Here is a 225,458-nt window from a genome sequence, read left to right on the forward strand (position 1 = left end):
TTGACTTTCGGCGCACGGCCCTTGGTCAGCGGGCTAGCATCGATCTTCGCCTGAATCGATTCGCGGCTGAATTCGCTCAGCGGAATCGGCCCGATGATCCCCAGCTCATTACGCTCCGGGCACAGGTACAACGGGATCGCGCCGGTCATGATGATCGCGTGCAACACCGACTTGTGGCAGTTGCGATCGACCAGCACCAGATCGTCGCGCGCGACCATCGAGTGCCAGACAATCTTGTTGGCGGTCGAGGTGCCATTGATCACGAAAAAGGTGTGATCGGCGCCGAAATTGCGTGCCGCGCGCTCTTCGGCTTCGGCCAAGGGCCCGGTGTGATCGAGCAGCGAGCCAAGCTCCGGCACCGACACCGACAAATCTGAACGCAGGGTGTTTTCACCAAAGAACTGATGGAACGCCTGCCCCACCGGACTCTTGTGATAAGCCACACCGCCGCCATGACCGGGGGTGTGCCAGGAATAATTGGAATCGGCGGTGTGCTGCACCAGCGCCTTGAAAAACGGCGGCAGCAAGCCATCCAGATACTTGCGCGCCGCCCGCGCCACTTGCCGGGCGAGGAACGGCACGGTGTCTTCGAACAGATAGAGAATGCCGCGCAGTTGATTGAGCTCGGCCATGGCATCGGCCGGGGCATTTTCCAGGGTGACTTGCTCGCCGAGGGCGAAGATCGGCAGATCCGGCGCACGCACCCGCGCCAGCCCGATCAGTTCGGCCATGTTCTGCAACAGATGCGAGTTCGTACTGGCGTCCTCGGCGGCAATCAGCATGCACGCGAGGCCATGGTGGGTCGACGCGACCAACCGCCCTTCGGTGTAGTCGATGGCCGAAACGATATTGAACCCTTCCTGCTCCAACTCCCGGGCGATGCCACGGATACGATCACCGGCGACCGTGTCGGCCTTGATGTCGCGATGGACGATCAACACCGGAAACTTCAAATCTTTGTACATGAGGCTCAGTGTCCTGAGGCGGCAGGTTTGAATCTGCCAATGCACTCAGGGTAGAGGGTTGCAGCGAAAGTGGCGAGGGTGGCCAGTTGGCTTCATGCCGCCAAAAGCAAAGATCGCAGCCTGGGCTGCGATCTTTTGGTCTCTCAAGCCTGTGCGTCGGCTTCGGCGATCTGTGTCCACAGCGCCGGGCCACCGGCAGACTTGGCAATAATTTCCAGCCGCACCAGATGCGCCGCCAGCTCCTCCTCCGTCGCACGAATGATCCGCGCAGGCTGACGATCCGCCGGCAAACGACGAATCTCGGTGGCCGAGTTGTCCGCGCCATCGCCCGTGCCATTACCGTCTGACGCATTGCCGGCCAGCGACAGGCTGGTCTGGCCGCCGGTCATGGTCAGGTAGACGTCGGCGAGAATCTCCGAGTCGAGCAAGGCGCCGTGCAGTTCACGGCCGGAGTTGTCGACGCCATAACGTTTGCACAACGCATCGAGGCTGTTGCGCTGTCCCGGGTGACGTTCCCGGGCCATCATCAGGGTGTCGAGGATCGAGCAGTGCTGGGTGATGTCAGCGCGATCCTGCTGGCCCATCAAAGCGAATTCGTTGTTGATGAAGCCAACGTCGAACGCCGCGTTGTGGATGATCAGCTGCGCGCCCTTGATGAATTCGAAGAACTCATCGGCCACTTCGGCAAACCGTGGCTTGCCGACCAGGAATTCGTTGGTGATGCCGTGAACGCCGATGGCGCCTTCATCACTCTCGCGATCCGGTTGCAGGTAAACGTGAAAGTGCCGGCCCGTCAGGCGCCGACCGATCAGTTCGACACAGCCGATTTCAATGATCCGGTGACCATCGGTCACCGGCATGCCGGTGGTTTCGGTATCGAGTACAACGGATCTGGTGGCCATCAGTGTTCAGCTCTCAACGGGGCGATCTTGCAAAAAACGCGGATGTTAACACGCTCGGCGGGGTGTTTCAGGTGGACCGTGGCGTCCCATTCGCGAGCAGGCTCGCTCCCACATTGGAATGCATTCCAATTCAGGAAGGTACATCAGGTCTGGAATGCATTTCCCTGTGGGAGCGAGCCTGCTCGCGAATGGCCGCACCTCGGTGCATCAGAGAGAATCAGGTCTGCTTGTAGCCACGAACCTCATCCACCCCACGGTTCGCCAACTGGTCCGCCCGCTCGTTACCGTGATGGCCAATGTGCCCACGCACCCATTTCCAGGTGACCTTGTGGCGGTTGACCTGTTCATCCAGCTCTTTCCACAGATCAGCGTTTTTCACGGGTTCTTTCGCTGCGGTTTTCCAGCCACGCTTCTTCCAATTGGCCATCCACTCATTGATGCCCTTCATCACGTATTGCGAGTCGGTCACCAGCAGCACTTCGCACGGGCGCTTCAAAGCTTCGAGGCCACGGATCGCGCCGAGCAGTTCCATGCGGTTATTGGTGGTGTTGGCTTCGCCGCCCCACAGTTCCTTTTCGACGCCCTTGCACACCAGCAAGGCGCCCCAGCCGCCCGGGCCGGGGTTGCCCTTGCAGGCGCCGTCAGTGAACAGTTCTACGGTGTCGACGTTTTCAACGCTTTCGCTCATGCCACTCTATCCAGAAAAAATGCCTGTCTTGCCGATCACGGATCGACAATGACCGAGGCCGGGACAAACCCGGCCACAAATAAAAGAAGGTTTACGGTTCAATGCGACGGCGGTTGACCTTGGCCATCGGCAGCGGAATCAGCTTGCCCATCGGCTCGCGCCGTTCCTGACGCAAGGGTCGCAGCCCGACCACAATCTTGCGCGCAACCAGTAAATAGAAGCCGCCGCCCGACAGTTGCCAGTCACCGGCCTTGCGTTCCCAGCCGGCCAGACGGGCCTGCCACTTGGGCGACGCGAGCGGCGGACGATAGCACCCGAAGCGACGTTTCTCCAGCGCGAAGCCCAGCAGATTGAGCCAGTCAGCGACCCGTGACGGTGAGATGCAGCGCGCCTGACGCAAGGCGTCGTGGGCGAAAACATGGCGCAAGCCCCAGGTGCTCCAAGGGTTGATGCCGATGATCAGCAAATGCCCGCCGGGGCGCACACTGCTCGCCGCTTCACGCAGCAAACCATGGGGCGACAGGCAGAAATCCAGACCGTGCTGCATCACTACCACGTCGGCGGCGTGCTCGCTCAGCGGCCAGGCCTGCTCTTCGCAGACAATCTCGACGCCCGGCAACGGCGCGCCAAGACGCACATTGCGCTGCACTTGCGGCGCCGCCGGCGGGGTCTCGGCCGATGGCCCGTAATGCACCAGATAACCGCCGAAGAACCGGCCCAACTCGTCTTCGAGCATGCGCCGCTCTTCATCGAGCAGAAATTGCCCGAGCGGGCCGGACAGCCATTCACGGGCTGCACCGATCAGGGCCAGCCAGTCAGGATCAGCCTGTGCGAACGCTTTATCACTCATCGCATTCTCCAAAGCGCCAGGAACTACTAAGATGCGCCAATGTTTTCCGCTTGGCGAATTCCGACGATGATACAGATCAGTGCCCTGCCCGCGTTCACCGATAACTACATCTGGTTGTTACAGGATCACCGCACCCAGCGCTGCGCGGTGGTCGACCCGGGCGATGCCGCGCCAGTGCAGGCCTGGCTCGAAGCGCATCCAGGCTGGGTGCTGAGCGATATCCTGATCACCCACCACCATCATGATCACGTCGGCGGCGTCGAACGCCTGAAAGCGCTGAGCGGTGCGACAGTCTACGGTCCGGCCAGCGAAAGCATTCCGGGGCGCGATGTGGCGCTCAAGGACAACGACACAGTCAGCGTGCTCGGCTGGGACTTCGACGTCTATGCGGTGCCCGGTCACACCTTGGGACACATTGCCTATTATCACCACGGCCTGCTGTTCTGCGGCGACACGCTGTTCGCTGCCGGTTGCGGCCGTTTGTTCGAAGGCACACCGGAGCAAATGCACCACTCGCTCAGCCGCCTCGCCGCGTTACCGGAAGATACGCTGGTCTACTGCACCCATGAATACACCCTGAGCAATCTGAAGTTTGCCGCCGCTGTCGAGCCGAGCAACCCGGACATTGCCGCCCGTCTGGAAAAAGTCACCCAGCAACGGCAAAACGGCGTGATGACCCTGCCCTCGACCCTCGCCCTGGAAAAGCTCACCAACCCGTTTTTGCGTACCTCTGAAACATTAGTTACACAAAAAGTGGACGAACGGGCAGGCGCTCAAAACCGGGCGCCGAGTGAGGTATTTGCGGCTCTGCGGGCCTGGAAAGATACGTTCTAAGTGACCCAGCACTTGATACAAAAATTCTGAATGGTTGACCTAGGGGGGTGCGCTTTCTAGAATCGCCCGACATTTTTGCCCGGAACTTACTTCCAGCCAATGTCGTCATCCATACGTAAGTCCGTCAATTCAGACGCATTGACCCGCCTGGCGCAAGCCATCGCGGTGGCTGTGTCCGCCACGCTGGCGGGCTGTTCCAGCCATGCTCCGCAGACTGAAGCGACCCATACGCCGAACATTGCTGCGCGAGCCAAGCAGAAGCCGATCTGGCTGACCGAAAAGCCCAGCCCACAGGTTCCCCAGGACATCTGGGAACGCATGCGCCAGGGCTTTCAGCTGCAGGAAGGCCTCGGCGTCAACCCGCGCATCGAGCAACAGCGCCTGTGGTTCGCCAGCAATCCCTCTTTCCTCGAGAACGCCGGCGAACGCGGCAGTCTCTATATTCACTACATCGTCGAACGCCTCGAAGAGCGCAACATGCCACTGGAACTGGCCCTGCTGCCAGTGATTGAAAGCGCCTACAACCCGATGGCCTATTCCCGGGCCGATGCTGTAGGGCTGTGGCAGTTCATTCCGTCCACCGGGCGTTACTTCAACCTGCGTCAGACCCGCTTCTATGATGGCCGCCGCGATATCACCGCCTCGACCACGGCAGCGATGGACTACCTGACCCGCCTGCACGACATGTTCAACGGCGACTGGTTGCTGGCCCTGGCGGCGTATAACGCCGGTGAAGGTACGGTCAGCCGCGCGATCGAACGCAACGAAAAGCTTGGCCTGCCAACCGACTACTGGAACCTGCCGCTGCCGGCGGAAACCCAAGCGTACGTGCCGAAACTGCTGGCGCTGTCGCAAGTGGTACTGGCGCCGGAAGCCTACGGCGTCAACCTCAACCCGATCGCCAACGAACCGTACTTCCAGGTCGTCGAAATCAACCAGCGCATGGACCTGTCGAAGGTTGCTGCGGTGGCCAACATCGACGAAGACGAACTGTTCCAGCTCAATCCGGCCTTCAAGCAACGCACCACCATCGACGGCCCTCAGCATCTGCTGGTGCCAACCTCGAAGGCGCAATTGCTCACCGCCAGTTTGCAGACCATGCGGCCTGACGAGCTGATCAGCCCACGTTCGCTCAAGCCAGTATTCGAAGGCGCCGATCCGTCGGAAGTGGCGCAGCTCAAGCGTGCTTACCGCGTGAAGCGTGGCGACAACCTCGGCTCCATTGCCAAGGCCAACAAGGTTGAAGTGAAGGATCTGCAGCGCTGGAACAAGCTGACCGGCAAAAACCTCAAGGTCGGCCAGACCCTGGTGATGCAGGACACCAGCAAACGTGCTCCGGCTCGCAAGTCCGGCCGGGTCAACACGGTGATTGCGTCCAACAGCAAGAGCAAAGGCAAGGACGACAGCGCGCAGCAGACCCAGTACAAGGTCAAGCGGGGCGACACGCTGTACGTGGTGGCCAAGCGCTTCAACGTTGAGATGCAGCATCTCAAGCGCTGGAATCCGGGTGCGGGTAAAGCCTTGAAGCCGGGGCAGATGCTCACGGTTTATCAGCCGCACTGATGGAAGAGCCCCTGAGTTTGCAGGGGCTTTTTTTTGGATCACGTTTTTGTGGTGTGCTTTAGATCCATCCCCCTCACCCCAGCCCTCTCCCCCTGATCTGGTCAAACGATACTGGACACGGTTATAGGGTTTTACCCTTTTTCATGCCGCCAGGGCCTCCATGTCCACCGGAGTTCGGTAGCCATTGTGACTGTGCAGCCTGATCCGATTGTAATAATGGGTCAGGTAGCGCAATACATCGGTACTGGCCTCATCTTCGTTTCGGTAGCCAGCCTTGGGTATCCATTCAGATTTCAAACTGCCAAAGAAACGCTCCATCGGGGCGTTGTCCCAGCAGTTTCCTCGTCGACTCATGCTTTGTTTTATGCGCATGTCCGCCAGCGTTTCACGAAACACTTTACTGCTGTAATGACAGCCCTGATCCGAATGGAACATTAGGTTTTCAGGGCGTCCTCGCGACTCGAAAGCCATCTTTAACGCTCGACAGGTCAGAGCTGAATCCGGACTTCTGGACATCGCCCAGCCGACGATGCGGCGGGCATGCAGATCAAGTACAGCAGCCAGATAAACCCAGTAAGTACCGGCCCAAATGTAAGTCACGTCGCCACACCACACTCGATTGGGGGCCTCGACTTTGAATTTACGCTCCAAATGATTGGGGGCGTATTGCGCCTCCGCACCGCTGGGTTTGTACCGATGCCTGCGCCGTTGCTGGCTCTTCAAACCGAGCTCGCGCATCAGGCTACGAGCCATGTAACGACCTACCGACTCTTTTTCGTTACACAGCGCTTTTGACAGGCTGCGCGCGCCCATTGAGCCGCGACTTTGCTCATGTAATTCGGCAGCCTTGATCTTTAGGCGATCGCGCCCGACATGCACTTTCGCCCGCTGTTTCAGACGCTCGTAATAACTGCTGCGGTTGATACCAAACACGCCACACAACTCGGATCTTGGATATTGCTCGCTTAACTCCTCGACCAGCCTTACCGATCGAGGGAATCCGACATCAAGAGAGCTGTAGCCTTTTTTAAAATTTCCTTCTCGCGCTCAATCCGTCGAATTGTTGCTTCCAGCTCCTGGATGCGTTGTTGGTCAACGGTCATGGCCTTGGACTTCTCAGGCGTCTTGCCACTGCGCTCCGCACGCAGTTGCTCAACCCAGCGACGCAGAGCTGTAGGGCCCACGCCCATTGCTTCGCAGGCTTCACTCACCGAATAGTCTTTATCCAAAACCAGGCAAGCCGCATCCCGTTTGAAATCTGTCGAAAAATATCGTCTGGTCAAATCACACCTCGTCGTTGGGCGTAGATTAACGCCCTTTAGGGGTGTCCAGAATCATTAAGCCAGATCACCCAAGGGGGCGAGGGGGGAAAGGGAGCCGATCTCCGTGCTGTTCAAAATCCGAGTTCGACTCGGTATCGCACGTCGGCACAACCCTCCAAAACACCGCGATCAGTCCCCTCTCCCCCCGGGAGAGGGTTAGGGTGAGGGGCTTTTCAAACGTGAGTTCAACTCGGTATCGCACGTCGGCGCAACCTGCAGTGGTCAACTAATTCCGGACACCTCGATAGGTGGTTCTGACGCCATCGCCCGCTCATAGACGGTCGGTGGCAGATATCCCAGTTTCGAGTGCAGCCGTTCGTTGTTATAAAACCCAACGATGTACTCGGTGATGTCGCGGATCGCTTCAGCATGGTTGGCGTAGTCACGTCGCCATACCCGCTCCATTTTCAAACTCAGGAAGAAGCGTTCCATCACCGCATTGTCCCAGCAATTACCTTTACGGCTCATGCTCTGCTGCATGTCGTTTCTTGCCAGTAACTCTCTGTAAGTTGCACTTGCGTATTGACTGCCCCGATCTGAGTGGGCAATCAAGCCTGGTGGCGGTTGACGCTGCGCGATAGCCAGTTGCATCGCGGTGCACACCAGCTCTGCCGGCATGTTCGGAGCCATCGACCAGCCCACTATCTTGCGCGAGAACAAGTCCAATACTACGGCCAGATACAACCAGCCACTGCGGGTGCGGATATAGGTGATGTCGGCTACCCAGGCCTTGTTTGGCGCTACTGGATCAAATTTTCTGTTCAGTACATTCTCTGCAATCGGCAGGTCATGATTACTATCGGTTGTGTGTACAAACTTGCGCTTCCAGGCTGAACGCAGTCCGTTAGCCCGCATCAATCGACGGATTTTATACAGCCCGACAAGCATGCCTTTACCGCGCAAAGCGTCGCGCAAAGGGCGGCTGCCGTAGCAGCCTCCACTCTCGGCGAAAGACGCCTTGAGTTGCACAAGAACAGGACAACTCTGCCGAACAGGCGCATCGGCACGCTTCTGAAACTCATAGAAGCCTGAACGACTAATGCTCAGCAACCGACAGACATGTGCCACTGAGTAAGCCTTCTGTTGCAGCTGCCGAACCAGTCGATACCTTACTTCAGCTCGCGGGCAAAGAAGGCGGTAGCCTTTTTTAAGATGTCGTTATCCATCTTGAGCTGCCGATTTTCTTGTTCCAATTGCCGGATGCGCTGCTGTTCCGCCGTCAATGGCTTGCCGATTCCGGCCTGCCCCAGTTGCTCTGCCTCGTATTGCTGCACCCAGCGTCGAACGGCTGTCTCACCAATGTTCAGATCTTGGCAAACCTGCACAACGGTCAGTCCCTGATCCTTGATCATCTTCACGACTTGCAGCTTGAAGCTGTCGTCGAATGCCCTGCGTTTTTTAGTCATGAATAACTCCTCGATAGATGTATTTTCCACCTATCGGGGTGTCTGGGGAAATTAGACCACTGCAACCCTCCAAAACACCGCGATCAGTCCCCTCTCCCTCCGGGAGAGGGTTAGGGTGAGGGGCTTTTCAAAACGTGAGTTCGACTCGGTATCGCACGTCGGCGCAGCTCTCGCAAACACCACGGTCAGTCCCCTCTCCCTCCGGGAGAGGGTTAGGGTGAGGGGCTCTTCGCGCAAACGATTAACCCTGCATTAACCCGCATCTTTTTCCTGTCCAGACAAGCTGTTACTGTACGGCCCACAAAGCCCAAGCCGCCTGGATCGGATCTGACTTGAAGCGTCCCCTCCTCCTGCTCCTGATCAGCCTGGCCTTGAGCTCAACCGCAAGCGCGACGATTACCGAAAGTCACGGTTATGCGCAGTTCGGCACGCTCAAGTACCCGGCCAGATTTACCCACTTCGACTGGGTCAACCCGCAAGCGCCCAAGGGCGGTACGTTGCGGGTGATGGCGTTCGGCACCTTCGATACGGTCAATCCGTACACGTTCAAGGGCACCAGCCCGGTGACCACGGCGAATTTCCTCCAGTACGGCATCAATGAGCTGAACGAGCCGTTGATGGTCGGTACCGGCCAGTATTCGCCGTCCGGAGACGAGCCGGCGTCGAGTTACGGCTTGATCGCGCAATCGGTGGAGTACAGCGAAGATCGCAGCTGGGTGGTGTTCAATCTGCGCCCGGAAGCGCGTTTTCACGATGGCACACCGATCACCGCTTATGACGTAGCGTTCTCCTATCGAACGCTGCTCAAGGACGGTCATCCGCTGTACCGCACTGCGTTGCAGGAAGTGCTGCGCGTCGACATTCTCAACAAACAGCGCATTCGCTTCGTGCTCAAGCGCTCGGGCAATCCGCTGTTGATCCTGCGCCTCGGCGAATTGCCGGTGCTGCCGCAGCATTACTGGAAAGACCGCGACTTCAAAGCCACCACTTTCGAACCGCCACTGGGCAGCGGCCCCTATCGCATCACTTCGGTGACGCCGGGCCGCCAGCTGATCTTCGAGAGGGTCAAGGATTACTGGGGCAAGGACCTGGCGGTCAATCGCGGCAAGTACAATTTTGATCGCATGGAAGTCGAGTTCTACCGCGACAGCGATGTCGCCTTCGAAGCGTTCAAGGCTGGCGAGTTCGACATCTACATCGAGCATCAGGCGAAGAACTGGGCCAATGGCTACAACTTCCCCGCGATACGCCGTGGCGATGTGATCAAGGCGCAGATTCCGCATCAGATCCCGACCCAGAGTCAGGGTCTGTTCATGAACACCCGCCGCGCCACCTTCGCCGATGTGAAGACCCGCGAAGCGCTGGGCCTGATGTTCGACTTCGAGTGGACCAACCGCGCACTGTTCAGCGATGCCTACAAGCGCACCAGCAGTTACTACCCCAACAGTGAATTCACAACCTCCGGCCTGCCGGTCGGGGGGGAATGGCTGATGCTCAAGCCGTACAAGGAACAACTGCCGGCCAAGCTGTTCACCGAGCCGTTCACCCTGCCAAAAACCGACGGTCGCGGCATTCCCCGGGAAACCATGCGCAAGGCGTTGGCATTGCTCGCCGAGGCCGGCTGGAAACTCAACGGTCAGCGCCTGCAAAACGCTGATGGCCAACCGCTGCGCTTCGAGCTGCTGCTGGTCAATCCGAACCTCGAGCGCCTGTACCAGCCCTACATCGAGAACCTCAACAGCATCGGCATCGACGCGCGCCTGCGCACCGTGGATCGAGCGCAGTACAAACAGCGCCTCGATCAATTTGATTTCGACATGATCTCGATGACGCTCAACCAGACCTTAAGCCCGGGCCTTGAGCAGTGGCAGTACTTCCACTCCAGTCAGGTGAACGTCAAGGGCAGCAAGAATTACGCCGGCATCGCCAATCCGGTGGTTGATCACCTGCTCGAACAATTGCTCGCCGCGCGCACCCGCGACGAGCAGGTCGCCGCCGGCAAAGCGCTCGACCGCGTGCTGCTCTGGCAGCACTACAGCATTCCCAACTGGTACCTCAATTATCACCGTCTGGCCTACCGCAACCGGTTGGCCTTCGTCACCACGCCGCCCTACACCCTGGGCCTGAGCGCATGGTGGCTGAAGTCTTCGGAGAAAGATCAATGAAACCGATCCGCGCCCTGCTCGTCCAGGCCAGCGGCTTGCTGTTCGCCGGGCTGGCCTTTGCCGCCCCGCAACACGCCGTGACCCTGTACAACGAGCCGCCGAAATACCCGGCCGATTTCAAGCAGTTCGATTACGTGAATCCCGATGCGCCCAAGGGCGGCGTGTTCCGTCAGGCCGGTTTCGGCGGCTTCGACAGCCTCAACCCGTTTATCAGCAAAGGCGTGCCGGCCGATGACATCGGGCAGATCTACGACACCCTGACCAAGCACAGCCTCGACGAGCCGTTCACCGAATACGGCCTGATCGCCGGCAAAATCGAAAAAGCCCCGGACAACAGCTGGGTGCGTTTCTACCTGCGCCCCGAAGCACGTTTCCATGACGGCCACCCGGTGCGCGCCGACGACGTGGTGTTCAGCTTCAATACGCTGACCAAGGAAGGCTCGCCGCTGTTTCGCGGTTACTACAGCGACGTGTCCGAAGTGATCGCCGAAGATCCGCTGAAAGTGCTGTTCAAGTTCAAGCACAGCAACAACCGCGAGTTGCCGCTGATCCTCGGCCAGTTGCCGGTGCTGCCAAAACACTGGTGGGCTGATCGCGACTTCAGCAAAGGCAATCTGGAGATCCCGCTCGGTAGCGGCCCGTACAAGGTCGCCGAAGTAAAGGCCGGGCGCTCGGTGCGCTACGAGCGAGTCAAGGATTACTGGGGCAAGGACTTGCCGGTCAATCGTGGCTTCTACAATTTCGACACCATGACCACCGATTACTACCGCGACAACACCGTCGCCCTCGAAGCACTGAAGGCCGGGCAGTTCGATTACTGGCTGGAAATGACCGCGAAGAACTGGGCTAACGCCTACAACATTCCGGCGGTCACCGAAGGTCGCTTGATCAAGGAACAGATCGCCAACAGCAACCCGACCGGCATGCAGGGTTTCGTTTTCAACCTGCGCCGCCCACTGTTCCAGGACGCGCGCGTGCGTCAGGCGCTGGGTCTGCTGTTCGATTTCGAGTGGACCAATAAGCAGCTGTTCAACGGCGCCTATTTCCGCACTCGCAGCTATTTCGAAAACTCGGAAATGGCCGCCACTGGCCTCCCCGATGCCGATCAACGAGCGATCCTCGAGCCGTTCCGCAGCAAACTGCCGGCGCAAGTGTTCAGTGAAGCGTTCGACAATCCCAAGACCGACGCCAGCGGCATGACCCGCGCCCAGCAGCGCGAGGCCTATCAACTGCTGCAGGAGGCCGGCTGGAAGATCGTCGACGACAAAATGGTCGACGCCACCGGCAAACCCGTAGTGATCGAGTTCCTGCTCGCGCAGACCGAATTCGAACGCGTACTGCTGCCGTTCAAACGTAACCTCAGCGACCTCGGTATTGATCTGGTAATCCGCCGCGTCGACGTTTCGCAGTACATCAACCGCGTGCGTTCGCGTGATTTCGACTTGATGGTCGGCAGCTTCCCGCAGTCCAACTCGCCGGGCAACGAACAGCGCGAATACTGGATGAGTGCCGCCGCCGATAAACCGAGCAGCCGCAACACCATGGGCTTGAAGGATCCGATCGTCGATCAACTGGTCGAGAACCTGATCAACGCCGACTCGCGCAAAAGCCTGGTGGCCCATGCCCGTGCGCTGGATCGTGTGCTGCAATGGGGTTACTACGTGATCCCCAACTGGCACATCAAGACCTGGCGCGTGGCGTACTGGAATCACATCGGTCACCCGAAAGTCTCGCCCAAGTACGACATCGGGATTAACACCTGGTGGGTCAAGCCGAACGCAAAACCGGCGATAGAAGTCGAAACCAAACTGCAAGCCGACCCTGTGGGCACGGAGTAATCAGATGCTGGCGTATATTTTTCGGCGACTGCTGCTGATCATCCCGACGCTGTTCGGCATCCTGCTGATCAACTTCGTGATCATCCAGGCCGCTCCCGGTGGCCCGGTGGAACAGATGATCGCCAAGCTCGAAGGCTTCGAAGGCGCCACCAGCCGCATTGCCGGCGGTGGCGCCGAAGTGTCGGTGGCCGGCTCGTCGTATCGCGGCGCGCAAGGGCTGGACCCGGCGCTGATCAAGGAAATCGAGCACATGTACGGGTTCGACAAGTCGGCCCCGGAACGCCTGTGGATCATGGTCAAGAACTACGCGCAGCTGGATTTCGGCGACAGTTTTTTCCGCGACGCCAAGGTCATCGACCTGATCAAGGAAAAGATGCCGGTATCGATCTCGCTGGGGCTGTGGAGCACGCTGATCATGTACCTGGTGTCGATCCCGCTGGGGATCGCCAAGGCCACGCGACACGGCAGCCACTTCGACGTGTGGACCAGTTCGGCGATCATCGTCGGCTATGCGATCCCGGCGTTCCTCTTTGCGATCCTGCTGATCGTGGTGTTTGCCGGCGGCAGTTATCTCGACTGGTTCCCGTTGCGCGGCCTGACCTCGAACAACTTCGATGAACTGAGTTTCGGCGGCAAGATTCTCGATTACTTCTGGCACTTGGCATTGCCGGTGACCGCGCTGGTGATCGGTAACTTCGCGACCATGACCCTACTGACCAAAAACAGCTTCCTCGACGAAATCAACAAGCAGTACGTGGTCACCGCCAAGGCCAAAGGCCTGACCCGCCATCGCGTGCTCTACGGTCACGTGTTCCGCAACGCCATGCTGCTGGTGATTGCCGGATTCCCGTCGGCGTTCATTGGGATCTTCTTCACCGGCTCGTTGCTGGTGGAAGTGATTTTCTCCCTCGACGGCCTCGGGCTGATGAGTTTCGAAGCAGCGATCAACCGCGATTACCCGGTGGTGTTCGGCACCCTGTTCATCTTCACCCTGCTCGGGCTGGTGGTGAAACTGATCGGCGACCTCACTTACACCCTGGTCGATCCGCGCATCGACTTCGAAAGCCGGGAGCATTGAGATGAACCTGTCCCCTCTCAACCGCCGCCGCTTCGAACTGTTCAAAGCCAACAAGCGTGGCTGGTGGTCGCTGTGGCTGTTTCTGGTGCTGTTCGGCCTGAGCCTCGGCGCCGAACTGATCGCCAACGACAAGCCGCTGGTGGTGCATTACGACAACAACTGGTACTTCCCAGCGATCAAGCGCTACCCGGAAACCACCTTCGGCGGCGAATTCCCGCTGGAAGCCAACTACAAGAGCCCGTACATCCGCGAACTGCTCAAGGCCAAGGATGCGTGGGTGTTGTGGGCGCCGATTCCCTACAGCTATCAGAGCATCAACTACGACCTGAAAGTCCCGGCGCCAGCGCCACCGTCGGCGGACAACCTGCTCGGCACTGACGATCAGGGTCGCGATGTGCTGGCGCGGGTGATTTACGGTTTCCGCATTTCCGTGCTGTTCGCGCTGACACTGACCGTGTTGAGTTCGATCATCGGCGTGATTGCCGGCGCGTTGCAGGGCTTTTATGGCGGCTGGGTCGATCTGGCCGGGCAGCGTTTTCTGGAGATCTGGTCGGGGCTGCCGGTGCTGTATCTGCTGATCATTCTCGCCAGTTTCGTCCAGCCGAATTTCTGGTGGCTGCTGGGGATCATGCTGCTGTTCTCGTGGATGAGTCTGGTAGACGTGGTGCGCGCCGAGTTCCTCCGGGGTCGCAACCTTGAATACGTGCGCGCCGCGCGGGCGCTGGGCATGCAGAACGGCGCGATCATGTTCCGCCATATTCTGCCCAACGCGATGGTCTCGACCATGACCTTCATGCCGTTCATCCTCACCGGCGCCATCGGCACCCTCACCGCGCTGGACTTCCTCGGTTTCGGCTTGCCGGCCGGCAGTCCGTCGCTGGGTGAACTGGTCGCTCAGGGCAAATCCAACCTGCAAGCGCCGTGGCTGGGCATGAGTGCCTTTGCTGTGCTCGCCTTGATGTTGAGTTTGCTGGTGTTTATCGGCGAGTCCGCTCGCGATGCCTTCGACCCGAGGAAGTGAAATGAATCAGGACAATCTGATCGAAGTGCGCGACCTCGCCGTCGAATTCGGTTTCGGCGAGCGCGTGCACCGCGTCGTCGAGGGCGTGAGTTTCGACATCAAGCGTGGCGAAACCCTCGCACTGGTGGGCGAATCCGGCTCGGGCAAATCGGTGACCGCGCATTCGATCCTGCGCCTGCTGCCCTATCCGATGGCCCGCCATCCGGCCGGCAGCATCAATTACGCCGGGCAAAATCTGCTGGAGCTGAGCGAGAAGACCATCCGTCACATTCGCGGCAACCGCATCGCGATGATCTTTCAGGAGCCGATGACCTCGCTGAACCCGCTGCACTCGATCGAGAAGCAGATCAACGAAGTGCTCGGCATCCACAAGGGCCTGACCGGCAAAGTCGCGACCAAGCGCACGCTGGAGCTGCTGGAGATGGTCGGCATCCCCGAGCCGCACAAGCGCCTCAAGGCCCTGCCCCATGAATTGTCCGGCGGCCAGCGCCAACGGGTGATGATCGCCATGGCCCTGGCCAACGAGCCTGAACTGCTGATTGCCGACGAGCCGACCACCGCGCTGGACGTGACCGTTCAGCTGAAAATTCTCGATTTGCTCAAGCAATTGCAGGCCCGATTGGGCATGTCGCTGTTACTGATCAGTCACGATTTGAACCTGGTGCGAAGAATTGCGCATCGCGTATGTGTCATGCAGCGCGGTTGCATCGTCGAACAGGCATCGTGCGCAGAGCTGTTCCGTTCGCCGCAGCATCCGTACACTCGGGAATTGCTCGGCGCGGAGCCCAGCGGAGGCCCGGCGAGCAATAAAATCGGCGCGCCGCTGCTTGAGGTCGAGGACCTGAAAGTCTGGTTCCCGATCAAGAAAGGCCTGCTCAAACGCACGGTGGATTACGTGAAGGCAGTGGACGGCATCAATTTCAGCCTGCCGCAGGGTCAGACCCTGGGGATCGTGGGAGAAAGCGGTTCCGGCAAATCCACGCTGGGTCTGGCGATTTTGCGCCTGATTGGCAGCAAAGGCGCGATCCGCTTTCAAGGCAAGCAGCTAGACTGCCTGACGCAGAACGAGGTTCGCCCGTTGCGTCGGCAGATGCAGGTGGTGTTTCAGGACCCGTTTGGCAGCCTGAGCCCGCGCATGTGTGTCAGCGACATCGTTGGCGAAGGCCTGCGGATTCACAAGATGGGCACCGCCGAGGAGCAAGAAGCGGCGATTATTGCGGCATTGAAGGAGGTAGGTCTGGATCCGGAAACCCGGCACCGCTACCCCCACGAATTTTCCGGTGGGCAACGGCAACGAATCGCCATTGCCCGGGCTTTGGTGCTGAAACCGGCGCTGATCCTGCTGGACGAGCCGACATCCGCGCTCGACCGAACGGTGCAGCGGCAAGTGGTGGAGCTGTTGCGTTCACTGCAAGCCAAGTACAACCTGACGTATTTGTTTATCAGCCATGACCTGGCTGTCGTCAAAGCGCTGAGCCACCAGTTGATGGTGGTCAAGCATGGCCAAGTGGTCGAACAGGGAGACGCGCAAAGTATTTTTGCCGCCCCCCAACATCCGTATACACAGCAGTTGCTGGAAGCCGCTTTTTTGGCACCAGCCACTGCGCAATAACCTGAAAGAGGAGCAACACATGGGTTTTCTCGCCGGTAAGCGCGTACTGATCGTCGGTGTCGCCAGCAAGCTGTCCATCGCATCCGGCATCGCTGCCGCCATGCATCGCGAGGGCGCTGAGCTTGCCTTCACTTATCAGAACGACAAACTGAAAGGTCGTGTTGAAGAATTCGCCCAAGGCTGGGGTTCGAGCCCTGAGCTGTGCTTCCCGTGCGACGTGGCCAGCGATGAAGAAATCGCCAAGGTCTTCGAAGCACTGAGCAAGAAGTGGGACGGCCTGGACTGCATCGTTCACTCCGTTGGCTTCGCTCCGGGCGACCAACTGGACGGCGACTTCACCGAAGCCACCACCCGTGACGGTTTCCGCATCGCTCACGACATCAGCGCCTACAGCTTCGTGGCCCTGGCCAAAGCCGGCCGCGAAATGATGAAAGGCCGCAACGGCAGCCTGCTGACCCTGTCGTACCTGGGCGCCGAGCGCACCATGCCTAACTACAACGTAATGGGCATGGCCAAGGCTTCGCTGGAAGCTGGCGTGCGTTACCTGGCCGGCTCCCTGGGCCCGGACGGCACCCGCGTCAACTGCGTATCGGCTGGCCCGATCCGTACCCTGGCAGCCTCGGGCATCAAGAACTTCCGCAAAATGCTGGCCGCCAACGAAGCGCAAACCCCGCTGCGTCGCAACGTCACCATCGACGAAGTCGGCAACGCCGGCGCCTTCCTGTGCTCCGACCTGGCGTCGGGCATCAGCGGCGAAATCATGTATGTAGACGGCGGCTTCAACACCACCGCCATGGGCAACATCGAAGAGTGATCTTCGCTTAGCCCATAAAAAACCCGCCTCTTCAGGCGGGTTTTTTTATGCCTGCAACACTGTCCCCTGTGGGAGCGAGCCTGCTCGCGAAGAGGCCGGCATATCAACAGAGATGTTGCCTGACCGGACGCCATCGCGAGCAGGCTCGCTCCCACATGGATTTGTGGTGAACCGGGATTTTGAGATCACCCGACACCTCTGTAGGAGTGAGCCTGCTCGCGAAAGCGCTGGGTCAGGCAATGAAGATGTTGAATGGCCGGACGCCATCGCGAGCAAGCTCGCTCCCACATGGATTTGTGGTGAACCGGGATTTTGAGAACACCCGACACCCCTGTAGGAGCGAGCCTGCTCGCGAAGAGGCCGGCGTATCAACAGAGATGTTGCCTGACCGGACGCCATCGCGAGCAGGCTCGCTCCGACATGGATTTGTGGTGAACCGGGATTTTGTGAATACCCGACACCCCTGTAGGAGCGAGCCTGCTCGCGATAGCGGTGTGTCAGGCAATGAAGATGTTGAATGGCCGGACGCCATCGCGAGCAGGCTCGCTCCCACATGGATTTGTGGTGAACCGGGATTTTTAGAACACCCGACACCTCTGTAGGAGTGAGCCTGCTCGCGATAGCGGTGTGTCAGGCAATGAAGATGTTGAATGGCCGGACGCCATCGCGAGCAGGCTCGCTCCCACATGGGTTTGTGGTGAACCGGGATTTTGTGAATACCCGACACCCCTGTAGGAGTGAGCCTGCTCGCGATAGCGGTAGGTCAGGCAATGAAGATGTTGAATGTGCGGACGCTATCGCGAGCAGGCTCGCTCCTACTGGGGATCTGGGGTGCATTCACTAACAACCCTTCAACGCCTGCTTATGCGCATACATCGCGCCATCGGCATCCGCCAGCAAGCGATCCACGGTTTCATGGCGTTTCGAATCATATTCAATCTGGCCCACGCTGAAGCGAATCGCATACCCGCGATGCAGTGTGGCGTTGCGCTCTTCAAGGATTTCCTTGAGCCGCACCATGATCGCCGTGGTTTCGACATGGCTGGAGCCGGTCAGCAGCGCGACAAACTCATCCCCACCCAAACGCCCGACCACATCGCTCTCGCGAAAGGCAATGCGCAGCACATCAGCAAAAGTCTTCAGCGCACTGTCACCCTCGGCATGCCCATACAGATCGTTGATCTGCTTGAAGTCATTGAGGTCGAAAAACAGCAAGGTCGCCGGGCGCTCCAACCGTGCACAGGCGTCCAGCGCATGCTGGGCCAGTTGCTTGAAGCCGCGTCGGTTGGACAGCAGCGTCAGCTCGTCCATGCTCGCCATCTGCACGGCGGTCAGCTCTTGCTCGGCCATCTCGGCCAGATCACGCAACAACGCGCGCTCTTCCTCGTCGAGGTCACGGGGTTTGGTGTCGATCAGGCACAGCGTGCCCATTTTATTGCCGTTGGGCACGGTCAAGGGGTAACCGGCGTAGAAGCGGATATTTGGTGCGCCGGTGACCAGCGGGTTGTCATGGAAACGCACATCTTCGCGGGCGTCCGGCACCAACAGCAGATCGTTCTGCAAAATCGCGTGTCCGCAGAATGAAACATCCCTGGGCGTTTCAGTGGCATCCAGGCCCACACAGGACTTGAACCACTGCCGATTGGTGTCGACCAGCGTCACCAGTGCAATCGGCACATTGAACAGGCGTTTCGCCAATCGTGTCAGTCGGTCGAAACGCTCTTCAGGGGCGGAATCGAGCAGTTCGAGACCGTGCAGCGCTTGAACTCGCGCCGTTTCATTCGCAGGTTTTCCTGGAACCAGCATCAGCACACTCCATTGGCAACAATGCTTTCAAGCGTAGCGCTAATTTGGCAATGGCTCACATTTGCGCCACCGGACAAGGCCCGCCCGCATCGGCCCAGAGTTTGAATTGCGCGACAAAAATATCGTGCGGCACCGGCACCGGCGCGCGCCCTGCTCCGGGATTCCAGCCCCACAGCACCAATTTGTCTTCGCTGACGTGTTTGATCAGCGCAGCGAAGTCGCGATCACCATTGCTCGAGCGATCCTTGATCATCGCGCAGAGCTTGTCCGGCGGCAGGCCGATCCAGGCCATTTTGTGTGCCGCCGGTGGCAGGCTCCAATGCGGCGCACCTGGTGGTGCATGCGGGCCGTAACTGGCCGGCGGATTGTTTTCCGCGTGACAGGTTGCACAGGGCAAACCGGCCGCACCCTTGCCGTCCATACCGCGCACCACGTTCATCGCGTGGGGGATGCCAGCGTCGAACTGCAACGGCGAATCCCCGGGAATATGACAGTTCTGGCAACGCGGACTCTGGAAGACTTTCTGCACCGTGCCGAAGGCCTTCAACGCCTCTTGATCATCGGCAAACAAGTCCGAGGCATAACCACCCAGCCCCAGCAAAATCACAGTGCCCAACACTAGATGTCGTTTCATCTCACACCCCCGACAGTTGCAGCGGCAACTCGCGCAGGCGCTGCCCGGTCAGGGCAAACACCGCGTTGGCCACGGCTGGCGCGGTCGGCGGCACACCGGCCTCGCCGATGCCGCCGGGTTTGTCGCTGCTCGGCACAATATGCACCTCGACCACCGGCATCTCGTTAAGCCGCAGCACCTGATAATCGTGATAGTTGGACTGCACGACCGCGCCGTCCTTGAGCGTCAGTTTGCTGTGCAGCGCCATGCCCAGACCGAAAGTGATACACGACTCCATCTGCGCGGCGATGCTCTGCGGATTCACCGCGATCCCGCAGTCCACCGCACAAACCACGCGGTGCACGCGAATCGTCAGATTGTCTTGCGACACCTCGGCAACCTGCGCCACATAACTGCCGAACGACTCGTGCACCGCCACGCCCAGCGCATGACCTTCCGGCAACGGTGCTTTCCAGTTAGCCTTTTCCACCGCCAGATTGAGCACGCCCAAATGCCGAGGATGATCCTTGAGCAAGGTTCGTCGGTACTCCACCGGATCCTTTCCTGCCGCCGTAGCCATTTCATCGATCAGCGATTCCATGACGAAACCGGTGTGGCTATGGCCCACCGAGCGCAGCCACAGCACATTGATGCCGGTTTGCGGCGAATGCAGATCGACCTGATGATTGGCCAGGCCTTTGACGTAAGGGCTGTCGGAAACGCCTTCGACCGAGGTCGGGTCGATGCCGTTTTTGACCATCGTCGCCTCCATCAGCGTGCCGGTCATGATCGACTGACCGACCAACACATGTTGCCAACTCGACGGCAAACCATCGGCGCCCAAACCGATCTTCGCCTGATGGAGGAACATCGAGCGGTAATAACCGCCGCGAATATCGTCTTCACGCGACCACACGGTTTTCACCGGCATGGCGGCGGCTTTCGCCACTTGCACGGCTTCGGCGACAAAGTCTGACGTTGGGTTGGCCCGGCGCCCGAAACCGCCACCGAGGAACTCGGTGTGAATCTCGACCTGCTCCGGTTTCAGCCCGGTGATCTTGCCGGCGACCATTTGATCAAGCGTCTGAAATTGCGTGCCGGTCCAGATTTCGCATTTCTCGGCGCTGATCTTCACCGTGCAGTTGAGCGGCTCCATCGGCGCGTGAGCCAGATAAGGCACGCTGTATTCGACGTCGATCTTCTTCGCCGCTTTACCAAAACTGTCCTTGGCATCCCCGGCCTGACTCGCCGACGTGCCTTGCGTGGCGGCCAGTTTGCGGAAACTCGCCAGCAATTTTTCGCTGCTCAGATCGGCATGCGGGCCCAGATCCCAATCGATCTTCAGCGCATCGCGACCCAGTTTCGCCGCCCAGTAATGATCAGCGATCACCGCCACACCGGTCGGCACTTGCAGCACTTTGTGCACGCCCGGCACCGCCAGCGCCCCAGCACCCTCGAAGGATTTAACGCTGGCACCGAATACCGGTGGGCGCGCGACCATCGCGGTCATCAGGCCTTCAAACTGCACATCCATGCCGAACTTGGCGCGGCCGGTGATTTTCTCCGGCGTGTCGAGGCGTTTGGTCGGTTTGCCAATGACCTTCCAGTCCTTGGCCTCCTTGAAAGTGATCGACTTCGGATCCGGCACCGGCAGTTGCCCGGCGGCGTCCGCTAACTCACCATAAGTCGCACGTTTGTCGCCGGCGATCACCACGCCCGATTCGGTGCGAATCGTCGATGGCGCCACCTCAAAGCGTTTCGCCGCCGCCTCGACCAGCATCTGCCGTGCGGTCGCGCCTGCCAGCCGATAACGGTCGAACTCCATCCACGTCGACGTCGAGCCGCCGGTAATCTGCATGCCGCCAAACCCCGGCATGCCGTAATCCGCCGCTGACGCTGGCGAGTGTTCAACGCGGATTTTCGACCAATCGGCGTCCAGCTCCTCGGCAATCAGCATGGTCAGGCCGGTCCAGATGCCCTGCCCCATCTCCGAATGCCCGAGCAGCACGGTGACGCTGTTGTCTGCCGCTATGCGCAAAAATGCATTCGGCGCAAAGACCTTGCCTTCATTCTCGGCCGCATAGGCAAACTTGTGGCCGCCGGGGACGACAAACGCCACCACCAGCCCGCCGCCCAACACGGCGCTGCCTTTGAGAAAACCCCGACGCGATACAGGACTGTTCATCGTCTATCTCCCACAAAAGCCATCAGCCGATTTCCGACGCACGTTTTACAGCCGCGCGGATTCTGGGATAGGTACCGCAGCGGCAGATATTGCCGGAGAGCGCCTGATCGATATCGCTGTCGGTGGGTTTGGGGATTTTCGCCAGCAGTGCCGCCGCAGACATGATCTGCCCCGACTGGCAGTAACCGCACTGCACCACGTCGAGCTCGGCCCAGGCTTGTTGCACCGGGTGTGAACCGTCGGTGGACAGGCCTTCGATGGTGAGGATTTTCTGGCCGTGGGCCACCGCTGTTGCGGGGGTGATGCAGGCGCGCAATGGCGCGCCGTCAACGTGCACGGTGCAGGCCCCGCACTGGGCCATGCCGCAGCCGAATTTGGTACCGGTCAGGTGCGCGACATCGCGCAGGACCCAGAGCAACGGCATGTCCGCGGGGACATCGAGCTCCTGATCCTTGCCATTGATATTCAAGGTCAGCATCGGGGAAATTCCTCAGACTCACGGTGTTCTGAAGGGGCGTCGCTGTGGCCATCAATGCCTACGCGCGCCTCGGCTTATCCCTTTCAGCAAAGCCTAATTTGCGCATGAAGCCAGACGTTGCGACCACCGGTCATACAGATGTCGACTTTAATCCTACAGTTGATAACGGCTCGCACTGAGCCTGCGCAGCAGAAATCCATCATGAGCAAAACCGGTCCGCGCTTGCCGCGCGGGTTACCCATCACATTGGTCTGGAGTCGCGAACATGGGATTTGTCACCAGCAAAGACGGCGTCGAAATCTTCTACAAGGACTGGGGCCCGAAAGACGCGCCGGTGATCCACTTTCACCACGGCTGGCCGCTCAGCTCGGACGATTGGGATGCGCAGATGCTGTTTTTTCTCGGCAAGGGCTTTCGGGTGATTGCCCATGATCGACGTGGGCATGGGCGTTCGAGCCAGGTCTGGGACGGCCACGATATGGACCATTACGCCGACGATACGCTGGCGGTGGTCAATCATCTGGGTCTGAAGAACGTTGTGCATGTCGGCCACTCGACCGGTGGCGGTGAGGTGATTCATTACATCGCCCGGCATGGTCAGGCCAACGTCGCCAAAGGTGTGCTGATCAGTGCGGTACCACCGTTGATGGTGCAGACCGAGAGTAATCCGGGTGGTCTGCCGAAGTCGGTGTTCGATGATTTTCAGGCGCAACTGGCGGCGAATCGCGCGCAGTTCTATCGGGATATTCCGACGGGGCCTTTTTATGGCTACAACCGGCCGGGCGCCACGCCATCGGAAGGGATTATTGCCAACTGGTGGCGGCAAGGGATGATTGGCGGGGCGAAGGCGCATTACGACGGGATCGTCGCGTTTTCGCAGACCGATTTCACCGAGGACTTGAAGAAGGTCACGGTGCCGGTGCTGGTGATGCATGGCGAGGATGATCAGATTGTGCCGTATGCGGATTCGGGGCCGTTGTCGGCGAAGTTGCTGCCCAATGGCACGCTGAAGTCGTATCCGGGGTTCCCGCACGGGATGCCGACGACGGAGGCCGAGACGATCAACGCGGATCTGCTGGCGTTTATTCGCGGCTGAGATCATTGGCAGCCATACACTTCCCCCCTGTGGGAGCGAGCCTGCTCGCGAATGCGATCTGTCAGTTGAACTTGAGCTGAGTGACCCACCGCTTTCGCGAGCAGGCTCGCTCCCACAAGGGGGATGTGATGGGGCTCACGTCCATTATTCCTCTGTGCGACTTGTGCTTTCGCGATCACGCTCGTAGTGGTGAGCCAATGGCAGCGCCGGTAACCACGACTCGCGGCGGATGGTCCAGAGTTCGTAGGTGGGCTTGAACTGATTAGGCTCATCGAGCGATCCGACGTTGACCTCTACTTCATCTTCCGAACGCGTGTACACCGGAGAGCCGCAGCGCGGGCAGAAAAAGCGCCCGTTGTAGTCGCGGGTTTCGCCGGTGACCTTCAACGCATCCTCGGGAAATATTGCCGAGGTGTGAAAGAGCGTGCCGTGACGTTTGCGGCAGTCGAGGCAGTGGCAGATGCCGACGCGGTAGGGTTGACCAGTCACTTCGAAACGGACATCGCCGCACAGGCAACCGCCAGTCAATCGATTCATGTCACACCTCCTCTTCAGAATTTGAAATTACCGACAGCCCTCACCCTAACCCTCTCCCAGAGGTAGAGGGGACTGACCGCGCTGAATGTGCAAGTTGCACCGACTTGAAATACCGAGTCGAACTCAGGTTTGAAGAGCACAAAGATCGGCTCCCTTTCCCCCTCGCCCCTTGGGGGAGAGGGAACTGACCACGCTGAATGTGCAAGTTGCACCGACTTGAAATACCGAGTCGAACTCAGGTTTGAAGAGCACAAAGATCGGCTCCCTTTCCCCCTCGCCCCTTGGGGGACGCTGAATGTGCAAGTTGCACCGACTTGAGATACCGAGTCGAACTCTGGCCTGGAAGTACATGGAGATCTGCTCCCTTCCCCCTCGCCCCCTTGGGGGAGAGGGCTGGGGTGAGGGGGAAAAATCTCACAGACTCACGCAAAACCGAAAGCCGCCACCAACCGACATTGCCCATGTGTAAACGTCATCCGGTTATCACGTTTAAAGCACACAAACCGTTACGCCCTCCTCCCTACAACACCTTGCGTCGTTACCTACGCGTACGCCAGAATCCGCCGGCTTACACGGCTATGGGCCGGGCTATATCGTTGGCCTGTCACTGCAAAACAGTGATCGGGTTTGGTAGCCCGCTTTAAATTGTCGTTGTTGCGACACCGTCGATGCTGTCTCCTTTTTTTGAGGTATGGCTTTGTATGGTGGGCATGCGTGGGGCTCATCCGTGAGCGCCGGGTTACCCAATTTGACCGGTCTACCAACCCGCGCATGGCCGCCACCCGCCGTTTGGTAGCGAGGGTGATGGCTCCCATTTTTTCAAATTGGAGCTTTATCTATGTTCAAGATCACGCCAAATCCACCGCCCACCGATCCAATCCCTCACGACCCCGCGCTTGACCCGCAAAAGGTCAAAGAGGCAACCGACCGCGCCCTCGACTACTACCTGCGACCCGAAGCACTGGGCGCTCCACCAAGTTCGCCACCGTTTCGCCCGGTCTATCTGGTCGACCCCACACTGGATGAAGAAACCCTGTTGGTCGAAGCTTGCGAATCACTTTCATACGCCCACTCCATGGCCGGCAACATCGCCAACTCGATAGGCGGCCCGGAGCGCAAACCGCTGCTGGCGCTGCAACAGGTGATCATGCTGAACGAGCTGTTGGTCAATCGACTGCTGGACAAGCTGCGCGTACCGCAATAATCACCAGACCGAATAAGTGAGGGGTTACCTGCCCCTCACTTTCGCTTCGCCCCTCCGTCGCTTGATGAGCAAAACCCATCAAGCCATCGTGCTGATCCGCACAGTCACCTTCTTTACTATCCAAATCGCCGTGAGCATTCGTCACTGTTTAGGGTTGCGATTGGTGCGCGTAAGGCTCGCCTGGCGATCAACGTCCATACTGTGGTTTTCGATACAGTGGACACCGTCATGCCCTTCCCCGAATCCAGCCTTTTGCAGAGCTGGCACGACAACGCTGAGGCCTGGATCGAAGTGATCCGCAGCGGCGCCATCGAAAGCCGTCAGCAGGTTACCGATCAGGCGATTCTGCTGGCGATCATGGGCCGTCAGCCGCAGCGCGTACTTGATTTGGGTTGCGGCGAAGGCTGGTTGTTGCGGGCACTGGCGGATCGCGGGATTGATGCGATCGGTGTGGATGGCGATGCGCAGCTGATCGAGGCGGCACGTTTGGCGGGGGCGGCGCGAGTGCATGTCGCGAACTATGAAGCGCTGGTCGATGGCAAGGTCGATATTGGCCGTGACTATGACCTGATCTGCGCCAATTTCTCATTGCTGCATCAGGACATTATTCCGCTGCTGGCCGCGATGAATGGGTTGCTGATTCCTGGCGGTGCTTTGGTTATCCAGACATTGCATCCATGGGCCGTCGCGGCAGGTGATTATCAGGATGGCTGGCGCGAAGAAACCTTCGCCGGATTCAAGGGCCAGTGGCAGCCGATGCCCTGGTATTTCCGCACACTGTCGAGCTGGCTTAATGCGCTGGACATGGCCGGGTTCCAACTGGCCAGCCTGCAAGAGCCACAACACCCGCAAAGTCCCGTGCCGCAGTCGTTGCTGATGATGGCTGAGCGCCGCTGAGCTCCCAGAATTTCCACCATCCATTGTAGGAGTGAGCCTGCTCGCGATAGCGGTATGTCAGGCAATACAGATTCAGACTGTGCCAACGCCTTCGCGAGCAGGCTCGCTCCCACAGGGTTTTGCGTTGACCACATATCCAGGGAACGCTGCTGCCCATTGTGGGAGCGAGCCTGCTCGCGAAAGCGGTGTGTCAGGCAATTCAAATACAGACTGTGCCAACGCCTTCGCGAGCAGGCTCGCTCCCACAGGAATCAAGCGAGGTTGCGGATCACTGGTCATTACGACTGCGCCAAGCCAGAAACCAAAAACCCTCCACCTAAAAGCAAACCAATATCATTTGCGCACTCCCCATCCTTTTGCTTTAATCGCGACCCATTCCTATTTAGACCGGTAACGGTCGCCCTGGACGCTTGCGCTGATGACCGTCGCCGATGCCTCGCTCGTGCAAAAACTCTACCTCAGCCACCATCGCTGGCTGCACGAGCTATTGCGTCGACGCCTGAGCAATGCGATGGATGCCGCCGACCTCGCCCACGACACCTTCGTGCGCGTGCTCAAGCGCCCGCAGGCCTTCAATGGCGAAGTCCATGAGCGCTCCCATCTGGCGACCATCGCCCGGGGGTTGTGCGTCGATCACTGGCGCCGTCGGCAACTCGAGCAGACCTGGCTCGACACCCTCGCCAGCCGCCCGCCAGCCTTGCAGCCCTCCCCCGAGCAACAGGCGATCATCGTCGAAACCCTGCACGAAGTGGACGCCATGCTCCAGCGCCTGCCGCAACGGGTCAGCGCAGCATTCATCCTCGCCCAACTGCACGGCATGCCGTACAAACTGATCGCCGAACAGATCGGCGTCAGCGAGCGGATGATCAAGAAGTACCTGGCGCAGGCGATGATGCATTGCGCCATCCTCGAAGCAGAACTCGACGGTTTGTTGATTGAATAGCCCGGTGAACAAACTCAGCCACGCCAGCCTTGAGCAGGCGGCCAACTGGTACGTGCAATTGCATGACGAGCAGGTTGCCGAGCCTGAGCGTCTGCGCTGGCAGGCGTGGTTGGCGCAAAGTCCCGAGCATCAGGCGGCGTGGCGCTATGTCGAACGGGTTGGCCAGCGGTTTGCGCCATTGCAGAGCGAAAGCGAAGCCGTCAGCCACGCCCTGCGCAACAGTGCGCGCAACTCGATCAGCCGCCGTCAGTCGCTCAAAGGCTTGCTGATTCTCGCGGCCACCGGGCTGACGGGTTGGGCGGTCGGGCGCAACACGCCGCTGCTGGACTCGGTCGAACGCTTGAGCGCCGATCTCTCCACCGGCACAGGGGAAACCCGCGAAACCACGTTAAGCGATGGCAGTCGCATCTGGCTCAACGCCTTGAGCGCGTTGAATGTGCGTTTCGATGCCCGCCAGCGTTTGCTGCAACTGCGCGCCGGCGAAGCGCTGATCGACACCGCGAAAGACCTTGGTCGCGCCTTTTGGGTCGAGACCGAACAGGGCCGGATGCGTGCGCTGGGGACGCGTTTCAGCGTGCGCCAGACGGATCGCAACACGCTGCTGAATGTCTACGAGGGCGCGGTTGAAGCCACTAACCACCAAGGCGCAAGCCAAGTGGTGCAGGCTGGTCAGCAACTGGTGTTCAGCGCAGGCCGCTTGAACACCCGGACCGTGGCGGATCCATCCCGCGAAGCCTGGCGTCGCGGCGTGTTACTGGCCGATAACCTACCGCTCGGCGAGCTGATCGAAGAACTCAGTCGCTATCGCCCGGGGCATCTGCATTGTGATCCGACGGTGGCGAACTTGCCGGTGATGGGTTCGTTCCCGCTCAAGGACACCGATCAGGCCTTGCGTCTGCTGGAAGCTGCACTGCCGATCCGCATCAGTAAAACCTTCAACTGGTGGGTCAGCGTCGGACCCGCAGCCTGAGGATTTCTCCCATCACGGTTCCCTTTTTGCGGGTTCATTCGGTTAACCCTCAGCAGCCCTCATTTCGTTGATTGCCCCCGGAAATTCCATGTTGCGCGCCACCCTCGCCCGCTGTCGTTTTGCTCTGGCCATGGCATCTGCCGTGCCGGGGTTGTGCGTGTCGATGGCGCTGGCAGATGTGCAGAAGCAGCATTACGCAGTGGCGCCCGGCTCTTTGGTCACAGTGCTCAACCATTTCGCCGAGCAGAGCGGCGTGTTTATCGCCGGGCACAATGATCTGGCGGCAGACAAACGCAGCGCCGGTCTGAGCGGTGATTACACCCCGCAACAGGCCTTGCAAATCCTCCTCAAGGGCAGCGGCCTGCAAGCGCAGCGCCTGAGCGGCGGCGGTTATGTCCTGCGCAGCACAGCCACTGCGGATCCGCTGCAACTGGACGCCACCACCATCAGCGGCAAAACCCTCGGCGCCATCACCGAGGACACTCACGCCTACACCACCGGCCTCAGCGCCTCCGCCACCGGCCTGCCGCTGTCCCTGCGCGAGACCCCGCAATCGGTCACGGTGATCACCCGCCAGCAACTCGACGATCAGGGCGCCAACGGCATCGCTGACGTCCTGCGACGCGCGCCGGGCATCAGCGTGCAGAACTACGACAGCGAGCGTTGGGAGTTTTCCAGCCGTGGTGCACCGATCACCAATTTCCAGTACGACGGGGTCAACACCGACTACGACGGCGTCTACGACTACGGCACCACCAGCACCGACATGGCGACCTTCGACCGCGTCGAAATCATCAAGGGTGCCACGGGATTGATGACCGGCTCGGGCGACCCGTCGGCCACGGTCAACCTGATCCGCAAACGGCCGACGCCCGCGTTCAAAGCCGCACTCAGCGGCAGCGTCGGTTCGTGGGACAACTATCGCAGCGAATTCGACATCGCAGGGCCGCTGAACGACAACCTGCGCGCACGCTTCGTCGGCGTCCATCAGGAACGCAGCGCTTACGCCGATCACTACCAGAACAGCAAGGACATCGCCTACGCCATCGTCGAAGCCGACCTGACCCCGGACACCCTCCTGACGGTCGGTTTCGACCAACAGAACACCCGCTCACGCGGTGCCACCTGGACCGGTTTTCCGATGTTCTACAGCGACGGTTCACGGACGAATTTCTCGCGCTCGTTCAACCCCGCCACAGACTGGAGCCGCCGCGACTTTATCAACCAGACTTTGTTTGCCTCCGTCACCCGGCAACTGCAAAACGACTGGGCGCTGAAAGTCAGCTACGACCGCAAACACCGCGAGCACGACACCCTGCTCGGCTCCGCCAGCGGCGGCAATCCGGACCCGCTGAGCGGCGATGGCATGTTTCTGTACATGGGTAAATTCAAGGGCGACGAGGTGCAAGACAATGTCGATCTCAACCTCGGCGGGCCGTTCAGCCTGTTCGGTCGCGAGCATCAATTACTTGTCGGTTTCATGGCTATGAACACCCGTCAAAACAACCCGGTCTACGGCTCGGTGTACCCGCCGCTGAACGCCAGCATTTTCGACTGGCATGGCGAGTTCGCCAAACCGGATATCCCGCAGATCGGCACGGACGCCATCAGCCAGCGCCAGACCGGCGCATACGTCTCGACGCGCGTCAGGGCCAGCGACGATCTGGCGCTGATCCTCGGCTTACGGGTCAGCGATTTCAGCGCCAGCGACCATCTCGATTACAGCGACCCGAATACGGCCAATGTCCGCGACGGCTACCGCCAGACCGGGGTGGTCACGCCGTACGCCGGCGCGGTCTACGACCTCGATGACACGTACTCGCTCTACACCAGCTACACGCGCATTTATCAACCGCAACTGAGCAAGGACGCCACGGGCCAGATACTCGACCCGGTGCAAGGCGACAGCTACGAAGCGGGGATCAAAGCCGAGTACTTCGACGGACGGCTCAACGCCAGTTTCGCCGTGTTCCGCATCGAGCAGGACAACGTCGCCGAACAGGTCAGCGGCTTCGACAATCAAGCGGTGTACCGCGCCGTGCAAGGCGCGACGACCAAGGGCTTCGAGTTCGAACTGGCCGGTGAAATCGCCGACGGCTGGAATCTCTCCGCCGGCTACGCCTACAACCACACCCGCGATGCCAAAGGTGATCCGGTGTACGCCTCGATTCTACAAACCACCGCGCCCGAGCAATTGGTGCGGGTGTTCAGCAGCTATCGCCTCCCCGGCGTCTGGCAAAACCTGACGCTGGGCGGCGGTGTCAGTTGGCAGAGCGAATTCTTCGGCGACGTATTCCAGCCCGGCGCCAACCAGAACGTGCGCATCACGCAGGACAGTTACTACCTGGTCGATGCGATGGCCCGCTATCGCTTCAACGAGCACCTGAGCACTTCGCTCAACATCAAGAACCTCTTCGACAAGAGCTACTACACGGGCCTTGGCAACTTCGGCACCGGTTTCTACGGCGAACCGCGCAACCTGCAACTGACGGCGCGCTGGGATTTCTGACACACGGCAACTTGTCGATCTACGGCACCGGCAATCGACCAAGGACTGACTACGCTGTTAATCCAGCGTGTCTAACCTGCCGAGGATGACTGCCATGCAACGCTTTCAGAAACTCACGCCCTGCCTGTGGTTCGACGATCAGGCCGAAGCCGCCGCGAAGTTTTACTGCTCGATCTTCGATCACGCGAAAATCACCGGCCTGACCCACTACAGCAAGGTCGGCCAGGAATTTCACGGCAAGCCGGAAGGTGCGGTGATGACCGTCAGTTTCGAGCTCGACGGCCAGACCTTCACCGGGCTCAACGGTGGGCCGATGTTCAAATTCAGCGAGGCGATCTCGTTTCAGGTCAACTGCCAGAATCAGGAAGAAGTCGACCATTTCTGGGGCAATCTGTCCGAGGGTGGCCCCGTCGAGGCCCAGCAATGCGGCTGGCTGAAAGACAAGTTCGGCGTGTCGTGGCAGATCGTCCCGGTGGCGTTCATGCAGATGATGCTGGATGCCGACACGAGCAAATCGCAGCGCGCCATGCAGGCCATGTTCACGATGAAAAAACTCGACATTGCCGAACTCGAACGGGCCTTTGCCGGCCAGAGCTAATACACTGGCGCCCTGGCCTGCCGGGAATAACAACGATGAAACACGCTGCCGCCAAAAACCCTGAAAAGGCCCCGCGCTTCTGGCGCGACGCGGCGCTGCCATTCATTGAAGCGCGGGCCATCGCCGATGGCCGCGAGGTCTGCTATGCGCGGCATTCCCACGCGCATTTCTCCATCGGTGCGATCACCGCCGGGCGCAGCAGCTATGTGCATGAGCAGACGCAGTTCGAGGTCGCGGCGGGCACGGTGGTGCTGATGAATCCCGGCGATGTGCATGCGTGCAATCCGATCGATGATCAGCCGTGGTCGTATGTGATGCTGTATGTCGAGACGCCTTGGCTGACGGATCTGCAGCATCAGTTGGGCTTTGCCAGTGATCTTGAGTTTCGGCGCTTTTCCACCACACACCTTGATGACGCTGCGCTGTTCAAAGAACTGAACGGGCTGTATCAAACGTTAGTCGACCCGCAACAGGATGTGCTGCGCAAGCAAAGCGCTGCGGTGGAGTTTTTCAGCGATCTGCAACTGCGCCTCAACCCTGCCGGACCGTCGTTGCGCGAGCCGAATTTCAAACTGGAACGCGCGGCTGACTTCATCCGCGAGCACTGCACCGAAGTGCTGAACCTCGACGACATCTGCGCCGCGGCACAGCTGTCACCGTCGTACCTGATCCGCGCTTTCAAACAGCATTACGGCATGACGCCCCACGCGTTTCTGGTCAACCAGCGCATCCAGTTCGCCCGCGAGCGTTTGCGCAGCGGCCAGTTGATTGCGGATGTGGCGCTTGAGGCGGGGTTTGCCGATCAGGCGCATTTTCAGCGAGCGTTCAAACAACATCTGGCGGCGACACCCGGCCAATATCGCGGCTGACACGTCATCTGAAACTCAACACCTCCCCTGTGGGAGCGAGCCTGCTCGCGAAAGCGGTGTATCAGTCACGGGGATATTGACTGTGCCATCGCTTTCGCGAGCAGGCTCGCTCCCACAAGGTGAAGTGCCAGCATCATCGGCTGATGACCTTCGAATTCAGATATTGACATATCGGTAAATTCCGATATCGTCGCGGCATGGAACTACTCGAAATCTTCAAAGCCCTCTCGAACCGCACACGCCTGGAAATCCTCAAAGGCTTGAAGGATCCCGAGAAACACTTTCCTCCCCAGGATGAGGGTGACGTGCACACCGTGGGCGTTTGCGTCAGCAGTATTCAGGAAGGCGTCGGGCTGTCGCAGTCGACGGTATCTGATTATCTGGCGACGCTGCAACGCGCCGGGCTGGTGGAAGTCAGGCGCATCGGCCAATGGACCTATTACAAACGCAACGAAGCAGCGATCAGTGCGCTGGCCGAGATCATCGGCAGCGAGCTGTAATTTTTTACCGCATGATATCGATAATTCCCGATATCCCTTTTTACCGAAACGAGGCAATGCAATGAAAGCGATGATCCTTACATCATTCGGCGGCGCGCAATCGTTCGAACTGTGCGACGTGCCCAAACCAAGGCCACAAGCCGGCGAAGTGCTGGTGCGGGTGCACGCCACTTCCATCAATCCGCTGGATTACCAGGTGCGCCGTGGCGACTATGCCGATCTGGTGCCCCTCCCCGCCATTACCGGGCACGACGTCTCCGGCGTTGTCGAAGCCGTCGGCCCGGGGGTGACGGCGTTCGTGCCGGGTGACGAAGTCTGGTACACCCCGCAAATATTTGATGGCCCGGGCAGTTATGCCGAGTACCACGTGGCGGCGGCAAGCATTGTCGGCAAAAAGCCGCCCGCGTTGAGTCACCTCGAAGCGGCCAGCCTGAGCCTGGTCGGCGGAACTGCGTGGGAAGCATTGGTCGTGCGAGCCGCGCTCAGAGTCGGCGAAAGCATTCTGATCCACGGCGGTGCAGGCGGCGTCGGCCATGTTGCGATCCAGTTGGCCAAAGCCATTGGCGCGAAGGTCTTCACCACGGTGCGTGAAGGCAATTTCGAGTTCGCCCAGCGCATGGGCGCCGATGTGCTGATCGACTATGAGAAGGAGGATTACGTCGAAGCGATCCTGCGCGAAACCGACGGGAGCGGCGTCGATGTGGTGTTCGACACCATCGGCGGCGACACCCTGTCGCGCAGTCCTGACGCGCTCGCACAGCTCGGCCGGGTGGTGTCGATTGTCGACCTTGCCCGGCCACAAAACCTGGTTCAGGCCTGGGGCAAGAACGCCAGTTATCACTTCGTGTTCACCCGGCAGAACCGCGGCAAGCTCGATGAACTGAGCGCCTTGATCGCTCGCGGCCAGTTACGGCCACACGTTGGCGCCGTCTATTCGCTGGCCGACATCGGGCTCGCCCATGCCTTGCTGGAAACGCCCAACAACGGCGTCCAAGGCAAAATCGCGATTGCTGTCGTACCGTCGCCAGAACTCGCCCATCGCTGAACTCAGCGCAAGGAGATCACCATGATTTATGAGATCGCTTTACTGCCCGTGCACACAGGGAAAACCGGATCCTTCCGGCAGGCATTTGCCGAGGTCGAGCCGTTGCTCAAACGGGCAAAGGGTTACGGCGGACATCTGCTCGCACAAGGGATCGAAACGCCCGAGGTGTTCAATCTGATTGTGCGCTGGCAGTCCCTTGAGGATCACACGCCGGGGTTTGACGCGAGTGAGGACCATCGGCTGTTCATGCTGGGCCTGGAGGAGTATTTTTCGGACGAGCCGAAGGTTTATCACATTGAGGGAGGCGCTTTTCAGCAGCCGTTCAACTAGCTCCGGAAAGTGACGAACAATCTCTCGGCTACCCGCGATCCATTGTAGGAGTGAGCCTGCTCGCGATAGCGGCGTATCAGTCGACATCTATATTGACTGATACGCCGCTATCGCGAGCAGGCTCACTCCTACAGGGTTTACGGTAACAGCAGGTATATCGCACTGACGGCCAACAATGCTGCCATCACCCGATTGAACCAACGCATCCCCGCCGCATTACTCAAATACCCACGCAAAAACGTCCCGGCATACGCCCAGCAGCCCACCGACAGATAACAGATCACCAGATACACCGCCGCAAACTGCCAGACCAGCCGCGCCTCGCCATCAGCGACAAACGCGCCCATGCCCGCGACGCAGGCCAGCCAGGCTTTCGGGTTGAGCCATTGCATCACCGCGCCATACAGCATCGACGGCGCCCGCCCGGAATCCCCGGCACTCAGCTGCCCGTCATCCATGGCCAGCTTCCACGCCATGAACAACAGAAATGCCACGCCCGCCAGTTGCACCACCCGGGTCATGAATGGCCAGAGTTTCAGCACCTCGTGCAAACCCAGGCCCATCAACACCAACAGCAACACAAACCCTAACGTGGCCCCGGCGACATGCCGCTGACTGGCGCGAAAACCGAACTGCGCCCCGGAGCTCAACGCCACAATGTTCACCGGCCCCGGCGTGATCGACGCCGCCAACGCAAACGCCGCCATGGAAACAATCAGACTCATCGCACACCTGCTTCAAATCGAGGAACAAGGTGCACACCCTAGCCAGCGCCCGTTCCCCGGTATTGAAGAAAATGCCCCTGACAACACAAATCCCCTGTGGGAGCGAGCCTGCTCGCGAAAGCGGTGGATCATTCAATGCTGCATTGACAGAACAATCCCATTCGCGAGCAGGCTCGCTCCCACATGAAAATCGACGCTCAGTCCAAACGTGGCACGGTGAAGCGGAATTCGCTGCCCTGCCCCGGTTCGCTCTCGGCGAAGATCCGCCCGCCGTGTGCTTCGACGATGCCTTGGGTGATGTACAAACCGAGGCCCGTACCGGTCGGATTGCCTTCTTTCACTGTCCAGTAACGGTCGAACACGTGCGGCAGATGTTCCTTGGGAATGCCTTCGCCGCTATCGCGAACAGTGAAGACGATTTCATTGCCGACGGAGGTGGCATGCACACCCACCCTGCCCAGTCGCGGGGTGAATTTGATCGCGTTGCCGACCAGATTCGACAGCACCTGAAACAGCCGCTCCGGGTCGGCGTGAATGCGCAGGTCAGGATCGGCGTCGAAGGAAATGCTGATGTCCTTGTCCAGCGCCAGCGGCGCAAGCAGTGCCTGCGCTTCCTCGAACATCTGCCCGACGTCAAGTTTCTGCGGGGTGATGGAGTAGCGCCCGGCATCGATTTTCGAGGTGTCGAGCAAGTCCTCCAGCAGCGTATTCATGCGACCGGCAGCCTGTTGCATGGTGTCGATCGCCGTGGAGATTCGCCGCGATGTGTGCGGGCCGTCCGAGCTGAAGGCCTTCTGCATCATGCCGCAAAGCATCGAAATCACCGTCATCGGGTTGCGCAGATCGTGCGACACCACAGCCACCAGCTCATCGCGGGCGCGCACCGCTTCCTGCTCGCGGCGCACTTGCCGCGCCAGATCATTTTCCAGTGCCGAACGCCGTAGATCGTTGGCGGCGAACAGATCACCGTGGCTCCACTTGGTGGAGATCCCGGCCATCTCGACCTTCCAGATTTCAAACGAGGTGCGCGGGCGCAAACGCAGGCCGGCGTCGGAGTTTTCCAGGTCCAGCGGCTTGCGCGGATCACCGCTCCAATTGATGTTTTCCTTGACCTCTGGACGAAACCAGAACACGCCGTTGTCCACCGGTTTCGGCAGGCTCATGGCGAGCACGCCGCTGGCCACCTGCTGATACTGCGCGGCCGGCGGGTAGACGCTGGCCAGGTGATGACTGGCAAACACCGCCTCGCCACTGTCCTGCAACCACTTGTGCAAGGCGCGAATCTCGTCCGGCTCCGGGCAGTTGCCGTAGCGGTGCAGTTGTTTGTCTTCGATGATTGCAATGCCACCGGCATTGGTCAGCGCCATCAGGGTTTGCGGTTGGTTGGCCAGACCGTCGAAGACGTTCTGCGGCGAGTCGATCATCGCTTGATTGAGCAACGCCAAGGCTTCGACTTTCTCTTCACGCTGACGGCTGATCTCCAGCGCTTCCATGGCGCTGATCTGCAGCGACAGTACCTGGCCGATGGTCTGGCACGCGGCGCGCAATTCGTGCGGCACGTGCAGTGGCTGACGATTGCCGCAGCTGATCAGGCCCCAAAGCTTGTCACCCTTGAGTAGGGAAATGCTCATCGACGACAACACGCCCATGTTCTTCATGTACTGACAATGGATCGGCGACACGCTGCGCAGCGTGGCAAAACTCAGGTCCAGCGGCGTGTCGGTGTCCGGGCGCAACTTCGGCAGCAGCGGCACCGGTTGGTAGTCGGCATTGGGGATGATCCGCAGCCAATTGGTGCGATACAGCTCGCGCGCCTGTTCGGGAATGTCCGAGGCCGGGAAAAACAGGCCATTGAACACTTCCATCGACGGGTCGGAGGCTTCGGCGATGACCTGACCGTGGCCCTCCTCCTCGAAACGATAGATCAGCACCCGGTCGTAACCGGTCATGGCCTGGATTTCCTTGACGCTGATGTCGTACAGCGCCTGCAACGTGGTGGCTGCTTGCAGACGCTGAAGCATGCGCCCCAGGTGGGTCTGGTTGCCGGCGACGTTGCGTGGCTGGAAGTTCTCGACGTGGATTTCCAGCTCCAGAATCAGCACGCCCTGATGCCGATGCAGCAGGCCCTCGAACGCGATGCCGTTGAGCTTGAAGCGCAGCGGCTGCAAGTCGGACAGCGACGGTTGCAGCAAGGCTTCGCGCACTTGCGCCGCTTCGGCATCGCCGATCAGGCTTTCCAGCGGCTCGCCGATCAGGCTCTGCGGCGCGCGGGCCAGCAGGGTTTCAACGTTGGCGCTGACCTGAATGATCGCCAGTTCAGGCTCGCTCAGGGTCAGCAGCAAACCATGGGGCTGGATCGCACCGGGGAAACGAATCGGCTCATCGGCACAGTTGGCCAGCAGTTCTTCAAAGTCTTGTTTGTCTTGCGGGTTCATGCCAGTACCTCCCGGCTTTCGAGCCAGTGCTCGAAACAGCTGAATGTGGTTTGTGCTGCCATGACGACAGCGGCGCGCTCGGCGGCGCTCATTGGCCGACTGCCGAGGTATTCGATGAAGTCGCGCCAGCGCCGGCCCGTGGCGGCGCCGTAGATATCGAGAAAGGCCGCGCCGTTATTGGCTTCCAGGCCTAATCGTGAAGAGATTTCCCGGCGCAGGATTTGCCCGCCGAGCGTCGCACCTTCGAGCACGTAGAGCACGCCAAGGCAGGCAGCGCTTGAGTCGATGATCGGCAACTGCTCGCACTGCGGCAGGCCTTGCAACGCTTCGGCAGATACGCCCAGCGCGCGCAGATCAGTGCGCAAGGTTGGCGCTTTGAGTCGAGGCGTCAGATCAAAATCGGCAGGAATGGCATCGCTGCGGAGCAAGGCGTTTTCCAGCGGCAGATAGAAGCCGTAATAAGCCCGCATCAGCCGCACAAAAGCCTGGGTATCGAGGGTATCGGAGAAAAAAGGAAGGCGTTTTTCCAGTGCGATGTGCAGCTCGGCAGTGCCGGCCCGCAGATCTTGCAGCACCGGTGGCACATAAACTTCACGGGCCTTTGCTTGCATGTAGATCGCTCTTGGTGGGGCCGCCTGGGGCCAAACGGGGGTGGGTACAACGTCGGCGAAATTTTACACGGCTATCGCCGTTTCTGACCGGATGGATAGTTTTTTCTGACGAAACCATCACCCTATGACTGATACAGAGTGAAGGCATCTGCAAAAAGTTCGACCGCGCTGCCCAACAGCGCCGGGCGCTGTACCGCGACAGCGCTGTGTGACTGTATGGGTCTGGGCGCCTGGGGGCTGTGATAAAAATATCGTTCTCGTTACTGGAGTGCCGTCATGGATCTCGCCACCCTCACCCTGTTTCTTCCAGCCTGTTTCGCCCTGAACATGGCCCCCGGGCCGAACAATCTGCTGTCGGTCAGCAACGCCACGCGTTATGGCTTTCGCCGCGCCTGCACGGCGGGCATCGGGCGGATTCTGGCGTTCGCCGGGATGATTGCGCTGGCCGGTGCGGGCCTGTCGGTGGTGCTGCAAACCTCGGAATGGCTGTTCCATGCGATCAAGATCATCGGCGCGGCGTATCTGCTGTATCTGGCCTGGCAGTTGTGGCGGGCCAATCCGGAGGCCGAGCAGCAGGTAACGGGCGCGACCGTTGGTTTCTTTGCGTTAGCGCGGCAGGAGTTTCTGGTGGCGGCGGGCAATCCGAAGGCGATCCTGTTGTTTACCGCGTTTCTGCCGCAGTTCGTCGACCCGACGCGCCCGGTGCCGGCGCAGTTTGCGGTGCTGGGCGTGCTGTTTCTGCTGCTGGAATGGATCGCCATCAGCGCCTACGCGTGGATGGGCCTGCACATGCGCCGCTGGTTCGCCGAGCCGCGCGGCAAACGGATATTCAATCGTTGCTGCGCGGGTTTGCTGTCGGCGGCGGCTTCGGTATTGTTGATGGCCAAACGCGCTTAAGCATCCGACGGGCCTTTGAGTTCGACCTGATTGCCGTCCGGGTCGAAGCAATACAGCGACAGCCCTTTGCCCTCGGCGCCGAAGCGTGACTCGGCTTTTGCCACACTCAGGCCGAAAGTTTGCAGATGTGCAATCAGCGCCGCTTCGTCGAACGGTTCGATGCGCAGGCAAAAGTGATCGACGTTACGCCGCTCGGCCCCGGCCGCCCCACCGCCCTTGCGACCGAGTTCACCTTGCAGGTCGACGAGGTCGATCATCGAAGTGCCGGCGCGCAGGTGGATCAGGCCCAGCGGTTCGTTGCGTTTGACCACCTCGGCGCCGAAGACCTGGTTGTAGAAGTCGATGCTGCGTTGCAGATCGGCGACGCGCAGGACGATGTGATCAATGTGTTGGATGGAAAAAGGATGCATCGGGCACACCTCAACGAACGGTAGGAGCTGCCGATAGCGGCGATCTGGGATTTTCGGACGCGGAGCGTCCCGGGCTGCATTCCCACGCAGAGCGTGGGAACGATCAAGATCGCAGCCTGCGGCAGCTCCTACACGGTAGTTCAGGGGATTTGAAAATTCACTGTCGATTTTTCGGTGGAGCCATCGACAAACTGGTTTTACTCTCAGCCCATGAACATACATACCGCTGTCCTGCCGCCCCACGCCGAGATGGTTCGCGCCATGCTCGAACGCGACACTGCCTATGAAGGCGTGTTCTTCACGGCTGTGAAAACCACCGGGATCTTCTGCCGCCCCAGCTGCACGGCGCGCAAGCCGAAACCGGAGAACGTCGAGTTCTTCGCCCATGCTGACGAATGCATGTCTGCCGGCTATCGCGCCTGCCTGCGTTGCAAGCCGCTGGACGCCGCGGCCATCGCGCCGGACTGGGTGCAGCGTTTGCTTAAAGCCGTGGAGGCCGATTCCGAGGTGCGCTGGAGCGATGCGCAGTTGCTCGCCGAAGGCATCGAGCCGCTGAAGCTGCGGCGCTGGTTCAAGCAGCATTTCGGCATGACCTTCCACGCATGGTTGCGCACGCGCCGGCTGGGCATGGCGTTGGGCGGGATCAAGCAAGGCACCTCGATTGATCACGCCGCGTTTGATTCGGGTTATGAGTCGCTCAGCGGCTTTCGTGATGCCTTCCAGAAGTCCTTCCACATCACCCCGGGCCGCGCCGAACAGAGTGAACCGCTGCTGTTCTCCCGGCTGACCACCCCGCTGGGGCCGATGATCGCCATGGCCGAACGCCGTGGACTGGTGTTACTGGAGTTTCTCGATCGCCCGGCGCTGACCCGCGAAGTCGAAGAGTTACAGAATCGCTATGGCTACGCAGTCGCGCCGGGGCACAACGCGCATTTGCAGCAGATCGAGCAGCAACTGGTGCAGTATTTCGCCGGCAAGCTGAACACCTTTACTGTGCCGTTGCACTTGCCCGGCAGCGAGTTTGCCCGGCAGGTCTGGTCAGCGTTACTGCAAATCCCCTACGGCCACACCAGCACTTACGGGGCCATCGCCGCCGGTTTGGGCAAACCCGGCGCCAGTCGCGCGGTCGGACTGGCCAACGGCCACAATCGGCTGTCGATCGTGGTGCCCTGCCATCGGGTGATCGGCGCGGATGGCTCGCTGACCGGCTATGGTGGTGGGCAGCCGCGCAAGGCGTTTCTGCTGCGGCTGGAAAACGCCGCCGTGCAGCTCACCCAACAACTGGCATTCTGACCAACCCCATCAACTGACAAGAAGGATTTTTGATGAACGCGCTCGCTACGCAGTTTCACCAGTTGCACCAGCAAGGCCTGTTGATTCTGACCAACGTCGCCGACGCCACCGGTGCGAGACTGGTCGAGCACCTGGGCGGTAAAGCCGTGGCCACCAGCAGCGCCGCAGTGGCCTGGGCCCACGGTTATCCGGACGGCAACACCCTGCCCCTCGAACGTCTGGTGTCGACGGTGGAATCGATCGCCCGGGTGATCAGCATTCCGTTGACCGTGGATGTCGAGGCCGGGTATTCCGATGACCTCGGGCGCGTGGCCGAAGTGCTCGATGCGGTGATCGCGGCGGGTGCCGTGGGGATCAATATCGAGGACGGTTCTGCCGATCCGGAGCTGCTCGCGCGCAAGATCGAAGTGGCGCGACAGGTTGCCAATAAGCGCGAGGTGCAGCTGTTCATCAATGCGCGCACCGACGTGTATCTGAAAAGCCTTGTGCCGGCCGAGGATCGCGTCGCCGAAACCCTGCACCGCGCGGCGCTCTATCAAGCGGCCGGAGCGGATGGATTGTTCGCGGCGGGCGTGACGTCGGCCTATGAAATCGAGGCCATCTGCAAGGGCTCTGCGCTGCCAGTCAATGTCCTTGGTTTTGCTTGCCTGCCTTCACCGGAAGAACTGCAAACGCTGGGCGTGCGCCGCTTGAGCGCGGGTTCCGGCATCGCCGAATTCCTCTATGGCGCGATGGGCGGGCTGGTGAAAAGCTTTCTGGCCAGCGGCAAACTCGACACCCATGACCTCAAGGCGTTCAGCTACGGCGAAGTCAACGGTTTGCTGAAATAACATGCCTGATGCCTATCAAGCGGCCAGCGCCTTTCTGGCCGCGCTCGATCCGGAGTGGCAGCGACATATTGCGGCGGTCGGCCCGTGCCTGCATCAACCGCATCCGGCGCGTGATCCGTATGAGTCGCTGGTGCGGGCGATTGCTTATCAGCAACTGCATGCCAAGGCTGGCGATGCGATTGTCGGGCGGTTGGTGGGGCTGTTTCCTGGGCAGTCGTTTCCGCGGCCCGAGGAGATCCTTGCGACGGATTTCGAGCGAATGCGCAGTTGCGGGTTTTCAGCGGGCAAGATTGCGACGATCCAGGGGATTGCTCAGGCGACGCTGGAGGGCGTGGTACCGGATTACGCCACGGCGCTGGCGATGGATGACGAGGCGTTGATCGAACGTTTGGTCGGTTTGCGCGGGGTCGGTCGCTGGACGGTGGAGATGTTGTTGATCTACAGCCTGGAGCGCATGGATGTTTTGCCGGCGGATGACTTTGGTGTGCGTGAGGGTTATCGGCGGTTGAAGGGGTTGGAGGTGCAGCCGACGCGCAGGCAGATGGTTGAGATCGGGTTGGCTTGGAGTCCTTATCGGACGGTGGCGGCCTGGTATTTGTGGCGGGTGCCTAAACTGCTGCCCTCACCCTAGCCCTCTCCCAGAGGTAGAGGGGACTGATTGATCTGGCTTAATGATTCTGGACACCCCTAAAGGGCGTTAATCTACGCCCAACGAAGAGGTGTGATTTGACCAGACGATATTTTTCGACAGATTTCAAACGGGATGCGGCTTGCCTGGTTTTGGATAAAGACTATTCGGTGAGTGAAGCCTGCGAAGCAATGGGCGTGGGCCCTACAGCTCTGCGCCGCTGGGTTGAGCAACTGCGTGCGGAGCGCAGTGGCAAGACGCCTGAGAAGTCCAAGGCCATGACCGTTGACCAACAACGCATCCAGGAACTGGAAGCAACAATTCGACGGATTGAGCGCGAGAAGGAAATTTTAAAAAAGGCTACAGCTCTCTTGATGTCGGATTCCCTCGATCGGTAAGGCTGGTCGAGGAGTTAAGCGAGCAATATCCAAGATCCGAGTTGTGTGGCGTGTTTGGTATCAACCGCAGCAGTTATTACGAGCGTCTGAAACAGCGGGCGAAAGTGCATGTCGGGCGCGATCGCCTAAAGATCAAGGCTGCCGAATTACATGAGCAAAGTCGCGGATCAATGGGCGCGCGCAGCCTGTCAAAAGCGCTGTGTAACGAAAAAGAGTCGGTAGGTCGTTACATGGCTCGTAGCCTGATGCGCGAGCTCGGTTTGAAGAGCCAGCAACGGCGCAGGCATCGGTACAAACCCAGCGGTGCGGAGGCGCAATACGCCCCCAATCATTTGGAGCGTAGATTCAAAGTCGAGGCCCCCAATCGAGTGTGGTGTGGCGACGTGACTTACATTTGGGCCGGTACTTACTGGGTTTATCTGGCTGCTGTACTTGATCTGCATGCCCGCCGCATCGTCGGCTGGGCGATGTCCAGAAGTCCGGATTCAGCTCTGACCTGTCGAGCGTTAAAGATGGCTTTCGAGTCGCGAGGACGCCCTGAAAACCTAATGTTCCATTCGGATCAGGGCTGTCATTACAGCAGTAAAGTGTTTCGTGAAACGCTGGCGGACATGCGCATAAAACAAAGCATGAGTCGACGAGGAAACTGCTGGGACAACGCCCCGATGGAGCGTTTCTTTGGCAGTTTGAAATCTGAATGGATACCCAAGGCTGGCTACCGAAACGAAGATGAGGCCAGTACCGATGTATTGCGCTACCTGACCCATTATTACAATCGGATCAGGCTGCACAGTCACAATGGCTACCGAACTCCGGTGGACATGGAGGCCCTGGCGGCATGAAAAAGGGTAAAACCCTATAACCGTGTCCAGTATCGTTTGACCAGATCAGATTGGGGGAGATTGGAGATTTACGCCGACGTGAAATAGCGTCTGTGAATCCATGATTGCCAAGACTTTTCAAACCCATAATCGACCGCCCTCACCCTAGCCCTCTCCCAGAGGTAGAGGGGACTGATTGGGGGAGATTGGAGATCTACGCCGACTTGAAATAGCGTCTGTGAATCCGTGATCGCCAAGACTTCTCAATCCCATAATCGACTGCCCTCACCCAAGCCCTCTCCAGGAGGTAGAGGGGACTGATTGGGGGAGATTGGAGATTTACGCCGACCTGAAATAGCGCCTTTGAATCCATGAACGCCAAGACTTTTCAAACCCATAATCTACCGCCCTCACCCTAGCCCTCCCGAAACGTCGGACCGCCCGTAGGTAGAGGGACTGATTGGGGGAGATTGGAGATCTACGCCGACTTGAAATAGCGCCTGTGAATCCATGATTGCCAAGACTTAAATCCATAATCGACTCGGTCTTTCAGGTCGATGTTTAACGCAAGACACCTCGGTCGGCTCCCTCTCCCTCTGGGAGAGGGCTGGGGTGAGGGTCGGCTTTTCACAACCCGGACTTCAATCGGCTGAACGCCCGAATCAAAGCCCGATTGAACGCCTTGCCATTGTCATTCTTGCTGTACAGCGTGGCCCTGACGTCGGCCGAGGGATACGTCCCCGGATCATTACGAATCGCTGCATCGACCAAACCATCCGCCGCCGTGATCGCATTGGCGTAATGAATGGTGTCAGTAATCGGCGCAATCACCTGCGGCGTCATCAAATAATCCATCAGCGCCAACCCGGCCTGGGGATGCGGCGCGTCCTTGGGCACGACCATGGCATCGAACCAGATCAACGTGCCCTCTTTCGGAATCCGGTAACTCAACTTGAACGGCTTCTTCGCCGCTTCCGCCTGCCCCGCCGCGATCGCCACATTACCGTTCCACGACATCGCCACGCACGTATTACCGTTGGCCAGATCGCTGATGTTCAGGTCGTTGTCGAAGTAACGAATGTACGGCCGGATCTTCGCCAGTTGCTGTTCAGCAAGCTTCAAGTCATCGAGGTTCTGCCGGTTGATGTCCAGCCCCATGTACTTCATGACGGCGGCAAATACCTCGTTGGGATCGTTGAGCAGACTCACTCCGCAATCAGCGAATTTCGCCACCACCGCCGGATCGAACAACATCGCCCAACTGTCCGTCGGCGCATCCGGCAAACGTTGCTTGATCGCCTCTTCCTGATAGCCGACGCCAGTGGTGCCCCAAGCGTAAATCCCCGCGTAGCGATTGCCCGGATCGAACACCGCCATGTGTTGGCGAAACTCCTCGCCAACCCCGGCAAAGTGTGGCACCCGGGCCTTGTCCAGCGGCTGGATCGCGCCGCTTTCGATGGCCCGCGACAGATGCTGGCCGGCGGTCAGCACCAGGTCGTAGCCACTGCGCCCGGTAAGTAGTTTGGTCTCGACGGTTTCCAGTGAATCGAAGTGATCGGCGACCACATGAATGCCGGTTTGCGCCTCGAAATTCTTCAGCGTATCCGGCGCCAGGTATTCGCCCCAGATGTACAGATTAACCACCGGTTTCGCGCTGTCGGCGGCCTGCACACACAAAGGTGCAAGCACCAGCAATAACGCTTGAGTCAGTTTGTGCAGGCGCATGGTCAGGCTCCTTTTTTCAGGCCGGCGTATTGCGGCATGGTGATGCACGCGACGTTGCCGCCGCCGAGGAGGATTTCCCGGGAGTTTTCGATGCCGACGATCTTGTGCTGCGGGAACAGTTCGGCCAACGTCGCCAGCGCCACTTGATCGTTGCGATCACCAAACAACGGCACCACGATCGAACTATTACCGGCGTAGTAGTTGATGTACGACGCGCAGATTTTCGTGCCGGCCTGACGGGTGTGGGTGCTGTCCTGCTGATCGAGGCCGTCGGCTTCTTCGGCGGTCCATTCCAGCACATCCGGTTGCGGCAGTTTGTGCACGATCAGCTCGCGCCCTCGGCTGTCGCGGGTGCTGCGCAGGATGTCGTAGGCCTCTTGGTAAATCTCCCACTGCGGATCGTCGCGGTTTTCGGTCCATTGCAGCACCACTTCACCGGGACGCACGAAACAGGCGAGGTCATCGACATGGCCATCGGTTTCGTCGAACTTGCAGCCGCGTGGCAGCCAGATGACTTGCTCGGCACCGAGGTAATCGGTCAGGCGTCGGGTGACTTCGTCCTTGCCCAGATGCTGGTTGCGATTGCGGTTGAGCAGACACTGTTCGGTGGTAAGGATGCTGCCCTGGCCGTCGCTCTGGATGCCGCCCAGCTCGGCAATCAGTGGTGCGCGGTAGCGGTCGAAGCGCTCGATTTCGAGGATCTTGCTAGCGATCTGATCGTCCTTGTCCCACGGGTAATAAAGGCCCCCGTCGAGCCCGCCATAAGCATTGAATTCGAAGTCGACGCCACGCACTTCACCGCTCTGATCGTTGACCACAAAGCATGGGCCGCTATCGCGGAACCAGGTGTCGTTGCAGCTCATCTCGACCACGCGCACTTGCGGCGGCAACTGCCGACGCGCCGTGGCGAATTGCGCGGCGGAGGCACACACGGTGACCGGTTCGCTGTGGGAGATGGCGGTGACGATCTGCACCCAGACTTTCTGCGCCGGTTTCGCGCCGTTGCGCCAGACATCGGTGCGCTCCGGCCAGCCCAGCCAGCAGCCGGACTTGGCTTCAAATTCGCCGGGCAGACGGAAGCCGTCGTGTTTGGGGGTGGAGTCGAGCAAACGTGCCATGGTCAAACCTCGTCTTCGCGATGGGATTGGAATGACCACAGGCTAAGGGCGCAGGCCGCATACCCGCCAACGAGGAATATTGCGGAACAGTTGAATTCAACTCATCAATCGACCAGTTGATCGTTGAACCATTCGAGCATCTGCGCCACCGCCGGGCGCTCCAGCCGCAGCCGCTCGCAGACCAGTGCGTATTGGCCGAGGGCGGTCATACTGGAGGCGAAGGGCCGCACCAGCCGGCCACTTTGCAGATCTTCCTGCGCGGTGAGGTTGTCGCCCATGGCCACGCCCTGCCCTTGCGCTGCGGCTTCCAGCGCCAGTCCAGCGTGGGCGAAATACAGCTGACGCTGCGGGCGCAGATCACCGGCGTGGCTGGTCAGCCAAGCGGTCCAGGTCTTGCCGTCCTGATCGTCGTGCAACAGGCAGTGACGAACCAGATCCTTGGGTGTTTTCAAGGTGCCCTGGTTGAACAGGCCGGGGCTGCACACCGGGAAAAACTGCAGAGCGGGCAACGGGCGGACGAAGTAGGCGCTGCTGTCCACCGGACCCGTGCCGTAGGTGATCGCCAGATCGATGTCTTCGCCGGGCGCCGTGGCGTCGATCGGTTGTTCATAAAGGTGCAAGGTGATGTGCGGATAACGCGCGTAGAAATCGGTGAGGCGACTCATCAGCCACTTCTGCGCGAGTTCGGCGGTGACGGCCAGCCTGAGCACTGCCAGTGACGATGGATCGCGCAGTTCATCGCAGGCATCGCCGATCAGTTCGAAGGCCTGTTGCAGGCTTTGCATCAAGCGGCCGGCGGCGATGGTCGGGCGGATTTGCCGACCTTCGCGGATGAACAGTGAGACGCCGAGTTGTTCTTCGAGTTGGCGGATCTGATGGCTGACGGCGCTGTCGGTGACACAGAGTTCGGCGGCTGCACGGCCGAAATGCGCGTGGCGGGCGGCGCATTCGAAGGTGCGCAGAGCGGCCAGTGAGGGAAGTCTTCGCATGGGGGTGATCCGTTTTTTTGGCCATGCTGACTGCGCTTTGGGAGCGCGTCCAGCCTTGTCACCCTCACCCCAGCCCTCTCCCGGAGGGAGAGGGAGCCGACCGAGGTGTCTGGCGTGATACATCGACCTGAAAGACTGAGTCGATTATGGATTCAGAAGAAAACTCTCACGTCGGCGTACCTCTTCAATATCCCACGGTCAGTCCCCTCTCCCTCTGGGCGGTCCGACGTTTCGGGAGGGTTAGGGTGAGGGGCTTTTGACTGTATCGCACTGTATACCCCGAAGCCGCAGACACACCAAAAGCACAATCTGCCACCCCGCCGACACATCCCCGATACACCCCGACGCTGAAATACCCCGGTCGATCCAACTTGCCCAACCCACCGGAGCTGCATCATGACCACCACCCTTTCCACCACCGTCAAACACCTGCACCTGAACCTCGATCGCGCTGGCACCTGGCTCGCCCCGCTGACCCTGCGCCTGTTCATCACCTGGGAATTCTTCGAATCCGGGCTGGAGAAATTCAACGGGCAGAACTGGTTTGAAGACATCCAGGACAAATTCCCCTTCCCCTTCGACCACCTACCGGCAACGCTGAACTGGGAGCTGTCGATGTGGGCCGAACTGATCTGCGCGCTGGCGATTCTGGTCGGCTTCGGCACGCGTATTTCGGCGATCTCGCTGATCGTAGTGACCGTGGTCGCCACCGCTGCCGTGCACTGGCCGGCCGACTGGTCGTCATTGAGCGAGTTGGCGCAGGGTTATGCGATCACTAACAAAGGCTTCGGCAACTTCAAGCTGCCGGCGATTTACCTGGCCGCGCTGCTGCCGCTGGTGTTCGCCGGGGCGGGCAAATTGAGTGTCGATGCGTGGCTGGCGCGGGTGTTCTGGAACAGAAGCACCCGCTAAGGCTCAGTGCGCCCGGTCAAGCCCGACGAGCAAGGCGCTGTCACGGCTGTAGATGTCCGGCGCGTAACGTACGTTTCCGCTGCTGTCGACCTGCGCTGTCCAGTAGGTCATCAGGATCGGCACCGGCGCCGACAGACGAAATTCGTGGGTGGTTCCGGTGGCCAGCAGGGTTTCGGTGCGGGCTTTTTCCGCAGGGGTCAGCAGCAGATCGCGCAGCTGCATCGGATGCTCGACGCGCACGCAACCGGAGCTGAACGCGCGTGGGCCTTTTTCAAACAGCGCCTTGCTTGGCGTGTCGTGCAGGTACACCGAGAACGGATTGGGGAAGCGGATGACCATTTGTCCCAGCGGGTTACGCGGCCCGGCGTCCTGACGCAGCATGATGTTGCCGGGGTTGTCCCAGTCGATATCCGCTGCCGCCAACGGCTGACCGTTGGCGTCGAGCACTTGCAGGTTCTGGCGGCTGAGGAAGGTCTGGTCCTTGCGGATTGCCGGCAACTTGTCTTCTTTCCAGATGGTCGGCGGCACGGTCCAGGTCGGGTTCAGGGTCAGGCGCGTGACCCGCGATTTGAGCAACGGCGTCTGGCGTTCCGCGCGACCGACCTGGGTGCGGGTCTGCCACACCGGCACGCCGCCCTGATACAGCGTCAACTCAGCGGCGGCGACGTTGACCAGCAGGCCATTGGGTTCCATGTCCTGAGCCATCCAGCGGAAGCGCTCAAGGTTGACGCGCAATTGTTCACGGCGAATCAGCGGGCTGATGTTAAGTTCGGCAATCGTTCCTGGCCCGACCACACCGTCGGCCTGCAAGGAATGATTGGCCTGAAAACTCTTTACGGCGTCGACCAGCGCGCCGTCATAAGCATTACCCGGTGTGCCAATGGCATGGGCCAGGTAGCCCTCGCTGTACAAGCGCTGGGCCAGTTCCGGCACGCGTTTGTCTTCCATGGCAGGGCGCAACAGCGGTCCGCTGCCCACCGATTGCCATTGCGGCAAGGCTTTGAGCCGTTGCGCCGCGTACAGCTGACGCAGGTCCTGATATTGCGCCAGACGCGGACGGGCCAGATCAAACGCGGCGGGAATGTCGTGCATGCCCGGTACGGCGATCGCCAACAATTCCGCCTGACGGTCACGCGGGCTGGCGTCGGCATGCCACAGCGGTTCGAAGTGTGATTGCAGCAGGCTTCCGTAATGCAGATCCTGCAGGGCCTGGAGGTAGTTGCGGCTGATGTCGATGTCGGCACACAACTCGCCATCCTGCGGCGCCGTGGTCGCGACCGGATAGCGCTTTGGATTGAGACCATCATCGGCCAACAGCTGCAATTGCGCGCGCAACACCGGCAATCGTGCCGACTCACTGGCCCACACCGGCATCCAGTCCTGCTGCTGGTAGAACGCCTGCAATTGCGTCAGCGCCGGGCCGTTGAGATGCGCGGCAATCGCCGGGCACGACTGCGGCAGATTGATCATTACAGCCTGCAACGGACTTTGCGGCTCGACCGGCATCTCGGCCGGTGGCGTTGGCAGTGTCTCCAGCGGCGGCAACGGCTCATCGGCACAAGCGACAAACGGCGCAGCGAGCAAACAAATGCTCAAGTAGCATGCGTACTTTTTGAACAACTGCTTTACTCCAATCCATGGCCGTCCAGATGATGGCCAACCTTACATCAGGTGCGCTTGAGAGTCAGGCTCGATCAACGGGCTTGCGGGTATTGACTGGGAGTCAGGAGCCAAAGTGCCAAATAAGTAGCAAGTGAGGACACTTTATAAAATGTTGACGTTTTTGCGCCGACTTCTGTTGACCACCGCGACCCTTGTCGTGGTGTCCAGTCCCGTTTTTGCTGCCGGCAAACCATCGCCGGTTCTCTACACCAGCCTCGCGCACGCCGCGCCAGAACTCAATCCCCAAGCGCTGAAAGGTGCGTTGAACGCCATGCAGTGCGCGGTCAACAACGGTGCGAAACCGTCGCGTCACCTGGCGATCATCGACTATTCGCAGCCATCCACCGAACGCCGTCTGTGGATCTTCGATCTCAGCAAAAAGAAATTGGTACTGCGTGATCTGGTTGCCCATGGTTCCAATTCCGGGGAAAACTTCGCCACGCAGTTTTCCAATGTCGAAGGCAGCTACCAGTCCAGTCTTGGCCTGTTCCGCACCCAGGAAAGCTACAGCGGCACCCACGGTTATTCGCTGCGCATGGACGGTCTGGAGCCGGGCTTCAATGACATGGCTCGCGATCGCGCCATCGTCATTCACGCCGCCAGTTATGTGAACCCGTTGTGGAGCAAGAAACAGGGGCGCATCGGCCGCAGCCAGGGTTGCCCGGCAGTAAGGCCACAGATTGCCAAGCAGGTGATCGACCGGTTGAAGAATGGCCAGTTCATGTTTTCGTGGTACCCGGATCAGCGCTGGCTGAAGTCCTCGCCGTATCTGAACTGCCAGCCGCAGCAGGTGGCGAGCATCCTCAATACCCACGCGAGCTAACCGACCACCACAAATCCCCTGTGGGAGCGAGCCTGCTCGCGAAAGCGGGGTATCACTCACCGGAGATATTGGCTGTGCCGGCCTCTTCGCGAGCGGGCTCGCTCCCACATTTGATCTCGGTTCGGCCGAAGATCTACTGATCAACCCGATCCCCTGTGGGAGCGAGCCTGCTCGCGAAAGCGGGGTATCACTCACCGGAGATATTGGCTGTGCCGGCCTCTTCGCGAGCGGGCTCGCTCCCACATTTGATCTCGGTTCGGCCGAAGATCTACTGATCAACCCGATCCCCTGTGGGAGTGAGCCTGCTCGCGAAATCGGTGTATCAGTCACTGGAGATGTTGGCTGTGCCGGCCTCTTCGCGAGCAGGCTCGCTCCCACATTTGATCGCGGTTCGGTCGAAGTTCTGCTGATCAACCCGATCCCCTGTGGGAGCGAGCTTGCTCGCGAAAGCGGAGTGTCAGTCACCGGAGATGTTGGCTGTGCCGGCCTCTTCGCGAGCGGGCTCGCTCCCACATTTGATCTCGGTTCGGCCGAAGATCTACTGATCAACCCGATCCCCTGTGGGAGCGAGCCTGCTCGCGAAAGCGCTGTGTCAGTCACCGGAAATATTGGCTGTGCCGGCCCCTTCGCGAGCAGGCTCGCTCCCACACTTGATCTCGGTTCGGCCGAAGATCTACTGATCAACCCGATCCCCTGTGGGAGCGAGCTTGCTCGCGAAAGCGGAGTGTCAGTCACCGGAGATGTTGGCTGTGCCGGCCCCTTCGCGAGCAGGCTCGCTCCCACATTTGATCGCGATTCGGCCGAAGATCTACTGATCAACCCGTTTCACTGTGGGAGTGAGCCTGCTCGCGAAAGCGGAGTGTCAGTCACCGGAGATGTTGGCTGTGCCGGCCTCTTCGCGAGCGGGCTCGCTCCCACATTTGATCGCGATTCGGCCGAAGATCTGCTGATCAACCCGATCCCCTGTAGGAGTGAGCCTGCTCGCGAAATCGGTGTATCAGTCACTGGAGATGTTGGCTGTGCCGGCCTCTTCGCGAGCAGGCTCACTCCTACAGTTGAACTGCGCTCGGCTTATGATCAAAGCCATGAGCATCAACGCCACCGCGACGCCAAAAGTGATATGCAATCCGCTGGCAATCGCCGTAGCCGGCGCCTGTGTCGGATCGCCCGCTGCCAGCGCAAACACCGCGCCCATCACCGCCGCGCCAGTGATCAAGCCGAGGTTGCGCGCCAGCCCGAGCATCGCCGAAACCACGCCACGCTGATCCTGACTGACCCCGGCCATCAATCCGGTGTTGTTGGCCGCCTGGAACAACGCGTAACCGACAGCTATTACCATGATCGGCAGTACATACGCGGCCAGTCCCATACTCATGGGCAGGAGTGCCAGCAAGCTGCAACCGCCGGCCATCCCGAGCAATGCGCCCGGCACAATCCGTCGCGCGCCGAAGCGATCCACCAAACGTCCCGCCGGTACCCCACTCATTGCGGACAACAACGGTCCGATCGATAACGCTACTCCGACCATTGTGCTGCTGAGACCCAAACCCCGGTGCAGGTAAAACGGCCCGACCACCAGCGTGGTCATCATCACCGTCGTCACCAGCAACGTCAGCGTTAGACTGCTGCTCAGTCGAGGATCGCTAAACAGCGACAAACGAATCAGCGGCGCCTTGGCCTTCTTCTCGATCATGAAGAACAACCCCGCGCCGCACAGGCTGGCCAACAGCAACGGCACGGTGAAACCTTCAAGGGTCATTGCCAGCGCATAGGCCGCCAGCGTCAACACCAGCACCGCGCTGCCAGAATAATCGAACGCGACTCGCGGCCCAGCGGCCCGATCCGCTGGCAAAAAGCGGTACACCAGCCAGACATTGAGCAAACCCAACGGCACGTTGAGCAGAAAAATCGCCTGCCAGCCGACATGCGTCATCAATAGCCCGCCCAGCGACGGCCCAAGACTGGTGCCCGCCGCCGACATCGTCGCCAGCAAGCCCATCGCACTGCCCGCCCGCGCCTTCGGCACCGCATCGGCCACCAGCGCCACCGTCAAGGCAAACATGATCGCCGCACCAACACCTTGCACCGCCCGTGCGCCGATCAGCCAACCCAGTCCCGGAGCCAACGCGCAAGCCAACGAAGCGCTGGTGAAAATGCCGATCCCGATCAGCAGCAATCGCCGCCGTCCAAAACCATCGCCCAGACGCCCGACACTGACAATCAATGTAGTGATCGCGAGCAGATAAGCCAGCACGATCCATTGCACTTGTTGAAACGTCGCATCAAACGCCGTCGCCAGAATCGGCAACCCGGCGTTGGCAATGCTGGTGTCCAGCGACGGCATCAACATCGACAGGGCCAGACTGGTCAGCGCCCATCGGGCGGGACTGTTCAAGGGTTCTCGGGGCATGATCGGCTCGCAACGCATAGGTGATGCGTCATAGCCTGAGCCTCGACAACACCCGGCGCAAGACGCATGCTTTGCACTCAATACCTGCATGGAACGCCATGTCATGACTGCGCCGGACCTGAACCTGCTGATCACCCTCGACGTGTTACTGCGTGAAGGCAGCGTCGCCCGCGCCGCCAAATGCCTGCGGTTGAGCCCGTCGGCCATGAGTCGCGCCCTCGCCCGTCTGCGCGAAACCACCGGCGATCCGCTGTTGGTGCGCGCGGGTCGAGGCCTGGTGCCGACGCCCCGCGCATTGGAATTGCGCGAACGAGTCAGTCATTTGGTGCAGGACGCCGAAGCGGTTTTACGGCCCGCCGAAGTGCTCGACCCGCGCCGCTTGCAACGCACCTTTACCGTGCGCAACACCGACGGCTTTGTCGAAACCTTCGCCGCCGCCCTGCTCGCGCGCATCGCTGAAGAAGCACCCGGCGTACGCCTGCGCTTTGTGCAGAAAGCCGACAAGGACAGCACGCCGCTGCGCGAAGGCCGTGTCGATCTGGAAACCGGCGTGGTCGACGACAGCACCGACCCGACGCTGCACAGCCGCATCCTGTTTCAAGATCAGTGGATCGGTGTGGTGCGTGAGGGGCATCCGTTGAGCGCGGGGAAAATCACCAGCAAGCGCTTTGCCGGCGGCGAGCACATTCTCATTTCACGGCGCGGACGCAGCAGCGGGCCGGTCGACGAAGCCTTACTCGCGCTCGGCCTGACGCGGGACATCGTCACCTCATTCGGCGGATTCTCGGCGGCGCTGACGCTGGTGCGTGAATCCGACCTGATCGCCACGGTCCCGCAAAGGCATACGAGCAAACTGCGCACGGGCCTGCACAGTTTCGCCCTGCCCTTCGCAATGCCGGACATCAGTGTGTCGATGCTCTGGCACCCGCGCATGGACGCTGACCCGGCGCATCGCTGGTTGCGCGAATGTGTGCGGCAAGTCTGCGCTTAACGCGCGTCGCCACCGGCTGGTTTATAGAAGAGGAATTTTTTCGTTTCAGCGGTTCTGCGGTATTCCTTGGCCCAGCTCGGATGCACATTGCGGTCGTGGAAATACAGCGCGCCGTTGGTGCGATCCTTGAGTTGGCGGTTCAGCGCTTTGCGGGCGATATCCTTGGCCAGCGTGTATTCGGCATCTTCCTTGACCTGGTCCGGACGCCCGTCGCACCACCAGGAAAACTGGCAGCTCTTGCTTTCCGAACCTTGTTTGACGACAGCACACACTGTGTCAGGAAAGCCTTCATGGCCGAGGCGATTCATCACCACACTGGCCACGGCTTCCATTTCCGGCGTGTCTTTGCCTTTGGCTTCCCAGTAGATACTGCGCGCCAGACAGGTGATCGGATCATCCAGCGGTGCCGCGCCGGCCGGATCGACCGCCTGCACTTCGGTCGGGGTGATGGCTTCGGCTTTCGGTGCCGGTGCGGCGCTGACTTTGTCCGCCGCTTTCTCTTCCAGCACTTGGGCTTTTTCTTCAGCCTTCGCTTTGATCGGGGCCTGATCGGTGGCCCATGCAGAGCCTGCCAACAGGGTGAATACAAGACAACCCGCCCAGCCTTTCAATCCCATGTCTGTTCTTCCGGCAGCGCCCGAGTCGGGCAAGGTGTTACGTCGGGAGACACCCGTATCCCGGGGTCTTCGGTGAGTGTAGACGGCAAACCCAGAGACAAAGTTGCGCAGAAAAACCGCTGAATGAAGAAAAAAGACATTGCACTCACCGGGGGCGTTTCGCGCATCATGGGCGCATTCAGCTCAAGGGAGATTTCCATGCGCTTCATGCCATCCGTTTTGCGTCTTGCCGCGTTGTCCGTGGGCGTTATGTTTGCCATCCCGGCGCTGGCCGGCGATGAGTCGCAACTGATCGAGTCGATCAACAGCTACCGCAGCCAACCGCAGCGTTGCGGCAGTCAGGCGTCGAATGAACTGCCACCGCTGGCGGCCGATCCACGGCTGAGATTACGCGCCACCGGTGCTGTCGATCTGCAACAAGCCATGGCCAGCGCCAGTTATCCGATGGTCAACGTGCAGGCGATCACGCTCAACGGCCCGCGTGATGCGGCGTCGGCGATGAAAGCGATTCAGGAAAGTTTCTGTCAGGTGGTGCTCGATCCGCAGTTCGTCGATGTCGGTGTCAGCCGTGATGACCGTGATTGGCGCATTGTGCTGGCGCGGCCGCTGCTGTCGGCCAAGCTTGGCGATGCGCAAAGTGAGGGGCAGAAGTTGCTCAGTGAACTCAACGTCGCCCGCAGCCAGGCGCGTCAGTGTGGTGGTCAGGCTTTTGCCGCTGCCGCACCGCTGGCCTGGAACGCGACACTGGGCACGATCGCCCAGGATCACAGCCGCGACATGGCCAACAACAATTACTTCGACCACAAGGACCGCGACGGCCGCACCCCGGGCGATCGCGCAGAACTCGCCGGCTACAGCGGTCAACTGGTCGGCGAAAACATCGCCGCCGGCCAAGACACCGTGCACAAAGTCGTCGAAGGCTGGCTCACCAGCCCTGGCCACTGCGCCAACCTGATGAACCCGCAATACCAGGAACTCGGCGCCGCCTACGCGACAGACCCGAAAAGCAGTGCCGGGATCTACTGGACCGCGATGTTCGGCGCCCAGTAAGCCCAATCGCAAAAACACCACAACACCTGTGGGAGCGAGCCTGCTCGCGAAGAGGCCATTACATTCAACATCAATGTTGTCTGACCCGACGCCATCGCGAGCAGGCGAAGGCCTACAGGGGGTAGTCAGTGACCTCAAGATCGGCGGCAATAAAAAACCGGAGCCAGGCTCCGGCTTTTTTGGGTCAATGGGTCCTCATCCCCGCCGCATACATCGCCAGTTTCAGCAGGCTCGCCACCACCGCCAGCGACACAACGCTGCCGAGCCAGATCAACAACAGCCAGCCCAGGCGCGTGTACCAGCGACTGCTTTTCACTTCACGCGAATCAATGGTAGCCATCGCCAATCCTCACTTTGCCGCGGAACACGTAGTAGCTCCAGAAGGTGTACATCAGGATCACCGGCAGGATGAACAGTGCGCCGATCAGCGCAAACAACTGGCTCGACGGCGGTGATGCGGCGGCCCAGATGCTCACCGACGGCGGGATGATGTTCGGCCAGATGCTCAGCGCCAGGCCGATGTAACCGAGCAACATCAACACCAGCGTAAACACGAATGGCCAGTGCGTATGCCGCTGACGCAACGTGCGCAGCAACCCGAACACCGCCAGCAATGCCAACACCACCAACCCGGCAAACACCTGCAGATGCCCGTGGGTCGACCAACGCGCCGCCAGCTCCGGATGCAGTTGCAGCGTCCACACGCCAATCACCAGCACCATCGCCATCAACAGCAAGGCCAGCGGCCGGGTGAACAGACGCATCCGCGACTCCAGCATGCCCTCGGTCTTGACCAGCAACCACGTGCTGCCAAGCAACGCATACGCAATCACCAGGCCCACGCCACACACCAACGGAAATGGCGCCAACCAGTCCAGACCGCCACCGGCAAACTGCCGATCGACCACCGGGATCCCGGACACATACGCGCCAATCACCACGCCTTGGGAGAACGTCGCCAGCAGCGAACCACCGATAAACGCCTTGTCCCACCAATGGCGTTTTTGCGGCGACGACTTGAAGCGAAACTCGAACGCCACGCCACGAAAAATCAACCCGCACAGCATAAGGATCAGCGGCAGGTACAGCGCTTCGAGAATCACCCCGTACGCCAGCGGAAACGCGCCATACAACGCCGCCCCGCCAAGCACCAGCCACGTCTCATTGCCGTCCCAGACAGGCGCGACTGTGTTCATCATGACGTCGCGTTCCTGCTCGTCCGGGATCAGCGGAAACAGGATCCCGAGACCCAGATCGAAACCGTCCATGATCACGTACATCATCACCCCGAAGGCGATGATCACTCCCCAGATCAACGAGAGATCGATACCTTGAATACCCATGACTCAATGCTCCTTCACAGGGGTGATAGCCGCCGAAATCGGTCGACGCGGCGTCTGCAATTCATCGCCCGCAGGCGGATGTTCGTGGTGCGGCTGCGGGCCTTTTTTCACCAGTTTCATCATGTAGCCGATGCCCACGCTGAACACGGTGAAATAGATCACCACGAACAGTGCCAGCGACGTGCTCATCTGCGCCACCGAGTGATGCGACGCGGCGTCGTGGGTGCGCAGCAAGCCGTACACCACCCACGGCTGACGCCCGACTTCCGTGGTGACCCAACCGGCCAGCAGCGCAATCAAGCCGCTCGGCCCCATCAGCAACACCAGACGCTGGAAGCCGCGATGCTGATAAAGCTTGCCGCCCCGGCGCAACGCCAGACCGAGCAAACCGACGAGGATCATCAACATCCCCAACCCGGCCATGACGCGGAAGCTCCAGAAGATCACGGTCGAATTCGGCCGGTCTTCTTTCGGGAAGCTCTTCAGCGCCGGGATCTGCTTATCGAGGCTGTGGGTAAGAATCAGGCTGCCGAGATAGGGAATCTCCAACGCATACTTGGTCTTCTCCGCCTGCATATCAGGGATGCCAAACAGCACCAGCGGCGTCGGCCCGTTGTCGGCGTTTTCCCAGTGACCTTCAATGGCGGCGATCTTCGCCGGTTGATGCTCCAGCGTGTTCAAGCCATGGGCGTCACCGACCACCGCTTGAATCGGCGCAATGATCAGCGCCATCCACAACGCCATGGAAAACATCTTGCGCACCGGCGCGGTGTTGTTGCCGCGCAACAAATGCCAGGCAGCCGACGCACCGACGAAGAACGACGTCGCCACAAACGCAGCAATCGCCATGTGCGCCAGACGGAACGGGAATGACGGGTTGAACACAATCGCCAGCCAGTCCAGCGGCATCACCCGACCGTCGACGATTTCAAAGCCCTGCGGCGTCTGCATCCAGCTATTGGACGCAAGAATCCAGAACGTCGAAATCAACGTGCCGATCGCGACCATCACCGTAGCGAAGAAGTGCAAGCCACGGCCGACGCGGTTCCAGCCGAACAGCATCACCCCGAGGAAACCGGCCTCAAGGAAGAACGCTGTCAGCACCTCATAGGTCAGCAACGGCCCGGTGATGCTCCCGGCGAAATCCGAGAAGCCGCTCCAATTGGTGCCGAACTGGTACGCCATGACCAGCCCCGAGACCACGCCCATGCCGAAGTTGACCGCGAAAATCTTCGACCAGAAATGGTAGAGATCGCGGTACGTGTCATTACGGGTTCTCAGCCACAGACCTTCGAGTACCGCAAGAAAACTCGCCAGGCCGATGGTGATCGCCGGGAAAATAATGTGGAACGAAACCGTAAACGCGAATTGAATGCGCGCCAGGTCCAGTGCCTCCAGAGTGAACATGATGATGTCCTCATCCAGGCTGAAAAGCGGCAGCACGAACCCGGGCCACCGCCAGGCGCGAACGCCTGCAGCCAGTCAAATTGCTATGATTTTTATGAGTGGCGGGTTACGCCACCGACGACGGGATCAGGTTGCTGACCTTCGCGGCTTCGAGGCGGATCGCGACGAACTTGGACGTCGGCGTGTAGGTCCGGTCGCCGTAGCTTTCCAGCGGTACCAAAGGGTTAGTCTCCGGGTAATACGCCGCTGCCTGCCCTGGCGGAATGTCGTAGGCAATCAGGGTAAAACCACTGACTCGACGTTCGCGTTCGTCATCCCACAGCGCCACCAGATCAACCTTCTGCCCCGGTTCAAAGCCCAGGCGCTGGATGTCCTGCTCGTTGGCGAAGATCACGTCGCGCATGCCGTAGACCCCGCGATAACGGTCATCGAGACCGTACAGCGTGGTGTTGTACTGATCGTGGGAGCGCATGGTTTGCAGAATCAAATGCGGCTTGACCGGCAAGTTGCGCACGCCTTCGCTGATCAAGTGCTCGGGCAACACGCACGGGGTGAACTGCGCCTTGCCGCTGGCGGTGTTCCAGACCCGATCCGAAGCGTCGTTACCGAGGTGAAAACCACCTGGAATCAGCAGTTTTTCGTTGAAGTTTTCAAAGCCCGGAATCACGTCGGCAATCAGGTTGCGGATGCGCCCGTAGTCGCCCACCACCCACTCCCAATCGATCGGATGCTTGCCCAGCGTCGCGGCGGCGATCCCGGCAATGATCGCCGGCTCGGATTTCAACTGCGCCGACTTCGGCTTCAACTGACCGAACGACAAATGCACCATTCTGAAGGTGTCTTCGACGGTCACGCCTTGCGGGCCTTCGGCCTGGATATCGATGTCGGTGCGCCCGAGGCACGGCAGTATCAGCGCATCGCGACCGGTGACCAAGTGGCTGCGGTTGAGCTTGGTCGCAATGTGCACGGTCAGGTCGAGTTTGCGCATCGCCGCGTGGGTGCGCGGGGTGTCCGGCGTGGCTTGGGCGAAGTTGCCGCCCAGACCGATGAACACCTTGGCGTCGCCACGTTCCATGGCGCCGATCGCCATCACCGTGTTGTGCCCGTGCATGCGCGGCACGTCGAAGTTGAAGCGTTTTTCCAACGCGTCCATCAAGTCTTTCGGCGCCAGTTCGTTGATGCCCATGGTGCGGTCGCCCTGCACGTTGCTGTGGCCACGAACCGGGGAAAGCCCGGCGCCCGGACGGCCGACGTTACCGCGCAGCAGTTGCAGGTTGATGACTTCCTGCAGGGTTGCCACGGAATGCACGTGCTGGGTCAGGCCCATGGCCCAGCACATGATCACGCTTTTGGCGCGGCCATACATGCGCGCGGCCAGTTCGATGTCATGCAACGGCACGCCGGACTGCTCGAGAATGTGCTCCCAGCTTGTTGCTTCGACTTCAGCCAGATAGCTATCGAGCCCTGTGGTGTGCTCGGCAATGAAGGCGTGATCGAACACCGGTTCGCCGCCAGTTGCCTGTGCTTCGCGCTCCCACTGCAACAGGAATTTGACCATGCCGCGAATCATCGCCATGTCGCCACCCAGTGCCGGGCGGAAGTAGGCGGTGTTGGTCGCTTCCCAGCCGTTGCTGAGCATTTCGATCGGGTTCTGCGGGTTCTGGAAACGCTCCAGGCCACGCTCTTTCAGCGGATTGATGCAGACCACTTGGGCGCCACGTTTCACCGCTTCACGCAGCGGTTCGAGCATGCGCGGGTGGTTGGTGCCGGGGTTCTGGCCGATCACAAAAATCGCGTCGGCGTGATGCAGGTCCTCGTAGACCACGGTGCCTTTACCGACGCCGAGGGTCTCGATCATGCTCACCGCACTGGCTTCGTGGCACATGTTCGAGCAGTCGGGGAAATTGTTGGTGCCGAATGCACGAACGAACAATTGATAGAGAAACGCGGCTTCGTTGCTCGCGCGGCCCGAGGTGTAGAACTCGGCTTCATGCGGCGATTTGAGGTTTTTCAGGTGATCAGCGATCAGCGCGAACGCATCTTCCCAACTGATTTCCACATAGCGGTCGACCCGCGCGTCGTAGCGCATCGGGTGGGTCAGACGACCCTGATATTCCAGCCAGTAGTCGCTCTGCTCGGCCAGGCTCGACACCGTGTACTTGTTGAAGAACGCTGGGTCGACCAAACGCCCGGTCGCTTCCCAGTTCACCGCTTTCGCGCCGTTTTCGCAGAACTTCAACATGCTCGCGCCGGGCGCCTCGCCCCAGGCGCAACCCGGGCAGTCGAAGCCGCCGTTCTGGTTGGTCTTGAGCATGGCGCGGATGTTTTTCAGGGCGTTTTCACTGCCCAGCCAGCTCTTGGTCAGGCTGATAACAGCGCCCCAACCGGCAGCGGCGCCTTTGTAGGGTTTGTAACGGTCGACTTGTGACATGGGACTCTCCATGACGATGCACACAGGGATGAACCTGATTCGGTTAAACAGCGACGGCCGACTTTCAAGATTGAAAAGGGGTCGTTGGGTTTGCCGGGGCAAGGATATGAACCGTTACAAAACATTGTCTAATCGCTATTAATGACCGTCTTATCGAAAGCATCTATCACGGTCAAAAACCCTTTATTTACGGGACTTTGTGAAACTAACGAGACAACTTTCGGCGAAAAATAATTCATCATCGACGGCATCAATCAGCTGTTCATTAACAGTGATTGGACGGCACTTAAAGTTAGCCATAACCTGCGCTGACCAAACTCCTTCAACCGGGGTTTTCATTCCTGCGAGGCTGTCATGTCAGAGCGTGTCTTGATCGATGGTTACAACCGCCGCGTCGACTATCTGCGCATGTCGGTGACCGACCGCTGCGACTTCCGCTGCGTCTATTGCATGGCAGAAGACATGCAGTTTCTGCCACGCCAACAAGTCCTGACGCTGGAGGAAATCTATCAACTGGCGCAGAGCTTTGTGGCGCTCGGCACGCGCAAGATTCGCCTCACCGGTGGCGAGCCGCTGATCCGTCCGGGCGTGGTCAGGTTGTGCGAGCAGATCGCCACCCTGCCCGGCCTGCGCGAGCTGTGCATGACCACCAACGGTTCACAACTGGGCAAACTCGCGGCGCCGCTGTTCGACGCCGGGGTCAAACGCCTGAATATCAGCCTCGACAGCCTTGATCCGCAGCGCTTCAAACAAATGACCCGCACCGGCGATCTGACGCAAGTGATCAAAGGCATCGATGCTGCGCGCAAGGCCGGTTTTACCCGCACTAAACTCAATGTTGTGGTGATGCAGGGCCGTAACGATGAGGAGATCAACGATCTGGTCAGCTTCGCCATTGATCGTCAGCTCGACGTCTCTTTCATCGAAGAGATGCCGCTGGGGATCATCAGTGAACACAGCCGCGCCGAGTCGTTTTTCTCCAGCGCCCAGGCGCGGGAAAAGATTGCCGAACGCTACACCCTGATCGACTCGGCCGAATCGACCCAAGGCCCGTCACGCTACTGGCGGCTGGCCGAGGCGCCGGAGATTCGTTTGGGCTTTATCTCACCACACAGCCACAACTTTTGCGGCACCTGCAACCGCGTTCGCCTCACCGTCGAAGGGCGCCTGCTACTGTGTCTGGGTAACGAGCATTCGGTGGATCTGAAAGCGGTGCTGCGCGCCCACCCGGGGCAACCGCAGCGGCTGGAGAAAGCTATCGTCGAGGCGATGAAACTCAAGCCGTATCGACATAATTTCGAAGTGAACGATGATGTTCAGGTCGTGCGCTTCATGAACATGACCGGCGGCTGATCCCGCCAGTTTCATCGGTTATCGGAACCGCACAGCATGATCATCAGACCCAAGGTCAACCAGTTCGCCATTCTCTTCACCCTCAAGGGTTCGATCGCCAAGCGCATCGCCCTGCGCACGTTGATGGTCACCCTGCTGGCTTCGGCCATCGTGCTGGTGGAAATCCTCCATCCAAGCAACTTCACCAAGGTCAACGCCACGCCGTTTACCTTGCTCGGTTTGTCGCTGTCGATCTTCATGAATTTTCGCAACAACGCTTGCTATGACCGTTGGTATGAAGCGCGCAAGGCCTGGGGCGAAGTGATCGTGCACATTCGCTCGGTGATTCGCGAAACTCATGTGATTCGTGAGTCCGCCGAGCGTAAACCGTTGCTGCTCAATCTTTGTGGTTTTGCTCATGCGTTGAACGCGCGGTTGCGTAAAGAAAGCGAAGCGGACGCCAGTAGCCAATGGATCATGCCGAAACCCGATCCGCAGACACCGGATTACAGCGGCCGCATTTTGCAGACGGTTGGCCAGCAGTGTTCCGATCTGCACCAGAACGGTGAGTTGACTGAGTGGCGCTACATGTTGCTGGCCAATCACCTGACCAGCCTGACCCAGGCGCAAGCCGTGTGCGAACGGATCAAAACCACGCCGCTGCCGTTTCCTTACACGCTGTTGCTGCACCGAACGATTTATCTGTTCTGCATCCTGCTGCCGTTTGCCATGGCCGAACCGCTGGGCTGGCTGACACCGCTGTTCACGGCGATTGTCAGCTACACATTTTTTGGTCTGGATGCGATTGCCGATGAACTGGAAGACCCGTTCGGCCGCGACGAAAACGACCTGCCCACCGATGCACTGGTGCGCACCATCGAACGCGATATCCTCGCCGAGCTTGGCGCCGACGTACCGCCGGCGCTGAAGCCGGTGGACTATGTGCTGAGCTGATCCGTACCTCTCCAGACACCCCAAAACCCTGTGGGAGCGAGCCTGCTCGCGAAGGGGCCCTCTCAGTCACTATCGATGTTGACTGACACTCCGCTTGCGCGAGCAAGCTCGCTCCCACAGTTTTGATTTGTGTTGTCGGTTTAGAAGAGTTCGTTGAAGGGGATGAAGCGCAATGGGTCGCCGAGGTTGTGCGTGCTGTTCTCGGGGATTTCCACCAGGCCATCGGCCCAGGTCGCGCCGAGCAAGACGCCGGAGCTTTGATTCGGATAGAGCACCGCTCGCCCCGCCTCCAGCTTCACCCGCAGGTATTCACGGCGACTGCCAGGCTTGTGCCAATCGAAACCTGCATTGACCGTGAAACTCAATGGCGTGACATCTTCCACACCTTGAACGCGCAGCAGATACGGTCGCGCCAATAACCCGAACGTCACCAGCGCCGACGTCGGATTGCCCGGCAAACCAATCATCGGCACCGTACCGAAATGGCCCACAGTCAGTGGTTTACCAGGCTTGATCGCGAGTTTCCACAACAACGGTTTGCCGTTGTCGCGCAGCACCTGCCCGAGGCAATCAGCATCACCGGCAGATACGCCACCGGTGGTCAGAATCAGGTCGGTCGCTACTTGCAGTTGTTCAAGCTTGAGCCGCGTCTGCGCCGGGCGATCCGGGAGGATGCCGGCGTCGATCACCTCGCAGCCCAGCTCTCGCAACCAGTGGCCGAGCAATACGCGGTTGCTGTTGTAGATGCTGCCGGGGCGCAACGGCTGACCCGGTTCGACCAGTTCATCACCGGTCGACAGCAGCGCCACACGCGGGCGACGCACCACGTGCAGGTGCGCCAGCCCTTGCCCGGCGGCGACTGCCAGTTCGAACGGTCCAAGGCGCTTGCCGGCCCGCAGCAGGATGTCGCCGACGCGATTTTCCTGACCTTGCGCGCGGATGTTCAGCCCCGCTTTCAGCGGCTGCAAGAAACGCACGCGGCCGTCCTCCAGCACTTCGACGTTCTCCTGCATCTCGACGCAGGTGGCGCCGGGCGGCAGCGGTGCGCCGGTAAAGATCCGTGCGCAGGTGCCGGGCAGCAACGTGTCCGGCGCCAGCCCGGCGTAAACCTTTTGCGAGACCTGCAGCGGCTGTCGGTGCAGATCGGCGAGGTTGAGCGCGTAGCCATCCATGGCGCTGTTCGGCCACGGCGGCAAGTCGAGTGTCGCCACCAGATCACTGGCCAGCACCCGCCCACGCGCATCGTCGAGCGCCAGCAGTTCGCTGTTAGCCAGACGTTGCTCATTGGCCATGCCGAGCAATTGGTCGAGAGCGTCTTCGACCGGCATCAGCGGTGCTTTGCTCATCCGCGTGACCCGCAGGCTTGCACGGCTTTCAGGTGCGGGACGAAGTTGCACGGGCGATGACGGTTATCCAATTGTTCGGCAAGAATGCCTTCCCACGCGGTGCGGCAAGCGCCGGTCGAGCCCGGCAGGCAGCACACCAGCGTGCCGTTCGACAACCCGGCCAGCGCGCGACTTTGCACGGTGGACGTACCGATATCCAGAATCGAAATCGCCCGGAACAGTTCGCCAAAACCATCGATCTGTTTGTCGAACAGGCAGGCCACCGCTTCCGGTGTACTGTCACGACCGGTGAACCCGGTGCCGCCGGTGATCAGCACTACCTGAATGCCTTCGTCAGCAATCCAGTGAGCGACCTGCGCACGGATCTTGTACAGATCGTCCTTGAGCAGGTTGCGCTCGCTCAAGGTGTGACCGGCCTCCAGCAAGCGACTGACCAGTAATTGGCCGGAGGTATCGCTGGCGTAATCGCGGGTATCGCTGACCGTCAGCACGGCAATATTCAGGGGGACAAACAGGGCATCCGCTTTGGCGCTCATAGCACTCTCCGGCAGTAATTAATCAGATTGCCGAGCAGCCTAAGTGCCACTTATGAGTACTGTCTAATCACTCTGGCCAACCACATTATCGACCGGCTCTATCGGTGCCTTTCACGTTGTTCAAGGCCAGGAAAACCGGGCCTGATAGAGCTGATCGATAGTCCCTTAAACACTTCCGATTGGACGAACAACCGTTCAGATGAGATCGTCGCACCCTGCGCTTCTCGTGCGTCTCGCGCATCCGCGTCAATACTCAATCAAAAAATCTCCATCGAGCAGGTGCCATCGTGGACATCAAACAACTCAAGTTCCTGATCGCACTGGACGAAACCCGCCACTTCGGCCAGGCCGCCGCACGCTGCCACATCACCCAGCCGACGCTGTCGATGCGCCTGCGCAATCTGGAAGACGAACTGGACCTGGTGCTGGTCAACCGTGGCCAGCGCTTTGAAGGTTTCACCCAGGCTGGCGAGCGTGTGCTGGCCTGGGCGCGCACCTTGCTCGCAGCGCACGACGGTTTGTTTGCCGAAGCGGCGGCGTGTCGCGGGCAGCTGGTGGGTAGTTTGCGTCTGGGTCTGGTGCCGCTGAGCAGCTTCAATCCGGTCAATTACATTCAGGGTTTGTCGGGGACGTATCCGGAGTTGAAGTTCAGCCTGTCGTCGCTCAGTTCCGACGAGATCATCGCCGGGCTGAGCAACAATCAGCTCGATCTGGGCGTGTGCTACCTCGACCACGTCAACCCGAACTATTTCGAGTTTTTCGAGATTGGTGAAACGCGCGTAGGGCTGCTCTATGACAACCGGCATTTCCATTTCGAAGGCTCGGAAATGAGCTGGGAAGACGCCGCCGAATTGCCGCTAGGGATGATCACCGCCGGCATGCATTATCGTAAATCCATCGATTTGAGCTTCCGCAGCCGAGGGCTCAGCCCGCAGCCGATCATGGAAAGCGATTCAACGTATCAGCTGTTGCAGGCGATTCACCAAGGCTTCTGCTGCGCGATCATGCCGCTGGACAGTGGCCTGGAAGAGCCGATCGAACACCTGTCGTTCATGCAGTTGCCGGATGCCAGCGTGCTCGCGCCATTGGGGCTGGTGATGCGCAAGACCGAACCGCGTTCGGCGATTGCCGAGAAGTGTTTTGCCGAGGCGCGGAGGTTGTTTGGGGTTGAGGTTTCTGCCGAGTAATTGATGTTGAATGTCAGGCGGCCTTCGCGAGCAGGCTCGCTCCCACAGTTGAAATGCATTCCCCTGTGGGAGCGAGCCTGCTCGCGAAGAGGCCCGAACAGTCAATACGAATCCTGGTTGATCGACCAAAGCAATCACCACATCAGAACAAGCGATTGGACGCATTTTTGACGCCCCCGTAGCCTGAACACTCTTCAGCGCCTCGGGACTTTCAAGATGCTCTGCCAAGTCGAAACCATCACAGAATCCACCAGCGAACCCAACGCCCCAGCACCTCAACCAGCGCAGGTGGCGTTTCGCGAATACCTGCCGAAAGCCCCCATCTCCCACGCCGCGCTGGCCTCGGAAATCGCTCTCGCCATTAGCTACAACGGCCTGAGCCAGGCAGTGATGATGGTCTCGCCCGGCAACCTCGAAGACTTCATCCGTGGCTTCAGCCTGAGCAACGCGATCATCGACAGCGTCAACGAGATCTACGATATCCGCCTCACGCATTTCGATCAGGCCTGTCAGGCCGACGTGCAGATTTCCAGCCGGGCGTTCTGGGCCTTGAAGGATCATCGTCGGCAAATGACCGGCACCAGCGGCTGCGGTATCTGCGGCGTTGAAGCGCTGGAGCAGGCGTTGCCGCAACTGCAGATCCTGCAACCTTCACCGCTGCCGCCAGCCGAGCATTTCGACGGCATCCGCCAACGCATCGAAGCCGCTCAACAACTGGCGCGCAGCAGCGGTGCTCTGCACGCGGCGCTGTACTTCGACGTCGACGGTGAAGCGCTGCTGTGCCGCGAAGACATCGGCCGCCACAACGCCCTCGACAAGCTGATCGGCGCGATGCAGATCGACGCCATTGATGCCGCTGAAGGCTTTGTGGTGGTCACTAGCCGTTGCAGCCTCGAACTGATCCACAAAGCCGTGCGCGCTCGCCTTGGCACCCTCGTCAGCTTGTCAGCGCCTACCGCACTGACCGTGGGTTGGGCGCTCAGGCATCGACTCAATCTGATCCACGTGCCACATCGCAACGCCCCACGAATTTACAGCCCGATCCAGGAGATTTCCGCATGAGCCACACCCTCACCCACCTCGACGATCAGGGCCGCGCCAACATGGTCGACGTCAGCGACAAAGCCGCGACCCGCCGCGAAGCCAGCGCGCAAGCCTGGGTGCAGATGCGTCCGCAAACCCTGCAGATGATTCAGGCCAACGGTCATCCGAAAGGTGATGTCTTCGCCGTGGCGCGGATCGCCGGGATTCAGGCAGCCAAACGCACCCATGAGCTGATCCCGCTGTGCCATGCGCTGTTGCTCAGTTCGATTCACGTCGAACTCAAGGCCTGCGAACCGGATCGCGTGCAGATCACCAGCACTTGCCGGCTCACCGGCCAGACCGGCGTCGAACTCGAAGCATTGACCGCCGCCAGCGTTGCCGCGCTGACCATTTACGACATGTGCAAAGCGGTGGATCGGGCGATGGTGATCGGCGATATCCGCCTGCTCAGCAAACAGGGCGGCCGCTCCGGGCACTTTCAATGGGAGGACGCGCAATGATCCTGATCAACTACTTCGCCAGCTACCGTGACCGGTTGAATCTGGGCGGTGAAAAAATTCCGCTGACTGATGCATTGGCCAGCGTTGAGGATGTGCGGCAAATGCTGATGCAACGCGGGGAGCTGTGGCGCGAAGTGCTCGGCGCCGGCAACCTGATGTGCGCGGTGAATCAGGAGTTGTGTCAGCCGAATCAGGTGATTGAGGATTTCGATGAAATCGCGTTTTTCCCGCCAGTGACCGGGGGTTGATGATGACGATTCGAGTCCAGCACAAAAGCTTTGATGTCGGCCAGTTGACCGCCGATCTGCATGCGCGCAATCCACGGGTGGGCGCGGTGGTGAATTTTATTGGTTATGTGCGTGATCTGAATATTGGTCAGAGCGTGAGTGAACTGTTTCTTGAGCACTATCCGGGTATGACCGAAAAGGCCCTTGAGCAGATCGCCGCAGAAGCCCGTGAGCGCTGGCCGCTTTTGGGGGTGGAGATTGTGCATCGGGTCGGTGCGTTGTCGGTGAGTGAGCCGATCGTGTTTGTCGGGGTCAGTAGCAAACACCGGCATATGGCGTTCGAGGCCTGTGCGTTCATCATGGACGTGCTCAAGACCCGCGCGCCGTTCTGGAAGCGTGAGAGTACGCCTGAGGGTTCTCACTGGGTCGAGGGCCGTGACAGCGATCGGGATGCGGCGTTGCGCTGGAGTCTGGCGCATGCCTGAAAAGCAAAAGCCCCTCACCCTAGCCCTCTCCCGGAGGGAGAGGGGACTGATTGGGGGATATTGCAGAAGTACGCCGACCTGAAGCGGTTGTGGTGAATCCATAATCGATGGGATCTTCAGGATCATGGATAACGCCAGACACCGCGGTCGGCCCCCTCTCCCTCTGGGAGAGGGCTGGGGTGAGGGTTGAAAGTCTGATTAGATAGCCACTCCGCCAGGACCCAACTCCGGAGTCTCGCTTGAGCACAGCGCCGAACAACCTGCCCCGCCCCGATCCCGTCACCCTGCGCCAGGCCTGGCGCTTCTGGCTGAAACTCGGCTGCATCGGTTTCGGCGGGCCGGCCGGGCAGATTGCGATCATGCATCAGGAGCTGGTCGAGCGCCGGCGCTGGATTTCCGAAAAACGTTTCCTGCACGCACTCAACTACTGCATGTTGCTGCCCGGCCCCGAGGCGCAGCAATTGGCGACGTACATCGGCTGGCTGCTGCATCGCACTTGGGGCGGTGTCATCGCCGGTGCGCTGTTTGTGCTGCCGTCGTTGTTCATTCTGATTGCCTTGTCCTGGCTGTACATTGCCTTCGGTGACGTGCCGGCAGTGGCCGGGGTTTTTCACGGGATAAAACCGGCGATCACCGCGATTGTGTTACACGCCGCGCATCGCATCGGCGCGCGTGCATTGAAGAATGCCTGGCTGTGGGCGATTGCCGGGGCGTCGTTCGTGGCGATTTTCGCCTTCAACCTGCCCTTCCCCTTGATCGTCCTCGGGGCCGCGCTGATCGGCTATCTGGGCGGGCGATTCGCCCCTCAGCAGTTCAACAACGCGGGTGCGCGCAACAGCGAGAAATCCTTCGGCGCGGCGTTGATCGACGACGATACGCCGGCGCCCGAACATGCCCGTTTCAGCCTGCCGAAGCTGCTGCGCCTGGGGTTGATCGGCGCAGTGCTCTGGTGTTTTCCGATGGCGCTATTGACAGCATTGTTCGGCTGGGACGGCACCTTCACGCAAATGGCCTGGTTCTTCACCAAAGCCGCGCTGCTTACCTTTGGTGGCGCCTACGCGGTGCTGCCTTATGTCTATCAGGGCGCCGTCGGGCATTACGGCTGGTTGACGCCGACGCAGATGATCGACGGCCTCGCCCTCGGTGAAACCACCCCCGGCCCGCTGATCATGGTGGTGGCGTTCGTCGGTTTCGTCGGCGCCTACGTGCAACCGGCGTTCGGCCCCGAACATGCCTTTGCCGCCGGGGCGCTGGCGGCAACGTTGGTGACCTGGTTCACCTTCCTGCCCTCGTTTCTGTTCATCCTCGCCGGTGGGCCGTTGGTGGAATCGACGCACAACGAACTGAAGTTCACCGCACCGCTGACGGCGATCACCGCTGCTGTGGTCGGGGTGATCCTGAACCTGGCGTGTTTTTTCGCTTATCACGTGTTCTGGCCGAACGGTTTCTCCGGGGCGCTGGATCTGTTTTCGCTGACGCTGGCGGTTGCGGCGGCGTTGGCGCTGTTCGTTTTCAAACGCGGCGTGATCAGTGTGTTGATCGTTTGCGCCCTCGCCGGGCTGGGCTTTCACCTGATGCGCTGAACTTTGGCCTGTGAATCTCCCGTTTACACGCCCGCGAATTCCCCCTTACTATCCGGGCACACCGGTCGGCGGGTCAGCCCGCCACCGACGTTTTCCGCCAACGGAAACACGCGTTATGAGTACGTCACCACAACAAGCAGAATCGTTGAACGTCTCTACCCTGCGCGCCCTCTCTCACAGGGGCGGCGTATGAATCGTATCGTCAATCTCCCCATGGCCCTGCGCCGTTCCAAGCTGCGTCACTCCGCACGCCCGCCGGATATCGCCCGGTCTGTCTGATCGCGTCCGTTAAAGAACCGCGACAGCCCCCTGCTTCTTGATATTCCTGCCAGGACAGCCACGCCTATTGCTGCGTCGTGTCCGGCCCGAATCTGCGCGCCTGTGCGGCGCCATCGTGAGTGATCGTTATGAAATTTGCAGCCCTTGAAGACGCACGCCTGTTCCTTGACCAGAACCCCGATATCGACATGATCGAGTTGTTCATTCTCGACGCCAACGGCGTTCCACGCGGCAAGCTGTTGCACCGCGAAGAACTGCTCGCTGTGTACGAAAGCGGCCGGCCGCTACCGAGCACTATTCTCGGTCTGACCGTGCAGGGGGAGGACGTCGAAAACTCCGGTCTGGTCTGGGATGTCGGCGATATCGACTGCCGCGCCTACCCGCTGGAAGGCAGTCTGGTACGCCTGCCGTGGCGGCAGATTCCGACCGCCGCCGTGCAGGTGAGCATGCACCCGACCGAGGGCATGCCCGCCAGCATCGCCGACCCTCGCCATTTGCTGATCAAGGTCATCGACGGCCTCAAGGCTGAGGGCTATCACCCGGTGATGGCGTGTGAGTTGGAGTTCTATTTGCTCGACGCCAAACGCGATCACAACGGCCGCCCGCAACCGGCACTGGACGCGGACGGTGGTCGACCGCGACACACTCAGGTGTACGGTTTGCGTGAACTGGAGCAGATCGAACCATTCCTCGCCGACCTCTACAGCGCCTGCAAACTGCACGGCATTCCGGCGCGCACGGCGATCTCCGAGTACGCGCCGGGCCAGGTGGAAATCACCCTCGAACATGGCGACGCGCTGGAGGCGATGGATCAGGCGGTGCGCTACAAACGTCTGGTCAAAGCCATCGCCCACAAGCACGGCATGCAAGCGACCTTCATGGCCAAGCCGTTCGATGATCTGGCCGGCACCGGCATGCACATGCACGTCAGTCTGGCCGATGGCGAGGGACGTAACCTCTTTGCCTCGGAAGACCCGGCCGGCACGCCGCTGCTGCGCACGGCGATTGGCGGCATGCTCGCCTCCTTGCTCGATTCATTGCTGCTGTTCTGTCCGAACGCCAACTCGTACCGGCGCTTTCAGGCCAACAGTTACGCGCCGCTGGCGCCGACCTGGGGCGTCGACAACCGCACCGTCAGCCTGCGCGTTCCGGGCGGCCCGGCCAACACTCGACACATCGAACACCGTATCTGCGGCGCCGACGCCAACCCGTATCTGGCCGCAGCAGCGATCCTTGCCGGGATTCATCGTGGCATTCGTGAAGACCTTGATCCGGGCGCACCGGTCGAAGGCAATGGCTATGCGCAGGCGAAGGAATTGTTGCCGACCGATTGGTTGACCTCGCTGCAGGCGCTGGAGAATTCGGTGTGGGCGCGGGATGCCTTGGGGCAGGAATTTCTCGGGGTGTATCTGGCGGTGAAACGTGCCGAGTATCGGCAGTTCATGGCCGAGGTGGGTGAGCAGGATTGGCGGTGGTATCTCACCGAGGCCTGAAGACTCACCCCTACCCCCTGTAGGAGTGAGCCTGCTCGCGATGAGGCCATGTCAGTCAAACCATCTGTGAATGACACACCGCTATCGCGAGCAGGCTCACTCCTACAAGGGACCGCGTACAACCTAAGAATTCGTGTGGAAACTAAAATGACCGAACGCTGCAATTCCTACTACACCGCCACCCTTAACCAAGACACCGACTACCCGACCCTGCAAGGCCGGCACACTGTCGACGTGGTGATCATCGGCGGCGGTTTCACCGGCGTCGCCACTGCCGTCGAACTGGCTGAAAAAGGCCTGAAAGTCGCCATCGTCGAAAGCCACAAGATTGGCTGGGGCGCCACCGGCCGCAATGGCGGCCAAGTCACCGGCAGCCTTTCCGGCGACGGCGCAATGCGCAAACAGATGCGTCCGAAACTCGGCGACGAGGTCGATGATTTCATCTGGCACCTGCGCTGGCGCGGACACGAAATCATCCAGCAACGCGTCGAGAAATACGCCATTCAATGCGACCTCAAACACGGCCACTTACACGCCGCGTACAAACCCAGCCACATGACTGACTTGCGCAAGGATTACGAAGAAGCCGTGCGCCGTGGACTGGGCAATGAGGTCAGCCTGCTCGACCGCAGCCAAGTGCGTGACCTGCTGCAAAGCGACCTCTACCACGGCGCAATCAAGAATACGCGCAACATGCATCTGCACCCGCTCAACCTGTGCATCGGTGAAGCGCGGGCGGCGGAAAGTCTGGGGGCGCTGATTTTCGAAAACAGCGAAGTGCTGGAGATTATTCACGGCGCTACACCCGGTGTGCGCACGGCTCACGGCCAGATCGATGCCAAGCAGGTGATGCTCGCCGGCGACGTCTATCACAAACTCGAACCGGGGCAGCTCAAGGGCAAGATTTTTCCGGCCATGGGCGGCATTGTCACCACCGCGCCGCTCGGCGATCTGGCCAAGCAGATCAACCCGGAAGATCTGGCCGTCTACGACTGCCGCTTTGTTCTCGACTACTACCGCCTCACTGCCGACGGCCGCCTGTTGTTTGGTGGCGGCGCCAATTACAGCGGCAAGGATTCACGGGACATCGCCGCCGAACTGCGCCCGTGCATCGAGCAGACCTTCCCGGCGCTCAAAGGCGTGCAGATCGATTACCAGTGGAGCTGCGCGATGGGCATCGTCATCAACCGCATCCCGCAACTGGGCAAGCTCTCGGACAACGTCTGGTATTGCCAGGGCTACTCGGGGCACGGCATCGCAACGACGCACATCATGGGCGAAATCATGAGCCGGGCGATCACCGGGCAAATGGAGCAGTTCGATACGTTTGCCGCGTGTCAGCACATTCGTGTGCCGATGGGGGATTTGCTCGGCAATCCGTTACTGGCTGCCGGGATGTGGTACTACCAGATGCTCGAAAAGTTGCGGTGATTGCATTGGCCCTATCGCGAGCAGGCTCACTCCTACATTTTGGAATGCGATCCCTGTAGGAGTGAGCCTGCTCGCGATGAGGCCATCAGCCCCACCACAAAACCTCAATCCGGCAACTGCTCGACCACAATCCCCAACCGCCGATAATCCTCGACACTCCCCGACGCCACATGCCGTTCGGTAATCAGCGTATGCAGGCGCGTACACGGCGCCACCACAAACGGCTCCACCGCTCCCAACTTGTCCGCCGAAGTCACCGCAATCACCCGCGCGGCGCCATCGAGCATCGCCTGCTTCACCGGCACCTCGTCGAAATGCAGCGAGGTAATCCCCACTTCCGGATGAATCGCACACACCCCGGTAATCGCCAGATCCGCCCTGATCCCGGCCAGCAGCCGCAGCGCCTCATGCCCGCCCGCCGCCATCGTTCGCGGGTTCAACTGGCCGCCGGCGAGAATCACTTTCACACCCTTGAATTCGGACAAGGCAATCGCCGTCATCGGTGAAGCGGTCACCGCCGTGATGCTGATATCTGCACGCAACGAGCGCGCGACCTGCAACGTAGTTGAGCCGGAATCGAACAGCACAATCTGCCCGTCATCAATCTCCTGCGCCGCCCGTTGCGCCAGGCGAATTTTCACCTCATCCGTCTCGTCCAGCCGCGTGAAGTAATCCTTGCCGGAGTCCTTCGGACGCGGCAACGCCCCGCCGTGCACGCGTTGCACCAACCCGGCAGCGTCCAGTTCGGCGAGGTCGCGGCGGATGGTGTCTTCGGAGACTGCGAAGTGCTGGCTCAACTCGGACGCCATGACCTTACCGTCACGTTCGAGGAGCAAAAGAATTTTCTGTCGACGCAGGGACGGCAGTTCTGCCGCTGAGTGATCGCGCATGGTCGTGCCTGTTTATGCTTGTAGTTGCAGGTTTCGCGAGAGTAGCGAAAGCCTTGAACAAACACAAACCGGCGGGGTATCAATGGTTTCGATCATTGGAATCGACAAGGCGAATTTTTTCTTTGCTTTCAACCTGTTCAGAATGGCCGCACTTCTAAAAGGCTCAGGATGAACAGCTCATGAATCTCAATTTTGCGTTCGCGTGCATGATCGTCGTGTCGTTCGCGATTGCCCTCGGCCACGCCTGACAGCGCCTCAGACCGACGCCAATAAATGCTCGCGCAGCCATTTGTGCGCCGGATCACGATGCGAACGTTCACCCCAGAACATCGCCATCTCGTAACCGGGCACTTCCAGCGGTGCGTCGACCACTTGCAAGGCCGGGTTGCCGCGCACCAGGCGTGACGGCAGCATCGCCACCAGATCGGTGCCGGCCAGCACCGACATCGCCATCAGAAAGTGCGGCACCGACAACACCACTTTGCGCATCAGCCCGACATCGGCCAACGCCCGATCGGTCACCCCGAAAAAGCCCCCACCCTCGCGCGACACCATCACGTGTTCCAGCGCGCAGAACTGTTCGCGGCTCGGCGCATGCATCAAACCTGGATGCCCGACTCGTCCCGCCAGCACGTAACGCTCGGTGAACAGCGGTCGCCGATGCAGCTCCGGCGGCGCATCTTCGCTGATGTGCAGCGCCAGATCGAACACACCCTGCTCGGCCTGTTTGACCAGATGCGCCGGTGTCAGATCGATCACCGCCAGACGCGTGCCCGGCGCCTGTTCGCGCAAACTGCTCAGCGCCGGCAACACCACCGTCGACTCGCCGTAATCGGTCGCGGCGATTTTCCAGGTGTGCGTCGCCAGCGCCGGGTCGAACGCACTGGCCGGCGCCACTGCCCTTTCCAACGCCTCCAACGCTTCGCGCAATGGCTCACGCAACTCATCGGCGCGTGCCGTCGGGCGCATGCCGCGCGGCCCGGGCAACAGCAACGGATCACCAAAGATGTCGCGCAACTTGGCCAAATGCACACTCACCGACGGCTGCGACAGGTTCAGGCGCTGCGCCGCACGGGTGACGTTGTGCTCCGACAGCAACACATCCAGCGTCAACAGCAGATTGATATCCAGCCGTCTCAAATTATTCATGGCTATACCAGACATATCAGACATTCATTTCCAATATACCGGTTGAACGCCGATCCTGCAGTCACTCAGCTAACGGAGCTTCAACATGAAAGTCTTACTCGTCTACGCACACCCGGAACCGACGTCCCTCAATGGCTCGCTGCGCGACTTCAGCGTCCAGCGCCTGCAAGCCGCCGGCCACACTGTGCAAGTCTCCGACCTCTACGCGATGAACTGGAAAGCCATCCTCGACGCCGACGACGCCCCCGAGCGCGATGCGACGAAACCGTTCCATGCCTCGCTCGACTCGAAAGTCGCTTACGCCGAAGGCACCCAGGCTGCCGACATCGCCCGCGAACAGGAAAAACTGTTGTGGGCCGATGCGTTGATTCTGCAGTTCCCACTCTGGTGGTTCACCATGCCGGCGATTCTCAAAGGTTGGGTTGATCGGGTGTACGCCTACGGTTTTGCCTACGGCGTCGGCGAACACTCCGACAGCCGTTGGGGCGAGCGTTATGGCGAAGGGAAAATGAAAGGCAAACGGGCGATGTTGATGGTCACCACTGGTGGCTGGGAATCGCACTACGCACCGCGCGGGATTAACGGGCCGATGGATGATTTGCTGTTTCCGATCCAGCACGGGATTTTGTATTACCCCGGTTTTGAAGTGGTGCCACCGTTTGTGGTGTATCGGACCAGTCGGATGGATGCGGCGCGGTATGCCGAGACTAGCGAGGAGCTGGGGCGGCGGCTGGATGAGTTGTGGAGTGCGCGGACGATCGGGTTTCGGCAGCAGAATGGGTGGGACTATGAGATTCCGGCACTTACCTTGAAGGAAGGCATTGCACCAGGTCTTGAAGGATTTGCAGTGCACGTTCGCTAGCTACTGCACTAAACGACGCAAGAAGACCTGATCCCTTTGACGGCAGAGCGGCCTGTGCGAAACGACAGGGACCGAGAAAGTCCGGGTACAACAATAATGGCACAATAGTGGCGTTTTGGTTTAGCCTTACGGACTTGATGCCGCGTTGGCGTCGACAATGGAAAAGGATAGACAAGGATGTACGTATACAAAATGGTTCAAGTACCGCCGAACATTGAGGTTCGCGCCAAGGAACATCGCGGTAACGAAGCCGCTGCTTACCTACAGAACGTCGTAAACTCCCAAGCAGAGGATGGATGGGAATTTTATCGAATCGATACCATTGGTGTTTCCGTCAAGCCAGGTTGCTTTGACGCGTTGCTTGGCAAGAAAAACGTTCTGACCCACTACTACGTGATTTCCCTGCGTAAGCCAGCGTGACTATATCAATCGCCATCTCGTTAATCCGCTGCTATCAGAAGTTAGCTCCTGAAAGACTACGATCGGCCTGCAGATTCGAGCCTAGCTGTTCTAACTATTCGATTTTAGCCTTACATAAATATGGCTTTTTCATGGGAGTAGTTTTTACTGTGCGGAGAATCTGTAGGTGTCGGCATCCTAACTCCGGAACCGACTTTCCATAATGTTCCTTCGGCATGGCAAACACCTAAATTCACTAGAATTCAACATCGCACACCAAAAATCAAAAAGGGCTAACATGCAACTAAGCTGGATGTACAACTGGGTTAAGTCGCCAAAAAAAACGACTGCAACATTGCTAACCTTGTTCGTTATAATGACCGTGACAGCATTAGCCTTAAAATCTCAAATTCTTGTGTTTTCGACAATAGCAGTCGGATGCACACTCCCCACCTTATTAATTATTGTCTGGCTTTCGTCCTCTAATGGTTTTAAAGCCATGAAAGATGCCCCTTGGCTAGCGGTAGTGGCGGCTGCAATTGTATTCATCTATACCTTATTCGCTTCCACATGGGCAAGTAGCCAAATAAATGAAATATTTAAAGTTAACCCCGACTTTTTCCCTACAACCTCAGCCGCACTCACTTTCATCCATCTTCAAGCAACAATCATCTCTGAAGTCGTGGTTAACCCGATACTCGCATTTGCGATGATTTTTATTCCAACTATTTTCATTTTCACCCTAGTCTTCTGGCCAAAAAATAGCTTAAAAATAATACTTTTACTTTTTGTCTCATTGGTTTTTTCGGGGGCCTTTTACGGCTTTTATCGCGGACTCAATCAAAACTTGCCGACAATCATCCAATACATTGCACTCAACAGCGATTTCAATGAAAAATTTCTGTGTGAGAATGATGAAGCGCGCGCAGCAAAGTCCGTTATATTCTTGGATGGTTCATATGTTCTCGGCTATTTCCCACAACTCACTGAAAAGTACAAAGTTGTGCCTTGCCAATACCCCGGCATGACGCAGTCACCTAAATAGATCTATAATCACGAATACGATATTCTGGATTATTCAAACGTTGCCCACTCTGCTAAGTGGCATGGTGCATTTTTAATAAAAACACCATGTCACTACGAGAAATCTTCCTGAAAGCTCAAGCGATCAAGCTGACCTATCAGGCACGCTCCCGCACCCGCCGCACCTGCACCAACAACGCCGGCGCAAAATGCAGCAACACCATCCGGCTCAAATGATGAGTCAAGATAAACACCACATTCAGCCCCCCACCAAACGCGACAATCGCAATAGTCTCAATCGCCCCCGGCATGTACGCCAGCCACAGCGACATCGGATCACTGCCCAACCAGCGCGCCGCCACTTCAGCAAATACCGCCGCGACCACGATCATCAAACCGACCGATACAAACGCCGTGCGACCATGACGTCCCAGCTCCGCGACGCCAAGCCCCTGAAACCTTGAGCCGATCCGCACGCCGAGAATCAGTGCTGCCAGGTTCAAACTCCAGTCCGGCATATGAAAGCCGTGCAGCCATCCCGACTTCACAAACACCGCAGTGATGATAATTGCCGTGAGCATGAACGGCGCCGGGACACCGATTACCAGCAGCAAGCGCCCGAGCAGCACGCTCAATGCGATCACCGAGAGCGCAGTCAGTGCCATGCCTGTGGTCAGTGGATCACCATCGGCAACCGCGATGGCCGCTTGACCGGGAATCAAGAAACTCACCAACACCGTGATGAGCAGCAAGCGCATCAAGTGCACGATGATGACCTTGCTCGATGCCTTTTCCGACTCCAGTAAATCGAATACTGCTGCCAGCGCGCCGGGATAAACCGCCAACAGCGCATCAGTGCGATTCCAGCCTGCGCCGCGCGTCAGCCACCATCCGGCCAACGCGATTTGCACCGTCAGGCAAATCAACAACACACCGAGGCTCGGCAACATCGTCGAGGCCGTCTCGCTGTCCCACGCTTCGAACATCAGCCCGGTGGCGATGCCCAGCGTGATCTGGATGTAGCCCAGTCCATAAGGAGTTGCCGGGGCGATACCGGTTTTACTGGCAAACAATGCGGTGACGACAATCGAACCCAACAGCAAGCCATGGGGCACGCCTTGGAACTGCAAGAGTGCGCCGAAACCGGCAGCAATCAACAAACACAGAATAGATTTCATAGTCGCCTTCCTGGCTATTTACCTGACACACCACAACCCGTGTAGGAGCTGCCGAAGGCTGCGATCTTTTGACTTTGTTTTTGAAGATCAAGATCAAAAGATCGCAGCCTTCGGCAGCTCCTACAGGGGATTTATTTATTTTTACCCGCGCAACCGTGCAATCGCGCGGCGGTATTTTTCGACTCGTTCGAGATCTTCCCAACTTGGCGAGGCAATTCGCGAGAGGTCGCTGTTCTCTTCCAGATCCGCCAGCTTCACCACCCGACCGATCGGGTTCTGTGCGGCGCGGTCGACGAAGTCTTCATAGGATTCGCCCGGCACTTTGGTCACGGATTCGATAGCGCTCAAAACTTCCTCGCTGAAGCCTTCCTTGCGTAAGTCATCGAGGCTGACACCGCAATCCTCAACCACATCGTGCAGCACGGCGACGATGCGCTCTTCCAGCGAGCTCATGCGCAACATGACTTTCAGCGGATGCAAAATGTACGGCGCACCGCCCTTGTCCACCTGCCCGGCATGGGCCGTGGCGGCGATGGCGATAGCGCGTTCGAGGGTCTGAGTCATGGGAGTCTCCGAGGGTTAAACGCCGTAACGGCCGCCGACGTGGATGTTGCGTTTGAGCCAGTTGCCGATAGCCTTCAGCCTTCCGACTGGTTTGGCTGGCCCAGAGTGACGCTGAAGGATCAACGACACCAAGGTTGCCTGATCGGCTTTCGGATGGGCATCGATCAATTCGGCAACCCAGGCACAATCAGCTTTGTTCAGATGCTCACGCCACTCACCAGGCCAGGCGTCCAGTTCATCCAGCGCCAACCAGCGGGCACCGCCATGCTCCATATGCCCGCCGGACATCGACTGCTCGAAGCAGAAAGGCGTGGATGGCTTTTCAGGGTCAATGTGAAACAGGTAGATGTCGTGAAATGGATGTTGTGAGGGGAGCGCATTGTTGCGGCTGCCGATTTCGATCATGGGCAATATTCCATTCCTTGGGCGCTGATGTTTCCGATTGTTTCGCAGTGTACGCCACGGGAGCAAATCAAAAACCCGATGGAACCTCCCTCCTCCACGCCATCTCGAAACTATAAAGCGCCAACATCATCGATCAGACACGGCGCCCTTGAAGAGGAAATCCCGATGAACATTCGCTTCCTGCTTCTGCTCGCCACCTTCGCCATCATCCCTACCTGCGTCATGGCCGAAGGCTGCGACGTCCAGACCCAATCCTCCAGCGCCTCGGTACCAGCGGTGGAAACCCACAGTTGCTATGAATACGAAGGCATGCCGGTCAACTCCATCGACTGGTCGTGCAGCAACGAAAGCAAGGACATGCTCAGCAGCACTAAAACCAAGGTTGAACATTGCGCCGACCACTATCAGGCTAAGTGTATCGCCACGATCACTCAGGAATCCCTGGCCAACCCGCACTCCACCAGCAAAGACAAAAACGCCAAGGCGTTGAACATCCCCGACAACGCGCAAGTGACCACGTATTACTACGACGTGGAGCATTTGGCGCAGGCGCGGATTGATTGTGAGAATGGCGGCGGGCATTGGAAAACCAAGTAAACGTTTGATATCCGCGTATGCGATAGGCAAAGAAAAGCCCGGCTTAAAAAACCGGGCTTCTTAGTGCGCGATATCCATTAACCACCGCCATTACCACCACTGCTGCTACCGGACGGTTGACCCGCAGGGCTGGGCTTGGAGGCAGAAGGCACCGGCCCATTGTCGGTCTTGCCACCATCACCACCCTTGGGCAGCGAATTGGCATCCGGGTCAGCATTGGTGGCCGGAGACGCCGGTTCACGCGTCTGGCTATTGCCGTCGTTCGCCGTCGGGGTCGGCGTTTCGCCGGCCGCGATCGCGTATAGCGAACTGCCGGACAGCAACGCCGCGAGGGTTAACACCGCGATTTTATGGTTCAGCATGTTGGCTCTTCCTTTGTGTGGGGAGTTACAGCATTCGAAGAAGGTGTGCGGCGAAGGTGCGGCGTGTCGGACGAATGGTAATCGCGCAAAAGGCTCTGGCCATTTCGATGTTTGAAAACTTCGTAGGAAACACCCGTGTGGCGAGGGGGCTTGCTCCCGCTGGGCTGCGAAGTGGCCCCAAAACCGACCATAACCTTGCGGCACTTCAGAACATTCACTTCCTGACTTTCTACCGCCCCTGTAAGACCCGTCTGAGTTTCAAAAACAGCGAAACCCTGCCTCTCGGCCCTGGCTTTAGTTGGCGGTTACTCTGCAGACAAGACTAACTTGCCAATAAAGCAGAGCATCCATGGCCAATCACAGTTACATGACTATCACCGGAAACCGACAAGGACTGATCTCCGCCGGGTGTTCCGACACTAGCTCAATCGGCAATAAATGCCAGTTGGGCCACCTGGATGAAATCATGGTGCTGGCCTATTCACACAACATGACCGCCGGCAATAACGGCAGCGTGGGTGCCGACCGAGGCCAACACCTGCCAATCATGATCACCAAGAACATCGACAAATCCTCCCCTCTCCTGTCCGCCGCACTTCACGAACGCGAAGTGCTGGAATGCACAATATTTTTCTACCGAACCTCCCCCGCCGGCACTCAAGATAAATATTTCAAAATCCACATAACCGGCGCCAAAGTCGCCCACATCAACCTTCAAGTACCCCACGCCATTCACCTCAATGACGCAGAACCACAGGAACTGGTGTCGTTCACTTATCGCGAAATCAGTTGGACGCATATTCAAGCGGGCACGTGCGGTTCCAGCACGTGGGGGAATAACGATGAATGAGGACTCATGCGACATTAACGACGTTACCCGTGCCGCGTCAGACCTGGTCGCTTTCGGCTGCCAGATTGGCGCCACCCAGTTGTACGACAGTTTCAGCCAACTCAAGTTTGGCGAAATCGTGTCGGCTTATGCGAATGAGATTATTCGGGCGGTGGATGAAGGTGTTATTAGTGCGAAGCAAGGATTGCAGGAACTGAGGGAGGAGTATTCAGAGCTTTCTGCCAAGTCCATGTTTTATTTTCAGAATGGGGTGACTATCGCTGCGGGAAGCATGCAACTTCAGGCGGGCGCCTTAGTAATTTCAGCTAGCCGAGGGAGGGACGGTGTCAAGGGCGCTGCCCTAGTGGCTCATGGCATCAACAACATTTACGAGGGGGTGGGAAACATCTACGTCGGCCCTGAAAAACCAGGTATTTTGGGGCCTATAAGGATGGCCTATCAAAAAACTTTCGGCATTGAAAATGGTAACTTGGCCTATTACACATTCGATTTATATCTATCTATTCACGGAATGATGAAACTTGTTCGAAAGCCTGACACGGTGCAGCTTTTCAATAAAGACCCGATAAATTACGAGCGCGGCTACAAGCAAATGGGAACGCTCGCACTAGCACTAGAAGCTTTCGCAGACAGCATCACACTGAGGACCATTATAAAGGAGTCGATTCCTGCAAAATTATCAAGTGACGGCTTTATCAACGGCGAGAACGAAATGATCGCTGGAAAAAACTCAAACAACAAAATAACCCAAGAAACAAAAAAAACAGCCCACCAGCCATAACCCAGCAAGAGACATCAACAAATAAATCAAACCCCATTAAAAAAGGAGTAAAAATAAAAGTCGCAGTTATAGATACAACAGCTATCTGAATCCATGCAACTCGTAAGCTATAATACTTTTCCTCAATCATTTCGCCATAGAGCACGTTACGAAGTCGCGGTAAATTATAAACTAAATCAAACACCACAAGAAATATATAAACACCCCAGAAAACTACCCAAAGCCAACCTCCCTCTAGATCGATGAGCTGGCGAATACCACTCACAATCATTACCGCCCAGAAACCAGCAGAACCGGCAATAAGACAGAAGACACTAAAATAATACCGAAGGTCATACAGTTTCATTAACTCACCCTAAAACCTCAAGATCAATTCTCAGCCCCAAAAAATTGAACCGCAACACAATGTAAACACGCCAAAAAATCCATAACATCACCGATCCTGCACCTTCATGCAACCATTCAGATCTTTTGTACAAATTAAAATCCTCGCCCCTCTATTAGGCAGTTCTATCAACATTATCTAGGACAACCCGATGGAAATATAATTTACTACTCAGCTGATTTGAGCCGCTCTATCATTGGCATCTTTAGACTGACTCGAAAACCAACTCAACCAAACTATTTATTCGAGATCCAATGAATTAAGAAAACGCCTACAATCAGATGGGGAAATTGGCCTTAGCTTTTGAAGCCCTGATCAACTCACTTACAATAAAAAGCATGACAGACAAAGACAACACAAGCACACCAAAAACAAACTAGTTCCATCATAAATCTATCGTGCGCAACCAGAGCCAAATAAAAACTATTACAAACACCACCACACCTATGATGCGACGATGAAGATCGGTAAAATCGAACCCGCCACCGATAAATTGAACGATGAATTGAACAACAATCTCAGCGCAAAACAATGCGGAAACAAAAATATAAATATAGCCGACAATTACTGGAGTTTCTTCTATCCCTGCATCTCGACCAAGCCACTCCGCAAGCTCCCCAACAAAAAAATAACGAAAATTAACAAACAACATTCCAAAAAAAATAACACCTAAAATAACCTTTCTGACAACACCACTCAGAGGAACGACCTTTTCCAAATTATGCACCAGTAACGCGCTATACAGCGCACTGAGAAGGAGAGTGACAATAAAAAGACCAACAACAACACCAAACTCTCGAATCAACATATCTCCACTCACATTCCCAATTAGTGAAAGATAAAAACAAAATCAATATACACACAACCAAAAAGGACGAGCACTTCTTGGCTACATCACCAGTAAAAACTCATACTCGTCTTACAGCACCTCGCGAAAACTCTTACAAACGTTTCCCAATAGAACTGGTCGAGTTCAAAGCAGCGACCTGCCCCGATCAAAATAAAAATTAATAAAAAATCCGACACCCAAACAGATATCGGATTATTCACACCCTACGACGGTTCTTACAGACACCAGCCAGAGTTTAGCCGGCGTATTCGCGCTAATAATCTCCGCCTCATCTACCCCGATATTCCGAAACTTATTCAGCAGCGTCGTCGGAAAGTAATACCCATCCCCCGCAACTCAACAGTGCCACGGGTGACAAGCCCGCACTCCTCGCCTTCCGCATGCACAATCCGCTCTTCCCCAGAACTTGCGCCCGGTACGTGTTGTTTGCGCAGCAAGCGCATCTGGCGGCTGAGCACGGAGAGGCCGATAAGCAGCAGGCGCCGGTCCTGGCGGCCAAGTTCTGTTACAGGATTGGCAGAGGGTGTGCGAAGAAGGTGCGATGCGCCAGACGAATAGTTATCGCCTAAAGGCTCACGCAATTTCGATGTCTGAAAACTTCGTAGGAAAACACCCCGTGTGGCGAGGGAACTTACTCCCGCTGGGCTATGAAACGGCCCCAACGCCAGATAGTCCGTTTCTCCCAGACATACCGTACGCCCCGGATTACGACGACTGCGTCGCCGTGCGGGAGCAAGCTCCCTCGCCACAGGTATGCATTTCACGTCCTACAGGTCGGTTGTGGCGGGTGAAATTGCTGCCTAGAGTGGGGTTGTCGCTGACCGCAGTCAGCGATGGGTTTCGCAGCCCTCAGAAGTGACACACACCGCTAAATGACAACTGTGGCAAAATCCGCCACCGCTTCATTTTATGGCGGCTGTGTGTGGGAGACCTTCAGGTCTGCCGGTTTGACTCTTCTCCGGTCTGCGAACCCGCATACAGCTGCCACCCATTTGTTTCGCAGCGGAAAGGTGGCACTTCCTGACCAATTGAAGAGTGCAACCTATGACGATTAAAACACCGCTCCACCATTACGCCCACATGTCCCACCCCGCCACCGACCATCCCGTTCTCCTTATCGACGCCAACGCCCCACTACGCGATCTCCACGCCTGCGCAGCCGAACGCCTCAGCGCTGTCCTCAAATACCTTGACCTCATCGCCTGTACCCGCCTCGCCGATCACGCAGAACACGACATCAACACCGTCACCAACATCGCCAGAATCATGGTGCAGGATGTGAGTGATGTGTTTCGGGTGATTGAGCAGCGGGGGTTTGAACCTGCATCGTAGAAAGAATCCGTACGAAAAGTGGACATCACTCCTCCACCGCATTTTTTCGATAGCCATTCTTTCCACAATAGGGGATGGAAATAGCGATGGCGATTTGATAGCTTTCGGATCAGCCATTGCCATCAGCAGTTCGGTGAGACTTAAATTACCGAGTATTTAGTGAATCAAGGCTGTGTTTTTTCATGTATCCCTTCAACTAATGTAAGGAAGAAAAAATGACAGACAGAAGACCTTTTAACCCAAACGTGACTGTACCGAAGCCAGGCGGTGGTGAGCAGCCTCGTTCCAGAAACAATGATGGTCAAATTCGCGACAAGCGAAGTGATGCAGGTAAACCTAAAAAGAAATAATCCACAATGGTGACAGATCACTAACAAATAGATCTGTCACCTTTTCGCCGTCACCTTTTCGCCAAGGCGACCATTTTCAATATTCAAAAATCAGAATTATCAAATGACAAAAATACACTTCAGTAACAATATCGAATCCTTTAGCGAAATCTGTGTAAATGACAGCCTAGATGGAGACACAGTTACCTCAATCGCTCTAAGCCATCCCGACTATATTGTTTACAGAAGCAACAACACACTAAGGTATTACTCTAAAAACATTAGCGTATCAGCCACGACGAAGCTTAGCGAGCTATCAGTACTCCAGGCAAAGTCATTCAGAAAATTCAACAATATACACTCAAACATTACCGACGGACATGTCCTAGCGGTACTCGCTGAAATTCTGGGCTGTGATTGTTCAAACGAGGAAACAGCACAAAAAATTGAAAAAGAACTAAAAAAATTTACCAACTTCATCGAAACCGAACCGGCACCGACCCTCATAATAATCTCAAACCAAAACTATACAATCTACCTAGATGAAAAAAATATAGCAAACTACAAACTTCAAAACAAATCACTTCAGCACACAGACATTCTGGACGAATTTTATAGACTTAGAGCATGGGGCGTCGCAGTACTACCAAAATCAAAAATTCAACTCTTAAACTTAAAGCTAGCAACATGCCTAGCGATTGGCTTTAGATCTAGACTAGCTGAAAGCACAACAGAATCCAGCAACATCTTCAGCGCTGTGACGGCATACATTGAGAAAATCACAAATGATAGCGCAACCTATTATTTAACCTTTTACTCAGTAATTTTTTCTTCTATCGTCATGGTAGCGACTGCGGTAGCGTTTGTGAAATTTTCAAATCTTGCGTCCCAAAACTTCAACATCCTATTAATAGGATTGTTTGGAGGCGCATGCGGGGCTTTAATATCTGTGCTTCAGCGCTCAAAAAAATTGAAAGTAGACCTTTACGAGTCAACAAAAATGATAGTTCTACAAGGAGTTGTACGAATTGGTTTAGGATGTGCATTTGGTGCAATAGCGTTGGTTGCATGCAAGGCCGGACTATTACTTGAACTCATGAGCGAAACCAACAGTCGCCTCTTAATACTGGCTGTAATTGCAGGTTTTAGTGAACGATTAATTCCTGACTTTATAGAAAAAACCGCAAACGAAAGAAAAGAAACAACATCTTGACAAAGGATTGTATTTTCTCAATACAATCCTCTCCCCGCTTTGCAATGCATTAACGAAATCACTTCGTCACTACGCATTGCCCCTCAAAAATTCGCCGGCGTATTCGCACTAATAATCTCAGCCTCATCCGCCCCAATATTCCGAAACTTATGCGGCAGCGTCGTCGGAAAATAATACCCATCCCCCGCATTCAACACACTCACCGACCCATCCACAGTCAACTCCACCGTGCCACGGGTGACAAGCCCACACTCCTCGCCCTCAGCATGCACAATCGGCTCTTCCCCCGAACTCGCGCCCGGTGCGTATTGCTCACGCAGCAGACGCATCTGACGACTTGGCACCGAGGCGCCGATCAGCAGCAGGCGCAGGCCATGGCGGCCGAGGTCGGGTTGTTCGTTGGCGCGGAAGACGTATTGGTGTTCGCGCGGGGGTTGGTCGAAGGTGAAGAAGTCGGCCAGGGACATCGGTATGCCTTCGAGCAGCTTTTTCAGTGAGCTGACGGAGGGGCTGACGCGATTCTGTTCGATCAGGGAAATGGTGGCATTGGTCACGCCGCTACGCCGGGCCAGCTCGCGCTGGGAGAGTTTGTAGCTTTCGCGTACTAGTTTGAGTCGAGAACCCGTATCCATGACAGCCTTATGTGAGTAGTACTTAAGGGTAATGGGGGTGGGTGGCGGGTGCCGCGCGAGGGGCGCGGATCACGTTGCTCCCGTGTCCCGGAACCGTGAAAGGCGGCTATTAAATCACGTTTGCCGGTGTTGCTCAGCAGGTTCGATGGACGGTGCGGCAAAAGTCCTTCTTGCCTTGGTAATGCGGACCTGTAGGAGTGAGCCTGCTCGCGATTGGGTGGCACATTCACCATTATTTTTGACTGGATGACCGCCTTCGCGAGCAGGCTCGCTCCCACAGGGTTTGTGGTGTTTCTGTGGGAGGGATGGTGGCTGGGCTGGCCTCATCGCGAGCAGGCTCACTCCTACAATTTGATCTTTGGTGTTTCAGCAGGATTGATTTTGCCTTTGCTGGCCTCTTCGCGAGCAGGCTCGCTCCTACAGTTGGAGCTTTGGTGCGTCAGGTAAAAAACCGGCGGGGTCTTGGGCCGCCGCCGGGGAGGTAACTTAGAGGCCGAAGCGGTCGCGCAGCGAGTAGTAGACGGCGCCGAGGGCGGTGAGTGGCGCGGAGAAGGTGCGGCCGCCGAGCATCGGCATGTGCGGCAGCGATGCGAAGGCGTCGAAGCGTTCGGCGTCGCCGCGGATCATTTCCGAGATCAGTTTGCCGGCCAGGTGCGAGCAGGTGACGCCGTGGCCGCTGTAGCCTTGCATGTAATAGGCGTTCTTTTCGATGCGGCCGAATTGCGGCATGCGTGACATGGTCAGCAGGAAGTTGCCGGTCCAGCGGTAGTCGATCTTGACGTCTTTTAGCTGCGGGAAGGTCTTGAGGATCTTCGGACGGATCAGTTGTTCGATGTCGTCCGGTTCACGCGCGCCGTAGACCACACCGCCGCCGTAGAGCAGACGGTTGTCGGCGGTGAGGCGGTAGTAATCCAACAGATAGTTGCAGTCTTCGACGCAGTAGTTGTTGGTGATCAGGCTGCGCGCCTGCTTCTCGGTCAGCGGTTCGGTGACGACGATCTGCGAGCCGCACGGCATGCTTTTCGCGGTGACGCGGTTGTCGAGACCTTGCGGCAGATAAGCGTTGCCGGCGATCAACAGGTACTTGGCGCGGACCTGGCCTTTGGCGGTGCGCACGACGTTGGGCTCGCCGTATTTGATTTCCACGGCCGCCGATTGCTCGTAGATCTTGCCGCCCAAACGCGTAATCGCCGCTGCTTCACCGAGTGCCAGATTCAGCGGGTGAACGTGGCCGCCTTGCATGTCCAGCAGGCCGCCAACGTAAGCATCGGAGCCGACTTCACGACGAATCTCAGCCGCGTCGAGCATCTTCAGATTGCGGTTGCCGTAGCGTTCCCAACCGCGCTTCTGCTCGGCCAGACCGTTGAGTTGTTTCTTGTTCATCGCTGCGAAGATACCGCCCGGGCGGTAGTCGCATTGGATGTCGTATTCCTTGATGCGCGAACGGATGATGTCGGCGCCTTCGAAGATCATGCTGCCGAGGATTTCTGCAGTCTTGTCGCCGTAGCGCTCTTCGATCACGTCGACGTCGCGGCTGTAGGAGTTGACCAGTTGACCGCCATTGCGACCGCTGGCGCCGTAGCCGACTTTCGCCGCTTCCAGCACCGTTACTTTGTAGCCCGCTTCGGTGAGGAACAGCGCCGAGGACAGACCGGTGTAACCGGCGCCGATAATGCAGACGTCGCACTCGACCGACTCTTCCAGAACCGGGAAGTCGATGACTTCGTTGCGGGTGGCGGCGTAGTAGCTGTTTACGTGTTGCTGTTTCATACGTTTCTCCGAGGGCCGCCAATAAACGGCGACCACCGCTGTAATAGAGTCAGAGCTTGATCCAGGTCGCTTTCAGCTCGGTGTACTTGTCGAACGCGTGCAGCGATTTATCGCGACCGTTGCCCGACTGCTTGAAGCCACCGAACGGTGCGGTCATGTCGCCGCCGTCGTACTGGTTGACCCAGACGCTGCCGGCACGCAGGCCTCGGGCGAAGGTGTGCGCCTTGCTGAGGTTGCTGGTCCAGACGCCGGCGGCGAGGCCGAAGATGCTGTCGTTGGCGATCTGCAGCGCTTCTTCCGCGGTGTCAAAGGTGATCAGCGACAGCACTGGGCCAAAAATTTCTTCCTGGGCGATGGTCATCGCGTTGGTCACGCCGTCGAACAACGCCGGTTGCACATAGAGGCCACCGGTTTCTTCGAGAGTGCGTTGGCCGCCGGCGATCAGCTCGGCGCCCTGCTCGCGCCCGATGCTGATGTAGCGCAGCACGTTGTCGAGTTGACGCTGATCGACCACGGCACCGACGGTGGTGGCAGGATCCAGTGAATGACCCGGTTTCCATGCTTGCAGCGCTTCCACCAACAGCGGAATGAACTGCTCGCGGATCGAACGCTCGACCAGCAAGCGCGAACCCGCCGTGCAGACTTCGCCCTGGTTGAAGGCAATGGCGCCGGCCGCTGCTTGTGCTGCCGCGCGCAAGTCCGGTGCGTCGGCAAACACCACGTTCGGGCTCTTGCCCCCTGCTTCGAGCCAGACGCGTTTCATGTTGCTTTGGCCGGCATAAATCATCAGTTGCTTGGCAATCGCTGTGGAGCCAGTGAAGGCCAGCACGTCGACGTCCATGTGCAACGCCAACGCCTTGCCGACGGTGTGACCGAAGCCAGGCAGCACGTTGAATACGCCTTTCGGAATGCCGGCATCCAGCGCGAGCTGGGCGATGCGGATCGCCGTCAGTGGCGATTTTTCCGAAGGTTTGAGAATGAACGAGTTGCCCGCTGCCAGCGCCGGAGCGAATTTCCAGCTGGCCATGATCAACGGGAAGTTCCACGGCACGATGGCAGCGACCACGCCGGAAGGTTCGCGGGTGACGAGACCGAGTTGATCGTGCGGTGTGGCGGCGACTTCGTCGTAGATCTTGTCGATGGCTTCGGCGCTCCAGCGGATCGCGTTGGCGGTCGCCGGGATGTCGATGCTCATCGAATCGCTGATCGGTTTACCCATGTCGAGGGTTTCCAGCAGCGCCAGTTCTTCCTGGTTCTGCAGGATCAGATCGGCGAAGCGGATCAGGATGCGCTTGCGCTCGGCCGGGGCTTTTTTTGCCCACACGCCGGATTCAAAAGACTGGCGCGCAACTTCAACGGCGAGGTTGGCATCGGCTTCATCGGTGCTGGCCACGGAGGCGAGGAAACGGCCGTCGACGGGGCTTAGGCATTCGAAAGTATCGCCACTGATGGCCGGGCGGTATTCACCGTTGATGAATGCGCGGGCTTCGATGGTCAGGGACTGGAAGCGTTGTTCCCAGTCGTTGCGGGTCGTTGTCATTGTTGTGGCTCGACAAGGGGGGATTGGGGGTGTCGGGGTGTTGTGTCTGGTTTGAGATGGCTGCCCTCACCCTAGCCCTCTCCCGGGGGTAGAGGGGACCGACCGAAGTGTCTCGGGATCTGCACCGACCTGAATGACCGAGTCGAATATGGATTCGGCAAAAATCGTTCAGGTCGGCGGATTGCCCGAGCATCCCCGAATCAGTCCCCTCTCCCTTTGGGAGAGGGTTAGGGTGAGGGGCTCTTCAGCTTTTGAGGGCCTCAGCCAATCACACCGTATGCAGATACCAGTTGTACTCAAGATCAGAAATCGAGTTCTCAAACTCGGCCAGCTCGCTCTCCTTACACGCGACAAACACGTCGATGTACATCGGGTCGATGTAGCGGGCCATGACTTCGCTGTCGTCCAGCTCGCGCAGTGCGTCGCGCAGGTTGTTCGGCAGACTCTGTTCGTTCTGCTCGTAACTGTTGCCTTCTACCGGAGCGCCTGGCTCGATCTGATTGGTCAGACCGTGGTGAATACCGGCCAGCACCGAAGCCATCAGCAAGTACGGGTTAGCGTCGGCACCAGCAACGCGATGCTCGATACGCACGGCGTCGGCCGAACCGGTTGGCACACGGACCGCAACGGTGCGGTTGTCGATGCCCCAGCTCGGTGAGTTCGGCACGTAGAACTGCGCGCCGAAGCGGCGGTACGAGTTGACGTTCGGGCAGAGGAACGCCATTTGCGCAGGCAGGGTCTCCAGCACACCGCCGATCGCGTGACGCAGTGCGGCGTTCTGCTCGGGATCCTCGCTGGCGAAGATGTTGTTGCCTTCTTTGTCCAGGATCGAAATGTGTACGTGCAGACCGTTGCCCGCCTGGCCCGGGTACGGCTTGGCCATGAAGGTGGTGTCCATCTCGTGGTCGTAGGCGATGTTCTTCACCAGACGCTTGAGCAGGACGGCGTAGTCGCACGCCTTGATCGGGTCGGAGACGTGATGCAGGTTGACTTCGAATTGGGCCGGGGCGCTTTCCTTGACGATGGCGTCAGCGGGAATGCCCTGCTCTTTCGCGCCTTCGAGGATGTCTTGCAGGCAATCGACGTATTCGTCGAGGTCGTCGATCAGGTACACCTGAGTCGACACCGGACGCTTGCCGGACACCGGCGAACGTGGCGATTGCGGACGACCGTTCACGTTGTCCTGGTCGATCAGATAAAACTCGAGTTCGAATGCCGCGCAGATGGTCAGACCGAGGTCGTCGAATTTGCGTACGACGTTGGCCAGCACTTCACGCGGGTCAGCGAAGAACGGCTGGCCTTCGATCTCGTGCATGGTCATCAAGAGTTGTGCGGTTGGGCGCTTCTGCCACGGCTCGATGCTCAGGGTGCCGGGGATCGGGTAGCAAATGCGGTCAGCGTCGCCGATGTCCAGACCCAGGCCGGTGCTTTCCACCGTGGAGCCGTTGATGTCGAGCGCAAAAAGCGAGGCCGGCAGGTTGATGCCTTTCTCGTAAACCTTATGAAGACTGGTGCGTTCGATGCGCTTGCCGCGCACCACACCGTTCATATCCGCAATCAGAAGGTCGACGTACAAAACCTCAGGATATTTCTTAAGGAATGCGTTTGCTTCGTTGAGTTGAACGGTACGCAGAGGGACCGACATGATGCACCTATTTAGCTGTTAATTATTATGTTCACTGCTGTTTCGCCGAGCCAGTCAACCCGAACGGCAAAGTGAAGTCAATAGCGAACAGATGGCCGCTCATGGTTTATTTTTCGGGCTTTTTTTAACACTTGCGTGCCAATACAGGCGCAAAAGCCCAGAGATTCATGAAGATAGGATGAACGGCGTTTAGAATTTTTTACATGGCAGTTGTTAATTAAAATCAACGAGGCTAAGCTCCGGAAAAGCTCGTTCAAGTGTCAAACTTCGAGGTGAATAAAAATGGCATTCAAGCCATTGATCGGCGTTACTGCGTGCGTCAAACAGATTGGCCTGCACCCCTATCACATCAGCGGCGACAAGTACGTACGTGCTGTCAGCGTTGGCGCTAACGGGCTGCCAGTGGTCATTCCTTCCCTTGGCAACCTGACTGAAATCGAAGACCTGCTCGGTCAACTCGACGGTCTGCTGCTGACCGGCTCGCCCTCGAATGTGGAGCCCTTCCACTATCAAGGCCCGGCCAGCGCCCCCGGCACGGATCACGATCCGGCGCGGGATGCCACCACCCTTCCTTTATTGCGTGCAGCCATCGCGGCCGGCGTTCCGGTGCTCGGCATCTGCCGTGGTTTCCAGGAAATGAACGTGGCGTTTGGCGGCAGCCTGCATCAGAAGGTGCATGAGCTGCCGGGCATGCTCGATCACCGTGAAGCCGACAGCCCGGACGTGGCCGTGCAATACGCACCGGCTCACGCTGTAACGGTATTGGGCGGCGGCGTGTTCGAGGCGTTGGAGCTGCCGGGCGAGTTTCAGGTCAACTCGATTCACAGCCAGGGCATCGATCGCCTCGCCCCCGGCCTGCGTGCCGAAGCGGTGGCGCCGGACGGTTTGATCGAGGCGGTCTCGGTCGAGCACAGCCCGACCTTTGCCCTCGGCGTGCAATGGCACCCGGAATGGCAAGTGCTGGACAACCCGAACTACCTGAAGATTTTCCAGGCATTCGGCGCGGCTTGCCGGCAACGGGCGGCGCGACGCAACCAGCGCTGATCCAACCCAGGAATACGTAACGATTTACTGCCCCCACGGACGTCGGGTGTGCCTGCGCACATCCGTCATTCGTGAACAGCAACACCCGTAATAACAACAAGTACGACCCAGGCAGCCAGGACGGCGGCGCCGACCAAGCCGGATCGGTACGGGTAATGCCCATCAGGTAAACGCATTCCCCCTGTGGGAGCGAGCCTGCTCGCGAAAGCGGTGTATCAGCAAACAATGATGTCGACTGACACTCCGTATTCGCGAGCAGGCTCGCTCCCACAGGTTCTGCGCCAGAGCTGACAGGCATCCCGTACAGGCTTGCAATCCACTTAAGCCCGGCCACATTGGCCAGGCGAACGAAACCTGTTGGGAGTTTCACATGGCAAACGCCTCCAGCACTTACAGGAAGGCACTTGAAGGTCATCAGCAACCGAAAAAGGTGCTGGTGAAAGTCGATCGTGTCACCAAGAAGTTCGACGAAACCGTGGCCGTGGACGATGTGTCCCTGGAGATCCATCAGGGCGAAATCTTCGCCCTGCTCGGTGGCTCCGGTTCGGGCAAATCGACCCTGCTGCGCATGCTCGCCGGTTTCGAGCGCCCGACTGAAGGGCGGATTCTGCTCGACGGCGTGGACATCACCGACATGCCGCCGTACGAGCGGCCGATCAACATGATGTTCCAGTCCTACGCGCTGTTCCCACACATGACCGTTGCGCAGAACATCGCCTTCGGCCTCAAGCAAGACCGTTTGCCGGCCAGCGAAATCGATGCCCGTGTCGATGAAATGCTGCGTCTGGTGCACATGACTCAATACGCCAAACGCCGTCCGCACCAGTTGTCCGGTGGTCAGCGTCAGCGCGTCGCCCTCGCCCGCTCACTGGCCAAGCGTCCGAAGCTGTTGCTGCTCGACGAGCCGATGGGCGCGCTGGATAAAAAGCTGCGTTCACAGATGCAACTGGAACTGGTGCAGATCATCGAACGCGTCGGCGTGACCTGCGTGATGGTCACCCACGACCAGGAAGAGGCCATGACCATGGCCGAGCGCATCGCGATCATGCACCTCGGCTGGATCGCGCAGATCGGCAGCCCTGTCGACATTTATGAAGCACCGGTCAGCCGCATGGTCTGCGAGTTCATCGGTAACGTGAACGCCTTCGACGGCACCGTGGTGGAAGACCTTGAAGGTCACGCGATCATCCACAGCCCGGACCTGGAACAGAAGATCTACGTCGGTCACGGTGTCAGCACTTCGGTGCAGGACAAGTCGGTCACCTACGCGATCCGTCCGGAAAAAATGCTCGTCAGCACGACCAAGCCGGAATTCCGCTACAACTGGTCCGAAGGCAAGGTGCATGACATCGCCTACCTCGGCGGCCACTCGGTGTTCTACGTCGAATTGCCCGGCGGCAAAATCGTCCAGTCGTTCATGGCCAACGCCGAACGCCGTGGCGCGCGCCCGACCTGGGACGACAAAGTCTACGTGTGGTGGGAAGACGACAGCGGCGTGGTACTGCGCTCATGAGAACCTTCAATCAGCAATTCCTGCGCCTGGTGCCCAGCGGACGAAAACTGGTGATCGGCATTCCGTTCATCTGGCTGTTTCTGTTCTTCATGCTGCCGTTCTTTCTGGTGATGAAGATCAGTTTCTCGGAAGCCGCGTTGTCGATCCCGCCGTACTCGGAGATCTACACCTACGCCGAACAGAAATTCCAGCTGCTGCTGAACATCGGCAACTACACCATGCTCGGCGAAGACGAGCTGTACTTGTCGGCGTATCTCGGTTCGCTGAAGGTCGCGGCGCTGAGCACGATGATGTGTCTGCTGATCGGTTTCCCGATGGCCTACGCCATCACCAAGACCGGCAAGGAAACGCAAAACGTCCTGCTGCTGTTGATCATGATGCCGACCTGGACGGCGATCCTGATCCGCGTTTATGCGTGGATGGGCATCCTCAGCAACAACGGTTTGCTCAACGCATTTCTGATGTGGACGGGGCTGACCGATCACCCGATCGAGATCCTCAACACCAACACCGCCGTCTATATAGGGGTCGTGTACGCGTATTTGCCGTTCATGGTATTGCCGCTCTATGCCAACCTCGTCAAGCACGACGGCAGCTTGCTGGAAGCCGCGCAGGATCTGGGTTCGAGCAACTTCAACAACTTCTGGAAAATCACCGTGCCGCTGGCCAAGAACGGGATTATTGCCGGCTGCATGCTGGTGTTCATTCCGGTGGTCGGTGAGTTCGTGATTCCGGAACTGCTCGGTGGCCCGGAGACACTGATGATCGGTCGCGTGCTGTGGCAAGAGTTCTTCAATAACCGCGACTGGCCGGTGGCGTCTGCGCTGGCGGTGGTGATGCTGTTGATCCTGATTGTGCCGATTCTGCTGTTCAACCGCAGCCAGGCCAAAGAGATGGAGGCACGGGGATGAAACGCTTCGGTTTTTCCAAGTTCATGTTGATCTTCGGCCTGATGTTCATTTATCTGCCGATGCTGATTCTGGTGATCTACTCGTTCAACGCCTCGAAACTGGTGACGGTGTGGGGCGGCTGGTCGGTGAAGTGGTACGTCGGTTTGCTCGACAATACGCAACTGATGGGCTCGGTGGTGCGCTCGCTGGAAATCGCCTGCTACACCGCGATTGCTGCGGTCGCGTTGGGCACCCTCGCCGCTTTCGTGCTGACGCGTGTGACACGCTTCAAGGGTCGCACGCTGTTCGGTGGTCTGGTCACCGCGCCGTTGGTGATGCCTGAGGTGATCACCGGTCTGTCGCTGTTGCTGCTGTTTGTGGCGATGGCGCAACTGATCGGCTGGCCGCAGGAGCGTGGCATCGTCACCATCTGGATCGCCCACACCACGTTTTGTGCCGCTTATGTGGCGGTGGTAGTCTCCGCCCGCCTCCGCGAGCTGGATCTGTCGATCGAAGAAGCGGCGATGGATCTCGGTGCGAAGCCGTTCAAGGTGTTTTTCCTGATCACCATTCCAATGATCGCGCCGTCGCTGGCGGCGGGCGGGATGATGTCGTTCGCCTTGTCGCTGGATGACCTGGTGTTGGCCAGCTTCGTTTCCGGACCAGGTTCGACGACGTTGCCGATGGAAGTGTTCTCGGCGGTGCGTCTGGGCGTGAAGCCGGAGATCAACGCCGTGGCCAGCCTGATTCTGCTGGCGGTGTCGCTGGTGACCTTCCTGGTCTGGTACTTCGGCCGCAAGGCAGAAGCCAATCGCAAACGGGCGATTCAGGAAGCGATGGATCAGACCGCGAACGAGTCGTGGCAACCACAGCAATCCGCCACCGCTTGACCCTGTAGGAGCTGCGGCACGCTGCGATCTTTTGATCTTGATGTGAAAGATCAAAAGATCGCAGCCTCGTTTCACTCGACAGCTCCTACACAAATGTAGTCAGCCCCTCGGTCAGTCCCCTCTCCCTCGGGAGAGGATCAGGGTGAGGGGGCTTTGCGTAATGTGAATAAAAAGAATGGAGTTGTACCGATGAAAATGTTTGGCAGGACTCTGCTGACACTGTCCTTAATGGGCGCAATGGTCATGGGCGCCCAGGCCAACGACAAGGTGCTGCGTGTTTACAACTGGTCCGATTACATCGCCCCGGACACGGTCAAGAAGTTCGAAGACGAGACCGGCATCCGCGTGACCTACGACGTCTTCGACAGCAACGAAACCCTTGAGGCACGCTTGCTGGCGGGCAAATCCGGTTACGACCTGGTCGTGCCGTCGAACAGTTTCCTGGCCAAGCAGATCAAGGCCGGCGTCTATCAGACGCTGGACAAATCCAAGCTGCCGAACTGGAAGAATCTCAACCCGGTGCTGCTGAAAAACGCCGCCGCCAGTGATCCGGACAACGCCCACGCGTTCCCGTACATGTGGGGCTCGATCGGCATCGGCTTCAACCCGGCCAAGGTCAAGGAAGTGCTCGGCGCCAATGCCCCGACCAATTCCTGGGACTTGCTGTTCAAACCGGAAAACGCTGAAAAACTCAAAGCCTGCGGCATCAGCTTCCTCGATTCGCCGACCGAAATGATCCCCGCTGCCCTGCACTATCTGGGTTACCCGGTGAACGACAAGGACACCGCGCACATCAAGGAAGCCGAGGCGCTGTTCATGAAGATTCGCCCGAACGTGGCATATTTCCACTCCTCGAAATACATCTCCGATCTGGCCAACGGCAACATCTGCGTGGCAGTCGGTTACTCCGGTGACGTGTTGCAGGCCAAGGCCCGCGCGGTGGAATCCGGCAACAACGTAGTGATCGACTACAGCATTCCCAAGGAAGGCGCCGGCAGCTTCTACGACATGGTCGCCATCCCGCGCGATGCCGCCAACGTCGACAACGCCTACCTGTTCATGGACTTCCTGATGCGTCCGGACATCATCGCCGAGATCACCAACAGCAACGGCTACAGCAACGCCAACGCGGCGGCCACGCCATTGGTGGATGAAGCGATCCGCAACGACCCGGGTTCGTACCCGTCGCAAGCGGTGATGGCGACGTTGTATGCGGTGCCGGATCAGCCGATTGCCACACAGCGAATCATGACCCGAGGCTGGACCCGGGTGAAGCTCGGCAAGTAAGCCCACCAAAGCTCCAAATGTAGGAGTGAGCCTGCTCGCGATGGCGGTGTGTCAGGCAGCGCTGATGCTGAGTGTACTGGCCTCATCGCGAGCAGGCTCACTCCTACAGTGGTTTGGTGTTGTGACAGAAAAATTTATGATTTCCCGTTCACGCAGCGCCTTACCACCGCTGCACCCTGCTATGAACGGCCTCACCTGGCTCCCTCGGCTCAGGTGAATTCTCAGGCGCCCTCGGGCGCCTTTTTTTGTGCGCTCAAATCAGCGGCCAATCCTGCAGGATGCGATAACGACCCTTGTGCGATTCGAACAGGGCAAAGCGTTCGGCGCGCAGGAAGAACTCCGGCGGCGTGGCCGATTCCGGCTCCGGCGCGCGATAGTCACGGGCCAGGGTCAGGTGCGGACGAAACTCGCGCGGTGTCTCTTCAAAGCCGAACGGCAACATCGCCTGCTCCAATGCGTAGACCAGCCGCAGCAGCGCTTGTGGCGCCTGCTCCGGCGCCAGCGACAACACCCCGGCGCGATGCCAGACCTGCAAGCGATCCAGCGCAATCTTCAATGGCTCACCCGGCGTGCGCACTTGCCCGGCCGCTTCGCAGACTTCATTGATCTGCGCCAATGGCACCGCGCCCAGGAACAACAGCGTCAGATGAAAATTGTCCGCCGGCACCGGCTTACCGGTTCGCAATCCCAACTCCCCGCGCCATTGTGCAATCGCCTTGCGCTGCGCCGGCGGGCAATCGAGGGCGAAAAACAGTCGCTTCGCTTCATCGGTCATGGCCCTGCTCCCCTGTTCATCGTGATCCGCCGGATTCTACACAGCCTGATCTGACGACTCGTGACAGGAAGCTATAGTTCAAGGATTGCTATCAACCGGAGGCCGCCATGCGCGAGATCCTCAGCAAAGAACCGTGGTGGGCCCGCCCGCCCAATCCCGGGCAGGATGAGAAGGAACTCGAATGGGGCTGGCTGGTGCATTACAGCGAGGGTGAGCCGCGCTTCGAATTTGTCCGCGAGCGCCCGACGGACGAGCAGATTCGCAACCGTAAAAGCTGCCGTATCACCCCCTCTGCCGAGTGAACACCGTACCTGTAGGAGTGAGCCTGCTCGCGATGGCGTTTGCACATTCAATGCTTCATTGACAGACCCACCGCTATCGCGAGCAGGCTCACTCCTACAATAGATTTGCGCTGGCTTCAGGGTTCGATGAGGTATTGGAAGCCGCCGTAGATCATGCGCTGGCCATCGAACGGCATCGGGTTCACATCGGGCTGCATGCGCGGGTCCTCCATCATTTTTGCCATGCCGGCATCACGGGTGGCTTTGTCCGGCCAGATCAACCAGCCCGAGGCGACGGTTTCGCCTTCCTTGAGCTTCACCGCCATCGGGAACGAGGTGAGCTTGCCGTCCGGCACGTCGTCTCCCCAGCATTCGGCCACGCTCAGGGCGCCGTACTCCTTGAACAGTACGGCGGCAATTTCGGCGTGCTTTTTATACTGCTCAAGGTTGGCAGTCGGCACCGGCGCTACAAAAATATCGATGTAAGCCATGATCACTCTCCTTGCACGTTGGGTTCGATCTGCTGGTTAGTCGATTGCGGCGGCTGCCATTCGACACGATTCACACCCAACCCGACCGACGGCTCCTCGCCCTCACCCAGATTGCGCTCGACCTGCCCGGCCATGTGCAGCGTGCCGGCCATGACGCCGGTAGTCGGGTTCTGCACCAGTTTCAGCCAGGCCTTGTCGAAGGTGCTGCCCAGACTGCTGCGGATCAGTGCCTCACTGTCGGGCCGGTCATTGGCCTGGATGATCGCGCGAATACCCGCCACACCCACCGAAATCAGTCCACCGGCGAGTTTCCCGGCCGCAGCAGCCACCGCACTGGCGGCGCCGCGCGGGGCCATTTCCGCTTCCATACGCTGACTGGCACGCTTGGCCACCGGGGCCATGCCGGCATCCGTCGAGGCAATGCCCTTGGCGCCGCCCTCGGTGTGGATCTTGTCGATCAACGCGGCGTACGCCGTCAAGCTGTTCAACGGCTCGGTACTGATGACCTGATACAGCGAAGCATCCCGCGCCGGTGGCGGCCCCAGTGCGATGGCCGGGACTTTCTGCAAGCGCCCGTTGAGCTGACCGACGGGCACACCATGACGCTGGGCGATGAGCGGCATCTGCTGTGCCATCAACTGCGCATAGAACGCCGTCGCCTGGCCGAGAATCGCGTCCGGATCGACCTCCACCGCCACTGGCGCCAGCACCCTTTTCTGATATTGCTCAAGCAGATACGCCGCCAACCGCTTGGCCGATGCGTCCTGCTCGCCGCCGGCATTGATCGTGTACCAGCTGACCTTCATCGACAGCCATTCCTGGGTCCAGTAGCTGCTGAACCACGGGATGAAATTTTCTTCAGTTTGCTGATAGACCCGAGTGCGCCAATGTTCCATTGAGCCACGGGCGAAGACTTTGACTTGTTCGGTGGATTGCTGCGAAGCGCTGACGATTTCCCGATCGATCTGCTGCCAGGTCTGCGGCGAGACGAAAACGGCTTGCGGCGCTGACACCGGGGCCCGCGCCGAAGTGGCGCAGCCGGCCAGCAACAACAGTGCGGCGACGAGCAGCGCACGCGGGTTCACGGTGGGGGTTTCCTTCAAATGTGTGGAGGCAGTTTGAGTATAGGTGTGAGTGCAGGGCCGTTTGTCCGGTTTTGGCTGGTCTGGCGCCTTCGCGAGCAGGCTCGCTCCCACAGGGGAATGCGTTTCAAATGTAGGAGTGAGCCTGCTCGCGATGAGGCCATCAGCAACACCCAAAAAACCCCAACCATCACTGCCATCGATATTCACCATCGCCACGATTGCCTTCCGCCCACCGCCCATCAAAGGCACGATTAGCCCATCCGAAACACAACGAGGAGTTCACAGCATGATTCACACCCACGTCACACTCTCCGTGAGTTTCCCGGTGTTCGGCAGCAACTATTACGACCAGCACGCCGTGTCGCACAAGGCGCAGGCGCTGGTGTTCAACGAAGATTTCGAAGATCTGCTGATGCCCGCCGCCACCAATCATTTCAGCAATGAAGTGGTCGGCCTCAACGATCAGTTCCGTTTTCTGAGCGACATTCTCGCCACCCATTTGCTGGACATCGAGGCCTCTGTGCCTGCGCGATCCAGCGTCCGGGCGAGCGCTCACTTTTCTTAAGCAACAGCGCTAAACAAAGAGGGCGTCCCATCGCGGGACGCCCTCTTGCGTTCAATCAGTCATCATCCCGATCACGGTAGTAACGACGCCCGTCGCGGCGATCATCGTGGTCATCCCAGCGCCGGTCATGGTCGTAATTGCGGCCATGATCGCGGTCGTAATGCCGGCCATGGCGGTGGTCATCATCAAAATCCGCGACACAGCCGCCGAGCAATACGGCGGCGGTCACGGTCAGCAGCATCGTTGTTGCGCGCTTCATTCAACACTTCCCTAAAACCAAGGTCTTGACGACGGAATCGGCCACGCTGCCCGCGCCTTCAGAACGCGGTGCGCGCAGCCGCAGATACGACCGGGTAAAACGCCGTTGATTCAGTGGCCACTAGCGACCGTTTGTCGCCCCGACCGCACTGCCCGAGCGGCGGCGAAATGCCACCTATACTCCTTGCAACCAAGCCCCACGCAATGGATCTGCGCCCTCAATAACAACAAGCAGAGGTGGACCATGGTCTGGCAGCAAATTTACGACCCGTTCGGCAACCCGGTGATCTCCACGCTCATGGCCGCCGTACCGGTGGTGGTGATGCTCGCGGCGCTGGCGTTCTTCCACGTCAAGGCGCATCTGGCAGCGCTACTGGCACTGGCTTCCGCCCTGCTTATATCGATTTTTGCCTTCGGCATGCCGGCGAGCATGGCCGGTTCTGCGGCGTTGTTCGGCGCGGCCAATGGCTTGCTGCCGATCGGCTGGATCGTCCTCAACATCATTTTTCTGCATCGCCTGACCACCGAGAACGGCTCGTTCAAAGTGCTGCAGGATTCCCTCGCGCGGATCACCGATGACCGTCGTTTGCAGTTGCTGCTGATCGCCTTCTGCTTCGGTGCGTTTTTCGAAGGTGCGGCGGGGTTCGGTACGCCAGTGGCGGTGACCGGGGCGATTCTAATCGGGCTGGGGTTTTCGCCGTTGGCCGCGTCGGGCCTGGCGTTGATCGCCAACACCGCGCCGGTCGCATTCGGCGCACTCGGTACGCCGATCATCACGCTGGCCAAAGTCACCGGACTGGATGAAATGGAGCTGTCGATGATGGTCGGTCGACAGTTGCCGTTTTTCTCGGTGCTGGTGCCGTTCTGGTTGATCTGGGCGTTTGCCGGTTGGCGCAAGATGCTGGAGATCTGGCCGGCGATTCTGGTGGCGGGGGTAAGCTTTGCCGTGCCGCAGTTTCTGGTGTCGAACTACCACGGGCCGATGCTGGTGGACGTGATCGCCGCGCTGATTTCCATGGCCTGTCTGACGTTGTTCCTGAAGGTGTGGAAACCGGCGACCATTCACACCTCGGCAGCTCTTTCAGGGCGAGTCGATAACTCCAAAGTCGAAGAAGAGAAAGTCACCGCCAGCGCCGCGTTCAGTGATCAGGCGCGTCCGGCGGTGATGCGCGCGTGGATGCCGTGGATCATCCTCACCGTGTTCGTATTCGCCTGGGGCACGCAGGGCTTCAAAAATATGTTCGACACCCGTCCGGCGATTGATCCGGTCACCCAGTCGGCCAAGCTTGATCCCGCCGGCAAACCGCTGCGCGAGGCCAACCCGATTTTCGCCCCGGCCGTGACCTTTACCACGCTGCACCTGCAAATCGAAAAAGTACCGCCGGTGGTCGCGGCACCGAAGGCTGAAGAAGCGGTGTACAAATTCACCTGGTTGACCGCCACCGGCAGCGGGATTCTGCTGGCGGCGATTGTCGGTGGTTTGCTGATGGGCTATTCGATTCCGCAACTGATCAAGCAATACCTGCGCACGTTGTGGGTGGTGCGGTTTTCGTTGATCACGATTGCGGCGATGCTGGCGCTGGGGTTTCTTACGCGCTACTCGGGGCTCGACGCGACCATGGGCCTGGCGTTTGCGGCGACGGGGATTTTCTACCCGATGTTCGGCACGCTGCTCGGTTGGCTGGGTGTCGCGTTGACCGGTTCCGATACCGCGTCGAACGTGTTGTTTGGCGGGTTGCAGCGGGTCACCTCGGAACAGCTCGGGATCAGTCCGATACTGATGGCGGCGGCGAACAGCTCCGGCGGGGTGATGGGCAAAATGGTCGATGCACAATCGATTGTGGTCGCCTCCACCGCGACACGCTGGTATGGGCATGAGGGCGAGATTCTGCGCTATGTGTTCTTCCACTCGATTGTGCTGGCGATCCTGGTCGGCGGGCTGGTGACGTTGCAGGCGTATGTGGCGCCGTTTACCTCGATGGTGGTGGGCGGGCATTAGTCCGGCCGAACACATTTCAAATGTGGGAGCGAGCCTGCTCGCGAAGGCGCCCGGTCTGCCAATGAAGATATTGGCTCTGCCGGCCTCTTCGCGAGCAGGCTCGCTCCCACAGGGTTCAGGTTGTTAGTGAAATGGTGGTTACAGCGCAGATCCTTGTAGGAGTGAGCCTGCTCGCGATAGCGGTGTGTCAGTCACCACATCGCTCACTGGTCTATCGCTATCGCGAGCAGGCTCACTCCTACAGGGGATTGTGTCGTACCGGCGATTGATGAGCCACCTGCATAACTCTATAACGAAAATCCGACAAAACCTTTTCCTCTTTCCGGCAGTCACTCCTTAACGAGACCGGCGATGACGCTGGCTGCCCGTTTGGGCCATCCACGACCCTGCTGCCCTGATGAAGAGAGAAAAGGAATCGAACCATGACGATTTCCCGACGCGGATTTCTGATCCTCGGCGCCGTGACCGCTACCGCTTTCGCGATGCCGCCGTTTATCAGCCTCAAGGCCTACGCGGCCACTCTGGAGCAACCGGCCATGAACAAAGTGACGATCAACGTCAACGGCCAGCCGCGTGCGCTGGATGTCGACACCCGTACTACCCTGCTCGATGCCCTGCGCGAACACCTGCAACTGACCGGAACTAAAAAAGGCTGCGACCACGGCCAGTGCGGCGCCTGCACGGTGATCGTCGATGGCCGGCGGATCAACTCCTGCCTGACGTTGGCGGTGATGCACGAAGGCAGCGAAGTCACCACCATTGAAGGCCTCGGCATGCCTGACAAGCTGCACCCGATGCAAGCCGCGTTCATCAAGCATGACGGCTATCAGTGTGGCTATTGCACACCGGGGCAGATCTGCTCGGCAGTCGCGGCGATCAAGGAAATCCGCGACGGCATCCCCAGCCACGTCAGTGAAAGCCTCACCGAGCAACCGCAACTGATCGCCAGTGAGTTTCAGGAGCGCATGAGCGGCAATATCTGCCGCTGCGGTGCCTACTCGAACATCATCGAAGCGATCACTGAAGTCGCGGAGGTACCGGCATGAGACCGTTCAATTACAGCCGCGCCGAATCCCCCGCCGCAGCCGCCGCACAAGCTGCGCAAGTCGAAGGTGCGCGATTCATTGCCGGCGGTACCAACCTGCTCGATCTGATGAAACTCGATATCGAAACGCCGTTGCACCTGATCGACGTCAATCACCTGGGCCTCGATCAAATCGAAGCCACACCCGAGGGCGGTTTGCGCATCGGCGCGCTGGTGCGCAATACCGATCTGGCCGCCGACGCGCGCGTGCGCAAAGACTACGCCCTGCTCTCCCGCGCCCTGCTCGCCGGGGCTTCCGGGCAATTGCGCAACATGGCGAGCACCGCCGGCAACCTGCTGCAACGCACGCGCTGCCCATACTTCTACGACACCAATCAGGCCTGCAACAAACGCCAACCCGGCAGCGGTTGTGCAGCGATCGGCGGGGTCAGCCGGCAACTGGGCATCATCGGCGTCAGCGATGCGTGCATCGCCACACACCCGAGCGACATGGCAATCGCCATGCGTGCCCTCGATGCGCAGATTGAAACGGTGAAACCCGACGGCACGACTCGCCGCATCGCAATGGCCGATTTTCATCAATTGCCCGGCACCACGCCGAACATTGAAACCAGCCTGACGCCCGGCGAGTTCATCACCTCGGTGACATTGCCTGCGCCAATCGGCGGCACTCACGTTTATCACAAGGTGCGTGATCGCTCGTCCTATGCGTTCGCGCTGGTATCGGTCGGTCTGATTCTGCAAAAGGACGGCAGCGGCCGCATCGCCGTCGGCGGTATCGCGCCGAAACCATGGCGGGTTGAAGCCGCCGAAGCGTTGCTGCCCCAAGGCGCCAAAGCCGTCAGCGCACGCCTGCTCGACGGCGCCACGCCGACCCACGACAACCAATTCAAACTGACCCTGGTCGAGCGCACGCTCGGTTCGGTGTTGGCGCAAGCGAGGGAGCAAGCATGAAATTCGACACGCCCGCCACCACCAACCCGATCGACCAGTTGAAGGTCATCGGCCAGCCCACCGACCGCATCGAAGGTCCGCTGAAAACCAGCGGGCAGGCGCCTTACGCCTACGAGCAGCATGAGGCGGTGGCCAATCAGGCTTACGGTGTCATGGTCGGTTCAGCCATCGCCAAGGGCCGCATCAACAATATCGATCTTGAACAGGCGAAAGCCGCGCCGGGTGTGCTGGCCATCGTCACCGCCGCCAACGCCGGCAAACTCGGCAAAGGCCAATACAACGCCGCGCATCTGTTGGCCGGGCCGGAGATTCAGCACTACCACCAGGCGGTTGCGCTGGTGGTTGCCGAGACCTTTGAACAGGCTCGTGCGGCTGCGCAAATGGTTAAGGTCGACTACGTCGCGACCAAAGGCGAATTCGATCTGGCCAGCGTGCGCGACCAAGGCGTCGAGCCGAAAGACGAACTGCCCGACGTCAGCCACGGTGATTTCGCCAAGGCGTTCGCCGCCGCGCCGGTGCAGTTCGACCAGACCTACACCACGCCGGATCAGTCCCACGCGATGATGGAACCGCACGCCACGCTGGCCGCGTGGAAAGGCGATCAACTGACACTGTGGACATCTAATCAAATGATCGCCTGGAGCGTCGGCGACATCGCCGCCACCCTCGGTCTCCCCAAGGAAAAAGTCCGGCTGATTTCGCCGTACATTGGCGGCGGTTTCGGCGGCAAGTTATTCATTCGCGCCGATGCAATTCTTGCCGCCCTCGGTGCGCGCATGGCTGGCAGGCCGGTGAAGGTCGCCCTCGCCCGCCCGCAGATCGCCAACAACACCACCCACCGTCCGGCGACGATTCAGCGCATTCGCATGGGCGCGACGGCGGACGGCAAACTCACGGCGATCGCCCACGAAGGCTGGTCGGGCAATCTGGCGGAAGGCAAAGTCGAGGTCGCGGCACAACCGAGCCAGTTGTTGTACGCGGCTGAAAATCGCTTGGTCAGCATGCGCCTCGCACCGTTGGATCTGCCCGAAGGCAACGCCATGCGCGCGCCCGGCGAAACCCCTGGGCTGATGGTCCTGGAAATTGCCATGGACGAGATGGCCGAGCAGCTCAAGCTTGATCCGGTCCAGTTCCGCATTCTCAACGACACACAGGTCGATCCGGTGAAAACCGAGCGACCGTTCTCGCAGCGGCGCCTGATCGAATGCCTGCAAACCGGCGCGGAGAAATTCGGCTGGGACAAACGCAATGCGCAACCGGGTGCACGGCGTGAGGGTCGCTGGCTGATCGGCATGGGTGTCGCGGCGGCGATCCGCAACAACCTGCTGGTCAAGTCGGGCGCGCGGGTGCGGCTGGAGCGCGACGGCAAGATCACGGTGGAAACCGACATGACCGATATCGGCACCGGCAGTTACACGATCATCGCGCAGACGGCGGCCGAAATGATGGGTGTCGGCTTGAAGGATGTCAGCGTGCATCTGGGCGATTCGAGCTTCCCGGTGTCAGCAGGCTCCGGTGGGCAATTCGGCGCCAACTGCTCGACCGCCGGGGTGTACGCCGCGTGCATGAAACTGCGTGAGGCGGTGGCTGGCAAGTTGGGGATGGCGGCGGATCAGGCGGAGTTTGTCGACGGTCAGGTGCGGCTCGGCGACAAGAGCGTGCCGTTGCGCAACGCTGCGCAGGACGGCGTTGTGGTGGCCGAGGACAGCATCGAATTTGCCGACCTTGCCGAGCAGTATCAGCAGTCGACGTTTGGTGCGCATTTCGTTGAGGTGGCGGTGGATGCGGCGACCGGTGAAGTGCGTGTGCGCCGCATGTTGGCGGTGTGCGCGGCCGGGCGGATTCTCAACCCGAAAGCGGCGCGCAGTCAGGTGATCGGCGCGATGACCATGGGCGTCGGAGCGGCGTTGATGGAAGAGTTGGCGGTGGACAAGACGCTGGGGTTTTTCGTCAATCATGATCTGGCCGGGTATGAGGTGCCGGTGCATGCCGATATTCCGCATCAGGAGGTGATTTTCCTTGATGAGACTGATCCGGTGTCTTCGCCGATGAAGGCCAAGGGTGTTGGTGAGTTGGGGATTTGCGGGGTCAGTGCGGCGGTGGCGAATGCGATCTACAACGCCACGGGGGCGCGGGTGCGGGAGTATCCGGTTACCCTCGATAAAATCTTGTCGTCGTTGCCGGAGATGATGTGATGACCCGTTAAAAGCCCCTCACCCTAGCCCTCTCCCAGAGGGAGAGGGGACCGATTGGGGGATATTCTAGGGCTGCACCGACGTGAACGACTTGCTGTGAATCCGTAATCGGCACAGCACATTCAGGTCGATGGATAACGCTTTGCTGTGAATCCATAATCGACTCGGTCTCTCAGGTCGATGTATGACGCCAGACACCTCGGTCGGCCCCCTCTCCCTCCGGGAGAGGGCTGGGGTGAGGGAAATCAGGTGGCGCACTAGCATGGGGTGCTAGTGCGCTACCTGACAGCTTTCAGTCCGCTCGCGGATACTGCTCATCACTCACCTGCTCCATCCAATCCACTACTTTGCCATCCAGTACTTCAGCGATAGCGATATGGCTCATCGCCGTGGTGGGCGCCGCCCCGTGCCAATGCTTGGCCCCCGGCGCAATCCACACCGTATCCCCTGGACGAATCTCACGAACCGGCTGCCCCCACTCCTGCACAAACCCGGAACCCGCCGTGACGATCAATGTCTGTCCCAACGGATGCGTATGCCACGCAGTACGCGCGCCCGGCTCAAACGTCACCGTCGCGCCACTGACTCGCGCGTCTTCAGTGCCTTTGAACGGCCCATCGACACGGACAGTGCCAACGAACCAGTCCGCCGGGCCTTTGGCCGAAGGTTGCGAACCATTGGGCGTGACCGTCACACGCGGGGATTCATTGGCCTGCACCTCACCCGCCAACAGAGAAAGGGTCAACGCAGAAGCGGCAATCGGGTTCATGGCAATTCCTCCAGATAATCAATGCCACTACTTTACCCAGCCGAACTCTTCCGATAATCGACTAGAATTCAAAAAAACTTATGCAGGACACTCATCAATGCTTCGGGAAAACGCCACCGACCTGCTCGCCTTCCTCGCCGTCGCCCGCGAGCGCAGCTTCACCAAAGCCGCAGCCAAACTCGGCGTCTCACAATCGGCGCTGAGCCATACCATCCGCGCCCTCGAAGCGCGCTTGGGCCTGCGCCTGTTAACCCGTACCACCCGCAGCGTTTCGCCGACCGAGGCCGGCGAACACCTGTTGCAAACCATCGGCCCGCGCTTCGAAGAAATCGAACTGGAACTCGCGGCCCTGAGCAATTTGCGCGACACCCCCGCGGGCAAGATCCGCCTCAACGCCACCGACCATTCGCTGGACTGGCTGCTGCGCCCGGTGCTCAAGGACTTTCTGCCGCGGTACCCGGACATCAGCGTCGAGGTGAGCTGCGACTATGGTTTCGTCGATATCGCCGGGCAAGGTTTCGACGCCGGCGTGCGCCTGGGCGAAGACGTCGCGCAAGGCATGATCGCCACCCGCATCGGTCCCGACATGCGCATGGCGGTGGTTGGCTCACCGGCCTATTTCGCCAAACGCACCGCGCCGCAAACGCCACGGGATCTGACCGATCACGCCTGCAACAATCTGCGCCTGCCCACTAATGGCGGGTTGTACAGCTGGGAATTCGAGAAGGATGGCGAAAGCCTGAAAGTGCGGGTGTCCGGGCAGATCACCCTGAACGGCGTCTACCCGCTGCTCGACGCTGCGCTGGACGGTTTCGGCCTGAGTTACATCCCGGAAAACATCGTTGCACCCTATCTGGCCGACGGCCGTTTGCGGCAAGTGCTGGAAGACTGGTGCCCGACGTTTGCCGGTTATCACCTGTATTACCCGAGCCGGCGTCAGGCTGCGCCGGCGTTTGCCTTATTGCTGGAGGCGTTGCGCTATCGCGGTTGATTGCGACCTGCGCCTTCTCTCTGTGGGAGCGGAGTTTGCTCCCACAGGAGATCAGCGTCAGTTCTGGACGGCGCGCTTGAGGCTCGGGACCAGCGGTGCGGTGTGACTGGTGGGTTTTTCAGACTGCGAGACGTGCACGTCAGGCTCTTGCACTTCGCCATTCAACGCCTTGTGCATCTTCTCGGTATCCAGCGCGCCCACCCACTTGGCGATGGCCATGGTGCCGACGCCGTTGCCGATAGTGTTGGTGATCGCCCGCGCCTCTGACATGAATCGGTCAACACCCAACAACAGCACCATGCCCGCCACCGGAATCGTGCCGAGCGAGGCCAGCGTCGCCGCAAGAATGATGAACCCGGAACCGGTCACCCCCGCCGACCCCTTGGAGGTGAACATCAGCACCGCCAACACGATCAGTTGATCGGCCAAGGTCAACGGCGTGTTGGTGGCCTGGGCAATAAAGATCGCGGCGATGGTGTAGTAGATCGCCTGGCCATCCGGGTTGAAGGTCAAGCCCGACGGAATGATCATCCCGGCCACCGGCTTCGAGACGCCGGCCTTTTCCATCTTCGAGATCATTTGCGGCAGTACCGACTCGGATGAGCTGGTGCCGAGCACGGTGAACAACTCTTCCTTGATGAACTTGAGGAACTTCCACAGGCTGAAACCGCTGTAACGGCAGATCGGCCCAAGCACGAAGACCACGAACACCGCGCAGGTCAGATAGACGCAAGCCATCAGTTTGCCGAGCGAGAACAGCGAGCCGAAACCGTACTTGCCAATGGTGAATGCAATGGCACCAAAGGCACCGATGGGCGCCAGACGCATAACCATGTTGACCATGCGGAACATGCCTTGCATCAAGCTCTCCAGCGTATCGACGAACACTTTGCCACGCGGTCCGACATGTGCCAGCGCAATACCCAGCAGGATCGAGAACAGCAGGATTTGCAGGACGTTGCCCTTGGCGAATGCATCGACAATCGTGTCGGGAATGATGCTCATCACAAAATCCATGAACGAGGCATGTTTGGCCGCCGTGGTGTACGTCGCCAGGCTGCTGGTATCGAGGCTGGCAACATCGACGTTCATCCCGGCACCGGGCTTGAACACGTCCACCACGATCAGACCGATCACCAGGGCCAGGGTCGAGACCACTTCGAAGTAGATCAAGGCGCGAAACCCGACGCGGCCCAGCTCCTTCATGTTTTCCATGCGCGCAATGCCGGTAACCACCGTCAGGAAAATCACCGGTGCCAGTAGCATTTTGATCAGTTTGATAAAGGCATCGCCCAAGGGTTTGAGCGCGGTGCCGGTCTCGGGCACCAGCACGCCGATAAGTGCGCCGAGGATCACGGCGACGAGGACTTGCACGTACAGCTTGCCGAATATTCTTTTCATGACAGGGCCCTGATTTTTTATTGTTGTCAGGAAGAGCCAAGGGGCCGCAGAACCCCTTGGCGTTGTGCCGCAGCTTGAATCGGGATGAATCAGCGATTGATCAGCGCAATCACCGCGTCGGTGACTTGCCGCGTGGTGGCCGTGCCGCCCAGATCGGGCGTGTGCAGGCCGCTTTCGGTGACCGCTTCGATGGCCGACATCAATTGCTTGGCAGCGGCTTTTTCGCCGAGGTGCTCAAGCATCATTGCGGCGGTCCAGAAGGTCGCAATCGGGTTGGCTACGCCTTTGCCAGTGATGTCGAAGGCCGAACCGTGGATCGGTTCGAACATCGATGGAAAGTTGCGCGACGGGTTGAGGTTGGCGGTCGGCGCAATGCCGAGGCTGCCCGACAGCGCGGCGGCCAGGTCGGAAAGGATGTCCGCGTGCAGGTTGGTCGCGACGATCACGTCCAGCGTCGACGGCTTGAGCACCATGCGCGTGGTCACTGCGTCGACCAATTCCTTGTCGATTTTGACGTCGGGGAAATCCTTGGCGACTTCGTAGAAAATCTCGTCCCACAGCACCATGCCGTGGCGCTGGGCGTTGGACTTGGTGACCATGGTCAGGTGTTTGCGCGGACGGCTTTGCGCCAACTGGAAGGCGAAGCGATGGATGCGCTCGACGCCAGCGCGGGTGAACACCGAGACCTCGGTGGCGACCTCTTCCGGCAGGCCTCGATGCACGCGGCCACCGTTGCCCGAATATTCGCCTTCGGAGTTTTCCCGCACCACCACCCAGTCGATCTGCTCGCCGTTGTGCAACGGACTTTTCACCCCCGGCAACACCCGCGCCGGACGCACATTGGCGTACTGGTCGAAGCCTTGGCAGATCGGCAAACGCAGGCCCCACAGGGAAATGTGATCCGGCACGTTGAGCGCACCGACCGCGCCGAAGAAGATCGCGTCAAAGGTCTTCAATTCTTCAAGACCTCCTTCAGGAATGTAGTGACCGTTTTTCAGGTAGTTGTCTGAGTTCCAGTCAAAGTGTTTGAACTTCAGTTCAAAGCCGGATCTCTTCGACAAGGCCTGCAGTACTTCGACGCCAGCGGCGATGACTTCCACGCCAATACCGTCGCCGGGTACCGCTGCAATGTTGTATGCGCTCATGGTCCACTCCACTCTTTTTCACGTTTTTGTTTTGCCTGCCGCACAAGGCTGTCCGGCGGGGTGTGATCGGAGTATATGTAGTGACCTGAAAGCTGTGAGTTACCGTAAATCACTACATCCATAACTTTGAGTTACGAATGAGTCAGACCCTCGATTTGTCGTTTTTCCACTTGCTGGCCAATAAAGGCAGCCTCGCCGCCACCGCCCGCGAACTGGGCGTGACGCCGCCGGCGGTGAGCAAACGCCTGACAGCACTGGAGGCGCGGCTGGGCGTGCGTCTGGTCAATCGCACCACGCGCTCGATGAGTCTGACCGCCGAGGGCGAGTTGTACTTCTCCCACGCGGCGCGAATCCTCACGCAGATCGATGAGGTCGAACAATTGATCGGCGCCAGCCGTGCAACGCCCAAGGGACTGATTCGGGTCAATGCATCATTGGGCTTTGGTCGGCGCTACATCGGCCCGGCACTGGCGGCGTTCTTTGCGCAATACCCGGAGGTGGAAATCCAGCTGGAAATCAGCGACCACCCACTGGATCTGGCCACCCACGGTTTTGATCTGGGCATCCGTTTCGGCACCCTGCCCGACGCGGCTTTTCATGCGCGCAAGATTGCCTCAAACCGTCGCTTGCTCTGCGCCTCGCCGCTGTACCTGGAAAAGCACGGCACGCCGCAAAAACTCGCAGATCTGCAGCAGCACAACTGCATCTTCCTGCGCCAGAACGAAACGCCTTACGGGGTGTGGAGTTTCACTAACGGCGGGCGCACGCAGAACGTGAAGGTGCGCGGGGCGCTGGGCTGCAACGACGGCGAGGTGGCGTTGAACTGGGCACTGGAGGGATTTGGCATTCTGTTACGCGCCGAGTGGGACATCGCCCGTTATGTGCGCAGCGGCCGCTTGCGTCTGGTGCTGGAAGATCAAACGCCGACCCGCGCCGACGTCTACGCGGTCTACCCGCAGCAATTACACCTGTCCGCACGGGTGCGCAGCCTGATCGACTTTCTGGTCGAGCGCTTCAAGCACATCGACAATCTGGATATTCCCGGCGACTAGCCCAGCAACGCAATCAACTGATGCCGCTGCGCATCGGTGAGCATCGGCCCGAACCCGGCCTTGGCGTTGTCGGCCATGTAACGCGGATTGCCCGCGCCGGGTATCACGCAAGTCACCGCTGAATGTGAAAGCAGAAACTTCAACGCCAGTTGCGGCCAACTGTTGACCTGCACGTCGGAAACCCAGCCCGGCAGCGGTTTGCCTTTGAGCCGGGCCAGCAGTCCCCCGCCACCGAACGGCCGATTACAGATCACCGCGACGCCGCGCTCGCGGCACAAAGGCAAAATACGTTTCTCCACGCCTCGGTCATCGAGGGCGTAGTTGATTTGCAGAAAATCCAGGGGTTCGGCCTTCAGCACCGCTTCGACTTCTTCATAGGCCGAGGGCGTGTAATGGGTGATGCCGATGTAACGGATGCGTCCCTGCGCTTTCCATTCACGCAAGATCGGCAGATGGGTTTGCCAATCGAGCAGGTTGTGGATCTGCATCAGGTCGATGCGTTCGGTGCGTAGCAGGCTGAACGATTGCTCCATCTGCGCGATGCCCTCCTCGCGCCCGCGCGTCCACACTTTGGTCGCCAAAAACGCCGGCGAACGCGGTTCGTGGATCGACAGCAGTTCACCGGCAGTCTGTTCGGCGCGGCCGTACATCGGTGAACTGTCGATCAGCGTGCCGCCCTTGGTGAACAGCTCATCCAGCACTGCCGGTAGTTGCCGATAGGCCGGATCACCGGGGGCGACATCGAAACCGCGATAGGTGCCCAGGCCCACGATGGGCAGCGATTCGGAGCTGGACGGGATGGCGCGGGTCTGCATGGCGTGGCCTCCGGTAGTCGCGGGTGTGTTGGTTGTGGCCAACGCCCGATCAAAGGTGAAGACCGCCGAAACCCCGGCAGCCAGCGTGAGCAATCGGCGACGGGAGTAACCCTCAGTGTGGCTCATGCTGGTTCCCCTGCTGCGTGGATCTGTTGCCGGTTATGTGCATGAGCGGCCGATTGCAGGGCTGGACTACACTGCGACAGCGATCCTTCACACACCGTTAAAAGTAGCCGAATGTCCCGAACCCTGATGTCACTCGTCGCATTGATCGTTGCCGTGTACCTGGTGCTGTGCGCGGCGCTGTTCTTTTTTCAGCGCTCGCTGATCTATTTTCCGCAGCCCAATGCCGTCACCAGCGCCGATTCACAACTGACCCTGTCGATGCCGAATGCGCAGGTTTCAGTGATCACCCGCGAGCGGGTCGGGCCGCGGGCGCTGATCTATTTCGGCGGCAATGCCGAGGACGTGTCGCACAATCTGCCGGAGTTTGCCGAGGCGTTTCCTGAATACGCGGTGTATCTGCTCAACTATCGCGGCTTTGGTGGCAGCAGTGGTTCACCGTCCGAAGCGGCGATTGCCGAGGATGCCTTGGCGCTGTTCGATCAGGTCTATGCCAGTCATCCGCAGGTTTCGCTAATTGGCCGCAGCTTGGGATCGGGCGTCGCCGTGCGTCTGGCCAGTCAGCGACCGGTGCAAAATCTGATTCTGGTGACGCCCTACAACAGCCTCGAAGAAATTGCGGCGCGGCAGTATCCGTGGGTGCCAGTGAAATGGTTGCTCAAAGATCGCTTTGAATCCGGCAAATACGCCGCACATATCCGCGTGCCGACGTTGCTGCTGGCGGCCAGTGACGACGAGGTGATCCCGCGCGCCAGCACCCAGCGTTTGCTGGAGAACTTCCCGCAAGGCGTGGCGGTGCTCCGGGTGGTGCCGGATTCGGGGCATAACTCGATCTCGGATCGTGCGCAGTATTTGCAGTGGATGAAGGATGTGTTGAATCGGTGATAGTGGTCTGCCTGTGTCTTTTGTATTGTTTTCAGTGACCCCATCGCGAGCAGGCTCACTCCTACAGGGGAACGCATTCCAAATGTAGGAGTGAGCCTGCTCGCGATGACGTCATCCAGCGCAACATAGCACTCTGCTTGATCACGCTCTTTGTCACGCCGCGAAAATACCCCTCCCCGCCCCTTGAACCAAGTCGAAAAAGCCCAGTCCTACTCGCGCCGCTTTCTGCGGTTCACTCAACTTTTGCGCTGTCCCCCTTCAGAGCTGCCCGTCTCATGCGCCACGCCGTTCGCTCGTCTCGCTTGGTTTCGCTGTGCCTGCTGATCCTTTCGCCGCTGTTCGCTGCAACCGTCCATGCCGGTGCGGAGCGGCAACTGGTGGCCGCCATCAACGACTATCGTGCCCATCCGCAACGTTGCGATCGACGCCCGGCGCAACGGCTGGCACCGTTGGCGCTAAAGTCGAACCTGGCCCTGCCGATCGGTTATCGCTACGCCGGCGGCATGCGTGAAGCGTTGAAGTCGTCCGGTTATTCCGCCGTGGCGGTGCGCAGTATTCGCGTGATTGGTGCCGCGGACGCCGAAGAGGCTTTCGACCTGCTGCAAGACGAGCACTGCGCCGCGCTGCTGGACGCGAGCTACGCCGACATCGGTGTCAGTCGTTCGCGCAATGAATGGCAAGTGGTGTTGGCGCAACCGGTGCTCGACAGCCGCGTTGGCGATAACCGCAGCGTCAGCAAGGCCTTGCTCGCTGAGGTCAACGCCGCCCGCGCGCGGCCACGGATGTGTGGACGCCAGCGCTTCGCCGCCGCCCGGCCATTGAGCTGGAACGCCGCGCTGGGCGCTGCCGCACAGGGGCACAGCAAAGCCATGGCTTACGGCAACTACTTCGCCCACCGCGATCCGGACGGCGACATGCCCGCCGATCGCGCCCGTGCGGCCGGCTATCGCGGTCGGCAAATCGGTGAAAACATCGCCGCCGGACAGAGTTCACCGGGCAAGGCCATGGCCGGATGGCTGGCCAGCCCCGGACATTGCGCCAATCTGATGAACCCGATGTTTACCCAGGTCGGCGCCGGGTTCGCCAGTGAGGCGCGCAGCGATGAAGGGGTTTACTGGACGATGCTGTTTGGCGCGCAGTGACTGGCAGCGTCCAGCCCCAATTTCAACAGTTCCTTGCGCAGCATTGACGGCGACCGCACGGCCAATCCGGCCTGCCAGTCGAGTGGCAACAAGCGATTGAGCTTTTGCTGGCTGACCTCGGTTGGCGCCAGAAAGCAGCTTTTGCCGTCGCGGATACTGATCACATTCAGCAGCCAGTCATCGCCCTGCTCTGCCATCCAGCTCTTGATCATCGGCCGGTGTTTTTGCAGCAAGGTGTCGGCATCCCACACCGTCATTTGGGCGAAGAAGCCTGGCAGTTTGCTTTCGGGCTTCATACATTTCGAATCGGCTGCCAATGCAGCCGGCAGGTCCGATTCGATGCTGGCCTGACATTCGAGAAAGTATTGTCGGGGCCAGTCTGCCGGCAGTTTCGCGCGTGACGCGAGGTCGGCGTAGGCCTCGATGTCCGCTGGCGTGGTCATCTGCCCGGTGAAATTCAGCGTGTTGTCGAGAATCGCCGTCGCCAGCAAAGCGGCACTTGGCACGCTGATCTGCGGCAGCACACCGGCCGTCTGCCAGCGCTGAAAAACCTGAGTTGCTGCGGCGCCGATCAGGCGAATATCGGCGGCAGACCCAAGCTTCTGTTGCCAATAGGTTTCGTACCCTGGATGGTGATCGATGATTTCTACCACCCGTTCGAGCACCACCATCGGGTCGAAATGCTGATAGTCGGAGACATCGACCAAGACGAACTCATCGTCCGATGTCGGCTGGTAGTCGTGAAAAGTCGCGGCCCAGCCGAGCACGCTTGGCGAAACGCTGGCGTTGGCTGTCGCGCTACTGACGGCGCGGGCGGGAATGCCTTGCTGGTTGAGCAATTCTGCGTAGGCAATGCAGCAGGCGTAGGCGTCGATGTCCAGATAGGACGCGCCGGAGGTGATGATTTTCATGGCCCGGCAAATTCGCACATTTTCATGACGTTGTGGTGACAGCGAAAAGATCGCAGCCTCCGGCAGCTCCTGCTCAGGATTTATGGTTTCCCTGTAGGAGTTGCCGAAGGCTGCGATCTTTTGATCTTCAAGCCGCGCGCTGCCCTCCCGCGACCATCGCCGAAGCCGCCAGCATCGCCCGCAGCAACACCGCACACCCGGCCGCCAGATCGTCCGGCGCGGCGTTCTCGATTTCGTTGTGGCTGATGCCGCCTTCGCACGGCACGAAGATCATCCCGGCCGGGCCGAGTTCGGCGAGGAAAATCGCGTCATGCCCGGCGCCGCTGACGATGTCCATGTTCGATAAACCAAGCCCTTTCGCCGCGCCGCGCACCGCTTCCACGCAGCCTTTTTCGAAGTACAGCGGCGGGAAGTCCGCCGTCGGCGTCAGTTCGTAAGTCAGACCGTGTTCTTCACAAGTGGCTTCGATGACTTGCTTCACCTCGGCAATCATCGAGTCCAGACGCGCCGGTTCCAGATGACGGAAGTCGAGGGTCATGCGCACTTCGCCGGGGATGACGTTGCGCGAACCGGGATAGGCTTGCAGGCAACCGACGGTGCCACAGGCGTGGGGTTGATGGCCGAGGGCGGCGCGGTTGACCGCACCGACGATCACCGAGGCGCCGACCAGCGCATCTTTACGCAGGTGCATCGGCGTCGGGCCGGCATGCGCTTCGACGCCGCGCAGCTTGAGGTCGAACCACTTCTGTCCCAGCGCGCCCAGCACCACACCGATGGTTTTCTGTTCGTCTTCGAGGATCGGACCTTGTTCGATATGTGCTTCGAAATAGGCGCCAACTTTGTGCCCGCTGACTTTGCGCGGACCGGCGTAACCGATGGCGTTGAGCGCTTCACCAACGGTGACGCCGTCGGCATCGACTTTGGCCAGGGTTTCTTCGAGGGTGAATTTCTCCGCGAACACGCCCGAGCCCATCATGCACGGGGCGAAGCGCGAGCCTTCTTCGTTGGTCCAGACCACCACTTCCAGCGGCGCTTCGGTTTCCACACCGAGGTCGTTGAGCGTGCGCAGCACTTCGACACCGGCGAGCACGCCGAAGCATCCGTCGAACTTGCCGCCGGTGGGTTGGGTGTCGATGTGGCTGCCGGTCATTACCGGTGGCAGGTTGGGATTGCGCCCGGGGCGACGGGCGAAGATGTTGCCGACGGCATCGACCGTGACGCTGCATCCGGCGTCCTTGCACCATTGCACGAACAGGTCGCGGGCCTGGCGGTCGAGATCGGTCAGGGCCAGGCGACAGACCCCGCCCTTGACCGTGGCGCCGAGCTTGGCCAGTTCCATGAGCGACGCCCACAGGCGATCGCGGTTGATGTGCTGATGGGTCGATTGCAGAACGTCTACGGCTGCGTTCATGGGGATCTCCTCAGTGCTGATACCGATAGTTCCCACGCTCTGCGTGGGAAATTATCCATGGACGCTCCGCGTCCGCTGTTGGGACGCGGAGCGTCCCGGGCTGCATTCCCACGCAGAGCGTGGGAACGATCATGTGTTACACCGCTGTTTTAACGGCAGAGGGTTGCGCACGCATCACGCACAACCCGTAATAAATAATCCCGCCCAGCGCCGAGCCGGTGAACCAGCCATAGCTGTAAAACCAGCTGAACGCATCGCTGCCCAGCGACAACAAGGTCAGCACCACCGGCACCCCGAACGCGAGAAACCCGGCCCAGTTCCACGCCGGATAGACGTCGTCGCGGTACAACCCGGCCAGGTCCAGTTGCTGTTTCTTGATCAGGAAATAGTCCACGACCATGATCCCGGCGATCGGCCCGAGCAGGCTCGAATAACCGAGCAGCCAATTGGAATACACGGTTTCCAGGCTGACATCGGAGACGATCAAACCGAGTTTTTTCAGCAGTTCATGGCCCATCAACAACAGCCCGACCAACCCGGTCAGCAACACCGCTTTGGTGCGGTTGATCACTTTGGGCGCGATGTTCTGGAAGTCATTGGTCGGCGAAACAATGTTGGCGGCGGTGTTGGTCGACAGCGTGGCGATGATGATCAACGCCATGGCCACCGCGACCCACACCGGACTCTGGATATGGCCGATCAGGCTGACCGGATCGGAGACGGTCACACCGACCAGTTTCACCGAAGCGGCGGTCATGATCACGCCGAGCGAAGCGAACAGAAACATCGTCAGCGGCAGGCCGAAAATCTGCCCGAGGATCTGATCTTTCTGGCTCTTGGCGTAACGGCTGAAGTCAGGAATGTTCAGCGACAACGTCGCCCAGAAACCGACCATTGCGGTCAGCCCGGCGGCGAAGTAACTGACCACACTGGCGCCCTCCGGACGTTTCGCTGGAATCGCCAACAGTTCGGTCATCGACACATTGGGCATCGCCCACACCAGCAGCCCGATGCCGACCGCCACCAACAGCGGCGCCGACAAGGTTTCCAGCCACTTGATCGACTCGGCGCCACGAATCACCACCCACAGGTTCAGCGCCCAGAAAATCATGAAACCGATCACCTCCCCCGTGCCGCCAAGGGATTTCCAGCCCTCGAACACCGAGCCGAGAAACAGGTGAATCGCCAGCCCGCCAAACATCGTTTGAATGCCGAACCAGCCACACGCCACCAACGCGCGAATCAGGCACGGCACGTTGGAGCCGAGAATGCCGAACGACGAGCGCAGCAGCACCGGAAACGGAATGCCGTACTTGGTGCCGGGAAACGCATTGAGCGTCAGCGGGACCAACACGATGATGTTGGCGAACAGAATTGCCAGCAGCGCTTCACCAACAGTCAGGCCGAAGTACGCGGTGAGCACGCCGCCGAGGGTGTAGGTCGGCACGCAGATCGACATGCCGACCCACAGCGCGGTGATGTGCCATTTGTTCCAGGTTCGTTCGCGCACCTTGGTCGGTGCCATATCGTGGTTGTAACGGGGACTGTCGAGGACATCGCTACCGGCTTCAAGCTCGAACAAGCCGTCGCGCTCGGTCACTTGCGATCTGATCTGTTGCATGGCCGCTCCACTGTTCTTCTGATTATTTTTTTGCTCATCAGGCGGCTGCACCCGAGGGTACGAACCGGACGATGGCCGGAGGAACTGACAACTTTCGTGCACCGGCCATGGTGTCAGCGGCGGCATCAATAAACGTGCCGGGTGCCCCGCTTACGCATCGGGCCGAGGGTTAAACGCTTTGCAACTTTCTGATATTCATCAGTTTTAATTATTCACCGGATGAGTTCGCGGAAACTTGTCTGGGTGCTCAGGCTAAACACTTGGCAAGTTGTCCGAACAGACAGGACTCAATCTGGTGCACTGCATTTATTTTCATCGTGAGCGAGCAACCGCAGCTCAACTTCAAGCGGCTGATTTCACATAGGAAATCTTGCTCATATTTCCATCCTGTCAAGTGCGTCAAAATGGTGAACAGCCTCACCATTTTGGTGATTTACGATTTTTATCGTTATTTTTCAATTACTTAAAACAGCCATAAGCTTATAAAAAATAATCTTGATCTATTGCAAATCTGCGACTAGCTTCTATTCCTGACAGCGCTGACAGGAATACACCCTGCAACGCTGTACATCAATAAAACATCTAGAACCGGCACAAGTCGGTCAATGCCTGCGAGGAACTCGGAATGTCTCTGTTGATCCGTGGCGCCACCGTTGTTACCCATGATGAAAGTTATCGCGCCGACGTCTATTGCGCCGACGGCGTGATCAAAGCCATCGGTGAAAACCTTGATGTTCCCGCCGGCGCCGAAGTCCTCGACGGCAGCGGCCAATACCTGATGCCCGGCGGCATCGATCCGCACACCCACATGCAACTGCCGTTCATGGGCACCGTGGCCAGTGAGGATTTCTACAGCGGCACGGCGGCCGGTCTGGCCGGTGGCACCACGTCTATCATCGATTTCGTGATTCCCAATCCGCAGCAATCTCTGATGGAAGCTTTTCATCAGTGGCGCGGCTGGGCGGAAAAATCGGCGTCGGATTATGGCTTCCATGTCGCAATCACCTGGTGGAGCGAGCAGGTGCGCGAGGAAATGGCCGAGCTGGTCAGCCATCACGGCATCAACAGCTTCAAGCATTTCATGGCCTACAAGAACGCGATCATGGCCGCCGACGACACGCTGGTGGCGAGTTTCGAACGCTGCCTGGAACTCGGCGCGGTGCCGACCGTGCACGCGGAAAACGGCGAGCTGGTTTATCACCTGCAACGCAAGTTGATGGCCCAAGGCATCACCGGGCCGGAGGCGCATCCGCTGTCGCGTCCGTCGCAGGTTGAAGGTGAGGCCGCGAGCCGGGCGATTCGCATTGCCGAAACCATTGGCACGCCGCTGTACCTGGTGCACGTCTCGACCAAGGAAGCCCTCGACGAAATCACCTATGCGCGCAGCAAAGGCCAACCGGTGTACGGCGAAGTGCTGGCCGGGCATTTGCTGCTCGACGACAGCGTCTATCAGCACCCGGACTGGCAGACCGCTGCCGGTTATGTGATGAGCCCGCCGTTCCGTCCGCGCGGTCATCAGGAGGCGCTGTGGCACGGACTGCAAAACGGTAATCTGCACACCACCGCGACCGACCATTGCTGCTTCTGCGCCGAGCAAAAAGCCGCCGGGCGCGATGACTTCAGCAAGATTCCCAACGGTACCGCGGGTATCGAAGATCGCATGGCAGTGCTTTGGGATGAGGGGGTTAACTCCGGGCGTTTGTCGATGCAGGATTTCGTCGCGCTCACCTCCACCAATACCGCGAAGATCTTCAATCTCTATCCGCGCAAAGGCGCGATCCGCGTCGGCGCCGATGCCGATCTGGTGCTGTGGGATCCGCAAGGCACCCGCACCATTTCCGCCAAGACCCACCATCAGCAGGTGGACTTCAACATCTTCGAAGGCAAGACCGTGCGCGGCGTGCCGAGCCATACCGTCAGCCAGGGCCGGGTGGTCTGGGCTGATGGTGATTTGCGCGCCGAGCGTGGCGCCGGGCGGTATATCGAACGGCCGGCGTATCCGGCGGTGTTTGATTTGCTGAGCAAGCGGGCTGAGCGGCACAAGCCGACTGCTGTGAAACGCTGAAATCCAGGCCTTCGGCCTTCGCGAGCAGGCTCGCTCCCACATTTAAAATGCATTCCCCTGTGGGAGCGAGCCTGCTCGCGAAGAGGCCAGTCCAGGCAACACAAAAACCAATGCCCATCAGAGGCAGCACCTCAAATAACCGTGAGGCCATAAACCGTGATCGAGACCCTGAACCACCTCCCCCACCCGCACGAAAGCGCGGCCGCCCTCGCCGGGCATTTCACCGATCTGGCGCCGCCGCTCAACGATCGGCAGGCACATCTGGAAGCCTCGCGCTGCCTGTATTGCTACGACGCACCGTGCGTGAATGCGTGCCCGAGCGAGATCGATATCCCGTCGTTCATCCGCAACATCCATCAGGACAACGTCCCCGGTGCGGCGCAGAAAATCCTTTCGGCGAACATCCTCGGCGGCAGTTGCGCGCGGGTCTGTCCAACCGAAATCCTTTGCCAGCAAGCCTGCGTGCGCAACAACGCTCAGGAATGCGCGCCGGTGCTGATCGGCCTGCTGCAACGCTACGCCGTCGACAACGCACACTTCAGCGAACACCCGTTCCAGCGCGCCGCCGCCACCGGCAAACGCATCGCCGTGGTCGGTGCCGGACCGGCCGGTTTGTCCTGTGCGCACCGCAGCGCCATGCACGGTCACGACGTGGTGATTTTCGAAGCACGGGAGAAGGCTGGCGGCCTCAATGAATACGGGATCGCCAAGTACAAACTGGTCGACGACTACGCGCAAAAGGAACTGGATTTTCTCCTGCAGATCGGTGGCATTGAAATCCGTCATGGGCAAAAACTCGGCGAGAATCTGACGCTCAGCGAATTGCATCAACAGTTCGACGCGGTGTTTCTGGGCCTTGGCCTGAATGCCAGCAAGCAACTCGGTTTACCTCACGAAGATGCACCCGGTCTGCTCGCCGCCACCGATTACATCCGCGAACTGCGCCAGGCCGATGACCTCACGCAACTGCCGCTGGCCGAGCGCTGCATCGTCCTCGGCGCCGGCAACACCGCGATCGACATGGCCGTGCAAATGGCTCGCCTCGGCGCCCGTGATGTGAATCTGGTGTATCGCCGTGGCGCGGCGGATATGGGCGCCACCGGTCATGAACAGGACATCGCCAAAGCCAATCAGGTACGCCTGCTGACCTGGGCACAACCGGAAGAGGTGCTGCTCGACGCTCACGGCCAGGTGCGCGGCATGCGTTTCGCCCGCACCGATCTGGTCGACGGTCGCCTGCAAACCACCGGCGAAACCTTCGAACTGGCCGCCGACGCAATCTTCAAAGCCATCGGCCAAGCCTTTGATGGCAGCGCCCTCGCCGACCCGCTGGCCCGTGAACTAAAGCGTCAGGGCGAACGCATCTACGTCGATGAAAACCTGCGAACCAGCATCCCCGGCGTGTATGCCGGCGGCGACTGCACCAGCCTCGATCAGGACCTCACCGTGCAAGCCGTGCAGCACGGCAAACGCGCCGCCGAGGCGATCAATGTTCAACTGATGCTTAACGTGGAGGCTGCGTAAATGGCCGATCTGTCGATTGTCTTCGCTGGCATCAAAGCGCCGAATCCGTTCTGGCTGGCCTCTGCGCCGCCGACTGACAAGGCCTACAACGTTGTCCGCGCTTTCGAGGCCGGCTGGGGCGGCGTGGTGTGGAAAACCCTCGGAGAGGACCCGGCGGCGGTCAACGTGTCGTCGCGTTACTCGGCGCATTACGGCAACAACCGTGAAGTGCTGGGCATCAACAATATCGAGCTGATCACCGACCGTTCGCTGGAAATCAACCTGCGCGAAATCACTCAGGTGAAAAAGGATTGGCCGGACCGCGCGCTGATCGTTTCGCTGATGGTGCCGTGCGTCGAGGAGTCGTGGAAACACATCCTGCCGCTGGTGGAAGCCACCGGTGCTGACGGCATCGAGCTGAACTTCGGCTGCCCGCACGGCATGCCTGAACGCGGTATGGGTGCGGCGGTCGGTCAGGTGCCGGAGTACGTCGAACAAGTCACGCGCTGGTGCAAGACCTATTGCTCGCTGCCGGTGATCGTCAAGCTGACGCCGAACATCACCGACATCCGCGTCGCCGCCCGCGCGGCCCATCGCGGTGGCGCCGATGCGGTGTCGCTGATCAATACGATCAACTCGATCACCAGCGTCGATCTGGAGCACATGGTCGCCCTGCCCACCGTCGGCAGCAAAAGCACCCATGGCGGTTATTGCGGCTCGGCGGTGAAGCCGATTGCGCTGAACATGGTCGCCGAAATTGCCCGCGATCCAGAGACGCAGGGCCTGCCGATCTGCGGGATTGGCGGCATCGGCAGTTGGCGCGATGCGGCGGAATTCATGGCGTTGGGCAGCGGCGCAGTGCAAGTGTGCACGGCGGCGATGCTGCATGGCTTCCGTATTGTCGAGGAGATGAAGGACGGTTTGTCGCGGTGGATGGACAGTCAGGGTTACGCCAGCATCGCCGAGTTTTCCGGGCGTGCGGTGGGCAATACCACGGACTGGAAGTACCTCGATATCAACTATCAGGTGATCGCGAAGATTGATCAGGACGCGTGCATTGGTTGCGGGCGTTGCCACATTGCTTGTGAGGACACGTCACACCAGGCGATCGGCAGTCTGAAGCAGGCGGACGGCACGCATAAATATGAAGTGATTGATGAGGAGTGTGTGGGTTGTAACTTGTGTCAGATCACTTGTCCGGTGGCGGACTGTATCGAGATGGTGCCGATGGAGACTGGCAAGCCGTTTCTGGATTGGAATCATGATCCGCGGAATCCGTATCACGTTGCGGTCTAGATCGCCGACTGATCCAACAGCCCCCTCACCCTAACCCTCTCCCAAAGGGAGAGGGGACTGATTGGGGGATGCTGCAAAACTCCGCCGACCTGAAAGCGCTGTTGTGAATCCATAATCGACTAGGGGTTCACAGGTAAGAACTGCTTTGAATCCTTAATCGAAACAGGCACAGGCTCGGACGGCTTTTTGAACCATAATCGACTGGATTTTTCAGGTCGATGTACCTCACAAGACACCTCGGTCGGCCCCCTCTCCCTCCGGGAGAGGGATGGGCGGGCGGCGTTCCGATGAGGGTCAGCTTTTGCTTTCAGGGCTCCAGCCCGATCCCACGCAAGATCACACTCGTCACCGTCTGCACCGCCCGCTCAAACTGCATATCCGTCAACGGCTGATGTTCATTCAGAATATTCACCTGATGATCAAAGTCAGCATAGTGCTGCGTCGACGCCCAGATCATGTACAGCAGACTCGACGGTTCCACCGGCAGAATCCGCTTGTCCTCGACCCACTGGCGAATCTTCGCTTCCTTCATCTTCGCCCAGTCATACAGGCTGACATCCAGCGCCTCGCCCAAGGTTGGCGCGCCGTGGATGATTTCATTGGCCCAGACTTTCGAACCATACGGCCGACTGCGCGAGTGATTCATCTTGGCGCGGATGTAGCTGCTGAGCACCACGCGCGGATCGTCGAACATCTCGAAGCACAGCGCGTCCTGTTTCCACACTTCCAGCAGGTCGAACAGCACCGCGCTGTACAGCTCGCTCTTGGTTGAGAAGTAGTAATGCAGATTGGAGCGCGGCAATTGCACTTCAGCGGCGATGTCGGCCATGGCGGTGCCGCCGAAGCCTTTTTCGGCGAAGACTTTTTCCGCCGCCAGGAGAATTTTCTCGACGTTATTGCGACGAATCTCGATCTTGTGATTGCCCATGAGGGCTCCCTGACAACAGCGTTGCCCAAGACTAGCATCCGCTCTGCTCCGGGGGCGACCGCTGCAAACAAAACTTCGTACTGGCGTCAGCGGATGGCTAAACTGACGCTTCTTCGATCCTGCCTCAGAGGTATCCGCGATGCTGTTCAAGAACGTCCTGACCACCACTGCCCTGCTCGCTTCGCTGTTCGCCGCATCTTCCGTATTCGCCCACGCCCACCTGAAAAGCCAGACCCCGGCCGCCGACAGCACCGTCGCCGCCCCGGCCGATTTGCGCCTGACCTTTTCCGAAGGCGTCGAAGCCAGTTTCACCAAAGTCACCGTGACCAAGGATGGCGCAGCGGTCGTCGTCAAAGCGCTGACCACTGAAAACGACAAGAAAACCCTGATCGTCACCCCGGCTGCTCCGCTGACCGCTGGCGAGTACAAAGTCGAATGGCACGCGGTGTCGGTCGACACACACAAAAGCGAAGGCGCTTATCAGTTCAAGGTGGGCCAGTAATTCATGAGTGAAGCGCTGGTGCTGTGCCGCTTTGTGCATTTCATCGTGGTGTTGATGCTGTTCGGGGCCTGGCTGTTCAGGCCGTTGCTGCTCAAGGATGAAGCGCCGCAAGTGGATCGGCACCTGGCGCGACTGGCGCGTTGGCTGACCGCTGTGGCGCTGGTCAGCGGGATTGTCTGGGCACTTTTGATCACCGCGAGCATGGCCGGCTCGGCAGCGGCGGCGTTTGATGCGGACACGGTTGCGCTGGTGCTGGGCCATACGTTTTTTGGTCAGGTGTGGCGTTGGCATCTGCTGATCAATGCTGTGCTGTTGGCGTTGCTGTTCACACCTTGGCGTTCAAGAATGCCGTTGCGACTGGGCTTGAGCGCGTTGCTGCTGGCGACTCTGGCACCGGTCGGGCATGGTGCGATGCTCGACGGGCTGAGTGGGCAATTGCTGATTCTCAACCAGATCGTGCATCTGACCTGCGTGGCGGCGTGGCTGGGCGGGTTGTGGTTGCTGGTGATGATTCTGCGTCAGCCGACGGAGCCGATGCGTGAAGTTTTGCGGCGCTTCAGCGGGATTGGTTATGCGCTGGTCGCCGGGCTGCTGATCACCGGTTTGATCAATGTGCGCGTGCTGACCGGCCAGTGGTGGCCGACGCCGTTGTTCAGCGGGTTTGCGTTGATTCTGCTAGTCAAGACGATGATCGTGCTGGGGATGCTTGGGCTGGCGCTGTTCAACCGCCTGCGGGTTGAGGATTGCGAACAGCGGATGGGCGCGCTCAAGCGCAGTGTGATGCTGGAGTGGTTACTCGGCATTGGCGCGGTGGCGGCTGTCTCGCTACTCGGCACCCTGCCGCCAATGATCGCTGGATAAACACAGTTCAAATGTGGGAGCGAGCCTGCTCGCGAAAGCGGTGTGTCAGATAAAGAAATGTTACTGATACGACGCTTTCGCGAGCAGGCTCGCTCCCACAGGGTTATGCATTGATCAGTGGGGTTGGGTGTCGCCCGCTGCGGTGTCGATGCTGACGACAACTGACATCCCCGGCCGTAACCGTTCCTCTTCCTGCTGATCCGCATCAATGGTGATTCGCACCGGCACCCGCTGAGCAATTTTCACAAAGTTGCCGGTGGCGTTATCCGCCTGCAACAGGGCAAATTCAGACCCCGTCCCCGGCGAAATATGCTGCACATGCCCGGTGAATTTGCGGTGGTTCAGCGCATCGACGGTGAAGCGCACCGGCTGCCCGACGCGGACGTTGTCCATCTGGGTTTCCTTCATGTTGGCGATTACCCATTTCTGGTTCGGCACCAGCGCCATCAACTGCGCCCCGGAATTGACGTAGGCGCCGAGGCGCACACCGATTTGCCCGAGCTGCCCATCACGCGGCGCAACAATACGTGTGTTCGACAGATCGATCCGCGCCAGTTGCACCGCTGCTTCGGCGCTGGCCACTGCGGCTTCCAGCGAGCCGCGATTGACGATCACCGTTTGCAGATCCTGACGGGCGATTTCCAGATTGGCCTTGGCCTGCGCCACCCCCGCAACACTTTGCGCATTCGCCGCCAGTGCTACATCCATCTCACGCTTGGACACCGAACCGTCGCGCACCAATTCCTGATTACGGCGCAGATCCGCCTCGCTCTTGCGCAACTGCGCTTCGCTGTCGGCCTGCACCGCCTGACGCAATTTGATCGTCGCCTCGGCGCTGTTGCGTTGCTGCACCACATTAGCCAATGCAGCCTTCTGCACCGCCAGTTGTGCCAGTGACTGATCGAGGCGTTGCTGATAGATGCGGTCGTCGAGGCGCACCAGCAAATCCCCGGCCTTCACGTACTGGAAATCCTGTACCGGCACTTCATAGACATAACCGGCAAGCTGCGGGCCGATGATCGTCACTTGCCCACGAATCAGGGCGTTTTCGGTGGTTTCGACCGCACTGCTGAACGGTGGCAATTGCCAGGCATACAGCACGATCAACACACCGACGATGGCAATCGCCGCAAAGCCCAGTGAGGAAATAATCCGCACCCGCAGCGAGCGTGGCTCGGTATTCGGCGAGGACGGCGGCGCGACACCTTCGGGCGTGGCGGCAATGGCATTGGTGGTCGTGGTGGTCGGTTCGGTCATGAAGAAGTGGCACCGCTGGAAGGTGTGGATGGCGCTGAGGCGACGGCTTTGGTGGTGCTCATCAGCCACAGCGCACGAATGGACAGCCAGATCATGGTCAGCACCGCAATCACGGCGATCAGCATGAACACATCGTTATAGGCCAGCACGTTGGCCTCCCGCGTGGCGGCGTTGGCCAGGCTGCGAATCCCCGCAAGGTTGCGCAGACTCGGGTCGGCCAACAGCGAACCGTATGCCGAGCCGCCGCTCTGCACGCGTGCCGCCACCAAGGGATCAGACAGCGTCAGGTGCTCAACGATTTGACTGGAATGAAATTTTTCCCGGACGATCTGAAAAGTACCCAGAAGCGCCGCACCGAGCAGGCCGCCGAGGTTATTGCAGATCCCGAACAGCACCGAAAAGCTCACCAGATTGCGCGGATTGGTCAGCACGTTACGGGTGCCGAAAACCATGGTCGGGCCGAGGAAAAACGTGCTGCCGAACGCCAGCAGAAACTGACTGAAGTAGAGGTTTTCCGGACGGGTCAGGTTGTTGGAAAAGCTGTCCATCACCGACCCGGTGGCCATCAGACCCAGCGAGATGATCAACGGCATCAGCAGGTGTTTGGGGTCGATGGTCAGTGCGCTGGTCAGCAACCCCGCGACACTGCCGATCAGCATCACCACGTACAGGCTGTGCAACTGCTCATAGCCCATGTTCAGGTTCTGCATGAAACCGACCGCACCGGTGGACTGCTCCGAGGTGACCATGCGAATCAGGGTCACCGCCAGCGCCAGGCGGATCATCGTCCCGCTGCCCAGCCAGCGGGTCATCAGCAGCGGGTTGCTGCGGTTATGTTCGATAGCCAGGCCGGCGATGATCAAGGCAATCGAAGCAGCCAACGCATAGCCGATCCAGTCGGCCTCCAGCCACCAATCGATCCGCCCCAGCGACAACACCGCACACAGCAACGCCACACCAGTGGCGAGAATGGCAAAGGTGAGGAAGTCGAGTTTTTCGAAGGTTTTGAAGCGATCGCCGGGCGGTAACTTGAGCAGCAACACGCAGCCGAGCGACAGCAACGCCATGCCCAATTCGAACAGGTACAAGCCGCGCCATTCGGCGATCTGCAGCAAATCTTCGGAAAATAATCGCGCCAATGGCAGCGCCAGTTGGGAAGTGCCGAGGCCGAGCACCAGCGCCTTCAGCCGCCACTTCGCCGGGAACGCCTGAACCATGTAATACAGGCCCAGCGAACTCAGTGCCGCGCCGACCATGCCGTGCGCCGCCCGCACCGCCACCGCCGAATTGAGATCATTGACGAACAGATGGCCGAAGGTCACCAGCGCGTACAGCACCAGAAACACTTCGGTGAACGCGCGCAAACCGAACTGCTGGCGAAACTTCACCAGCAGCAGGTTCATCGACACGTTGGTCATCACATACGCCGCCGGTAACCAGGCCATTTCCGCCGTGGTCGCGCCGAGTGCGCCTTGCAGATAAGGCAGGTTGGCCACCACCAGCGAGTTGCCCAAGCCACCGGTCACCGCCACCAGCACGCCGACCAGCGCATAGGCCAGGCGCTTGGGGTTTGAGTGCAACGGCGTCGAGGGGGAACCGGGCAGACTGGGCTTTTCGTGGGGCTGCCAGTTGCGCGGGGCGTATTGATCCATGGAAAAGCCTTGTGCAGAAGGTGGGTGAAGTTTGCCGCAAATTCACCGGCAACACACATCCCATGGACAACACATATCCCTTGTAGGAGTGAGCCTGCTCGCGATCGCGTTGTATCAATGATGGAAATGTCGACTGATACACCGCTATCGCGAGCAGGCTCACTCCTACAAGGGTTCTGTGTGATGACCGAAGTCATCGCATAACTTGCTGTTGACATTCCCGTAAAACCTAGGAAATATCCGCACCCATGTTGTACGACGACGTATAACAAATAATAAAAACAACAAACGAAACAGGGAGCGTCACAGTGAGCACACTCGTCTGCAGTTCCGTCCGCCCTTCCCGTCTTTCCGTCACCCGCCCGCGTACCGCTTTAAGTCTGATCGGCTGCAGCAGCCTCGCCCTCGCCATGCCGATGAGCGCCGAAGCCGAAGGTTTTCTCGACGACAGCAAAGCCACGCTGAACCTGCGCAACGCCTACTTCAACCGCAACTTCGTCAACCCGGCCAACCCGCAGGGCAAGGCTGAGGAGTGGACGCAGAACTTCATCCTCGACGCCAAATCCGGCTTCACTCAGGGCACCGTCGGTTTCGGCCTTGATCTGCTGGGGATGTATTCGCAAAAACTCGATGGTGGCAAAGGCACCGGCGGCACGCAACTGTTGCCGATCCACGATGACGGGCGTCCGGCCGACAACTTCGGACGGCTCGGTGTGGCCCTGAAGGCCAAAGTCTCGAAGACCGAATTGAAGGTCGGCGAATGGATGCCGGTGCTGCCGATCCTGCGTTCCGACGATGGCCGCTCGCTGCCGCAGACCTTTCGCGGCGGCCAGATCACCTCTACCGAGATCAATGGCCTGAGCGTCTACGGCGGCCAGTTCCGTGGCAACAGCCCGCGCAACGATGCGAGCATGGAAGACATGTCAATGAACGGCCGTGGCGCGTTCACGTCCGATCGCTTCAACTTCGGCGGCGGCGAATACACCTTCAACGACAAACGCACGCTGGTCGGCGTGTGGTACGCCGAACTCAGCGACATCTACCAGCAGCAGTATTTCAACCTCAGCCACAGCCAGCCGCTGGGCGACTGGACGCTCGGCGCCAACCTCGGCTTTTTCACCGGCAAGGAAGACGGCAGCGCCCAGGCCGGCGACCTCGACAACAAGACTGCGTTCGCCCTGCTTTCGGCCAAATACGGTGGCAACACGTTCTATGTCGGCCTGCAAAAACTCAGCGGCGACGACGCGTGGATGCGGGTCAACGGCACCAGCGGCGGCACGCTGGCCAACGACAGTTACAACGCCAGTTATGACAACGCCAAAGAGCGCTCCTGGCAGTTGCGCCACGACTACAACTTCGTCGCCCTCGGCGTTCCCGGCCTGACCCTGATGAACCGCTATATCAGCGGCGATAACGTGCACACCGCCACCACCAATGACGGCAAGGAATGGGGCCGCGAGTCGGAACTGGCCTACACCGTGCAGAGCGGTCCGCTGAAAAATCTCAACGTGAAATGGCGCAACGCGACGATACGCCGGGACTTCAGCACCAACGAATTTGATGAAAACCGGATCTTTATCAGTTATCCGATTTCGTTGTTGTAAAGCCAGTCGCCACACCGGATTTCCCTGTGGGAGCGAGCCTGCTCGCGAAGGCGGCGTGTCAGTCGACATCAATTCTAAATGACATACCGCTTTCGCGAGCAGGCTCGCTCCCACATGGGATTGCGTTGCAAATACGGAACGGTGGTGATCGAAAAGAGAACCAGGCCTTCCGTCATCTACACCAAAAGTCGCGTTGACAAGTTCCGGAAACCCTACCGATACTTCAGCGCAGTCATACGACAACCTACAACAAACCTAATAACAATCGTGTAAGGGATTGCCATGACATCTACCTCCACTCCCCGCGCCCCGTTCAACCGTCTGCTGCTGACCGGCGCCGCCGGTGGCCTGGGCAAAGTCCTGCGCGAACGGATGCGCCCTTATGCCAATGTCCTGCGCCTGTCGGACATCGCTGCCCTCGCCCCGGCCGTCGATGATCGTGAAGAAATCGTGGTCTGCGATCTCGCCGACAAACACGCCGTGCATCAAATGGTCGAAGGCGTCGACGCGATCCTGCATTTCGGCGGCGTCTCCGTGGAGCGGCCGTTCGAAGAAATCCTCGGTGCCAACATCTGTGGCGTGTTTCACATCTACGAAGCCGCGCGTCGGCATGGCGTGAAGCGGGTGATCTTCGCCAGTTCCAACCACGTCATCGGCTTCTACAAACAGGACGAACCGCTCGACGCCAGCTCCGCGCGGCGCCCCGATGGCTATTACGGATTGTCGAAGTCCTACGGCGAAGACATGGCCAGTTTCTACTTCGATCGCTACGGCATCGAGACCGTCAGCATCCGCATCGGCTCCTCGTTCCCCGAGCCGCAAAACCGCCGAATGATGCACACCTGGCTGAGCTTCGACGACCTCACGCAATTGCTCGAACGCGCGCTGTACACGCCGAATGTCGGCCACACGGTGGTGTATGGCATGTCCGCCAACAAGGACGTCTGGTGGGACAACAAATTCGCCAACCACCTCGGCTTCGAGGCGAAGGACAGCTCCGAAGTGTTCCGCGAAAAAGTCGAGGCGCAGCCGATGCCGGCCGCCGATGACCCGGCGCGGATCTATCAGGGCGGCGCATTCGTCGCGGCCGGACCGTTCGGCGACTGATCACTCTGACAACGACACAAAGGATTGAGTATGCAAGCCGAATTGATCGTCGATGCCCGCAACGCCGTGGGCGAAAGCCCGGTCTGGGTGGCAGAGGAAAACGCGCTGTACTGGGTAGACATTGCCAACGGCGGCCTGCAACGCTGGAGCGCTGACACCGGCCATGTGCACGCCTGGAAAACCCCGGAAATGCTCGCCTGCATCGCCCGCCACAGCCGTGGCGGTTGGGTCTCCGGGATGGAGAGCGGCTTCTTTCATCTGCACCCGCACAACGACGGCAGCCTCGACAGCGAACGACTTGCCAGCGTCGAGCACGGCCGCAAAGACATGCGTCTCAACGATGGTCGCTGCGACCGTCAGGGCCGCTTCTGGGCCGGCAGCATGGTGTTGAACATGGGCCTGAATGCGCCCGAAGGCCGGCTCTACCGCTACGGCGCCGGGCAGTCTGGCGTGATTGAAGCGCAACTCGACGGCTTCATTGTGCCCAACGGTCTCGGCTTCAGCCCCGACGGCAAGACGATGTATCTGTCCGATTCGCACCCCGACGTGCAACTGATCTGGGCGTTCGATTACGACACCGATACCGGCACACCATCGAACCGCCGCGTCTTCGTCGACATGAACCACTTCCCCGGCCGCCCCGATGGCGCCGCCGTGGACGCCGAAGGTTTCTACTGGATCTGCGCCAACGACGCCGGCCTGATTCACCGCTTTGCGCCGGACGGCCGACTCGACTTCTCACTGGCCGTGCCGGTGAAAAAACCGACCATGTGTGCCTTCGGCGGCAGCCGGATGGACACCTTGTTCGTGACCTCGATTCGTCCCGGCGACGACCACGATCCGCAATCCCTGGCCGGCGGCGTGTTCGCCCTGAATCCCAACGTCAAAGGCCTGCCGGAACCGCTGTTCGACGATTTGCTGTAACACCCGCCTCTGCTGCACCGCTGCGCCTTGAACACAACAATAACAAGACTGGAGACTCACCCCCATGAACTTCAAACGCACCTTGCTGGCCGCTGCACTCCCGCTGATGTTTACCTTCACTGGCGCCGCTCAGGCACTGCAACTCAAATTCGCGGACATTCACCCCGCCGGTTACCCAACCGTGGTGGCCGAAGAAAACATGGGCAAAACCCTGACCAAGGAGACCAACGGCGAACTGACCTTCCAATACTTCCCCGGTGGTGTGCTGGGCTCCGAAAAGGAAGTCATCGAGCAGATGCAAGTCGGCGCCGTACAGCTGTCTCGCGTCAGCCTGGGTATCGTCGGCCCCGTGGTTCCGGACGTGAACGTGTTCAACATGCCGTTCATCTTCCGCGACCATCAACACATGCGTAACGTCATCGACGGCGCAGTGGGCGACGAGATCCTCGACAAGATCACCAATTCCGAATTCGGCCTGGTGGCCCTGGCCTGGATGGACGGCGGCACGCGCAACGTCTACACCAAGAAACCGGTGCGCAAGCTCGAAGACCTCAAGGGCATGAAAATCCGCGTGCAAGGCAACCCGATGTTCATCGACATGATGAACGCCATGGGCGGCAACGGTATCGCCATGGACACCGGCGAGATCTTCAGCGCCCTGCAGACCGGCGTGATCGACGGCGCGGAAAACAACCCGCCGACCCTGCTCGAACACAACCACTTCCAGAACGCCAAGTTCTACAGCCTCACCGGTCACCTGATCCTGCCAGAGCCGATCGTGATGTCGAAAATCACCTGGGAAAAACTGACCCCGGATCAACAAGCGCTGGTCAAGACAGCCGCCAAGGCTGCCCAGGCCGAAGAGCGCGTGCTGTGGGACAAGAAGTCCGCTGCCAGTGAAGAAAAACTCAAGGCCGCCGGCGTCGAGTTCATCGAGGTGGACAAGAAACCCTTCTACGACGCCACCGCACCGGTGCGGGAAAAGTACGGCGCGAAGTATGCCGACCTGATCAAGAAAATCGAAGCCGTTCAGTAACGCCTCCCGCTCCGTCCTCATGAACAAGGCCCGGTGCGCCCGATGACTGCGGCGCGCCCGGTTACGGTGGAACCCGATGAAGAATCTACTGCTGCGTATCAACGACAAGATCTACATGACGTGCATCTGGGTCGCCGGCCTTTCCGTCCTGGCGATTTCCCTGATGATTCCCTGGGGCGTGTTCGCCCGCTACGTGCTGGGCACCGGTTCGAGCTGGCCCGAGCCCACGGCGATCCTGCTGATGATGGTGTTTACCTTCATCGGCGCCGCCGCCAGTTACCGCGCCGGCGCGCACATGGCCGTGGCCATGCTCACCGACCGGATGCCGCCGCAGCTGAGAACCGCGGCGGCGATTTTTTCCCAGCTGCTCATGGCGGCGATCTGCATCTTCATGACGATCTGGGGCGCCAAGCTGTGCATGTCCACCTGGAACCAGTTCATGGCCGCCCTGCCCGATCTGCGGGTTGGCGTGACCTACTTGCCCATTCCCGTGGGCGGCTTGCTGACGCTGATTTTCGTGCTGGAAAAACTCTTGCTCGGTGACCAGAGCAAACGACGCGTCGTGCAGTTCGACCTGGTTGAAGAAAGTGAAGGTGCCGCTTAATGGACGCTCTGATACTGCTGGGCAGTTTTATCGCTTTGATCCTGATCGGCATGCCGGTCGCCTACGCGTTGGGCGCCGCCGCGCTGATCGGTGCATGGTGGATCGACATTCCGTTCCAGGCGGTGATGATTCAGGTCGCTTCGGGGGTGAACAAATTCTCGCTGCTGGCCATTCCGTTCTTCGTGCTGGCCGGTGCGATCATGGCCGAGGGCGGCATGTCCCGTCGCTTGGTGGCGTGTGCCGGGGTGCTGGTGGGGTTTGTCCGCGGTGGCCTGTCACTGGTCAACATTGTCGCCTCGACCTTTTTCGGCGCGATCTCCGGCTCGTCGGTGGCCGACACCGCGTCGGTGGGTTCGGTGCTGATTCCGGAAATGGAACGCAAGGGCTATCCACGGGACTTCTCCACCGCCGTGACGGTCAGCGGTTCGGTGCAAGCCCTGCTGACCCCACCGAGCCATAACTCGGTGCTTTACTCCCTGGCCGCCGGTGGCACGGTTTCGATTGCCTCGCTGTTCATGGCGGGCATCGTGCCGGGCTTGCTGATGAGCGCCTGCCTGATGGTGCTGTGTCTGATTTTCGCGAGAAAACGCGATTACCCCAAGGGTGAAGTGATCCCGATGCGCCAGGCGTTGAAAATCGTCGGCGAAGCCCTCTGGGGCCTGATGGCGATGGTGATCATCCTCGGCGGCATCCTCTCGGGGATCTTCACCGCGACAGAGTCGGCGGCGATTGCCGTGCTCTGGTCATTCTTCGTGACCATGTTCATCTACCGCGACTACAAGTGGAGCGAACTGCCGAAACTGATGCACCGCACGGTGCGGACGATTTCGATCGTGATGATCCTGATCGGTTTCGCGGCGAGCTTCGGTTACATCATGACCCTGATGCAAATTCCGGCGAAGATCACCACGGCGTTTCTGACCCTGTCGGACAACCGCTACGTGATCCTGATGTGCATCAACGTCATGCTGCTGTTGCTCGGCACGGTGATGGACATGGCGCCGCTGATCCTGATCCTGACGCCGATCCTGATGCCGGTGATTCTCGGCATCGGCGTCGACCCGGTGCAGTTCGGCATGATCATGCTGGTCAACCTGGGGATCGGATTGATAACGCCGCCGGTGGGTGCGGTGCTGTTTGTCGGTTCGGCGGTGGGCAAGGTCAGTATCGAGAGCACCGTGAAGGCGCTGCTGCCGTTCTATGCCGTGCTGTTCCTGGTGTTGATGTTGGTGACTTACGTGCCGGCACTGTCGCTGTGGTTGCCGCATCTGGTGTTGTAAGCCGATAAAAAGATCGCAGCCCTTGATGGGCTGCGATTTCTTTTGAACCTCACGCCCGCAACAACATATACCCCGCCACTACCAGACAGACACTGGCAAACCCCACCTGCAACGCCCGCGCCGGCACCCGCGCGCAGAGCTTGCGGCCGATGATCATGCCGACAATGCTGGCGACGATGAACGCTGCGCCCTGCCCGTCTATCCGCACACCGGCGTGAAACGAGCCGATCACCCCGATTGCCGAAATCAGACTGATCACCATCAGCGACGTGGCGACAATCCCGCGCATCTGCACGTCGGTCAGTTGCTTGAACGCCGGCACGATCAAAAAGCCGCCACCGACGCCGAGCAAACCGGACACCACGCCGGTAATTGCGCCCAGCGCCGCCAATGTAGCGGTGCATTTGGCGGTCCAGTCGAAGCGCCCGGTGTCTTCATTGAGCATGCAATTCTTCTGGCCCCAACTGGCGTGACCATGATCACTCGGCCCCTCCTGCTGGCGCTCGCGGCGCAGCATGCGCCAGGCCACCATGACCATCAGCAGACTGAACAGGACCATCAGGATTTTCTCCGACAACTGATGCGCGAAGTAAATGCCCAACGGCGAAAACACCGCGCCCAACGCGGCAATCAACAACGCCGCGCGATAGCGCACCAGACCATGACGCAAACCGTCGATAGCGCCGACCGCCGCCGCACTGCCGACCGCAAACAACGCCACCGGCGCTGCCTGGGTCATCGTCCAGCCCAACCCGAGCACCAGCGCCGGCACCGCAAGAATGCCGCCGCCGGCCCCGGTCAAGCCGAGGACCAACCCCATCACCACGCCAAACAGACTTGCCAGCAACATAGGGTTTTCTCAGTCAACCTTGGACAGACCAGTCAGCCACTCACGGCCCTTGAGCATGCCGTTCCAGTAGAACCATGGCAGCAGCGAGGCCTTGAGAAACCACGCCGAACGCCGCGCCACAGTCGGGTCCAGAGGAAAGGTCGGCAGCAACTTACCGGCATAACCGAACTCGGCGAGAATCACCTTGCCCTTCTCCACCGTCAGCGGACAGGAACCGTAGCCGTCGTACTTCAGCGGCAGTGGTTGTTGCTTGCGCGCGGCCAGCAGGTTTTCCGCCACCACCACGACTTGCTTGCGCACCGCTGCGGCGGTTTTCGCGTTGCTGGTGCCGCAGATATCACCGAGTGCAAACACCTCGGGATAGCGCGGATGTTGCAGGCTGTGCGGATTGACTTCGCACCAGCCGGCCGCATCGGCCAATGCGCTTTGCGCGATGAAATCCGGCGAAACCTGCGGCGGCACGACGTGGAGCAGATCGAAGCTTTTCGCCTCGCGGGTGACATTGCCGTCAGCGTCCTTGATCTCGAACCACGCGGTTTTCGCCGGGCCGTCGACCTTTATCAGGTTCGAGTTGAACGCCAGTTGTGCGTTGTATTTTTCGATGTATTTCATCAACGGCGGCACAAACGTCGCCACGCCGAACAGCGCGGCGCCGGCCAGATTGAATTCGACATGGATGTTGTTCAGCGACCCGTTTTTGAGCCAGTGATCGCAAGACAGATACAGCGCCTTTTGTGGTGCGCCGGCACATTTGATCGGCATCGCCGGCTGGGTGAACAGCGCCTTGCCGCCGCGCAGTTTCTGCACCTGATCCCAAGTGTATTGCGCGTGCTGATAGCTGTAGTTGGAAGTGACACCGTGCTGGCCGAGGCTGTCCTGCAAGCCTTCGATTTTTTCCCAGGCCAGACGCAAGCCGGGGCAGACAATCAGGTTTTGATAGCTGACCGTGCGTTGATCGTTGAGGGTGAGTTGGCGTTTGTCCGGGTCGATTGCAGTGACCGCCGCTTGCAGCCAGTTTGCTTGCTTTGGCATGACCTTGTTCATCGGCCGGGCGGTGTCTTTGACGTCGTAGGCACCACCGCCGACCAGCGTCCACGCCGGTTGGTAGTAATGCTGGGCGCTGGGTTCGATGACCGTGATGTTAAGGCTCGGGTCACGCTTGAGCAGGCTGGCGACAAAGCCGATACCGGCCGTACCGCCGCCAATGACCACGATGTCTGCACTGATGGATGGGCCCCAGTGTTGATCGTTCATTGCTTGTTCCTTTTGCTGCACGCAAGGATTGTTCTAGCCAACACATCAATCTCAATGTGGGAGCGAGCCTGCTCGCGAAGGCGGCGTGTCAGTCGATGCAATTATTGCCTGACCTAGCGCTTTCGCGAGCAGGCTCGCTCCCACATTGAACCGTGTCATGGCTGGCATTTATTGATGGCCCAGACTTTTCAGCACGGCCCCGCAATACAATCCGGAGAGGGTCTTCATCACCTGAATCACTTCCGGACTGGCGAGCCCATAAAAAATGTACTTGCCTTCACGACGGGTCGCGACCAGCCCTTCATCACGCAGGATGCCCAGTTGCTGGGACAGCGTCGGCTGGCGTACGCCGGTCATCTTTTCCAGTTCGCCGACGTTGCGCTCACCCTGAGTCAATTGACAGAGGATCAGCAGGCGATCCTCATTGGCCATGGCCTTGAGCAGCGCACAGGCCTTGGAGGCCGAGGCGCGCAGTTGGGCGACTTCACATTCGGTCAGACTGGATTGCATTTGCACGATGCCTTCAAGGTCACTTAAGCTGCGAACATTATGTTTTTAGATAAAGTGTTGCAACCCATTTTCCTTGTTCAGGTTGGTGTCCATGCCCGCGCAGATTGAATCGTTCCTCGACCCCGCCTCTTCGACCTACAGCTATGTGGTCTATGAAACCGATGGCGGGCAATGCGCGATCGTCGATCCGGTGCTTGATTACGACGGCGCCGCCGGGCGCACCTGCACCGCGCAGGCCGACAAGATCATCGCCTTCGTTCGCGCCCACAACCTGCAAGTGCAGTGGTTGCTGGAAACCCACGCCCATGCCGATCACCTGTCCGCCGCGCCGTATCTGCGCCGGGAGCTGGGCGGGAAAATCGCCATCGGTGAATCGATCAGCAAAGTGCAGAACGTGTTCAAGGCGCTGTTCAATCTCGAGCCGGAGTTCCGCGTCGATGGCTCGCAGTTCGATCACCTGTTTGCGCCGAACGAATCGTTCCGCATCGGTAACCTCAAGGCCACGGCCCTGCATGTGCCCGGGCATACGCCGGCGGACATGGCTTATCTGATCGATGGCGAGCAGATCATGGTGGGCGATACGCTGTTCATGCCGGATGTCGGCACCGCGCGCTGCGATTTCCCCGGCGGTAACGCCCATCAGCTGTTTGCCTCGATCCACAAACTGTTGGCCTTCCCCGCCAGCGTGAAACTCTACGTTTGCCACGATTACCCGCCCGAGGGCCGCGAGTCGCAGTTCCAGACCACCGTCGGCGAGCAGCGCAAAAGCAATATCCATGTGCATGACGGGATTGATGAGGCAGCGTTCGTCGAGATGCGCACAAAACGTGACGCCGGGCTGGGTATGCCGACGCTGCTGCTGCCGGCGATTCAGGTGAATGTGCGGGCGGGGAACTTGCCACCGGCGGAGGAAAACGGTGTGGTTTACCTGAAGATTCCGCTCAATTCCCTATAGGAAAAAACCGCTCGGGGCGTCGCCGGATTATTTTTCCTACGAACGCTGTCGAGGGTGATGAACTGGTGAAAATCCTGTAAGCGAGCAGACTCCATTGGGCAAACATTCAATGGAGTTTTCGCAATATGGATATTCGTCGTAATCACCGTGACATGACCGCGCAACAGAAATCCGCATTCATCGATGCCATCCTGAGATTGAAGAACAATGTCGACAGCGTACTGCGCCCGGGAGAGCAAAGCCGCTACGATGATTTTGTCCAGATCCACAAAAATTCGATGGGCCGGGGCAATCCGCTGACGCCCAACCCACATCGAAGCCCGCTGTTCTATCCGTGGCACCGGATTCTGATCCGCCAGTTCGAACTGGCCCTGCAATCCGCCGCCAATGACAGGACCATCACCCTGCCTTACTGGAACTGGCAACTGACTGGCGCCGACAACCCCTTCACCTCGGACTTCATGGGCCCCAACGGTGACAACCTGCAAGACCAGCGCGTCACCGGTGGGCCGTTTTCCAGAGAGCAATCGCGGTTCGAAGTGAGAGTCTGGGACGAGGGCATCGGCAACACCGGGATTCGTCGAGATCTCGGGACAAACGGCGCACTGCCCACCGCAGAGACCGTCATATCGAAGCTCAACAGGACGCCATACTGGATGGAAGCAAGCGGCTGGGAAAACACCTCGGAAACCGAACTGCACAATCCGGTACATGCCTGGATAGGCGGCAGCATGGCGCAAGCCTCCTCACCCAATGACCCGATCTTCTTCCTGCACCACTGCTACCTCGACTTGTTGTGGGAGCGCTGGAAACATCAGCATTCTGGCACTCCTGGCTTAACCAATGAGGCCGGCTCGGCGGACATGGAAGAAACCGTGCTGATTTTCCACCCGGCCAATGAACTGGCGCCCTGGCCGCAAACCTTTACCGTCCAGCAAGCCCTCTTCACCGCAGAGCTCGATTACCGCTATGACTACATCTGACCCTCAACTGCCCAGCGTCAAACCGTTAGCGGGTAACGGCAGCGCGGTCTTGTAGCGCACCTGCTTGAGTGCAAAGCTTGACCGGATGTTCGCCACACCCGGCACTTTGGTCAGGAAGTCCATCATGAAGCGCTCGAGCGACTGAATGGTCGGCACCAGGACCCGGATGAGGTAATCCGGGTCTCCGGCCATGAGGTAGCACTCCATCACCTCCGGGCGATCGGAAATGGCTTCCTCGAAATGCTGCAGCGCTTCCTCGACCTGCTTTTCCAGGCTGACGTGGATGAACACGTTCACGTGCAGCCCCAGCAGGTCGGCATCCAGCAGTGTGACCTGCTCGCGAATCAGGCCTAATTCTTCCATCGCCTTGACCCGGTTGAAGCACGGCGTCGGCGACAGGTTTACCGAGCGTGCAAGGTCGGCGTTGGTGATGCGCGCATTCTCCTGAAGGCTGTTGAGAATGCCGATGTCGGTACGGTCCAGTTTGCGCATGAGACAAAACCACCTATTTTTTATGTTTATGCAGAATTTCTATCTGCAAATCGCCTCCAGCGCAACGAAACAGAGATAAATATTCTTCTTGCCCGGGCCTATGATTGTTGTAGGACAAGATTTCTTCTACCGAAGAATGACTGCCAGCTCACTACAAGAAATTCACAAGATCGAGCGTAGAAGCCATGACCCAAGCGTATGAACCGCTGCGTCTGCACGTCCCTGAACCCTCGGGCCGTCCAGGCTGCAAAACCGATTTTTCCTACCTGCATCTGACCGATGCCGGTACGGTGCGCAAACCTCCCGTCGATGTAGAACCTGCCGACACCGCCGACCTGGCGCGTGGGCTGATTCGTGTGCTCGACGATCAGGGCAACGCCCTCGGCCCATGGGCTGAGAACGTGCCGGTCGGGATCCTGCGTAAAGGCATGCGCGCCATGCTCAAGACGCGCATCTACGACAACCGCATGGTGGTCGCCCAGCGTCAGAAAAAAATGTCGTTCTATATGCAGAGCCTCGGCGAAGAAGCCATCGGCAGTGCTCAGGCGCTGGCCTTGAACATCGACGACATGTGCTTTCCGACATACCGCCAGCAAAGCATTCTGATGGCGCGCGAAGTGCCACTGGTCGACCTGATCTGCCAACTGCTGTCCAACGAGCGCGATCCGCTCAAGGGCCGGCAGTTGCCGATCATGTACTCGGTCAAGGAAGCGGGTTTCTTCACCATCTCCGGCAACCTCGCCACCCAGTTCATTCAGGCGGTCGGCTGGGGCATGGCCTCGGCGATCAAGGGCGACACCAAAATCGCCTCGGCGTGGATCGGTGACGGCGCCACCGCCGAATCAGACTTCCACACCGCCCTCACCTTCGCCCACGTTTATCGTGCGCCAGTGATCCTCAACGTGGTGAATAACCAATGGGCGATTTCGACCTTCCAGGCCATCGCCGGTGGTGAAGCCACCACCTTCGCCGGACGCGGCGTCGGTTGCGGCATCGCCTCGCTGCGCGTTGATGGCAACGACTTCTACGCTGTGTATGCGGCATCTGCCTGGGCCGCCGAACGCGCCCGCCGCAACCTCGGCCCGACCATGATCGAATGGGTCACCTACCGCGCCGGCCCGCACTCGACCTCCGACGATCCGTCAAAATATCGCCCGGCCGATGACTGGAGCCACTTCCCGCTCGGCGACCCGATCGCCCGCCTCAAGCAGCACTTGATCAAGGTCGGCCACTGGTCGGACGAAGAGCACGCCGCTGTCAGCGCCGAGCTCGAAGCCGAAGTGATTGCCGCACAAAAACAGGCCGAACAGTACGGCACCCTCGCCGGCGGTCAGATTCCTAGCGCCGCAACCATGTTCGAAGACGTCTACAAAGAGATGCCGGAGCACTTGAAGCGCCAGCGTCAGCAGTTGGGGATCTGACATGAACGATCACAACAACAATATTCAGTTGGAAACCGCCATGACCACGACCACCATGACCATGATCCAGGCCCTGCGCTCGGCCATGGATGTGATGCTTGAGCGTGACGACAATGTGGTGGTGTTCGGTCAGGACGTCGGCTACTTCGGCGGCGTGTTCCGTTGCACCGAAGGCCTGCAAACCAAGTACGGCACCTCGCGGGTATTCGACGCACCGATCTCCGAGAGCGGCATCGTCGGTGTGGCCGTCGGCATGGGCGCCTACGGTTTGCGTCCGGTCGCCGAGATTCAGTTCGCCGACTACGTCTACCCCGCCTCCGACCAGATCATTTCCGAAGCGGCACGCCTGCGTTATCGCTCGGCCGGCGAGTTCACCGCGCCAATGACTCTGCGCATGCCTTGTGGCGGCGGCATCTATGGCGGTCAGACCCACAGCCAGAGTATCGAGGCGATGTTCACTCAGGTCTGCGGCTTGCGCACCGTGATGCCGTCCAACCCGTATGACGCCAAAGGCCTGCTGATCGCCTCCATCGAAAACGATGACCCGGTGATCTTTCTTGAGCCGAAACGCCTGTACAACGGCCCGTTCGACGGCCACCACGACCGCCCGGTAACGCCATGGTCGAAACACCCGCAAGCGCAGGTTCCGGACGGCTACTACACCGTGCCGCTGGACGTCGCCGCGATCACCCGTCCGGGCAAGGACGTGACCGTGCTGACTTACGGCACCACCGTTTACGTGTCGCAAGTCGCTGCCGAAGAATCCGGCGTGGATGCCGAAGTCATCGACCTGCGCAGCCTGTGGCCGCTGGACCTGGAAACCATCGTCAAATCGGTGAAGAAAACCGGCCGTTGCGTGGTGGTTCACGAGGCCACCCGCACCTGCGGTTTCGGCGCCGAACTGGTGTCGCTGGTGCAAGAGCATTGCTTCCATCACCTGGAAGCGCCGATCGAACGCGTCACCGGTTGGGACACCCCCTACCCGCACGCGCAGGAGTGGGCGTATTTCCCAGGGCCGTCCCGAGTGGGCGCGGCGTTGAAACGGGTCATGGAGGTCTGAATGGGCACGCACGTTATCAAGATGCCGGACATCGGCGAAGGCATCGCAGAAGTAGAACTGTCGCAGTGGCACGTCAAGGTTGGCGATCTGGTCGTTGAAGATCAGGTGCTGGCGGACGTGATGACCGACAAGGCGATGGTCGATATTCCCTCGCCAGTGCATGGCAAGGTGATTGCCCTCGGCGGTCAGCCGGGTGAAGTGATGGCGGTTGGCAGTGTGCTGATCAGCATCGAGGTTGAAGGTGCCGGTAACTTGAAAGAGTCCGCCGCACCCGCGCCCGTTAAAGAGGCGCCGGTCGTAGCGAAAGTTGAAGCGGTTGTCGAGAGCAAACCTGCTCCAGCCGTCCCGCGCCCTGCTGCGGTTTGCCAAGGCCCGATGGTTGCGCGCGAAGCAGACGAACGCCCGCTCGCCTCGCCGGCCGTGCGCAAACATGCACTGGATCTGGGGATTCAATTACGTCTGGTGCGCGGTTCCGGCCCGGCCGGTCGTGTGCTGCACGAAGACCTTGAAGCCTATCTGGCGCAAGGTCAGTCGAACGCTTCGGCACCAGTCGCCGCCGCTTACGCCCAGCGTAACGAAGAAGAACAGATTCAAGTGATCGGCATGCGCCGCAAGATCGCCCAGCGCATGCAGGACGCCACTCAGCGTGCCGCACACTTCAGTTATGTCGAAGAAATCGACGTTACCGCGATTGAAGAACTGCGTGCGCATCTCAATGAAAAACATGGCGCCAGTCGTGGCAAGTTGACCTTGCTGCCGTTCCTTGTCCGCGCGCTGGTCGTCGCCCTGCGCGACTTCCCGCAGATGAACGCGCGTTACGATGACGAAGCCCAGGTCATCACTCGCCTCGGCGCTGTACATGTCGGCGTCGCCACGCAAAGCGATGTTGGCCTGATGGTGCCGGTGGTGCGTCATGCCGAAGCCCGCAGCCTGTGGGACAGCGCCACAGAAATCTCGCGTTTGGCCAACGCCGCACGGAATGGCAAGGCCAGCCGCGATGAGCTGTCCGGCTCGACCATCACCCTGACCAGCCTCGGTGCATTGGGCGGTATTGTCAGCACGCCAGTGTTGAACTTGCCGGAAGTGGCGATCGTCGGCGTCAACAAAATCGTCGAACGGCCAATGGTCGTCAAAGGCCAGGTGGTGATCCGCAAGATGATGAACCTCTCCAGCTCCTTCGATCACCGCGTGGTCGACGGCATGGACGCGGCGCTCTTCATCCAGGCCATTCGTGGCCTGATCGAACAACCTGCCACTTTGTTTGTGGAGTAAGGCGCGCATGCAATCTCTGAACACGACGCTGCTGATTATCGGCGGCGGCCCCGGCGGTTATGTAACGGCAATCCGCGCCGGGCAATTGGGCATACCGACGATTCTGGTCGAAGGCCAAGCGCTGGGCGGTACGTGCCTGAACATCGGCTGCATTCCTTCGAAAGCGCTGATTCATGTGGCTGAGCAGTTTCACCAGACCCAGCATCACAACCAGCATTCAGAACTGGGCATCAGCGTCGCGGCGCCGACCCTCGACATCACTAAAAGCGTCGAGTGGAAGGACGGCATCGTTGATCGTCTGACCACCGGCGTCGCAGCCCTGCTGAAGAAGAACAAGGTTCAGGTCATCAATGGCTGGGCCAAAGTCATCGACGGCAAAACCGTTGACGTTGGCGACACACGCATCCAGTGCGAGCACTTGGTGCTGGCCACCGGTTCGACCAGCGTCAATCTGCCGATCCTGCCGATTGGCGGACCGATCATCTCCTCCACCGAAGCGCTGGCACCGAAATCCGTGCCGAAACGTCTGGTGGTGGTGGGCGGTGGTTACATCGGTCTGGAACTGGGCATCGCTTATCGCAAGCTCGGCGCCGACGTCAGTGTGGTCGAGGCGCAGGACCGCATCCTGCCGGCGTATGACGCTGAACTGACGCAACCGGTACATGACGCGTTGAAGCAACTGGGCGTTAAGTTGTATCTGAAACACAGCGTGCTGGGTTTCGACGGCACCTTGCAGGTGCGCGACCCTGAGGGCGAAACCCTGAACCTGGAAACCGATCAGGTGCTGGTCGCCGTCGGTCGCAAACCGAACACTCAGGGCTGGAACCTTGAAGCACTGAATCTGGACATGAACGGCTCGGCGATCAAGATCGACAGCCGCTGCCAGACCAGCATGCGCAACGTCTACGCCATCGGCGATTTGAGCGGCGAACCGATGCTCGCCCACCGGGCGATGGCCCAAGGCGAGATGGTTGCCGAGTTGATCAGCGGCAAGACCCGTGAATTCAGCCCGACCGCTATCGCCGCGGTGTGCTTCACCGATCCGGAACTGGTGGTGGTCGGCAAGACGCCGGACGAGGCCAAGGCTGCGGGGCTGGACTGCATCGTTTCGAGTTTCCCGTTCGCCGCCAATGGCCGGGCGATGACGCTGGAGTCGAAAAGCGGCTTCGTGCGGGTGGTCGCTCGCCGGGATAACCATGTGATTGTTGGCTGGCAGGCTGTGGGCGTCGGGGTTTCCGAATTGTCGACGGCGTTTGCGCAAAGCCTGGAAATGGGCGCGCGGCTGGAGGACATCGGCGGCACCATCCATGCGCATCCGACCTTGGGTGAAGCGGTGCAGGAAGCGGCGTTGCGTGCCCTTGGCCATGCACTCCACCTGTGAGTGAGGGTGGCAATGATGGCCCCATCGCGAGCAGGCTCACTCCTACATTTTGGAATGCATTCCTTTGTAGGAGTGAGCCTGCTCGCGAATTCTTGAGGGCAACACGAACTATCTGTCTGTCATCCGATAGTCCGGGCTGCGAAACCGCTCAAGAATGAAGTATTGTTGTGCCCATCCAAAAAACGTCAGAAGCCTTGAACCGTTTCGGCGGTTGTTCAGTGATAGAGGGTGTCATGGGTAACGAAAGCATCAATTGGGACAAGCTGGGTTTTGACTACATCAAGACCGACAAACGCTATCTGTCGTACTTTCGCGATGGCGAGTGGGACAAAGGCACCCTGACCGAAGATAACGTGCTGCACATCAGCGAAGGCTCGACTGCCCTTCACTATGGCCAGCAGTGCTTCGAAGGCATGAAGGCCTATCGTTGCAAGGACGGCTCGATCAACCTGTTCCGCCCGGACCAGAACGCTCTGCGTATGCAACGCAGCTGCGCGCGTCTGCTGATGCCGACGGTCGACACCGAGCAGTTCATCGAAGCCTGTAAAGCAGTGGTTCGCGCCAACGAGCGCTTCATTCCGCCATACGGCACCGGCGGCGCGCTGTACCTGCGTCCGTTCGTGATCGGCGTGGGTGACAACATCGGCGTGCGCACTGCACCCGAGTTCATCTTCTCGATCTTCTGCATTCCGGTCGGCGCCTACTTCAAGGGCGGCCTGACCCCGCACAACTTCCAGATCTCCAGCTACGACCGCGCTGCCCCACAAGGCACCGGCGCAGCCAAGGTCGGTGGCAACTACGCGGCCAGCCTGATGCCGGGCTCGAAAGCCAAGAAAGCCAACTTCGCCGACGCGATCTACCTGGACCCGATGACCCACACCAAAATCGAAGAAGTCGGCTCGGCCAACTTCTTCGGGATCACCCACGACAACAAGTTCATCACCCCGAACTCGCCGTCCGTTCTGCCAGGCATCACCCGCCTGTCGCTGATCGAACTGGCAAAATCGCGTCTGGGCCTGGAAGTGGTTGAAGGCGACGTGCTGATCGACAAACTGTCGGACTTCAAGGAAGCCGGCGCTTGCGGTACGGCTGCGGTGATCACCCCGATCGGTGGCATCAGCTACAACGACCATCTGCATGTGTTCCACAGCGAGACCGAAGTGGGTCCTGTGACCCAGAAGCTCTACAAAGAGTTGACTGGCGTGCAGACCGGCGACATCGAAGCGCCAGCGGGTTGGATCGTCAAGGTTTGATCTGACGGGTGTTGATGTAGAAAAGCCCTCCACCGAGTGATTGGTGGGGGGCTTTTTTTATGGCGTTTGGCGCAGTATTTGTGGCGTGCTTGAGATTCTTTCCCCCTCACCCCAACCCTCTCCCCCAGGGGGGCGAGGGGGAAAGGGGGCCGATCTTTGTGGTATTCAAAATGTGAGTTCGACTTGATCGTTCAGGTCGATGGATCAAGTCCAAACACCTCGGTCAGTCCCCTCTCCCTCCGGGAGAGGGTTAGGGTGAGGGGCTTTTCAGCGTTATCCGTTTACCAAGTCGCTCAGCAATCCCACTCGCCTGCCCATTCTGCTGCTTACCCATCCGCGCCTGCGTAATCAACCCGGGAATCAACTCCCCTTCCGGCAGATTCTTCCAGAACCGCGCCGGCAAATGCCCCTGCATGACCTTCTCGTTCAACCGCGCTGGATTAAAGATGTGGCTGTAATAGGTCAGCCACAGATCCCCATGAGGATCGTCGACATTCTGCGCCAACTGCTGCCATTCCTGCGGGCATTGCCGCTGATGGATCAATTGCTCGCCATCGTAATAAACCCCATCACGCGGCGTGGCGATCAACCAGCGGTGGCGGCCCATGCGCCCGATGAAATGCTCACTGGCGCTGTGCAGAATGTCGTGGGCCGGCTCATGCCACGCCACATATTGCGGACCCGCGCTGGATAACGGGCGTTCGATGAAACGCACAAACGCATGCAGGTGATGGGCTTCGCGATTGACTTGTTTGATCCGTCGCTGCAGTTCGCTACCGAGTTTGTCCCCGGCCATCATCGCGGTACGGTCGCCGTGGCTGACGCGCCACAGCACTTCATACAGCAAACTCCAGCGTTGATCACCGCGATAGCGCGAGGCTTGCTCCAGCGTGTCGAGCAACGCTCGCGGAATGCGCGCCTGGAACGGCCCCTGCCCTTCAGGCACCGGCTCATCACTGGCAAACAGATCACCCACACCTTCCGACGCCCAGCTCACCAGACTCGGGTCGACTTCATGGCTCAGCAGCCAACGCGCCTGCTGGCGCCACGTGTCGAACAGATCATCGCAATCAAGATTGATCATCCCCACAGCCCCATCTGCTGCGGCATCGGCCGGTCGCGCAGTTGCTGATAGAGCAAATGGCTGGTGACCTCGGCCTGCTGCGGGTGATAGTCGCTGGTGATGATGAACGGCTTGGCCTTGGCCAGCACACAGCGCATGCGCGCGACATCTTCGTAGCGGATTCGCCGCTGTCGGCGCAGCTCGACCAGACGCTCGGTGGTGCGCAGGCCGATACCGGGAATACGCGCAATCAACGACGCTTCAGCGCGGTTCAGATCGAGCGGGAACACTTCACGATTCTGCAAAGCCCAAGCGAGTTTCGGGTCGATGTCCAACGCCAGATTGCCCGGGCCCTTGAGCAATTCATCGGCGCTGTAACCGTAGCTGCGCAGGAGAAAATCGGCCTGATACAAACGGTGTTCACGCATCAGCGGCGGCGCGGCCAATGGCACGCTTTTCGGGCTGTCGGGAATCGGGCTGAAGGCCGAATAGTAGACCCGGCGCAGTCGGAAGTTGCCGTACAAGGCCTGGGCACTGTGGAGGATGGTGCTGTCGTCGGTGTCGTCGGCGCCGACAATCAATTGCGTGCTCTGGCCGGCGGGGGCGAACTTCGCCGAGCGCGGTTCGTTCAAAACCGTCTGCACGCCGGTGTAGATGGTGTTCATCGCCTGTTTGATCGAAGCGATGTCCTTCTCCGGGGCTAGCACTTGCAGGCTGGCATCGGTCGGCAATTCGATGTTGACGCTCAGGCGATCGGCGTAGCGCCCTGCTTCTTCGATCAATGCCGGATCGGCTTCGGGAATGGTCTTGAGATGGATGTAGCCGCGAAACTCATGCTCTTCGCGCAGCAGCTTCGCCACCCGCACCAGTTGCTCCATGGTGTAGTCCGCCGAGCGGATGATCCCCGAACTGAGAAACAACCCGCTGACGCAGTTACGCCGGTAGAAATCCATGGTCAGCGCGACGACTTCCTCGGGAGTGAAGCGTGCACGCGGAACATCGCTGGAGCGCCGATTGACGCAGTACTGGCAATCGTAAAGGCAGAAATTGGTCAGCAGAATCTTCAACAACGATACGCAACGCCCGTCCGGCGTGTAGCTGTGACAGATGCCCATGCCATCGGTCGACCCCAGCCCGCTCTTGCCCTCGGAACTGCGCTTGGGCGCGCCGCTGCTCGCGCAGGAGGCGTCGTACTTGGCGGCGTCGGCGAGGATGCTCAGCTTGTCGATGATTTGCATGGCGCGGGCTCTGTACTGTTTGCATATACAGTATAGAGTCGGCAGCGGTGATACAAGGAGGCAGATGCGCCCCTCGTCGGTCAGAAGCTGAAAATCAAAAGATCGCAGCCTTCGGCAGCTCCTACGGGAATCGCGTACACCCGATAAATCTCGATCCTACCCAATCCATGTAGGAGCTGCCGAAGGCTGCGATCTTTTGATCTGCCCGTCTACCGGCCACTCAACGCCAAACCGCGCACCGATCTCCTTGCGCCCCACCGCCGTCACCGCCAGCGCGCGACTGTCCAGATCCTGCGTCACCCACTTGCGCTTCAACGCCGTTTGCAACAACGCCGCGCCCAGCGAGCCCCCGAGATGCGGCCGGCGCATGCTCCAGTCCAGGCACGGGCAGGCAAACTTGCGACGCAGGGTCGTCAAGTCCTGCACTTCAATGCCCAGCCCAAGAAACAACGCCTCGCCCGTCTCACTCAAGCGATACGCCTGCTCGTCGGTTGCCACCAGCCAACCGCCTGCGAGCAAACGGTCATGCAGCATCACCGCGAGCGTCCCGGCCATGTGGTCGTAGCAAGTGCGGGCGAATTGCAGACGATCCGGCGTATGCGCCTTGAACGTCGGCGTGGCGTTCTGGCCAATCACCATCAACGCCTCCAGCGCTTGCGCCACGCGCTGATCGGCGAGGCTGTAATAGCGATGGCGGCCCTGCACATGCAGGCGCACCAGGGCCAGGTCCTTGAGTTTCGCCAAGTGCACACTGGCGGTCGAGGCGCTGACTTCGGCGATCGTCGCCAGCTCCGTGCTGGTGCGGGCGTGGCCGTCCATCAGCGAACAGAGGATTTTTGTCCGCGCCGGTTCGGCGATGGCGGCGGCCACTTGGGAAACGCCAATGTCTTGATGTTCTGCGTGCATAGTTCGCTCCCGGACGAATCATCGTCGTTGCGCAGTGGAGATAGTAGCAACACTTTCCCCGCCGACAAGGATGCAAACCATGAACCCGATCAGCGCCGCAACGCATGCCGATCCTTATCCCTACTACGCCGAACTGCACGCAGCAGGTGGACTGACGTTTCATCCGGATCTGAATCTATGGGTCGCCAGCAGCGCCCGCGCGGTGTGTGCGGTGTTGGCCCACGCCGACTGCCGGGTGCGTCCGGCGCAGGAGCCAGTGCCCAAAGCAATTGCAAATGGCATGGCCGGCAAGGTCTTCGGTCACCTGATGCGCATGAATGACGGTGAACGCCAGCGGTGTCCGCGTTCTGCGATTGAGCCTGAGCTGGCAGCGCTGGACCTTGAGACGATCAATGCTTTGGTCGCCGCACGGCTGATCACAGCGGACGCCGACGGTGTATACAAGGCAATGTTTCGTGGCCCGGTGTGCGTGGTCGCGGCGCTGCTGGGATTCACGCCGGCGCAGGCTCGGGCAGTCAGCGAGCTGACGGCGGACTTTGTCGCCTGCCTGTCGCCGTTGAGCAATGACCTGCAATTGGCCGCAGCGGACGCGGCGGCCGAACACCTGCGCGGCTACTTCATCGAGCTGCTCGCCGAACCCGCCAGCGACTTCCTCAGCGCGATCCAACAGCGCTTTGCCGGCGATGAAGACACCCTGATCGCCAACCTGATCGGCCTCTGTTCGCAGACGTTCGAAGCCTGCGCCGGGCTGATCGGCAATACCCTGTTGGCGTTACGTCGTCAGCCGGAATTGCGCGGCGAATCCATCGATGCCCTGCTCAGCGAAGTCCAGCGCTTCGACCCGCCCGTGCAGAACACCCGGCGCTTCGTCGCCGCGTCCTGCGAGATTGCCGGTGTGCGTGTCGAGGCGGGCGATGTGATTCTGGTGCTGCTGGCTTCGGCCAATCGTGATCCGGCGCTCAACGAACAGCCCGAGCAGTTTCTGCCGCAGCGCGCCGACCGCCGCAGTTTCAGTTTTGGCAGTGGTCGGCATCAGTGTCCTGGGCAAGCGTTGGCGATGAGTATTGCCGGGGCTACGGTGCGGGAAATACTCGCAAAGGGCATCGATCTGAATTGCCTGAACTGGCACTACAGGCCTTCGCTCAATGGGCGCATTCCAGTGTTCAGCGACGTGGGCGCCTGAAAGTCCGCCTTCGCGAGCAGGCTCGCTCCCACAGGGTTATGGGGTGTACACACTGTTGTGATCAACTCGAACAATGTGGGAGCGAGCCTGCTCGCGAAGAGGCCAGCCCAGTCACTGCAAAATATGGCTCAAGCCGCCCACTGCAAAATCAACCAGCTGTTAGCGCCACTGATCACCACAAACAACCCCCACGCCAACACCCGGGTTGGCCAGCGATTCACAAACGGCCCCATCAGCTTTTTATCATTGGTCATGCGGATCAATGGATACAAGGCAAACGGCAACTGCAGACTCAACACCACCTGACTCAACACCAGCAACTTGCCGATCGCGTTATCGCCCATCAGCCACACGCCGATAAACGCCGGAATCAACGCCAGTCCGCGAGTAATCAAGCGTCGCTGCCAGCACGGAATCCGCAGGTTCAGATAACCCTCCATGATCACTTGGCCCGCGATGGTGCCGGTGAAGGTCGAACTCTGCCCCGACGCTAGCAGCGCCACGCCGAACAAAACACTGGCCAGCGCGCCGCCGACCAGCGGATCGAGCAAGTGGTAGGCGTCCTGAATGTCCACCACATCGGTGTGCCCGGACTGGTGAAACGCTGCTGCCGCGAGAATCAGAATCGCCGCGTTGACCAGCAACGCCAGCGCCAGCGAACCAATGGTGTCGATACGCGCCAGTTTCACCGCGTCCTGCTTGCTCGCCAGGTCCTTGCCGATCATCCGTGTCTGCACGATCGAGGTGTGCAGATAGAGGTTATGCGGCATCACCGTCGCGCCGAGAATACCGATCGCCAGGTACAACGGTGCGGCCTCGCCAATCGCCGCCAGCGACGGTTTGAAACCTTGGGCGACATCCGGCCAGTAGGGTTTGATCAACAGCAGTTCAACGAAGAAACACACGCCAATGGTCGCGACCAATACCAGCATGATCGCTTCCAGCCTGCGGAAACCACGGTTTTGCAGGGCCAGCACCAGCAAGGTGTCGAACGCCGTCAGGGCAATGCCGAAAGTCAGCGAACAGCCGAGCAACAAGTGAAAGGCCAGCGCACAACCAAGCACTTCGGCCAGATCGGTGGCGATGATCGAGATTTCCGCCAGCACCCACTGCAGCCGTGCAGTCGGTGTGCTGTAGCGCTCGCGGGACAATTGCGCCAGATCGCGCCCGGTGGCGATGCCCAATCGCGAACACAGGCATTGCACAACCATGCCCGCCAGACTCGCCAGCAACACCACAAACAACAGGCTGTAGCCAAAGCGTGAACCGGCCTCGATGGCGGTGGCCCAGTTGCCCGGATCCATGTAGCCAATCGACACAAGCAACCCGGGGCCGGCGAAGCGCAGCACTCGTTTGAAGAAAGCGGCATTGGGATCAACCGCAACACTGCCAGCCACTTCCGGCGGGCAAAACGGCGCGGTGGCGATTTTGGGCAAACTGAATTTCACGCACACATCCAGAAACAAGTCGAAAGACGCAGCTTAGAGGTTTCAGCCGGAGCCTTGAAGTGCAAAAGAATCTATCGACTCACCCCTAACAACTGTTCGCGCAACTCCGGACTGCGCGTGCGCGGATCGAGCCAGATATCGAAAAACGCGCGGGCAAACAGCGGGTCATCGATCTCATGCTGCAACTGCTGACCGACAAAAAACCGCGCGCCCTGCCCCGGCAGATACACCCCGGTAATCCGCGTGCCGGCCTGCACATCGACAAACGATTGCTGCATCTGGATTTGCCACCCGGCCAATTGCGCCGGGCTGACGCGGCCATCGGCCAGGCGTTTGATTTCGTCGACGCTGGCCTTGACCAGGTCATCGCGAGAAATGTTGCGGCGGTAGATCAACTCCAGCGCAAACGGCTGACCGTCGACCAGGGGCCGCGCGGCACTCCAGAGGCGCGCGTTGTAGACATCGAAACCGAACACGCTGTAATCGCCGGTACCGATGATCTGCGCGCCGGGCACCGCGTCCTGCCAATTGGCCCAGGTTGGCGTCAACAACAGCGCCCACAAGCCGATGCCGCAGCATCCGCGCAACACCTTGGGTGTTCTGTTCATCGCGGCATCGACTCCGGCAAGCCCTGATAGTCAAAGCATAGCCGGGTATCGCCGTCGGCACTTTGTATACAAAAACCGCACACATAGGCAGCAATCGCCGATCGACAATGCTAACGTGGCGAACCTTCAACGGATGGAGACTCCTGCGTGCTGATCCTCAAACTGCTGCTGATTCCCGGTTTTCTGCTGCTGATTTCCCTGGCGGGCAAACGCTGGGGGCCGAGCGTGGCCGGGTGGCTGTCGGGGTTGCCAGTGGTGGTTGGGCCGATTCTGTTTTTCCTCGCCATCGAGCAGGGTCCGGCATTCGCCGCGCAGTCGGCGGTGGCGGCGTTATCGGCGATGTTCGCGATGATTGCGTTCTGCATCACCTACGCGCAGGTCGCGCAACGGGCGAACTGGCCGCTGGCGTTGGCGGCGTCGCTGTCGGTGTGGGCCGTCATCGCAGGGGTATTGTCGCTGATTCCGGCGTCGCTGCCGTTTTCCGTGGTGGCGGCGGCAATTGCGCTGCTGGCATCGCCGTATCTGTTTCCCACGGTGCAACCGGTGTTGAACGGCCCGGCGCCGAAGTCGGACAGATTGATCTGGCGGATGATCGCCGGCGCCGCGTTGACCCTGGTGGTGACGATGCTCGCCAGCACCGTCGGCGAGCGCTGGAGCGGTTTGCTCGCGGTGTTCCCGGTACTCGGCAGCGTGATGGCGGTGTTCTCGCAACAGACGCGCGGCCCGGCGTTTACCGCCGCACTGTTACGGGCGACGGCGACCGGCATGTATTCGTTTTCGGCGTTTTGTCTGGTCTCGGCGCTGACCTTGCCAAGCATGGGCCTGAGCGGATTCGCCGTCGGTGTGGCGGTGTCGGTGGCCATGCTCGGCGTGACCAAACGGCTGTTGGCCCGTCCGTTGGCGAAAGCGCAGGCGCAGTGACCGGTCAGACGATTCGCGCTGGAACGCCCGCCCTCCTCCGTGGGATGATCGCCCGCCTCGCGCGACCATCCACCGGAGATTCACATGTCATTGTTGAGCAAAAAAACCGTCGTCCTGCTGGTGGCGGCCCTCGCCGGTTTCGGCGCCCTCCACGCGCAAGCGGCCAAGAAAAATGCCGGCACCGAGAAAGTCTCGATGCTCGAGGGCAAGTTCACTTTTGTGCTGCCAAAAGGTTTCGTCGCCGACCCGCTGCCGACCAGCCCGAGCGGGACCACGGGCACGATGTACACCAACGAGGCCACAAAAACCGTGGTCATTACCGCTGAGAACAAGATTCCCGAAGGCCAGCACGTCAAGGACAACGACGGCCAGTTCCTCGACGGCAGCGTGGCGAGTTTCATTGAAGACCAGCGCAAAGCGCTGCCGGACTTCAACAAACTCAGTGAAAAGAGCCTGACCCAAAAAGGCACCGGCCTTGGCCTGCGTCAGGTCGACAGCACCGCGACCCAGGGCGGTGGCCAGACCCTCAACACCACGCTGATGGCCGGCTCCGGCACGAAAATGGCGCTGGTGCAGGTGATCTCCCGCGCCAGCGACAAGAAAGGTCACGATGCGCTGGTGAAAACCATCCTCAAGGATTGAGCTGCTGCAGCCAGCCATTCAAGTCGCGCAGCTCGGCCGCACTGATACTGTGGCCGACGCCGGGATAGGCGTGGAACTGCGGTTGGTAACCGAGTTTCTGTAGTTGCGTGTTGGCCTCGGTGCCGTTTTTGTACGGCACAGGATCATCGGCGGTACCGTGGCCGATGAAGATGCTCAGCGGCAGTGGCTGCTGTACGGCCTTGAGTTCAGCCTTCAACACCGGCAATAAACGCCCGCTCAACGCGGCAATCCCGCCGACCGCCACTGGCGGCCGCAGCCCCACTTCGTAGGTCATCATCGCGCCCTGGCTGAAGCCGATCAGGTACACCTTGTCCGGAGTGGTGTGATATTTCTGCGCCGCTTGCGCGATAAAGTCGCGCAGTTTCTGGCCACTGACCTTCAGATCATCGGTCTCGCCGTTGTAGGCGCCTTCACCCTTCTTGCGAAACCACTGGAAACGTCCTTCACCGAGCGACAACGGTGCCTGCACCGACAGGTAGTTGTATTGCGCCGGCAGCTGAAATTTCATGCCGATCAGATCGGCCTCGTTACTGCCGTAGCCGTGCAGGAAAATCACCAGCGGTCGCGCCTCGGCGTCGGCGTGAACCTGCTCGATGTACTTGAGCGGCAGATCGGATTGCAGCGTGGTTTGCGCCTGCACGGCAGTGGACGCCAGCAGGGTCAACAGAGCAAAGACCTTCAACATAGAGCCTTCCTTCACGGAGAGTCGGGTTCGGGGGGAGCCTAACATCCTCGGCCAAGGATCCAAATTCGGTGGTGTTGCTGATGCCGCCATCGCGAGCAGGCTCACTCCTACATTTGGAATGCGTTCCCCTGTAGGAGTGAGCCTGCTCGCGATGAGGCCATTAGCCCCAACGGAGATCCTGTCAGTCGTTGGTCAATTTACCCGTCCGAAACGCCACTCGCCCCGCCACTTTCGCCTGCCAGATCCCCGGCTCGGTATAACGCCCGCGATCAAGCGCAAACAACACGCCACTGGTGCCCGCGCGCACGGTGGTCACGCGATCCTGCAACGGATCCACCACTTCAAACAGCGCATCACCCTTCTCCACCCACTCGCCAGCGTTGCGCAGAAAACTCACTACACCATGGTGCGGCGCGAACAGGTATTCGGTGCCCTCGAACGGCAAACCTTCGCAGCACTCGCCCGGCGCCGCCGGCCACTCGCCGCTGATGAAACCCTGCTCGGCAAGAAAGCCGAGAATCGCCTCACAATTGGCCTGCGCCTGATCGACCCGGGTATCGCCCATGCTGCCCAGCTCCAGCGTGGTCGCCAGATTCGCCGCTGGAATCGCGGCATTCGGGAACGCCCGCGCCAGACGCAACCACGGCGTCGAGCAGGATTCATCAAACGAGCTACCACCGGAATCTTCACACAACAGCGCCACGCCAGCCTTCAAACGTGCCGCCAGCGATTGCCATTGCGGCCAGTGCTGCGGCAGCGCGTACAAGTGAATCGCCGCGTCGAAATCACAATGCAGATCGAGGGTGATGTCGGCATCGCAGGCATGGCGCAGCAACAAACGATGCAACGCTTCCAGTTGCGAGGCTGGGGCCGGCAGCTCATCGAACACCTTGCCCATGGTTTGGCGGATCAGCGCAACATTGGCCTCGGCATCCGCACCCAGACGCTCACCGATCAACGCCGCGACCGGGGCACTGAGTTCGACGAAAGCGCGGTTGAAATTCTTGCCGCTGCCCAGTTCGAAGCGGCCCATGTGCGCGCCTTGCACGTGTTGATCGAGGCCGATCGGGTTGGCCACCGGCACCAGCTCGATCACGCCCTGCAAACGGCCCTGCTGTTCGAGTTCATTGAGACGCTGCTTGAGCTCCCACGCAGTGCGCATGCCCGGCAGCTCATCGGCGTGCAGGCTGGCCTGGATGTACACCTTGCGGGTGCCCGCGCCGTAGCGAAACACGCTGAGCGAGCGCTCACTGCCCAAGTGGCTCCAGGGCAGAACATGGTCGATGCGTTGCATGGAAAATCTCCTCAATTTCCGGATCACACTGATCCCCTGTGGGAGCGAGCCTGCTCGCGATAGCGGTGGGTCAGCCAACACATTCATTGAATGACACACCGCTATCGCGAGCAGGCTCACTCCTACAAGGGTCTCACCACAATTAGAGCGCAAAAAAAGTGGCCACCGCGCAAACGGGGCCACTTTTTTCTACGGCGTATTAATGGCCGTACACATCAAAGTCGAAGTACTTGTCCTGGACTTTCTTGTACTCGCCATTGGCGCGGATTTCGCTGATGGCTTTGTTGAATTGCTCGGCCAGCGCGGTATCGCCCTTGCGCACCGCAATGCCGGCGCCGCCGCCAAAGTACTTGGCGTCTTCGTAGGTCGGGCCAACGAATTCAAAACCTTTGCCGGCGTCGGTTTTCAGGAAACCGTCACTCAGGTTGACCGAGTCGGCCAGCATCGCGTCGATACGCCCGGAAACCATGTCGAGGTTGGCTTCCTGTTGCGAGCCGTAACGCACCAGGTCGATCCCGGCCGGCACCAGCACTTCGGTGGCGTAACGGTCGTGGGTGCTGGCACGCAGCACGCCGACTTTCTTGCCCTTGAGCTCGGTCAGCGGGTCTTTGACACCGGAGCCTTCCTTCATCACGAAGCGCGCCGGGGTGTGGTAGTACTTGATGGTGAAATCGACGTTCTTTTTGCGGTCATCAGTAATGGTCATCGACGACAGGATCGCGTCGATCTTCTTCACTTTCAGCGCCGGGATCAGGCCATCGAATTCCTGCTCGACCCAGGTACATTTGACTTTCATCTGCGCGCACAGCGCATCGCCGATATCAACGTCGAAACCGGTGAGTTTGCCGTCAGGGGTTTTCATCGAGAATGGCGGGTAACCGGCTTCGATACCGATGCGGATCGGCTTGGCGTCTTCGGCCACAGCGGTCAGGGACAACATCGACAGTGCCAGGGCACCGAACATCACTAGCTTCTTCATTTATAACTCCTGTGTGCGGAGGCTTTTATTGGCAGCTTTCGATTCAGCGTTCGGTCATGGCCAATTGGCTACAAACACCGAAGTGGCCGGCAGTCTATGGCGGCGCGCACAGGGTAAATTGTGTTTAAGCGACAAATACTTATGAAAGATCGGCGCACCGATTGACCGGGATCAACGGGTGCGCCGTCGTGGTGCAAGGGCTGTAGGACAAGCGTGTTTTCAGCGCAGAAAATCGCTGATTTCCCTGTAGGAGCTGCCGCAGGCTGCGATCTTTTGATCTGGTTTTTTTACCGCAAGATCAAAAGATCGTCCGAACGCGGCCCGAGCCTGCGGCAGCTCCTACAAGGGGATCAGCATTCGCAGCCGATGGCGGTTTTGGCGGCTTGCTCAACGCTCAGTTGAAAACCTTCATCCAGCCATCCGGTAACCCCGCCGATCATCTCCTTGACCGGGTAACCCAGTGCCGCCAGTTTCACCGCTGCCTTGTTCGCGCCGTTGCAGTGCGGGCCGGCGCAATAGACCACGAACAGCGTGGTTTTCGGGTAACTCGCCAGTTCCGCCGCCGTCAGCAAGCGGTTCGGGATATTGATCGCGCCCGGCACATGCCCGCGCTCAAAGGCCAGCGGGCCGCGAACGTCGACCAGGACAAAATCGATCTCGCCAGCCTCCTGGCTACTGAAGACGTCGGAACAATCGGTCTCGAAAGTCAGACGATTACTGAAGTGCATCAGGGCGATCGCCGACGGCGCCGCAGGGATGTCGCGAACCAGACTGACCATGGGTGTTGCTCCTTTATCTGAACGGGTGTGAACAGACTTTATCGAGCGGGCGCTTGCGGCTACAGTGGCGCACAAGACACTCACCGGGAATTTTCCGCCAAATGCCGACATCACCAGGTCTGGTCGCGATTCTGGCCTACGACGGCCTCTGCACATTCGAGTTTGGCATCGCCGTGGAGGTCTTCGGCCTGACCCGGCCGGAGTTCGATTTCCCGTGGTACACCCACGCCATTGCGGCGGTCGATCAAGGCCCGATGCGCGCCTTGGGCGGCATTCAGGTGCTGGCCGATGGCGGTCTGGAATTATTGGCCGAGGCGCGCACCATCATCATTCCCGGCTGGCGCGACCGCAACGCGCCGGTGCCTCCAGCATTGATCGACGCGTTGCGTCAGGCCCATGCCCGGGGTGCGCGGTTGCTGTCGATCTGCTCCGGTGTATTTGTGCTGGCGGCCACCGGCTTGCTCGACGGCCACAGCGCCACCACCCATTGGCGTTACACCGCCGAACTGGCGCAACGCTTCCCGGCGATTGCGGTCGATCCGGATGTGCTTTACGTCGATTCCGGTCAGTTGATCACCTCGGCCGGCAGCGCTGCCGGGATTGACGCCTGCCTGCATCTGGTGGCGCGGGACTTCGGCACGCAAGTCGCCAACTCGGTGGCGCGGCGCCTGGTGATGTCGCCGCAGCGTACTGGCGGCCAGGCGCAGTTCATTCCGACACCGGTCAGCCCGACGCCGCGCAACGATCTGTCGCGGGTGATGCAATGGGCGCGCGAGCGCTTGCATGAACCGCTGGAAGTACGTGATCTGGCCAGTGAAGCGGCGATGAGTGAGCGCACGTTTCTGCGGCGCTTTACCGAGGCCAGTGGGCAGTCGCCCAAGGCGTGGTTGCAGCACGAACGTTTGGCGCGGGCGCGGGAGTTGCTGGAGAGTACGCCGGACAATACTGCAGTGGTCAACTAATTCCGGACACCTCGATAGGTGGTTCTGACGCCATCGCCCGCTCATAGACGGTCGGTGGCAGATATCCCAGTTTCGAGTGCAGCCGTTCGTTGTTATAAAACCCAACGATGTACTCGGTGATGTCGCGGATCGCTTCAGCATGGTTGGCGTAGTCACGTCGCCATACCCGCTCCATTTTCAAACTCAGGAAGAAGCGTTCCATCACCGCATTGTCCCAGCAATTACCTTTACGGCTCATGCTCTGCTGCATGTCGTTTCTTGCCAGTAACTCTCTGTAAGTTGCACTTGCGTATTGACTGCCCCGATCTGAGTGGGCAATCAAGCCTGGTGGCGGTTGACGCTGCGCGATAGCCAGTTGCATCGCGGTGCACACCAGCTCTGCCGGCATGTTCGGAGCCATCGACCAGCCCACTATCTTGCGCGAGAACAAGTCCAATACTACGGCCAGATACAACCAGCCACTGCGGGTGCGGATATAGGTGATGTCGGCTACCCAGGCCTTGTTTGGCGCTACTGGATCAAATTTTCTGTTCAGTACATTCTCTGCAATCGGCAGGTCATGATTACTATCGGTTGTGTGTACAAACTTGCGCTTCCAGGCTGAACGCAGTCCGTTAGCCCGCATCAATCGACGGATTTTATACAGCCCGACAAGCATGCCTTTACCGCGCAAAGCGTCGCGCAAAGGGCGGCTGCCGTAGCAGCCTCCACTCTCGGCGAAAGACGCCTTGAGTTGCACAAGAACAGGACAACTCTGCCGAACAGGCGCATCGGCACGCTTCTGAAACTCATAGAAGCCTGAACGACTAATGCTCAGCAACCGACAGACATGTGCCACTGAGTAAGCCTTCTGTTGCAGCTGCCGAACCAGTCGATACCTTACTTCAGCTCGCGGGCAAAGAAGGCGGTAGCCTTTTTTAAGATGTCGTTATCCATCTTGAGCTGCCGATTTTCTTGTTCCAATTGCCGGATGCGCTGCTGTTCCGCCGTCAATGGCTTGCCGATTCCGGCCTGCCCCAGTTGCTCTGCCTCGTATTGCTGCACCCAGCGTCGAACGGCTGTCTCACCAATGTTCAGATCTTGGCAAACCTGCACAACGGTCAGTCCCTGATCCTTGATCATCTTCACGACTTGCAGCTTGAAGCTGTCGTCGAATGCCCTGCGTTTTTTAGTCATGAATAACTCCTCGATAGATGTATTTTCCACCTATCGGGGTGTCTGGGGAAATTAGACCACTGCATACCGAGCAGATTGCCGAGCGTTGCGGTTATCGGTCGGTGGAGAGTTTTCGTGTGGCGTTTCGCGGGGTGGTGGGTGTGCCGCCGTCGGTGTATCGGGAGCGGTTTGGGCGGGGCGTGAGGGTTGAATCCTGAGGTGATTTTGAAGGCGCCTTCGCGAGCAAGCTCGCTCCCACAGGGGGTACGCATTTCAAAGGTGGGAGCGAGCCTGCTCGCGAAGGCGCCAGTCAAACGCAGCATCATTTAGACATCAGCCACAAGGCTACAGCGCCTTGCGCCTTTGCCTACAACTACGCCAGAATCCGCCGGCTTGTGCGGCTTGGGGGCTGTCGGTAACTTGGATCGCGTCACTGAAGGGTCAGTGATCGGGTTTAGTCGCTCGGTAATCCACTTGAACTGCACAACGTTCCAGACAGTAGGTATTTCGATACCTCACTCAATGGTAGCTGTGCGCAGGGCGCCTTCGGGTGCGCCGGTTTTGGTGGAGTTTCCGGTCGACTAACCTGCGTATAGCTGCCACCTTTTCGTTTAGTCGCGAGGTGGTGTCAGCATCACTTTGGAAAACTACACCATGTTCAAAATCACGCCAAATCCGCCCGAAACAGATGCGGAAATCGATCCAAATCCAACGTCCCCCTACTCCACCCCGGGCTCCAGAAAACTCCACGAAGCCGCCGAACGCGCCCTCGACCACTACCTGAAACCCACACCGCCTTCACCACCACGCAGACCCAGCACCATGTTCCTCGTCGACCCGAACACCGGCGCCGAAGACCTCATGGCCCACGCCTGCGAATCAATGGCCTCGGCCAGCGTCATGCTCAGCGACTTCGCCGCCCTGCTCGACTCGCCCTACCGCAACACCGTGCTCGGCATTCAACAAGTGGTCATGCTCGGCGAACTCGCGGTCAACCGCGCCCTCGACAAAATCGACCCCACCCTGAGGCAATAGACATGTCCAACAAAACCGATGCACAAGTCGTCGCGGCACTGGTGGCCATGGGTTTCAACGAACGCGACGGACGCTGGGCACAGAACGCCTGCCTGGTGCTGTTCGAAAGCGAACGCGAATCCATCGTCGCCTCCGCCGTCACCGTCCTTCCCCAACTCGATGAACTGGAAATCGACGCCGTGCTACCCGCACTGCGCCGCGTGACCCGCCGGTTCCCCTCACTGCAAAGAACCGTGGCCGACACACTGGCCGAAATGGCGCATGCGGCCTGATTGACCGCGTGATCGTTCTTCGCGAGCAGGCTCGCTCCCACACTAGATCTGCGGTGTACTCAAATCCCATGAGCATCCGCGATCAACTGTAGGAGTGAGCCTGCTCGCGATGGCGTTCTTTCTGCTAACAGATATCTGAAAACCAGACCATAGGAAGGCCCGAGCGAGTTGGCGTACCTGCCGATGTACCCATCCTGATTTTTTACACTTGTAACAACTGTCGCAATTTCAGACCCGTCCTACATCCATCAAACGTCCATTCATTTAGCGTCCGCATCGTTTTCTGACGAAAGAACAAGGACGCTCATGGCGCGAAAGACAGACAGACCTCGGGTTCAAAATCCACCGGCCGGTGACGGACACCACATCACTAGCCGCTACATGACCGACAGCGAGTTGGCAGAGCGGGAAGCTAGACAAACCGCCTATGACGACATGCTTGCCAGACAGCAAGCCTACGAAAATAGCCTAATCAAACAGCCACAACAGCCTATGCCCGATGCAAAAGGTTGCGTGTTCGCTAAAAGCTGCCAACTTACGGATGGTGTAATCAACCATGTCAGTAGTACCGGATTTATTCCGGTCGAGAAGTTGGCTGATTTTGGAGAGTTGTCTTTGTTGGGCGGCCGCGAGCGAGACACTGCTGGGAACATCCCGCTAAAAAAAGTAGGAGGCCGTAATTTTCCCGCTGAGGCAGGAACGCTTCTATTAGCTACGACTACCACTGCAAGCCCAGGCGCAAGTGCGGTGAGTGGTGCAAGTGCAGTGACGGGAGGTGTTGTCGCTGGTGCATTGCTCGGCATGGTTGCTCTGCTTTGGCCTTCGAGTTTGGGCGACAGCTCGCTATACACAGAAGAACAACTTAAGTCGCTTGAGAAAGGTCGCACTCGTGTCCGATTGCGTTTAGAACAACAGGCCGACGGCACCTTGAAAGGATATGGGTACAACACCCAGACGCGCAGCGATTGGGAGATGATTCCTGTCGTACGGTTCGTGAAGCAAGGCACCCATCAAGTCGCAGATTTCGGTAATGGCGCAAAATTGATCTGGACACCCGCCGTAGACCCCACCAAGACAACGGTAATTCCACCGTTGGAAAGCACACCACGAATACCCCAAATTTGGATTTACCCGCCGACTGAGCAAGCAGACAAGATCATCGTTAATCCGGTTTACCCGCCTGAGTACCGCGATTTCATCTTGGTTTTTCCTGCAAACTCAGGAATTAGACCCCTTTATATAGTTTTGGCGCTTGAGTTCGATGCAGCCAGTTATCACGGCAAAACGGATACATCCATCAAAAGTAAAGGACCGACCAATGGTCAAGAAGCGTTAGAAAACTCAGTTCAGGTCAAACCTACATCACCACGCAGAATCGGAATTGATCCAGAAACCAACGAGCTAGTCGTTTTTGATCGAACAGGTGGAGAGGTCTATCACGGCCACGTAAGGCCATGGGATAAACTTCACCAAGATATGAAAAATGCGCTGATCAAGGCTAAAAAAGTAGACAACAAAGGCAGAATCCTGGGAGATACAAAGTGAGCCTCATCTATCAAGATCCATCCATAAGCCATGACGAGGCCATAAGACTCCTTGGCAGCGACACGGATGCAAACGTAATCGCCGCACTCGTATCCATTGGCCTGAATGAAACCGATAGAAACTGGGCTCAGGACATCTGCCTGAAACACCTCACCAGCAAAGCCGAAGCAATTGTGGCCGCTGCGGCTACTGCACTCGGGCACATCGCTCGCCGACATGGCGAGCTGGATACTGAAACAGTTTTTGCGGCACTCGAATCAGCCAAGCAAACGCACCCTTCACTGCAAGGAATCATCGAAGACACGCTTGACGATATAGACGTATTCACCTGATCCACCCTGACGGCATTTGGATGAAGTAACGGACTTCATCCAAATCGACGTCCCCTACCTCAATCCTCCCGCGTCAGCACTTCCAACAACTCAATCTCAAACACCAGATTCGAACCCGGCGGGATCTTGCCCATCGTCCGCTCGCCGTACCCCAAATGCGCCGGCACCAGCAATTTGCGCTTGCCCCCCACTTGCATGCCCATCAACCCCTGATCCCAACCCTTGATCACCCGCCCGGTGCCAATCACGCACTGGAAAGGTTTGCCACGGCTGTAGGAAGAATCGAACTCGCTGCCGTCTTCCAGCCATCCGGTGTATTGGGTGGTGATCAGCGCGCCTTTGACGGCGGCTTTGCCTTCGCCGACCTGAAGATCGATTACCTGCAGTTCATCATTCATAACATTCACTCTATTGTTCAGCCGGCCGCCGTTTTCCCAGAAATGCCGGTGATTGGCAACCTGCCCGCGTAGATCAACGTGGTATCGGAACCGAGTATTGAAGCATTAACATAGCCAACCGCCACTACCCCACGGATCGACCCGCCATGCTGGCAGCGCCCGAATGACTCTGTTCTGGATCAGCCTTGCCATGGGCGCGATCTTGCTCGCCATCATCGCTCTGCTGCTGTGGCGCGAACGCGGTTTGCGCAGGCAGCTTGCGCAATACCGCGATCTGCTGACACGGACTGTCGATGGCCGGAGCACTCAGCAGGACGGCGACGTCGAGCGCTTCAAACGCAGCCAGTACTTTGCGCGCATCGGCACTTGGGACTGGGAAGTCGACACGGATCGGCTGTACTGGTCGGATGCGATCTACGGCATGTTCGGGTTCAAGATCGGCGAGATCACCCCGTCCTATGCGCTGTTCTGTTCCTGCGTCCATCCGGACGATCGCACCAAGGTGCGCGAAGGTGAACTGCGTTGCCTGGAAACCGGTGAAAACCACGATGAGGAATACCGCGTGGTGTGGCCCGACGGCACGATTCGCTGGCTGCGGGAAACCGGCAACGTGGTGCACAACGACCACGATGCGGTGGTCAAGATGATGGGCGTGGTGCGCGACATCACCGAAGAAAAAGCTTCGGCCAGCTACCTGCAGCACCTCGCCCACTTCGATCCGCTGACCGGCCTGCCTAATCGCCTGGTGCTGGAACAACGCTTGTCCGAAGCGCTAGATCACGCGCGGCAGACCGAGACCCGTGTCGCACTGGTGTTCGTCGACCTCAACGGCTTCAAAACCATCAATGATCGCTACGGCCATGCTGCCGGCGACCGCGTGCTGATCACCACGGCAACACGGTTGAAACGCATTCTGCGCGCCACCGATACCGTTGCGCGCATTGGCGGCGATGAGTTCGTGGTGATCCTGCAAGGCCTGGCGCCGAGCCTGAGTTTGCAGGACGAAGCCCGCAGCATCTGCCAGAAAATCTTCATCGAACTGTCGCCCCCGATCAGCATCGGCACCGACCAGCGCCACATCGGCACCAGCCTTGGCGTGGCGGTGTTTCCGGATCATGCGACGGCGATGGATCGCTTGCTGCACGTCGCAGATCTGGCGATGTATGAAGCCAAGCGCAGTGGCAATAATCAGTATCGGTTGGGGGGTGGGCAGGTGATGAATCAGGTTCGGGTCGAGTAGCTCGATCAGTCCGCAGGCAGTCCAAACGGAACACCATTGAAGGTATGCGTGCAGCAACGGCAATGAGGTTTCATATCCTCGGCAGTCAACTGCGGGTTGACGATTTGCAGCTGCTTTTGCCCATCGACGAACAGGCCGTTGAAGTAGGCCGACTCGCCCAGTCGCACAATGTCCTCGCGATCCTCTTCGTGGATGGCAACCATCCAGAACACCGGCTCTGGCCGATCAAGGCGAGATACCGCTTCGCTGAAAATCTCATCCCAATGACCGCCGACGCGAGATAACAGGAAACGAAACAACGGCGTGTAGTCATAGCCGTGGTGTTTGATGCCATGCATAGAGCCGCGCGTGGCCTCGCTGCGGCTTTGTGCTTTGGTGTTTCGTTGGTCGCGGTAGTGCCCGCCTGGGTTGTTGCGCCAGACATTGTGAGCGGTGGTGTTTTCTTTGCGATACAGCGGTTTCTTTTCCAACCTGTTGCTCCTGACTTCCCGACATCCAAAACGCCCCAAGGGTTTTACCCGAACGGCGCTCGATTGCAATCAACCGTCCATGGCTGATTATTGCCGGAGGTTTAACGCTCGACCGGTTTCATCTCGACAATCGTCCCGTTGGTGATCATCACCATCACGTACTTGTCGTTGATCTGCACCCACTGGGCCTGGTCGATCGGTGCTTTCAGACCTTTGGCTTTCCAGTTTTCCAGTGCTTTGTCCTTGCGTTGATACATTTCGGGCGCCCGGTCGTTAACCTTCAATTCGCGGTCGCTAGTCGGGGATTGGACGGCCTGTTCATTTGAGGTTTGCGCCGCTTGAACAAGTGGGCTGATCCCGGCAATGCCGGCGACGAGGGCCAGGCTGGCGATTAGGGTTTTGCTGTTCATCGGTGAACCTCCTGTGGTGTGTGCTACCTGAACTCGGACTACCGGGTTCGGGAATCATTCCTTGTTTTTTTGCATTTGCGCTAACATGCCGCGCCCCATTCCACCGTGTGAACAAGGACATCACCGTGAACAGCACCCTCGTCATCCTTTTGGTCGTTGGCGGCCTCCTCGCCCTCTATGCCATCTTCCTTTTCAACAGCCTCGTCGCTCGACGCAATCAAATCAAAAACGCCTTCGCGCAACTCGAAGTGCAACTCAAGCGCCGCTATGACCTGATACCCAATCTGGTGGCCACCGCCAAGGGTTATATGACCCACGAGCGCGAAACCCTGGAAGCGGTGATTGCCGCGCGCAACAACGCCGTCGCCGGTCTTCAGGCCGCTCAGGCGCAGCCGGGCAATGCCCAGAGCATCGCGCAACTGGGCCAGGCCGACAGCGCGCTGAGCAATGCCATGGGCCGGTTGAATGTAACGGTTGAAGCGTACCCGGAACTCAAAGCGTCGCAAAACATGCAGCAACTGAGTGAAGAGCTGAGCAGCACCGAAAACAAAGTCAGTTTTGCCCGCCAGGCTTACAACGATGCAGTGATGACCTACAACACGCTTAAGCAAAGTTTCCCGGCAGCCCTGCTCGCCCCGCTATTCGGCCATGGTGCCGATGCCTCGGCGTTGACGTTCGCTGATAGCGCGGCCATTCAGGAAGCGCCAAAGGTTTCGTTCTGACCCTCAGCCAACGGATGGCAACATGAATTTCTTTGAACAACAGCGCCGGGCCAAGCGCCGCACCGTGTACCTCATTTTCTTGATGTTCATGGCGGTGCTCAGTCTGATCGCCGTGTCGTGTGTGCTGATGACCATTCCTGTCGAGGATGGCAGCGGTAAAGTCCTGATGGATCTGGAACTCGACCGGCAACTGGTCATGACCGTGTCAGCCGTGGTCGTCGGCATCGTGCTGCTGGGCAGTCTGTCCAAACTCTTGGAGTTGTCAGAAGGCGGCAAAGTGGTTGCGCGGCGCCTCGAAGGACGCGTGATCAACCACAGCGCGCAAACGCTGGAAGAGCAGCGATTGATGAACGTGGTGGAAGAAATGGCCATCGCCTCCGGCACCGCCGTGCCCTCGGTGTACTTGCTGCCCGATCTGGGCATCAACGCCTTCGCGGCGGGACTCACGCCACAGGACGCCGTCATCGGCGTCACTCAGGGCGCAATTAATGTGCTGACCCGTGAAGAGCTGCAAGGGGTGATCGCCCATGAGTTCAGTCATATCTATAACGGTGACATGCGCCTCAACACCCGATTGATTGCCATCGTCCACGGGATCATGGTTCTCGGGTTGACCGGCAGCTATATCCTGGAAGGCACCGAGCAGGTCGGTAAAACCCCGCTGCAGCGCAGCAAGTTCGTCGCGATACCGATGTTGATTGGTTTTGTGCTGTTGTTTGTGGGTATCGCGGGGACGATTTTTGGCAATATGATCAAATCTGCAATCAGTCGACAGCGTGAATTCCTCGCCGATGCAACGGCGGTGCAATACACCCGCAACCCGCAAAGCATCGCCGGTGCGTTGAAGAAAATTGGCGGTTATGAACTGGGGGCACGCATCAATTCCGCGCGCGCGGAGGAATACAGCCATTTGTATTTCGGACCGGGTTACTCGAGCACCGACTCGACGGCTTCCCATCCGGATTTGAATGAGCGGATCCGTCGGGTCGATGCGCAATGGGATGGCAGCTTCATCAAAGTGGCGGCGCCGCCCGCAGATGCACAACCTTCGGTCGCTCTGCCTGTGCCCGATGCATTCGGCGGCATCCCCGCTGCGGCCAAGTCGGTGCTCTATGACATGAACGCGGTTCAAACCTCCGTGGCGGCCATTGGCGCCCCGCAGCCAGAACATCTGCTGGAAGCTCGCCGCGTGCTGGATGACATTCCGCACACGCTCAAAAGCGCAGCACGCAATATTGAAGGCGCCCAGGCCGTTGTGTATGGGCTGCTGCTGTCGCGTTCAACCTCCCTGCTGGGCATACAGGTCGAGCTGCTCAGATCGGAAATCGACGCCACGGTGTTCGACTATTTGAATCAGCTGCGTGAGCCGCTGTCGTCGCTGAGTCCCGGACTGCGCCTGCCGTTGCTGGATCTGGCCATCCCGAGTCTGCGAGAGCTTGGCAAAAAGCCTTTCGCCAAGGTCAAGCACAACCTGAATTTGCTGATCGAAGCGGACAACGAAACAGAGTTGTTGGAGTGGACGCTGTTGCGCATCGTCGAGCGCAATGTTGAAGGCGCGACACCGGTGCAGTTCAAATTCGGACTGTTCCAGTGCGCCGAAGAACTCATGGCACTGTTAACCGCAATGGCCCGAGCCGGACAGGACAATCTATCGGCAGCGTCGCAGGCCATTCAGTTTGCCTGGCAAGGTCTTGCGTTCGAACAGCCTGAAGAAATGCGCGCCGAACTTGAAGATCTGGTGGGGCTGGAAGCGGCGATCAAGCGCCTGCGCCATCTCATGCCAGAGGAACGTCCGGCATTGCTCGATGCCATGACCCGCTGCGTGATGCACGATGGCGTGATCACCGTGGCTGAAGCCGAACTGTTTCGCGCCGTCGCGGACTTGCTCGACTGCCCGCTGCCACCATTGCTTACCGCACACGCCGAAATGGCTGACAGCACCCGTGACACTGCTCACCATGCAGTTGCAACGTCCTGAGTTTGCAGGTGCGACAAAACCTGTGGGAGCGAGCCTGCTCGCGAAGGGGTTGGTACATTCGACATCTTCTTTGCTTGGACCACCGCTTTCGCGAGCAGGCTCGCTCCCACAATGGTCTGCGGTATCGGCTTAGAGGGATTGATCCAATTTGCACATCAATCCATGCCAACAATGCAATTAACAGATTGTTACATCTGCGCCACCATCCACCTCAATAAAAACCGTGCGCCGCCCTCCCGTCGCGCACGTCATAAAAGCGGTGGAGTACTTTTCTATGACAGCCTCAATCCCACACAACGGCTCGCGGGCCGGTGCCATTTTCCGGGTGACCTCGGGCAACTTCCTCGAACAGTTCGACTTCTTCCTGTTCGGCTTCTACGCCACGCAGATCGCGGCAGTGTTCTTTCCGGCGAGCAGTGAGTTCGCCTCCCTGATGATGACCTTTGCGGTGTTCGGCGCAGGCTTCCTGATGCGTCCGCTGGGCGCCATCGTGCTCGGTGCGTACATCGATGATGTCGGCCGGCGCAAAGGGTTGATCGTCACGCTGTCGATCATGGCCAGCGGCACGATATTGATTGTGCTGGTGCCCGGTTATGAAAGCATCGGCCTGTTTGCCCCCGCGCTGGTATTGATCGGACGCTTGCTGCAAGGCTTCTCGGCCGGGGCGGAACTGGGCGGCGTGTCGGTGTATCTCGCCGAGATCGCCACGCCGGGCCGCAAAGGTTTCTTCACCGCTTGGCAGTCGGCCAGTCAGCAAGTGGCAATCATTGTCGCCGCTGCTTTGGGCTACGCCTTGAACGCGTGGATGGCGCCGGAGGTGGTGGCCGATTGGGGCTGGCGGATTCCGTTTTTCGTCGGCTGCATGATCGTGCCGTTTATCTTTTTCCTGCGCCGTAACCTGGCCGAAACCGAAGAGTTCGCTGCACGCAAACACCGCCCGAGCATGGGCGAAGTGTTCCGCACCCTCGGCCAGAACTGGGGCGTGGTACTCGGCGGCATGTTGATGGTCGCGCTGACCACCACCGCGTTTTACCTGATCACCGTGTACGCGCCGACCTTCGGCAAAACCGTGCTGCATCTGAGTACTTCGGACGCGCTGTTGGTGACCTTGCTGGTCGGGGTGTCGAACTTCTTCTGGCTGCCGATTGGCGGCCTGTTGTCCGACCGTATCGGCCGTCGCCCGGTGCTGATCGCCATGTCGCTGCTGGCCTTGGCCACGACTTATCCGGCGCTGTCGTACCTGGTGCAGGCGCCGAGCTTCAGCCACATGTTGCTGTCGCTGTTGTGGCTGTCGTTTATCTACGGTTTGTACAACGGCGCAATGATTCCGGCGCTGACCGAGATCATGCCAGTCGAGGTTCGCGTTGCCGGTTTCTCCCTCGCCTACAGCCTGGCCACCGCCATTTTCGGTGGTTTCACCCCGGCGATGTCGACCTTCCTGATTCAGTACACCGGCGACAAAGCCGCGCCGGGTTACTGGATGAGCATCGGTGCGCTGTGTGCCTTGTGCGCCACTCTTTATCTGTACCGCCGTGCCGGTGGTCGTCTGCAACCTGTCGCGGCCTGAGGAAAACTCGCCATGAAAAAACTGTTTACTGTCACCGCCCTGCTCGCCGGTCTCGCGTTCAACCTCGCGGCCCAGGCCGAAGAATTGAGCGTGATGACCTCCGGAGGCTTCACTGCCGCCTACAAGATTCTCGGGCCGAAATTCGCCGCCGCCAGCGGCAACACACTGACCACCAGCCTCGGCCCGTCGATGGGCAAAGCCCCCGAAGCGATCCCCAATCGCCTCGCCCGCGGTGAACACGCCGACGTGGTGATCATGGTCGGCTACGCCCTCGATGACTTGATCAAACAAGGCAAGGTCGACCCGGCCTCGCGCGTTGAGCTGGCAGATTCGCGGATTGGCCTGGTGGTGCGTGAAGGCGCGCCGAAACCAGACATCAGCAGCGTCGACGCCTTGAAGAAAACCCTGCTCGACGCACAATCGGTGGCCTACTCCGACAGCGCCAGCGGCGTGTACATCGAGCAGCAGTTGTTCAAGAAACTGGGGATTGAAGAGCAACTGAAACCGAAGGCCAAAATGATCCCGAAAGTCCCGGTCGGCTCGGTGGTTGCTACCGGCGACTATCAATTGGGCTTCCAGCAGGTCAGCGAATTGCTGCCAGTACCGGGCGTGAGTTTCGTCGCGAAGATTCCGGAATCGGTGCAGTCGGTGACGCGTTTTGCTGCCGGGATTCCGGTCGGCGCACAGCATCCTGAAGAAGCCAAAGCCCTGCTCGCCTACCTCGCCGCGCCGACCGCACAAGCTGACGTGCAAGCCACCGGGCTGGATTCGGTCAAGCGCTGATCGTAGGCGGCTGGACTTTCATTTCTATCACCAGCCGCTCCAGTTCCAGTGCCGCCGGGGTCAGCGTACGACCCCGGCGTTTGATGATGCCGACACTGCGCATCACTTGCGGATCGGTCAGCGGCACCCGCGTCAGGATCGGATGATCCGGCCCGGGCATCGCCATCAGCGGCACCGCCGCCACGCCCAACCCCGCCTCCACCAGACCGATCATCGTCGTCACATGCCGGGTTTCGCAGATGCTCGAACGCTGCGGCACCACGCTGCTCAACGCCTGATCGAGCAGAAAGCGGTTGCCGGAGGTCTTGTCCAGCGAGATGTAATCCTGCTGATAGAACTCGTCCCAGCTCACACTGCTGCGCCCGGCCAACGGATGATCGCGGCGACAAGCGACGACGTAGCACTCCTGCACAAGCGGTTCGAACTCGACTTTGGCATCCTGCGTGCCGAGAAAACTCAAGCCAAAATCCGCCTCGCCATTGACCACCGCACTCAACACATCGTGCGCGCTGGAGTCGAGCACTTTGACTTTGATCCGTGGGAATTGCTGGTGATAGCGCGCAACCACGCGAGGCATGAAGTAGTACGCCGCCGAAGGCACGCAGGCGACAGTGACATGGCCCAAACGGGTCGATGCGACTTCGCTGATGCCCAATAACGCGACGTCGAGATCATCCAGCAAACGCTCGACGCTGGGCATGAAACCGCGCCCGGCCTGGGTCAGGCTGACCTTGCGCGTGGTGCGTTCGAAGAGTTTGACGCCGAGGGCGTCTTCAAGCTTTTCGATGCGCCGGCTCAACGCCGGTTGCGACAGGCGCACGGTGTCGGCGGCCTTGCGGAAACTGCCCTGCTCGACCACGGCGCGGAAGGCTTGCAGATCGTTGAGGTCGAAGTTGATGGCCATGGCGGGACTCGGGAGATTGATACGCAGAGATTATGAATGTAACCAATTGATGCAAATTATTACAGGTTAAAACCAAGATCCCTGTGGGAGCGAGCCTGCTCGCGAATGCGTTCTGTCAGTGACAACTATGCTGGCTGACACTCCGCATTCGCGAGCAGGCTCGCTCCCACAGGGATCTTCGGTGGATGAAAAGTCGCTGTAGCCCTTATCCTTGTCACCCCCGCCGTACCGTTGTCAGGAGTAACCCCCCATGCCCCATGAAGGCAATCTGTTGCAAGCCGCCGTCGTGTTTCTGTTCGCGGCCGTGCTCACCGTGCCTTTGGCCAAACGTCTGCAACTGGGTGCCGTGCTCGGTTACCTGTTCGCCGGGGTGATCATCGGCCCGTCGGTTTTGGGTCTGATCGGCAATCCGCAAAGCGTCGCGCACATTTCCGAACTGGGTGTGGTGTTGCTGCTGTTCATCATTGGTCTTGAGCTGTCGCCGCGACGCTTGTGGGTGATGCGCAAATCGGTGTTCGGCGTCGGTCTGGCGCAGGTGCTGCTGACCGCTTCAGTGATCGGCGTACTGGCGTTGTCGGTATTTGGCCAACCGTTGAACAGCGCGATCGTGCTTGGCCTTGGCCTGGCGCTGTCCTCGACGGCATTCGGTCTGCAAAGTCTGGCCGAGCGCAAAGAATTGACCAGCCCACACGGGCGACTGGCGTTTGCGATTCTGCTGTTTCAGGACATCGCCGCGATCCCGCTGATCGCGCTGGTGCCGATGCTTGCCGGTGGTGCTCAGGACACCAGCAATGCCGAGGGCCTGAATCACGCCTTGCAAGTGCTCGGCGGTATCGCCGTGGTCGTGGTCGGAGGGCGTTATCTGCTGCGTCCGGTGTTCCGCGTGGTGGCGAAAACCGGTTTGCCGGAAGTGTCGACGGCCACGGCGTTGCTGGTGGTGATCGGCACGGCCTGGTTGATGGATCTGGTCGGTGTGTCGATGGCGCTGGGGGCGTTTCTCGCCGGTTTGCTGTTGGCGGATTCGGAATATCGCCATGAGCTGGAAGCACAGATCGAGCCGTTCAAAGGTCTGCTGCTCGGGCTGTTTTTCATCAGTGTCGGCATGGGCGCCAACTTGAGTTTGCTGCTGAGTGCGCCGATCACGGTGTTGGGGCTGACGCTGTTGTTGATCGGTCTGAAATTGCCGCTGCTGTTTGTCGTCGGGCGTCTGGCCGGTGGCTTGAACAAGGTCAGTGCGATTCGCCTCGGTATCGTCTTGGCGGCCGGTGGTGAGTTTGCTTTTGTGGTGTTCAAGATCGGTCGCGATCAGGGCCTGTTTGAGCCGCGCCTGTATGACTTGCTGGTGCTGACCATCACCCTGTCGATGGCGGTGACGCCGTTGTTGCTGTTGCTCTGCGCGCGGCTGGTCAGCCCGAAAGTGCAGCCGGTGGAAGTGCCGGAAAAATACCGCGAGATCGACACTGACACGCCGCGTGTGGTGATCGCCGGCATGGGCCGGATGGGCCAGATCGTCGCGCGGATTCTGCGCGCGCAGAACATCAAATTCGTCGCACTGGACACCTCGGTGGAAACCATCGAACTGTCGCGCAGTTTTGGCGGTGTGCCGGTGTTTTATGGTGATCCGATGCGCCCGGAAATTCTTAACGCGGCCAAGGTCGGCGAGGCGGAGTATTTCGTGATTGCCACCGATGATCCGGAGACCAACATCAAGACCGCTGAGGTGGTGCGCAAGCTGTATCCGCACATGAAGATCATCGCCCGGGCCCGTAACCGTCAGCACGTGCACCGCTTGGTCGATGTTGGTGCGGAGGCGATTCGTGAGACGTATTACTCAAGTCTGGAGATGAGCCGGCGCACCTTGGTCGGCCTCGGTTTGACCCAGGCTCAGGCCGATGCGCGGATCAAGCGCTTCAAGCACCACGATGAACAGGTGCTGGAGGCGCAACACGCGATCTACGACGACGCCGCCAAAGTCCTGCAAACCGCCCAGGAAGCCCGGGCGGAACTGGCGCGGTTGTTCGAATCGGACCAACTCGAAGAAGAATCCCGCCAAACCTGAGCCCCGCACAAAACCTGTAGGAGTGAGCCTGCTCGCGATGGCGGTGTGTCAGTCGACTTATTCATTACTGACAGATTGCTATCGCGAGCAGGCTCACTCCTACAGGGGATCGGTGTCAGACCAGTTCCAGTTCCAGCACTTGCTTGACCGGCGCCACCTCAAACCGGTCAGCCAGAAACGGCGTGATGTCCAACGGCAGCGGTTCATCGTTGACCAGTTTGTCCAGCAACACACCGGTAATCGCCGAGGTCAGAATCCCGGTACGGAAGTGCCCGCAGGCATTCAAATACCCTTCCACCCCACGCATCGGCCCGAGAATCGGCAACTCATCCGGCGAACCCGGACGCAAACCCGCCCACGTGCGTTTCAGATTGACGTCCTTGAGCTCCGGCAGACAACGCACTGCGCCCTGCACCAGCCCGGCGATTTCCGGGTAGGTGGTGGTGACGTCGAAGCCTTTGTCTTCGGTGGTGCTGCCGATCAGGATCTCGCCGTTGTCCTTCTGCGCCACGTAACAGTCGCTGGTGGTCAGGCAGCCGTTGAGGATTTTCGGCATGCGCTCGGTGAGCAGAATCTGGCCCTTCACCGGTTTTACCGGGATGCGAATGCCCGTCGCCCATTCGCTCAAGTCCGCCGCCCACGCGCCGCCGGCGTTGATCAGCGTCTTGCAGTGGAGCACGCCCTCCTCGGCCGTTTGCACACCGGTGACGCGGTTGCCGTGATGCAACACGCCGGTGACGTTGGTGTTGACGAAGATGTCGACGCCGTTCTGCCGCGCGCCTTCCATGTAGGCGTCGGCGAGGCGGAACGGGCTGACCTGGTGATCGCAGAGAAACTCCAGCGCCCCGCGTGCTTCATGGCTGACGCTCGGCTCCGACTCGCGCAGCGCCGCCTGATCGAGCCAGCGCACCTGGTCGGCCAGATGCGGAATGCAGCCGACGATGTGCTCGGCGTAGAGCCGGTCTTCGTCGTCGTAGATGACGAATTTCAGCCCGGTCTTTTCGAACTTGAAATCCATGCCGTGATTGTCTTTCAGCTCTCGGTGCAACGCCGGGTACAGCGCGTTGGACTGCAGGGCAAAATCGAAAAACGACTCCGGCAGAATGTGCGGCGTGCTTGCGTCCACTGCCACCGCCGCGCCCTGGGTTTCGCGCTTGCGGTTGGCCGACATCATGCGGAAGAAAATCACCCCGCAGCCGAGCCCGACCGACTCACCGATCGCCCACAAACCGCCGGCCGAAGCGCGCGTCGCGTTGCCCGGGCGCTTGGCATCGATCAGCGCGACCTTGAGGTTTTTGCGCTTGGACAATTGATAGGCGCAGGACGCCCCGATCACGCCGCCACCGGCAATGACCACGTCATAGAACTTACTCATGGGCAGCGGCCTCCGTGCCGACAGACTGGAACGCGGAAAAAGGAATCGGATCAATCGGGAAACGCGGGCGCAGCCAACCGACGTCCTTGCGGCCGGTGGCCTGGCGCAAGCGGTCGCTGCAATAGCCGACACACATGCGCCCCTGGCAATCGCCCATGCTCACGCGGGTGCGCATTTTCAGGCTGGCGATGTCTTGCACGCCCTGCTCCAGCGCCAGGTCGATGTCGGCGCGGGTGGCGTGTTCGCAACGGCAGATCACCGTGTCAGCGGCCGGCAATGCGGTCTGGCCGACGCCGCGTTCGGTGTAGCGATCCACGGCAGCGCGGAAACGCACGATGGCTTTGAGTTTGCTCAAGTAGCGGTCGCGGCGCACACGCGCCAATTCCTCCTCGAGGACACCACGTTGCAGGAGAATCGAGGTCGCCGCGATCTTGCCGGCGAGCATCGCTGCTTCACCGCCGCGAATCCCGCCCATGTCGCCGGCCAGATGCACGTGCGGTTCGTTGCTTTGCTGCCAGACGTTCGCGTTGGCACGCAGATAACCGTCGTCGCTGAAACCATGATCCAGGCCCATTTGCTGGCTCAGTTGCGTGCGCGGAATAAAGCCGTAACCGACCGCAAGAGTCTTGGCTTCGAAACGCTCGACGCGGCTCATGTCCGGTTCCCAGGTAGCCGAGTACGGCGCGACGCTGACGCTCTTCAGTTCGCCCTCGCCGTGCGCCTCGACCACGCCCCAACCGTAGTTCATCGGGATGCCGTGCAATTTCAAGTAGGCGAGCATGCTCAAACCGTCGAGGAACAATTGCGGCTTGTTCAGCAGCGCCAGACTTTCGCGGGCAATCTTGCCGAACGCGCAAGCCTCATACACGCCCGCGACGCTGACGCCCGAAGCGTGCAACTGCGTCGCCACCAGCGGCAGCAACGGCCCGGTGCCGGCGATGATTACCGGCCCTTGCGGCTTGACCACACCGCTTTTGATCTGCAATTGCAGACCGCCAAGCATGATCACCCCCGGCAAGGTCCACCCGGGAAACGGTACGCTGCGTTCATGGCAGCCGGCAGCGAGGAGCAATTGCGGATATTCGATCTCGTGCAGTTGCTCATCGCCATCGAGCACCACCAGCGCGCGGGTGCCTTCGGCGCCGACCACGCGATGGTTGAGGCGCACGTCGATCAGCCCGGCCTGCTCCTGAAAGTCACCGTGCAGTTTGCCCAGCGCTTCGGAGTAACGCGGGCCGAGATAATCCAGTTGCACGCCATCACGCAGCGGCCCGCGATAGACCACGCCGCCGAGGCGCGAAGCTTCTTCGAGCAAGGTGCAGCGCACACCGTGGCGCGCCAGTTCGATGGCCGCCGCCATCCCCGCCGGGCCGCCGCCGACGATGACCGGTTGCAGGTTCATACGATCACCTCCTGCTCGGTGATGCGGTTGACCTGGGTTTCGATGCGCATGCCGTCACGCACCACGGTCTGGCAGGCACGGCGTTTGTGTCGGCCGTTGATTTTCACCAGACAGCACTGGCAAACGCCCATGCCGCAATAGGCGCCGGTAATCTGGTCGTGATCGTTGCGCGCGATCTGACGCACGCCGAGGGACTGGATAACGCTGAGGACGGTTTCGCCGATAGCAGCGCTGACCGCTTGGCCATTGATGTGGACGGTCATATCCGCCTGCGCCAACGGCTGGATATCGAAAGTTCTTTCTTGGCAGTGCATTGCGATGTTCATCCGTGAAAGTTCGGTTGAGGTGGTGTCAGCTCCTTGCTGCACTACAGCGTGTCGACGCGTTTATTGTGGCTGTGATTGGGGCGTCGACGCGTACTCCGTCAGCGCAACAAGGTGCGCGTGAAGCACTGTAGTTCATACCTCAGCAAAGGCCGGGATCATTTACGTTAGGCGATCTCGCCGCAGTGAATATTGATCCAGGCCAGTGAAAACGATTGGATTGTCCAACGATCAGTTGGAGAAGACGAACTGCCCTTTGATCTTCTTCGCGCCAATGAAACCCAGGTCCGGGAACAGCAGGGATTTGATCCACGCGGCGTAGAACACAATGGCCAGGGTGATGCCGACGGCAATCACGGTCGACAGCGGATCTTCCTCATAGCCCTTGAACAGGCGTGAAACCTGACTGATGGTGAGGAGGACGTAAACGGTGTAAGCCGCCGCCACGTTCTTGTAGAAGCCCCATGCAAACAACAACGGAATGCCACCCGCGATCAGCAGCATGGTCAGTGCCAGGCCGGCACTTGCGTCGTAGAACAGGAAGAAACCGAAGACGGCGCCGATCAATGCCTGAATGCAGGTCAACACAACCAGCAGGGTGACTTTGAGTGAATGCTTTGCTCTGAGGGCCGGATCCGGACGCCCCCCAATCCAGGCTGCCAACACGCGATCCTTGACCGCACCGCCCGACAACGCTTTGAACGTTTCGGTTTTCGAGCGCCCGGCTTCGAGCATCTCAACCAACTGGCGTTTGATTTCCTTCTTGTCCAACGTGTTCATCCTTAAAGAGAGGTAAAGCGGCCAATCCACTTCCGGCGGCGATTCTCGCCGTTGCCCCCGCAGAAAGCAAAAAGCCGCTTCCACCCAAAGGTGAAAGCGGCCGAGGCATGGGCCTCAATGGAGCAATCAGTGCACGAACAGGGCGATCAGGATGATGATCGGGATCGGTACGCCGAGGAAAAACAGCAGAAGTGAGCGCATGGTGATGCTCCTTGTTTAACGGACTGGAGTGGTCGTGGTGTAGGTGTCGACTTCAACGTACTCGACCGCATCGCGGCGGCGACCGCCGAAGGTGGCTGCGAGGCTGGCGAAGAACGCACCGGCCAACAGCGAGACGAACATCCACAGCGAAGTCCAGGCAGCGACTTTCGCGGCGGTGTCGGCGGCTTGTTGAGCTTTCAGCTTGGCGTCGGCCAGGGCTTTCTGAGTGCGGGCGTAGATCTCATCGACGCGGCGCTCGGCATCGGCCTGAGTCAGGTTGGTCCGTTGGGCGACCAGTTGCGCCAGGTAGGTTCGGTCTTCGGCGCTCAGCTGACCATTGGCCAGACTTTGCGCAAAGATACGGGCCACGGCGCCATGCGCGGCGTCATCGCTGACCGAAGCTGGACGGTCATCGCGGAACAGGCTGTCGATGTAGTAACCGTACTGGTTGCTGTCGGTGTTCGCTGCAGCAGAGCCGGCCGCTTGGGTCATCGCGCTGGCAGCACCGCCAGCCACACTGGCACCGGCCTGCACACCACCACTGATGACGCTGCTGACCGAACCGACCACCAGCACTGCGGTAACCAACGTAGCCACACACCAGGCAAGGAAGCCGTGCGCGGTGTCGCGGAAATACACCTCGTCACCGTGCATGTTCGCCCACTTCACCCGCAGGCGACCGGCGATGTAGCCACCCATGCCGGAAGCGATGATTTGCGTCGCCGCCAGCCAGACTATCGTTGAAATGCCCAGGCCCTTAGCGCTGACGCCCTCTCCGGCCCACGGTGAAACGGCAGAGAAACCCAAACCGAAACCGAGCAGGACCAGAATCATCGACAGTGCAGCGGCAGCCGCCGCACCGGCGAAGATCGCGCCCCAGGACACGCCCGAAACGCTGCTCGACTCTTCAACGGCGGGATAAAACCCATCAGGGGATCTATTCATTGTTGTTCTGCTCCAGGCATGAAAAATGGTGTTACAACTCGTCATCAGAGGAATTGCAGTGACCGTGCCAGTCGCGAGAATTAAATAAATCGTCTGTTTTCAATCAGTTAGAAAGAATGAACTTCCTCATTCCATGCAAATTGCAACAACAGCCGAATAACAGCGGGTTTTATGCATTGGCACAAATGCCAGTTATTTGCGTTTGTAGCTCTTGTTACCGCTTGGGGTCAGGCAATACACCCCGCCGCGTGGGCCAGTGCAGAAGGAACCGGTGCCGCAGGCGCAGCCATCATCGCTTTGCAGGAGGTTTTGCGGACGGGCCTGCTGGCGCTCGCCAAACATCGCCGCGCAGCTTTTCTTCGAGCCGCTGATGGAGCCGTCATTGCACAGGAACAGGTCGCCATCGCAGCGGGCAATCCCGCCCTTCTTCCCGGAACACGGCGTGTTGGCCGCCCATGCCGAGGCGCTGAACAGCACCAGCAGCAGACCGGTGATCGGCATCCAGCCACGGCGAATCGAAAGACGCACGGCACCACTCCTGATGAAAATTGTGGCCAGATGATATCAATGTTGCGGCAAATAAATCCCCAAGGCGCGCAAATGACAGCTACAACATGAAAGTTAATTTAAAGCGTCGGCGGAATTTCTTGGCAAAATGCTGCCATTCCGTTTGAACCGATCAGCAGGCCTGCCTATGACTCGTATCTTGACCATCGAAGACGACGCCGTGACCGCGCGGGAAATCGTCGCCGAACTGAGCAGCCACGGGCTGGAAGTCGATTGGGTCGACAATGGCCGCGAAGGCCTTGACCGCGCCGTGAGCGGCAACTACGACCTGATCACCCTCGACCGCATGCTGCCCGAGCTTGATGGCCTGGCCATCGTCACCACCCTGCGCACCATGGGCGTGGCTACACCGATTTTGATGATCAGCGCCCTCTCCGATGTCGACGAGCGTGTGCGCGGCTTGCGCGCCGGCGGCGATGATTACCTGACCAAACCGTTCGCCACCGATGAAATGGCCGCACGGGTCGAAGTGTTGCTGCGCCGGCAGAACAGCGGCGCCACTCAGGCGACGACGTTGCAGGTGGCCGACCTTGAACTGGACTTGATCAGCCACGAAGCGCGCCGTGCCGAGCAGGTGCTGACGCTATTGCCGACCGAATACAAGTTGCTCGAATTCCTCATGCGCAACAGCGGCCAGATCCTTTCGCGGATGATGATTTTCGAGGAAGTCTGGGGCTATCACTTCGACCCTGGCACCAACCTGATCGACGTGCACATCGGCCGTCTGCGCAAGAAGATCGACGCCGCCGGCCATGTGCCGCTGATCCGCACGGTACGGGGCTCCGGTTATGTCATTGCCGAACCCGTCTGACGGCTGGCGTTCCTCCAGCAGCCGCTTGCTGGCGCTGTACAGTTCGCTGTTCGTGGCGTGGAGCGCGATCCTCATGGGGGTCATGTATTACGAGGTTTCCGGCTACCTCGACAACCTCGCCAAACATTCGTTGATGCAACGTCAGCACCTGTTCTCGCACTTTCGCGGTGAGCAACTGGAAGACGCGCTCGCCGCCAGCATGACTTTCGATATTCGCGGCATCGACGCTTATGGCTTGTTCGATGCTGACGGCGTTTACCTCAGCGGCGCGTTGCAGCAGATCCCCGAGGGCCTGCCGCTGGACGGCAAGATCCATATGCTCGCCGAATGCGCCGACTCCGACGACCCGACCCTGCCCAATGACAGCTGCGATGCGGTGGCTACACAAACCCGCGACGGTCGCTGGCTGGTGTTGCTGCGCGACAACGGCTCGCTGTTTGCGGTGACGCGGATCATTTTGCATGCGTTGTTCTGGGGCGTGTCGCTGACGATTCTGCCGGGGATTGCCGGTTGGCATCTGCTGCGGCGGCGGCCGTTGCGGCGGATTCGAGCGATTCAGGACAGCGCCCAGGCGATTGTGGCCGGCGACCTGACGCACCGTTTGCCGCTGTCCAATCGTCGCGATGAACTGGACATGCTTGCGGCCATCGTCAACGCCATGCTGGAGCGCATCGAGCGTTTGATGAATGAAGTCAAAGGCGTTTGCGACAACATCGCCCATGACTTGCGCACGCCACTGACGCGCCTGCGCGCGCAGTTGTATCGCATGCAGCAACAGGCCGGCGAAGGCTCACAGGAAGCGGCGCAACTGGATCTGGTGCTCGCTGAAGCGGACACGCTGATGGCACGGTTTCGCGGGTTGTTACGGATTTCCGAACTGGAGGATCGCCAGCGCCGTTCTGGGTTTGTCGAACTCGACCCGGTGCAATTGCTGGAAGAACTGCATGAGTTTTATCTGCCACTGGCCGAGGAAGGCGAGCTGCGTTTCGACTTGAACATGCCGGAGACGCTACCGCCGCTCAATGGCGACCGGGCGTTGTTGTTCGAGGCCTTGGCGAATCTGCTGAGCAACTCGATCAAGTTCACCCCGCCGGGCGGCACGGTGATGTTGCGTGGGGTCAACGCGGGTGGGCAGACGCGGATTGAAGTGCACGACTCCGGGCCGGGGATTCCCGAGGCTGAGCGTGAGGCGGTGTTCCAGCGCTTTTATCGCGCCGAGGGTGGGCAGCCGCAGGGTGGTTTTGGCTTGGGACTGTCGATTGTCGCGGCGATTGTCAGCTTGCATGGCTTCAGTCTTGAAGTCGGCAGCAGTGACCTGGGCGGGGCGAAACTGGTGCTCGATTGCCGGCAGAGCCTGATCGAGAATTCCTGACCTCCAACCTTGAAGTGCAATCAATGTGGGAGCGAGCCTGCTCGCGAAAGCGGAGTGTCATTCAACAAAGATGTTGCCTGACAGTCCCTCTTCGCGAGCAGGCTCGCTCCCACAGGTTTTTGTGGTGGATGATTAAGCTGGGTAGTTAGCTCGCAGTGCCTCGAGACCACCCTGATAGATGCCGCCGAACAGCGCCACCACTTCTTCATCGCTCACGCCTTTGGCGTTAAAGCGCCCCGACCACGTCACCCGCGCGCCCTGCCCTTGGGCTTCGACCTTGATCGTCGCCAGGTAATCAGTGGCCGGAAACGGTGCCTGTTCAATCGAATAACTGTAAGTCTTCGCGGCGTTGTCGAACGCTTGCAGTCGCTCGACCACCACGCCGCCGTCAGCGGTTTGCAGGGTGCGCACGCGGCCGCCGTCGCTCAGCTCACTATTGGGAATAAACGGCAGCCAATCGGGCAGCGTGTTGAAGCCGCCGATCAATTGCCAGACCTGATCGGCCGAGGCCGGGATGTCGATGGTTGCAGATGCTGTAGGCATATATACGTCTCTCTCGGGAATTCAGATCGTGAGGCTGTCGACCACGCCGCCATCGACGCGCAGCGCGGCGCCAGTGGTGGCAGAGGACAGCGGCGAAGCGATGTAGGTGACCAGATGCGCGACTTCTTCAACATCCGCCACGCGTTGGATGATCGAGGTCGGGCGAGCCTTGCGCACAAAGGCGTCGGCCTCATCGCGCAGGTTGCGCCCGGATTCGGCGGCGGCATCCTTGAGCATGTCTTCCAGACCATCGGTGAAGGTCGGCCCCGGCAGGATCGCATTGACCGTCACCCCGGTGCCAGCCAGACGTTTGGCCAAACCATGGGACACTGCCAGATTGGCGCTTTTGGTCACGCCGTAGTTGATCATGTCCGCTGGCGTGGCCACGCCAGACTCGGAGGACAGGAAGATCACCCGGCCCCAACCCTGCTCGACCATTGCCGGCACATAATGCCGCGCCAGACGCACGCCGGAAATCACGTTGACCTCATAGAAGCGCGTCCACTCGCTGTCCGGCGCTTCGAAGAAATCCACGGCGTCGAAGATGCCGAGATTGTTCACCAGAATGTCGGCACGCGGTTCAGCGGCGAACAGTTTCTGTGCGCCCTCCGCCGTGCCCAGGTCAGCAGTCAAACCACGCAACTGCGCGCCCGGCACTTTCTGCCGAATGCTCGCCAGCGCCTGCTCGACCTTGGCGGTATCGCGACCGATCACCACCACGGTGGCGCCGGATTCGGCCAGCGACTGGCTGATGCCCAGTCCAATGCCGGCGGTGCTGCCGCTGACGATGGCCAGTTTTCCACTCAGATCAATCTTCATGCTTTCACCTCATCGATTGGCAATGGTGCACGTTCAGAAACCAGTTTCGCGTCGCGCATGGCCTGCCAGAATCCGGCAGGAATGGTCGCCGACAGCGCCGCGACATCTTCAGCGATACGACCGGGTTTGCTCGCGCCGGGAATCACCGCAGCAACCGCTGGATTGGCCAGCGAGAACTGTAGCGCAGCGGCTTTGATATCGACGGTCGCGGCGAGGAAGGTGGCTTGTGCATCGGCTGTATCGAAAACGCGATGCACGCCGGTGTCCTGTCCAATGCCCTGCGCGTGTTGCGCGCTGATCGGCCGAATGTGCACGTCGCGTTGTGTAACCTCAGCTCCGCCGAGCAACTGGAGGGCCTGCGACAGCTTAGTCTCGATATCGCCTTGGTGAGTGAGCCGCCGACCGATGACGATCCGGATCTGCTGAGCTTTCAGGTGCTGGATGAGCCGATGTTGCTGGCGTTGCCGGAACATCATCCACTGGCGCAGCACGCGGCGTTGGTGGAGACCTTCCGCAAAGTCCTGACTGACGACTGCCCCCCCCTGTAGGAGTGAGCCTGCTCGCGATGGCGTCGCGCCAGTCGATATCTTCGTTGAGTGATTCACCGCTATCGCGAGCAGGCTCACTCCTACAGGGTTTGGTCAGCGTTCTACACTGAACAGATCAGCCATCTGTCGTGAGTTGACCATGAAAATGTCTGCGCAAATGACCGTCGTCGCGGTACTCGCCACTCTCGCTTATCTGGGGCTGGCGGTGTGGGGCATTGGCGGTGTGGCGATGTTCTTTTCCCACGGTTCGCTGGTGATCGTGGCATTGGCGACGGTGGCGATGGTGATTGCTTCGCTGTTCAGTGAGGTCAACCTCAGCTCTGGCGAACGTGAAGATCGCGCCAATCGCTGGGTGATTCCGGCGTTCGGTGTGATTGGTCTGGTCAGTGGTTTCTTGCCGGCCTATTGCGATCGGGTGAATTTCTGGACCTTTGGTGGTGAAGGCGTACGTTGGCTCGGCGCACTGCTGTTCATCATTGGCGGCGTATTAAGGCTGTGGCCGGTATTTGTGCTGGGGCGGCGCTTCAGTGGATTGGTGGCGATTCAACCGGGGCACCGCTTGGTCACCGATGGCATCTATCAACACCTGCGTAATCCGAGTTATCTGGGGTTGGTGGTCAATGCCGTGGGCTGGGCGCTGGCGTTTCGTTCGGTGGTCGGGTTGATGCTGGCGGCGCTGACGCTGATCCCGCTGATTGCCCGGATTCATTCGGAGGAAGCCCTGCTGCGTGCGCAGTTTGGGGCGGAGTACGAGGCTTATTGCGCGCGGAGTTGGCGGTTGGTGCCGGGGGTTTATTGATTTGCGAACACGTCCCCTGTAGGAGTGAGCCTGCTCGCGATAGCGGTGTGTCAGGCAACACTTTTTTGACTGAAAGACCGCTATCGCGAGCAGGCTCACTCCTACAAGGGATTGGGGGGTGTCAGTTGCGTTGCAGGTGCAGGCCGTTGCTGTCGACTGCGACGCGGATGTCAGCATAACTGGCCAACGTCGCATGCGCCGTTTCCAGGGGGTACTGATGCGTCGTGGTGATGATCATCAACGCCGCACCAGCGGCTTCAGCCGCCTGAATACCGACAGTGGCGTCCTCGAAGATCAGGCAATCACGCGCGTCCAGGCCAAGACGTTTGGCCGCCAGCAAATAGCCGGCCGGATCAGGTTTACCCGCCTGCACATCTTCAGCGGTGATCATCACCGCAGGCTCTGGAATCCCCGCCGCCGCCATGCGCCGCAAGGCCAGATCCCGTGGCGCCGAGGTCACCATTGCCCAGCGATCCTTGGGCAGGCCGTTGAGAAACGCGGCCGCCGCGGGAATCTCGACAATGCCTTCAACGTCTTCGATTTCCGCCTCGGTGATAAACGCCGCTTGCGCCTCGGCATCCACCCCCGGCAGGCTCAGACGGGTGATGGTATCGATGGCGCGCACGCCATGAATGGTCGGCAAAAAGGTTTCCACATCGACGCCATGGCGCACGGCCCAGGCTGCCCAGATCCGCTCGGCGGCGGCAATGGAGTTGAGGACAGTGCCGTCCATGTCGAACAGAAACGCGCCGAACGCGCGATCGAATACAGCATCGTGAGCAGACAAAGGTTCGCATCCTCTGGCAAAAGACCGGGCGGGCAATGTAGCACTTGCCCGGTCGATTCACCCAGCGTGTCAGTGCAGGCGCGGCGCCTTGGATTTGAAGGCGCTGTCGACGCAGTCGAGCAATTGACCGATGGCCCAGGGCTTTTTGATGAACGCCACCGGATGCTTGACCCCGGAGGTCTCGGGCGTTTCATAGCCGGACATGACCATCACCGGTTTGTCCGGCCAGCGGTCGCCGACCAGATTGGCCAGATCAGCGCCATTGAGGGTGCCGGGCATGGTGATGTCGGTCAGTAGTAACGCCACGTTCGGGGCGTTCTGCTCAAGGTAAAGTGATGCGGCGTCGGCACTGGTCTGCGGCTCGACCCTGAAACCTTCCTCCTGAAGAATTTCGCAGAGAAACTCCAGAATCAACGGATCATCCTCAACCACCAGAATCAATCCGTCAGGAAGGTGCGCGTCCGCCGTCGGTGTTGGGCACATGGAACTGCACTCCCTGAATTGCATTAACGATTTAGCGGCTTGAATCCGCTGCTTAACTGGTATGAGCAGCGGGCTCTGCAGAAATTCATTTTTGATACAGGTCTTTTGCGAAACGGCGTTTTTGTCTGTCAGCAGCAATCGTTCGCGACGGCGTATTTGTGGTTAAAATGCCGGCCCTTTTGCTTGCCGATCCTGACTGATGAACCCTGAAGCCCTCGCCACCCTCCACGCCCATCTGCTGCCGGCCCTCGCGGCCGCACCGAGCGAAACCCGTCGCCTGTTCCACGGGCGCGGACGCTGCTGGGCCGGGCTGGAGCAGTTGACCGTGGACTGGCTGCAAGGCGTGGTGCTGGTCTCGCTGTTCAAGGAACCAACGCCTGAGCAACTGGACAATCTCAAGGCGTTGCTGCTGGAACTCACGGGGTCCGCCGAATGGCAGCAGTCTGGCGCGCACACGTTGTTGATCCAGCATCGCTATTTGCCGCAGAGCACTGCCGAGTGGCTGCTGGGTGATGAGATCGACGAAATGAGCATCGTCGAGGGCGGCCTGCAGTATCGCGTCGATCTGGGGCGCAAACAGAACGCCGGGCTGTTTCTCGACATGCGCTACGGGCGCAACTGGGTGCGCGAACAGGCCAGCGGCAAACGCGTGTTGAATCTGTTTGCCTACACCTGCGGTTTTTCCGTGGCGGCCATCGAGGGCGGCGCCAGCCATGTGGTCAACCTGGACATGTCCCGCGCGGCGCTGAGTCGTGGCCGCGACAATCATCGCTTGAACGGCCATGACTTGAGCAAAGTCAGTTTCCTCGGCCACGACCTGTTCAAGTCCTGGGGCAAGGTGATCAACAGTGGCCCGTATGATCTGGTGATCATTGATCCGCCGTCGTTCCAGAAAGGCAGTTTCCAGCTGACCAAGGATTACCAGCGCGTGCTGCGTCGCTTGCCAGAACTGCTCACGCCCCAAGGCACGGTGCTGGCGTGCATGAATGACCCGGCGTTCGGTTCGGACTTTCTGATCGATGGCGTGACCCAGGAAGCGCCGAGTCTGCGTTTTGTAGAGCGGCTGGAGAATCCGCCGGAGTTTCCGGATATTGATCCTGAAAGCGGCCTCAAGGCTTTAGTCTTCCAGCGCACTATCTGACACCCAGAAGATCCCTTGTAGGAGTGAGCCTGCTCGCGATAGCGGTCTATCAGTCAAACAAGTGATATCTGACAAACCGCTATCGCGAGCAGGCTCACTCCTACAAGGGGATTGTGGTGGGTCAGAGAGTTGGTGGGCGCAGCACCAGCGCAAACAACTCTCCATGCCCGGTAACATTGAGCTTGTGATACAGATTGCGTCGATGCACCTTGACCGTCTCCGGCGAGATACCCATCTGCTGGGCCATCGCCTTGCTGGAGAAGCCCTGCAAGATCAGCCGCGCCGTATCGACCTCGCGCACCGTCAGCCGCGCATCGAAGCGGTCAAGCAACGTCGCCAGATCACCGACCACTGTTTCCGCCACCGAGCCCTGCGGCGGTAGCAACTGCACATGCCGACGCATCGCCGCCAGCACCCAGTCACGCACGCACAGCAGTCTGCCCTGCTCGGCCATGTCGAACGGCGTCGAGCGGCCCAATGACAAACCGAGCACGCCGCCCTCGACGTTGATCATGAACTGCAACTCGTCTTCGCCGACCACCGAACGAAAGTAGCTCTGGTAGTACTCGCTGTGCAGAAACTGGTCCGGCGCCACCGAGGCCAGGCTGTGCAAGCCGTCGGCAATACCGGTCGACGCGGTTTGATAGAACGGATCAAGCAGGTACATTCCGGCACTGTAACCGGCCAGTTCTTCCTGCTCGTCGGGGCGGCCCTTGCTGTCGAAGTCGATCAGCAACTGCGGCGCCTGCCCGGCTTTCATCAGCGCCACCAGCGCGTTGTCCAGCGGCACCAGCAGCCGCAACGTGTCCACCAGCGCACGCCAGAAACCGTCCTGACCGACTCCGGCAAATACCCGCGCCAGGCTTTGATGCACTGGCAGTTCCTGCAACAACGCGTCCACGCACTACCCCTTTTGAGTAACCCATGATGGGAATGGGTCAGGCGTGACCGGCCCGATAGGCTGAGCACTCCTGTTCATCACCGGCCTGCACAGGCCAGGAGTGCCGCATCATGCGTGGTCACCGTGGCTGTATCAACCTCAGCATAAAACTGGGCCTGCTCGCCGGTATTGGCGCCAGCTCAATTGCCATGGCCGCCGACGCGCCGAGCGTGCACGTCTACAACTGGTACGACTATATCGGCCCGAACACCCTCCACGATTTCCAGCGCGACAGCGGTATCCAGCCGGTCTACGACACCTTCGACAGTGCCGAAGTCCTCGAAGGCAAATTGATGACCAGTCGCAGCGGCTACGACGTGGTGGTGGCAAGCAACTTCAGCCTGCCGACGCTGATCAAGGCCGGCGCCCTGGCCCCGCTGCCACGCGAGCAACTGCCGGGCTGGAAGAATCTTGATGCCGATTTGTTGGCAAAACTGGCCAACAACGATCCGGGCAATCAATACGCGGTGCCGTACCTGTGGGGCACCAACGGCATCGGTTACAACATCGACAAAGTGCGCGCGGCGCTGGGTGACAAGGCGCCGGTCGACTCGTGGGATCTGGTGTTCAACGAAGCCAACCTCGCCAAACTCGGCCAGTGCGGTGTGGCGATGCTCGATTCGCCGTCGGAGATGCTGCCGGTCGCCCTGCACTATCTCGGCCTGCCACCGAACAGCACCGACCCTGAAGACTATAAAAAAGCCGAGGCGCTGCTGCTGAAACTGCGCCCGCACATCGCTTACTTCAACTCGTCGAAATTCATCAGCGACCTGTCCAACGGCAACATCTGCGTGGCAGTGGGCTGGTCGGGCGCGATGCTGGAGGCCAAGACCAATGCCGAGCAGGCCAACAACGGCGTGAAGATCGCCTACAGCCTGCCCAAGGAAGGCGCCCCGGTGTGGTTCGACACGCTGGTGCTGCTCAAAGACGCACCGAATCGTCCTCAGGGTCTGGCGTTTATCGACTATCTGCTGCGGCCCGAAGTGATCGCGCCGGTCAGTGATCATCTGTCGTATCCCAATGGCAATCGCGCGGCAACAGCGCTGGTGGCCGAAGCCACGCGGGACAACCCGGCGGTTTATCCATCGGCCACGGCGATGGCCACGCTGTACACCCTTGAACCTTTGCCGAAAGCCACCGAGCGGGTGCGTACGCGGGTGTGGAGCAAGGTCAAGAACGGGCAGTAAGAACAACGCATTCCCCCTGTAGGAGTGAGCCTGCTCGCGATAGCGGTCTGGCTGATAACACTGTTTTGCCGGACAAACCGCTATCGCGAGCAGGCTCACTCCTACAGGTTTTGTGCTTCACCAGACATTTTTTTGAGAGACAGAAATCAATGAAACCTCGTGCCCGTGACCTCAACATTCGCATCGGCCAACTACCTCCCGGCCCGCTCAACGCCATCACCGATGTGCCCGGCGTGCGCGTCGGCCACAGCAATGTGCGCGGCCGCAGCAATGCCGGGCGGGACATCTGCACCGGCGTCACGCTGATCGAACCGCGCCCCGGTTCGACCAATCAGCAACCGTGTTTTGCCGGTGTGCATGTGCTCAACGGCAACGGTGACGCCACCGGGCTTGAATGGATTCGCGAGGCGGGTCTGCTGACCAGCCCGATTGCCTTCACCAACACCCACAGCCTCGGCGTGGTGCGCGATGCCTTGGTTGCCCTTGATCGCCAGCAGCAACCGGACGACGGTCGTCTCTACTGGAACATGCCGGTGGTACTGGAAACCTTTGACGGCTTGCTCAACGACATCAACGGTTTTCACGTCCAGCCTGAACACGTCGCCGAAGCGCTGGCTGCGGCCGTCGACGGTCCAGTGACGGAAGGCGCCATCGGCGGTGGCAGCGGCATGATCTGCCATGAATTCAAGGGTGGCATCGGCACTTCGTCGCGGCGATTGAGCAGTGCTCAGGGTGGCTGGACCGTTGGTGCGATCGTGCAAGCCAACCACGGTATTCGCAGTGAGTTGCGGGTCGATGGCTACCCGGTCGGGCGTTATATGGAACAGAAAGATTCGCCGTTCCTGCGCGCCTCATTGCCGCATCCGGGCATGGGTTCGATCGTCGTCTGCCTGGCGACCGATGCGCCGCTGTTGCCGCATCAATGCACACGTCTGGCGCAACGCGCGAGCCTGGGTCTGGCGCGCACCGGCGGTGGCAACGAGGATCACAGCGGCGACATTTTCATCGCCTTCGCCACCGGCAACGCTCACGTGCCGCCCGCTGCCTACGAAGGCAAAGGCGCGCCGACCTGCGACGCCTTGCGCATGGTCAACAATGACCATATCAGCGAGCTGTTTCTGGCCGCGACCGAGGCGGTTGAAGAAGCGATCATCAATGCGTTGCTGGCCAGTGACAGCACCGAAGGTAATGGGCATTCGGTGCCGGGTCTGGACGCCGACACCCTGCTCGCAGCCCTCGAAAAATCCGGTTGGCCTGGATCGCGCTAACATCCGAGTTCCCCCTGTGGGAGCGAGCCTTCTCGCGAAGGCGGAGTGTCAGTCGACTCAATATTGCCTGACACACCGCCTTCGCGAGAAGGCTCGCTCCCACAAAGGGTCACATCGGTATTTTTGGCAGGCTCCCGCGCCGCCCGGGCGACTGGCGGTACTTGAGCCGCCACTTGCACACTCCTAGGATGGAATCACGCAGTGGCTCCGCTCTATCGAGCGCTGCGTAGGCACGGGTGCTCTGAACCCCAATCAAGCCCGTGTCTTGCTTCATGCGCATCTTGAGCCTCGAGGGCTCTACTTCCTCCCCATCAAAGAGCTTTGAGGCTCTTTTTTTGTCTGCGTAAATCAGCAGTCCGGCAGCGCATCGACGCGAATCGAGCGCCAGGCCGCTTGTGCCAGCAACTCGCGATAATCCGCCGGACTGCCCTTCACCCGCCCCGCCAGCCAGGCGCGGCAATAACTGTCGGCCTGACCGATGATCAACGACGGCAACAGTTCAGCGGGCAAGGCCTTGAGTTCGGCAGCGCGACCCGATTCGGCCAGCCAGTCGCGCAGACGCAGATTACGGGTTTTGTTGCGCTCCGCCAGTTCGTCCTTGAACGGCCCTTTGGTCACGGCAAACCGCGCGTGGTACTGGAAACGCGCCCATTCGGGTTGACGCTCGACCCAATCGACGTAGCTGAACACCAGCGCCTGCACACCTTCCTCGGTGGTTTTCGCCGCCTCCAGATAAGCATCGCGCAGGCGCGCCTGATCTTCCAGCGCGGTGAAAAACAACGCCGCGACCAAGCCCTCCTTGTTGCCGAAATGGTGATAGATCGCCCCGACACTGGTGTCGCACTCGGCGCGAATCATCTCGATGGTGGTGGCTTCGATCCCCTGCTCGTTGAACAGGCTCAGCGCCTTGCGAAAGATATCGCGCTTGAGTTCGGCGCGGCGGCCGGGGTAGCTGCGTTCAAGTAGATCTGCGGTGTCCATGCGGCTCACAGCCTGAAAATCGGGATTGAAAGGCACACGTCGTGCCCATGAAAAAACACGCACAGGTTGACAGATTTCCCGCAGACCGAATACCGTTCCGTTACAGAATATTATTCTGTAACGGAACATCATTCTGCAAAATCACTTTCCGCGAGGCGTTTCCATGAGTCAGTTTCTCAGCATGTTCAACAGCGCAGGCCCGCAAGCGTTCAGCCAGATGGCCTGCCAGGTCGCGCCGTACTTCAGCAGCATCAACCCGCTGGTAACCGAGCTGCGCGCGAACTCGGCGACGGTACAAGTGCCGTTTCGCCGCGAGATCACCAACCACCTCGGCACCGTGCATGCGATTGCCATGTGCAACGCGGCAGAACTCGCCGCCGGGATGATGACCGATGTGTCGATCCCGGCCGGCGCACGCTGGATCCCCAAAGGCATGACCGTGGAATATCTGACCAAGGCAAAAACCGATGTGACGGCGGTGGCCAGTGGTGAAGGCGTGGATTGGCAGAGCGAAGGCGACAAGATCGTCACCGTGGAAATTCACGATACCGAGGGCAAAAACGTGTTCACGGCGCGGATCACCATGAACGTCAAACTCGGCTGAATCGGGGACACAAAAAAGCCCTTGCTGCGGCATTCACAGCAAGGGCTTTTTCAGCGATACGAGGTCAGTGCACGGTCAGGCGCTGGCGGACAAACTCCTCGACATGACGAGTAGTCTGATCGAGGTGTCGGTCACGCTGTTTCTCGGCGTCGAGCATCGCCCGCTTGCCGTTTTTCTGCAGCAGATAGGTGTGAATCTGCTGCACTTCCAGCGACCGATAGATCGGTGTGGTGTCGATAAATCCGCGCAGACCGTTGCTGCGGTAATGCCGGGTGCTCATCAACACCTGCGTTTCCCGTGAACCGATCACTTCAAAACCCAAGGCTTCGAAGAACGGGACTTTCCCCACGGTGCAGGCCAGTTCGGCATGCGGATAACGCCCGACCATTTCGCCGATCATTGCCCGCGCCACACCCTGACGCCGATGCCCTTCGCGCACCGCCATATAGGCGACGCTGCACGCTTCCCAATCGCCCTGCACCGGCAGGTACAACAGAAAACCGATCACTTGCTCCGGATCATCCTCGTCGGTGGCGACCAGCAACTCGACGTCGGTGCCCTTCTCGCCATTCAACGCTTCCAGATACAGATGCACCTCATAGCCGACTGCGTACTGATAGACGTTGTACAGCAGGTTGCTCGGGCCGAGGCCAACCGCGCTGATGTCGGTCAGGTAGTCGACGACCATCTGCAGAATCTGGCTGTTGATGCCCTCGGGGCATGGGGTTTTGTAGTGGGTGATGCGTGGCATGACGAACTCCGACGGTAAAAAGCGTTGCCGACAGCCGCAGCGGTCGACGAGCCGCGACATCATACCGTGACGCGCCCGCTCGACGTCTAAAGTTCCTGTTCCGAGCGCCGATGTAACGGTCTCCTACCAATGTCACCACCACGGATCGGCCATGTACTACCCGCGCGAAGCTGCCAAGGATCACCTTTACAACCGTATCGTCATGCTGACCGTTGCTTGCTGCGTGGTTTTGCTGCTCGCTGCAATGGCGCACAAGTCGGGCATGCTTTATGGGGCGCTGAGTTTCAACGGTGTGGAAACCCGCGGCAGCGTCACGGCACTGGAAAAGATTCCAATGAACGCCAATGGCAAGGTCATTCACTATCAATACGCCGATGCCCAAGGCCAGACCCATGAAGGGCAACACGCCGACGAACGCTACGTCGAGCATACCCAATATCAAGTCGACGGCCCGATCACCCTGCTGGTGTCGCCGTGGATGCCGGATAAAAGCTGTATCGCCAGCCAGTTGCAGAGTTACCGTACGAGCTTCTACATCATGACCGGCGGTGTGTTGCTCGCGTTGCTGTTTCTGCTGATCTCGGGCAGAACGTTCTGGCAGATTCAGGCGATGAAAGAACAGGACCGGTTTTATTGAGTCCAGCCTCACAGGCAACAACCATCACGCGCGCCGGGCGTCTTGCTGCGGCGCCATCCTGACGTTCTCGCATCGCCCTCCCTGACAAAAATTTCATCCGCCTCAGACGGGATCTTTCGCAAAACAGGCATCCAATTCTGCAGCTGCGTTCACTTTCAACGCAGGCCTTGAGGAGTTGTCATGAGCGTTTTGCGTTCCCTGTCCAAATGGCGAAACACCCTGCTGCTGGTGCCGTTGACGCTGGCCGCGCTGAGCAGTGCCCCGGCGTTTGCGCAACCGGTGGTGATCGTCCAGCAAGCCCCACCGCCGATGCGCATGGAAGTGATGCCCGGTGCGCGTCCCGGTTATGTCTGGGATCAAGGTCATTGGCGCTGGCAAGGACGCGGTTATGTGTGGATGCCCGGCCACTGGCAACCGGTGAGGTACGGCGCGCGCTGGAAACCCGGGCACTGGCAGGCGCGCGGACCTAACTGGTTCTGGGTCGAAGGGCATTGGGTGCGATGAATGCGCGACAGCCTGACCATCACTTCTTGGGGGAACCCCACCATGTCGAAAATCGTTAAAGCACTGCTGGCCGCCACGCTGGTGGCCGTTACGTTGTCCGGTTGCGTCGTCGAGCCGGCCCGTCCCCACCGGCCACCGCCGCTGGTCGAAGTCGTTCCGGTGATGCCGGCACCGGGTTATCACTGGGTTGCCGGGCACTATCGCTGGGGCGGCAATCAATGGCGCTGGGAGCCGGGGCACTGGCGGGCGTATTGATCGCCACGGCTTGCGTCACTCCTGTGGCGCCACCACTTTGAATTTGATGGCGATGTCCTTGGACACCACGGTGTCTGCCCACTCCCCCGCGCCGAGACCGAATTCGTCGCGCTTGAGCACCAGGTCACCGTCGAAAATGCCGATGTCGCTGCCCGGCTTCAGTTCCACCGGTACCTGCACTTCGCGGGTAATGCCCTTGAGGGTGAGTTGTCCGTCGATCAGATAGCGACGCTCGGCCACTTGGGTGAAACGCCGGGACTCAAACACCGCCACGGGAAATTTTTCGGTGTCGAACCACGCCGGTTTCACCAGTTCGGTGTTGGCGTCTTCGCTGCCGGCATCGATGCTGTCGAGATCGATGTGCAACGTGGCGTGGGCGTTCGCGAGGTTATCGGTATCAAAGGCCAGCGTCGCTTCGAACTTGCCGAAGGTGCCGTACATCGGCGAGCCCATCTGGTTGTAGGTAAAACTGATCTGGCTGGCAGTGGTGTTGACCCGCGTGTACTCGACAGCCTGCGCGGCAGAGATGACGCACAGCGAACACGCGGCAGCCAGCAGCAATCGGATCGACATGGGATTCTCCGGACCGGGCCAGCCGTCGAGGGCCTCGATTGACTTAAGCAAACATCCGAGCGTTACGCCAGCGCCTACACCAACCGCTCGATCTTCTGATGCTGCCAGATCAGTTTGTAATACAAGGTCTGCAACACCAGCATGCCCAGATACGCCACCGGAAACGCCATCCACACCCCCTGCAAACCGTACTGCCCGTCCAGCCAGTACGCCGCCGGCAGTTGCACGCCGACCACGCAAATGATCGCAATCACCACCGGCACCAACACCGTGCCGCTGGCGCGCATGATCCCGCCAATGATTGCCTGGAAGCCGAATACCAACAGGCTCCACAACATGATGTGCAGCAGATGCTCAGCCATCGCCCGGGTCGAATCCTCGGTCAGGAACAGCCCCAGCAACCAGTGCGATAACAGGTAGCCGAGTACGATCAAACCGCCGGTCAGGCACACGTTGATCAGCAGCCCAGTGCGCAGAATCGGACCCATGCGCTCCAGTCGCCCGGCGCCGATGGCCTGCGCACCGAGAATCGACGCGGTGATCGCAATCGACAACGCCGGGAACTGCACATAGTTGACGATCTGCGTCACCGCGCCATAGGCCGCCGTCGCTTGCGAGCCGTGCTGGTTGACCAGTGCCAGAATCACCAACTCCGACAGCGACAGCACAATCATCTGCACGCCGGTCGGCAAGCCGATGCGCAAGACCTTGCCGAGAATCGCCCCGTCGAGCCGCAGCGCGGCAAAGAACTCGCGGTCCGGCGCCAATGGATGGCCCTTGCGAATCAGCCGCCACGCCAGCCACGCCATTGCCGCCAGGTTGCCGGCCAACCCCGCGTACGCCGCACTCTGAATGCCCAGTTGCGGCAGGCCGAACCAGCCGCGAATCAGCGCCGGGGTCAGGGCCAGCCCGACACAGGTCGACACCACCAGCGCCAGCAACGGCGACAGCGTATCGCTGACCCCGCGCAACAGTTGCGTGAACAACACAAACACCAGCAGCGACGGCAAGATCCACATCATCACATGGGCATACGCCACTGCATCGTCGAGCACATCCGCCGGCGTCCCCAGCCCCGCCAATGCCTGTCGCGCAAACACGCTGCCCAATATCGCGGCCACCAGGCCGATCAATACGCCCAGCAACAGCGTCGCCCCGGCGATCGCCTTGACCATGTGCGGCTCACGCGCGCCCCACGCCTGGCCGATCAACACACCGGCGCCTGCGCCGAGGCCAATCACTAGCGCGATAAAGAAGAACACGATGGGAAACATCCCCGACACCGCCGCCAGTGCCTGGGTGCCGAGCATCTGGCCGATGTAGATGCTGTTGACCGTGCCCGACATCGATTGCAGAAAGTTCGACAGCACCATCGGCGCGAGGAACAGCAGGTAGGTGTGCCAGAGTGGGCGTTGGACGGCGACTTGCATTGAATAGAGGTCCATCTCGAACGGCGGGAGGGCTGATGAAGGATAGCTTCGGCGAGTTGCACGCGGGGCGCAATTAACATTTCAAATCGATGTTTATTACCGGTGGTCACGTCTGTGTAATTGGCGCGGATCTGTAGGTGTCAGGTAACGCCTGTGGTAAACAACAGCCCTCGCCCATTTCTCTCATTGAGGCTCTGTTCATGCCGCACTTTGCCAATCTGTTGACCGCCAGCCTACTCGCCCTGCTCGGCACCAGCGCTCACGCCGCCGCGCCCGCCGAAACGTTGAAGCCGCTGCTGGAAACACTCAACGAACGCCTGAACATCGGCGACCTCGTCGCGCTGACCAAATGGGACAGCGGCAAGCCGATTCAGGACAGCCCGCGTGAGGCGCAGGTCGTCGCCAATGCCCGTACGCTGGCCGCCGAGCGCCAGCTCGACCCTGAAGAGGTGGCGCAACTGATTGCTGCGCAAATGGAGGCGAACAAACTGGTGCAGTACGGTTTGCTCGCGCAATGGCAAGCGGCCGGTACCGCGCCGGACACGCCGCGCCCCGACCTCGGTAAACAGATCCGCCCGCGTCTGGATGAACTGCAAACCCGGTTGTTGCAGCAATACGCTGATTTTGCGCCGTATCGCCATGACGCGAATTGCCCGCTGTGGCTGGCCAAGGCGCGCAGTGGCCTGACCCGCGATGCGTTGCATGATCTGGCCCTGACACGGGCGAGCGGTGAACTGTGTGTTCGGGCGGCGAAGTCCTGAGAAACGGCCAGATCAAAAGATCGCAGCCTGCGGCAGCTCCTACAAGGGATTTTTGAACCATCATTGCGGTCGATGTTTACCATCACGGCAATAAAGTTCTCATAAAAAATCCACGGCGTAACATCGGCTCCAGACAAACAACTACCCCTTGGAGCACACGATCATGAAACGCCAAACCCTTCTCAGCATCGCTTTTTCGGTTTTCGCCATTAACGCTTTTGCCGCCACCCCGGCACATACCCAGGTCGCTGAAGGCGGCTCGGACAAGTTGATTGAAAGTCGTGTTGCTGAGGGCGGTTCTAATCGTCTGCTCGAACGTCGTGTTGCCGAAGGTGGCTCCGATCGTCTGATCGAACGCCGCGTCGCATAACTCAACGGTTTCACCGCAATTGCAATAAAAAGCCCGGCCTGATCAGCCGGGCTTTTTCATGTCTGCAACCATCCATTCCCCGACTGGTCACCCACCGCCCATTGCGCATACCATGCGGCCACAACTCCAAAACAGACCTCGCCCGCCCATGCTCAAAGCCAGTCTGCGAAGCCACCTCACCCTTTGGTTTGCCGGTTTGTCCCTGCTGACGCTGCTCAGCGTGGGCTTCTACGTCGGTCACATCGCCACGGAACAGATGAAGCAGGCCAGCGGCAATGCCTTGCTCAACACCGCGCGCTCGGCGGCATCGTTATTGGGCGAGCAACTGCGCGAACGCCAGTTGGAGGTGTATCTGCTCAGCCGCGCGCCGCATCTGGAGCGTGGCGATCTGGACAATCCGGCGATTCTGAAATCGATGCAACTGCGCACCCAGGCCCGCGCCGAATATGCGTGGATGGGCGTCACCGACGCCGAGGGCAAGGTGCATCAGGCAGTCAACGACTTGCTGGTCGGTCAATCAGTGCAACAACGGCCATGGTTCCAGGCCGGGATGCGCGGCGAGTACACCGGCGATCCCCATGAGGCGGTGCTGCTGGCGAAAATGCTGCCGGGGCTGCCGAACGGCGAACCGCTGCGCTTCATCGATTTCGCCGCGCCGATCCGTAATGCCGACGGCCAGGTGATTGGCGTGCTGGGCGCACACGCACATTGGAGTTGGGTGACACGCATTGTCGAGTCGGCGGCGTTTTCACATAAAAATTCAACGCCGGATATCGAGGCGTTGATCATCGATCACGATGGCAAGATTCTCTATCCGGAAGCGCTGGCGGGCCAGCAACTGGCGGCGATGGATTCGAAGTTACAGGGGTGGACGGCGGGCAACGGTTTTCTCACCAGCATGGTCACCGTACCAACGCCGTCGAGCACGGCGCTGTCGTGGTCGATCGCGGTGCGCCAGCCGTTGGAAACCGCACTGCAACCGGCGCGCCTGCTGCTCTACAAACTGCTGATTCTCGGGGTTTTCGCGGCGTTGCTGTTCGGCTTGGTGGCTTACTACCTGGCGCTGTACCTGAGCCGACCGATCGAACAACTCGCGCATTCGGCCAGACAAGTTCAGAGCAAACAGCCCGGTGCACAATTCCCGCTGCAACACCCGGTGCGGGAGATTGCTCAGCTCGGCCAGTCCATCGATGCAATGACGCAATCACTGCTCAACAAAGAGCGCGAATTGCAAGAGGCCAATGCCTCGCTGGAAGCAACCGTCGCGCAACGCACCGCTGCCCTGACGCAGGCCAATGCCGAATTGCTCAGTCTGGCGACCCACGACAGTTTGACCGGCGTTCACAACCGTCGCCGTTTCGACGAAAAACTCACCGAATACACACTGCTGTTCCGCCGCACCGGACGTCCGTTTTCCCTGCTGCTGATCGACGCTGATCACTTCAAGCGAATCAATGACACCCACGGTCACGCGGTGGGGGATGAGGTACTACAGCAGTTGGCACAGTTGATTCAGAACAGCCTGCGCACCACCGATTTCGTCGCCCGATATGGCGGCGAAGAGTTCGCCGTGTTGTTGCCGGAAATCGCCCAACCCGACACCCCGGAAGTTGTCGCCGAGAAAATTCGCGCGGCGGTTGCCGAGGCCGATTTCCCTGCGGTCGGGAATGTGACGGTGAGCATCGGTGTCGGCCTGGCAGACCCGGCCGATAACAACCACAGCGCACTGATCAAACGCGCCGATCAGCAGCTCTATCAAGCCAAAGCGGCGGGTCGTAATCAGGTGGCGTGATCAGCCCTGCTTCACTTCGCAAATCCCGTTGGCCCTGTTCTTCCCGGTGTACGACACCGCAGGCGAACCGTCGGGATTGATGCTCAGAGAAATGGTCACGCCCGCGCCTTTGGCCTCGAAGTAGTTCTCGTTGAATTTCTTCAACTTGCCTTCCTTGCCATTGATGTAGATTGGCCCGCCCTCATCGGCATGCACTTCGATTTTGCCCGGGCACGTGGCGTTGAACATGGGGATGCCCGCGTGGGCCAGTCCTGTGGCAAGCAACAGCGGTATTACCAATAGCAAAAATTTCATGGTGGGTTCCTTGAAAGCAGCAACAACGCCGAAGAGCTTTTTCATGTCATTTTCAATCAGGGACTTCGGCAGCTCCTGCCGTTATTGCGAGAAGGTCTGAAGATAAGCCAACAGGTTGTCGAGTTTTTCTTCGTCACTCAGGCCCCAGAAAATCATCCGCGTGCCGGGCACCACGCCTTTCGGGTCCTTCAGATAGGCGATCAGCGTTTCACGATCCCAAGTCACCCCCGAGTTCTTCATTGCATCGGAATACACGTAATTAGCCGAGGTACCGGCAGGCCGGCCGATGATGCCGTTGAGTTGCGGGCCGAATCCGGGACGGGCCGATTCGCCGACCTGATGGCAGCCGCCGCACAGACGCGGGAAGATTTTCGCCCCGGCTTCGGGATCGCCTGCGGCGTGGGAGAGCGTACTGAACAGGCTGGTGGCGAGCATCAGGGCAAGTGACAGTGCAGCGGTGTTTTTCATCGAGGGTTCCGGGTCGGTCTGCATCGGGCGGCGCAAGGGTAGCATTTTGTTTTTACAGGTAAGCGCCAATGGTCCTTCTGATTTTGATCAATGCCTGGCGCAACACATCCATCTCTACCGAACCCAGCGCCAGACGAATCGCATGCGGCGCATGACCCGACACCGAAAACGGCTCCGCCGTGGTGACGGAAATCTGCTCGTGCATCAACTCGACGACAATCTGATCGGCGCGCACATCTTCGGGCAGCGGCAGCCAGAGGAAATACGACGCCGGATGGCCAATGCTCGGCAACCCTTTCAGCACTTTGGCCGCCAACGCTTGCCGCGCTTTGGCGTCGTTGCGTTTCTGTTCCTCAAGCAGCGTCACCGTGCCGTCGTCGAGCCAACCGCAGGCAATGGCAGTCATGATGCCCGGCGTGTTCCAGGTGGTGGCGCGGATGATGCGTTCCAGCGCCGGTACCGTTTCTGACGGGGCGGCGATGAAACCGACGCGCAGGCCGGTGGCGATGTTTTTCGACAGACCCGAGACATACACCGTGCGCTCCGGCGCCAGATCGATCAGCGTACGCAGTGGGTTTTCCACCAGAAATGCGTAGGCCGCGTCTTCGATGATCGTCAGATCATGTCGACGGGCAATCGCCACCAACTGCTCGCGCTGCGCCAACGGCATCACCCAACCCAGCGGATTGTGCAACGTCGGCATGCTGTACACGGCGCGCACCGAGCGGCTGCGACAGAGTGTGTCCAGCGCCACGAGATCCGGCCCCTGATCACTGAACGGAATCGCCACGACCTCCAGATGCAGCGCTTCGGCCAGCACCTTGAAGCCGGAGTAGGTCAGCGCGTCAGCGGCAATCACATCGCCGGGTTTGAGCAATGCCATCAGCGTCACCGCCAAACCTTGCTGGGCGCCATTGACGATCAGCACTTGCTCGGCCTCGACCGTCACCCCGCGCGTCAGCAGATGCCGAGCGACGGACGCGCGCTCGTGGGCGCGACCGGCGTGCGGCTGATAACGCAGCAACGCTTCCAGATCCCCGGACAACGCTAGTTGGCGCAGCGCGGTGCGCAACAGATCCGCCTGACCGGGCAATGACGGGTAGTTGAAATTGAGGTCGATCATGCCCACCGCCACCTGTTTCTGATCGATGCCCTGCCCCGGCGACAGCGAGGTTTCGCGCACGAACGTGCCGCGCCCGGTTTCGCCACTGACCAGGCCCATCGCCTCCAGCTCCGCGTACACCCGCGAGGCTGTGACCAGCGCCAACCCTTCCTGAGCGGCCAGTTGCCGGTGCGTCGGCAACCGCGTACCCGGCGGCAACTGGCCCGAGCGAATGTCTGCCGCATAGGCATCAACGAGTGTCTTGTAGCGCGAACGTGGCATGCCGGATGTATCCATGACAATTCTTTGATTGTGCTGATTCTCGGCTCTAGCATGGCCGCAACGCAACCCACTCCTGAGCGTGATCTGGCATGGAACAGACTTCGAACCTGAGCACCCCGGCAATGGAAAAAACCAGCGGCTGGATCAATGGTTTTATCGGCGTAGTGATCTTCAGCGGCTCGCTGCCGGCCACGCGTCTGGCGGTGCTGGAGTTCGATCCGGTGTTTCTCACCGTGGTCCGCGCCGCCATCGCCGGGGTCGTGGCGGTGGCCCTGCTGTGGCTGTTTCGCGAACGGCGTCCGGCGCGCGATCAGTGCTTGTCACTGTTGATTGTCGCGCTGGGCGTAGTGCTCGGTTTCCCACTGCTGACTGCACTGGCGCTGCAACACGTGACGTCGGCGCATTCGATTGTGTTTGTCGGATTGCTGCCACTGGCCACAGCGATTTTTGCTGTGCTGCGCGGCGGTGAGCGGCCGCGACCGGTGTTCTGGGTTTTTTCAATTCTCGGTAGTGCGTTGGTGGTCGGCTTCGCGATTGCGCAAGGTCTGACTGCCTCGCCCACCGGTGACCTGTTGATGCTCGCTGCCATTCTCGCTTGCGGCCTCGGTTATGCCGAAGGCGCGAAGCTGTCGCGAACCCTCGGCGGCTGGCAGGTGATTTGCTGGGCGCTGGTGCTGTCGCTACCGCTCATGGCGCTTTTGAGTCTGTGGCTGGCGCCCGCCTCGTTCAGCACGATCAGTCTGTCGGCGTGGTTGTGTCTGGGCTATGTGTCGCTGTTCAGCATGCTGATCGGCTTTGTGTTCTGGTATCGCGGCCTGGCTCAGGGCGGGATTGCGGCGGTCGGTCAGTTGCAATTACTGCAGCCGTTTTTCGGTCTGGCGTTGGCGGCGACCCTGCTGCATGAACACGTCAGCCTCGGCATGCTCGCCGTGACGCTGGGCGTGATCCTGTGTGTCGCCGGGGCGAAGAAATTCGCCAAATGATCCTCAGGCGCCGGCCTTCCACTCGCGAGGGCTGAGCCCAGTCTTGCGCCGAAACGCCCGGGCCAGCGCCGAAGGACTTTCGTAACCGACCTCCTCGGCAATCAGCGCAATCGCTTTGCCTTCACGCAGGCGTTTCTGCGCCAGACTGACCCGCCAGCTCAGCAGATAATCGGCCGGGGTCTGCCCGACAACGCGGCGAAACTGCTCGGCAAACCCGGCACGGGACAAGTTGGCGACAGAGGCCAGATCCGCCACGCTCCAGGGTTTTTGCGGTTGCTCGTGCATCGAGTTCAAGGCGCGCGAAAGACGTGGATCGGCCAGCCCGGCGATCATCCCCGGTTGTTGTTCGCGACTGCTGATCAAGTGCCGCAACAACAGAATCACCAGCAGTTCGAACAGGCGATCCATCACTGCCACGCGCCCGCAGTGACCTTCGAACGCTTCCTTGAACAGCCACTCCACGGTGTTGCCCAGTTCCGGGATGTCCGTCAGTTTCAGCACCAGATAATCCGGCAGTGCCGCCGCCAGTGCATTACCGGAACCGCCGTCAAACGTCAGCGTTGCGCAGACCACTCGGGTGTCCATCGCCTCGTCGGCGAACATGCGATGGGCAAAAGGTCGGGGGAAGAAAATCAACGACGGCTCACTGAGGCTGATCTCACGTTCGCTGCCCGGCTTGAGCAGCAACTCGCCAGCCTGCAACAAATGCACATGGCCGACCGGTTCATTTTCATGAACCGCGACGCCGCAGAACGTGCCGCTGTGAAAAGTGCCGGCAGTCACGCCGAAATGGCTGAGCAATGTTGAAAGGCGATCCATGGACGACTCCAAGAGCATATCTGGACGATCTGCCGCATATCCTCGACGATTTGCCGCCAATCCACCAGCTTCGCTCAATAACATGACCTCCATCCCCGGCGCACTTCGCACCGGACTCTCGGAGCATCACCATGAGCCGCATCCACGCTATCAGCCTCGAAACCGCCACCGACGCCAGCCGCCCTGTGCTGGAAGGCGTGAAAAAGAAAATCGGTTTCCTGCCCAACGTCTTCACCACCCTGGCCAAAGCACCGGTGGCCCTCGAAACCTACGTGCAAGCCTCGGCGATCCTCGGCAAAACCTCGCTGAGCGCCCAGGAAAAAGAAGCCGTGTACCTCGCCACCTCACAGGTCAACGGTTGCGACTACTGCCTGGCCGCACACACCTTGTTTGCCGGCAAGGCCGGGCTCTCGGCGCAAGACATCGTCGCCGCCCGCCAAGGCGAACTCAACGCCTACGCCACCCTCGCCCGTCAGCTGACCGAAAGCCGCGGCCATTTGACTGATGAACAGATCGCCGCCGCCCGCACTGCCGGCATCGACGACGTGAAGATCATTGAAGTGATTGCACTGGTGGCCGTGCAGAGCCTGACCAACTACCTGAACAACGCGGCGCTGACCGATATTGATTTCCCGGCCATCTGAATCCGGCCACGCAAAACCTGTTGGAGCTGACCTGCTCGCGATGGCGGTGTGTCATTCAAAGCATCTTTGAGTGACACACCGCCATCGCGAGCAGGCTCACTCCTACAGTTGGATCGGGTACATCAGCAAGAAATTGTTCGGCTGGCAGGCCGCCTTCGCGAGCAGGCTCGCTCCTACAGTTGGATCGGGTACATCAGCAAGAAATTGGTCGGCTGTCAGGCCGCCTTCGCGAGCAGGCTCGCTCCTACAGTTGGATCGGGTACATCAGCAAGAAATTGGTCGGCTGGCAGGCCGCCTTCGCGAGCAGGCTCGCTCCCACAGTTGGATCGGGTACATCAGCAAGAAATTGGTCGGCTGGCAGGCCGCCTTCGCGAGCAGGCTCGCACACAGTTGGATCGGGTACATCAGCAAGAAACAGGTCGGCTGTCAGGCCGCCTTCGCGAGCAGGCTCGCTCCCACAGTTTTAACGTGCGTACAACCCAAGCGGCAAAGCCGCCCCACTCAACAGGATGAGCGTTAGCTCGGCTGCAGCTCTTGATCTTGATCCACGGGCGACGTCGGAAGGCTGAGTGGAGGGATTGATCCGGGGGTGGGAGCGCAGCGACCGTTTGGCGAAGCCAAACACAGCGAGAGGAGGTGCAGCGAAGCAAACCGTAGGCGCTGCGCCCGGATCGATCCCGCAGCGAAGGAACCCCGAGCCCCAGCGAGCGGGCCGCACGTAGGAGCAAGCGTTTTTTTGCTTACTTTTTTTAGGCGTTTGTAAAAAAAGTGAGTCGCCGTAAGGGCGAAACCCTAAGCCGCCGTGACCGCAGCAACGGATATGTACTCCGTAATCCAGACAACCATAGCCAACGCCCACGGCTGATCAGTGATGCTCCTCACCCGCCCGCTTCAGCAATTTCTTGCACCGCTCAGACAAATGAAACACCTGCAAATGCTTACCCGCTTTCGCATAGCGCCCACGCAAAGTCTTCAACGCCGCAATCGCCGAATAATCGACAAAACTCAAATGCCGACAATCCAAAGTCACCCGAGCCGGATCATTAGCCGGATCGAACTGATTGAGAAACGGCGCAGTCGAGGCAAAAAACAACGTGCCATGCAAACGATAAAGCTTGCTGCCGTCAGCCTCCAGATGCTCATCGGCGTACAACTCGCGAGCCTGCTGCCAGGCAAAGTTAAGCGCGGCAATGATAATGCCGCAGAGCACGGCGGTGGCCAGATCAGTAAACACGGTGATAGTGGTCACAGCGATGATCACCAGCACATCGTTAAGCGGCACTTTGTTCACCACCCGCAACGACGCCCAGGCAAAAGTCTGCTGCGACACCACAAACATCACACCCACCAGCGCCGCCAGCGGAATACGCTCGATCAGCGGCGAGAGAAACAGAATGAACAAAAGAATCAGCACGCCCGCGACCACACCGGACAAACGCCCGCGCCCACCGGAGCTAAGATTGATCACCGTCTGACCGATCATCGCGCAACCGCCCATACCGCCGAACGCACCCGAGACCATATTCGCCGCACCAAGCGCCACGCACTCGCGATCCGGATAGCCACGGGTTTCGGTGATTTCATCGGTGAGGTTCAACGTCAGCAGGGTTTCCAGCAAACCGACCAGCGCCATCAGAATCGCGTAAGGCGCAATGATGCGCAGGGTTTCAAGATTCCACGGGATGTCCGGCAAAGTGAAAGTCGGCAAGCCACCGGCGATGTGCGCCATGTCGCCAAGGGTGCGGGTCGGCAGGCCGAACAGGTAGACCAACAGGCCGACGCCGAGGATCGCCACCAGCGCCGGTGGCACCGCTTTTGTCAGACGCGGCAAGAGATAAACGATGGCCATGGTCAGCAGCACCAGCCCGGTCATCAGGTACAACGGCGTACCGCTGAGCCATTCTTCACCGCTCTTGAAGTGCTCCAGCTGCGCCAGCGCAATGATGATCGCCAGCCCGTTGACGAAGCCGAGCATCACCGGATGCGGCACCATGCGCACCAGTTTGCCCAGACGCAGCAGCCCGAACGCCATCATGATCAAACCGCCAAGCAACACCGTCGCCAGCAAATACTGCACGCCGTGTTGCACCACCAGCGCGACGATGACCACGGCCATCGAACCCGCCGCGCCGGAGACCATGCCCGGCCGCCCGCCGAACAACGCCGTCAGCGTACAAATGATGAACGCGCCGTACAGGCCCATCAGCGGATTGAGGTGCGCCACCAGCGCGAACGCAATGCATTCGGGCAACAGGGCAAACGAGGTGGTGAGTCCGGCCAGGACATCGGCGCGCAGACGAATCGGTTTCATGGCTTACCTGATTGAGCAACCGCCGAGCGCGGCTGCAGGTGTTCGGGAAAAAGAGGGTTGCGGATGTTACGGAATTGTCGCGGATCGGGCCAGTGAACGCTGACACTTGTGGGTTCGGGCTTTATGCTGACGCGCTCCGGTAACCGTTGAGTTGAACATGTCTGCATTTCTGAGCGCCCGCGAGGTCTGCCAGCGTCTGCGTGACGCTGCGCTGGGTGTGCTCGCTTTCAAAGTCTGCGAGCGGCCTGCCAAGGCCGGGCTGGTCGCGGTCGATATTGAGGGCTGGCTGTTGCTGCTGGATTTTGAAGGTGGGCGGTTACACCACTGTGAATGCGCCCGCAACGGCGATGGACAAGATGGCTCGCTAGAGCGCTGGCAGCGTTACGGCACCGATCCGGTGAGTTTGCTCAGTACCTGGGAATTGGCGCAGATCGAACAATTGCTCAAAGCGCAGACGAACGAGGTTGCCCAATGATGGCACTCTGCCCATAATTCGCGCCCTCCTCTATTCCCACGCAAGGAACTGCCGTGAAGAAGTCGCTATTGTTGATCCCGATGCTGGCCGTGCTGCTGCAAGGCTGCGGCATGACCATGACCCGCTACGAGCCAAGCTTCGAGAACGTGGAGAAGCTCAAGCAAACCCCACCGCTACATGCGATCAGCAATCCTCAGGTTACGGCCGAGTCCGGTGAAGGTTCGCTGGTGGTGCGTGCCAATCCGGTTCGCTCGCCGTCCGGCAGCATCCCGGCGCACATTCAGGATGCGATCACCGAAGAACTGCGCAAGGCCGGCCTGCTTGATCCGCAGGCTCAGCGTCAGTTGAAAGTGCTGGTGGTGAACAACGAACTGTCCGCCGGCATGGGCACGGGCGACGGCAAACTTGCTGCACGTTTCACCCTGCTCAACGGCAACGATGTGGTGTACGACGCGACCAAGAATGTCAGCAGCCAGTGGAGCAGCAGCTTCTTCGGCTTCATTGCCATCCCGAACGCGGTCAACGCTTACAACCCGATGGTGCGTGACTTGCTGAAAGAACTGTATAGCGATCCACAGTTCATTCAGGCCCTGAAGTAAGGGCAAAAAAAGAGCCGCAATCGCGGCTCTTTTGTTTCGCATCAAGCCCGAGGAATACCGGTTTCGAGTGCCGAGTACTTCAGGTTCTTGCTATCAACCATCTGCTTTAGCAGCGCATTGACCTGACGGGTGAAGGTGTCATTCACCGCCTCTTTAGGCGTGTTGGCCATCAGCGGGATAAACCAGATGCCGAACCAGGTGCCGACCGCATCGTGGTTGCTCGCGGTGGTCAGGGCCTGACCCTGGCCATCCATGCCTTCCAGGCTCAAGGTGTACTGATCGGTACCATACGCCGGGATCACCATCATGCTGAAGCCGCTGATGAAGGCCAGTACCATGGAACCGGCATTCGGCGGATGGTTGTACATTTTCAGACGCAGGCTGTAGTCGCCCGGCTGCTTCTGGAATTCATCCAGGGTGACACGGCCAAACAGACCCGAGTCAGTGAGGATTTTTTGCAGCTGTGGTTTCAGTTGATCGCGCGCTTGCGGCACTTCCACGACGGAAGCACTTTTCGGCTCGCCCTGATAGAAATCGAAATCGACGTAGACGTTTGGCTTGTTGGTATAGTTGGCCATCGAAGGCATGGTCACCGGCGCCACTTCGTCTTTGGTGAAACTGGCACAACCGCCCAGCGCAAGTACCAGCCCCAGCGCCAGAATTTTCCCGAATTGCATGATGTCCGTCCCTATGTGTACATAACCAGATGATGGCATTGCGCCTTCATTGCGAAGGCCGGGCGGATTCTAGAGAGAGCGGCGCTCGGGCGAAAGTCTGAATTGGGGAAATCGGCAAAAAAACTTGCTCAGCCCTGCCGCAAGTCGAGGATGTAGGTGTAATAACCGCTGTCGCGTATGTAGCCGAGGGACTCGTACAAGCCTTGCGCCGTGAAGTTGTCGGTGGCGGTTTCCAGCACCAGCCCTTTGGCGCCGGTCGCCAAGGCGAAGTCGCGTGCAGTGTTCATCAGCAATCGACCCACGCCCCGCCCACGGGCGGCGGGTGTGGTGAACAGATCGCTGAGCAGCCAGGTACGGTGGGCATCGATGGACGAGAACGTCGGATACAACTGCACGAAACCCAGCGCTTCACCGTGTTCATCCTGAGCAAGAAAAATCGCCGATTCGCTGGCAGCCATACGTTCAGCGATGAAGGCTCGCGATTGCACAAGGTTCGAAGGTTGCTCGTAGAAACCTCGGTAGGCGTCGAACAACGCCGCCACCGCATCCAGATGTGTCGTGTCGGCTCGCACTGCCTGAAGAGTCATACGCCCGCTCCGTTTCCAATCAATGATCGAAACAGCATAGCGCTGCCCTTCGAGTATGCTGGCCTCATCGCTATATAGTTTTGTATATTACGAAACCAAAATCGCCAGAATCTTTCCATGCCGTCCAGCCAGCCTGTGTGTCCATGAGTGCCATCCGCGTACGCAACGAGCAATTGATCCTCGCCGCCGCCAGCAAAGAATTCGCCGCCAAAGGCTTCGACGCCACCCAGACCCGCGACATCGCCGCACGTGCCGGGGTGCCCAAGGCCAATCTGTACTACTACTTCCAGACCAAGGAAAACCTCTACAGCAAAGTGCTGCTGGGGTTTGTCGAGCCGTTACTGGAAGCCTCGGCGGTGCTGCGTGAAAGCGATGATCCGCTGACGGGGCTGCGCGCTTACGTGGCCGCGCGAATTCGTATTGCCCGCGAGCATCCGGCGATTGCCAAGGTGTTCAGTGGCGAGTTGCTGCTCGGCGGTCGCCAGTTGCCGGATGAGTGCCGCGATCTGTTGCATGCCGAAGCACGGCGCAATGTTGAATGCCTGCGCAGCTGGATCGAGCGCGGTTTGCTGGCGCCGGTGGATCCTGAACATTTGATGCTGTTCATCTGGTCGGCGACGCGCACGTACACCAACATCGGCTGGCAGATGGGCCAGATCATGGGGCGCGAAGTGCCGCAGGATGAAGACTATCAAACGGCGGCGCAGACGATCACGCGGATGGTGCTGGAGGGCGTGGTCGTAGCGCCGCGGGTGGGGGAGATTCGTGGGGTTTTGTTTGCGACTTGAGGGGCTGTGGTTTCACAGCCCCTCGGACGCCAGCAGGATTGATGAGGGTCAGGGCACGAAATCCAGCGGCATATAGCCTTCCCCGCCTTTACTTGCATACCAGGCTTGCAGGACGTCCGGCATGCGCCCTTTCCATTGCGCAACATTGGTGTAGTAACGCGCGAGGGTTTTACCCCCAGCCTGGGGCACCAGGACTATGATCCAGAACTGCTCATTCGGTGCACGCATGACAATCGCCGCGTTGCTCGACGGCAATCCCCGGACCCAATAGTTGCTGACCTCACTGTTCGGTACGTCTTCAGAGGACTCACCGTCCATCTTCAAGCCGCAGTTTTGCAGGAGCGTCTGATAGTCGCCCTTAAGCAGCGTGTGCAACATTGCGTTTTCCCGCTGGGTTTGTGCCACACCCAGCGTGAGCAAATCATAGTCGACCAGGACTGTTTGCTTCGATGCCACATACCGTCCACCGTAGTAAACGCCCATTCCGGCGCCGCAATCGGAATCCGCGCCATCCTGTGTCACATCCATCACTCCGTTTAGGGCCTTGAAGGTTAAGACACACTCTCCCTGCTCGTAACGGGCCTGCGTTCCCTCTATCGTTGCGACGCCTTCCAGTTCACCCGAGTGGGAACCGTTCGCCGCTGAAATGTCGAAGGCAATGTGAGAAGCATCCTGGCGCCTGATGGTGATTTCTGCCCCTTCCGAAACGCCCCAGGGAATGAGCTGCCAAGTGGCGTCCCAGGAAAACGGTTTGACCATGTATTCAAGAGCGGTGAGACGCATCAGGTACTGCCGGTGTAAACAGGGCGCCAGATCGTCACATTGATTACGTTGCTTAAGCCACCCTCGCTGATCCGCTTTAAGCGCTTTCGGATCGTCAACCTTGGCCAGGGTCGACCGCCAGCGCGCCGCGAGTTGCTCGTCGAGGCGCGAGAGATCCGGATCACCACAAATGGCTTTTTCAGTTTTACTGACAGCGCTGGCGCAATCGAAACTGCTGGCGTGGGTAACAGCGGCAAACGCAAGGGACGTCAGCAGCAAGGCGCGACGCAGGGAGAGAGCGAACATCGAGAGATTCCATTCTTCGGACGGCGCGCATTATGCCAGTGCAGCCAGCGGAAATCCCTACTGTAGGAGTGAGCCTGCTCGCGATAGCGTCCAGTCAGACGATGCTGCGCCAACTGACACACTGCTATCGCGAGCAGGCTCACTCCTACAGGTTTTGTGTGGGTTATAAGAACGCGATGTCGGCTGCGGGTTTGACATCGATACGCGCCACGGAGCCAGTCAGGTGCGCCAGATCCTTGTTGTGCTCGGCGATGATGTCTTCGGCACTCATGTTGCCGTTGTCGACCGTGGAATGCGCGTCGGCCACAAGCACTACGTCATAACCCAGTTGGTGAGCCTGACGCACGGTGGCGTTGACGCAGTAATCGGTTTGCAGACCGCAGATGACCAGTTTTTCGAAATCTTCGCTCGGCAGCAGTTTGCGCAAGTCAGTCTGGTAGAACGAGTCCGGGGTGGTCTTGCGCACACGCAGATCTTTAAGCGAAGTCTCAAGTCCTTCGGCCAATTGCCAGCCTTCGGCACCCTGGGCCAACGGGCTGTCCTTCTCTTCGTGCTGAATCAGCACCACCGGCACGCCAGCCTTGCGCGCACGGCTGCTGAGACCGTTGATGGTGTCGATCACCCGGTGAATATCATGGCACTGATATTCGCCCGAGCAGAGGGCGCGCTGGACGTCGATGATCAGTAATGCGGTGGTCATGATGAGCCTTCCTTGATCAGTCCTTGAGACAGGGGCGGACCTGAGCCCGCCCCCTTTTTACGCCCCTCAGTAACCCAGTGACAAGCCGGTGTTGCGGCGTGGATCGTTGGCGCCGTAGAAACGGTTTTTCCCTACCGGTTTACCCCCCAGCGACGGTGCGCCGACCAGAATCGCAGCGATGTGGTTAGCGTCCTGCGGCCCGGCAAACTTGTGGCCCCAGCTCTCGAGAATCTTGCGCGTATCCGGGCTGGCGGCGAAGTCTTCGAGGTTGGTTTCCTCCGGCATCCACTGCTGGTGGAAGCGCGGTGCATCGACCGCTTCCTGCAAGCCCATGCCGTAGTCGATGACGTTAAGCATGGTCAGCAAAGTCGCCGTGATGATGCGGCTGCCGCCCGGTGTGCCGACCACCATCACCACTTTGCCGTCCTTGGTGACAATGGTCGGGCTCATCGACGACAACGGTGCCTTGCCCGGCGCAATCGCATTGGCTTCGCCCTGCACCAGACCGTACATGTTCGGCACGCCGACCTTGGAGGTGAAGTCGTCCATTTCGTCGTTAAGGATCACCCCGGTCTTGCTCGCCATCACGCCCGCGCCGAACCAGTCGTTGAGGGTGTAGGTGACCGACACCGCATTGCCCCACTTGTCGACGATCGAATAGTGGGTGGTGTTGCTGCCTTCATGGGGCGCTACGCCGGGTTTCAGCTCAGCCGACACGCCGGCCTTTTGCGGCTGGATGGCATCGCGCAGTTTGGTTGCGTAGTTCTTGTCCAGCAGGTGCTCGATCGGGTTTTTGACGAAATCCGGATCGCCGAGGTAGCTGTTGCGATCAACATACGCGTGGCGCATCGCTTCAATCTGATAGTGCATGCCCTGAGCCGAATGGAAGCCCAGATCCTTCATCGGATAGCCTTCGAGGATGTTCATGATCTGGCAGATCACTACCCCGCCGGAGCTTGGCGGTGGCGCCGAGACCACATGATAACCACGGTAGTCACACTCCACCGGCGCCAGTTCGCGGGTCTTGTATTTGTCGAGGTCGGCTTGGGTGATGATGCCTTTGTTAGCCTGACTCGACGTCACGATGGCATCCGCGACCCAACCTTTATAGAAGCCGTCGGCGCCTTTTTCGGAAATCGTCCGCAGGGTCTTGCCGAGGTCTTTCTGCACCAGTTTCTGCCCGACCTGCATCGGCTCGCCGTTGTGCAGGAAGATCGAGCCGGAGTCGCGCATGTCCTTCTTGAACACGTCGGTAGCGTACTCCAGCAACTCGACGTCACCCTGCTCCAGCGCAAAACCGTCTTCCGCCAGTTTGATCGCCGGGGCAATCATCTCCTTGCGCGGTTTGGTCCCGTATTTGCTCAGCGCCAGTTCCATGCCAGAGACAGTGCCCGGCACGCCCACCGCCAAATGCCCACGGGTGCTGAGATCGGGAATGACGTTGCCTTCCTTGTCGAGGTACATGTTGGCGGTGGCCGCCAGCGGCGCTTTTTCGCGGAAGTCGAGGAAGGTCTTGCGCCCGTCCGCCAGTTGAATGGTCATGAAGCCGCCACCACCGAGGTTACCGGCTGCGGGATAAACCACCGCCAGCGCGTAACCCACGGCGACCGCCGCATCGACGGCATTGCCGCCACTTTTCAGAACGTCGACGCCCACGTGGGTCGCCAGGTGTTGCGCGGTGACCACCATGCCGTTTTCGGCGGCAACCGGTGCGACTGACGCCGCGTGAGCCATGAGACAGCTGAGTGCCAGTGAGGTCGCTATCAGCGATTTGGCCAAAGGTTCGTACTTCATGAGTCGATCTCTTTTTTTGTTTTCAGGGTCTGTGCAAAACAGAGGGGGAACGCTGCAAGAGCACCAAGCAGTATGGTCGGCTTTGCGTATTGCGCCTCCCCGATCAGGCAGTATGCTGGGCGCTGTTGCCGCCCTGATCCGGAGTCTGCCGTCATGCCTTACACGTTCATCACCCTGCCCTCGCCCGTCGGCGAGCTGAAGCTGGTCGCGAACGGCTCACGACTCGCGGCCATCCTCTGGGAAAACGACAAACCGAACCGCGTGCGCCTCGGGCCGATGAGTGAGGTTCCCGACAATCCGATCCTGATTCGAACGGCTCGACAACTTGAAGAATATTTTTCCGGGACGCGTGACTGTTTTGATCTGGAACTGGATTTCGCCGGCACGGATTTTCAGAAAAAGGTTTGGGCAGCGCTGCTGACCATTCCATTTGGCGAGACGCGGACCTACAGCCAGATTGCCGAACAGATCGGCAATCCCAGCGCCGTGCGGGCAGTAGGCGCCGCCAACGGACGCAACCCGATTTCCATCGTCGCGCCGTGTCATCGGGTGATTGGCGCGTCGGGAAAGCTGACCGGATTTGCCGGTGGGCTCGAGGCGAAAGAGCGCTTGCTGACCCTGGAGGGTGGCAACTGGTCGACGGTTGACAAAACCGGGGATCTATTTTAGCCAGTTAATACAGATCAAGAGATCGCAGCCTTCGGCAGCTCCTACCCTGGAATGCGTTTTCCTGCAGGAGCTGCCGATGGCTGCGATCTTTGGATTTATCCGTTAAACAAGTTATTCATCGCCGCATACTGCAACAGCATGATGGTCTTGGCGTCGCAGATCTCACCGCGCTGAAACGCTGCCAGCGCGTCATCGAATCGCCACTCCAGCACTTCCAGCTCTTCGGTCTCCTCTTCAAGACCACCACCGTCGCTGACCTTCGATGCGGCGTCGTATTCGGCAATGAAAAAGTGCAGCTTCTCGGTCACCGAACCGGGACTCATGTAAGCCTCGAACACCTTCTTCACATCGTGCACGCGATAACCGGTTTCCTCTTCGGCTTCATCGCGAATCCGCTGTTCCGGCGCAGCACCTTCGAGCAAGCCGGCAGCCACTTCGATCAACAACCCATCATGCCCATTGACGAACACCGGCAAACGAAACTGCCGGGTCAGCACCACCGTGCGCTGCTCGCGGTTGAACAGCAAAATCGCTGCACCGTTGCCGCGGTCATAAACCTCACGGGTCTGACGCTGCCACTCGCCATTATTGCGGTGATAGTCGAAGGTGATTTTCTTCAGCAGATACCAGTCATGGGACAACACCTGAGTGTCGACGATGTTGACCCGCTCGGCTGTGTTGGACATGACGCTTGATCCTTTTGTCATTGAAGGCACCTGGGTAGGTAAAAGCCCTTTTTTGTGAACGAGAAAACGAAACCCTATACCGCCCTACAAACTATGTCGAAACATCCTACAGATATCGCCTACTCGCCCGACTTCTTTCCTGTTTGATCCCCCGCAAAGTCCCCGCACCTTTTTGATGTGCGCGAGAGACTGCGAATGCTTCCAACCGATCGGCTGCTGGCCCTGAACAACAGCATCGGCCTGCTCGTTGTTGCTGCTTTGAACCCGGACGAGCCGGACTTCGAACACCTGATCCGCGAATTCCGCCTGTGTCTGAACAACTACGACGCCTGGGCCGAGCAGTTCTGGACAGGCACCGCGCTGGATGTCGAGCAGGTCTTCACCGTCGGTAACGACGTGCGCCTCAGCGCGCCGATCAAGTCGCGTCAACCGCTCAGTTCATCGGTGGTCATGTGCTCGGCCAGTGGGTCGCTGACGCTGGTGCACATGTTCGAGGCCGCGCGGTTTGTGCCGATTGGCGACACGCCGGTGACGCTCGAACCGGTGCTTGCCGATGTCGGCGGCGTGCTGACTTTCGGCGAACCGCTGCACCACACCATCGGCCCCAGCGGCATTCTGCAGGTGACCGATTGCGATCGGGGCCAGCGTTATCGCATCACCTTCTTTCCCGATGTGTCCACCGACCATGTGCGTGCCCTGTATGCCTCTTATGAAGGCGTCATTGCAGGCCTGGAAGGCTGGCTGCGCGCGGAGTGGGCAGGGTTTCAACCCCAGTGGACGGAGTTTTCCAGCGCCGGGTTTCTTCAGCGTTACGGTCAGTTGCAACAGGCCGACTGGCGCGGGTTCGAGAAAGCCCTGAATGGCGTTTGGGATGACATCAAACAGGTATTCGCACTCCTCGCCGACCTGCAGGCCAACAGCGAAAAACTGCTGGAATACCTCAGCGAGGCTGAACTTGAAGCGCTTCTGCAAGCGTCCAGCGACGCCATCGCCAACGGCTTGCTGATCCTCAGTGACGAACCGTTGCTGTTCATTCATATGGCCGCGTTTACCAGTTGGCTGAAGATGCTGCCGCCGCAGCACCTGGCCGAAGTGGTGGCCGAGGTGCGGGTCGAACTGCTGATCAGTTTTCTGCTGATGGGGTTGTCGGGTGGCGTCGGCGTGCCGGTGCGCTTGAGCAGCAAGGTGCTGGCGAAGATCAAATCACCCCGGGCGCGGGAATGGCTGGCGGCGTCGGCTTTGCGCTTGGCCGAACTGACGTCCTCGGCGGATTTGACGCGGCATGCCAGCGTTTTGAAGCCGCTGATGCTCAATGTGCGTGACGTTGAGTTGAAACCGACACCGGCGATACCGCTGAACATTCGTCAGGCCGATTCGCTGGTGTTGACGGTGCCGAATCCGGCGCCTGTTGTGCGGGACAAGTCTGGCGGTTCGAGCCGGATCGAACGGCATGAACCGCATGACGATTCGCCGGATCAGGCGAAAAACCCCAACGGCGACAGCGCCGATTGCGTGCCGCGCACCTGTACCAACGGTTGTCCGGTGTCGATGGTCACCGGTGAAGAACTGCTGACCCTGACTGATGCGCTGCTCGATGGTGTGCTGCCGTTTGAGTTCACGCGGTTGTATCGCTCCAGCGCCGTCGAGATTGATGTCGGGCTGGGGTTTGGCTGGAGTCATTCGCTGGCGCATCGGCTGGAGTTTTTCGCCGATGAGGTTGTTTGGGTCGATCACGAGAACCGCCGTACCCGTTTTCCGCTGCCGAGTGTTGAGCGACCGGCGATTCACAACAGCCTGTCGCGGGCGGCGATCTTTCTGGGGGATGAACCGGAAGAGCTGATACTCGCGCTGGCCGGGGAAACGGCGCGGTTTTATCACTTTCGCGCAGGACGACTGACAGCGATCAGCGATGCCTATGGCAATCGTCTGACGGTGCAGAGCGATCGCTCTGACCGGGTGCAGCGACTGGATAACGGGGCCGGGCGTTCGCTGCTGTTGCGCTATGACCGCGCGCAGTTGCTCGGTGTCGATTATCAGGTGTTTCGCGACGGAGCCTGGAGTACCGAACAGGCGCTGGTCAGTTACCGCTACGACGCCTACCAGCATCTGGTCGAAGCGACCAACGCCGTCGGTGACAGCGAGCGTTACGACTACGACGACGCTCACGTGATTCTGCAGCGGCAACTGGCCGGCGGCGCGAGTTTTTTCTGGGAGTGGGAGCGCTCGGGGAAATCGGCACGGTGCGTGCGCCACTGGGCATCGTTCTCGCAGATGGACACACGTTACGTCTGGAATGACGACGGCAGTGTCGCGGTGCATTACGTCGATGGCACCGAAGAGACCTACGTCCACGATGATCGTGCGCGGCTGGTGCGCAAGGTCGAGGCTGACGGTGGCGAGCAGCTCAAGGCCTATGATTCTTCGGGGCGCTTGATCGCCGAGCAGGACGCTTTGGGCGCGGTCACCGAATACCGCTACGACGAGGTCGGACGGCTGATCGCGCTGATTCCACCGGATGAGGCGCCCACGTCCTACGAGTATCGCAACGGTTTCCTGCACAAACGCTCTCGCGGTGACGCGGTGTGGATCTACCGGCGCAATGCCGAGGGCGATGTCACCGAAGCGGTCGACCCCGATGGCCAGGTCACCCATTACTACTACGACACCCGGGGTCAGTTGCTGTCGATCCGCTACCCGGACAGCAGCCGGCATCGGCTGGTCTGGAATGCCCTTGGCCAGTTGACCGAAGAAACGCTGCCCGACGGTGGCGTGCGGCGTTTTTCCTACGACGCACTGGGGCGGCGGACCACCACCGCCGACGAACACGGTGCGGTCACCCGTCAGCATTGGGACGCCGTTGGCCGACTGATTCAGACGACTTTTCCTACTGGTAGCACCCGCGCCTACAGCTACGGCGCCTACGGCCAGGTCACTGCCGAACGGGATGAACTCGGGCGCATCACCCGTTATGAATATGACGACGATCTGCACCTTGTCTCGCGGCGGATCAACCCCGACGGCACGCGGGTGCAGTACCGCTACGACCATGCGCAGTTATTGCTCACCGAGATCGAAAACGAGTCCGGGGAAAAGTACCGGCTCGATTACACGCCGACCGGGCTGATTCGTCAGGAAAGCGGTTTTGATGGCCGGCGCACGGCGTACGCCTATGACCTCAACGGCCATCTGCTGGAAAAGACCGAGTTCGGTGATGACGGCTCGACGCTGATTACCGGATATGCACGCGATGCTGCTGGCCGGCTGCTGGTCAAAACTCTGCCGGACGGGATCAAGGTCACTTATCAATACGACCGCCTCGGCCGCTTGGTCGGTGTCGACGACGGCCAGCAACACCCGCTGGCCTTCGAGTACGACCGCCAGGACCGCTTGATCACCGAGCATCAGGGCTGGGGCACCCTGCGTTACCGCTACGACGCCTGTGGTCAGCTCAAACGCATGCGCCTGCCGGACAACAGCGTGCTCGACTACCGCCACGCCAAGGGCGGCGCGCTGACCGACATCGACCTCAACGGCACGCCGCTGACACGCCACGTCTACCAGTCTGGGCGCGAACGGCAACGCCAACAGGGCCTGCTGCTCAGCGAATACTCCTACGACGATCAGGGACGATTACTCGCCCACGCCGTAGGCCATCAGCGCGATTCGCTGTACCGCCGCGATTATGCCTACAGCGCCAACGGCAATCTCGCGCACATTGCCGACACTCGCCACGGTCAGCGCACCTACGGCTACGACGCCCTCAATCGCCTGATCCGCGTACGCCACTCGCGCGACGAACTGCCGGAATCCTTCGCCCACGACCCGGCCGGCAACCTGCTGATGCAGGACCGCCCCGGCCCGAGCCAGATCAAGGGCAATCGCCTGCTGATGCAGGGCGACCGTCATTACGACTACGACGCCTTCGGCAACCTGATCCGCGAACGGCGAGGCCGCGCGCAGACACTCGTCACCGAATACCGCTACGACAGCCAACACCGCCTGATCGGCCTGACCCGCCCCGACGGCCAGACCGCGTCCTACCAATACGACGCCTTTGGCCGGCGCATCCGCAAAACCGTCGGCGACGCCACCACCGAATTCTTCTGGCAGGGCGACCACCTCGTCGCCGAAAGCAGCGAAAGCGAATACCGCAGCTACGTCTACGAACCCGGCACCTTCCGCCCCCTCGCGCTACTCGACGGCAAAGGCCCGAAAAAAGCCTGCCCCTTCTACTACCAACTCGACCACCTCGGCACCCCCCAGGAACTCACCGACTACAGCGGCGACATCGTCTGGTCCGCGCAATACGACGCCTACGGCAAAGTCGCCGCACTGACCCTGGCCGGCGAGGACTACCTGAACCAGCCGCTGCGTTTTCAAGGGCAGTACTTCGATGCGGAAAGCGGCCTGCATTACAACCGGCATCGGTATTACGACCCGCGGTTGGGCCGGTATCTGACGCCGGATCCGATCAAGTTGGCCGGTGGGTTGAATCAGTACCAGTACGTGCCGAATCCGACGGGGTGGGTGGATCCGTTGGGGTTGAGTTCCAACTGCCCGCCGCCGAATAAGCCTGGGTGTGAGGTGCCGGGTGGGATTGATGGGGCTAAGGTTGATGAGGGTGAGCCACAGGTACCAAATCTGACTCATGGCGTAGACCCAAAAACATTGAAGCGAACACATGCGCTCATGGGAAAAACCTCAACTAAACTAGTCGAGGCAATGAGGATAGAAATGCGAAACATTGGGTTCAATCGCGAGTATCCAATAGATGTCGCTGAGCACCACGGCAGCCTCTATATTCTAGATGGCCATCATAGAGCTTCGGCTGCACGACAAACCTCTACAGAAGTAACGATCCAGCTAATAACGAACATCAAAGATCACCACGGCACCCTAAACACTATTCAAGAAGTACTAGAGTCAGCGGCTAACGTCGGCAATGACAGATTGGAGCATCACAGAAGAAGATGAACAAAAAAGACAAAAGCCTTGAAGACCTCATTAACGACTTTCTTTCTAAGGTCGATAGTGCGACGTTGCTGCTAGAGAAAAGGTTTGGTACCAGAAATATCCTGAGGCTTTGGCGCAGCAATCAAATACAACGTTGCGGAGACATAACTGACAACACCCAGTACGAGCTTCATGGAGTTGGCTGCATCGTTCACTTCACTACCGAATCAGTGAATTTTGACTACGGTTCAAATAGTAGAATCGACGGCTTTGACGTATGGCGCCTCTACATTTACGCTTTGGACAGACCGCTTATATATGAAAAATACTGCGACAAGAAAACACTCGAAAAAGAATTCAAAGAGTTTATCTCGTTAAATAGAATCGAAAAAATGTCGATCAATGACAATCTCTACGTCCTGGTTAAAACCGAATAAAAACATACCCGCACGCATTCCAAACCAATAAAAAAGCCCGGCAGCGCTACCGGGCTTCTTTATTTGCAACTACCGAGCGATGAGCGAACGCATGTCACCAACAGCCTGCTCGGCAGCAGGAACCCCGTGAATCAACGGCCCATAACGCCGGCTGAATTCCCAGTTGTACGGCAAGCCATCCTTGCTGGTGCCGTTGTCCCAATTCACCGACCAGGTCATCAAACCCTTGATCGGCAGCCCCTTGATCGCCAGACGCTTAAGGACATTCCCGACCACGGTTTTGTCGATCACATAACCGGTGGCTGCCGCATCTTTGTTGGCCGGTAGGCCGATGACGAACTTGTCCGCCGGGATCCGCGTGAAGCCGCGAGTGCCGGTTACCAGACTTTCGGTCAGGTAGTAGAGGAAATCCTCCTTCAGCGCATCGTTGTTCTGCGCAATCCACGCACCCGCGCCGTTGTTGGCTTCCGGCACCCAGACCCCGTCACCGCCCTGGTTGTAGAACTGTGGGGCGACAAAGTCGTAGTAGCCGTCCAGTGCCTGCAGGTAGCTCACGTATTTACCGGTGCTGGTCAGGTACGGAAACTCCGGGGCCATGCTGATGATGAAGTGCTTGCCCTGGCCTGCGTAGTGATCCTTGACCAGTTTCAGCGCTGCCGGGAGGACCGTCTTGTTGGCAGCGAAGTCAATCGCGCTCTGTTCAAGATCGATGTCCAGTCCGTCGAAGCCGTAGATTTCCACCAGACGGATGATTTCATTGGCCAGCGGTTGTTCCTGACCGCTGCGCAACTCGATATGCGCGTCGGCGCCACCGAGTGAAATCAGCACGGCCCGACCCTGGCTGTTGAGCACACCGACCTGGCGGCGGAACTCGGCATCGGAAACGTTGAACGGCTTGAAGGTCGGAATCCCGCTGCCCTTCATGAAAGCGACCGCGACGACGTTGTATTCCTTGGGCACCTCCTCCAGCGAGAGGCTGGCAAAGCGACCCTGGCGATAACCGTCGCTCGGGCCCGCCGGCCAGTTGTGCCAGAAGCCCATGAGGATCTTTTTACCGGCAATGCTCGGCATCAGCGAGGCGGCATCGCTCGCCGCGTTTTGCACTAAAGAGAAATCGATTTTTGACATGTTCTAATCCTTCAGAACGTGTGGGTTTGGCGACGCAGCGCCGTTATTTGAAGTCGACGTCGAAAGCCTGATAGAAGGCGTTGCCGGTATTGGCGACGATCCACATCAGCACGATCACGTGATGGCCCGTCTTGTTGGTCGGTAGTTTCACCGCGTGATTGACCTTGGCCTTCAACTCATTCGGGTAACTGTAATAAGGCACCTGAGTGTAGAAGTCCTCGAAGAACGGTTGGGCTTCCAGTTGCGCACGGGTAATACGCTGTTTCGGGTCCCAGCCATCCTTGGTGATCAGCCAGCGGTAACCACGCGTGGTGTGCGGCGCGGTGTATTCCCATTTGATTTCGAGGGTCTGCCCCGGGGTGACATTGAGCAGCGGCCAGGTGAACGGACGAGCGAGCTTTTTGCTCATTTCGTCATTGGTGAAGTTCACGCAATCGCGGGCATCGCTCTTGCCACCGCTAAGAATGTAGCCGTCGGCTGGTGGCGTGACACTGTCCGAGTCGCTCTGGTAAGGCGCCGGAAATGGCCCCGCCGCCAGCGCCGGGAAATTCTTCCCGCCTTCCATTTCGTTGACCTGCCAGGCGCCGAGCAATCCTTGCTCGATCGCTACCGCACCGCGGCTTGCAGGGGAAATCACACGACCGTGTCGCAGTAGGGTTTGTGCTTGTGGTTGATTCATGTTTTTCACTCCGTTGATTTAAGAACTCTCCTTTCCGAGGAGAGGCCTTCAAGCTAACGGAGACGGATTTTTTGTCCATCGGCGGTTTTGTCGCAGTCAGCAGCCTAGAACTGTAAAAACACCGCAAATACTGGATGGATATACAGTCTTTTACGACAACGCCCACCTGAGATGACGCCAAAAGATTACACGCCAATGCTGCAAAGACTGCCATTCAGTACTCACGGCAGCTGTGCGTTGAACTCCTTTTCGTACTGCCCGGCGAGTTGTTCTTTCTGTTTTTCGCTGAGCAATTTGCCAGCCATCTGGAAGAACTTCTGTTCTTCTTCCTTCAGGTGATGGTGAACTTTGTCAGAGAGCTTTTTGGCAGTGGCCAGCCAGGCCGGGCTGGACATCTCGGTCTCATCTAGCTCTTCCATCATCTCGTCCATTTCATGGTGTTCGGAAATGGCGTGGCGGCTGAGATCGACACCGTTGTCGTATTCCATCAACGGAATGTAGAAATGACGCTCTTCGGCCGTTTCGTGGGCCTGCAATTCGGCTTTCAACAACTTATAAGCCTCAACCCGCTCCGGGGTGTCACCGCTGGTTTCGATCAGGCTTTTGGCGTAAGTACGCTGGCGGTCATGGCTTTCGCGAAGGGCTTCGAAAATATTCATGGGGGATCCTCATCAACCGCGTGCTGGAGTGACGCTGTAAAGGCTAGACCCCGACGCGAGAGCGGCAGTTCCAACGGGTTGCGGCAGGGCTTGGAAGACAGGTGCCGGGCAGGATAGGCTGCGGGTTCAAACTACAAGGAAGTCACGCATGAATTTGCGCATCGAGCTGTCGCAACATTCCACAGAAGAAGAACGCCAGGCCATTTTGGCGCCCCTGCATGCCTATAACGTGGCCAAGGCCGGGATCGCGGTATCAGAGCCGCTCACCCTGCTGGTGCGCGATGATCACGACAAGATTCTGGGCGGACTTTATGGCCGACTGGTCTGTCAGTGGTTGTTCATCGATTTGCTGTCAGTGCCTGAAGCAGGCCGGGGCCAGGGAATTGGCTCGAAGCTGATGCACATGGCCGAGGAGCTCGCGCGGGAGAAAGGCTGCATCGGCGCATGGCTCGACACGTTCGACTTTCAGGCACCAGAGTTCTACAAGAAGCTGGGGTATAGCCAGTTTGGTGAGATCGTCGACTATCCGCCGGGGCACAAGCGGCATTTTTTCCAAAAGCGACTTGCAGGTTGAATGTACCGACCCCTTCGCGAGCAGGCTCGCTCCCACACTGGATTAATGACCGACAAAGAATCGATGTGGGAGCGAGCTTGCTCGCGAAGGCGGCTTGAACCTCACCGCGACCATTGGCCCTACAGGCAGGTCGCCAACGCCGCCAACCGGCGCTTGGCGACAAAGTCATCCTTCTGCGCGTAGTAATTCAGCGTCGTCCCCGAAGCTTCGGTAATCACGTCGACAAACGACTCCGCCGACCGGGTATACACCGTCGTCCCGCCCGATTTGCGCGGTTCCAGATACGCCGCCGCGTCCACGCCGAACACCGCCTCGTCCTGCCAGCCGAACTGCACACATTGCGCCACGACTTTCTCGGCTTTGTCCGAAGTCAGTACTTTATAGGGGGCTTTGGTACGAGCATCGTCCATCACCGAGCCTGCGCAACCGGCCAGCAGCGTCACCGCCAGCGCTACCATCAGAGTTCGCATTGCATTCGCTCATTCAGAAAAAAGCGGACTGTATCACCGCAGCAGCAGAAATCGTTCTGCTTTACTGCATTTATAGCGCGACACGCGCAGGCCGCTGCGGCAACCTAAGCTCATCAGCCTCACAAGGAAACCCCATGGCGCCTAACGACCAGCGACATGAACATGCCCTGAAAATATTTCTCGACGCGCGCCCCGAACTGCGCGAGACCCTCGACCACCTCAACCCGTTACTGGCCCAGGCCAAAGGCGAAAGTCAAGCGCAGTATCGCGAAGAGCGCCTGCATGAAGCGTTTGAGGCCGAAGCGGAAAGTCGCGGACTGTTCGCCTGGGAGCTGACCTTGCAACTGACCGCTGACTCGCCTGAGGAATACCAGGCGCAGCGCCTGGAAGTACATCGTGAAGTCGCGGAAATGGCCGGGATGGATTGGCTGGAGTATTGCGATCTGTATGGCATAGAACCGTAACCGCCGCGAAAGGACACCGCCACTCATGCTGCCATCCGCCTCGACTCACCGCGCCAGCCCCGGCCACCTGCACACACAAAAGTGGCGCGGGCGGATTGGTCTGGCGCTGGTGGCCAGCCTCTCGGTGCTGGCCGGAATGACCGACGCCATTGGCTTTATGGCCAGCGGCGATTTCGTCTCGTTCATGAGCGGCAACACCACCCGACTCGCCGTGGCGATCAGCGATGGCGACGTCGGATTGACTGTGCGCCTGTTGATCCTCGTCGCAACATTTATTGTCGGCAATGCCTTGGGGGTCGTCGTCGCACGTTTCGGCGGACGCCGGGCGCTGCCGCTGCTGCTGTGTATCGCCACCCTGCTGTGCGCGGCGGCGGTCTGGCCATTCGACACCCAACTGCCGGCGCTGATGGCGGCGATCATTGCGATGGGCATGCTCAACGCGGCGGTCGAAGAAGTGAATGGCTTACCGGTCGGGCTGACTTACGTGACTGGCGCGTTGTCGCGGTTCGGCCGTGGATTGGGCCGCTGGATGCTTGGCGAACGGCGCAGTGGCTGGCGAGTGCAACTGGTGCCTTGGAGCGGAATGTTTATCGGCGCGATTCTGGGGGCGGTGCTGGAACATCATTTGGGACTGAAGGCGATGTTTGTCAGCGGGTTTCTGGCGGCGATGATCGGGCTGCTCTCGCTGAAAATCCCGCGGCGCTGGCAACTGGGCTATATGCCGCGCTAACCGACGACAACAAAAATCTCTGTAGGAGCGAGCCGGCTCCGGGCGGCGTTCCGACGAAGGCGCCGACACATTCTTCATCTTCACCAACTGACAGACCGCTATCGCGAGCAGGCGAAGGCCTACAAGGTTTCGCGGCGGCTTCGATAAAGCTTTATCATGGCCGCAGTTTTGCTGATCGAGTCCGTCATGAAGTTCGCCATCGCGCTGTTTTCCGCCGCCCATGCGCCCTCCTCGCGCCGCGCCCTGCTGTTTGCGCAGGCCGCGCTGGCCGGCGGGCATGAGATTGTCCGGCTGTTTTTCTATCAGGACGGCGTTTATAACGCTTCGGATGCGGTAGTCACCCCGCAGGACGAACTGGACCTGCCCAAACAATGGCGCGCCTTCATTACCGAGCAAAAGCTGGACGGCGTGGTGTGCATCGCCGCCGCCCTGCGCCGTGGTGCGCTAAATGCTGAAGAAGCCAAGCGCTACCAGCGTGAAGCGATTTCGGTCAGCGCGCCGTGGGAATTGTCCGGCCTCGGTCAGTTGCATGACGCCGTGCAAGACGCTGACCGCTTGATCTGCTTCGGAGGTGCGTGAGATGGCCAAATCCCTGTTGATCATCAGCCGTCAATCGCCGTGGTCCGGCCCGGCGGCTCGCGAAGCGCTGGACATTGTGCTGGCCGGCGGCGCGTTCGATCTGCCGATCGGTTTGCTGTTTCTCGATGACGGCGTGTTGCAACTGGCCGCTGGGCAGAACGCCAAGGCGCTGCAACAGAAAGACCTCAGCGCCAACCTGCAGGCGCTGCCAATGTTTGGTATCGAAGAGTTGTTCTACTGCGCAGAGAGTGCCAGTACTCGCGGTCTCGGCAATCTGTCGCTAGACGAAGCGCAGCCGCTCGCTACCGAGCAAATCACCGCCCTTATTGACCGTTACGACCAGGTGATCACCCTCTGATGTCGACTTTGCATGTGTTGTCTCATTC

221 protein-coding genes and 4 pseudogenes (2 of these 225 running past the window's edge) are annotated in these 225,458 nt (G+C 59.5%); 122 read left to right on the forward strand and 103 right to left on the reverse strand.

The genetic code is table 11. The annotated features are described in order from the left end of the window. From AC5SEM_RS13460 to AC5SEM_RS13475, 4 genes are all read right to left on the reverse strand, one after another. On the reverse strand, positions 1–965 hold the start of the coding sequence (locus tag AC5SEM_RS13460) for an Orn/Lys/Arg family decarboxylase (RefSeq protein WP_371044064.1). The gene continues 1,291 nt to the left of window position 1, outside the view; 965 of the gene's 2,256 nt are visible here — the first part of the coding sequence; its start codon is at positions 963–965; the stop codon falls past the left edge of the window. 143 nt (positions 966–1,108) lie between these two features. After that, complete coding sequence (gene dnaQ, locus AC5SEM_RS13465) at positions 1,109–1,867, reverse strand: DNA polymerase III subunit epsilon (protein ID WP_007910571.1); 759 nt, start codon at positions 1,865–1,867, stop codon at positions 1,109–1,111. A 217-nt stretch (positions 1,868–2,084) separates the two neighbouring features. Further along, the gene (gene rnhA, locus AC5SEM_RS13470) at positions 2,085–2,555 is read right to left on the reverse strand and encodes a ribonuclease HI (protein ID WP_495473288.1); all 471 of its coding nucleotides are present in this window, start codon (positions 2,553–2,555) and stop codon (positions 2,085–2,087) included. A 91-nt stretch (positions 2,556–2,646) separates the two neighbouring features. Next, the gene (locus AC5SEM_RS13475) at positions 2,647–3,405 is read right to left on the reverse strand and encodes a class I SAM-dependent methyltransferase (protein WP_007910573.1); all 759 of its coding nucleotides are present in this window, start codon (positions 3,403–3,405) and stop codon (positions 2,647–2,649) included. A gap of 66 nt (positions 3,406–3,471) precedes the next feature. On the opposite strand from AC5SEM_RS13475, the gene gloB reads away from it, so the two are divergent. Beyond that, positions 3,472–4,239, forward strand: coding sequence for a hydroxyacylglutathione hydrolase (gene gloB, locus AC5SEM_RS13480; protein WP_495473289.1), 768 nt, complete (start codon positions 3,472–3,474; stop codon positions 4,237–4,239). A gap of 99 nt (positions 4,240–4,338) precedes the next feature. After that, positions 4,339–5,802 carry a transglycosylase SLT domain-containing protein gene (locus AC5SEM_RS13485; protein WP_137216525.1) on the forward strand — a complete coding sequence of 488 codons (1,464 nt, stop codon included), beginning with the start codon at positions 4,339–4,341 and terminating at the stop codon, positions 5,800–5,802. A 141-nt stretch (positions 5,803–5,943) separates the two neighbouring features. Here AC5SEM_RS13485 and AC5SEM_RS13490 read toward each other — a convergent pair. Beyond that, positions 5,944–7,085, reverse strand: a protein-coding gene (locus AC5SEM_RS13490) for an IS3 family transposase (RefSeq protein WP_320413090.1) whose coding sequence is annotated in 2 segments (ribosomal slippage) — positions 5,944–6,824 and positions 6,824–7,085 — 1,143 coding nt in all. Because the reading frame shifts where the segments join, the coding sequence is not laid out codon by codon here. A 261-nt stretch (positions 7,086–7,346) separates the two neighbouring features. Beyond that, a protein-coding gene (locus AC5SEM_RS13495) for an IS3 family transposase (RefSeq protein WP_495471026.1) occupies positions 7,347–8,530 on the reverse strand; the annotation gives its coding sequence in 2 pieces (ribosomal slippage) (positions 7,347–8,266 and positions 8,266–8,530; 1,185 coding nt in all). Between the two features lie 332 nt (positions 8,531–8,862). Here AC5SEM_RS13495 and AC5SEM_RS13500 point away from each other — a divergent pair. Genes AC5SEM_RS13500 through fabI form a run of 6 tightly spaced genes read left to right on the forward strand, consistent with a single transcriptional unit; the run spans position 8,863 to position 17,058 of the window. Then, the gene (locus tag AC5SEM_RS13500; RefSeq protein WP_495473290.1) at positions 8,863–10,695 is read left to right on the forward strand and encodes an extracellular solute-binding protein; all 1,833 of its coding nucleotides are present in this window, start codon (positions 8,863–8,865) and stop codon (positions 10,693–10,695) included. Beyond that, positions 10,692–12,533 (forward strand): extracellular solute-binding protein, encoded by a 1,842-nt coding sequence (locus AC5SEM_RS13505; RefSeq protein ID WP_495473291.1) that lies wholly within the window; start codon positions 10,692–10,694, stop codon positions 12,531–12,533. The genes AC5SEM_RS13500 and AC5SEM_RS13505 overlap by 4 nt, the downstream gene beginning before the upstream one ends. 4 nt (positions 12,534–12,537) lie before the next feature. Further along, entirely contained in the window at positions 12,538–13,611 is a 1,074-nt protein-coding gene (locus AC5SEM_RS13510; protein ID WP_007910584.1) for a microcin C ABC transporter permease YejB, read from the forward strand. A gap of 1 nt (position 13,612) precedes the next feature. Continuing rightward, a complete protein-coding gene (locus tag AC5SEM_RS13515; protein WP_093430714.1) occupies positions 13,613–14,632 on the forward strand; it encodes an ABC transporter permease in 1,020 nt (339 codons plus the stop codon). A gap of 1 nt (position 14,633) precedes the next feature. Beyond that, complete coding sequence (locus tag AC5SEM_RS13520) at positions 14,634–16,244, forward strand: ABC transporter ATP-binding protein (RefSeq protein ID WP_495473292.1); 1,611 nt, start codon at positions 14,634–14,636, stop codon at positions 16,242–16,244. 19 nt (positions 16,245–16,263) lie between these two features. Continuing rightward, entirely contained in the window at positions 16,264–17,058 is a 795-nt protein-coding gene (fabI, locus tag AC5SEM_RS13525; RefSeq protein ID WP_007910591.1) for an enoyl-ACP reductase FabI, read from the forward strand. A gap of 840 nt (positions 17,059–17,898) precedes the next feature. Here fabI and AC5SEM_RS13530 read toward each other — a convergent pair. Genes AC5SEM_RS13530 through AC5SEM_RS13545 form a run of 4 tightly spaced genes read right to left on the reverse strand, consistent with a single transcriptional unit; the run spans position 17,899 to position 22,140 of the window. Continuing rightward, a complete protein-coding gene (locus AC5SEM_RS13530; protein WP_495473293.1) occupies positions 17,899–18,864 on the reverse strand; it encodes a sensor domain-containing diguanylate cyclase in 966 nt (321 codons plus the stop codon). Between the two features lie 55 nt (positions 18,865–18,919). Then, a complete protein-coding gene (locus AC5SEM_RS13535; protein ID WP_016986541.1) occupies positions 18,920–19,498 on the reverse strand; it encodes a hypothetical protein in 579 nt (192 codons plus the stop codon). A gap of 1 nt (position 19,499) precedes the next feature. Beyond that, positions 19,500–21,662, reverse strand: coding sequence for a xanthine dehydrogenase family protein molybdopterin-binding subunit (locus tag AC5SEM_RS13540; RefSeq protein WP_495473294.1), 2,163 nt, complete (start codon positions 21,660–21,662; stop codon positions 19,500–19,502). Positions 21,663–21,684: 22 nt separating this feature from the next. Further along, positions 21,685–22,140, reverse strand: coding sequence for a (2Fe-2S)-binding protein (locus tag AC5SEM_RS13545; RefSeq protein WP_003224136.1), 456 nt, complete (start codon positions 22,138–22,140; stop codon positions 21,685–21,687). 265 nt (positions 22,141–22,405) lie between these two features. On the opposite strand from AC5SEM_RS13545, the gene AC5SEM_RS13550 reads away from it, so the two are divergent. Further along, positions 22,406–23,236 carry an alpha/beta fold hydrolase gene (locus AC5SEM_RS13550; RefSeq protein ID WP_150774713.1) on the forward strand — a complete coding sequence of 277 codons (831 nt, stop codon included), beginning with the start codon at positions 22,406–22,408 and terminating at the stop codon, positions 23,234–23,236. A gap of 144 nt (positions 23,237–23,380) precedes the next feature. Here AC5SEM_RS13550 and AC5SEM_RS13555 read toward each other — a convergent pair whose 3' ends face one another. Then, a complete protein-coding gene (locus AC5SEM_RS13555) occupies positions 23,381–23,773 on the reverse strand; it encodes a GFA family protein (protein WP_495473295.1) in 393 nt (130 codons plus the stop codon). 838 nt (positions 23,774–24,611) lie between these two features. Between AC5SEM_RS13555 and AC5SEM_RS13560 the strand changes: the two genes are divergently transcribed. The 10 genes from AC5SEM_RS13560 to AC5SEM_RS13605 all read left to right on the forward strand — a co-directional run bounded on the left by AC5SEM_RS13560 (position 24,612) and on the right by AC5SEM_RS13605 (position 33,638). Beyond that, complete coding sequence (locus AC5SEM_RS13560) at positions 24,612–24,977, forward strand: DUF6124 family protein (RefSeq protein WP_116029614.1); 366 nt, start codon at positions 24,612–24,614, stop codon at positions 24,975–24,977. A 228-nt stretch (positions 24,978–25,205) separates the two neighbouring features. Beyond that, entirely contained in the window at positions 25,206–25,874 is a 669-nt protein-coding gene (locus AC5SEM_RS13565) for a class I SAM-dependent methyltransferase (RefSeq protein ID WP_495473296.1), read from the forward strand. A gap of 418 nt (positions 25,875–26,292) precedes the next feature. Beyond that, the gene (locus AC5SEM_RS13570; RefSeq protein WP_495473297.1) at positions 26,293–26,817 is read left to right on the forward strand and encodes a sigma-70 family RNA polymerase sigma factor; all 525 of its coding nucleotides are present in this window, start codon (positions 26,293–26,295) and stop codon (positions 26,815–26,817) included. Positions 26,818–26,821: 4 nt separating this feature from the next. Continuing rightward, complete coding sequence (locus tag AC5SEM_RS13575) at positions 26,822–27,787, forward strand: FecR domain-containing protein (RefSeq protein ID WP_495473298.1); 966 nt, start codon at positions 26,822–26,824, stop codon at positions 27,785–27,787. An 88-nt stretch (positions 27,788–27,875) separates the two neighbouring features. Further along, positions 27,876–30,296, forward strand: a complete 2,421-nt coding sequence (locus tag AC5SEM_RS13580) for a TonB-dependent siderophore receptor (protein WP_495473299.1) — start codon at positions 27,876–27,878, stop codon at positions 30,294–30,296. A 94-nt stretch (positions 30,297–30,390) separates the two neighbouring features. Continuing rightward, the gene (locus AC5SEM_RS13585; RefSeq protein WP_077572356.1) at positions 30,391–30,894 is read left to right on the forward strand and encodes a VOC family protein; all 504 of its coding nucleotides are present in this window, start codon (positions 30,391–30,393) and stop codon (positions 30,892–30,894) included. Positions 30,895–30,929: 35 nt separating this feature from the next. Continuing rightward, positions 30,930–31,763, forward strand: a complete 834-nt coding sequence (locus AC5SEM_RS13590) for an AraC family ligand binding domain-containing protein (RefSeq protein WP_495473300.1) — start codon at positions 30,930–30,932, stop codon at positions 31,761–31,763. Positions 31,764–31,960: 197 nt separating this feature from the next. Continuing rightward, positions 31,961–32,263, forward strand: a complete 303-nt coding sequence (locus AC5SEM_RS13595; RefSeq protein WP_077572353.1) for an ArsR/SmtB family transcription factor — start codon at positions 31,961–31,963, stop codon at positions 32,261–32,263. Positions 32,264–32,324: 61 nt separating this feature from the next. Continuing rightward, positions 32,325–33,308: a zinc-dependent alcohol dehydrogenase family protein gene (locus tag AC5SEM_RS13600; RefSeq protein ID WP_495473301.1), complete on the forward strand. Its 984-nt coding sequence runs from the start codon at positions 32,325–32,327 to the stop codon at positions 33,306–33,308. Between the two features lie 21 nt (positions 33,309–33,329). Further along, on the forward strand, positions 33,330–33,638 hold the full coding sequence (locus AC5SEM_RS13605; protein WP_495473302.1) for an antibiotic biosynthesis monooxygenase family protein: 309 nt from the start codon (positions 33,330–33,332) through the stop codon (positions 33,636–33,638). A 137-nt stretch (positions 33,639–33,775) separates the two neighbouring features. On the opposite strand, the gene AC5SEM_RS13610 is transcribed toward AC5SEM_RS13605, so the two are convergent. The 3 genes from AC5SEM_RS13610 to AC5SEM_RS13620 form a co-directional block, all read right to left on the reverse strand. Beyond that, a complete protein-coding gene (locus AC5SEM_RS13610) occupies positions 33,776–34,363 on the reverse strand; it encodes a LysE family translocator (RefSeq protein ID WP_077572347.1) in 588 nt (195 codons plus the stop codon). Positions 34,364–34,560: 197 nt separating this feature from the next. After that, positions 34,561–36,798, reverse strand: coding sequence for an ATP-binding protein (locus tag AC5SEM_RS13615; protein ID WP_495473303.1), 2,238 nt, complete (start codon positions 36,796–36,798; stop codon positions 34,561–34,563). Next, positions 36,795–37,409 carry a biliverdin-producing heme oxygenase gene (locus AC5SEM_RS13620; RefSeq protein WP_495473304.1) on the reverse strand — a complete coding sequence of 205 codons (615 nt, stop codon included), beginning with the start codon at positions 37,407–37,409 and terminating at the stop codon, positions 36,795–36,797. Before AC5SEM_RS13620 ends, AC5SEM_RS13615 begins: the two co-directional genes overlap by 4 nt. Positions 37,410–37,685: 276 nt before the next feature. Here AC5SEM_RS13620 and AC5SEM_RS13625 point away from each other — a divergent pair, with 276 nt between their 5' ends. Continuing rightward, a complete protein-coding gene (locus AC5SEM_RS13625; RefSeq protein ID WP_123594306.1) occupies positions 37,686–38,306 on the forward strand; it encodes a LysE family translocator in 621 nt (206 codons plus the stop codon). Here AC5SEM_RS13625 and AC5SEM_RS13630 read toward each other — a convergent pair. Further along, positions 38,303–38,716, reverse strand: coding sequence for a VOC family protein (locus AC5SEM_RS13630; RefSeq protein WP_123594305.1), 414 nt, complete (start codon positions 38,714–38,716; stop codon positions 38,303–38,305). The genes AC5SEM_RS13625 and AC5SEM_RS13630 overlap by 4 nt on opposite strands. Positions 38,717–38,926: 210 nt before the next feature. Here AC5SEM_RS13630 and AC5SEM_RS13635 point away from each other — a divergent pair, with 210 nt between their 5' ends. The 4 genes from AC5SEM_RS13635 (at position 38,927) to AC5SEM_RS13650 (ending at position 42,707) form a co-directional block, all read left to right on the forward strand. After that, positions 38,927–40,009 carry a bifunctional transcriptional activator/DNA repair enzyme AdaA gene (locus tag AC5SEM_RS13635; RefSeq protein WP_495473305.1) on the forward strand — a complete coding sequence of 361 codons (1,083 nt, stop codon included), beginning with the start codon at positions 38,927–38,929 and terminating at the stop codon, positions 40,007–40,009. A 32-nt stretch (positions 40,010–40,041) separates the two neighbouring features. Then, positions 40,042–40,839 carry an isocitrate lyase/PEP mutase family protein gene (locus tag AC5SEM_RS13640; RefSeq protein WP_123594303.1) on the forward strand — a complete coding sequence of 266 codons (798 nt, stop codon included), beginning with the start codon at positions 40,042–40,044 and terminating at the stop codon, positions 40,837–40,839. 1 nt (position 40,840) lies between these two features. Further along, on the forward strand, positions 40,841–41,470 hold the full coding sequence (locus AC5SEM_RS13645; protein WP_495473306.1) for a DNA-3-methyladenine glycosylase family protein: 630 nt from the start codon (positions 40,841–40,843) through the stop codon (positions 41,468–41,470). Positions 41,471–41,565: 95 nt separating this feature from the next. Beyond that, positions 41,566–42,707, forward strand: a protein-coding gene (locus AC5SEM_RS13650; RefSeq protein ID WP_495471302.1) for an IS3 family transposase whose coding sequence is annotated in 2 segments (ribosomal slippage) — positions 41,566–41,827 and positions 41,827–42,707 — 1,143 coding nt in all. Because the reading frame shifts where the segments join, the coding sequence is not laid out codon by codon here. Positions 42,708–43,313: 606 nt separating this feature from the next. Here AC5SEM_RS13650 and AC5SEM_RS13655 read toward each other — a convergent pair. From AC5SEM_RS13655 to AC5SEM_RS13665, 3 genes are all read right to left on the reverse strand, one after another. Further along, complete coding sequence (locus tag AC5SEM_RS13655; RefSeq protein WP_331691352.1) at positions 43,314–44,411, reverse strand: extracellular solute-binding protein; 1,098 nt, start codon at positions 44,409–44,411, stop codon at positions 43,314–43,316. Positions 44,412–44,413: 2 nt separating this feature from the next. Beyond that, on the reverse strand, positions 44,414–45,529 hold the full coding sequence (gene aguA / locus AC5SEM_RS13660; RefSeq protein WP_495473307.1) for an agmatine deiminase: 1,116 nt from the start codon (positions 45,527–45,529) through the stop codon (positions 44,414–44,416). Between the two features lie 104 nt (positions 45,530–45,633). Next, the gene (locus AC5SEM_RS13665) at positions 45,634–46,518 is read right to left on the reverse strand and encodes a LysR substrate-binding domain-containing protein (protein WP_137216508.1); all 885 of its coding nucleotides are present in this window, start codon (positions 46,516–46,518) and stop codon (positions 45,634–45,636) included. A 396-nt stretch (positions 46,519–46,914) separates the two neighbouring features. Here AC5SEM_RS13665 and AC5SEM_RS13670 point away from each other — a divergent pair, with 396 nt between their 5' ends. Next, complete coding sequence (locus tag AC5SEM_RS13670) at positions 46,915–47,430, forward strand: HvfX family Cu-binding RiPP maturation protein (protein ID WP_495473308.1); 516 nt, start codon at positions 46,915–46,917, stop codon at positions 47,428–47,430. Between the two features lie 3 nt (positions 47,431–47,433). Here the strand turns inward: AC5SEM_RS13670 and AC5SEM_RS13675 are convergent, their stop codons facing one another. Further along, the gene (locus tag AC5SEM_RS13675; protein WP_495473309.1) at positions 47,434–49,050 is read right to left on the reverse strand and encodes a L,D-transpeptidase family protein; all 1,617 of its coding nucleotides are present in this window, start codon (positions 49,048–49,050) and stop codon (positions 47,434–47,436) included. A gap of 151 nt (positions 49,051–49,201) precedes the next feature. On the opposite strand from AC5SEM_RS13675, the gene AC5SEM_RS13680 reads away from it, so the two are divergent. Beyond that, on the forward strand, positions 49,202–49,915 hold the full coding sequence (locus AC5SEM_RS13680) for a murein L,D-transpeptidase catalytic domain family protein (RefSeq protein WP_137216504.1): 714 nt from the start codon (positions 49,202–49,204) through the stop codon (positions 49,913–49,915). Between the two features lie 997 nt (positions 49,916–50,912). Here AC5SEM_RS13680 and AC5SEM_RS13685 read toward each other — a convergent pair. Next, positions 50,913–52,325 carry an MFS transporter gene (locus tag AC5SEM_RS13685; protein WP_495473310.1) on the reverse strand — a complete coding sequence of 471 codons (1,413 nt, stop codon included), beginning with the start codon at positions 52,323–52,325 and terminating at the stop codon, positions 50,913–50,915. A gap of 103 nt (positions 52,326–52,428) precedes the next feature. Here AC5SEM_RS13685 and AC5SEM_RS13690 point away from each other — a divergent pair, with 103 nt between their 5' ends. Beyond that, positions 52,429–53,316, forward strand: coding sequence for a LysR family transcriptional regulator (locus AC5SEM_RS13690; RefSeq protein ID WP_495473311.1), 888 nt, complete (start codon positions 52,429–52,431; stop codon positions 53,314–53,316). Here the strand turns inward: AC5SEM_RS13690 and AC5SEM_RS13695 are convergent. Beyond that, on the reverse strand, positions 53,313–53,933 hold the full coding sequence (locus tag AC5SEM_RS13695) for a cell wall hydrolase (RefSeq protein ID WP_122600324.1): 621 nt from the start codon (positions 53,931–53,933) through the stop codon (positions 53,313–53,315). The genes AC5SEM_RS13690 and AC5SEM_RS13695 overlap by 4 nt on opposite strands. A 198-nt stretch (positions 53,934–54,131) precedes the next feature. Between AC5SEM_RS13695 and AC5SEM_RS13700 the strand changes: the two genes are divergently transcribed. Then, complete coding sequence (locus AC5SEM_RS13700) at positions 54,132–54,983, forward strand: CAP domain-containing protein (protein WP_495473312.1); 852 nt, start codon at positions 54,132–54,134, stop codon at positions 54,981–54,983. Positions 54,984–55,167: 184 nt separating this feature from the next. On the opposite strand, the gene AC5SEM_RS13705 is transcribed toward AC5SEM_RS13700, so the two are convergent. The 4 genes from AC5SEM_RS13705 to AC5SEM_RS13720 form a co-directional block, all read right to left on the reverse strand. Further along, the gene (locus AC5SEM_RS13705; protein ID WP_495473313.1) at positions 55,168–55,323 is read right to left on the reverse strand and encodes a DUF2474 family protein; all 156 of its coding nucleotides are present in this window, start codon (positions 55,321–55,323) and stop codon (positions 55,168–55,170) included. Beyond that, positions 55,310–56,326 carry a cytochrome d ubiquinol oxidase subunit II gene (gene cydB / locus AC5SEM_RS13710; protein ID WP_368969029.1) on the reverse strand — a complete coding sequence of 339 codons (1,017 nt, stop codon included), beginning with the start codon at positions 56,324–56,326 and terminating at the stop codon, positions 55,310–55,312. The genes AC5SEM_RS13705 and cydB overlap by 14 nt, the downstream gene beginning before the upstream one ends. A 3-nt stretch (positions 56,327–56,329) precedes the next feature. After that, on the reverse strand, positions 56,330–57,733 hold the full coding sequence (locus AC5SEM_RS13715) for a cytochrome ubiquinol oxidase subunit I (protein WP_495473314.1): 1,404 nt from the start codon (positions 57,731–57,733) through the stop codon (positions 56,330–56,332). A 106-nt stretch (positions 57,734–57,839) separates the two neighbouring features. Continuing rightward, positions 57,840–60,164 carry an FdhF/YdeP family oxidoreductase gene (locus AC5SEM_RS13720; protein ID WP_495473315.1) on the reverse strand — a complete coding sequence of 775 codons (2,325 nt, stop codon included), beginning with the start codon at positions 60,162–60,164 and terminating at the stop codon, positions 57,840–57,842. Positions 60,165–60,518: 354 nt separating this feature from the next. On the opposite strand from AC5SEM_RS13720, the gene moaA reads away from it, so the two are divergent. Both moaA and AC5SEM_RS13730 read left to right on the forward strand, forming a co-directional pair. Then, on the forward strand, positions 60,519–61,517 hold the full coding sequence (moaA, locus tag AC5SEM_RS13725) for a GTP 3',8-cyclase MoaA (RefSeq protein WP_495473316.1): 999 nt from the start codon (positions 60,519–60,521) through the stop codon (positions 61,515–61,517). Between the two features lie 36 nt (positions 61,518–61,553). Further along, positions 61,554–62,450, forward strand: coding sequence for a bestrophin family protein (locus tag AC5SEM_RS13730; protein WP_495473317.1), 897 nt, complete (start codon positions 61,554–61,556; stop codon positions 62,448–62,450). 140 nt (positions 62,451–62,590) lie between these two features. On the opposite strand, the gene AC5SEM_RS13735 is transcribed toward AC5SEM_RS13730, so the two are convergent. Beyond that, on the reverse strand, positions 62,591–63,796 hold the full coding sequence (locus tag AC5SEM_RS13735; protein ID WP_495473318.1) for a molybdopterin molybdotransferase MoeA: 1,206 nt from the start codon (positions 63,794–63,796) through the stop codon (positions 62,591–62,593). Beyond that, on the reverse strand, positions 63,793–64,332 hold the full coding sequence (gene moaB / locus AC5SEM_RS13740) for a molybdenum cofactor biosynthesis protein B (protein WP_495473319.1): 540 nt from the start codon (positions 64,330–64,332) through the stop codon (positions 63,793–63,795). Before moaB ends, AC5SEM_RS13735 begins: the two co-directional genes overlap by 4 nt. Before the next feature lie 287 nt (positions 64,333–64,619). Between moaB and AC5SEM_RS13745 the strand changes: the two genes are divergently transcribed. From AC5SEM_RS13745 to AC5SEM_RS13780, 8 genes are all read left to right on the forward strand, one after another. After that, positions 64,620–65,519: a LysR family transcriptional regulator gene (locus AC5SEM_RS13745; RefSeq protein ID WP_495473320.1), complete on the forward strand. Its 900-nt coding sequence runs from the start codon at positions 64,620–64,622 to the stop codon at positions 65,517–65,519. A gap of 216 nt (positions 65,520–65,735) precedes the next feature. Then, on the forward strand, positions 65,736–66,581 hold the full coding sequence (gene fdhD, locus AC5SEM_RS13750) for a formate dehydrogenase accessory sulfurtransferase FdhD (RefSeq protein ID WP_495473321.1): 846 nt from the start codon (positions 65,736–65,738) through the stop codon (positions 66,579–66,581). After that, positions 66,578–67,063: a cyclic pyranopterin monophosphate synthase MoaC gene (gene moaC / locus AC5SEM_RS13755; RefSeq protein WP_127928660.1), complete on the forward strand. Its 486-nt coding sequence runs from the start codon at positions 66,578–66,580 to the stop codon at positions 67,061–67,063. Before fdhD ends, moaC begins: the two co-directional genes overlap by 4 nt. Further along, entirely contained in the window at positions 67,060–67,311 is a 252-nt protein-coding gene (locus tag AC5SEM_RS13760) for a MoaD/ThiS family protein (RefSeq protein ID WP_495473322.1), read from the forward strand. Before moaC ends, AC5SEM_RS13760 begins: the two co-directional genes overlap by 4 nt. 2 nt (positions 67,312–67,313) lie before the next feature. After that, positions 67,314–67,775: a molybdopterin synthase catalytic subunit MoaE gene (moaE, locus tag AC5SEM_RS13765; protein WP_495473323.1), complete on the forward strand. Its 462-nt coding sequence runs from the start codon at positions 67,314–67,316 to the stop codon at positions 67,773–67,775. A 239-nt stretch (positions 67,776–68,014) separates the two neighbouring features. Further along, on the forward strand, positions 68,015–69,358 hold the full coding sequence (gene chrA, locus AC5SEM_RS13770) for a chromate efflux transporter (RefSeq protein ID WP_495473324.1): 1,344 nt from the start codon (positions 68,015–68,017) through the stop codon (positions 69,356–69,358). A 407-nt stretch (positions 69,359–69,765) separates the two neighbouring features. Then, a complete protein-coding gene (locus AC5SEM_RS13775; protein WP_495473325.1) occupies positions 69,766–71,130 on the forward strand; it encodes a glutamine synthetase family protein in 1,365 nt (454 codons plus the stop codon). Between the two features lie 147 nt (positions 71,131–71,277). Next, positions 71,278–72,561, forward strand: coding sequence for an NAD(P)/FAD-dependent oxidoreductase (locus tag AC5SEM_RS13780; RefSeq protein ID WP_495473326.1), 1,284 nt, complete (start codon positions 71,278–71,280; stop codon positions 72,559–72,561). A gap of 104 nt (positions 72,562–72,665) precedes the next feature. Here AC5SEM_RS13780 and AC5SEM_RS13785 read toward each other — a convergent pair whose 3' ends face one another. Together AC5SEM_RS13785 and AC5SEM_RS13790 are read right to left on the reverse strand one after the other, a co-directional pair. After that, a complete protein-coding gene (locus tag AC5SEM_RS13785; protein WP_495473327.1) occupies positions 72,666–73,451 on the reverse strand; it encodes a DeoR/GlpR family DNA-binding transcription regulator in 786 nt (261 codons plus the stop codon). 255 nt (positions 73,452–73,706) lie between these two features. After that, on the reverse strand, positions 73,707–74,600 hold the full coding sequence (locus AC5SEM_RS13790; RefSeq protein WP_495473328.1) for a LysR family transcriptional regulator: 894 nt from the start codon (positions 74,598–74,600) through the stop codon (positions 73,707–73,709). An 85-nt stretch (positions 74,601–74,685) separates the two neighbouring features. On the opposite strand from AC5SEM_RS13790, the gene AC5SEM_RS13795 reads away from it, so the two are divergent. The 4 genes from AC5SEM_RS13795 (at position 74,686) to AC5SEM_RS13810 (ending at position 76,906) form a co-directional block, all read left to right on the forward strand. Beyond that, the gene (locus AC5SEM_RS13795) at positions 74,686–75,462 is read left to right on the forward strand and encodes an NAD(P)H-dependent oxidoreductase (protein WP_495473329.1); all 777 of its coding nucleotides are present in this window, start codon (positions 74,686–74,688) and stop codon (positions 75,460–75,462) included. 177 nt (positions 75,463–75,639) lie between these two features. Then, entirely contained in the window at positions 75,640–75,882 is a 243-nt protein-coding gene (locus AC5SEM_RS13800; protein ID WP_495473330.1) for a DUF4177 domain-containing protein, read from the forward strand. After that, positions 75,879–76,085 (forward strand): membrane protein insertion efficiency factor YidD, encoded by a 207-nt coding sequence (gene yidD / locus AC5SEM_RS13805; RefSeq protein WP_495473331.1) that lies wholly within the window; start codon positions 75,879–75,881, stop codon positions 76,083–76,085. Before AC5SEM_RS13800 ends, yidD begins: the two co-directional genes overlap by 4 nt. A 74-nt stretch (positions 76,086–76,159) precedes the next feature. Beyond that, positions 76,160–76,906, forward strand: a complete 747-nt coding sequence (locus AC5SEM_RS13810; protein ID WP_495473332.1) for a hypothetical protein — start codon at positions 76,160–76,162, stop codon at positions 76,904–76,906. 136 nt (positions 76,907–77,042) lie between these two features. Here the strand turns inward: AC5SEM_RS13810 and AC5SEM_RS13815 are convergent, their stop codons facing one another. From AC5SEM_RS13815 to AC5SEM_RS13825, 3 genes are all read right to left on the reverse strand, one after another. Further along, positions 77,043–78,062: an AbrB family transcriptional regulator gene (locus AC5SEM_RS13815; RefSeq protein ID WP_495473333.1), complete on the reverse strand. Its 1,020-nt coding sequence runs from the start codon at positions 78,060–78,062 to the stop codon at positions 77,043–77,045. Between the two features lie 141 nt (positions 78,063–78,203). After that, positions 78,204–78,626: an HD domain-containing protein gene (locus AC5SEM_RS13820; protein ID WP_495473334.1), complete on the reverse strand. Its 423-nt coding sequence runs from the start codon at positions 78,624–78,626 to the stop codon at positions 78,204–78,206. Between the two features lie 15 nt (positions 78,627–78,641). Beyond that, positions 78,642–79,031, reverse strand: coding sequence for a hypothetical protein (locus AC5SEM_RS13825; protein WP_331691376.1), 390 nt, complete (start codon positions 79,029–79,031; stop codon positions 78,642–78,644). Between the two features lie 165 nt (positions 79,032–79,196). Between AC5SEM_RS13825 and AC5SEM_RS13830 the strand changes: the two genes are divergently transcribed. Further along, on the forward strand, positions 79,197–79,628 hold the full coding sequence (locus tag AC5SEM_RS13830) for a hypothetical protein (RefSeq protein ID WP_495473335.1): 432 nt from the start codon (positions 79,197–79,199) through the stop codon (positions 79,626–79,628). A 77-nt stretch (positions 79,629–79,705) separates the two neighbouring features. Here the strand turns inward: AC5SEM_RS13830 and AC5SEM_RS13835 are convergent, their stop codons facing one another. Then, on the reverse strand, positions 79,706–79,990 hold the full coding sequence (locus AC5SEM_RS13835) for a hypothetical protein (RefSeq protein WP_095113590.1): 285 nt from the start codon (positions 79,988–79,990) through the stop codon (positions 79,706–79,708). 349 nt (positions 79,991–80,339) lie between these two features. Here AC5SEM_RS13835 and AC5SEM_RS13840 point away from each other — a divergent pair, with 349 nt between their 5' ends. Further along, positions 80,340–80,840, forward strand: a complete 501-nt coding sequence (locus tag AC5SEM_RS13840; protein WP_322843901.1) for an Hcp family type VI secretion system effector — start codon at positions 80,340–80,342, stop codon at positions 80,838–80,840. Beyond that, positions 80,833–81,621 carry a DUF4225 domain-containing protein gene (locus tag AC5SEM_RS13845; RefSeq protein WP_495473336.1) on the forward strand — a complete coding sequence of 263 codons (789 nt, stop codon included), beginning with the start codon at positions 80,833–80,835 and terminating at the stop codon, positions 81,619–81,621. Before AC5SEM_RS13840 ends, AC5SEM_RS13845 begins: the two co-directional genes overlap by 8 nt. Here the strand turns inward: AC5SEM_RS13845 and AC5SEM_RS13850 are convergent. From AC5SEM_RS13850 to AC5SEM_RS13860, 3 genes and pseudogenes are all read right to left on the reverse strand, one after another. After that, on the reverse strand, positions 81,536–81,967 hold the full coding sequence (locus AC5SEM_RS13850) for a hypothetical protein (RefSeq protein ID WP_495473337.1): 432 nt from the start codon (positions 81,965–81,967) through the stop codon (positions 81,536–81,538). The genes AC5SEM_RS13845 and AC5SEM_RS13850 overlap by 86 nt on opposite strands. Before the next feature lie 424 nt (positions 81,968–82,391). Then, positions 82,392–82,814 carry a hypothetical protein gene (locus AC5SEM_RS13855; protein WP_495473338.1) on the reverse strand — a complete coding sequence of 141 codons (423 nt, stop codon included), beginning with the start codon at positions 82,812–82,814 and terminating at the stop codon, positions 82,392–82,394. A 234-nt stretch (positions 82,815–83,048) separates the two neighbouring features. Further along, positions 83,049–83,374 (reverse strand): annotated as a pseudogene (locus AC5SEM_RS13860) (cupin domain-containing protein); the annotation flags it as partial. A 526-nt stretch (positions 83,375–83,900) separates the two neighbouring features. Here AC5SEM_RS13860 and AC5SEM_RS13865 point away from each other — a divergent pair. Both AC5SEM_RS13865 and AC5SEM_RS13870 read left to right on the forward strand, forming a co-directional pair. Next, positions 83,901–84,188, forward strand: a complete 288-nt coding sequence (locus AC5SEM_RS13865) for a fructose-bisphosphate aldolase (protein WP_495473339.1) — start codon at positions 83,901–83,903, stop codon at positions 84,186–84,188. Positions 84,189–84,641: 453 nt separating this feature from the next. Continuing rightward, positions 84,642–85,730 carry a hypothetical protein gene (locus tag AC5SEM_RS13870; RefSeq protein ID WP_495473340.1) on the forward strand — a complete coding sequence of 363 codons (1,089 nt, stop codon included), beginning with the start codon at positions 84,642–84,644 and terminating at the stop codon, positions 85,728–85,730. Between the two features lie 83 nt (positions 85,731–85,813). Here the strand turns inward: AC5SEM_RS13870 and AC5SEM_RS13875 are convergent, their stop codons facing one another. From AC5SEM_RS13875 to AC5SEM_RS13890, 4 genes are all read right to left on the reverse strand, one after another. After that, positions 85,814–86,362, reverse strand: coding sequence for a cupin domain-containing protein (locus AC5SEM_RS13875; RefSeq protein ID WP_007950154.1), 549 nt, complete (start codon positions 86,360–86,362; stop codon positions 85,814–85,816). A 486-nt stretch (positions 86,363–86,848) separates the two neighbouring features. Further along, complete coding sequence (locus AC5SEM_RS13880) at positions 86,849–88,132, reverse strand: NAD(P)/FAD-dependent oxidoreductase (RefSeq protein WP_116029571.1); 1,284 nt, start codon at positions 88,130–88,132, stop codon at positions 86,849–86,851. Between the two features lie 49 nt (positions 88,133–88,181). Continuing rightward, entirely contained in the window at positions 88,182–89,672 is a 1,491-nt protein-coding gene (locus AC5SEM_RS13885) for an aldehyde dehydrogenase (RefSeq protein WP_064389317.1), read from the reverse strand. Between the two features lie 268 nt (positions 89,673–89,940). Continuing rightward, entirely contained in the window at positions 89,941–91,317 is a 1,377-nt protein-coding gene (locus tag AC5SEM_RS13890; protein ID WP_007918694.1) for a glutamine synthetase family protein, read from the reverse strand. Between the two features lie 282 nt (positions 91,318–91,599). Here AC5SEM_RS13890 and AC5SEM_RS13895 point away from each other — a divergent pair, with 282 nt between their 5' ends. From AC5SEM_RS13895 to AC5SEM_RS13915, 5 genes are all read left to right on the forward strand, one after another. Further along, complete coding sequence (locus AC5SEM_RS13895; protein WP_150793725.1) at positions 91,600–92,361, forward strand: gamma-glutamyl-gamma-aminobutyrate hydrolase family protein; 762 nt, start codon at positions 91,600–91,602, stop codon at positions 92,359–92,361. 370 nt (positions 92,362–92,731) lie between these two features. Next, on the forward strand, positions 92,732–93,874 hold the full coding sequence (locus tag AC5SEM_RS13900) for an ABC transporter ATP-binding protein (RefSeq protein WP_064120849.1): 1,143 nt from the start codon (positions 92,732–92,734) through the stop codon (positions 93,872–93,874). Between the two features lie 29 nt (positions 93,875–93,903). Next, on the forward strand, positions 93,904–94,785 hold the full coding sequence (locus tag AC5SEM_RS13905; RefSeq protein WP_371042493.1) for an ABC transporter permease subunit: 882 nt from the start codon (positions 93,904–93,906) through the stop codon (positions 94,783–94,785). After that, complete coding sequence (locus AC5SEM_RS13910) at positions 94,782–95,654, forward strand: ABC transporter permease subunit (RefSeq protein ID WP_123594282.1); 873 nt, start codon at positions 94,782–94,784, stop codon at positions 95,652–95,654. The genes AC5SEM_RS13905 and AC5SEM_RS13910 overlap by 4 nt, the downstream gene beginning before the upstream one ends. A gap of 189 nt (positions 95,655–95,843) precedes the next feature. Continuing rightward, complete coding sequence (locus AC5SEM_RS13915) at positions 95,844–96,941, forward strand: polyamine ABC transporter substrate-binding protein (RefSeq protein ID WP_007919260.1); 1,098 nt, start codon at positions 95,844–95,846, stop codon at positions 96,939–96,941. A 253-nt stretch (positions 96,942–97,194) separates the two neighbouring features. On the opposite strand, the gene thpR is transcribed toward AC5SEM_RS13915, so the two are convergent. Further along, on the reverse strand, positions 97,195–97,716 hold the full coding sequence (thpR, locus tag AC5SEM_RS13920; RefSeq protein ID WP_495473341.1) for an RNA 2',3'-cyclic phosphodiesterase: 522 nt from the start codon (positions 97,714–97,716) through the stop codon (positions 97,195–97,197). Positions 97,717–97,823: 107 nt separating this feature from the next. Here thpR and AC5SEM_RS13925 point away from each other — a divergent pair, with 107 nt between their 5' ends. Beyond that, on the forward strand, positions 97,824–98,018 hold the full coding sequence (locus tag AC5SEM_RS13925) for a hypothetical protein (RefSeq protein ID WP_495473342.1): 195 nt from the start codon (positions 97,824–97,826) through the stop codon (positions 98,016–98,018). A 116-nt stretch (positions 98,019–98,134) separates the two neighbouring features. Here the strand turns inward: AC5SEM_RS13925 and AC5SEM_RS13930 are convergent, their stop codons facing one another. Together AC5SEM_RS13930 and AC5SEM_RS13935 are read right to left on the reverse strand one after the other, a co-directional pair. Further along, positions 98,135–98,488, reverse strand: coding sequence for a DUF1428 domain-containing protein (locus AC5SEM_RS13930; RefSeq protein WP_495473343.1), 354 nt, complete (start codon positions 98,486–98,488; stop codon positions 98,135–98,137). 2 nt (positions 98,489–98,490) lie between these two features. Then, on the reverse strand, positions 98,491–99,573 hold the full coding sequence (locus AC5SEM_RS13935; RefSeq protein WP_495473344.1) for a hypothetical protein: 1,083 nt from the start codon (positions 99,571–99,573) through the stop codon (positions 98,491–98,493). A 286-nt stretch (positions 99,574–99,859) separates the two neighbouring features. On the opposite strand from AC5SEM_RS13935, the gene AC5SEM_RS13940 reads away from it, so the two are divergent. After that, positions 99,860–100,138, forward strand: coding sequence for a hypothetical protein (locus AC5SEM_RS13940; RefSeq protein ID WP_137216597.1), 279 nt, complete (start codon positions 99,860–99,862; stop codon positions 100,136–100,138). Between the two features lie 55 nt (positions 100,139–100,193). Here the strand turns inward: AC5SEM_RS13940 and AC5SEM_RS13945 are convergent, their stop codons facing one another. Continuing rightward, positions 100,194–100,397: a hypothetical protein gene (locus tag AC5SEM_RS13945; RefSeq protein ID WP_495473345.1), complete on the reverse strand. Its 204-nt coding sequence runs from the start codon at positions 100,395–100,397 to the stop codon at positions 100,194–100,196. A gap of 243 nt (positions 100,398–100,640) precedes the next feature. On the opposite strand from AC5SEM_RS13945, the gene AC5SEM_RS13950 reads away from it, so the two are divergent. The 4 genes from AC5SEM_RS13950 to paoC all read left to right on the forward strand — a co-directional run bounded on the left by AC5SEM_RS13950 (position 100,641) and on the right by paoC (position 106,589). Continuing rightward, entirely contained in the window at positions 100,641–102,395 is a 1,755-nt protein-coding gene (locus AC5SEM_RS13950; RefSeq protein ID WP_495473346.1) for an L-lactate permease, read from the forward strand. Positions 102,396–102,817: 422 nt separating this feature from the next. Then, positions 102,818–103,441: an aldehyde dehydrogenase iron-sulfur subunit PaoA gene (gene paoA, locus AC5SEM_RS13955; RefSeq protein ID WP_495473347.1), complete on the forward strand. Its 624-nt coding sequence runs from the start codon at positions 102,818–102,820 to the stop codon at positions 103,439–103,441. Continuing rightward, positions 103,438–104,394, forward strand: coding sequence for an FAD binding domain-containing protein (locus AC5SEM_RS13960; protein ID WP_495473348.1), 957 nt, complete (start codon positions 103,438–103,440; stop codon positions 104,392–104,394). The genes paoA and AC5SEM_RS13960 overlap by 4 nt, the downstream gene beginning before the upstream one ends. Beyond that, positions 104,391–106,589 carry an aldehyde oxidoreductase molybdenum-binding subunit PaoC gene (paoC, locus tag AC5SEM_RS13965; RefSeq protein WP_495473349.1) on the forward strand — a complete coding sequence of 733 codons (2,199 nt, stop codon included), beginning with the start codon at positions 104,391–104,393 and terminating at the stop codon, positions 106,587–106,589. The genes AC5SEM_RS13960 and paoC overlap by 4 nt, the downstream gene beginning before the upstream one ends. A gap of 292 nt (positions 106,590–106,881) precedes the next feature. Here paoC and AC5SEM_RS13970 read toward each other — a convergent pair whose 3' ends face one another. Next, positions 106,882–107,358 carry a (R)-mandelonitrile lyase gene (locus AC5SEM_RS13970; RefSeq protein ID WP_495473350.1) on the reverse strand — a complete coding sequence of 159 codons (477 nt, stop codon included), beginning with the start codon at positions 107,356–107,358 and terminating at the stop codon, positions 106,882–106,884. A gap of 97 nt (positions 107,359–107,455) precedes the next feature. Here AC5SEM_RS13970 and AC5SEM_RS13975 point away from each other — a divergent pair, with 97 nt between their 5' ends. Continuing rightward, on the forward strand, positions 107,456–108,349 hold the full coding sequence (locus tag AC5SEM_RS13975; RefSeq protein WP_077573429.1) for a LysR family transcriptional regulator: 894 nt from the start codon (positions 107,456–107,458) through the stop codon (positions 108,347–108,349). Between the two features lie 57 nt (positions 108,350–108,406). Here the strand turns inward: AC5SEM_RS13975 and AC5SEM_RS13980 are convergent, their stop codons facing one another. Both AC5SEM_RS13980 and AC5SEM_RS13985 read right to left on the reverse strand, forming a co-directional pair. Further along, a complete protein-coding gene (locus AC5SEM_RS13980) occupies positions 108,407–109,750 on the reverse strand; it encodes a dicarboxylate/amino acid:cation symporter (RefSeq protein WP_495473351.1) in 1,344 nt (447 codons plus the stop codon). 89 nt (positions 109,751–109,839) lie between these two features. Continuing rightward, entirely contained in the window at positions 109,840–110,895 is a 1,056-nt protein-coding gene (locus AC5SEM_RS13985) for a tartrate dehydrogenase (RefSeq protein WP_016987671.1), read from the reverse strand. A gap of 137 nt (positions 110,896–111,032) precedes the next feature. Between AC5SEM_RS13985 and AC5SEM_RS13990 the strand changes: the two genes are divergently transcribed. Then, complete coding sequence (locus AC5SEM_RS13990; protein ID WP_077573430.1) at positions 111,033–111,947, forward strand: LysR family transcriptional regulator; 915 nt, start codon at positions 111,033–111,035, stop codon at positions 111,945–111,947. Here the strand turns inward: AC5SEM_RS13990 and AC5SEM_RS13995 are convergent. Next, entirely contained in the window at positions 111,944–112,888 is a 945-nt protein-coding gene (locus tag AC5SEM_RS13995) for an aldo/keto reductase (RefSeq protein WP_495473352.1), read from the reverse strand. The two genes, AC5SEM_RS13990 and AC5SEM_RS13995, sit on opposite strands and share 4 nt — an antisense overlap. Positions 112,889–112,999: 111 nt before the next feature. Between AC5SEM_RS13995 and AC5SEM_RS14000 the strand changes: the two genes are divergently transcribed. Then, positions 113,000–113,770, forward strand: coding sequence for an alpha/beta hydrolase (locus AC5SEM_RS14000; RefSeq protein ID WP_495473353.1), 771 nt, complete (start codon positions 113,000–113,002; stop codon positions 113,768–113,770). 275 nt (positions 113,771–114,045) lie between these two features. Continuing rightward, on the forward strand, positions 114,046–114,912 hold the full coding sequence (locus AC5SEM_RS14005; RefSeq protein WP_495473354.1) for a CAP domain-containing protein: 867 nt from the start codon (positions 114,046–114,048) through the stop codon (positions 114,910–114,912). Here the strand turns inward: AC5SEM_RS14005 and AC5SEM_RS14010 are convergent. The 3 genes from AC5SEM_RS14010 to AC5SEM_RS14020 all read right to left on the reverse strand — a co-directional run bounded on the left by AC5SEM_RS14010 (position 114,882) and on the right by AC5SEM_RS14020 (position 118,855). Continuing rightward, positions 114,882–115,823 carry a DHH family phosphoesterase gene (locus AC5SEM_RS14010; protein ID WP_495473355.1) on the reverse strand — a complete coding sequence of 314 codons (942 nt, stop codon included), beginning with the start codon at positions 115,821–115,823 and terminating at the stop codon, positions 114,882–114,884. The genes AC5SEM_RS14005 and AC5SEM_RS14010 overlap by 31 nt on opposite strands. Before the next feature lie 127 nt (positions 115,824–115,950). Continuing rightward, the gene (locus AC5SEM_RS14015; protein ID WP_038365575.1) at positions 115,951–117,234 is read right to left on the reverse strand and encodes a Zn-dependent hydrolase; all 1,284 of its coding nucleotides are present in this window, start codon (positions 117,232–117,234) and stop codon (positions 115,951–115,953) included. Positions 117,235–117,370: 136 nt separating this feature from the next. Then, a complete protein-coding gene (locus AC5SEM_RS14020; RefSeq protein ID WP_495473356.1) occupies positions 117,371–118,855 on the reverse strand; it encodes an NCS1 family nucleobase:cation symporter-1 in 1,485 nt (494 codons plus the stop codon). A 625-nt stretch (positions 118,856–119,480) separates the two neighbouring features. Here AC5SEM_RS14020 and hydA point away from each other — a divergent pair. From hydA to preA, 3 genes are all read left to right on the forward strand, one after another. After that, positions 119,481–120,920 carry a dihydropyrimidinase gene (gene hydA / locus AC5SEM_RS14025; RefSeq protein WP_460410832.1) on the forward strand — a complete coding sequence of 480 codons (1,440 nt, stop codon included), beginning with the start codon at positions 119,481–119,483 and terminating at the stop codon, positions 120,918–120,920. Positions 120,921–121,076: 156 nt separating this feature from the next. After that, the gene (locus AC5SEM_RS14030) at positions 121,077–122,444 is read left to right on the forward strand and encodes an NAD(P)-dependent oxidoreductase (protein WP_495473357.1); all 1,368 of its coding nucleotides are present in this window, start codon (positions 121,077–121,079) and stop codon (positions 122,442–122,444) included. Next, complete coding sequence (gene preA, locus AC5SEM_RS14035) at positions 122,445–123,719, forward strand: NAD-dependent dihydropyrimidine dehydrogenase subunit PreA (protein WP_495473358.1); 1,275 nt, start codon at positions 122,445–122,447, stop codon at positions 123,717–123,719. Between the two features lie 307 nt (positions 123,720–124,026). Here preA and AC5SEM_RS14040 read toward each other — a convergent pair whose 3' ends face one another. Next, entirely contained in the window at positions 124,027–124,647 is a 621-nt protein-coding gene (locus AC5SEM_RS14040; RefSeq protein WP_495473359.1) for a TetR/AcrR family transcriptional regulator, read from the reverse strand. A 139-nt stretch (positions 124,648–124,786) separates the two neighbouring features. Here AC5SEM_RS14040 and copC point away from each other — a divergent pair, with 139 nt between their 5' ends. Then, a complete protein-coding gene (gene copC / locus AC5SEM_RS14045; protein WP_495473360.1) occupies positions 124,787–125,149 on the forward strand; it encodes a copper homeostasis periplasmic binding protein CopC in 363 nt (120 codons plus the stop codon). A gap of 3 nt (positions 125,150–125,152) precedes the next feature. After that, positions 125,153–126,010 (forward strand): copper homeostasis membrane protein CopD, encoded by an 858-nt coding sequence (gene copD, locus AC5SEM_RS14050; protein WP_495473361.1) that lies wholly within the window; start codon positions 125,153–125,155, stop codon positions 126,008–126,010. 114 nt (positions 126,011–126,124) lie between these two features. Here copD and AC5SEM_RS14055 read toward each other — a convergent pair whose 3' ends face one another. Together AC5SEM_RS14055 and AC5SEM_RS14060 are read right to left on the reverse strand one after the other, a co-directional pair. Beyond that, positions 126,125–127,267, reverse strand: coding sequence for an HlyD family secretion protein (locus tag AC5SEM_RS14055; protein WP_495473362.1), 1,143 nt, complete (start codon positions 127,265–127,267; stop codon positions 126,125–126,127). Further along, positions 127,264–128,919, reverse strand: coding sequence for an MFS transporter (locus tag AC5SEM_RS14060; protein WP_495473363.1), 1,656 nt, complete (start codon positions 128,917–128,919; stop codon positions 127,264–127,266). The genes AC5SEM_RS14055 and AC5SEM_RS14060 overlap by 4 nt, the downstream gene beginning before the upstream one ends. A 308-nt stretch (positions 128,920–129,227) precedes the next feature. Between AC5SEM_RS14060 and AC5SEM_RS14065 the strand changes: the two genes are divergently transcribed. The 6 genes from AC5SEM_RS14065 (at position 129,228) to AC5SEM_RS14090 (ending at position 135,474) form a co-directional block, all read left to right on the forward strand. Next, the gene (locus AC5SEM_RS14065) at positions 129,228–130,523 is read left to right on the forward strand and encodes an OprD family porin (protein ID WP_495473364.1); all 1,296 of its coding nucleotides are present in this window, start codon (positions 129,228–129,230) and stop codon (positions 130,521–130,523) included. A 282-nt stretch (positions 130,524–130,805) separates the two neighbouring features. Beyond that, a complete protein-coding gene (locus tag AC5SEM_RS14070) occupies positions 130,806–131,630 on the forward strand; it encodes an NAD-dependent epimerase/dehydratase family protein (protein ID WP_495473365.1) in 825 nt (274 codons plus the stop codon). Between the two features lie 30 nt (positions 131,631–131,660). Next, positions 131,661–132,554, forward strand: a complete 894-nt coding sequence (locus AC5SEM_RS14075; RefSeq protein WP_495473366.1) for an SMP-30/gluconolactonase/LRE family protein — start codon at positions 131,661–131,663, stop codon at positions 132,552–132,554. Positions 132,555–132,618: 64 nt separating this feature from the next. Next, positions 132,619–133,590 (forward strand): TRAP transporter substrate-binding protein, encoded by a 972-nt coding sequence (locus AC5SEM_RS14080; protein WP_223027700.1) that lies wholly within the window; start codon positions 132,619–132,621, stop codon positions 133,588–133,590. Between the two features lie 76 nt (positions 133,591–133,666). Next, complete coding sequence (locus tag AC5SEM_RS14085) at positions 133,667–134,194, forward strand: TRAP transporter small permease (protein WP_122608250.1); 528 nt, start codon at positions 133,667–133,669, stop codon at positions 134,192–134,194. Further along, positions 134,194–135,474 carry a TRAP transporter large permease gene (locus AC5SEM_RS14090; protein WP_127928758.1) on the forward strand — a complete coding sequence of 427 codons (1,281 nt, stop codon included), beginning with the start codon at positions 134,194–134,196 and terminating at the stop codon, positions 135,472–135,474. The genes AC5SEM_RS14085 and AC5SEM_RS14090 overlap by 1 nt, the downstream gene beginning before the upstream one ends. Before the next feature lie 49 nt (positions 135,475–135,523). On the opposite strand, the gene AC5SEM_RS14095 is transcribed toward AC5SEM_RS14090, so the two are convergent. From AC5SEM_RS14095 to AC5SEM_RS14105, 3 genes are all read right to left on the reverse strand, one after another. After that, a complete protein-coding gene (locus AC5SEM_RS14095) occupies positions 135,524–136,324 on the reverse strand; it encodes a sulfite exporter TauE/SafE family protein (protein WP_160040859.1) in 801 nt (266 codons plus the stop codon). 9 nt (positions 136,325–136,333) lie between these two features. Beyond that, a complete protein-coding gene (locus tag AC5SEM_RS14100; protein ID WP_495473367.1) occupies positions 136,334–137,578 on the reverse strand; it encodes an NAD(P)/FAD-dependent oxidoreductase in 1,245 nt (414 codons plus the stop codon). A gap of 168 nt (positions 137,579–137,746) precedes the next feature. After that, on the reverse strand, positions 137,747–138,088 hold the full coding sequence (locus AC5SEM_RS14105; RefSeq protein ID WP_007915092.1) for an ArsR/SmtB family transcription factor: 342 nt from the start codon (positions 138,086–138,088) through the stop codon (positions 137,747–137,749). A 91-nt stretch (positions 138,089–138,179) separates the two neighbouring features. Here AC5SEM_RS14105 and AC5SEM_RS14110 point away from each other — a divergent pair, with 91 nt between their 5' ends. Together AC5SEM_RS14110 and AC5SEM_RS14115 are read left to right on the forward strand one after the other, a co-directional pair. Further along, positions 138,180–139,043: an MBL fold metallo-hydrolase gene (locus tag AC5SEM_RS14110; RefSeq protein ID WP_495473368.1), complete on the forward strand. Its 864-nt coding sequence runs from the start codon at positions 138,180–138,182 to the stop codon at positions 139,041–139,043. A gap of 125 nt (positions 139,044–139,168) precedes the next feature. Next, a complete protein-coding gene (locus AC5SEM_RS14115) occupies positions 139,169–140,026 on the forward strand; it encodes a tyrosinase family protein (protein ID WP_495473369.1) in 858 nt (285 codons plus the stop codon). Between the two features lie 3 nt (positions 140,027–140,029). Here the strand turns inward: AC5SEM_RS14115 and bkdR are convergent, their stop codons facing one another. Next, entirely contained in the window at positions 140,030–140,518 is a 489-nt protein-coding gene (gene bkdR / locus AC5SEM_RS14120) for a Bkd operon transcriptional regulator BkdR (protein WP_016985245.1), read from the reverse strand. A 185-nt stretch (positions 140,519–140,703) separates the two neighbouring features. On the opposite strand from bkdR, the gene AC5SEM_RS14125 reads away from it, so the two are divergent. The 5 genes from AC5SEM_RS14125 to AC5SEM_RS14145 all read left to right on the forward strand — a co-directional run bounded on the left by AC5SEM_RS14125 (position 140,704) and on the right by AC5SEM_RS14145 (position 146,905). Continuing rightward, on the forward strand, positions 140,704–141,939 hold the full coding sequence (locus AC5SEM_RS14125; RefSeq protein WP_495473370.1) for a 3-methyl-2-oxobutanoate dehydrogenase (2-methylpropanoyl-transferring) subunit alpha: 1,236 nt from the start codon (positions 140,704–140,706) through the stop codon (positions 141,937–141,939). Position 141,940: 1 nt separating this feature from the next. Then, positions 141,941–142,999 carry an alpha-ketoacid dehydrogenase subunit beta gene (locus tag AC5SEM_RS14130; RefSeq protein WP_003224000.1) on the forward strand — a complete coding sequence of 353 codons (1,059 nt, stop codon included), beginning with the start codon at positions 141,941–141,943 and terminating at the stop codon, positions 142,997–142,999. Beyond that, positions 143,000–144,271, forward strand: coding sequence for a dihydrolipoamide acetyltransferase family protein (locus AC5SEM_RS14135; RefSeq protein WP_495473371.1), 1,272 nt, complete (start codon positions 143,000–143,002; stop codon positions 144,269–144,271). It begins immediately after the preceding gene. 7 nt (positions 144,272–144,278) lie between these two features. Beyond that, a complete protein-coding gene (lpdA, locus tag AC5SEM_RS14140) occupies positions 144,279–145,652 on the forward strand; it encodes a dihydrolipoyl dehydrogenase (protein WP_495473372.1) in 1,374 nt (457 codons plus the stop codon). Between the two features lie 233 nt (positions 145,653–145,885). Then, positions 145,886–146,905 carry a branched-chain amino acid aminotransferase gene (locus tag AC5SEM_RS14145; protein ID WP_008086978.1) on the forward strand — a complete coding sequence of 340 codons (1,020 nt, stop codon included), beginning with the start codon at positions 145,886–145,888 and terminating at the stop codon, positions 146,903–146,905. Positions 146,906–147,155: 250 nt separating this feature from the next. Here the strand turns inward: AC5SEM_RS14145 and AC5SEM_RS14150 are convergent, their stop codons facing one another. The 3 genes from AC5SEM_RS14150 to AC5SEM_RS14160 all read right to left on the reverse strand — a co-directional run bounded on the left by AC5SEM_RS14150 (position 147,156) and on the right by AC5SEM_RS14160 (position 150,112). Then, positions 147,156–147,989, reverse strand: a complete 834-nt coding sequence (locus tag AC5SEM_RS14150; RefSeq protein ID WP_495473373.1) for a TIGR03915 family putative DNA repair protein — start codon at positions 147,987–147,989, stop codon at positions 147,156–147,158. Continuing rightward, on the reverse strand, positions 147,986–149,206 hold the full coding sequence (locus tag AC5SEM_RS14155) for a putative DNA modification/repair radical SAM protein (protein WP_077573477.1): 1,221 nt from the start codon (positions 149,204–149,206) through the stop codon (positions 147,986–147,988). The genes AC5SEM_RS14150 and AC5SEM_RS14155 overlap by 4 nt, the downstream gene beginning before the upstream one ends. A 156-nt stretch (positions 149,207–149,362) precedes the next feature. Further along, complete coding sequence (locus tag AC5SEM_RS14160; protein WP_495473374.1) at positions 149,363–150,112, reverse strand: ArsR/SmtB family transcription factor; 750 nt, start codon at positions 150,110–150,112, stop codon at positions 149,363–149,365. Between the two features lie 79 nt (positions 150,113–150,191). Between AC5SEM_RS14160 and AC5SEM_RS14165 the strand changes: the two genes are divergently transcribed. Beyond that, positions 150,192–151,295, forward strand: a complete 1,104-nt coding sequence (locus AC5SEM_RS14165; protein ID WP_495473375.1) for a cytochrome P450 — start codon at positions 150,192–150,194, stop codon at positions 151,293–151,295. 128 nt (positions 151,296–151,423) lie between these two features. Here AC5SEM_RS14165 and AC5SEM_RS14170 read toward each other — a convergent pair whose 3' ends face one another. Further along, positions 151,424–152,692, reverse strand: coding sequence for an Nramp family divalent metal transporter (locus AC5SEM_RS14170; RefSeq protein ID WP_460929777.1), 1,269 nt, complete (start codon positions 152,690–152,692; stop codon positions 151,424–151,426). A gap of 122 nt (positions 152,693–152,814) precedes the next feature. Next, positions 152,815–153,351, reverse strand: a complete 537-nt coding sequence (locus AC5SEM_RS14175; RefSeq protein ID WP_077573483.1) for a chalcone isomerase family protein — start codon at positions 153,349–153,351, stop codon at positions 152,815–152,817. 147 nt (positions 153,352–153,498) lie between these two features. On the opposite strand from AC5SEM_RS14175, the gene AC5SEM_RS14180 reads away from it, so the two are divergent. Together AC5SEM_RS14180 and AC5SEM_RS14185 are read left to right on the forward strand one after the other, a co-directional pair. Continuing rightward, a complete protein-coding gene (locus AC5SEM_RS14180) occupies positions 153,499–154,272 on the forward strand; it encodes a hypothetical protein (protein WP_495473376.1) in 774 nt (257 codons plus the stop codon). Positions 154,273–154,356: 84 nt separating this feature from the next. Then, positions 154,357–154,914, forward strand: coding sequence for a DcrB/PsbP domain-containing protein (locus AC5SEM_RS14185; protein ID WP_123594250.1), 558 nt, complete (start codon positions 154,357–154,359; stop codon positions 154,912–154,914). On the opposite strand, the gene AC5SEM_RS14190 is transcribed toward AC5SEM_RS14185, so the two are convergent. The 4 genes from AC5SEM_RS14190 to AC5SEM_RS14205 form a co-directional block, all read right to left on the reverse strand. Further along, positions 154,904–155,620 (reverse strand): alpha/beta hydrolase, encoded by a 717-nt coding sequence (locus AC5SEM_RS14190; protein WP_495473377.1) that lies wholly within the window; start codon positions 155,618–155,620, stop codon positions 154,904–154,906. The two genes, AC5SEM_RS14185 and AC5SEM_RS14190, sit on opposite strands and share 11 nt — an antisense overlap. A gap of 181 nt (positions 155,621–155,801) precedes the next feature. After that, on the reverse strand, positions 155,802–156,914 hold the full coding sequence (locus tag AC5SEM_RS14195) for a succinylglutamate desuccinylase/aspartoacylase family protein (RefSeq protein WP_495473378.1): 1,113 nt from the start codon (positions 156,912–156,914) through the stop codon (positions 155,802–155,804). A gap of 199 nt (positions 156,915–157,113) precedes the next feature. After that, entirely contained in the window at positions 157,114–157,893 is a 780-nt protein-coding gene (locus AC5SEM_RS14200; protein WP_095113627.1) for an ABC transporter substrate-binding protein, read from the reverse strand. 350 nt (positions 157,894–158,243) lie between these two features. After that, a complete protein-coding gene (locus tag AC5SEM_RS14205) occupies positions 158,244–158,672 on the reverse strand; it encodes a rhodanese-like domain-containing protein (RefSeq protein WP_016984245.1) in 429 nt (142 codons plus the stop codon). 101 nt (positions 158,673–158,773) lie between these two features. On the opposite strand from AC5SEM_RS14205, the pseudogene ftrA reads away from it, so the two are divergent. After that, positions 158,774–159,619, forward strand: a pseudogene (gene ftrA / locus AC5SEM_RS14210) (transcriptional regulator FtrA); the annotation flags it as partial. 7 nt (positions 159,620–159,626) lie between these two features. On the opposite strand, the gene AC5SEM_RS14215 reads toward ftrA, so the two are convergent. Beyond that, positions 159,627–160,810, reverse strand: a protein-coding gene (locus AC5SEM_RS14215) for an IS3 family transposase (protein WP_495471026.1) whose coding sequence is annotated in 2 segments (ribosomal slippage) — positions 159,627–160,546 and positions 160,546–160,810 — 1,185 coding nt in all. Because the reading frame shifts where the segments join, the coding sequence is not laid out codon by codon here. Positions 160,811–160,872: 62 nt separating this feature from the next. Between AC5SEM_RS14215 and AC5SEM_RS14220 the strand changes: the two are divergent. The 5 genes and pseudogenes from AC5SEM_RS14220 to AC5SEM_RS14240 form a co-directional block, all read left to right on the forward strand. Continuing rightward, positions 160,873–161,007: pseudogene (locus AC5SEM_RS14220) on the forward strand (AraC family transcriptional regulator); the annotation flags it as partial. A gap of 436 nt (positions 161,008–161,443) precedes the next feature. Next, a complete protein-coding gene (locus tag AC5SEM_RS14225) occupies positions 161,444–161,824 on the forward strand; it encodes a DUF6124 family protein (RefSeq protein ID WP_137216435.1) in 381 nt (126 codons plus the stop codon). Positions 161,825–161,826: 2 nt separating this feature from the next. After that, positions 161,827–162,096, forward strand: a complete 270-nt coding sequence (locus AC5SEM_RS14230; protein WP_116030089.1) for a hypothetical protein — start codon at positions 161,827–161,829, stop codon at positions 162,094–162,096. A 306-nt stretch (positions 162,097–162,402) separates the two neighbouring features. Continuing rightward, on the forward strand, positions 162,403–163,641 hold the full coding sequence (locus tag AC5SEM_RS14235; protein ID WP_495473379.1) for an S-type pyocin domain-containing protein: 1,239 nt from the start codon (positions 162,403–162,405) through the stop codon (positions 163,639–163,641). Then, on the forward strand, positions 163,638–163,973 hold the full coding sequence (locus AC5SEM_RS14240) for a hypothetical protein (protein WP_495473380.1): 336 nt from the start codon (positions 163,638–163,640) through the stop codon (positions 163,971–163,973). Before AC5SEM_RS14235 ends, AC5SEM_RS14240 begins: the two co-directional genes overlap by 4 nt. 59 nt (positions 163,974–164,032) lie before the next feature. Here AC5SEM_RS14240 and AC5SEM_RS14245 read toward each other — a convergent pair whose 3' ends face one another. Beyond that, complete coding sequence (locus AC5SEM_RS14245; RefSeq protein WP_095113634.1) at positions 164,033–164,371, reverse strand: FKBP-type peptidyl-prolyl cis-trans isomerase; 339 nt, start codon at positions 164,369–164,371, stop codon at positions 164,033–164,035. Between the two features lie 163 nt (positions 164,372–164,534). On the opposite strand from AC5SEM_RS14245, the gene AC5SEM_RS14250 reads away from it, so the two are divergent. After that, positions 164,535–165,611, forward strand: coding sequence for a diguanylate cyclase domain-containing protein (locus AC5SEM_RS14250; protein WP_495473381.1), 1,077 nt, complete (start codon positions 164,535–164,537; stop codon positions 165,609–165,611). 5 nt (positions 165,612–165,616) lie between these two features. Here the strand turns inward: AC5SEM_RS14250 and AC5SEM_RS14255 are convergent, their stop codons facing one another. Together AC5SEM_RS14255 and AC5SEM_RS14260 are read right to left on the reverse strand one after the other, a co-directional pair. Next, positions 165,617–166,081, reverse strand: coding sequence for a hypothetical protein (locus AC5SEM_RS14255; RefSeq protein WP_038365266.1), 465 nt, complete (start codon positions 166,079–166,081; stop codon positions 165,617–165,619). A 101-nt stretch (positions 166,082–166,182) separates the two neighbouring features. Then, positions 166,183–166,491: an RcnB family protein gene (locus tag AC5SEM_RS14260; protein WP_277758348.1), complete on the reverse strand. Its 309-nt coding sequence runs from the start codon at positions 166,489–166,491 to the stop codon at positions 166,183–166,185. A gap of 125 nt (positions 166,492–166,616) precedes the next feature. On the opposite strand from AC5SEM_RS14260, the gene AC5SEM_RS14265 reads away from it, so the two are divergent. From AC5SEM_RS14265 to AC5SEM_RS14280, 4 genes are all read left to right on the forward strand, one after another. After that, positions 166,617–167,213 (forward strand): LemA family protein, encoded by a 597-nt coding sequence (locus AC5SEM_RS14265; protein WP_460371256.1) that lies wholly within the window; start codon positions 166,617–166,619, stop codon positions 167,211–167,213. A 22-nt stretch (positions 167,214–167,235) separates the two neighbouring features. After that, positions 167,236–169,191 carry a M48 family metallopeptidase gene (locus AC5SEM_RS14270; RefSeq protein WP_495473382.1) on the forward strand — a complete coding sequence of 652 codons (1,956 nt, stop codon included), beginning with the start codon at positions 167,236–167,238 and terminating at the stop codon, positions 169,189–169,191. Between the two features lie 274 nt (positions 169,192–169,465). Next, complete coding sequence (locus AC5SEM_RS14275) at positions 169,466–170,758, forward strand: MFS transporter (protein ID WP_077573511.1); 1,293 nt, start codon at positions 169,466–169,468, stop codon at positions 170,756–170,758. Positions 170,759–170,770: 12 nt separating this feature from the next. After that, on the forward strand, positions 170,771–171,541 hold the full coding sequence (locus AC5SEM_RS14280; RefSeq protein WP_495473383.1) for a substrate-binding domain-containing protein: 771 nt from the start codon (positions 170,771–170,773) through the stop codon (positions 171,539–171,541). Here AC5SEM_RS14280 and AC5SEM_RS14285 read toward each other — a convergent pair. Further along, entirely contained in the window at positions 171,531–172,445 is a 915-nt protein-coding gene (locus AC5SEM_RS14285; protein ID WP_134176619.1) for a LysR family transcriptional regulator, read from the reverse strand. The two genes, AC5SEM_RS14280 and AC5SEM_RS14285, sit on opposite strands and share 11 nt — an antisense overlap. 250 nt (positions 172,446–172,695) lie before the next feature. Here AC5SEM_RS14285 and AC5SEM_RS14290 point away from each other — a divergent pair, with 250 nt between their 5' ends. Further along, positions 172,696–174,504 (forward strand): monovalent cation:proton antiporter-2 (CPA2) family protein, encoded by a 1,809-nt coding sequence (locus AC5SEM_RS14290; protein ID WP_077573517.1) that lies wholly within the window; start codon positions 172,696–172,698, stop codon positions 174,502–174,504. A 115-nt stretch (positions 174,505–174,619) separates the two neighbouring features. Here the strand turns inward: AC5SEM_RS14290 and hcnC are convergent, their stop codons facing one another. The 6 genes from hcnC to AC5SEM_RS14320 form a co-directional block, all read right to left on the reverse strand. Beyond that, on the reverse strand, positions 174,620–175,879 hold the full coding sequence (gene hcnC / locus AC5SEM_RS14295; protein WP_495473384.1) for a cyanide-forming glycine dehydrogenase subunit HcnC: 1,260 nt from the start codon (positions 175,877–175,879) through the stop codon (positions 174,620–174,622). Next, a complete protein-coding gene (hcnB, locus tag AC5SEM_RS14300) occupies positions 175,872–177,281 on the reverse strand; it encodes a cyanide-forming glycine dehydrogenase subunit HcnB (protein WP_495473385.1) in 1,410 nt (469 codons plus the stop codon). Before hcnB ends, hcnC begins: the two co-directional genes overlap by 8 nt. After that, entirely contained in the window at positions 177,278–177,595 is a 318-nt protein-coding gene (gene hcnA / locus AC5SEM_RS14305; protein WP_495473386.1) for a cyanide-forming glycine dehydrogenase subunit HcnA, read from the reverse strand. Before hcnA ends, hcnB begins: the two co-directional genes overlap by 4 nt. A 240-nt stretch (positions 177,596–177,835) precedes the next feature. Next, positions 177,836–178,375, reverse strand: coding sequence for a hypothetical protein (locus AC5SEM_RS14310; RefSeq protein WP_116030229.1), 540 nt, complete (start codon positions 178,373–178,375; stop codon positions 177,836–177,838). 225 nt (positions 178,376–178,600) lie between these two features. Then, positions 178,601–179,530 carry a hypothetical protein gene (locus AC5SEM_RS14315; protein ID WP_150775062.1) on the reverse strand — a complete coding sequence of 310 codons (930 nt, stop codon included), beginning with the start codon at positions 179,528–179,530 and terminating at the stop codon, positions 178,601–178,603. Positions 179,531–179,722: 192 nt separating this feature from the next. After that, positions 179,723–180,031 carry a YdcA family protein gene (locus AC5SEM_RS14320; protein WP_495473469.1) on the reverse strand — a complete coding sequence of 103 codons (309 nt, stop codon included), beginning with the start codon at positions 180,029–180,031 and terminating at the stop codon, positions 179,723–179,725. A gap of 193 nt (positions 180,032–180,224) precedes the next feature. On the opposite strand from AC5SEM_RS14320, the gene AC5SEM_RS14325 reads away from it, so the two are divergent. Together AC5SEM_RS14325 and AC5SEM_RS14330 are read left to right on the forward strand one after the other, a co-directional pair. Then, positions 180,225–180,908 carry a response regulator transcription factor gene (locus tag AC5SEM_RS14325; RefSeq protein WP_007914996.1) on the forward strand — a complete coding sequence of 228 codons (684 nt, stop codon included), beginning with the start codon at positions 180,225–180,227 and terminating at the stop codon, positions 180,906–180,908. Further along, positions 180,886–182,280 carry a sensor histidine kinase gene (locus tag AC5SEM_RS14330; RefSeq protein WP_495473387.1) on the forward strand — a complete coding sequence of 465 codons (1,395 nt, stop codon included), beginning with the start codon at positions 180,886–180,888 and terminating at the stop codon, positions 182,278–182,280. The genes AC5SEM_RS14325 and AC5SEM_RS14330 overlap by 23 nt, the downstream gene beginning before the upstream one ends. Before the next feature lie 132 nt (positions 182,281–182,412). Here the strand turns inward: AC5SEM_RS14330 and AC5SEM_RS14335 are convergent, their stop codons facing one another. The 3 genes from AC5SEM_RS14335 to AC5SEM_RS14345 are packed head-to-tail and all read right to left on the reverse strand — an operon-like array spanning position 182,413 to position 184,118. Then, complete coding sequence (locus AC5SEM_RS14335; RefSeq protein ID WP_495473388.1) at positions 182,413–182,823, reverse strand: SRPBCC family protein; 411 nt, start codon at positions 182,821–182,823, stop codon at positions 182,413–182,415. 21 nt (positions 182,824–182,844) lie between these two features. Beyond that, positions 182,845–183,642 (reverse strand): SDR family NAD(P)-dependent oxidoreductase, encoded by a 798-nt coding sequence (locus tag AC5SEM_RS14340; protein WP_077573531.1) that lies wholly within the window; start codon positions 183,640–183,642, stop codon positions 182,845–182,847. After that, entirely contained in the window at positions 183,639–184,118 is a 480-nt protein-coding gene (locus AC5SEM_RS14345; protein ID WP_495473470.1) for an aldo/keto reductase, read from the reverse strand. Before AC5SEM_RS14345 ends, AC5SEM_RS14340 begins: the two co-directional genes overlap by 4 nt. A gap of 211 nt (positions 184,119–184,329) precedes the next feature. Between AC5SEM_RS14345 and AC5SEM_RS14350 the strand changes: the two genes are divergently transcribed. Next, positions 184,330–184,989, forward strand: a complete 660-nt coding sequence (locus AC5SEM_RS14350) for a methyltransferase family protein (protein WP_495473389.1) — start codon at positions 184,330–184,332, stop codon at positions 184,987–184,989. A gap of 121 nt (positions 184,990–185,110) precedes the next feature. Here the strand turns inward: AC5SEM_RS14350 and AC5SEM_RS14355 are convergent, their stop codons facing one another. Next, a complete protein-coding gene (locus AC5SEM_RS14355) occupies positions 185,111–185,776 on the reverse strand; it encodes an HAD-IA family hydrolase (RefSeq protein WP_495473390.1) in 666 nt (221 codons plus the stop codon). Positions 185,777–185,845: 69 nt separating this feature from the next. Further along, positions 185,846–186,259 carry a response regulator gene (locus AC5SEM_RS14360; protein WP_077573541.1) on the reverse strand — a complete coding sequence of 138 codons (414 nt, stop codon included), beginning with the start codon at positions 186,257–186,259 and terminating at the stop codon, positions 185,846–185,848. 199 nt (positions 186,260–186,458) lie between these two features. On the opposite strand from AC5SEM_RS14360, the gene AC5SEM_RS14365 reads away from it, so the two are divergent. Then, the gene (locus AC5SEM_RS14365; RefSeq protein ID WP_495473391.1) at positions 186,459–187,400 is read left to right on the forward strand and encodes a class I SAM-dependent methyltransferase; all 942 of its coding nucleotides are present in this window, start codon (positions 186,459–186,461) and stop codon (positions 187,398–187,400) included. 121 nt (positions 187,401–187,521) lie between these two features. On the opposite strand, the gene AC5SEM_RS14370 is transcribed toward AC5SEM_RS14365, so the two are convergent. Then, on the reverse strand, positions 187,522–188,301 hold the full coding sequence (locus tag AC5SEM_RS14370; RefSeq protein WP_495473392.1) for a helix-turn-helix transcriptional regulator: 780 nt from the start codon (positions 188,299–188,301) through the stop codon (positions 187,522–187,524). Between the two features lie 110 nt (positions 188,302–188,411). Here AC5SEM_RS14370 and AC5SEM_RS14375 point away from each other — a divergent pair, with 110 nt between their 5' ends. Then, a complete protein-coding gene (locus AC5SEM_RS14375) occupies positions 188,412–189,527 on the forward strand; it encodes an extracellular solute-binding protein (protein WP_495473393.1) in 1,116 nt (371 codons plus the stop codon). A 149-nt stretch (positions 189,528–189,676) separates the two neighbouring features. After that, positions 189,677–190,795, forward strand: a complete 1,119-nt coding sequence (locus AC5SEM_RS14380) for a DmpA family aminopeptidase (protein ID WP_495473394.1) — start codon at positions 189,677–189,679, stop codon at positions 190,793–190,795. Positions 190,796–191,143: 348 nt separating this feature from the next. On the opposite strand, the gene AC5SEM_RS14385 is transcribed toward AC5SEM_RS14380, so the two are convergent. Continuing rightward, complete coding sequence (locus AC5SEM_RS14385) at positions 191,144–191,776, reverse strand: TetR/AcrR family transcriptional regulator (RefSeq protein WP_223025515.1); 633 nt, start codon at positions 191,774–191,776, stop codon at positions 191,144–191,146. Positions 191,777–191,939: 163 nt separating this feature from the next. Between AC5SEM_RS14385 and AC5SEM_RS14390 the strand changes: the two genes are divergently transcribed. Beyond that, positions 191,940–192,380 (forward strand): hotdog fold domain-containing protein, encoded by a 441-nt coding sequence (locus AC5SEM_RS14390; RefSeq protein WP_495473395.1) that lies wholly within the window; start codon positions 191,940–191,942, stop codon positions 192,378–192,380. Positions 192,381–192,444: 64 nt separating this feature from the next. Here AC5SEM_RS14390 and AC5SEM_RS14395 read toward each other — a convergent pair whose 3' ends face one another. Then, complete coding sequence (locus AC5SEM_RS14395; protein WP_495473396.1) at positions 192,445–193,131, reverse strand: GNAT family N-acetyltransferase; 687 nt, start codon at positions 193,129–193,131, stop codon at positions 192,445–192,447. A gap of 151 nt (positions 193,132–193,282) precedes the next feature. Here AC5SEM_RS14395 and AC5SEM_RS14400 point away from each other — a divergent pair, with 151 nt between their 5' ends. The 3 genes from AC5SEM_RS14400 (at position 193,283) to AC5SEM_RS14410 (ending at position 194,527) form a co-directional block, all read left to right on the forward strand. Then, positions 193,283–193,768, forward strand: coding sequence for a DUF3592 domain-containing protein (locus AC5SEM_RS14400; RefSeq protein WP_116030113.1), 486 nt, complete (start codon positions 193,283–193,285; stop codon positions 193,766–193,768). 180 nt (positions 193,769–193,948) lie between these two features. Then, positions 193,949–194,272, forward strand: coding sequence for a YXWGXW repeat-containing protein (locus AC5SEM_RS14405; protein WP_077573556.1), 324 nt, complete (start codon positions 193,949–193,951; stop codon positions 194,270–194,272). A 42-nt stretch (positions 194,273–194,314) separates the two neighbouring features. Next, a complete protein-coding gene (locus AC5SEM_RS14410) occupies positions 194,315–194,527 on the forward strand; it encodes a YXWGXW repeat-containing protein (protein ID WP_495473397.1) in 213 nt (70 codons plus the stop codon). A gap of 15 nt (positions 194,528–194,542) precedes the next feature. Here the strand turns inward: AC5SEM_RS14410 and AC5SEM_RS14415 are convergent, their stop codons facing one another. Together AC5SEM_RS14415 and AC5SEM_RS14420 are read right to left on the reverse strand one after the other, a co-directional pair. Beyond that, positions 194,543–195,100 (reverse strand): YceI family protein, encoded by a 558-nt coding sequence (locus AC5SEM_RS14415; protein ID WP_495473398.1) that lies wholly within the window; start codon positions 195,098–195,100, stop codon positions 194,543–194,545. A 74-nt stretch (positions 195,101–195,174) separates the two neighbouring features. Further along, entirely contained in the window at positions 195,175–196,530 is a 1,356-nt protein-coding gene (locus AC5SEM_RS14420; RefSeq protein WP_495473399.1) for an MATE family efflux transporter, read from the reverse strand. A gap of 200 nt (positions 196,531–196,730) precedes the next feature. Between AC5SEM_RS14420 and AC5SEM_RS14425 the strand changes: the two genes are divergently transcribed. The 3 genes and pseudogenes from AC5SEM_RS14425 (at position 196,731) to AC5SEM_RS14435 (ending at position 199,453) form a co-directional block, all read left to right on the forward strand. Beyond that, positions 196,731–197,291, forward strand: coding sequence for a chorismate mutase (locus AC5SEM_RS14425; RefSeq protein ID WP_495473400.1), 561 nt, complete (start codon positions 196,731–196,733; stop codon positions 197,289–197,291). Positions 197,292–197,454: 163 nt separating this feature from the next. Further along, positions 197,455–197,658 (forward strand): annotated as a pseudogene (locus AC5SEM_RS14430) (hypothetical protein); the annotation flags it as partial. Between the two features lie 151 nt (positions 197,659–197,809). Continuing rightward, positions 197,810–199,453: a sensor domain-containing diguanylate cyclase gene (locus AC5SEM_RS14435; protein WP_495473401.1), complete on the forward strand. Its 1,644-nt coding sequence runs from the start codon at positions 197,810–197,812 to the stop codon at positions 199,451–199,453. On the opposite strand, the gene AC5SEM_RS14440 is transcribed toward AC5SEM_RS14435, so the two are convergent. From AC5SEM_RS14440 to AC5SEM_RS14450, 3 genes are all read right to left on the reverse strand, one after another. After that, positions 199,454–199,747: a hypothetical protein gene (locus tag AC5SEM_RS14440; RefSeq protein ID WP_495473402.1), complete on the reverse strand. Its 294-nt coding sequence runs from the start codon at positions 199,745–199,747 to the stop codon at positions 199,454–199,456. An 81-nt stretch (positions 199,748–199,828) separates the two neighbouring features. Further along, positions 199,829–200,215 carry a c-type cytochrome gene (locus AC5SEM_RS14445; RefSeq protein WP_077573564.1) on the reverse strand — a complete coding sequence of 129 codons (387 nt, stop codon included), beginning with the start codon at positions 200,213–200,215 and terminating at the stop codon, positions 199,829–199,831. 52 nt (positions 200,216–200,267) lie between these two features. Then, positions 200,268–201,599: an aminotransferase-like domain-containing protein gene (locus AC5SEM_RS14450; protein ID WP_495473471.1), complete on the reverse strand. Its 1,332-nt coding sequence runs from the start codon at positions 201,597–201,599 to the stop codon at positions 200,268–200,270. A gap of 89 nt (positions 201,600–201,688) precedes the next feature. On the opposite strand from AC5SEM_RS14450, the gene AC5SEM_RS14455 reads away from it, so the two are divergent. Continuing rightward, entirely contained in the window at positions 201,689–202,582 is an 894-nt protein-coding gene (locus tag AC5SEM_RS14455) for a DMT family transporter (protein WP_495473403.1), read from the forward strand. A 3-nt stretch (positions 202,583–202,585) separates the two neighbouring features. Here the strand turns inward: AC5SEM_RS14455 and AC5SEM_RS14460 are convergent, their stop codons facing one another. Next, on the reverse strand, positions 202,586–203,401 hold the full coding sequence (locus AC5SEM_RS14460) for a cupin domain-containing protein (protein WP_495473404.1): 816 nt from the start codon (positions 203,399–203,401) through the stop codon (positions 202,586–202,588). Positions 203,402–203,532: 131 nt separating this feature from the next. Here AC5SEM_RS14460 and AC5SEM_RS14465 point away from each other — a divergent pair, with 131 nt between their 5' ends. After that, a complete protein-coding gene (locus AC5SEM_RS14465; RefSeq protein WP_150731295.1) occupies positions 203,533–204,045 on the forward strand; it encodes a carboxymuconolactone decarboxylase family protein in 513 nt (170 codons plus the stop codon). 865 nt (positions 204,046–204,910) lie between these two features. Here AC5SEM_RS14465 and AC5SEM_RS14470 read toward each other — a convergent pair. Beyond that, positions 204,911–206,356, reverse strand: a complete 1,446-nt coding sequence (locus tag AC5SEM_RS14470) for a SulP family inorganic anion transporter (protein ID WP_495473405.1) — start codon at positions 206,354–206,356, stop codon at positions 204,911–204,913. Between the two features lie 157 nt (positions 206,357–206,513). On the opposite strand from AC5SEM_RS14470, the gene AC5SEM_RS14475 reads away from it, so the two are divergent. Continuing rightward, a complete protein-coding gene (locus AC5SEM_RS14475) occupies positions 206,514–206,831 on the forward strand; it encodes a DUF7693 family protein (RefSeq protein WP_495473406.1) in 318 nt (105 codons plus the stop codon). Between the two features lie 53 nt (positions 206,832–206,884). Beyond that, complete coding sequence (locus AC5SEM_RS14480) at positions 206,885–207,430, forward strand: hypothetical protein (RefSeq protein ID WP_495473407.1); 546 nt, start codon at positions 206,885–206,887, stop codon at positions 207,428–207,430. 41 nt (positions 207,431–207,471) lie between these two features. Here AC5SEM_RS14480 and AC5SEM_RS14485 read toward each other — a convergent pair whose 3' ends face one another. Next, complete coding sequence (locus AC5SEM_RS14485) at positions 207,472–208,107, reverse strand: hypothetical protein (protein WP_495473408.1); 636 nt, start codon at positions 208,105–208,107, stop codon at positions 207,472–207,474. A gap of 128 nt (positions 208,108–208,235) precedes the next feature. Further along, complete coding sequence (locus AC5SEM_RS14490) at positions 208,236–208,694, reverse strand: GNAT family N-acetyltransferase (RefSeq protein WP_495473409.1); 459 nt, start codon at positions 208,692–208,694, stop codon at positions 208,236–208,238. 143 nt (positions 208,695–208,837) lie between these two features. Here AC5SEM_RS14490 and AC5SEM_RS14495 point away from each other — a divergent pair, with 143 nt between their 5' ends. Next, a complete protein-coding gene (locus tag AC5SEM_RS14495) occupies positions 208,838–209,482 on the forward strand; it encodes a TetR/AcrR family transcriptional regulator (protein ID WP_495473410.1) in 645 nt (214 codons plus the stop codon). A 48-nt stretch (positions 209,483–209,530) separates the two neighbouring features. Here AC5SEM_RS14495 and AC5SEM_RS14500 read toward each other — a convergent pair whose 3' ends face one another. The 3 genes from AC5SEM_RS14500 to ggt all read right to left on the reverse strand — a co-directional run bounded on the left by AC5SEM_RS14500 (position 209,531) and on the right by ggt (position 213,044). Further along, positions 209,531–210,550 (reverse strand): lysozyme inhibitor LprI family protein, encoded by a 1,020-nt coding sequence (locus AC5SEM_RS14500; RefSeq protein ID WP_495473411.1) that lies wholly within the window; start codon positions 210,548–210,550, stop codon positions 209,531–209,533. A 163-nt stretch (positions 210,551–210,713) separates the two neighbouring features. After that, complete coding sequence (locus AC5SEM_RS14505; protein WP_495473412.1) at positions 210,714–211,250, reverse strand: cysteine hydrolase family protein; 537 nt, start codon at positions 211,248–211,250, stop codon at positions 210,714–210,716. Between the two features lie 66 nt (positions 211,251–211,316). Next, positions 211,317–213,044 carry a gamma-glutamyltransferase gene (ggt, locus tag AC5SEM_RS14510; RefSeq protein WP_077573577.1) on the reverse strand — a complete coding sequence of 576 codons (1,728 nt, stop codon included), beginning with the start codon at positions 213,042–213,044 and terminating at the stop codon, positions 211,317–211,319. A gap of 153 nt (positions 213,045–213,197) precedes the next feature. Here ggt and AC5SEM_RS14515 point away from each other — a divergent pair, with 153 nt between their 5' ends. Then, the gene (locus AC5SEM_RS14515) at positions 213,198–213,713 is read left to right on the forward strand and encodes a methylated-DNA--[protein]-cysteine S-methyltransferase (RefSeq protein WP_495473413.1); all 516 of its coding nucleotides are present in this window, start codon (positions 213,198–213,200) and stop codon (positions 213,711–213,713) included. A 95-nt stretch (positions 213,714–213,808) separates the two neighbouring features. On the opposite strand, the gene AC5SEM_RS14520 is transcribed toward AC5SEM_RS14515, so the two are convergent. Beyond that, positions 213,809–214,399: an NUDIX domain-containing protein gene (locus tag AC5SEM_RS14520; RefSeq protein ID WP_077573579.1), complete on the reverse strand. Its 591-nt coding sequence runs from the start codon at positions 214,397–214,399 to the stop codon at positions 213,809–213,811. Positions 214,400–214,594: 195 nt separating this feature from the next. Between AC5SEM_RS14520 and AC5SEM_RS14525 the strand changes: the two genes are divergently transcribed. Together AC5SEM_RS14525 and AC5SEM_RS14530 are read left to right on the forward strand one after the other, a co-directional pair. Continuing rightward, a complete protein-coding gene (locus AC5SEM_RS14525; protein WP_495473414.1) occupies positions 214,595–219,373 on the forward strand; it encodes an RHS repeat-associated core domain-containing protein in 4,779 nt (1,592 codons plus the stop codon). Then, entirely contained in the window at positions 219,370–219,789 is a 420-nt protein-coding gene (locus tag AC5SEM_RS14530; RefSeq protein WP_495473415.1) for a DUF6896 domain-containing protein, read from the forward strand. Before AC5SEM_RS14525 ends, AC5SEM_RS14530 begins: the two co-directional genes overlap by 4 nt. Positions 219,790–219,858: 69 nt before the next feature. On the opposite strand, the gene AC5SEM_RS14535 is transcribed toward AC5SEM_RS14530, so the two are convergent. The 3 genes from AC5SEM_RS14535 to AC5SEM_RS14545 form a co-directional block, all read right to left on the reverse strand. Beyond that, positions 219,859–220,917 carry a chitinase gene (locus AC5SEM_RS14535; protein ID WP_495473416.1) on the reverse strand — a complete coding sequence of 353 codons (1,059 nt, stop codon included), beginning with the start codon at positions 220,915–220,917 and terminating at the stop codon, positions 219,859–219,861. Between the two features lie 43 nt (positions 220,918–220,960). Beyond that, the gene (locus AC5SEM_RS14540) at positions 220,961–221,596 is read right to left on the reverse strand and encodes a lytic polysaccharide monooxygenase auxiliary activity family 9 protein (protein ID WP_495473417.1); all 636 of its coding nucleotides are present in this window, start codon (positions 221,594–221,596) and stop codon (positions 220,961–220,963) included. Between the two features lie 221 nt (positions 221,597–221,817). Next, positions 221,818–222,255 carry a hemerythrin domain-containing protein gene (locus tag AC5SEM_RS14545; protein WP_137219239.1) on the reverse strand — a complete coding sequence of 146 codons (438 nt, stop codon included), beginning with the start codon at positions 222,253–222,255 and terminating at the stop codon, positions 221,818–221,820. Between the two features lie 148 nt (positions 222,256–222,403). On the opposite strand from AC5SEM_RS14545, the gene AC5SEM_RS14550 reads away from it, so the two are divergent. After that, positions 222,404–222,829, forward strand: a complete 426-nt coding sequence (locus AC5SEM_RS14550) for a GNAT family N-acetyltransferase (RefSeq protein ID WP_150775035.1) — start codon at positions 222,404–222,406, stop codon at positions 222,827–222,829. A gap of 119 nt (positions 222,830–222,948) precedes the next feature. Here AC5SEM_RS14550 and AC5SEM_RS14555 read toward each other — a convergent pair whose 3' ends face one another. Then, complete coding sequence (locus tag AC5SEM_RS14555) at positions 222,949–223,299, reverse strand: hypothetical protein (RefSeq protein WP_495473418.1); 351 nt, start codon at positions 223,297–223,299, stop codon at positions 222,949–222,951. 134 nt (positions 223,300–223,433) lie between these two features. On the opposite strand from AC5SEM_RS14555, the gene AC5SEM_RS14560 reads away from it, so the two are divergent. The 5 genes from AC5SEM_RS14560 to tusB all read left to right on the forward strand — a co-directional run. Then, positions 223,434–223,763 (forward strand): DUF6388 family protein, encoded by a 330-nt coding sequence (locus AC5SEM_RS14560; protein ID WP_495473419.1) that lies wholly within the window; start codon positions 223,434–223,436, stop codon positions 223,761–223,763. A 25-nt stretch (positions 223,764–223,788) separates the two neighbouring features. Beyond that, a complete protein-coding gene (locus AC5SEM_RS14565) occupies positions 223,789–224,493 on the forward strand; it encodes a YoaK family protein (protein ID WP_116030129.1) in 705 nt (234 codons plus the stop codon). A 186-nt stretch (positions 224,494–224,679) separates the two neighbouring features. Then, the gene (tusD, locus tag AC5SEM_RS14570; RefSeq protein WP_077573604.1) at positions 224,680–225,072 is read left to right on the forward strand and encodes a sulfurtransferase complex subunit TusD; all 393 of its coding nucleotides are present in this window, start codon (positions 224,680–224,682) and stop codon (positions 225,070–225,072) included. A gap of 1 nt (position 225,073) precedes the next feature. After that, positions 225,074–225,430 (forward strand): sulfurtransferase complex subunit TusC, encoded by a 357-nt coding sequence (tusC, locus tag AC5SEM_RS14575; protein WP_495473420.1) that lies wholly within the window; start codon positions 225,074–225,076, stop codon positions 225,428–225,430. Beyond that, a protein-coding gene (gene tusB, locus AC5SEM_RS14580; RefSeq protein ID WP_495473421.1) for a sulfurtransferase complex subunit TusB crosses the window boundary here: on the forward strand, positions 225,430–225,458 show its beginning. It continues 265 nt past the right edge of the window; the window shows 29 of its 294 coding nt (coding positions 1–29); its start codon is at positions 225,430–225,432; its stop codon lies off the right edge, out of view. The genes tusC and tusB overlap by 1 nt, the downstream gene beginning before the upstream one ends.

This window comes from Pseudomonas sp. CH61, from assembly GCF_059429415.1.

Coding starts and splice junctions, on each gene's coding strand:
- dnaQ (WP_007910571.1), bottom strand. CDS start 1,867: ATGGCCACCAGATCCGTTGTACTCGATACCGAAACCACCGGCATGCCG.
- rnhA (WP_495473288.1), bottom strand. CDS start 2,555: ATGAGCGAAAGCGTTGAAAACGTCGACACCGTAGAACTGTTCACTGAC.
- AC5SEM_RS13475 (WP_007910573.1), bottom strand. CDS start 3,405: ATGAGTGATAAAGCGTTCGCACAGGCTGATCCTGACTGGCTGGCCCTG.
- gloB (WP_495473289.1), top strand. CDS start 3,472: ATGATACAGATCAGTGCCCTGCCCGCGTTCACCGATAACTACATCTGG.
- AC5SEM_RS13485 (WP_137216525.1), top strand. CDS start 4,339: ATGTCGTCATCCATACGTAAGTCCGTCAATTCAGACGCATTGACCCGC.
- AC5SEM_RS13505 (WP_495473291.1), top strand. CDS start 10,692: ATGAAACCGATCCGCGCCCTGCTCGTCCAGGCCAGCGGCTTGCTGTTC.
- AC5SEM_RS13510 (WP_007910584.1), top strand. CDS start 12,538: ATGCTGGCGTATATTTTTCGGCGACTGCTGCTGATCATCCCGACGCTG.
- AC5SEM_RS13515 (WP_093430714.1), top strand. CDS start 13,613: ATGAACCTGTCCCCTCTCAACCGCCGCCGCTTCGAACTGTTCAAAGCC.
- AC5SEM_RS13520 (WP_495473292.1), top strand. CDS start 14,634: ATGAATCAGGACAATCTGATCGAAGTGCGCGACCTCGCCGTCGAATTC.
- fabI (WP_007910591.1), top strand. CDS start 16,264: ATGGGTTTTCTCGCCGGTAAGCGCGTACTGATCGTCGGTGTCGCCAGC.
- AC5SEM_RS13530 (WP_495473293.1), bottom strand. CDS start 18,864: ATGCTGGTTCCAGGAAAACCTGCGAATGAAACGGCGCGAGTTCAAGCG.
- AC5SEM_RS13535 (WP_016986541.1), bottom strand. CDS start 19,498: ATGAAACGACATCTAGTGTTGGGCACTGTGATTTTGCTGGGGCTGGGT.
- AC5SEM_RS13540 (WP_495473294.1), bottom strand. CDS start 21,662: ATGAACAGTCCTGTATCGCGTCGGGGTTTTCTCAAAGGCAGCGCCGTG.
- AC5SEM_RS13545 (WP_003224136.1), bottom strand. CDS start 22,140: ATGCTGACCTTGAATATCAATGGCAAGGATCAGGAGCTCGATGTCCCC.
- AC5SEM_RS13550 (WP_150774713.1), top strand. CDS start 22,406: ATGGGATTTGTCACCAGCAAAGACGGCGTCGAAATCTTCTACAAGGAC.
- AC5SEM_RS13555 (WP_495473295.1), bottom strand. CDS start 23,773: ATGAATCGATTGACTGGCGGTTGCCTGTGCGGCGATGTCCGTTTCGAA.
- AC5SEM_RS13560 (WP_116029614.1), top strand. CDS start 24,612: ATGTTCAAGATCACGCCAAATCCACCGCCCACCGATCCAATCCCTCAC.
- AC5SEM_RS13565 (WP_495473296.1), top strand. CDS start 25,206: ATGCCCTTCCCCGAATCCAGCCTTTTGCAGAGCTGGCACGACAACGCT.
- AC5SEM_RS13570 (WP_495473297.1), top strand. CDS start 26,293: ATGACCGTCGCCGATGCCTCGCTCGTGCAAAAACTCTACCTCAGCCAC.
- AC5SEM_RS13580 (WP_495473299.1), top strand. CDS start 27,876: ATGTTGCGCGCCACCCTCGCCCGCTGTCGTTTTGCTCTGGCCATGGCA.
- AC5SEM_RS13585 (WP_077572356.1), top strand. CDS start 30,391: ATGCAACGCTTTCAGAAACTCACGCCCTGCCTGTGGTTCGACGATCAG.
- AC5SEM_RS13590 (WP_495473300.1), top strand. CDS start 30,930: ATGAAACACGCTGCCGCCAAAAACCCTGAAAAGGCCCCGCGCTTCTGG.
- AC5SEM_RS13595 (WP_077572353.1), top strand. CDS start 31,961: ATGGAACTACTCGAAATCTTCAAAGCCCTCTCGAACCGCACACGCCTG.
- AC5SEM_RS13600 (WP_495473301.1), top strand. CDS start 32,325: ATGAAAGCGATGATCCTTACATCATTCGGCGGCGCGCAATCGTTCGAA.
- AC5SEM_RS13605 (WP_495473302.1), top strand. CDS start 33,330: ATGATTTATGAGATCGCTTTACTGCCCGTGCACACAGGGAAAACCGGA.
- AC5SEM_RS13610 (WP_077572347.1), bottom strand. CDS start 34,363: ATGAGTCTGATTGTTTCCATGGCGGCGTTTGCGTTGGCGGCGTCGATC.
- AC5SEM_RS13615 (WP_495473303.1), bottom strand. CDS start 36,798: ATGAACCCGCAAGACAAACAAGACTTTGAAGAACTGCTGGCCAACTGT.
- AC5SEM_RS13620 (WP_495473304.1), bottom strand. CDS start 37,409: ATGCAAGCAAAGGCCCGTGAAGTTTATGTGCCACCGGTGCTGCAAGAT.
- AC5SEM_RS13625 (WP_123594306.1), top strand. CDS start 37,686: ATGGATCTCGCCACCCTCACCCTGTTTCTTCCAGCCTGTTTCGCCCTG.
- AC5SEM_RS13630 (WP_123594305.1), bottom strand. CDS start 38,716: ATGCATCCTTTTTCCATCCAACACATTGATCACATCGTCCTGCGCGTC.
- AC5SEM_RS13635 (WP_495473305.1), top strand. CDS start 38,927: ATGAACATACATACCGCTGTCCTGCCGCCCCACGCCGAGATGGTTCGC.
- AC5SEM_RS13640 (WP_123594303.1), top strand. CDS start 40,042: ATGAACGCGCTCGCTACGCAGTTTCACCAGTTGCACCAGCAAGGCCTG.
- AC5SEM_RS13645 (WP_495473306.1), top strand. CDS start 40,841: ATGCCTGATGCCTATCAAGCGGCCAGCGCCTTTCTGGCCGCGCTCGAT.
- AC5SEM_RS13655 (WP_331691352.1), bottom strand. CDS start 44,411: ATGCGCCTGCACAAACTGACTCAAGCGTTATTGCTGGTGCTTGCACCT.
- aguA (WP_495473307.1), bottom strand. CDS start 45,529: ATGGCACGTTTGCTCGACTCCACCCCCAAACACGACGGCTTCCGTCTG.
- AC5SEM_RS13665 (WP_137216508.1), bottom strand. CDS start 46,518: ATGCGAAGACTTCCCTCACTGGCCGCTCTGCGCACCTTCGAATGCGCC.
- AC5SEM_RS13670 (WP_495473308.1), top strand. CDS start 46,915: ATGACCACCACCCTTTCCACCACCGTCAAACACCTGCACCTGAACCTC.
- AC5SEM_RS13680 (WP_137216504.1), top strand. CDS start 49,202: ATGTTGACGTTTTTGCGCCGACTTCTGTTGACCACCGCGACCCTTGTC.
- AC5SEM_RS13685 (WP_495473310.1), bottom strand. CDS start 52,325: ATGCCCCGAGAACCCTTGAACAGTCCCGCCCGATGGGCGCTGACCAGT.
- AC5SEM_RS13690 (WP_495473311.1), top strand. CDS start 52,429: ATGACTGCGCCGGACCTGAACCTGCTGATCACCCTCGACGTGTTACTG.
- AC5SEM_RS13695 (WP_122600324.1), bottom strand. CDS start 53,933: ATGGGATTGAAAGGCTGGGCGGGTTGTCTTGTATTCACCCTGTTGGCA.
- AC5SEM_RS13700 (WP_495473312.1), top strand. CDS start 54,132: ATGCGCTTCATGCCATCCGTTTTGCGTCTTGCCGCGTTGTCCGTGGGC.
- AC5SEM_RS13705 (WP_495473313.1), bottom strand. CDS start 55,323: ATGGCTACCATTGATTCGCGTGAAGTGAAAAGCAGTCGCTGGTACACG.
- cydB (WP_368969029.1), bottom strand. CDS start 56,326: ATGGGTATTCAAGGTATCGATCTCTCGTTGATCTGGGGAGTGATCATC.
- AC5SEM_RS13715 (WP_495473314.1), bottom strand. CDS start 57,733: ATGTTCACTCTGGAGGCACTGGACCTGGCGCGCATTCAATTCGCGTTT.
- AC5SEM_RS13720 (WP_495473315.1), bottom strand. CDS start 60,164: ATGTCACAAGTCGACCGTTACAAACCCTACAAAGGCGCCGCTGCCGGT.
- moaA (WP_495473316.1), top strand. CDS start 60,519: ATGTCAGAGCGTGTCTTGATCGATGGTTACAACCGCCGCGTCGACTAT.
- AC5SEM_RS13730 (WP_495473317.1), top strand. CDS start 61,554: ATGATCATCAGACCCAAGGTCAACCAGTTCGCCATTCTCTTCACCCTC.
- AC5SEM_RS13735 (WP_495473318.1), bottom strand. CDS start 63,796: ATGAGCAAAGCACCGCTGATGCCGGTCGAAGACGCTCTCGACCAATTG.
- moaB (WP_495473319.1), bottom strand. CDS start 64,332: ATGAGCGCCAAAGCGGATGCCCTGTTTGTCCCCCTGAATATTGCCGTG.
- fdhD (WP_495473321.1), top strand. CDS start 65,736: ATGCTCTGCCAAGTCGAAACCATCACAGAATCCACCAGCGAACCCAAC.
- moaC (WP_127928660.1), top strand. CDS start 66,578: ATGAGCCACACCCTCACCCACCTCGACGATCAGGGCCGCGCCAACATG.
- AC5SEM_RS13760 (WP_495473322.1), top strand. CDS start 67,060: ATGATCCTGATCAACTACTTCGCCAGCTACCGTGACCGGTTGAATCTG.
- moaE (WP_495473323.1), top strand. CDS start 67,314: ATGACGATTCGAGTCCAGCACAAAAGCTTTGATGTCGGCCAGTTGACC.
- AC5SEM_RS13775 (WP_495473325.1), top strand. CDS start 69,766: ATGAAATTTGCAGCCCTTGAAGACGCACGCCTGTTCCTTGACCAGAAC.
- AC5SEM_RS13780 (WP_495473326.1), top strand. CDS start 71,278: ATGACCGAACGCTGCAATTCCTACTACACCGCCACCCTTAACCAAGAC.
- AC5SEM_RS13785 (WP_495473327.1), bottom strand. CDS start 73,451: ATGCGCGATCACTCAGCGGCAGAACTGCCGTCCCTGCGTCGACAGAAA.
- AC5SEM_RS13790 (WP_495473328.1), bottom strand. CDS start 74,600: ATGAATAATTTGAGACGGCTGGATATCAATCTGCTGTTGACGCTGGAT.
- AC5SEM_RS13795 (WP_495473329.1), top strand. CDS start 74,686: ATGAAAGTCTTACTCGTCTACGCACACCCGGAACCGACGTCCCTCAAT.
- AC5SEM_RS13800 (WP_495473330.1), top strand. CDS start 75,640: ATGTACGTATACAAAATGGTTCAAGTACCGCCGAACATTGAGGTTCGC.
- AC5SEM_RS13810 (WP_495473332.1), top strand. CDS start 76,160: ATGCAACTAAGCTGGATGTACAACTGGGTTAAGTCGCCAAAAAAAACG.
- AC5SEM_RS13815 (WP_495473333.1), bottom strand. CDS start 78,062: ATGAAATCTATTCTGTGTTTGTTGATTGCTGCCGGTTTCGGCGCACTC.
- AC5SEM_RS13820 (WP_495473334.1), bottom strand. CDS start 78,626: ATGACTCAGACCCTCGAACGCGCTATCGCCATCGCCGCCACGGCCCAT.
- AC5SEM_RS13825 (WP_331691376.1), bottom strand. CDS start 79,031: ATGATCGAAATCGGCAGCCGCAACAATGCGCTCCCCTCACAACATCCA.
- AC5SEM_RS13830 (WP_495473335.1), top strand. CDS start 79,197: ATGAACATTCGCTTCCTGCTTCTGCTCGCCACCTTCGCCATCATCCCT.
- AC5SEM_RS13835 (WP_095113590.1), bottom strand. CDS start 79,990: ATGCTGAACCATAAAATCGCGGTGTTAACCCTCGCGGCGTTGCTGTCC.
- AC5SEM_RS13840 (WP_322843901.1), top strand. CDS start 80,340: ATGGCCAATCACAGTTACATGACTATCACCGGAAACCGACAAGGACTG.
- AC5SEM_RS13845 (WP_495473336.1), top strand. CDS start 80,833: ATGAATGAGGACTCATGCGACATTAACGACGTTACCCGTGCCGCGTCA.
- AC5SEM_RS13850 (WP_495473337.1), bottom strand. CDS start 81,967: ATGAAACTGTATGACCTTCGGTATTATTTTAGTGTCTTCTGTCTTATT.
- AC5SEM_RS13855 (WP_495473338.1), bottom strand. CDS start 82,814: ATGTTGATTCGAGAGTTTGGTGTTGTTGTTGGTCTTTTTATTGTCACT.
- AC5SEM_RS13865 (WP_495473339.1), top strand. CDS start 83,901: ATGACGATTAAAACACCGCTCCACCATTACGCCCACATGTCCCACCCC.
- AC5SEM_RS13870 (WP_495473340.1), top strand. CDS start 84,642: ATGACAAAAATACACTTCAGTAACAATATCGAATCCTTTAGCGAAATC.
- AC5SEM_RS13875 (WP_007950154.1), bottom strand. CDS start 86,362: ATGGATACGGGTTCTCGACTCAAACTAGTACGCGAAAGCTACAAACTC.
- AC5SEM_RS13880 (WP_116029571.1), bottom strand. CDS start 88,132: ATGAAACAGCAACACGTAAACAGCTACTACGCCGCCACCCGCAACGAA.
- AC5SEM_RS13885 (WP_064389317.1), bottom strand. CDS start 89,672: ATGACAACGACCCGCAACGACTGGGAACAACGCTTCCAGTCCCTGACC.
- AC5SEM_RS13890 (WP_007918694.1), bottom strand. CDS start 91,317: ATGTCGGTCCCTCTGCGTACCGTTCAACTCAACGAAGCAAACGCATTC.
- AC5SEM_RS13895 (WP_150793725.1), top strand. CDS start 91,600: ATGGCATTCAAGCCATTGATCGGCGTTACTGCGTGCGTCAAACAGATT.
- AC5SEM_RS13900 (WP_064120849.1), top strand. CDS start 92,732: ATGGCAAACGCCTCCAGCACTTACAGGAAGGCACTTGAAGGTCATCAG.
- AC5SEM_RS13910 (WP_123594282.1), top strand. CDS start 94,782: ATGAAACGCTTCGGTTTTTCCAAGTTCATGTTGATCTTCGGCCTGATG.
- AC5SEM_RS13915 (WP_007919260.1), top strand. CDS start 95,844: ATGAAAATGTTTGGCAGGACTCTGCTGACACTGTCCTTAATGGGCGCA.
- thpR (WP_495473341.1), bottom strand. CDS start 97,716: ATGACCGATGAAGCGAAGCGACTGTTTTTCGCCCTCGATTGCCCGCCG.
- AC5SEM_RS13925 (WP_495473342.1), top strand. CDS start 97,824: ATGCGCGAGATCCTCAGCAAAGAACCGTGGTGGGCCCGCCCGCCCAAT.
- AC5SEM_RS13930 (WP_495473343.1), bottom strand. CDS start 98,488: ATGGCTTACATCGATATTTTTGTAGCGCCGGTGCCGACTGCCAACCTT.
- AC5SEM_RS13940 (WP_137216597.1), top strand. CDS start 99,860: ATGATTCACACCCACGTCACACTCTCCGTGAGTTTCCCGGTGTTCGGC.
- AC5SEM_RS13945 (WP_495473345.1), bottom strand. CDS start 100,397: ATGAAGCGCGCAACAACGATGCTGCTGACCGTGACCGCCGCCGTATTG.
- AC5SEM_RS13950 (WP_495473346.1), top strand. CDS start 100,641: ATGGTCTGGCAGCAAATTTACGACCCGTTCGGCAACCCGGTGATCTCC.
- paoA (WP_495473347.1), top strand. CDS start 102,818: ATGACGATTTCCCGACGCGGATTTCTGATCCTCGGCGCCGTGACCGCT.
- AC5SEM_RS13960 (WP_495473348.1), top strand. CDS start 103,438: ATGAGACCGTTCAATTACAGCCGCGCCGAATCCCCCGCCGCAGCCGCC.
- paoC (WP_495473349.1), top strand. CDS start 104,391: ATGAAATTCGACACGCCCGCCACCACCAACCCGATCGACCAGTTGAAG.
- AC5SEM_RS13970 (WP_495473350.1), bottom strand. CDS start 107,358: ATGAACCCGATTGCCGCTTCTGCGTTGACCCTTTCTCTGTTGGCGGGT.
- AC5SEM_RS13975 (WP_077573429.1), top strand. CDS start 107,456: ATGCTTCGGGAAAACGCCACCGACCTGCTCGCCTTCCTCGCCGTCGCC.
- AC5SEM_RS13980 (WP_495473351.1), bottom strand. CDS start 109,750: ATGAAAAGAATATTCGGCAAGCTGTACGTGCAAGTCCTCGTCGCCGTG.
- AC5SEM_RS13985 (WP_016987671.1), bottom strand. CDS start 110,895: ATGAGCGCATACAACATTGCAGCGGTACCCGGCGACGGTATTGGCGTG.
- AC5SEM_RS13990 (WP_077573430.1), top strand. CDS start 111,033: ATGAGTCAGACCCTCGATTTGTCGTTTTTCCACTTGCTGGCCAATAAA.
- AC5SEM_RS13995 (WP_495473352.1), bottom strand. CDS start 112,888: ATGAGCCACACTGAGGGTTACTCCCGTCGCCGATTGCTCACGCTGGCT.
- AC5SEM_RS14000 (WP_495473353.1), top strand. CDS start 113,000: ATGTCCCGAACCCTGATGTCACTCGTCGCATTGATCGTTGCCGTGTAC.
- AC5SEM_RS14005 (WP_495473354.1), top strand. CDS start 114,046: ATGCGCCACGCCGTTCGCTCGTCTCGCTTGGTTTCGCTGTGCCTGCTG.
- AC5SEM_RS14010 (WP_495473355.1), bottom strand. CDS start 115,823: ATGAAAATCATCACCTCCGGCGCGTCCTATCTGGACATCGACGCCTAC.
- AC5SEM_RS14015 (WP_038365575.1), bottom strand. CDS start 117,234: ATGAACGCAGCCGTAGACGTTCTGCAATCGACCCATCAGCACATCAAC.
- AC5SEM_RS14020 (WP_495473356.1), bottom strand. CDS start 118,855: ATGCAACAGATCAGATCGCAAGTGACCGAGCGCGACGGCTTGTTCGAG.
- hydA (WP_460410832.1), top strand. CDS start 119,481: ATGTCTCTGTTGATCCGTGGCGCCACCGTTGTTACCCATGATGAAAGT.
- preA (WP_495473358.1), top strand. CDS start 122,445: ATGGCCGATCTGTCGATTGTCTTCGCTGGCATCAAAGCGCCGAATCCG.
- AC5SEM_RS14040 (WP_495473359.1), bottom strand. CDS start 124,647: ATGGGCAATCACAAGATCGAGATTCGTCGCAATAACGTCGAGAAAATT.
- copC (WP_495473360.1), top strand. CDS start 124,787: ATGCTGTTCAAGAACGTCCTGACCACCACTGCCCTGCTCGCTTCGCTG.
- copD (WP_495473361.1), top strand. CDS start 125,153: ATGAGTGAAGCGCTGGTGCTGTGCCGCTTTGTGCATTTCATCGTGGTG.
- AC5SEM_RS14055 (WP_495473362.1), bottom strand. CDS start 127,267: ATGACCGAACCGACCACCACGACCACCAATGCCATTGCCGCCACGCCC.
- AC5SEM_RS14060 (WP_495473363.1), bottom strand. CDS start 128,919: ATGGATCAATACGCCCCGCGCAACTGGCAGCCCCACGAAAAGCCCAGT.
- AC5SEM_RS14070 (WP_495473365.1), top strand. CDS start 130,806: ATGACATCTACCTCCACTCCCCGCGCCCCGTTCAACCGTCTGCTGCTG.
- AC5SEM_RS14075 (WP_495473366.1), top strand. CDS start 131,661: ATGCAAGCCGAATTGATCGTCGATGCCCGCAACGCCGTGGGCGAAAGC.
- AC5SEM_RS14080 (WP_223027700.1), top strand. CDS start 132,619: ATGAACTTCAAACGCACCTTGCTGGCCGCTGCACTCCCGCTGATGTTT.
- AC5SEM_RS14085 (WP_122608250.1), top strand. CDS start 133,667: ATGAAGAATCTACTGCTGCGTATCAACGACAAGATCTACATGACGTGC.
- AC5SEM_RS14090 (WP_127928758.1), top strand. CDS start 134,194: ATGGACGCTCTGATACTGCTGGGCAGTTTTATCGCTTTGATCCTGATC.
- AC5SEM_RS14095 (WP_160040859.1), bottom strand. CDS start 136,324: ATGTTGCTGGCAAGTCTGTTTGGCGTGGTGATGGGGTTGGTCCTCGGC.
- AC5SEM_RS14100 (WP_495473367.1), bottom strand. CDS start 137,578: ATGAACGATCAACACTGGGGCCCATCCATCAGTGCAGACATCGTGGTC.
- AC5SEM_RS14105 (WP_007915092.1), bottom strand. CDS start 138,088: ATGCAATCCAGTCTGACCGAATGTGAAGTCGCCCAACTGCGCGCCTCG.
- AC5SEM_RS14110 (WP_495473368.1), top strand. CDS start 138,180: ATGCCCGCGCAGATTGAATCGTTCCTCGACCCCGCCTCTTCGACCTAC.
- AC5SEM_RS14115 (WP_495473369.1), top strand. CDS start 139,169: ATGGATATTCGTCGTAATCACCGTGACATGACCGCGCAACAGAAATCC.
- bkdR (WP_016985245.1), bottom strand. CDS start 140,518: ATGCGCAAACTGGACCGTACCGACATCGGCATTCTCAACAGCCTTCAG.
- AC5SEM_RS14125 (WP_495473370.1), top strand. CDS start 140,704: ATGACCCAAGCGTATGAACCGCTGCGTCTGCACGTCCCTGAACCCTCG.
- AC5SEM_RS14130 (WP_003224000.1), top strand. CDS start 141,941: ATGAACGATCACAACAACAATATTCAGTTGGAAACCGCCATGACCACG.
- AC5SEM_RS14135 (WP_495473371.1), top strand. CDS start 143,000: ATGGGCACGCACGTTATCAAGATGCCGGACATCGGCGAAGGCATCGCA.
- lpdA (WP_495473372.1), top strand. CDS start 144,279: ATGCAATCTCTGAACACGACGCTGCTGATTATCGGCGGCGGCCCCGGC.
- AC5SEM_RS14145 (WP_008086978.1), top strand. CDS start 145,886: ATGGGTAACGAAAGCATCAATTGGGACAAGCTGGGTTTTGACTACATC.
- AC5SEM_RS14150 (WP_495473373.1), bottom strand. CDS start 147,989: ATGATCAATCTTGATTGCGATGATCTGTTCGACACGTGGCGCCAGCAG.
- AC5SEM_RS14155 (WP_077573477.1), bottom strand. CDS start 149,206: ATGCAAATCATCGACAAGCTGAGCATCCTCGCCGACGCCGCCAAGTAC.
- AC5SEM_RS14160 (WP_495473374.1), bottom strand. CDS start 150,112: ATGCACGCAGAACATCAAGACATTGGCGTTTCCCAAGTGGCCGCCGCC.
- AC5SEM_RS14165 (WP_495473375.1), top strand. CDS start 150,192: ATGAACCCGATCAGCGCCGCAACGCATGCCGATCCTTATCCCTACTAC.
- AC5SEM_RS14175 (WP_077573483.1), bottom strand. CDS start 153,351: ATGAACAGAACACCCAAGGTGTTGCGCGGATGCTGCGGCATCGGCTTG.
- AC5SEM_RS14185 (WP_123594250.1), top strand. CDS start 154,357: ATGTCATTGTTGAGCAAAAAAACCGTCGTCCTGCTGGTGGCGGCCCTC.
- AC5SEM_RS14190 (WP_495473377.1), bottom strand. CDS start 155,620: ATGTTGAAGGTCTTTGCTCTGTTGACCCTGCTGGCGTCCACTGCCGTG.
- AC5SEM_RS14195 (WP_495473378.1), bottom strand. CDS start 156,914: ATGCAACGCATCGACCATGTTCTGCCCTGGAGCCACTTGGGCAGTGAG.
- AC5SEM_RS14200 (WP_095113627.1), bottom strand. CDS start 157,893: ATGAAGAAGCTAGTGATGTTCGGTGCCCTGGCACTGTCGATGTTGTCC.
- AC5SEM_RS14205 (WP_016984245.1), bottom strand. CDS start 158,672: ATGGTCAGTCTGGTTCGCGACATCCCTGCGGCGCCGTCGGCGATCGCC.
- AC5SEM_RS14225 (WP_137216435.1), top strand. CDS start 161,444: ATGTTCAAAATCACGCCAAATCCGCCCGAAACAGATGCGGAAATCGAT.
- AC5SEM_RS14230 (WP_116030089.1), top strand. CDS start 161,827: ATGTCCAACAAAACCGATGCACAAGTCGTCGCGGCACTGGTGGCCATG.
- AC5SEM_RS14235 (WP_495473379.1), top strand. CDS start 162,403: ATGGCGCGAAAGACAGACAGACCTCGGGTTCAAAATCCACCGGCCGGT.
- AC5SEM_RS14245 (WP_095113634.1), bottom strand. CDS start 164,371: ATGAATGATGAACTGCAGGTAATCGATCTTCAGGTCGGCGAAGGCAAA.
- AC5SEM_RS14250 (WP_495473381.1), top strand. CDS start 164,535: ATGACTCTGTTCTGGATCAGCCTTGCCATGGGCGCGATCTTGCTCGCC.
- AC5SEM_RS14260 (WP_277758348.1), bottom strand. CDS start 166,491: ATGAACAGCAAAACCCTAATCGCCAGCCTGGCCCTCGTCGCCGGCATT.
- AC5SEM_RS14270 (WP_495473382.1), top strand. CDS start 167,236: ATGAATTTCTTTGAACAACAGCGCCGGGCCAAGCGCCGCACCGTGTAC.
- AC5SEM_RS14275 (WP_077573511.1), top strand. CDS start 169,466: ATGACAGCCTCAATCCCACACAACGGCTCGCGGGCCGGTGCCATTTTC.
- AC5SEM_RS14280 (WP_495473383.1), top strand. CDS start 170,771: ATGAAAAAACTGTTTACTGTCACCGCCCTGCTCGCCGGTCTCGCGTTC.
- AC5SEM_RS14285 (WP_134176619.1), bottom strand. CDS start 172,445: ATGGCCATCAACTTCGACCTCAACGATCTGCAAGCCTTCCGCGCCGTG.
- AC5SEM_RS14290 (WP_077573517.1), top strand. CDS start 172,696: ATGCCCCATGAAGGCAATCTGTTGCAAGCCGCCGTCGTGTTTCTGTTC.
- hcnC (WP_495473384.1), bottom strand. CDS start 175,879: ATGAGTAAGTTCTATGACGTGGTCATTGCCGGTGGCGGCGTGATCGGG.
- hcnB (WP_495473385.1), bottom strand. CDS start 177,281: ATGAACCTGCAACCGGTCATCGTCGGCGGCGGCCCGGCGGGGATGGCG.
- hcnA (WP_495473386.1), bottom strand. CDS start 177,595: ATGCACTGCCAAGAAAGAACTTTCGATATCCAGCCGTTGGCGCAGGCG.
- AC5SEM_RS14315 (WP_150775062.1), bottom strand. CDS start 179,530: ATGAATAGATCCCCTGATGGGTTTTATCCCGCCGTTGAAGAGTCGAGC.
- AC5SEM_RS14320 (WP_495473469.1), bottom strand. CDS start 180,031: ATGCCGATCACCGGTCTGCTGCTGGTGCTGTTCAGCGCCTCGGCATGG.
- AC5SEM_RS14325 (WP_007914996.1), top strand. CDS start 180,225: ATGACTCGTATCTTGACCATCGAAGACGACGCCGTGACCGCGCGGGAA.
- AC5SEM_RS14330 (WP_495473387.1), top strand. CDS start 180,886: ATGTCATTGCCGAACCCGTCTGACGGCTGGCGTTCCTCCAGCAGCCGC.
- AC5SEM_RS14335 (WP_495473388.1), bottom strand. CDS start 182,823: ATGCCTACAGCATCTGCAACCATCGACATCCCGGCCTCGGCCGATCAG.
- AC5SEM_RS14340 (WP_077573531.1), bottom strand. CDS start 183,642: ATGAAGATTGATCTGAGTGGAAAACTGGCCATCGTCAGCGGCAGCACC.
- AC5SEM_RS14345 (WP_495473470.1), bottom strand. CDS start 184,118: ATGATGTTCCGGCAACGCCAGCAACATCGGCTCATCCAGCACCTGAAA.
- AC5SEM_RS14350 (WP_495473389.1), top strand. CDS start 184,330: ATGAAAATGTCTGCGCAAATGACCGTCGTCGCGGTACTCGCCACTCTC.
- AC5SEM_RS14360 (WP_077573541.1), bottom strand. CDS start 186,259: ATGTGCCCAACACCGACGGCGGACGCGCACCTTCCTGACGGATTGATT.
- AC5SEM_RS14365 (WP_495473391.1), top strand. CDS start 186,459: ATGAACCCTGAAGCCCTCGCCACCCTCCACGCCCATCTGCTGCCGGCC.
- AC5SEM_RS14375 (WP_495473393.1), top strand. CDS start 188,412: ATGCGTGGTCACCGTGGCTGTATCAACCTCAGCATAAAACTGGGCCTG.
- AC5SEM_RS14380 (WP_495473394.1), top strand. CDS start 189,677: ATGAAACCTCGTGCCCGTGACCTCAACATTCGCATCGGCCAACTACCT.
- AC5SEM_RS14385 (WP_223025515.1), bottom strand. CDS start 191,776: ATGGACACCGCAGATCTACTTGAACGCAGCTACCCCGGCCGCCGCGCC.
- AC5SEM_RS14390 (WP_495473395.1), top strand. CDS start 191,940: ATGAGTCAGTTTCTCAGCATGTTCAACAGCGCAGGCCCGCAAGCGTTC.
- AC5SEM_RS14395 (WP_495473396.1), bottom strand. CDS start 193,131: ATGCCACGCATCACCCACTACAAAACCCCATGCCCCGAGGGCATCAAC.
- AC5SEM_RS14400 (WP_116030113.1), top strand. CDS start 193,283: ATGTACTACCCGCGCGAAGCTGCCAAGGATCACCTTTACAACCGTATC.
- AC5SEM_RS14405 (WP_077573556.1), top strand. CDS start 193,949: ATGAGCGTTTTGCGTTCCCTGTCCAAATGGCGAAACACCCTGCTGCTG.
- AC5SEM_RS14410 (WP_495473397.1), top strand. CDS start 194,315: ATGTCGAAAATCGTTAAAGCACTGCTGGCCGCCACGCTGGTGGCCGTT.
- AC5SEM_RS14415 (WP_495473398.1), bottom strand. CDS start 195,100: ATGTCGATCCGATTGCTGCTGGCTGCCGCGTGTTCGCTGTGCGTCATC.
- AC5SEM_RS14420 (WP_495473399.1), bottom strand. CDS start 196,530: ATGCAAGTCGCCGTCCAACGCCCACTCTGGCACACCTACCTGCTGTTC.
- AC5SEM_RS14425 (WP_495473400.1), top strand. CDS start 196,731: ATGCCGCACTTTGCCAATCTGTTGACCGCCAGCCTACTCGCCCTGCTC.
- AC5SEM_RS14435 (WP_495473401.1), top strand. CDS start 197,810: ATGCTCAAAGCCAGTCTGCGAAGCCACCTCACCCTTTGGTTTGCCGGT.
- AC5SEM_RS14440 (WP_495473402.1), bottom strand. CDS start 199,747: ATGAAATTTTTGCTATTGGTAATACCGCTGTTGCTTGCCACAGGACTG.
- AC5SEM_RS14445 (WP_077573564.1), bottom strand. CDS start 200,215: ATGAAAAACACCGCTGCACTGTCACTTGCCCTGATGCTCGCCACCAGC.
- AC5SEM_RS14450 (WP_495473471.1), bottom strand. CDS start 201,599: ATGCCACGTTCGCGCTACAAGACACTCGTTGATGCCTATGCGGCAGAC.
- AC5SEM_RS14455 (WP_495473403.1), top strand. CDS start 201,689: ATGGAACAGACTTCGAACCTGAGCACCCCGGCAATGGAAAAAACCAGC.
- AC5SEM_RS14460 (WP_495473404.1), bottom strand. CDS start 203,401: ATGGATCGCCTTTCAACATTGCTCAGCCATTTCGGCGTGACTGCCGGC.
- AC5SEM_RS14465 (WP_150731295.1), top strand. CDS start 203,533: ATGAGCCGCATCCACGCTATCAGCCTCGAAACCGCCACCGACGCCAGC.
- AC5SEM_RS14470 (WP_495473405.1), bottom strand. CDS start 206,356: ATGAAACCGATTCGTCTGCGCGCCGATGTCCTGGCCGGACTCACCACC.
- AC5SEM_RS14475 (WP_495473406.1), top strand. CDS start 206,514: ATGTCTGCATTTCTGAGCGCCCGCGAGGTCTGCCAGCGTCTGCGTGAC.
- AC5SEM_RS14485 (WP_495473408.1), bottom strand. CDS start 208,107: ATGCAATTCGGGAAAATTCTGGCGCTGGGGCTGGTACTTGCGCTGGGC.
- AC5SEM_RS14490 (WP_495473409.1), bottom strand. CDS start 208,694: ATGACTCTTCAGGCAGTGCGAGCCGACACGACACATCTGGATGCGGTG.
- AC5SEM_RS14495 (WP_495473410.1), top strand. CDS start 208,838: ATGAGTGCCATCCGCGTACGCAACGAGCAATTGATCCTCGCCGCCGCC.
- AC5SEM_RS14500 (WP_495473411.1), bottom strand. CDS start 210,550: ATGTTCGCTCTCTCCCTGCGTCGCGCCTTGCTGCTGACGTCCCTTGCG.
- AC5SEM_RS14505 (WP_495473412.1), bottom strand. CDS start 211,250: ATGACCACCGCATTACTGATCATCGACGTCCAGCGCGCCCTCTGCTCG.
- ggt (WP_077573577.1), bottom strand. CDS start 213,044: ATGAAGTACGAACCTTTGGCCAAATCGCTGATAGCGACCTCACTGGCA.
- AC5SEM_RS14515 (WP_495473413.1), top strand. CDS start 213,198: ATGCCTTACACGTTCATCACCCTGCCCTCGCCCGTCGGCGAGCTGAAG.
- AC5SEM_RS14520 (WP_077573579.1), bottom strand. CDS start 214,399: ATGTCCAACACAGCCGAGCGGGTCAACATCGTCGACACTCAGGTGTTG.
- AC5SEM_RS14525 (WP_495473414.1), top strand. CDS start 214,595: ATGCTTCCAACCGATCGGCTGCTGGCCCTGAACAACAGCATCGGCCTG.
- AC5SEM_RS14530 (WP_495473415.1), top strand. CDS start 219,370: ATGAACAAAAAAGACAAAAGCCTTGAAGACCTCATTAACGACTTTCTT.
- AC5SEM_RS14535 (WP_495473416.1), bottom strand. CDS start 220,917: ATGTCAAAAATCGATTTCTCTTTAGTGCAAAACGCGGCGAGCGATGCC.
- AC5SEM_RS14540 (WP_495473417.1), bottom strand. CDS start 221,596: ATGAATCAACCACAAGCACAAACCCTACTGCGACACGGTCGTGTGATT.
- AC5SEM_RS14545 (WP_137219239.1), bottom strand. CDS start 222,255: ATGAATATTTTCGAAGCCCTTCGCGAAAGCCATGACCGCCAGCGTACT.
- AC5SEM_RS14550 (WP_150775035.1), top strand. CDS start 222,404: ATGAATTTGCGCATCGAGCTGTCGCAACATTCCACAGAAGAAGAACGC.
- AC5SEM_RS14555 (WP_495473418.1), bottom strand. CDS start 223,299: ATGCGAACTCTGATGGTAGCGCTGGCGGTGACGCTGCTGGCCGGTTGC.
- AC5SEM_RS14560 (WP_495473419.1), top strand. CDS start 223,434: ATGGCGCCTAACGACCAGCGACATGAACATGCCCTGAAAATATTTCTC.
- AC5SEM_RS14565 (WP_116030129.1), top strand. CDS start 223,789: ATGCTGCCATCCGCCTCGACTCACCGCGCCAGCCCCGGCCACCTGCAC.
- tusD (WP_077573604.1), top strand. CDS start 224,680: ATGAAGTTCGCCATCGCGCTGTTTTCCGCCGCCCATGCGCCCTCCTCG.
- tusC (WP_495473420.1), top strand. CDS start 225,074: ATGGCCAAATCCCTGTTGATCATCAGCCGTCAATCGCCGTGGTCCGGC.